Raw genomic sequence first — 227,950 nt, forward strand, 5'->3', positions numbered from 1 at the left:
GTTGCCCTCGCCCCAGACGAAGCTCATGTGCGGCGTCGGGTTGATGAAACTCGACGGCTCGGGCAGGTCGCCGTTCTCCACGAGGTGCGACCAGAACTGGCGCGACACCTGGAACTGCTCGTTCACCTTCACCGCGCCGGAGATCTCGATCGACCCGTCGGGCTTCTGCGGCGTGTAGTTCAGCTCGCAGAGAGCGGAGTGGCCGGTGCCGGCGTTGTTCCAGGGGTTCGAGCTCTCCTCGGCGGCGTCGCCGAGCTTCTCGAGAACCTGGATCGACCAGTCGGGCTGAAGTTGCTTGAGCATCGTGCCGAGAGTGGCACTCATGATGCCGCCGCCAATGAGGGCGACATCGACGGGGGAATCTGGTGAACTCACCAGCCCAGCTTACGGCCCGCGTCCCTCGCGCCCACAGGGCAACGGCCTGCCTTGTGGGCGTGCATCGAATATGCCTCGATTAGCCGTGGTTCACTGTCAGTTGTGAACAACCCACTTCGGTACTGGACCGCCCTCGTGCTCATCGGGCTGGTCGGCGGCGTGCTGTCGGGGGCGTTCGGCATCGGCGGCGGGATCATCATGGTGCCGATGCTGATCGCGATAGCCGGTCTCGACCAGCGCGCTGCGGCGGCCACCTCGCTCGTCGCGATCATCCCCGCCGCGCTCGTCGGCTCGATCGCCTACCTGGCGAACGGCGAAATCGACCTCGCCGCCGCCGGCCTCATCGCGGTGGGAGCTGTCGCGGGAACGCTCGTCGGCACCCGGCTGCTCCGACGCATCTCGCTTACCTGGTTGCGCTGGCTGTTCATCGCGCTCATCGTGGCGGTCGCCGCACGCATGCTGCTCGTCGCGCCGGAGCGGGGCGAGAGCGTCGAACTCACGGTGTGGGTGGCGCTCGGCTACATCGCGCTCGGACTGGTGATGGGCGTGGCATCCGGTCTCTTCGGCATCGGAGGCGGGGTGATCGCGGTTCCGGCCCTCGTCGCCGTCTTCGGCGCGAGCGACCTCGTCGCCAAGGGGACCTCGCTGCTCGTGATGCTGCCGACGGCGGTCGTCGGCACCGCGTCGAACGCACGCGCCCGCGTCGTCGACGTGCGGGCGGGGCTGGCGGTCGGAATCGCGGCGACGGTCGGGTCGGTGCCCGGCGTCGCCTTGGCGCTCGTGATGCCGCCGCGGCTGTCGGGCATTCTGTTCGCGGTGCTGCTGCTGATCGCCGCGGTTCAGCTCACGGTGAGCGCGCTGCGGTCTAGAGGCCCAGCTTCGTGAGCTCGGCGTCCATCCGCTCGGCGATCGCCGCGTAGCCCTCGTCGTTCGGGTGCAGGCCGTCGGCGGCCATCCACTCGGGGTGGCCCTCGATCCAGTGCGATGCGCCGGGGACGTAGTCGGCGCCGATCGACCGGGCGGCGTCCTCGACCCAGCCGCCGATCACGTCGACCGAGGCCGGGCGCTCGTCGGTGTACCAGAACGGTTCGACGACGACGAAGCGGGCGTCGGGAAGGGCGGCCTTCAGGCGGTCGAGATCCTCCGTGATCTGCTCGCGGATGACCTCGGACAGCGCGTCGTACGAGAAGTTGTCGTTCAGCCCCATCGTGACGAACACGATCTCGGGATTCCGGTCGATGATCTGGCTGGGCAGGTCGTTCTCATCGACGCGGTTGGTGACGAAACCCAGGCCGTTGACGCTCGGATTGAACTCGTTCCAGTTGCGCTCGCGGCTGACGATTGTCGACCAGCGCTTGTCGGCGCTCGACGCCCCGGTGCCGAGGGTGTACGAGTCGCCGTAGAACGCGACGCGCGTGCCGGTGCCGGTGGCCGTGTCATCCGCGGGCTTGGAGGTGAGGGCCACGACGACTCCGATCGCTAGGACGAGGCAGAGCGCTGCCGCGATGATCAGTCTCACGCGGGTGCTCATGCCGTCTATTCGACACCCTGGGGCGATGGGTTTGGTCGAGACGCGTTGTATCTGCGCGGTTTCGGGTCATCTGCGTGACGGCGCGCGCACGCCGGTGACTCGAATGGGCGCAGACGCGCGCAGGGCTACGCCGAGACGAGCTTCGCCGCCACCAGCTCTGCGATCTGCACGGCGTTGAGCGCCGCGCCCTTGCGCAGGTTGTCGTTGCTGATGAACATCGCGAGGCCACGGCCGCCGGGCACGCCCTCGTCCTGGCGCAGGCGGCCGACGTACGACGGGTCCTGTCCGGCGGCCTCGAGCGGGGTGGGCACGTCGGTGAGGACCACTCCCGGTGCATCCGCCAGCAACTCTTTCGCGCGCTCGACCGACAGGGCCGAACCGAACTCGGCGTTGATAGCGAGCGAGTGGCCGCTGAAGACGGGCACGCGCACGCAGATGCCGCTCACGAGCAGCTCGGGCAGGCCGAGGATCTTGCGGCTCTCGTTGCGCAGCTTCTTCTCTTCGTCGGTCTCGAACAGGCCATCGTCGACGAAGTTGCCGGCCTGCGGGATCACGTCGAACGCGATGGTCTTGGGGAACGTCGTGGCTTCGCCGAAGTCGATGGATGACCCGTCGTGCACGAGCGAGCGCGGATCCTGTTCGATCGCCGCCTTCGTCTGGGCGTAGAGCTCTTCGCCGCCGACCAGCCCGGCGCCGGACACCGCCTGGTAGGTGGAGACGATGAGACGCTCGAGCCCCGCCTCGTCGTGCAGCACCTTGAGCACGGGCATGGCCGCCATCGTGGTGCAGTTCGGGTTGGCGATGATGCCCTTGCGGGCGTCGGCGATCGCCTCGGGGTTGACCTCGCTGACGACGAGCGGCACGTCGGGGTCCATGCGGAAGCCGGACGAGTTGTCGATCACGAGCACGCCCGCGGCGGCGAACCGCGGGGCCTGCGCCTTCGACGTGGTGGCGCCGGCGGAGAAGATGGCGATGTCGAGCCCGGTCGGATCGGCGGTCGAGGCGTCCTCGACGACGATGTCTTCTCCGCGGAACGGCAGAGTCGTGCCCGCGCTGCGCGCCGAGGCGAAGTAGCGGATCTCGGCGACCGGGAACTCACGTTCTTCGAGGAGCCGGCGCACGACGGCACCGACCTGTCCGGTGGCGCCGACGACGCCGATTCGTACTCCGTTGTTGTCGCTCATGCTGTTCCGCTCGTAGCTCGGGGGCCCACAGTCGGGGCTCGAAGTGTTGCCCAATTGTACGGGTTGCCGCCGTTCGCGGCCGTGCCGTGTGCGTGGCCGCCGAGCGGCCGGGTACCGACCCTGCTGCTAGCGGCCGGTGCCGCCGTGCACGACGGCCTCGGTGTCACCGTCGAGGCCGAAGGCGCTGTGGACGACGCGCATGGCCTCGTTCACGGTGTCGGCGCGGGTCACGACGCTGATGCGGATCTCGCTGGTGGAGATCATCTCGATGTTGATACCGGCGTCGAAGAGCGCGGTGAACAGCTTCGCGGTGACTCCGGCGTTGGTGCGCATGCCGGCACCCACGACGGCCAGCTTGCCGATCTGATCGTCGTGCTGCAGGGAGTCGAACCCGACATCGGGCTGCTCTGCGGTGAGCGCGGTGATGACCGTGGCCGCATCCGACTTGGGCAGTGTGAACGAGATGTCGGTCAGTCCGCTCGCGCTCGAGACGTTCTGCACGATCATGTCGATGTTCGCGTTCGTCTTGGCGACGATCGTGAAGATCTGCGCGGCCTTGCCCGGGATGTCGGGAACGCCGACCACCGTGATCTTCGCTTCGCTCAGGTCGGCGGCGACGCCGGTGATGATTGGCTCTTCCACGATCTCTCCATCCTTCGGGTTGGTCACGAGCGTGCCCTCGTTGTTGTTGAACGACGAGCGAACACGCAGGGTGACCCCGTGGCGCCGGGCGTACTCGACGGCCCTGATATACAAAACTTTTGCTCCGGATGCTGCGAGCTCGAGCATCTCTTCGCTGGTGATCACGTCGATCTTCTTGGCGGCGGGAACCACCCGGGGGTCGGCGGTGAAGATGCCGTCGACGTCGGTGTAGATCTCGCAGACCTCGGCGCCGAGCGCCGCGGCGAGGGCGACGGCGGTGGTGTCGGAGCCGCCGCGACCGAGCGTGGTGATGTCGCCGGTTCCGCGGTTGAAGCCCTGGAAGCCCGCGACGATAGCGACGTAGCCGGAGTCGAGGGCGTCGCGCACGCGCTTCGGCGTGACGTCGACGATGCGCGCCGAGCCGTGCTGCGCGTCGGTGATCATGCCGGCCTGGCTCCCCGTGTAGGAGCGGGCCTCGACGCCGAGGCTCTTGATCGCCATGGCGAGCAGGGCCATCGAGATGCGTTCGCCCGCGGTCAGCAGCATGTCGAGCTCGCGGCCGGACGGAACGGGCACGACCTGTTCGGCGAGGTCGAGCAGCTCGTCGGTGGTGTCGCCCATGGCGCTCACGACGACGACGACCTCGTGGCCGGCCTTGCGGGTTTCGACGATGCGCTTGGCGACTCGTTTGAGACCCTCGGCATCGGCAACGGAGGATCCGCCGTACTTCTGTACGATCAGGCTCACGTGGTTCTCCTGCGGTTCGAAGGTGCGGCCGGCTTCCGGCCCAATGTGCGATTCTAGCGGGCGCTCTCGCTGTGTTACGGCGTTAGTGCTCCGCGAGCCTGCGGCCCTCGAAGGCCCGGCCGAGGGTGACCTCGTCGGCGTACTCGAGGTCGCCGCCGACGGGGAGACCGGAGGCGAGGCGCGTGACCCGCAGGTTCGGTTGCTGCAGCAGACGGGTCAGATAGGTGGCCGTCGCCTCGCCCTCGAGGTTGGGGTCGGTCGCGATGATGACCTCGGTGACGACGCCGTCGCTGAGCCGCTGCATGAGCTGGCGGATGCGCAGGTCGTCGGGGCCGATGCCGTCGATCGGGCTGATCGCACCGCCGAGCACGTGGTACAGGCCCTTGAACTCGCGGGTGCGTTCGACGGCCACGACGTCTTTCGCCTCTTCGACGACGCAGATGGTGGAGGGCGAGCGACGCGGATCGCGGCAGATGCTGCAGGTCTCCGTCTCGGTCACGTTGCCGCAGATGATGCAGAAGCGCACCTTGTCGCGCACCTCGGTGAGCACCTCGGCGAGACGGCTGACGTCGAAACTCTCGGTCTGCAGGATGTGGAACGCGATGCGCTGCGCCGACTTCGGGCCGATGCCGGGCAGGCGGCCGAGTTCGTCGATGAGTTCTTGGACGATTCCTTCGTACACGGTTTAGAAGTCCTTCGGTACGACGCGGGGCGCCACGGGTTGTTCTTCGATGAAACTCGCGCCGAGGATCTCGCGCACGACGGATTCCCCGTAGCGCGCGTCGTCGGCGGTGGGCACCGGCACGACCTTCGCGGCGGGCCTGCGGGCCGCGGCACGCTGGGCCTGCAGCTCCTCTTCGGTCGGCGCGCTCGGCGGGATGGCCGCGACCGCCCAACCGCCCGGCTCGACGTCGGGCTCGGTGGGTTCGGGGGCCTCGTCGTCGGCGGGCGGCGCGGTGCGGGTCTGGGTCGGCGTCGCGGACGGGGCGGATGTCACGGACGACACGGGTGCCGCCGGCTGGGCCGGGCGCCCGGGGGCCGAGTCGGGCGCGAGGTTCAACTGCGCGAGGAACTTGACCCGCAGACCCAGCACGTCGATGATCGCGCTGCGCAGGATGGAGCTGACGCCCTCGCCGGCCGGGGTGAGCTCTTTGAACTTGGCCTGGTCGGTCTGGTTGGAGAAAACGAGCGCGAGCACGTCGCCGTCGAGGGCACGCACGCTCGCGTTGAACACGACGGTCCACGCGTTCATGTTCGCCTTCTGAACCGACTCGAGCACCTCGGGCCAGGCGTCCTTCATCTGCTGCAGGGTGACGGTGGTGGCGGGTGCCGGCTCGGCGGAGGGGGCGCTCGATTCGATCGCGGAGCCCGCTTCGGTCGCCGAGCCTGTCGACGCGCTCGATTCGGTCGCCGAGCCTGCTTCGGTCGCTGAGCCCGTCGAAGCGCCTGCTTCGGTCGCCGAGCCTGCCGAAGCGTTCTCGACGCCGGGAGCAGCCGCGGCCGACTCGGGGGCCGGCTGCACGGGCGTGTTCGTCGAGACGGCGGGCGCCGACTCGAGTTCGGCGACGGCCTCCTCGACGGGGACCTCGCCAGACGTGTCGACAGGACGATCTGCCTCCGCCGCGCGCTCGACAGGAGCCGATGCGGCCGTGGGCGCATCCGGTCCTGTTGACGGGGTGGGGGCGGTGGCGGCGGGCGGGGTTGCTGCCGGCGGGTTGGCTGACGACGGGGTCGAGGCAGTCGGCTCGGCCGGCGTCGCGCGCGGCGCACCGGGCACCGCGACGGCTGGCCACGACGAGGTGGCGGCGATCGGCTGGGCCGGAGCCTGAGCCGGGGCGGGCGGCTCGACAGGACGAACGGGCTCGGGCGCACGCTCGACAGGGCGGTTCGGGCTCGTGGCGCCGGCCGATCCTGTTGACGGTGCGCGGGTCGGCTCGGGAGCACGCGCCGGAGCCGGCGCCCTGACGGGTTCGGCGCGTGACGCGGCCGGGTGCGGCGCGGCGGCACCCGTGACGGCGCCGCCCTCGACGCCGACGCGACGCTCGAGGCGTTCGACGCGCACGAGGGCGCCGCGCTCGGTGTCGTCGCTGGCGGGAACCAGGATGCGCGCGACCATCAGCTCGAGGTGCAGCCGCGGCGAGGTCGCCCCGGTCATCTCGGTGAGGGCGGCGTTCACGATGTCTGCGGTGCGCGAGAGCTCGGCCTGGCCGAAGCTGGCGGCCTGCTGGCTCATGCGGGTGAGTTCGTCGGCCGGGATCCCGCGCAGCACGGCGGCGGCGTGGTCGGCCGTCGCGGCGACGATGATCAGGTCGCGGAGGCGCTCGAGCAGGTCTTCGACGAATCGGCGGGGGTCTTGGCCCGTCTGGATGACCCGGTCGACTGCGTCGAACACGGCGGCGTTGTCGCGCTGGCCGATCGACTCGACGGCCTCGTTGAGCAGGGTGCCCGGCGTGTAGCCGAGCAGGGCGACGGCCCGGTCGTATTCGACGACGGTGCCCTCGGAGCCCGCGATCAGCTGGTCGAGCAGCGACAGCGTGTCGCGCACCGAGCCGCCGCCCGCCCGCACCACGAGTGACAGCACGCCGGGTTCGACGGTGACCTTCTCGCTGTCGCAGAGCTGCTGCACGTACTCGAGCATCTGGGCGGGCGGCACGAGCCGGAAAGGATAGTGGTGCGTGCGCGACCGGATGGTGCCGATGACCTTCTCGGGCTCGGTCGTGGCGAAGATGAACTTGACGTGCTCCGGCGGCTCTTCGACGATCTTGAGCAGCGCGTTGAATCCGGTGGACGTGACCATGTGGGCCTCGTCGAGGATGAAGATCTTGTAGCGGTCGCGGGCCGGGGCGAAGATGGCGCGTTCGCGCAGGTCGCGGGCGTCGTCGACGCCACCGTGGCTGGCCGCGTCGATCTCGACCACGTCGAGCGATCCGCCGCCGTCGCGGGAGAGCTCGACACACGAGGGGCACACGCCGCACGGGGTGTCGGTGGGACCCTCGGCGCAGTTCAGGCAGCGGGCCAGGATGCGGGCCGAGGTGGTCTTGCCGCATCCGCGGGGCCCGCTGAACAGGTAGGCGTGGTTCACCCGGTCGGTGCGCAGCGCGGTGCGCAGCGGATCGGTCACCTGCGACTGGCCGATGAGTTCAGCAAAAGTCTCTGGCCGATAACGGCGATACAGCGCGGTAACCACCTGTAAAGAGTAGCCGCCGCGACCGACAGTCGTCGGCGGGTGTGGATTGTCGCGCGCGGCTCCGGAGCGCGGGTCAGAAGTCGGTGTGACCGAGCTCCGGAGCTGCGACGAAACGGGCGACAGGGTCGGCGATCGCGAGGGTCTCGAACACGACGATCTCGTTACGTCCGGGGCGCAGAAGCGGGCCGGGAACGTAGAGCGTCTCGCCCGGGCCGCGGCCCCAGTAGCGGCCGAGGTCGAAGCCGTTCACAAACGCGTTGCCCTTTCCCCAGCCGACGGTGCTGAGGAAGAGGTCGGTCGGTTCGTCGACGTCGAAGGAGCCGCCGGCGAACGCCGGGCCCGCGATCGAACCCGCGGATGCCCCGCGAGGGTCGGCGTCGAGGCTCGCCTCCGCGGGCAGCGCGTCCACCGCGAGCGGCAGGACCTCCCACGCGGAGAGCGGTTCGCCGTCGAGCAGCGCGGGACCGATGAGCCCCTTGTCTTCGCCGATGCGCGGACCGTAGTTCACCCTCCCCTGGTCTTCGACCAGGATCTCGAGCACGCCGGCACCGGGCACGGTGAGGGCGGAGTCGTGGTGGTCGCGGCTGAGCACGCCGACCGGGGCTCCGTCGAGGAAGACCTGCGCCCGGTCGCGAACCTCGCCGAAGGAGAGCACTCCGCCCGACCCGACCGTCGTGCGGTAGAGCGCGAAGCCGCGGAAATGGCCGATCTCGTCGAGCGTCGGCAGGTGGTCGTACCCTGCCCACGTGCCGAGCTTCGAGGAGGGAGAGAACAGTGCGTCGGACAACGAGATCGAACGGTCGAGCGCCACCTCGAACACCGGTGCCGGCGCGGAAGCCGTCGGTACCTCGTCGGGGACCGGGGCGTACTTGGCGATCACGTCGCGGAAGGCCCAGAACTTCGGGCCGGGCTCGCCCGACTCGGTGAGCGGGGCGTCGTAGTCGTATGACGTGACCGTGGGCTGGTAGACGCCCTTGTCGTTGGCGCCGTTCGTGAGGCCGAAGTTGGTTCCGCCGTGGAACATGTAGAGGTTCACGGATGCGCCGGTGGCGAGCAGCTCGTCGAGTTCCGCGGCTGCTTCCGCGGCTCCGGTCGTGTGGTGGTGCGCGCCCCAGAAGTCGAACCAGCCGTTCCAGAATTCGGCGCACATGAGCGGGCCGGTCGGCTGGTGCCGGCGCAGCGTGGCGAGGCGTTCGTTCGCGCGCGAGCCGAACGACGCCGTCTTGTGCAGGCCGGGCAGGCCGCCGTCGGCGAGCATCTGGTCGGTGGGCTGGTCGATCGTGGTGAGCGGCACGGTGATTCCGCCCGAACGGTTCAACTCGACGAGCGCGGCCAGGTAGTCCTTGTCGTCGCTGTAGGCGCCGTATTCGTTCTCGATCTGCACGAGGATCACGGGGCCGCCGCGGTCGATCTGGCGCTCGGCCACGATCGGCAGCAGGGCGTCGAAGTACTCGGAGATCGCCTCCATGTAGTGCGGCTCGTTGCGTCGCACGCCCACCTCGGGGTTGGTGAACAGCCAGGCGGGCAGGCCGCCGTTGTCCCACTCGGCGCAGATGTAGGGCCCTGGACGCACGATCGCGTACAGGCCCTCGGCGGCGATGAGGTCGAGGAAACGGGCGAGGTCGAGTCCGGCCCGCGTGTCGAACGTGCCGCGCACCGGCGAGTGCTCGTTCCACGGCACGTACGTCTCGATCGTGTTGAGCCCCATGAGCCGTGCCTTGTGGATGCGGTCGGCCCAGAGGTCGGGGTGCACGCGGAAGTAGTGCAGCGCTCCGGAGAGGATGCGGAACGGTTCCCCGTCGAGCAGGAAGTCCTCCTCGCCGATGGCGAACGTGCGGCCGGGGGTAGACGGACCGGGCTGGGTGCTGGCGCTCACGCGACGGCTCCTTCTTTTTCGGAACGGGTGCTCGGGGTCGCGACGGCGATGCGCACAATCGACCACGAGAGCGGGGGAAGTTCTGCGGTGAGGCGGCCGTCGACGAGTGCGACGGAATCGAGCGGCACGGGCACGACGGTGTCCGGGTCCGCCAAGGTGTTGGCGCTGAAGCGCGAGCCGCCCTCGGGGGCGTGGATGCTGAGCGCGTCGGAGACGGCGGTGGCGGCGACCGGCAGGTCGACGGTGATCGACAGCGGCGTGGTGACGTCGCGGTTCACGAGCAGCAGCACGAGTTCGCCGTCGTCGGCATTCGAGACGACGACGGCGTCGAGAAGGTCGACGGCCCCGTAGCGGGCGGTGTCCACGACGGGCGACTCAACGGTCGACCGCAGGACGGTTCCGCGCGCGGCGGCCGCCGTGAGCGCGAAGGGGTGGAACGTGGTCTGGCGCCAGGCCGGGCCGTCGGGTTCCGAACGGATGGGCGCGATGACGTTCACGAGCTGCGCGAGGTTCGCCATCGAGACGCGGTCGGCGTTGCGCAGCAGTGACATGAGCAGCGATCCGACGACGACCGCGTCGGTGACCGAGTATTCGTCCTCGATGATGCGCGGGTGCTCGTTCCAACCGCCGTCGAACAGCGGCGGTTTGTCGACCTCGTTGAAGCGCGACTGGTACCAGACGTTCCACTCGTCGACGCTGATGCCGATGGTCTTCTCGAGCCCCTGTTCGGCGAGGACCTCGTCGATGATCGCGGCGACCGAGCCGATGTACCGGTCGAGGCCGACGCCGGAGGCGAGGAAGCTGGCGACGTCTCCCCCGGTCTCCTCGTAGTAGGCGTGCAGCGAGATGTGGTCGATCACGTCGGCGGAGTGCTCGAGCACGGTGCGCTCCCAGCTGCCGAAGGTGGGCATGTCGGCGTTCGAGCTGCCGGCGGCGACGAGCTCGATCGACGGGTCGACCCACTTCATCACCCGGCCGGTCTCGGCGGCGAGGCGGCCGTACTCGTCGGCGGTCTTGTGGCCGATCTGCCAGGGGCCGTCCATCTCGTTGCCGAGGCACCAGAGCGTGATGCCGAACGGCTCCTCGCGTCCGTTGGCGCGACGCGCGTCGGAACGGGCGGTGCCGCCCGGGTGGTTCGAGTACTCGAGCAGGGCGGCCGCGTCCTCGATGCCGCGGGTGCCGAGGTTCACCGCCTGCATGATCTCGAGCCCCGCGTCATCCGCCCATTCGGCGAATTCGTGCAACCCGACCTCGTTGGTCTCCACGCTGTGCCACGCGACGTCGAGGCGCACGGGGCGGCTCTCGCGCGGGCCGACGCTGTCTTCCCAGCGGAAACCGGAGACGAAATTACCGCCTGGATAGCGGATGACGCTTGCCCCGAGTTCGCGCACGAGCTCGAGCACGTCCGCGCGGAAGCCCTGGGTATTGGCGGTGGGATGCCCCGGCTCGTAGATGCCGGTGTAGACGGCGCGGCCCATGTGCTCGACGAACGAGCCGAAGAGCCGGTCGGTGATCCGCGCCACTGGCTCGTCGAGGTGGACGCGGAGATGGGCCTTGGCCACGGGGATCCCTAAGTGTCGAAAACGGGAGCGGGCGGCGCCGTTCGCACGGCGCCGCCCACCTTTTGAACTACTTGTTGACGGTGAAGCCCTGCTCGTTTCCGTAGTCGGCGCTGGCCTTCTGCCAGGCCTCCAGGCCCTCGTTCAGGTCGCCCTTGTCGGCGTACGACTGGCCGACCGTGTCGTTGAAGATGCTGTTCGAGTAGACCTGGAACGGGAGGTAGCTCCAGCCGGGAACGACGTCTTCGATGCTCGACGCGAGCAGCTCGTTGACCTTCTGGCCGCCGAAGTAGGGGTCTTCCGCGTTCAGGAACGCATCGGACTCGAGGTCGGCGACGGTCGACGGGAAGCCGCCGGCGGCGAGGGAGATCTGCGTTCCCTCACCCTCGTTCATGTACTGCAGGAAGCCGGCCGCGACGAGCTTGTTCTTGCTCTGCTTGAGGATGGCGTCTCCACCGCCGCCGTTCTCGGCGTTGGCGGCGACTCCGGCCTCGTAGGTCGGCAGCTTGGCAACGCGCCAGTCGCCGGCCGCGTCGGGCACACCGGAGGTCAGGTTGCCGGGCATCCAGGCGCCGATCGCGAGGGTGGCGATGGTGCCGTCGGCGAGGCCGCGGTACCACTCGTCGCTCCACGACGACACGGGGGCGACGAGGTCGTTCTGGGTGAGCTGGCTCCAGGTGTCGGCGAACTTCTTCGAGCCTTCGTCCTGGAGGTCGATCGTGACGTTGGTCTGGTCGGTCGTCTTGTACGGCTCGCCGCCGGCCTGCCAAATCATGCTCGTGGTGAAGCCGGCGTCACCGGTGTCGTTCGTGATGTACGCGTTCGGGTCTGCGGCGTGCAGCTTCTGCGCGGCGGCGATGTACTCGTCCCACGTGGTCGGCACGGCGATGCCCCACTTGTCGAACACCGTCTTGTTGTAGAACAGGGCCATGGGGCCCGAGTCCTGGGGAAGCGCGTAGACGCCGCCGTCGAGCTCGACCGAGCCCCACGTGCTGGCCGTGTACTTGTCCTCGAACTCGTCGAAGCCGAAGTCGGTGAGATCGACGAGCGCGTCAGACAGACCGAACTGCGGGAGGGCGTAGTACTCGATCTGCGCGACGTCGGGGGCGCCCGAGCCGGCCTTGATCGCGTTCTGCAGCTTGATGTACTGGTCGTTGCCGGTGCCGGCGTTCACGACGTTGACGGTGACGTTCGGGTGTTCCTTCTCGAACGACGCGGCGATCTCCTCGACGGCGGGCGCCCATGCCCACACGGTGATCTCCGACTTCTTCTCCAACGCCGCGGCGATGTCGTCGGCGGTTCCGGTCTCGGCTCCGCCTCCGGCCGAGGGGGCGCAGGCGGCGAGGCCGATGCTGAGTGCGATACCGGTGCCGATGACGGCCGCCGAGCGGCCGAACCTGCCCCGGCTGCTGTGTGCTGACTTCATGATGTGCCTTTCACTTCCTTGTAAACGGGGTGGGCCGGATGACCCGGGGAGAAAAGTTGGTCAGGCCTTGACGCTGCCGGCCGCGAGGCCGGACTGCCAGAACCGCTGGAGGAACAGGAACGCCACGATGATCGGGATGATCGTGAGCAGCGATCCGGTGATGACGAGGTTGTAGATGGGGTCGCCGCCGACCGTGGTCGCCTGGGCGTTCCACTGGTTGAGGCCGACCGTGAGCGGGTACCAGGTCGGTTCGCTCAACATGATGAGCGGCAGGAAGTAGTTGTTCCAGGTGGCGACGACGGTGAACAGCAGCACGGTCACGAGGCCCGGTGCGAGCAGCTTGAGCGAGATCGTGAAGAACGTGCGGAACTCGCCGGCGCCGTCCATGCGCGCGGCCTCGAGCACCTCGGTCGGCACCGCGTCGAGCGCGTAGGTCCAGATCAGGTACAGGCCGAACGGGCTGATCAGCGAGGGCAGGATGATCGCCCACGGTGTGTTCGTGAGGCCCAGCTGGCTGAACATGAGGAAGGTGGGAACCGCGAGCGCCGTGCCGGGGATCGCCACCGCGCCGATGACCACGGCGAAGACGCCCTTCTTGCCGGGGAAGTTGAACTTCGCCAGCCCGTAGCCGCCGAGCGTCGCGAGGAACGTGGCGCCGCCCGCTCCGACGACCACGTAGAGCAGGGTGTTGAGGAACCAGCGCACGAAGACGCCGTTGTCGTAGGTGAGCGTCGCGCCGATGTTCTCGAACAGCGAGAAGGGACCGCTGAACCAGAGCCCGAACGAGCTGAGCAGCTCGGTCTGGGTCTTGGTCGAGCTGACGAACAGCCAGAAGAGCGGCAGCAGGCTGTAGATCACGACGAGCGCCATGATCACGGTGAGCAGGATCGACTTCTTCTTGTGGGCACCGAGCTGGGTGTTCTTGCGCGTGTAGCGGGATTCGCGGGGCGACCGGCGCGGCGCGAGCTGTGCGGCGACGGCGGCATCCGTGGTTGTCGTTGTCATGTTCTATGACTCTTTTCTGCTGCCGGAGAGCTGCACGACGTACGCGATGACGGCGGTGAGCAGCCCGACGATGATGGCGATCGTGGCCGAGTAGTTGTACTGCTGGCCCGAGAACGACAGGTTGTAGGCGTACATGTTGGGCGTGAAGTAGGTGCTGATCGAGTTGGGCGCCAGGGTCTGCAGGATGTTCGGCTCGTTAAAGAGCTGGAAGCTGCCGATGATGGAGAAGATGGTGCCGATGACGATGGCGGGACGCAGGGCGGGCAGTTTGATGCTTCGGATGATCCGGAAGGCGCCGGCCCCGTCGAGCTCTGCCGCCTCGTAGAGGTCGACCGGAACCACGCGCAGCGCGGCGTAGAACAACAGCATGTTGTAGCCCACGAACTCCCAGGTGACGATGTTGCCGACCGAGACCAGCACCCAGCTGCTCGACAGCGGGGCGAACGCCGTGCCGAGGAAGTCGTTGAGGCTGCCGACGAGACCGAACTGGGTGCCGTAGATGAAGCCCCACATGAGGGTCGCGACGACGGCGGGGACCGCGTACGGCAGGAAGATCGAGATGCGGAAGAACGCCGACGCGTGCAGGCGCGCGCTGTCGAGGGCGAGCGCCGCCGCGAGCGCGAGCAGCAGCATGATCGGCACCTGCACGAGCAGGAAGACCGTGACGCGGCCGAGCGACTCCCAGAACCGTCCGTCACCGAGCGCGGTGACGTAGTTCTCGAGGCCGACGAACTGGTTGCCGCCGACGAGCTGGTCTTTGAAGAGGCTGAGCCAGATCGAGTAGATGACCGGGGCGATGAGCACGAGGGCGAAGACGATCATGAACGGGCCGACGAACTTCCAGCCGGTCCAGTCGAGCTTCTGCTTGTGCCGTTTGGGGGCTGCGAGCCCGGTTGCGGGTGGTGACACCGTCGTCATTCGTGAGTACTCACTCATCTCTCGGCCCTGAGGTCATAATTGTGGTCGCGTCATGTTTGCGTAAACATGTCGCGGTGAACACGGTAGCATGTTTACGCAAACATGATGCACACTGAGCAATCACCCGGATGAGCGGATCGACGATGACCAGCGAAACCACGGCACCACCGGCCGCAGGGCGGCGGCGCGGACCGTCGATGGCCGAGGTCGCGCAGCTCGCCGGCGTCTCGTCGCAGACGGTCTCCCGCGTGGCGAACGGTCTGACGAACGTCGACACGGCCACGCGCGACCGCGTCCTCGCCGCCATGGAGGAGCTCGGCTACCGGCCGAACAGCGCCGCCCGCGCGCTCAAGACCGGCCGCTTCCAGTCGATCGGCGTCATCATGACGACGCTCTCCACCTACGGCAACATGCGCACGCTCGACGCGATCGCCACCGCGTCCGCCCAGGCCGGCTACTCCATCACCCTCATGCCGATCGCCGTGCCGACGCAGGGCGAGATGGCGGTGGCGTTCACCCGGCTCTCGGAGCAGGCGGTCGACGGCATCGCGATCATCATCGAGGCGCACACGCTCGACAACAGCGACATCATCCTGCCGCCGGGGCTCCCGGCCGTCATCCTCGACTCCGACGCGGGCGACCGGTACACCGTGGTCGACGCCGACCAGGCGGAGGGGGCGCGGCTCGCGACCCAGCACCTGCTCGACCTCGGGCACGAGACCGTGTTCCATCTGGCCGGCCCGGAGTCGTCGTTCTCGGCGGCACACCGCACCGAGTCGTGGCGGGCGACACTGCTCGCGGCGGGAGCGACCGTGTTGCCACCCGTCATCGGCGACTGGACGGTCGAGTCGGGCTACCGTCACGGACTCGTACTCGACCCCGCGATCACCGCCGTCTTCGCCGCCAACGACCAGATGGCGCTGGGCCTGATGCGCGCGCTGCACGAGCGCGGGCTGTCGATTCCCGGCGACGTGAGCGTGGTCGGGTTCGACGACATGGCCGAAGCGCAGGCGTTCTGGCCGCCGCTCACCACGGTCCACCAGGACTTCGCGGAGATCGGGCGCCGCAGCATCCAGATGCTCCTGCACGAAATCGAGGACTCCACCCGCGGCGTCGGCACCACGATCGTGCCGACGAGCCTGGTCGTGCGCGAGTCGACGGCGGCGCCGCGCGCCTAGGGCCCGCCCATCGCCGGTGCGCTCTCACGCGGCCGTCGCCCGCTGCCGGTAGTGCAGTTGTGGCGGGTAGTCGGGCCCCCACACCCGCCATAAGTGCACTAGCGCGGCACGCGGGAGTGCGACCGCGCTACTCGGCGACGATCGACAGCGCCTGACGCGCTATCTCGAGCTCCTCGTTCGTGGGGATGACCAGCACGGTGACGGGTGCGCCCTCGGGCGAGATGACCCTCGCCGCGCGGGAGTGCAGCTCGTTGCGGTCGTTGTCGATCTCGATGCCGAGGAACTCCAGTCCGGCGAGCGCGCGCCGGCGAAGCAGCGCGTTGTTCTCGCCGACTCCGGCGGTGAACACGAGCGCGTCGAGGCCGCCGAGCTGCGCGACGTAAGCGCCGACGTAGTGACGGATGCGGTGCCGCCAGACCGCCAGCGCGGCCTCGGCCGCGGCGTCTCCCCCGGCGGCAGCCGTCTGCACGTCGCGCATGTCGCCGCTGCCCGTGAGGCCGAGCAGTCCGCTGCCCCGGTTGAGCAGCGAATCGAGCTCGTCGAAACCGAGCCCGGCCTGCCGGTGCAGGTGGAAGATGATCGCCGGGTCGATGTCGCCCGACCGCGTTCCCATCACGAGGCCCTCGAGCGGGGTGAGGCCCATCGAGGTGTCGATCGAACGCCCGCCGTCGATCGCGGCGACCGACGCGCCGTTGCCGAGGTGCAGGACGATCGTCTTCAACTCACCCAGCGGCCGGTCGAGGAACTCCGCGGCCTGCTCGGAGACGAACTTGTGGCTCGTGCCGTGGAAGCCGTACCTGCGGATCTTGTGCTGCTCGGCCAGCTCGCGGTCGATCGCGTAGGTGTAGGCCTCTGGCGGCAGCGTCTGGTGGAACGCGGTGTCGAACACGGCGACCTGCGGAACACCCGCGAAGATGGCGGCGGCGGCACGGATGCCAGCCAGGTTCGCCGGGTTGTGCAGCGGTGCGAGCGCCGAGAGTTCGTCGATGTCGGCCATCACCTGGTCGGTGACGAGGGTGGGGCCGGTGAAGAGCGATCCGCCGTGCACGACCCGGTGGCCGATCACGACCGGCGGCGAGAACGCGAGGTCGGGGCCGTACTCGGCGAAGGCGTCGGTCAGCACCCGCAGGGCGGCCGTGTGGTCGGCGATCGCGAGCTGCTTCTCGTGCTTCTCGCCCGCGGCGGTGTGACCCACGCTGCTGCTGGCCTCGCCGATGCGGTCGATGGCGCCAGAGGCGAGCGTCTCCTCGCCGTCGAGTTCGATCAGCTGGTACTTGAGCGACGACGAGCCGCTGTTGATGATGAGGGCGAGGCTCACGCGTTGGTCCCCGCCGCCTGGATGGCCGTGATGGCCACGGTGTTCACGATGTCGCGCACGAGTGCTCCTCGGGATAGGTCGTTGATCGGCTTGTTGAGACCCTGCAGCACCGGTCCGACCGCCACCGCGCCCGCGCTTCGCTGCACGGCCTTGTACGTGTTGTTACCCGTATTCAGGTCGGGGAAGATGAAGACGGTCGCCCGCCCGGCCACCTGGGAACCGGGCATCTTCGACTTGCCGACCGCGGCATCCGCTGCTGCATCGTATTGAATCGGGCCGTCGACGAAGAGGTCGGGGCGGCGCTCCCGCACAAGTTCGGTCGCGGCACGCACCTTCTCGACGTCGGCGCCGGCACCCGACGATCCGGTCGAGTACGACAGCATCGCCACGCGCGGGTCGATGCCGAACTGGTCGGCCGTTCCCGCCGAGCTGATCGCGATGTCGGCCAGCTGCTCCGACGTCGGGTCGGGCACGACGGCGCAGTCGCCGTAGACGAGCACCCGGTCGCTGAGCGCCATGAAGAACACGCTCGAGACGACCGAGACGCCCTTCATGGTCTTGATGATCTCGAAGCCCGGCTTGATAGTGTGCGCCGTGGTGTGCGCGGCGCCGGAGACCATGCCGTCGGCGAGGCCGAGGTGCACCATCATCGTGCCGAAGTACGACACGTCGGTCACGATGTCGCGGGCGGCCTCGACGGTCATGCCCTTGTGCGACCGCACCCGGGCGTACTCCTCGGCGAACCGTTCGCGCAGCTCCTCGTCGAAGGGGCTCAGGATGTCGGCTGCCGAGATGTCAACGCCGAGACCGGCCGCGCGCGCCCGGATCTCCGTCGCATCGCCGAGGATCGTGAGGCGCGCGACCCCGCGGCTCAGCAGCGTCCCGGCCGCGCGCAGGATGCGGTCGTCGCTGCCCTCGGGCAGGACGATGTGCTTGCCCGCACTGCGGGCGCGTTCGATCAGCCCGTACTCGAACATGAGCGGGGTGACGGCGCCCGACTTGCCCACGCTGAGGGCGTCGAACAGCACGCGCGAGTCGACGTACTTCTCGAACAGGGCGAGCGCGATGTCGCGCTTGCGATCGGAGTCGGCGGCGAGGCGGCCGCGCGTCTGGGTGATGCGCTGCGCGGTCGGGTAGGTGCCGAACTCGGTGGTGATGATCGGCAGGGAGGCGTCGAGCCCGGCGATGAGCCGCTTGATCACGGGCGAGAGATCGAACCCGCCGTTGAGCACGACGCCAGCGAGCGACGGGAAGGTGTCAGAGGCGTGGGCGGTGAGAGCGGCGAGCACCATCTCGCTGCGGTCGCCCGGGATCACGACGATGCCACCCTCGATGAGGCGCGGGAGCACGTTCTCCATCGACATCGCGGCGATCACGACGCCCATGGCCTCGCGGGCGAGCAGCGCCGAGTCGCCCTGCAGCAGGGTGCCGTCGACGGCGTCCATGATGCCCTGCACGGTCGGGGCGACGAGGAAGGGGTCTTCGGGGATCGCCCATGCCGGGATCGGCGCGGCGTCGGCGGCACCTGACTCGGCGATCGACGTCGTCGCGACGTCGGACACGGCGGCCGAGATCTCGTCGAGGTGGTCCTCGTCGGCACGGTTGGCCACGACCGCGAGGATGCTGGCGTGCGCCGCGGCCAGCTCGGGGATGGTGAGTTCGGCGATCTGGCGCATCTCGTCGGCAGTGCGTCCGCGCGACTCGTCCACCGAGCGGCCCGTGAGCACGAGCAGCACGGGCGCGCCGAGGTTGGCGGCGATGCGCGCGTTGAAGCTCAGCTCGGTGGGGCTTCCCACGTCGGTGTAGTCGCTGCCGACGATGACGACGGCGCCGCACTTCGCTTCGACGGCCTTGTAGCGTTCGACGATGCGGCTGAGGGCCGCATCCGGATCATCGTGGACCTCGTCGTAGGTGACACCGACGCACTCGTCGTAGTCGAGGTCGACGCCGTCGTGAGCGAGCAGCAGGTCGAGCACGTAGTCGCGCTCGGTGATGGAGCGCGCGATCGGCCTGAACACCCCCACGTTCTCGATCTCGCGGCTGAGGGTGTCGAGCACCCCGAGCGCGATAGACGACTTGCCGGAATGTCCCTCGGCGGAGGTGATGTAGATGCTGCGAGCCACGCCTTACACCCTAACCGCGCGACCTGAACGGAGCACAGGGGCTTAGGTCCCGCCTGCGGGTGGCTGCGGTTGGCTTGCGGATGCGGCCAGCACGGTTCACAGGTCGTTATAGCCCGTACGCGCGCTCGACAGGACGTTTCGCGCACTCAGGAACGCACGGCCCTGTCCGGCCGCCGAACTGGGGAGTCAAGGGTGCGCCACGACCTGCCCAGGAGCGGAGTGAGAGTCGCGAAGGCGTATACGGACGCGGCGATCAGACACGTCGCGATCAGGCCGACCTGCGCGATGGCCACGCCGCCCACAAAACTGCCGAGCGGCATCCCGACGGAGACGCCGGTGGTCAACGCCCCGAGCACCCGCGCGCGCATGGTTCGAGGAATCAACTCGAACATGACGGTCGAAATCAGCGGGTTAATGGAGCCGGCAGCCAAACCCGCGAGCGCGAAGACGACGAGCAAGGCCGGAATCGCGAGCCCGGAAGCCATCGCGAGGTACGGCGGCGCGCCCGCAAGCAAGAAGCAGACTACAAACGTCGGGCGCCGCGGCAGCCTGTGCCCGAACCACCCGTACAGGGCCGCGCCGGTGAGCGCTCCTGCCGCGAAAATCGCGACCATCAGGCCGAACAGCGTGCCGTCGTCGCTCACCGCGCTCGCGTAGACCGGCTTGATGACGGTCATGCCGGCCGCATCGATGAGGTTCGTGACGACGACGAGCAACACCACGTTGCGGATCGCCGGCGTCGAGGTCAGGAACCGGATGCCGTCGGTCAGCTCGCTCCAGAAGCTGGTGACGTCACTGACCGCATGATCGCGGGACCTTCCTTTCGGAACGAACAACAAGACAAGAAGTGCGGATGCTGCAAAGGTGGCGGCATCGAGGACCATGGCGTTGAGCGGACCTAGCCACGCGATGGTGAGCGCGGCGGCCGAGGCGCCGACCATCGTCGCGGTGCGCGAGATAGCTGACTCGGCGCCCGTCACCCGGCTCAGCCGTGCGCCCGCGAGTTGCACAAGGTCGGGTACAAGCGACCGCTTCGCCGTGTCGCCGGGCGTATCGAGCAGGCCGCTGACGAAGACGAGGGCGAGAAGCGCCCAGAACGGCAGCGCGATCACGGCCGCGAGCACGGGGATAGCGATCACCGTGACGCCGCTGGCGACGTCGGCCAGCAGGGCTGCACGACGAAAGCCGAGCCGGTCGACCAGCACTCCTCCGAACACGCCGCCGATGATCATCGGCGCCGTGGCAGCAATGCCGGCCGCTCCCGTCGCGAGGACGGAACCGGTGGACTGCAGCACATAGATCGGAACGACGATCGCCGTGATCGCGTTGCCTGCCAAAGACAGTCCTGTCGCGGCGAGCAAGCCGACGAGCGGAGTGCGGCGTGCCCGAACGGCGGCTCTCATCACGGTCGGCGGAATGCGTGCACGATGAGCTGCACCGGTTCAGCGCCCTCGCCTGTGGCGTTGCTCGCGGCGTGCCATTTCTCGAGCACGGCGCCCAACTCGGCACTCGCCTCGGCGAGCTGCGCCGCCGTCAGATGGGCGAGCGTGTCGGCGCTAGTTCCTGCCGCCGACCAATCGGCCGTGAGCTCGGTTGAAGCGTCGACGGACTGGTGCAGCGTCGCTGCGTAAACGTCAACCACTCTGTGCCGCAGCGCCGCGATCGCGACGGTCTCGGCGGCCGAGTCCGCATCGCTGGTGGAAGGAATGGCTGTGTATTCGTGCAGTGCGCGCCACCAGCGCTCACGCCGGTCGGTGGACAGTTCCGGCGCCTCCTCCACGAAACCGAACTGCGCGAGTTTTCCGAGGTGATAGCTGAGAGTGCCGGGAGCTTCGTCCACCAGATCTCCAAGTCGGCCCGCCGTCGACGGCCCGCCCGCACGCAGTTCTCCGAGGATGCGCAACCGCAGTGGATGGGCTAGCGCCCTCATCTGCTTGACATCGGTGAGGGACACGGTCGACGGGTTCATGACCCCAACCTATATACACAAGAGTTATTGTGCAACGGTTATTGTGCTTTCCGAGCCGCGAAATCGACAGGACATCAGTGAGGCATCCTGTCGAGCCACCGCGCCGCGAACGTGCCGCGAAGCGGCAGGTCGGGCGATTCGCCACCACGGCGTACAGCTCTCCACGCGATACCGGCGAAATATTGCCCGGAAAAAGTAAATGACCCCCCGCGCACCCGCCAGAGCCCGGTTACCCTTGCTACGTTTCCGTCCTGGGGGAGTTGGCCTGGATGGCGCCACGCGGGGAGCCGGACTTAAATATACAGGTATGATTCTTGAGGTTGTTCACATCGCCCCGGAAACCGGGTGAAGAACACCGGCCAGGAGAATTCGCCTAGTGGCCTATGGCGCCAGCTTGGAAAGTTGGTTGGGTGCAAGCCCTCGGGGGTTCGAATCCCCCATTCTCCGCCACAGTGAGCGATGTCGGGCGCAGGTGCTGCGCCCGACATCCCCGGTGTCAGCGGGCCGCGCCGGCGAGAGTGCCCGTGGTCTGCACGGAGTCGAAGACCGAGCAGATCACCTCGCGGTCGCCGGTCGACCACGTGTCGGCCGTCGGCAGGATCGGGAAGTAGTCGAGCGCGGATGACTCGTAGTCGAGCCCGACGAAGGTGGCGAACTGGTCGTAGCAGCCAGTGTCCGCGAGCTGCTCGGCGTCGGCCGGGAATTCGTCGCCGGCCAGGTCGAACAGGTAGTAGATCTCGTTGTCGTGCGGTTCCGAGCAGGGTACGGCCGGCACGTCCGACACCTCTTCGCTCGAGCCGCTCCCGTCGTTGAAGCAGTCGCCGACGGCCACGCTGTAGACGTCCTGCTGGCCGGCCTCGGCGATCTCCTGCGTCTCCGGGTCGCGCTCCGCTTGCGCCGGGAAGATGCTCCCGAGAGCCGAACAGCCGGTGAGGGCGGCGAGCGCTACCGCGCAGGCAGCGGTGGCCGAGGCGATGCGGGCGGGGATGCTGGTCATTGGTCGTCTCTCCGGTTGGCCTGGGCCCCTCTCCGTCGAGGGCGTGGAGAAATACTATCGATATTGAGGGCGACTCCGGTTAGACGGATGTATTCCCTACTCACGGCTGTCCAGGGGCAACACGTGTCGCCGCTGAGCGATAAGGTGAAAGAGTCTTGGGAACGTCACACCGATGTCCCCTGGGGAGAGACGAGCGGTTCATGTTGCGCAGCTGTTGGATTCGGGAAGATCCGGGGATGGGTTCGTTATGCCCGTGACCCGACTTCGCCGACCGCCGCAGGGCTACCGCAAGCTGCGTCCGCACCCGTGGCTGTTCCGTCAGGGGCTCGTGGCCACCCTCGCGTTTCTGGTGCCGACGTTCGGCGTGCTCTACTTCCTCACCGTGCCCGACGGTCCCTGGCCGGTGGTGGTCGCCACCCAGGTCGTCGCGTCCGTCGCGATCGTTCTGGCCTGCCGGTCGTATTTCCGGGTCGGCGTCTGGATCGACCGTCGCGGCATCGCGGAGCGCGGCCTCCTCGGACGCACCACGACGATGCAGACGGCCGACGTCGGTTCGATCGTTCTCGTGCGCACCTTCGAGGGAGGCGGCGCGGAAACGGTTCCGCAGCTGTTTGTCTGCGACCACGACGGCAACCAGGTCATCCGCCTCCGCGGACAGTTCTGGTCGGAGAGCGACATGCGTATCGTCTGCGACGAATTGGATGTCACGGTCACCGAGTTGAACGAATCGGTGACGCCGCGCGAACTACTCGAGCGCTACCCCGGCCTGCTCTACTGGTTCGAGCGCCGCCCCGTGCTCGCGGCCGCCCTGTTCAGCGCCGCAGTGCTCGTCGTCGGCAGCCTGCTCTACTTCGGCCTCGCGGCGATCGGCATCACCTAGGCGGTGAGCGTGATCGGCGGACGCAACGCCCAGTCGGCGAGCGCGTCGGCGCGCACGTCGACACCGCTGCCGGCACCGGTCGGTACCGCAAGGCGCCCGTCGACGAGCTCGAACGGTTCGGTGAGGTCTTCGGCGAAGTACCGGCTCGAACCGGAGGTGTCCCCCGGCAGCGTGAAATTCGCCATCGCCGCGAGGGCGACGTTGGCCGCGCGGCCGACGCCCGTTTCGAGCATGCCGCCACACCAGACCGGGACCCCCAGCTCGGCACACACGTCGTGCACGCGCACGGCCTCGAGGTAGCCCCCGACGCGGCCCGCCTTGATGTTCACGACGCTGGTCGCCCCACGCTCGATGGCGTCCAGCGCGACCTCGGCGTTCACGATCGACTCGTCGAGGCACACCGGCGTCTCGATAGCCGCGGACAGCACGATGTGGGTGAGGATGTCTTCTTCGACGAAGGGTTGCTCGATGAGCAGCAGGCCGAACTCGTCGAGCCTGCCGAGGTGCTCGATGTCGGCGCGCGTGTAGGCCGTGTTGGCGTCCACCTGCAGCGGGAGTTCGCCGATGAGCTCGCGCACGGCGCGCACCGGCTCGATGTCCCAGCCGGGTTTGATCTTCAGCTTGATGCGCCGGTAGCCCTCGCCGACGTAGCCGTCGACCTCGGCCAGCAGCTCGTCGATGCTCGAGGAGATCCCCACCGAGACGCCACAGTCGACGGCGTCACGGTCGGCACCGAAGTACTCGCCGAAACTGATGCCCTCGGCGCGGGTCTGCGCGTCGAGCACCGCGGTCTCCACGGCCGCTTTCGCCATGCGGTGACCGACCACGAAACCCAGCAGCCCGGCGACGGACTCGGCGCCGACCTCCTGTGCGGCGAGCAATGCCGGCGCGAGGTAATGACGGATCACCGCCTCGCTGCCGTCCACGTACTCGCTCGAGTACACCGGGTCGGCCATGGCGACGCACTCGCCCCAGCCGTCTCCGTCCGTGGTGCGCACGCGCACGAGCAGCACGTCGCGGGCGGTCTGGCGCCCGAACGACGTCTCGAACGGGCGCACGAGCGGCATCGCCACCCGGTGCAGTTCGACGGCGAGGATTCTCATGGCGACTATTCTGCGCCCCTACGCGCCGATGGCGCTCACCGAGTCGATCATCGTCTCCCACAGGAGATCGAGGTCGACCTCGGGCGGAAACCTGCCCTGAATCTCGAGCACCAGGATGCCGTGGCCCCAGGCCCAGAAACTCATCCCGGCGGTGAGCGTCGGGAAGAGCGCGCCATAATCGATGCTGGTCGACTCGCCGACCGCCCTGATGAGCTGCGCGCCGAGAAACGGCCGCTCGTTCATCAGCCGGAACAGTTGCGGGTGTTCGCGCCCGAGGGCGCGGTACGCGTGGGCGAGGGACGCGATCCGGTCGCGGCGCGAGGCGGACGAGTGGAGATCGACGGATGCCGCGGCGAGCCCCGTTGCCCAGAGCCGGAAGCCCACGTCGGCGAGCTGCTTCTCGATGTCGGCCTTGCTCGTGAACTGTTTGTAGAGCGACGGCGGTTTGATGCCCGCGCGGCGGGAGATGGTCCCGACACCGAGCTTCTCGAGACCCTCGTCTTCGAGCACCTCGAGCGCGATGGCCAGCAGTTCGTTGACGCGGGGCTCGCTCACCGCGACACCGCGCGGTCTTCGAGACCGAACGGCTGCCCGTATCCTCCGTCGGAGACGGGCCGGGCCATCAGCTCGAGGAACGGGGCCGCCTCGAACGCTTCGGGCCCGAGCACTCCCCTGCCCGTCCAGACCCCCGACGCCAAGAGTTCGAGCGCGATGACCGGGTTGAGGGCGGTCTGCCAGACCACGCACTGGCTCTCGTACTCGGCCATCGTCCACTCGTTGTCGGCGACGTGGTACAGGTAGACCTCGCGCGGCTGACCGTCGACACCGGTGCCCGTCACCCAGACCCCGGCGCAGGTCTTGCCAGTCATCCGCGGGCCGATCGTCGCGGGGTCGGGCAGTCCCGCGGCGACCACGTCGCGCGGCGCGACCTGCACCGGCCCGTCCGCGCTGCGTACGGTGAGCGGCTCGGTCTTGTCGAGCCCGAGCTGGTGCAGCGTTTTGAGGATGCCGATGAACTCGTTGCCCAGCCCGTACTTGAACGTGACGCGCTTCGCATCGATCCAGCGCGGCATCAGCAGCACCTCTTCGTGCTCGACATTGACGCACTCGACCGGGCCGATGCCGTCGGGGAACTCGAAGACCTCAGGCTCGCTGAAGGGCGGCGTCGTGTACCAGCCGCGGTCCTTCTCCCAGATCACGGGAGGGTTGAGGCACTCCTCGATGGTGGTCCAGATCGAGAACGACGGTGCGAAGATCTCGTTGCCCGCCTCGTCGCGCACCACGAGGTTGGCGCCGTCGCGGGTGCCGAGCTCGTCGATCTCGCTGAAGAGGTGGTCCGCCGCGTAGCGCGCGAACACGTCGCTGAGTCCGGGTTCCACTCCCATGCCGACGAGCGCGAGCCGGCCGGCCGTCTCCCAGTCGGGCGCCTGGGCGAACTGGTCGTCGCCGAGCTTCACACCCGTCTCGCTGTGCGGGTAGGTGTGGTGCGGTTCCGAGAGGCTCATTGCCATGTCGAGGTAGTCGGCGTCGGCGGCGAGCGCGCCCGAGAAGATCGTGGGCACGAACTTCGGCTCCACGGCGTTCATCACGTGGGTCACGCCGTGCTCGCGGGCGAGGGCGGCGACGTTGTCGGGGTCGGAGGCGTCGACCCGCGCCACCGCGAACCTCGACGCGACCTCCGCGCCGTGCCTCGCCGCGATCCAGTCCACCGCGCTCTGCGCCCTGGCGAGGTCGAAGTCGCTCACGACGAGCAGTTCGAAGAACGTTCGGCGGGCGGCGATCTTCGCGATCGCGGTTCCCACGCCTCCCGCGCCGACGACAAGAATTCTCATGGTGAGACGCTACCGTTTCTCACCCCGAGGATTCGAGCCGCAATTTGCGCGCCAACGGCGCCCACACGATGAGTGCCGCGCCGACGCCGAGCAGCGCCCCGCCGACGGTGTCGCTCACCCAGTGCGCGCCGAGGTAGGTGCGGCTCACCATCATCAGCACGACGTAGGCCACACCCGCCACCCAGATCCAGGCCCGGCGGAAGATGATGGCGAGGCAGACGACGAGGGTGGCCGCGTTCGCGCTGTGCCCCGAGGGGAACGAGCCGAAGTCCGAGGTCACCAGCATGTCTTCCGGCCGCGGGCGCCCGACCAGGCTCTTCAGCACCTGTACGAGAAGCGCGCTCAGGATGCTCGCCACCGCGAGGAACAGGGCGCTCCAGTACCGGCGCAGCACGCAGAGCACGATGGCCACCGCGGCGGGCAGCAGGTAGGCGAACCAGCCGCCGCCGAGGAAGTTCATCACGAGCGACGGCACCTCCCACGCGGGATGGCGGTGCTCGATGATCTCCTCCATCCACTCGGCGTCGCCCTCGAAGGGCAGGTTGCCGCGGATGGCGATGATCAGCCCGAGCAGCACCGCGAGCACGATGACGATGACCGCGCTCACGACCGGCCATCGTCTCGCTACTTTGTCGGATACCGGAGCTTCGTCGGTCACAGTGTTTCCTCGTGATTCGCGTTGGGGTCGAAGGTCAGCGTGATCGTGAGCGTGTTGTCGTGCGCCAGGTTCCACGAGACCGTTCCGAAAACACTACGTCCCACCGCGACATACGGTGCCAGGTGCACCCGCGGGTTGTGCGACGGGCGGCACGGGACGACGATGGTGCACGTCGCCTCCCACTCGCTGCCGTGTAGCATCACGCGCATCCGCTCGTCGTCGAAGGCCGCGCTCGTGCGCAGGTGCGAGACGAGCGCCCGGATGAACCCGCGCTCGGCCTCCCCCAGGCGTTCGGCGAACCGGTGCCGGTCGTCGGCACCGCGCACGATGCGCGAGAGCCAGCTGCGCTCCGCGTCGAGCACGAGCAGGGTGCGCAGCTCGCGGGCCAGCATCCTGGCACGTTCGCCGTCGGCGGCGCTGAGCCCGGGCTGCCGGGCCACCCGCTCGAGAAACGGGTAGACCTGCTCGTCGAGGTGCACGAGGTGGCTGGCCCTGGCCGACGCCGGCGGTTCGAATCCGTCGGGGACGGATGCCGGTGGTCGCGAAACAGCGGACCGCCACGCGAGCAGGGAGTCGACGAGGCTGCGCGAGAACGCGCTCGCGGCGGCGCCGGTCGCCAGCACCGGGGTCGCCGAGAGCACCGCGAAAACGATCGCCGGGACATCCGCGTCGAAGCCGGCCGACCGGGCGAACGCGAGAGAGCCGATGACAACCGCGCAGACGACGGTGCTGGCGAGGATCTCCCACCCCGGGCGCCAGGAGCCGAACGTGAGGGTCAGGATGGCGAGCGAAACGGGAGCCCAGTCGTCGCGCACGACCGAGTTGGTTCCCCACTGCGCCGCCGCCTCGAGCACGACCGCGAGCAGCGCCAGCAGGCAGACGACCACGAGGGCACCGCGCGGGAAGGGCGCGCGGAACGCGCTGGCCGCCCGCACGTAGCAGTATCCCGACGCGCTGATCGCGGCGAGCGCCGCGGCCTGCAGCCACCAGTTGTTCGTCTGGTCGGCGGTGAACGCGCTCATCGCGAACGCGACGACGAGCGCGACCACCACCGCGCCGATCGCGAACAGCCTGGCCGTGATGCCGCTGAGCGGGTCGAGCTGCTGCGCCGTGTCGTCTCTCATCCGCGCGGCACCAGCATCGAGACGGCGGTACCCGCGCCCGGCGAGGTCCACACCTGCACGGAACCGCCGACGGCGTCGATGCGGCCCCGCACCGACTGGCGCAGGCCGAGCCGGTCGGGGTCCATCGCGGATTCGACGAAGCCGACGCCCGAGTCGATCACCATCACGCACACCTCGGTGTCGGTGGCCACCACGGTGAGCTCGGCCGCACCCGTGTGGGCGTGGGCGGCGACGTTGGCGAGGCACTGCTGCACGGCGAGGCTGAGGGCCACCGACGTGTGGGGGGCGAGCGACGAGAGCGCGCCGACCTCGCCCGCCACCGACACCTCGAGCCCGAGCGCCCTGGCCTGCTCGACGGCGGCGGCGAGATCTCCGCCGAGAACGTCGGCCGTGGCATCCGAATTTCTGCGTGCCCCCGCCCTGCGCACCGCGAGACTGCGCAGGATCTGTCCCTTCGCGGCGTCGGAGAGGGTGCCGGGGGCGACCGTGCCGACGACGGCGAGCTCGTTCAGGATCGTGTCGTGGACCATGGCCGAGGAGACGTGCTCGGCGCGCGCCAGCTCGGCGGCGACCCGGTCGTCATGGCTGGCGCGGCTGAGCTCCGGCTCGCTCGCCCTGGTGCGCCGCCTGCTCACCGTGAGCATCGTGATGATGAGAACGAGCGCGGCGGCGCAGCTGAAGGCCGGCACGTCGAACGCGTAGCCGTGGCCCACGGCGAGCGACACCGCCACCACCGGGACCTCGCCGAGGAAGTACGCGACGACCACGCTCGCGACGCCGGTGAACTGGCGCGCCACGACCATGCCGAAGACCACGATGGCGATCTTCGGCAGCGACAGGAAGATGGCGTCGCTGGTGTCGATCGACCGCAGGGCGGGAAGCAGCACGGCGGCGTAGCAGGGGATCGCGACGGGTGCGGCCACGGCCGACAGGGCGATGACCGCCGGCCGTTCGCCGAGGTCGGAGGCGACGACCACACCGAGGCCCGCGAGAACGACGAGCGCGACCACGGCCGGCCAGGCGGCCTCGGCCGGGCGGTCGATCCGGATCGCGACGAGGCTGACCGCGACCGACGTGAGGCAGACGATGCCGAACCAGAACGAGCCCCTCGCCAACGCGAGGCTGGTGGTTTTCGCCGCCAACGCGTTCGGAAAAACGAGGGCCATAAGCCACACACTACTGGGCGTCCGGCGCCAAATCAGAGACTAGACGGCCGGGATTGCGGTTCGCTACGCGGATCAGCGCGCGAGGGCGGGCACCGAGCGCGGGCGCACCAGCACCACCATGACGACGAGCGACACGGTGGCCAGGATCGCCATGACCCCGCCCATCGGGATCGCGTCGTGGATGCCGAACAGCCCCACGATCGGCGAGATGATGCCGGCGAAACCGAAGTTCACCGCGCCGAGCACAGACGCGGCGGTCGCCGCTTCACCGCCGTGGTTCGCGAGGGCCAGCACCTGTTGGCACGGGAACGCGAAGCCGCACGAGGTGATGAAGAAGAACAGCGGGATGAGGATGCCGACCAGTCCGGTGTTCGCGAGGTCGAGGGCGACGATGGTGGTCGCGCTGACGATCATTCCGATGACCGCGCCCGTGAGGATCCACTGCGGCCCGACGTACTTCGCGAGGCGCGAGCTCACCTGCACACCCACCACGATGCCGATCGAGTTGACGGCGAACAGCAGGCCGTACTCCTGGGCGTTGAGGCCGTAGACGTCCTGGAACAGGAACGACGACGACGAGAGGTAGGCGAACAGCCCGGAGAAGGTCATGCCGCTGATCAGCACGACGCCCACGAAGACGCGGTCGGTGAAGAGCGCCCTGTACCGTTCGCCGACCGAGCTGTGCCCGCGGTCGGCGCGGCGCTCGGCCGGGAGGGTCTCCACGAGGAAGAAGCTCGCGGCAAGGATCGCCAGAACGCCGTAGGCGGCGAGGAACCAGAAGATGCCGCGCCAGTCGAGCACGAGCAGCAACTGCGAGCCGATGAGCGGGGCGAGCACGGGCGCGAGCCCGCTCACCAGCGCGAGCCGGGAGAGCATGCGCACGAGCGGCAGGCCGCCGAACAGGTCGCGCACCATGGCCATGGCGACCACTCCACCGCCGGCCGCGCCGATGCCCTGCAGCACGCGGAAGATGCCGACCCACATCACGTCGGGCGCGTAGGCGACGCCGATACTCGCGGCGATGTGCAGCGCGGTCGCGATGATGAGCGGCGCGCGGCGCCCCACCTTGTCGCTCCACGGGCCGACGAGCAGCTGGCCGAGCGCGAAACCGATCGTGGTGGCGGTGAGGGTGAGCTGGATGGCCGCCGCCGAGACGCCGAGTTCGGCCGAGACCGCGGGGAACGCCGGCAGGTACAGGTCGATCGTGAACGGGCCGAGCGCGGTCAGCGCGCCGAGCACAACGACGTAGACGAGCTTCTGACGCGGGGTGAGGGAGTCTCCGGGGTGTACGACAGTGGTCAAGAGTGAAGGGTCCTAGCAAACGGATCGGAGCGAGGCAGAGCGCTCATGGCCGCACCCGGGTCGGCGCGCGGCGGCATGGAAGCACCCGGCGCCGCGAACCCCCACGACAAGCGTATAACTCGGGTCGACGGCGTCGCATTCCCCGGCGCGGTCAGAAGGTGGCGGGGTCGCCGAGCACGGCCTCGAAGGCCAGCTCGGCCGCACCGATCATCAGCAGGTTCGACCCGAGCGCGGCACGCCCGATCGACACGCCCTCCCGCGAGGCCCGCAACGGCTGGTGGGCGACGAGCGCGTTCAGGTGCGCGGGTGCGACCGCGTACAGCGAGCCGAGGAAGCCGCCGAGCAGGATCGTCTGCGGGTTGAGCGTGTTGATCGCGTTGCGCAGGGCGACGGCGAGGAAGTCGAGTTGGCGGTGCACCTCGGCGCGCACGTCGGCAGATTCGGATGCGACGAGCGCGTTCTCGAGTTCGTCGCTGTCCGCGTCGGTGAGGCCCACGAGGGCGAGGAGCGGCGCACGGGTGACCTCGGTTTCGAGACATCCGACCCCGCCGCAGTGGCAGACGGTGCCCATCGAGTTGACGAGGGTGTGACCGAACTCGCCCGCGTAACCGGCCGCGCCCGTGAGCGCCTGGCTGCCGGCGATGAGCCCGCCGCCGATGCCGCTCGCGCCGCCGTTGAGGTAGATGAAGTCGCTGAGGTCGCGCCCGGCGCCGAAGGTGCTCTCGGCCAGGGTGCCGAGCCGCGCATCGTTGCCCGCGACGACCGAATACCCGGTCGCCTCGGCGAGCATCTCGGCCAGCGGCTCGTCGACCCAGCCGAGGTGCGGCGCGAGGCGCACGACACCGTCGAGCGAGCGCACGAGGCCGGGGACCGCGACTCCGATGCCGACGACGCGGTGACCGGTCTCGAGCTCGCCGCGCAGCCCCTCGATGACGGCGGCGCAGATGTTCACGGCCTCCCGCGCGGTCGGCTCGTGGTCGGTGGCGTAGCGGATGCGCTTGAGCACGGTCCCGCCGAGTCCGACGACGGCGATCGTGATCGCGTCGATCTCGGGGTTGATGGCGATCGCCACGGCGAGCGGATCCGGCTTGACGATCGGGCTCGGGCGCCCGACCTGGCCCTGCACGTCGGCGTCGACCTCGAGCACGAGCCGCCGCTCGACGAGCTCGCCCACGAGCGCGGCCACGGTCGAGCGGTTGAGGCCGGTGACCCGGGTGAGCTGCGAACGCGAGATCCCCTGCGAACGGTGCGCGAGGGTCAGCACGGTGGCGAGGTTGTGACGGCGCACGTGGTCGGTGCTGTTTCCGCGCCCCGCGGCCGGCGACTCGGTCTGTGTCACTTTCCCACCCGTTCGTCGTCACGGCCATCGCGGTACTACCGCTCTGTGCCACCCTATCGCCGCCCGGAGCCGGCCAAGCACCGCAAATGTTGGAGGCGGCAACTTAGCCCTCCGCGGCGCGCGTGAGGAAAAGGGGTGGCATTTTCCGTGAGGCGTGCGATATGTTGTGTCCCTAAACAATTCACCGACTTGGAGTTTCACCATGGCAACGACGCCCACCCCCGCTGACAAGTTCTCCTTCGGCCTGTGGACCATCGGCTACAACGGCGCCGATCCGTTCGGCGGCCCGACCCGCGCCCCGCTCGACGTCGTGCACGGCGTCGAGAAGCTCGCCGAGATCGGTGCGTACGGCCTCACCTTCCACGACGACGACCTGTTCGCCTTCGGCTCGACCGACGCCGAACGCCAGACCCAGATCGACCGCCTCAAGCAGGTGCTCGCCGACACCGGCATCATCGTGCCGATGGTCACCACCAACCTGTTCAGCGCGCCCGTCTTCAAGGACGGCGGCTTCACGTCGAACGACCGCGCCGTCCGCCGCTTCGCGCTGCGCAAGGTGCTGCGCAACATCGACCTCGCCGCCGAGCTGGGTGCCAAGACGTTCGTGATGTGGGGCGGGCGCGAGGGCGCCGAGTACGACGCCGCGAAGGACATCCGCGGCGCGCTCGAGCGCTACCGCGAGGCCGTCAACCTGCTGGGCGACTACGTCACCGACAAGGGCTACGACATCAAGTTCGCGATCGAGCCCAAGCCCAACGAGCCGCGCGGCGACATCCTGCTGCCGACCCTCGGCCACGCGCTCGCGTTCATCGAAACGCTCGAGCGCCCCGAGCTCGTCGGCGTCAACCCCGAGGTCGGCCACGAACAGATGGCCGGGCTGAACTTCACCGCCGGCATCGCGCAGGCCCTCTACCAGGGCAAGCTGTTCCACATCGACCTGAACGGCCAGCGCGGCATCAAGTACGACCAGGACCTCGTGTTCGGGCACGGCGACCTGCAAAACGCCTTCTCGCTCGTCGACCTGCTCGAGAACGGCGGCCCGAACGGCGGCCCCGCCTACGACGGCCCCCGCCACTTCGACTACAAGCCCTCGCGCACCGAAGACGAGACCGGAGTCTGGGATTCGGCCAAGGCGAACATGCGCATGTACCTGCTGCTCAAGGAGCGCGCGGCGGCCTTCCGCGCCGACCCCGAGGTGCAGGAGGCGCTCGTCGCCGCGCAGGTCGAGCAGATCAACGTGCCGACCCTGGGCGGGGGCGAGAGCTACGACGACCTGATCGCCGACCGCGCCGCCTACGAGGAATTCGACGCCGACGCCTACTTCGACGGCAAGGGCTTCGGCTTCGTGCGTCTGCAGCAGCTCGCCGTCGAGCACCTGCTGAACGCGCGCTAGGCCCCCACCCCCGCGCCATTCCGATACGCGCGCGCCCGCTCGAGCCGGCGCGCGCGTACCGGGATGGCGCGCACGTTTTCTCGAACCCAGAAAGGCCGCCATGACCCTCGTCGCCGGCGTCGACTCGTCCACCCAGAGCTGCAAGGTCGTCGTGCGCGACCTCGACACCGGCACCACCGTGCGCACCGGGCGCGCCGAGCACCCGGCGGGCACCGAGGTCGACCCGGAGGACTGGTGGCGCGCCCTCGCCGCCGCGGTCGACGACGCCGGCGGCCTCGACGGCGTCTCGGCGATCTCGGTCGCCGGCCAGCAGCACGGCATGGTGGTTCTCGATGACGGTGGCCGTGTCATCCGCCCCGCTCTTCTCTGGAACGACACCCGCTCCGCCCCCGCCGCCCGCGACCTCATCGACGAGATCGGCGCGACGTCGTTCGCCGAGCGCACCGGCTCCGTGCCGGTGGCGAGCTTCACGCTCACCAAGCTGCGCTGGCTGCACGACGCCGAGCCGGCCAACGCGGCACGCGTCGCGGCGGTGGCGCTGCCCCACGACTGGCTCACCTGGCGGCTGCGCGGCTACGGCCCCGAGGGCGAGAGCCCGCTCGGTCCCGTGCTCGACCAGCTCACCACCGACCGTTCCGACGCGAGCGGCACCAGCTACTTCAACGCGACGACGGGCCGCTACGACCGCGCGCTGCTCGATGCCGCCTTCGGAAATTCAGGAACGGGCGAGCGGATGATCCTGCCCACCGTGATAGCTCCGGGGGCCAGGGCCGGCACGGTGACGCCGTCTCCTGAATTTCCGATCGGTGCGGGCGCGGTCGTCGTGGTGGGGGCCGGCGCGGGCGACAACGCGGGGGCGGCCCTCGGGCTCGGCGCCGCGGCGGGCGACGTCGTGGTCTCGATCGGCACGAGCGGCACGGTGTTCGCCGTGACCGATCGGCCCGCGAACGACCCGAGCGGAACCGTCGCCGGTTTCGCCGACGCCACCGGCAACTTCCTCCCGCTCGTCGCCACCCTCAACGCCGCGCGCGTGCTCGACGCGGTGGCCGACCTGCTCGGCGTCAGCCACGACGAGCTGGGCGAGCTCGCGCTGCAGGCGGAACCCGGGGCCCGCGGCCTCGTGCTGCAGCCCTACTTCGAGGGCGAGCGCACGCCGAACCTGCCCGATGCGACCGCCACCCTCTTCGGCCTGACGCTCGCCAGCACCACCCGGCCGAACCTCGCCCGCGCCGCGATCGAGGGCATGCTCAGCGCGCTCGCCGACGGCCTGCGCGCCGTCACCGACCTGGGTGTGGAGGCCACGCGCATCCTGCTGATCGGCGGCGCGGCACAGAACCCCGCCGTGCAGCGGATCGCCGCGCAGGTGTTCGGGCTGCCGGTCGACGTGCCGCTGCCCGGCGAGTACGTGGCCGCCGGCGCCGCCCGACAGGCCGGCTGGGCGCTCACCGGCGAGCTTCCGGCCTGGTCGACCGAGATCGCCGCGACCCTGCCGGCGGACACCGCGGCGGTGATCGGCGAGCAGTACGCGGCGCGGCGGGCCTAGGCGGAACGTGCCGCCAGCGCCGCGGTGCTCTCGCGCACGATCAGCCGTGTGGCGAGGTCGACGCGCGGGATCGACTCCAGCTCGCCCTCGCTCATCCGGATGATGAGACGTGCCGCCTCTTCGGCCATGCGCGTGAGCGGCTGGTGCACCGTCGTCAACGAGGGGCTCGTCCACTGGGCGAGTTGCAGGTCGTCGTAGCCGACGATCGACAGCTGCGCGGGCACCTGGATGCCGAGCGAGCGGGCCGCGTCGAGCACGCCGAGGGCCTGCAGATCGCTGCCGGCGAAAATCGCGGTCGGGCGGTCGTCACGGTCGAGCATGGCGCGAGCGTTGTCCCGACCGCCGTCGACGTGGAAGTTGCCGAACGCCACGAGGCTCTCGTCGACCGGCAGCTTCGCCGTGTTCATCGCCGAGCGGAAGCCGTCGAGCCGAGCGTGCGAGCACATCATGTCGTCGGGGCCGGTGATCGCGGCGATGCGCGAGTGGCCGAGTTCGATGAGGTGTCTGGTCGCCATGAGCCCGCCCGACCAGTTCGCCGAGCCGACCGACGGCACGTCGGGGGCCGGGTCGCCGGCGGGGTCGACGATCACGAACGGGATCGCCCGGGACCGCAGCTGCGCCTTGGCATCTTCCGAGAGGTCGGAGAACACGAGCACGACACCGACGGGTCGCCGCCGCAGCACGCCCGTAATCCAGTCGGGCGACGGCGAGTGCCGGTTGCCCGATTCGGTGACCACGACGCTGAGCCCGTTGGCCTTCGCGACGTTCTCGACGCCGCGGATGAGCTCCATCGCCCAGACGGTGTCGAGGTCGGGGAAGACGAGTTCGATGAGGGTGTTGCGACCCGGTAGACCCGCGCGGCGCTGGTAGCCGTGTTCGTCGAGGATGCCCTCTACCCTCTTCCGCGTGATGGCGGCGACGTCGGAGCGGCCGTTGAGCACCTTCGAGACCGTTGAAAGCGAAACCCCCGCCTGATCGGCGATTTCGTTGAGTTTTGCACGTCCGATCGTGACATCCGGTTCTGACATGGGTGCTCCGATTCGAATTTGTTGTTCAAAACAACTTGTGCGGATGCCGCGGCGGCTCTTAGACTCCGACCATCCTAATCAATTTCGACGTAGTTGTCGAAACTTTCGAGAGGCGTTCAACGATGAACACACGCAGCATCAGGAAGACCGTGGCGGTGAGTGCGGTCGCGATCCTGTCGATGGGCGCTCTCGCGGCGTGCGCCGGCGACGGAGCGGATTCCGCCGACGGCACCACCACCCTCACCTTCTGGCACAACGGCACGGCCGAACCCATCCTCAGCATCTGGCAGGACGCGGTCGACGAATACGAGAAGGCCAACCCGGACATCACGATCGACGTGGTGCCGATCCAGAACGAGGATCTCGAGACGAAGATCCCGCTCGCCCTGTCGTCGGACAGCCCGCCCGACATCTACTTCAGCCGTGGTGGCGGGCAGCTCGCCACGCAGGTGCAGTCCGGCCAGGTCGCCGACATCTCGGAGTTCACGAGCGACTGGCTCGGCGACCTCGGAACGGCGACCGAGAACTGGGCGGTCGACGGCGTGCAGTACGGCGTCCCGTACACCTCGCAGGTCGTCGGCTTCTGGTACCGCACCGACCTGTTCGAGCAGGCCGGCATCACCGGTGCCCCGACGACGATGACCGAGCTGCACGACGCCGTGGACAAGCTCAAGGCCGCCGGTATCGCGCCCATCGCCGTCGGCGGAAAGGACCGCTGGCCCGACGCGTTCTACTACAACACCTTCGCGGTGCGCGAGTGTGACGAGGACACGCTGAAGAAGGGTCTCGCCGAGGCCGACCTCTCCGACGAGTGCTTCACCAAGGCGGGCCAAGACGTCATCGACTTCATCGCCACCGAGCCGTTCCAGGAGGGCTTCAACGGCACTCCCGCCCAGCAGGGCGCTGGCAGCTCGGCCGGCCTCGTCGCCAACGGCCAGGCGGCCATGGAGCTCCAGGGCACCTGGGACAAGTCGGTCATGCAGGGTCTCACCGACACCGACCTCGACCCGCTGCTCGGCTGGTTCCCCTTCCCCGCCGTCGAGGGCGGCGACGGCGACCCGAGCGCGACGCTCGGCGGCGGCGACGGTTTCGCCTGCACGCAGGAGCACGCCGAGGAGTGCGCGGACTTCCTGGAGTTCCTCTCCAACGACGACATCCAGACAAAGCTCGTCGAGAGCGAGGTCGTGGCCATCCCCGTGAAGGAGGCCGCGGCGGCGACCATCAGCGACCCGGTGATGAAGTCGGTCTACGACTTCAACACCGACGCCGCGTACGTCACCACCTACTTCGACGTGGCTCTCCCCACGGGTGCCGGTTCGGCCCTCAACGACGCCGTAGCCAACCTGTTCGCCGGCCAGGGCACGGCCGATTCGGTCGCCGAGGCAGTCAAGGCGGCCAAGTAACGATGAGCACAACCACCGCCGTCGTGACGCCAGACGTCACGACGGCGGCGGGCTCGCCTTCCCCGCAAGGCCCGCCCCGCCGCCGTTCCCACCTGCGCAAGAGACTCGAGCTGCTGCTGCTGCTCGGCCCGGCAACCGTGCTCTTCGTGGCCTTCGTCTTCTTCCCGCTGGTCGCGGCCTCCTACTACAGCCTGTTCGACTGGAACGGCTTCGGGCCGCTCACCCGGTTCGTCGGTTTCGACAACTACGCCAAGGCGCTCGGCGACCCGCTCTTCCAAGGGGCGATCGGCCACAACCTGTTCATCGTGATCGCGTCGCTCGTGGTGCAACTGCCGCTGAGCATCGCCCTCGCGCTGCTGCTCAACGGCAAGATCCGCGGACGCACGGGGCTGCGGCTGCTGGTCTTCGCCCCCTACGTGCTGTCCGAGGCGGTGACGGCGGTCATCTGGCTCTCGCTGCTGCAGCCAAACGGCGTCGTCGACGGGCTGCTCGAGAGCGTCGGCCTCGGCGGGCTCGTGCAGCTCTGGCTGGCCGACCAGAGCGTCGTGATGTTCACGATCTTCGCGGTGGTCACCTGGAAGTACATCGGCTTCGGGATCATCCTGTTCCTCGCCGGCCTTCAGGGCGTCCCCGAAGAACTGCGCGAAGCCGCCCAGATCGACGGCGCCACCGGCTGGCAGACGACACGGCTCATCGTGCTGCCGCTGCTCGGCCCGACCATCCGCATCTGGGTGTTCCTGTCCATCATCGGATCGCTGCAGCTGTTCGACCTGGTCTGGATCATGACGCTCGGCGGACCCGCCGGCGCGTCGACGACCATGGCGAGCTACCTGATCGACCGCGGCTTCCGCCGCTACGAGTTCGGGTTCGGCAGTGCCGTCGCCATCATCCTGTTCGTCATCTGTTTCGTCTTCGCGCTGTTCTACCAGCGCTTCGCACTGCGTCGCGATACGCAGGGCGCGATCACCGGAAGGGTCGAATAGATGACCGCCACCACCCTCGCGCCGGCCAAGTCCAGGGCGCCGTTCAGCGCCATGACGCCGGTGCGCTACCTGTTCGCTCTGCTCATCGTGGGCGTCACTGTGGCGCCGCTGCTGTTCGTGATCCTCGGCGGGTTCCGCACCAACGCGCAGATCAACACCGACCCCGCCGGGCTGCCGTCGCCGTGGGTGTTCAGCAACTACGCGAACATCCTGGCGTCGGAGTCGTTCTGGCGCTTCCTCGGCAACAGCGCGCTGATCTCGATCTCGTCCACCGCGATCGCCGTGGGGCTCGGCTCGATGGCCGCGTTCGCGCTCTCCCGCTACCGGTTCAAGGGCCGCGAGGCGCTGTACTCGATGTTCACGATCGGCCTGCTGTTCCCGCTCGGCGTCGCGATCCTGCCGGTGTACCTGCTGCTGCGCCAGCTGCACCTGCTCGAGTCGTGGGTGGGCGTCGCGTTGCCGCAGGCCGCGTTCGCGCTGCCCGTCACCATCATCATCCTGCGTCCGTTCATGGCCGCGATCCCGACAGAGATCGAGGATGCCGCGGTCGTCGACGGTGCCACCAGACTCGGGTTCTTCTGGCGCATCCTGCTGCCGCTCAGCCGCCCGGCGCTCGTGACCGTGTCCGTGCTGGCGTTCATCACGAGCTGGAACGGGTACCTGCTGCCGCTGCTCGTGTTCAACGACCCGGCGAACTTCACCCTGCCGCTCGGGGTCGCGACGTTCCAGTCGCAGTACGCGCAGGACACCGCGTCGATCCTTGCGTTCACGGCGCTCTCGATCGTGCCGGCCCTCGTCTTCTTCATCTTCGCCGAACGCCACATCGTGGGCGGCCTCACCGGATCGGTCAAGGGATGATCACCACACTCTGGAACGACGACTCTGCCAGCACCGCCGACCGCGTCGACGCGCTCGTCGCCGCGATGACGCTCGAGGAGAAGATCGCGCAGCTGTACGGCGTCTGGGTCGGCGCCTCGACCGACGGCGGGGAGGTCGCGCCGCACCAGCACGACATGGACGACGCGATCGACCTCGACCAGCTGCTGCCCCTCGGTCTCGGCCAGCTCACCCGCCCGTTCGGCAGCGCGCCGGTCGAGCCGGCGATGGGCGCGGCCTCGCTGCAGCGCACCCAGGAACGCATCGTCGCGGGCAGCCGGTTCGGCATCCCCGCGATCGCGCACGAGGAGTGCCTCGCCGGCTTCGCCGCATGGGGCGCGACCGCCTACCCGGTGCCGTTGGCCTGGGGCGCCACGTTCAACCCGGCGCTCGTCACGACCATGGCCGCGCGCATCGGCGCCGACATGCGCTCGGTCGGCGTGCACCAGGGGCTCGCACCCGTGCTCGACGTCGTGCGCGACGCCCGCTGGGGCCGGGTCGAGGAGACCATCGGCGAAGACCCGTACCTCGTCGCGACCATCGGCACGGCCTACGTGCGCGGGCTCGAGAGCTCCGGGATCGTGGCGACGCTCAAGCACTTCGTCGGCTACTCCGCGTCGAAGGCGGGGCGCAACCTCGCCCCCGTCTCGATGGGGCGCCGGGAGGTCAACGACGTGCTGCTTCCGCCGTTCGAGATGGCCGTCCGCGAGGGCGGTGCGCGCTCGGTCATGCACTCCTACTCCGACGTCGACGGCGTGCCGTCGGCATCGGACACGGCGCTGCTCACCGACCTGCTGCGCGACACCTGGGGCTTCGAGGGCACCGTGGTCGCCGACTACTTCGGCGTCGCGTTCCTGCACCTGCTGCACGGGGTCGCGGCCGACTGGGGCGAGGCCGCGGGACTCGCTCTCGGCGCCGGCGTCGACGTGGAACTGCCGACCGTGAAGACCTTCGGCGAGCCGCTCGTGGCGGCCGTGACCGCCGGCGTGGTCGACGAAGCTCTCGTCGACCGGGCTCTGCGCCGCGTGCTCGAGCAGAAGGTCGGTCTCGGGCTGCTCGACGCCGACTACTCGCCGGCGCCGACGAGCACCGGCTTCGACCTCGACCCGGCCGAGAACCGGGCGCTCGCTCTCGAGATCGCCGAGCAGTCCGTCGTGCTGCTGACGAACGACGGCGCGCTACCGCTGGACCGCCCCGCCCGCATCGCCGTCGTCGGCCCCAACGCCGACGACCCGTTCGCGATGCTCGGCTGCTACTCGTTCCCGTCGCACGTCGGCACGCAGCATCCCGACTGGGAGATCGGCATCGAACTGCCGACACTGCTGCAGGCGGTGCGGGCCGAGTTCGCCGGGTCCGTCGTCGAGCACGCGCTCGGCACCACCGTCGACGGCGGGGAGACCGACTTCACCGACGCCCTGGCGCTGGCCGCGGCATCCGACGTCGTCATCCTCGCGCTCGGCGACCGGGCCGGCCTCTTCGGCCGCGGCACCAGCGGCGAGGGCTGCGACGCGGAATCGCTGCGGCTGCCCGGCGCGCAGCAGCAGCTCGTCGACGCGCTGCTCGACGGCGGCACTCCCGTGATCGTGACGCTGCTCGCCGGCCGGCCGTACGCGCTCGGCCGCGCGGTCACGGAGGCGGCCGCGATCGTGCAGTCGTTCTTCCCCGGCGAGGAGGGTGCGACTGCGATCGCCCGCGTGCTGAGCGGCGCCGTCTCGCCGTCGGGACGCCTGCCCGTGAGCGTTCCCGCCCTCGCCGGCACGCAGCCGACGACCTACCTCGCGTCGCCGCTGGCCCGGGCGAGCGACGTGTCGAACATCGACCCGACGGCGGCGTTCCCCTTCGGGCACGGCCTCGGGTACACCGCCTTCGAGTGGGAGTCGTTCGCGGTGCAGCGGGACCGGTTGACGACGGATGACACGGTCGACGCGAGCCTCACGGTGCGCAACACCGGCGAGCGCGCCGGCGTCGAGGTCGTGCAGGTCTACCTGCACGACCCGGTGGCGAGTGTGGTGCGTCCGGTGCAGCGGCTGATCGGCTACGCGCGCGTGGCGCTCGAGCCGGGCGAGGGCGCGCGGGTGCACTTCGCCGTTCCGACCGACGTGGCGCAGTTCACCGGCCGCGACGGTGCGCGCATCGTCGAACCCGGGGCGCTCGAGCTGCGGTTCGCCCGTTCGTCGGACGACACAGTGTTCACGGCCGCAGTCACGCTCGCCGGTCCGGTGCGCGTCGTCGACCACACCCGCGCGCTGCACGCCGCGGTGTCGGTCGCGCGGGAGCCTGCGCCCGTGCCGCTCTAGGCGGCACGGCGCCCACTCCCGGGACGGCCGCGCAGGAGCGCCGGTGCGCGCCCGTCCCGCGGGTGCGCGCCGACCGCGTCCGCTACCGCGGCGGCGCCGTCGACTCGCGCGGCACCAGCACCGGCACGGGGTGGGCGGCCTCCGCGAGCGACTCGTCGAGGATCAGCCCGAGCAGCGTCGACATCACGGTGCGACCCAGCTCGGCGAAATCCTGCCGCACGGTCGAGAGCGGCGGGGTGAAGTGCTCGGCCTCGGGGATGTCGTCGAAGCCGATCACGCTCACGTCGGCGGGTATCGCGATACCGCGGGTGCCGAGCGCGTGCATCACGCCGAGCGCCATCTGGTCGTTGGCGCTGAACACCGCGGTGAAGTGCGGCGCCAGCGCGAGCCCGGCCGCGAACCCGCTCGACGGGCTCCAGTCGCCCTGCAGCGGTTCGTGGGCGACGAGTCCGTGCTCCGAGAGCGCCGCGCTCCAGCCGCGCACGCGCTCGGTGGCATCCATCGAGTCCTCCGGGCCGGCCAGGTGCGCGATCGTCGAGTGCCCGAGCCCGATCAGGTGCTTCGTCGCGTCGTAGGCCCCGCGGAACTGGTCGATCGACACGCTGTGGAAACCCGAGCGCCCGCTCGACTCGACGGCGATGAGCGGCACGCCCAGGTCGATGCCCTGGATGGCCTCGAGCGCCCCGCGGTGCGCCGCGATCAGCACCACCGCCTCGACGTTCTGGCTGAGCAGCAGCTCCACCGCCGCACGCATCGACGCGACATCCGTCTCGAGCATGCTCGAGATGCTCACGAGGTACCGGGCGTTGCGCGCCGCCTCCGTGAATCCCAGCAGGATGCTCGACGGCCCGTAGTCGGGATTGCCGGTCGTGATCAGCCCGATCGTGCGCGACCGCCGGGTCACGAGCGAGCGGGCGGCGGTCGACGGCCGGTAGCGCAGCTGCTTGATGGCGTCTTCCACGCGCACCCGGGTCGCCGGGCGCACGTTGGGCAGATCGTTGAGCACGCGCGACACCGTCTGGTGCGAGACGCCGGCGAGTCGGGCGACGTCGAAGATGTTCGCGACGCGCGCCTTGTCTTCCGTACTCACTTGCCCATTATGGGTGCCGCCGTCACCGTCGCCTCGCAGTCAGCAGCCGCTGCAGGACGATGAACACGAGCAGCAGGGAGCCGATCACGATCTTCGTCCACCACGAGCTCAGCGTTCCCTCGAAGCTGATGATGGTCTGGATGACACCGAGCAGAAGCACCCCGAGGAGGGAGCCGAGCACGAAGCCGTAGCCGCCGGTGAGCAGTGTGCCGCCGATGACCACCGCCGCGATCGCGTCGAGCTCCATGCCCACGGCGGTGAGGCTGTAGCCCGAGAGCGTGTAGAACGTGAACAGGATCCCGGCGATGCCCGAGCACAGCCCGCTGATCACGTAGACGAGAACCTTGGTGCGCGGCACCGGGAGGCCCATCAGCATCGCCGAGTGCTCGCCGCCGCCGATCGCGTAGACGGTGCGGCCGAGGCGCGAGTAGTGCAGCACGAAGAACGCGACGACCACCACGACGGCCGCCACGATCACGCTCGGCGAGATCGACAGGCCGGGCGCGAGCGGGATGCGGGTCTGCGCCATCGCGGTGAACCACGGCTCGGTGATCGAGATCGAGTCGAGGCTGATCACGTAGCAGAGCCCGCGGGCCAGGAACATCGCGGCGAGCGTCGCGATGAACGGCTGGATCTCGAAGTAGTGGATCACGAGCCCGACGAGCAGCCCGAGGGTCGACGTGGTCACGAGCACCACGAGGATCACGGCGAGCGGCGGCCAGCCGTCGCGGGCGAGGGACGCGGCGATCATGGTCGAGAGCGCCACCACCGAGCCGACCGAGAGGTCGATGCCCCCGGTGAGGATGACGAAGGTCATTCCCACCGCCAGCACGATCAGGAACGCGTTGTCGACGAAGAGGTTCGCGATCACCTGGCCGGAGGCGAACCCCCGGTACTGGCTGGCCCCGGCGGCGAAGACCAGGATGAGCAGCACGAGCGTCACGAGCACGGGCGTGTACCGCGATCCGAGCAGGTCGCGACCTCGGCGGGCGGAGGTGGAGATGAAGGTCGTCATGCGAGCACTCCCTTGGTCGCGACCCGGCGGGACCGCAGCTTCGCCTGCAGCGCGGGCGACTGCAGCAGGCAGACCGCGATCACCACGAGCGCCTTGAAGACGAGCGTGATCGACGGGGCTATGCCCACCGTGTAGACGGTGGTCGTGAGGGTCTGGATCACGAACGCACCGATAAGCGTTCCCGTGAGCGAATAGCGACCGCCCGCGAGGCTGGTGCCTCCGATCACGACGGCCAGGATGGCATCCATCTCTATGTAGAGTCCGGCACTGTTGGCGTCGGCGGCCGTCACGTTCGACGAGATCATGAGCCCGGCGATCGCGGCACACAGCGCGCTGAACACGTAGACGACCCAGACGATGCCGCGCGAGCGCACGCCCGCGAGCCGGGAGGCGACCGGGTTGATGCCCACCGATTCGATGAGCAGCCCGAGCGCGGTCTTGCGGGTGAGCAACGCGGCGACGGCGAACATCGCGCCGGCGATGACGATCGAGGCCGGCAGTCCGAACCAGTAGCCGGCGCCGATCACCTTGTAGGGCGCGCTCGAGATCGTGATGATCTGGCCCTCGGTGATGAGCATCGCGATGCCGCGGCCGGCCGTCATCAGGATGAGCGTCGCGATGATGGGTTGGATGCCGAACACGGCGACCAAGAGTCCGTTCCAGGCCCCGAGAACGAGGGAGAACACGAGGGCCACCGCCACGGCGGAGAGCACGGTGCCGAGGCTGTCGGGGGTGGGCGAGTCGGCGATGATCGTGCAGGCGAGCGCCCCCGAGATCGCCACGACGGCGCCCACGGAGAGGTCGATGCCGCGGGTGGCGATCACCACGGTCATCCCGAGCGCCACGAGCAGCGTCGGTGCGCCGTTGCGCAGGATGTCGATGAGGCTGCCGAACAGGTGGCCGTTCTGGAACCGGATGGCGAAGAAGCCGGGCGACACCGCGAAGTTCAGCAGCAGCAGCGCCACGAGGGTGACGATCGGCCAGAACAGGCGGGCGCGGGGCAGGTCCCGCAGGGCGTTCACGCTTCGGCTCCGCTCGCGATGAGGCCCATGATCTCGCCGACCGTGACGTCTTCGTTCGGCAGGTCGGCGACCTTGCGCCGGTCGCGCATCACGGCGATACGGTGGCTGAGCCGCAGCACCTCTTCCAGCTCGGCCGAGATGAACACGACGGCCATGCCCTCGTCGGCGAGATTCGACACGAGTTTCTGAATCTCCGCCTTGGCCCCCACGTCGATGCCGCGCGTCGGTTCATCCAGGACCAACAGCCGAGGGGCGACCGCCAGCCAGCGCGCGAGCAGCACCTTCTGCTGGTTGCCGCCGCTGAGGTTGCGCACGAGCGCGTCGGGATTCGCTGGGCGGATGCCGAGTGCAGAGATGTAGCTGTTCGCCAGTTCGTCCTGCCGCCTCCGCGAGATGCGACGGAACCAGCCGCGGTCGGCCTGCAGCGCGAGCACGATGTTGTCGCGCACGGTCAGCTCTTCGACGATGCCCTCGCGCTTGCGGTCCTCCGACGAGTAGGCGACCCGGTCGCGCAGCGCGGCCCGCGGCGTGCGCAGCCGCTTCTTCGTGCCGCGCACGAGCACCTCGCCGCTGTCGGCGCGGTCGGCGCCGGTGATGAGCCGGGCGATCTCGGTGCGTCCCGAGCCGAGCAGCCCGGCGAGCCCCACCACCTCCCCCTCGTGGATGGCGAGGTCGGTCGGCTCGACCGAACCCTTGCGGCCCAGCCCGACCGCCTCGAGGTACGGCACCTCGGCCACATCGCCCTCGACGGCCGCCTGGCGCGTCTTGCTCTCGAGACTCTCGAGGGTCGCCAGTTCTTTGCCGATCATCTTGTGCACGAGTTCGATGCGCAGGATCTCGCGGGTCAGGTACTCGCCGACCAGTGCGCCGTTGCGCAGCACGGTGAGCCGGTCGGAGATCTCGTACACCTGGTCGAGAAAGTGGGAGACGAAGAGGATCGCGACGCCGCGCTCCTTGAGACCCCGGATGACACGGAAGAGCTCGGACACCTCGTCGGCGTCGAGGCTCGAGGTCGGTTCATCCAGAATCAGCACTTTGGCGTCGACGTCGGTCGCGCGCGCGATCGCGACGAGCTGCTGCACAGCGAGCGAGTGCGAACTCAGCTGCGACGCCGGATCGATCTCCAGGCTCAGCCGCGCGAGCAGCTCGGCGGACCGCCGGCGCATCGCGCGCCAGTCGATCGCGCCGGCCCGGCGCGGCTCGCGGCCGAGCATGATGTTCTCGGCGACCGAGAGGTTGGGCAGCAGGTTCACCTCCTGGTACACCGTGCTGATGCCGGCGGCCTGCGCCTGTGCCGGGCCGCTGATCACTAGCGGCCGACCGCCGAGAGTCATGGTGCCGCTGTCGATCGCGTACACGCCGGTGAGCGCCTTGATGAGCGTCGACTTGCCCGCGCCGTTCTCGCCCATGAGCGAGTGCACCTCGCCGGGGAACATACGGAAGCTCACCCGGTCGAGCGCCTTCACGCCGGGAAACCTGATGGAGATGTCGTCCATACGCACGATGGGCTCGACGGCCGGAGCCGGGGCCTCGACGCTGGTGGCGGTGCTGGGGGTGATCGTCATGCTGTCCTCTTCATCGAGTACGTGGGAAGGGCCGGGTCCGGCAGCGCGCCGGACCCGACCGATTGTGGTGCCTAGTACTGGCGGTCGGGTAGGGCCTCGATCGCCTGCTCCTGCGTGAACGTCGTCTCCTCGGTGACGATGCGCTTCTCCACGTCCTCGCCCGCCGCGACCTTCTCGGCGATCTCGACGAGCTGCGGGCCGAGCAGCGGCGAGCACTCCACGATGAAGTTGATCTTGCCGTCGGCGAGCGCCGTCATGCCGTCTTTCACGGCGTCGACGGTGACGATCTTGATGTCCTGTCCCGGCACCATTCCCGCCGCCTCGATCGCCTCGATCGCGCCGAGACCCATGTCGTCGTTGTGGGCGTAGACGAGGTCGATCTCGGGGTTGGCCTGCAGGAAGGCCTCCATCACCTGCTTGCCGCCGGCGCGGGTGAAGTCGCCGGTCTGGCTCGCGATCACCTCGAACTTCGCGTCGGTCACCACGTTGCGGAAACCCTCGGCACGGTCGTTGGCCGGGGCCGCCCCCGTGGTGCCCTGCAGTTCGACGATGTTCACCTTGTCGGCGTCGGCGAACTCGGTGTTGACCCACTCGCCGGCCTTCTCGCCCTCGAGAATGAAGTCGGAGCCGAGGAACGACGCGTAGAGCGAATCGTCCTCCGAGTCGACCGAGCGGTCGGTCAGCACGACGGGGATGCCCGCGTCCTTCGCCTCCTTGAGCACGGTGTCCCAGCCGGATTCGACGACGGGCGAGAACGCGATCACGTCGACCTGCTGTTGGATGTACGAGCGGATCGCCTTGATCTGGTTCTCCTGCTTGCCCTGCGCGTCGGAGAACTTCAGCTCGATGCCCGCGTCTTCGAAGGCACCCTGGATCGACTTGGTGTTCGCGGTGCGCCAGCCGCTTTCGGCGCCGACCTGCGAGAAGCCGACGATGAGGTCGCCGTCGGCGCCCGCTTCGCCTCCGCCGCCTCCGCCACCTCCCGCGCAGCCGGTGAGAGCAATGAGCAGTGCGCCGCCGAGCGCGGCCCCAATGAGTTTCTTCATCGAACTAAACCTCCTTGTTCAGTGTTCCGGGACCGCGTCGTGTCGTGCTCCGCGGGATGCGCCCGGCCAATCAGTCCGTTCTGATTGGTTGTGATGTTAGCGCTCACAATTAGCGGCGGACAACCGGCCCGCATAACGGTTGGGTAACGGGCCGCACGATGGCGCGGTTCGCCGCGAACTCCGGATGATCCGGCTCGCGAACATCGCGCGGGGATGTGAGGGTTCTCAACCATGGCGAGCCGCACTGCTACGTCGAACGCGGCAGGAATCGCGCGAGCCGCGGCATCCGCAACCCCTACCGCCCACGCGCACTCCTGCGGAAGCGTCATCGTCAGAACGTGCCCCATTCGGGGGCCGTAGACCCAAGGAGACATCGTGCGGAGAAAAGCAACGCTGCTTGCCGGCCTGATCGTCGCGGCGGTCGCCATACCGTCCACCGCGGCATTGGCGATCGACGACGTGAACACGACAAAACTCGAGAGGGCGGTGACCGTCAACGGGATACTGCAACACGAACGGGTGTTCCAACGCATCGCGAACAACAACGGGGGCACCCGCGCCTCGGGCACCCCCGCCTACGACGCCTCGGCCGCCTACGTGGCGCAGCGGCTCACCGCCGCCGGTTACGAGGTCAGCACCCAGGAGTTCGAGTTCCCGTTCTTCCAGGAGCTCGGCCCGTCGGTGCTGACCCAGGTCTCCCCCGTCGCCGGGCCCATCGAATCCGCGACGCTCGAGTACTCGGGCGCCGGTGACGTCACCGGCACCGTGGTCGCGGCGGGCGGCATCATCGTTCCGGCCACCCCCGAACCGAGCTCGGCCTCTGGCTGTCTGCCCGAGGACTTCGTGGCCGCCTCGCCCACCGAGCCCCAGGTCGCGCTCATCCAGCGCGGCACCTGCGACTTCGCGGTCAAGGTGGCCAACGCCGTCGCGGCCGGTTACGACGCCGCGGTCATCTTCAACGAGGGCAACCCCGGGCGCACGGAGCTGCTCACCGGTGTCACCCTCGGTGGCCCCGCGGCCGTGCCCGTGGTCGGCGTCAGCTACGCCGACGGCGTCGCGCTCTACGAGGCCGCGCTGGCCGGGCCGGTGACGGTCTCGGTGAGCACCGACACCCTGTCGGAGACCCGCACCACCGTGAACGTGCTCGCCGACAGCCCCAAGGGAGACCCGGGACGGGTCGTCGTGGTCGGGGCGCACCTCGACTCGGTGCTCGAAGGACCGGGCATCAACGACAACGGCAGCGGCACCGCGACGATCCTCGAGACGGCGATCCAGATCGCCAAGGAGGGCAAGAAGCCACAGCAGCAGCTGCGCTTCGCCTTCTGGGGCGCCGAGGAGAACGGCCTGCTCGGGTCGACCAACTATGTCGAGTCGCTGAGCGACGAGGAGCTGGGCACCATCTACGCCAACCTCAACTTCGACATGCTCGGTTCGCCGAACTACGTGCGGTTCGTCTACGACGGCGACGGCTCGGACGACCCGGACGGCCTGGCGGGCCCTCCCGGTTCGGCCCAGATCGAGGAGTTGTTCACCGACTATTTCTCCGACAGGGACCTGGCGACGGAGCCGACGGCGTTCGACGGACGGTCTGACTACGGCCCGTTCATCGCGGCCGGCATCCCGGCGGGCGGCCTGTTCAGCGGTGCCGAGGGTATCAAGACGGCGGAGGAGGCGGCCGAGTACGGCGGCACGGCGGGTGCGCCGTACGACCCCTGCTATCACCAGGCCTGCGACACCATCACCAACCTGAGCACCGCGGCGCTGAACGAGCTGGGCGACGCGGTCGCACACGCGGTCGGCACGATGGCGCGCACGAAGACCGGCTTCTTCGAAGACGGCAGCCGCATGGCGAAGGCACCGCAGCTCACGGGCGACGACTTCGACTACCGGGGCAACCAGCTGGTGCGCTGACACCGGAAACGCGAAAGCCCCGCCCGTCGCGAGACGGGCGGGGCTTTTCGCGAGGGGGCTAGCGGCCGCCGGCCCGGCGCTTGTTGAACACGTCGAAGGCAACGGCGAGGAGCAGCACGAGGCCCTTCACCGTCTGCTGCCACTCGATGCCGATGCCGAGGATCGACATACCGTTGTTCAGCACACCGATGATGAGACCACCGATGATCGCGCCGCCGATGGTGCCGACGCCGCCCTGGACAGCGGCTCCACCGATGAAGGCGGCGGAGATGGCCTCGAGCTCGAACCCGTCACCGGCCTTCGGACCGGCGAGGTTGAGGCGCGCGGTGAAGACGAGTCCGGCGAGCGCCGCGAGGAAGCCCATGTTCACGAAGATGAAGAAGTCGACCTTCTTGGTCTTCACGCCCGAGAGCTCGGCCGCGTGGCGGTTGCCACCGATCGCGTAGATGTGACGACCGAAGACGCTGCGGTTGGTCACGATGCCGTAGACGAGAACGAGCACGGCGAGGATGATCAGCGTGACCGGGATGCCCTTGAAGCTGGCGAGCGCCCAGGCGATGCCGAAGATGGCGGCCGAGACCAGCACGATCTTGCCGATGAACCAGACGAGCGGCTCGACCTCCTGCGCGTAGCTCTGGCGGCCCGAACGGGTACGGAACTGCTGCACCACGAACGCGATGATCGCGAAGACGCCGATGCCGAGCGTGAACGGGTCGATCTCGAACTCGCCGAACAAATCGGTCAAGAACCCGTTACCGAGCGCGCGGTAGCCCTCGGGGAACGAACCGATGTTCGAGTTGCCCAGCACGACGAGCGCGAGTCCGCGGAAGATGAGCATGCCTGCCAGCGTCACGATGAACGCCGGTATGCCCACGTAGGCGACCCAGAAGCCCTGCCAGGCTCCCACGAGCGCGCCGATCAGCAGCGAGATGATGATGGCGATCCACCACTCGATGCCCATCTTCACCGTGAGAACGCCCGACACGGCGCCGACGAACGCCGCGACCGATCCGACCGAGAGGTCGATGTGGCCGGCGACGATCACCATCACCATGCCGATCGCGAGGATCAGGATGTACCCGTTCTGCACGATCAGGTTGGAGATGTTCTGCGGTCGCAGCAGGATGCCGTCGGTGAGGATCTGGAACAGAACGACCACGGCGATGAGGGCGAGGAAGATGCCGTTCTTGCCGAGGTCGGTGACGATGTGGGTCAGGGACGAGCCGACTTTGCTCACCGCGCTGGGAGCTGTCTTCGTGTCAGTCATTGGAAGTCTCCATGGTCATGAGCTTGATGAGGGATTCGGGGTTGGCCTCGGCGATGGGGAGTTCGCCGGTGATGGTGCCCTCGGAGAGGGCGTAGATGCGGTCGCAGATTCCGAGCAGTTCCGGCAGCTCCGAAGAGATGACGATGATGCCTTTGCCGGATGCCGCGAGCCGGTTGATGATCGTGTAGATCTCGTACTTCGCGCCCACGTCGATACCGCGGGTCGGCTCGTCGAGGATGAGCACGTCGGGATCGGAGTAGATCCACTTGCTCAGCACGACCTTCTGCTGGTTGCCGCCCGAGAGCTTGCCGGTCTTGGCGAGCACCGTGGGGGCCTTGATGTTCATGCTCGTGCGGTACTCGTTCGCGACCTTGAACTCCTCGTTGTCGCTCACCAGCCCGCCGCGCACCAGCTTGCCGAGCGAGGCCATCGAGATATTGCGCTTGATGTCTTCGATCAGGTTGAGGCCGTAGGTCTTGCGGTCTTCGGTGGCGTAGGCGAGCCCGTTGGCGATGGCCTCCGACACCGTGCGGGTCTTGATCTCCTTGCCGCTCTTGAAGACCTTGCCCGAGATGCGCGAGCCGTACGAGCGCCCGAAGAGGCTCATCGCGAACTCGGTGCGGCCGGCACCCATAAGGCCGGCGATGCCGACGATCTCGCCCTTGCGCACGTTGATGCTCACGTTGTTGACGATGACGCGCGAGGGGTCCTGCGGGTGGTGGGCGGTCCAGTTCTCGACCCGCAGGATCTCCTCGCCGATGTGCGGCGTGTGATCGGGGTAGCGGTGTTCGAGGTCGCGGCCGACCATGTCCTTGATGATGCGGTCTTCCGTGACGTCGGCCTTGGCGATCGTTTCGATCGTCTTGCCGTCGCGGATCACGGTGACCGTGTCCGAGATCTTCTTGATCTCGTTGAGCTTGTGGGAAATGATGATCGACGTGATGCCCTGCTCCTTGAGGTGCAGGATCAGGTCGAGCAGGTGTGCCGAGTCCTCGTCGTTGAGCGCCGCGGTCGGTTCATCCAGAATCAGCAGCTTCACCCGCTTGGAGAGCGCCTTCGCGATCTCCACAAGCTGCTGCTTGCCGACACCGATGTCCATGACCTTGGTGGTCGGGTTTTCCTTGAGGCCGACGCGGGCGAGCAGTTTCGCGGCTTCCTGGTTGGCCTTGTTCCAGTCGATGAGCCCGAGCGCACCCTTGACCTCGTTGTTGAGGAAGATGTTCTCGGCGATCGAGAGGTAGGGGCTCAGGGCGAGCTCCTGGTGGATGATGACGATGCCCTTCGCCTCGCTGTCGCGGATGTCGCGGAACTCGACGGTCTCGTCTTCGTAGACGATGTCGCCCTCGTAGGTCCCGTGCGGGTACACGCCGGACAGCACCTTCATGAGGGTGGATTTTCCCGCGCCGTTTTCGCCGCAGATCGCGTGGATCTCGCCTCTGGCCACCTCGAGGGTGACGTCCTGCAGCGCTTTTACGCCGGGAAAGGTCTTGGTGATCGACCGCATTTCCAGGATGTTCGTGGTCACTGTGTGTGCCGGCTTCCTTGAAAAGAAAAAGTGAGTGGTGGATGCCGGTGCCGGGGAGTCGCCTCCCCGGCACCGGCGGGTGAGATCAGCGGACTTAGCCGTTGACCTCTGCTTCGGTCCAGTAGCCGGTGTCGATGAGTGCGGACTGGATGTTGTCCTTCACCACGATGACGGGCTCGAGGAGGTAGGACGGGACGTCCTTGACATTGTTGTTGTAGGTGCTGTCGTCGTTCGTCTCGACGGTGTCACCGTTGAGAGCCGCGACGGCCATGTCGGCCGCCTTCTTGGCCAGCTCGCGCGTGTCCTTGAAGATGGTCGCGTACTGCTCGCCCGAGTTGATGGCCTTGACCGAGTCGATCTCGGCGTCCTGGCCGGAGATGATCGGCCATTCGTCGCCCAGCGAGTAACCGGCGTCCTGAAGGGCGCCGATGATTCCACGGGAGATGCCGTCGTACGGGGAGAGGACCGCGTTGACGGTGGTGCCGTCAGAGTAGTTCGCGGTGAGGAGGTCCTCCATGCGGCTCTGTGCGGTCTCGCCGTCCCAGCGGAGCGTCGCCGCCTGCTCGATCGAGGTCTGGTTGCTCTTCACAACGAGGGTGCCCTCGTCGATGAAGGGCTGCAGCACGTCCATTGCTCCGTTGAAGAAGAAGAACGCGTTGTTGTCGTCGAGCGATCCGGCGAACAGTTCGATGTTGAACGGGCCGGCGGGTGCGCCCTCGATCGGGGTTCCGTCGAGTTCGACGAGTCCGAGACCGTTGAGCAGCGACCATGCCTGCTGGTTACCGACGAGCTCGTTGTCGAAGGTGGCGTAGTAGTCGACGTTCTCGGTGTCCATGAGCAGACGGTCGTAGGCGATGACGGGGATCTCCGCATCGGCCGCGTCGGCCAGGATGTTCGTGAGCGTGGTGCCGTCGATCGAGGCGACGATCAGGGCTTCCGCGCCCTTGGTGATCATGTTCTCGATCTGGCTGACCTGGGTGGGGATGTCGTCTTCGGCGTACTGCAGGTCGACCTTGTAGCCCTGGTCTTCCAGCGCCTTCTTGACGGCGTCGCCGTCGGCGATCCAGCGCTCGGACGACTTGGTGGGCATCGCGACGCCGATGAGCGCGCCGCCTCCCTCGCCCGAACCGGAGTCTCCGCCGGATCCTCCGGAGCAGGCCGCGAGGCTCGCGACCATGGCGCCAGCTGCGACGAGCGAAAGAATAGCTCTCTTCTTCACTGTGTGTTCCTTTCAAATGATGGACATCGTTGTCTGGTGCATCAACCCGGTTTGTCCATTACAACCGGGTCCCGCCGGGGCCGAAAGGGCCGTCCCTGGCAAGCTTTTTGGGGTTACTAGATGGCCTGCGCCAACCGGTAGTACGCGGAGTTCCACTTCACTTCGTGGGCGAAAGACCGCTTGGTCGTGTTCTCGTCGATGATGAGCAGTTCGGTGCGGGCGATCTCGGCGAAGTCTTCCCACGCCTCGACGCCGATCGCGGTGGAGAGCACCGTGTGGTGCGCGGCCCCCGCGGTGAGCCAGGCGGTCGCGGATGTCGCGAGGTCGGGCGCAGGCTTCCACACTGCCCGGGCGACCGGGAGGTGAGGGAGCGGCGCCGGGAGGTCGACGACCTCGACAACGTTGGCCACGAGTCGGAAGCGGTCGCGCATGTCGGACAGCGCGACGACCACGCCGGCACCAGCGTCGGTGTCGAAGACGAGGCGCACGGGGTCTTCGCGCCCGCCGATGCCGAGCGGGTGGATCTCGAGGCTCGGCTTCTTCGTGGTGAGCGACGGGCAGATCTCGAGCATGTGGGCGCCGAGGATCGTCTCTTCGCCGGGCACGAGGTTGTAGGTGTAGTCCTCCATGAGCGAGGCGCCGCCGGGCAGCCCCGCGCCCATGACCTTCGCGGCGCGGATGAGAACGGCCGTCTTCCAGTCGCCCTCGCCGCCGAAGCCGTAGCCGTCGGCCATCAGCCGCTGCACGGCCAGGCCGGGAAGCTGGCGCAGTCCGCCGAGGTCCTCGAAGCTGGTGGTGAACGCGGTGAAGCCGCCCTCCTCGAGGAAGGAGCGCAGGCCGAGCTCGATGCGTGCGCCGTAGCGCAGCGACTCGTGGCGGTCGCCGTCGGGCAGGAGCTCGGGGACGACGTCGTACGACTCGAGGTAGACGGCGACGAGGGCGTCGACGTCTGCGTCCGACGCGGCATCCACCCGCTCTACGAGTTCGTTGACACCCCACGTGTTGACGCTCACACCGAAGCGGATCTCGGCCTCGGTCTTGTCGCCCTCGGTGACGGCGACGTTGCGCATGTTGTCGCCGAAGCGGGCGAGCTTCATGCCCTGCGTCGCGACCCAGCCGGACGCCGCGCGGGTCCAAGTGCCGACCTGCGCGGTGACGACGGGGTTGGTGGCGTGGCCGACGACGGTCTTGCGCGGCACGTTCATGCGGCTCGCGATGTAGCCGAACTCGCGGTCGCCGTGCGCGGCCTGGTTGAGGTTCATGAAATCGAAGTCGATCTCGGCCCAGGGCAGCTCGACGTTGGCCTGCGTGTGCAGGTGCAGGAACGGCTTGCGCAGCGCGTCGAGCCCGTGGATCCACATTTTGGCGGGGCTGAAGGTGTGCATCCACGCGATGACTCCGACGACCGTGTCATCCGTCGTCGCGTCGAGCATCGCCCGGCGGATGGCGTCCGAGCTCTTGAGCACCGGCTTCCAGACGATCGTGACGGGAATGTCGCTCGACTCGTTGAGCAGGCGCACCACCTCCTGCGACTGCTCGGCCACCTGGCGCAGCGTGTCGTCGCCGTAGAGGTCCTGGCTGCCGGTGAGGAACCAGACCTCGTTCGTCGCGAGGTCGGGGATGATCGAGGTGGTCACTTGAGTGCTCCTGTGGGTTCTTGGCCGTAGACGTTCTGGTAGCGGTCGAACAGCGAATCGATGGCCGACTGGGCGATGGGCAGCGGGGCGCCGAGCTGGCGCGAGATGTGCACGGTCTTGGCCACGTCCTCGGCCATGACGGCCGCCTTGACCGCGTCTTTCGCGTTCTTGCCGATCGTGAACACGCCGTGGTTCTGCATGAGCACGGCGCGCGAGCGGTGTCCGGCGAGGGTCTCGACCACGCCGCGGCCGATCGAGTCATCGCCGATGATCGCGAACGGGCCGACCGGGATCTCGCCGCCGAACTCGTCGGCCATGGCGGTGATGACGCACGGGACGGCCTCGCCGCGGGCGGCCCAGGCGGTGGCGTAGGTGGAGTGCGTGTGCACGACTCCGCCGACCTCGGGCATGTTGCGGTAGATGTAGGCGTGCGCGGCGGTGTCGCTCGATGGGCTGCGGTCGGAGCCGGGCGTGCTGGGGATGACGTTGCCGTCGAGGTCGCACAGGATCTGGTTCTCGGGGCTGAGGTCGTCGTAGGAGACGCCCGACGGCTTGATCACGAACAGGTCGGCGCCGGGAACGCGGCCGGAGACGTTGCCGCCCGTCCAGACCACGAGTTCGTAACGCACGAGTTCCTCGTGCAGTCGGGCCACGTCGTCGCGGGTGCGCGCGATCGCGACCTGGATTTCGGGAGAGAAGGCGGTCATTTCGTCGTTCCTGTCGGCGTGAGGGCGGCGACCGCGGCGCGCTCGACGGCGAGGCCGGCGCGGTAGTCGTCGAGGTAGGTGGCGAAGCCCGCGACGTCCGTGGCATCCGGGGCTACGGTCTCAAAGACCGCACCGGCGAAGACGCGGTCGCGCAGGTAGGCGTCGAGGGTCTCGGATGACTCGGACGCGGCAAACGCCGCGAGCACGGCCATGCCCCACGCGCCGCCCTCCGAGGCGGTGTGGGCCACGGCGACCGGTGCGTCGAGCGCGCCGGCGAGGAAGCGCTGGGCGACACCGGCGGTGCGGAACATGCCCCCGTGGGCGAACATCTGGTCGAGCCCGACGCGCTCGCCCTCCAGCACGCGCATGCCGAGGGCGAGGGTGCCGAACACGCCGTAGAGCTGCGCCCGCATGAAGTTGGGGAGGGTGAGGCGGCTGTCGGGCGTGCGCACGACGAGCGGGCGGCCCTCGTCGAGGCCCGCGATCGGCTCGCCGGCGAGGTGGTTGTAGGCGAGCAGTCCGCCCGCGTCTGCCTCGCCGTCGAGTGCCGCGCGGAAGAGCACGTCGAACACCGCGTCGGAGTCGAGCGGGCTGCCGGCTGCCGCCGCGAAGCTGCCGAACAGCCCGGCCCAGGCGGCGAGCTCGCTGGCACCGTTGTTGCAGTGCACCATCGCGACCGGGTCGCCGGCCGGGGTGGTGACGAGGTCGAGTTCGTGGTGCACGCTCGTGAGCGGGCGCTCGAGCACGACCATCGCGAAGATGCTCGTTCCGGCGCTGACGTTGCCGGTGCGCGGGGCGACGGAGTTCGTGGCGACCATGCCGGTTCCGGCGTCGCCCTCGGGCGGCGCCAGCACCGCGCCGGCTCGCAGGGTGCCGGTCGGGTCGAGCAGTGCGGCACCCTCGGCGGTGAGCACGCCGGCGTTCTGGCCGGCGACGAGCACCTCGGGCAGCAGGGCGGCGAGGTCGAGCGCGGGCACGCGCGCCTCGTACTTCTCGAGCAGTGCGGCTTCGTAGGTTTTTGTGGCCGCGTCGATCGGGAACATGCCGGACGCGTCGCCGACACCGAGCACCTTGCGGCCGGTGAGACGCCAGTGCACGTACCCGGCGAGGGTCGTGACGAAGTCGAGATCGGCGACGTGGGGCTCGTCGTCGATGACCGCCTGGTGCAGGTGGGCGATCGACCAGCGCAGGGGGATGTTCAGGCCGAACAGCTCGGTGAGCTCGGCGGCCGCGACGCCCGTGGTCGTGTTGCGCCAGGTGCGGAACGGCACGAGCTGCTCGCCGGCGTGGTCGAAGGCGAGGTAGCCGTGCATCATCGCCGAGACGCCCACGGCGCCGAAGCCGTCGGGGCGCACGCCGTAGCGCGCCTCGGCGTCGGAGACCAGGTCGGCGTAGGCGGCGCGGATGCCCGACCAGGCGTCGTCGAGGGAGTAGGTCCAGACGCGGTCGACGAACGCATTCTCCCACTCGTGGCTGCCCACGGCGAGAACCGCCGCGTCGTCGCCGATCAGGCAGATCTTGATGCGGGTCGAGCCGAGCTCGATGCCGAGAGAGGTGCGGCCGGCCGTGATGGCTGCGGCGGCTTGCGAGAGCGTTCCGGGACCGACGCCGACGGTGGACTGCACGTCGGCTGCTGGCTCGGTGGGGGTGCTCACTCTACGGACCTCATTGTCTGCTGCTCTTGCGGGTTGTGCGGGGTGTGTGACACCCGAATGTGACCGTTCACATTCAACTCCGCAATGTTACATGCGAAACGGTCACATCTGTCAAGGCCCGAAGGTCACGGCCCGGTAACGCGTGCCCCGCCCGCGCCGTCGCCCGTGCCCCCGCGCCCGCCACCACCGCCACCGCCGCGCCAACCACCGCCGTGCCAAATGCAGGAGAAACCCGTCCGAGTCACACGTTGGCGCGGATGCGCGCCCCTCCCCGGCGAAATCTCCTGCATTTGGCACGGGGAGGGCGGCGGGTGGGGCCACGCCGGAGGGCGACTCGTGGATGTCACGGCCACCCCGCGCCCGGGCGCGAGCCGCGGCATCCGCCTCGCACCTCCCCCGCCCTCGCATGTGCCAAATGAAGGAGAAACCACGTGCCCGTCACCCGTTCACGCGGATGCACGGCCGTCGCGAGCGAAATCTCCTTCATTTGGCAGAGGAAGCCGTCGGGCGGGAGGCGCGGCGGGCTAGCGGCGCGGCGCGGCCGTCGACGAGCGCACGACGAGTTCGGGCGCGATCTGGTCGTGGTCCTGGCCGGTTCCCCCGCTGAGCTCCGAGAGCAAGAGGGCGACGGCGCGACGGCCGATCTCGGCGAAGTTCTGGCGCACGGTGGTGAGCGGCGGTGAGAAGTGCGCGGCCTCGGGGATGTCGTCGAAGCCGACCACGCTGATGTCGCCGGGAACGTCGAGCCCCGACTCGCGGCAGGCGTGCATGAACCCCAGCGCCATCTGGTCGTTGCCCGCGAACACCGCGGTGAAATCGCGGAAACGCAGCAACTCGAGCCCGGCGTAATATCCGAAGTGGGCGCTCCAGTCGCCGAGGATCGGTGCCCGGGTGCGCAGCTCGGCCTCGTTGATCTCCTCGAGGAAACCCTGCATCCGGGCATCCGCCTCGATCCAGTCCTGCGGGCCCGAGATATGCGTGATCTCGGTGTGCCCCAGCTCGATCAGGTGCCGGGTGGCCAGCCGCGCGCCCGCCACCTGGTCGACCGAGAGGCTGTGCCCGAGGTTGCGTCCGGTCGACTCGAGCGTGACGTAGGGCACGTTGATCGACAGGTCGCTGAGCGCGTCGAACACGCGCGCCTGGGGCGCGATGACGACGAGCGCCTCGACCGCTTGGCTGAGCAGGTAGTCGATGGCCGACTTGATCGAGGAGTAGTCGCCGGATGACACGCTGGTGATACTGAGTCGGTACCCGGCCTCACGCGCCGCGATCTCGATCGCGTTGACACTGGTCGTCGGCCCGTAGTGGGCGGTCTGCGACGACAGCACGCCGATGGTGCGGGTGCGGCTGGTGACGAGGGCGCGGGCGGCCTGGTTGGGCCGGTAGCCGATCTCGGAGATGACGTCGAGCACCCGTTGCCTCGTCGACGCCTTGATGCTCGGGCTGTCGTTGAGAACGCGGGAGACGGTCTGGTAGGAGACTCCGGCGAGAGCGGCGACATCGCGGATGTTGGGCGCGCGAACCTTCTCCGGCTCCATGGTCACTCGAGATACCCGACTTCGTTGGCGATGTGTACGTTCACATTCGAATGTCTTCCATTATGCACGGAAGCCCCTGAGGCCCAGGATCGGGCCGGTTCGCAGGGCAAAAGGAAAGGCCGGTCGCACCCGAGGGTGCGACCGGCCTTCACCGTTTTGCTACTTAGCCGTTGACGAGGGCGAGAAGCTCCTCGTTGTCGGCGTACGCCTCAGCGGCGTTCTCCTTGGTGACGATGACCGGCTCGAGGTAGAGCGTCGCGACGTCAACGTTGCCGTTGTTCGTCTCGTCGGTCGTGTCGGGCTCGTCGCCGGCCTGCAGCGCCTGAGCCATCTCGATCGCGGTCTGAACGAGCGCGCGGGTGTCCTTGTAGATGGTCGAGTACTGCTCGCCCGACATGATCAGCGGGATCGAGGCGGCCTCGGAGTCCTGACCGGTGACGATCGGAAGGTCGGCCTGTCCGGCATCCTGCACCGAGGTGATGATGGCGCGGGCGAGGGTGTCGTTCGGCGAGAGGACGCCGTCGACGGTCTCCGACTGGTACGTGCCCTGCATCAGGGTGTCCATGCGGCGCTGAGCGTTCTCGGGCTTCCAGCCGTCGGTCGCCGTCTGGGCGATGTCGACCTGGCCGGAAACGACCTTGAGCGTTCCGTCGTCGATCTTCGGCTGGAGAACGTCCATCGCACCCTCGAAGAAGACGGGGGCGTTGGCGTCGTCCGACGAGCCCGAGAAGAGCTCGATGTTGTAGGTGTCCTTGTCCGGGAACTTCGCGGCGAGACCGTCGAGCAGGGCCTGGCCCTGCAGCTGGCCGACCTTGAAGTTGTCGAAGGCGACGTAGTAGTCGACCGCGTCGGAGTTCAGGATGAGACGGTCGTACGCGACGACGATGGCGCCGGCGTCGCGGGCTTCCTGCACCTGCGTGCCGAGCTGGGCGCCGTCCTTGGCACCGATGATGATGACCTTGGCGCCGTTGGTGACCATGGTCGAGATCTGCTGCTGCTGGTCGGCGACAGCGTTGCTGGCACCCGCGTACTGCACGTCGGCTTCGAAGCCGGCCTCTGCGAGACCGTCCTCGAACAGGCCGCCGGCGAGAACCCAGTTCTCACTGGTCTTGTCGGGAAGGGCCACGCCGATGAGCGAGTTGGCCTCGAAGCCGCTGCCGGCCTCGGTGCCCGCGTCGCCGCCTCGGCCGCTGTCGCTCGAGCAGCCGGTGAGGCCGAGTGCCGCTACGGCGACGAACGCGCCGGTAGCAAGAAGGATCTTCTTCATTGGGATCTCTTTCTTTCTGTTCTGTGTTGGTTTGGTGCGTTGGGTGGAGCTGATTCTCCGGTGGTGGATCAGTGTGGTGAGTCTGTGGTGTTACTTGGGCAGGTCGGCCGGCACCGCGGTGTCGGGGGTTCCGCCGCCGGGGGTGACCTGCGCCGAGGTGGCGCCGTCGGTGGGAGCGGCACCGCCCTTGTCCTTGCGGGTCATGAGTCCGATGATCGACGGGCGGCCCTGCGTCTTGTTGAAGACGTCGACGCCGACGGCGATGAGCAGCACGAGGCCCTTGATGATCTGCACGAGGTCGGACTGGATGCCCTTCAGCGCGAGACCGTTGGAGAGCACGGCCATGACGAGTCCACCGATGATGGAGCCGGCAACGGTTCCGATACCGCCGGAGACCGCGGCGCCGCCGATGAACACGGCCGCGATCGCGTCGAGCTCCCAGCCGGTGCCGTCGAACGGTCCGGATGCCTGCGACCGGGCGACGAAGATCATGCCGGCGAGAGCGGCGAGCACCGACATGTTCATCATGACGAAGAAGTTGACCTTCTTCGAGTTGACGCCGGACAGCTCGGCCGCGTGCTTGTTGCCGCCGACCGCGTAGATGTGGCGGCCGATGATCGTGTTGTTGGTGAGGAACGAGTAGGCCACGACGAGCAGCACGAGGATGATGCCAGACACCGGGAAGCTGGTGCCGACTCGGCCGGTCGCGAACAGGTAGGCGGCGACCATCACGACGCCGCCGAGGATGACGACGCGCAGGATGCTGATCCAGACGGGGCTGGACGAGGCGCCCATCACCTTGCGGGTGCGGCGTCCGCGCACCTCGAGGGCGATGAGGATGAGCACGACGACGAGGCCGAGCAGCATCGTCAGGTTGTTGAAGCCGAGGTTCGGGCCGACCTCGGGCAGGTATCCCTTACCGATGGTCTGGAACTCGCCGGCGACGGGCACGGTGGCGGAGTCGCCGATGAACTGGTTGCCTCCGCGCCAGATCAACATGCCGGCTAGCGTCACGATGAAGGCGGGTACGCCGATATAGGCGACCCAGAACCCCTGCCAGGCGCCGATCAGCGCTCCGACGACGAGGCCGAGCAGGATGCCCGCCCACCAGGGGAAGTTCCAGTCCTTCATGGCCAGAGCCACGATGATGCCGGTGAACGCGGCGACCGAACCGACCGACAGGTCGATGTGGCCGGCGATGATGACCATCACCATGCCGATGGCAAGGATCAGGATGTAGGAGTACTGCTGCACGATGTTGATGATGTTTCCGGGCTGCAGCGTCTTACCCCCCGTCCAGATCTGGAAGAAGATGATGATGACGACGAGGGCACCGAGGATGCCGAACTGCTTCAGCGATCCGCCGCCCCCGAAGAGGTTCTTCAGGTCGCGGACGTCGAATCCGCCCTTTTTCTCAGTAATGGGAGCGCTCATTACGCGACTACTTTCTGTGAGGACGACGTCATGCTGCGCATGAGGGTTTCGGGATCGGCCTGAGTGACCGGGAGTTCGTTGGTGATCTTGCCTTCGAAGATCGTGTAGATCCGGTCGGAGACGCCGAGCAGCTCGGGCAGTTCGGACGAGATCATGATGATGCCCTTGCCCTGGGCGGCGAGGTCACGGATGATTCCGTAGATCTCGGCCTTGGCTCCGACGTCGATGCCTCGGGTCGGCTCGTCGAGGATGAGCAGGTCGGGGTCGGTGAACATCCACTTGGCCAGAACGACCTTCTGCTGGTTTCCACCGGAGAGCTTGGTGACGCCCTCCTCGACCGTGGGGGTCTTGATGCGCAGGCTCTTGCGGTATTCCTCGGAGATCTGCGTCTCCTCGGTCTCGTTGACGACGGCGCCCTTCGAGATCTTGCCGAGCTTCGCCGAAACGATCGAGCGCTTGATCGTGTCGAGCAGGTTCAGGCCGAGGGCCTTGCGGTCTTCGCTCACGTAGGCGATTCCGTGGTCGATCGCCTCGGACACGGTGCGGAGCTTGATCTCCTTGCCGTCCTTGAAGACCTGGCCGGAGATGAACTTGCCGTAGGAGCGGCCGAAGATGCTCATGGCGAGCTCGGTACGGCCGGCGCCCATGAGGCCGGCGAATCCGACGACCTCACCGCGGCGAACGGTGAAGCTGGAGTTCTTGACCACGAGTCGCTCGGCGGTGAGCGGGTGCTGCACCGTCCAGTCGCGCACCTCGAAGAAGACCTCGCCGATTTCGGCGGTGTGGTCGGGGAACCTGTTGCCGAGGGTGCGGCCGACCATGCCGCGGATGATGCGGTCTTCGTCGACTCCGTCGGCCTTGACGTCGAGCGTCTCGATCGACTTGCCGTCGCGGATGATCGTGATCTGGTCGGCGATCTGCTCGATCTCGTTGAGCTTGTGCGAGATCATGATCGAGGAGATGCCCTTGCTCTTGAGCCCCAGGATGAGGTCGAGCAGGTGCTGCGAGTCGTTCTCGTTGAGCGCGGCGGTCGGCTCGTCGAGGATGAGTAGCTTCACGTTCTTGTTGAGTGCCTTGGCGATCTCGACGAGCTGCTGCTTGCCGACGCCGATGTTCTTGACCTGCGTGTCGGGGTCGTCGTCGAGTCCGACACGGGCGAGCAGCTGCGTCGCTTCCTTCTGTGCCTCGACCCAGTTGATGACGCCGCCGCGGCCCGGCTCGTTGCCGAGGAAGATGTTCTCGGTGATCGAGAGCTCGGGGATGAGGGCGAGTTCCTGGTGGATGATGACGATGCCGGCGGCCTCGCTCGACTTGATGTCCTTAAAGCGGACGGTCTTGCCCTCGTAGACGATGTCGCCGTCGTAGGTTCCGAAGGGGTAGACGCCCGACAGCACCTTCATCAGCGTGGACTTGCCAGCGCCGTTTTCGCCGCAGATCGCGTGGATCTCGCTGGCTTTGACCGAGAGGGAAACCTTGTCGAGGGCCTTAACTCCAGGAAACTCCTTGGTGATGGACTGCATCTCCAGGATGGTGGGGGCGGTACTCAGACCCTGTTCCACGGCGCGACCTCCTCGTCATGGGTGCTCGCGTGATTCGCACCCGCTAAGAAACGTAAGCCCTGCAAGCGTTGTCGTCAACCTGTGAACGCATGATCTTGGGGTTTCGGGGCAAACGGTTATCGAACGGTGACCTTCTACAGCGGCAGCGGGGAGAGCAGCCCGGTCTGTCGCAGCACGAGCGCGGAAGCCCCCAGCGCCTCGGCCTGTTCGCCGAGCGACGACATCACCAGTTCGGTGGTTTCGCTCAGCATCGGCACGGCGTAGACGTTCAGTCCGCGCCGCACCGGATCGAGCAGCAGCTCGCCCAGGCCGGCGAGCGGGCCGCCGATGACGACGATGGCCGGGTTCACCAGGTTGACGATGGCCGCGACGGAACGCCCGACAGCCAGACCGGCGTCCTCGATGATGCGCAGCGTCGCGTGGTCGCCGGCGAGGGCGGCCCGCACGATGTCGGTCGTCGCGACGGTGGTGGGACTGGTGCGGCTGAGCAACTCGATCATCACGGTCGTCGACGCCACGGTCTCGAGGCAGCCGCGGTTGCCGCACCGGCAGAGCAGCCCGTGGTCGTGCACCGGGGTGTGCCCGATCTCGCCGGTGACCCCGATGTTGCCGCCGAACGGCAGGCCGTTGAAGATGAGTCCGGCGCCGATGCCCGAGCCGATCTTGACGAAGACGAGGTTGTCGGTGCCGCTGTGCGGCCCCCATGTGACCTCGGCCAGCGCCCCCAGGTTCGCGTCGTTGTCGATGTAGACCGGGTAGTTGAGCCGGGCCTCGATCTGCGCGTGCGTGATGCCGACCCACTCGGGCAGGATCGCGCCCTCGATCACCGTCTCGCTGCGCCGGTCGATCGGGCCGGGGATTCCCACGCCGATGCCGAGCACGAGCGAGGGGCTGACGCCGCTCGACTCGAGCACCGAGGCGAGCAGGCGGGACGCGGCATCCAGGGCCACCGAGGCGCTGTGACCGAGCGGCAGTTCGACGGCCTCGGACGCGATGACCTGGTAGTCGAGGCCGGCGACGAGCACGCGCACGTGGCGGCGGCCGAAGTCGATGCCCACGGCGACAGCGCCGTTCTCGCCCGAAAGACTGACCGACAGCGCCCGTCGACCCGAGCTCGTGGTGGGCGCCGTGCTCACGATCCCCCGCTCGGCGAGGGCCTTGACGATGTTCGACACGGTGGCGTTCGACAACCCGGTATTGCGCGAGATCTCGGCCTGCGTGGAGGGGCCGCCGGAGACGAGGCTGGTGATGATGCGCTGCTGGTTCGACTGGCGCAGCGCCGTCTGCGATCCCGGGTTTCGGGACCTGTACCTCGTTGTCATATATGTAGCGTGCAACAACAAAGCCTTGCCGTCAATAAGTTAACGCAACAGAAGCGTCACAATACGCGCGCGTACGCCCGCACCGGGAAGGTGCCGAAGTCGACGACCCGGGGCGGCACCGCCGAAAACAGCGCGCCGGTCGCCGGCAGCGCCTCGAGGCCGGTGAGGTGCTCCACCACGTGGATTCCGGCCGCGAGTAGCAGCGAGTGCGCCGGGCGGGTCCCGCCGGATTCGACGTCGTCGATGTTGAGCGAGTCGATACCGACCGTGGTCACGCCCTGTTCGACGAGGTAGGCGGCGCCGTCTTCGCTGAGATACGGCGCCCCGGTCGCGTAGGCCGGCGTGGCGAAGTGGCGGTCCCACCCGGTGTGCAGCAGCACCGCGCGTCCGGCGAGGTCGCGGTCGAGGAACACCGTGTGCGGAATGCCGCGAGCCGTGGCATCCGAAAGGTGGAAGACCTCGGCACTCTGGTCGACGAGCGTGTCCAGGCTGAGCCCGGCGAGATCGGTACCACCCTCGTAACGATGGAAGGGACTGTCGAGATAGGTGCCCGTGTTTCCGAGCATGGTGATGGTGTCGAGCGCGAATTCGGTTCCCGGCGTGTAGCGCGATCGGGAGTCCGCCCGGGTGAGGTGCGGGGTGAACGTCGGTGCGGGCAGGCCGGGGTAGGTGACGAGGCCCTCGTAGATCGCGTGGCTGAGGTCGACGAGGCGGCCTCTCTGCTCGGGATTAGTGGCGTCGATGCCCCGCGAGCCGCGGTGCTGTTCCTCGACGATCGCGAGGTTCGAGAGGGCGACGGAGTCGACCAGCGCGAGACCCAGGTGCCGCACCAGCAGGCGTCCGACGGCTTCCGCATCGGCGTGCGCCGTAGGAAGCGTTTCTGGCAGGTCGAGACGGAAGGCCTCGGCGGTGAGCGATCCCCCGTTCACGAACTGGATGCGGGCGTCGAAGTGTGCGCGGTACTGGGTCATGCCGCAACTCTGTCAGTGGCAGTAACGCGATGTCGCGCTAGTTTCTGCCACCCCGCCGCGGAAACCTGCCAGTTAGAGCCGCGCCACCCGGTCGAGCGCGGTGAGCAGGTCGGCGGTGAGGTCCGCGACATCCTCGATGCCCACCGACAACCGCACGACGTTCGCGGGCACCTCGAGGGCGGTTCCGCGCACCGAGGCGTGCGTCATCTCCGAGGGGTAGCCGATGAGCGACTCGACGCCGCCGAGCGACTCCGCCAGCTGGAACAGTTCGGTCGACTCCGCGAACGCGCGCGCCGCGGCCTCTCCTCCGGCCAGGCCGAGCGAGATCATCCCTCCGAACGCCTTCATCTGGCGGGACGCCAGCTCGTGTCCGGGATGGGTGGGCAGGCCCGGGTAATAGACGGTTTCGATCGCCGGATGCTCCGCGAGGGTCTCCGCGATCGACTGCGCGTTGGCGGAGTGGCGGTCGAGGCGCACCGCGAGGGTCTTGATTCCCCGGATGGTGAGCCAGGCATCCAAGGGTCCGGAAACCGCACCGACACCGAACTGGAGGAAGCCGACCTTCGCGGCGAGCTCCTCGTCGTTGACGACGACGGCGCCGCCGACGACGTCGGAGTGGCCGCCGAGGTACTTCGTGGTCGAGTGGATCACGGCGTCGGCGCCGAGCGCAATCGGCTGCTGCAGGTAGGGCGATGCGAAGGTGTTGTCGACCACGACGAGCACTCCGGCCTCGTGGCCGATCTCGGCGAGCGCCGCGATGTCGTTGATCTTCATCAGCGGGTTGGTGGGCGTCTCGATCCACAGCACCTTGGTGACACCCGGTCGGATCGACGCGCGCACGGCGTCGAGGTCGGTGAGTTCGACGACCTCGAGGTCGATACCCCACGGCACGAATACGCGGTTGACCAGCCGGTGGGTGCCGCCGTAGACGTCGTTGCCCATCACGATGTGGTCACCGGGCGTGAGCACCGCCCGCAACAGGGCGTCTTCGCCGGCGAGTCCGGAGGCGAAGCTGAAGGCCTTGACTCCGCCCTCGAGCGAGGCGAGTTGCTCCTGCAGCGAGTCACGCGTCGGGTTGCCGCCGCGCGCGTATTCGTAGCCGCCGCGGAATCCGCCGATGCCGTCCTGCACGAAGGTCGAGGTGAGGTAGACCGGGGGAACCACGGCCCCCGTCGTCGGGTCGAAGTGCTGTCCCGCGGTGATGGCGCGCGTGCTGAAGCCGTACTTTTCGTCTGACACGGTGTCTCTAACTGTTCGTGGGGGTGGTTGACGCCTATTCGGCGGTGAGGAAGGTCAGCAGGTCCTGCCGGGTGAGCACTCCGACGGGCTTGCCGTCGCTCACCACCAGCAGGGCGTCGGAGCCGGCCAGCGCGGTACGCGCCGCGCCCACCGACTCGTGCACACCGATCAAACCGAGCGGGGCGCCGACGAATTCCGCGATCGAGTCGGTCATGCTGGCCTTGCCGTTGAAGATGTCGTCGAGCAGGGCGCGTTCGCTGATCGCCCCCGCCACCTCGCCCATCACGACGGGCGGCTCCGCGGTTAGCACCGGCAGCTGGGAGATGTCGTACTCGGCCATGATCTTCACGGCATCGCGCACCGTGTCGACCGGGTGCACGTGCACGAGGTCGGGGAGGTTGCCCGTCTTGCGGCTGAGCACGTCGGAAACCGTCTTCTCCTCGGCCACCTGGGTGAAGCCGTACGACTGCATCCACTTCTCGTTGAAGATCTTGCCGAGGTAGCCTCGACCCCCGTCGGGAAGCAGGATCACCACGACCGCGTCGGCGGGAAGGTCTTTGGCCGCCTTGAGCGCGGCGGAGACGGCGAGACCGCTCGATCCGCCCACCAGCAGGCCCTCCTCGCGCGCGAGGCGTCGGGTGAGTTCGAACGATTCGGCATCGGATGACGCGACGATCTGATCCACGACGGTGGGGTCGTACGCCGTCGGCCAGAAGTCTTCGCCCACGCCCTCGACGAGGTAGGGGCGACCGGTGCCGCCCGAATAGACCGAGCCCTCGGGGTCAGCGCCGATGATCTGCACCGCTCCGCCGGAGACCTCCTTGAGGTACCGGCCCACGCCGCTGATGGTGCCGCCGGTGCCGACGCCGGCGACGAAGTGCGTCACCTTGCCCTCGGTGTCGCGCCAGATCTCGGGGCCGGTCGTCTCGTAGTGGCTGAGCGGCCCGTTCGGGTTCGAGTACTGGTCGGGCTTGAACGCGCCAGGGATCTCGCGCACGAGACGGTCGCTGACGCTGTAGTACGACTCGGGACTGTCGGGGGCGACCGTGGTCGGCGTCACCACGATCTCGGCGCCGTAGGCGGTGAGCACGTTGCGCTTGTCTTCGCCCACCTTGTCGGGCAGCACGAAGACGCAGCGGTAGCCGCGTTGCTGGGCGACGAGCGCCAGGCCGACTCCGGTGTTGCCGCTCGTCGGCTCGACGATGGTCCCGCCCGGTTTCAACAAGCCGTCGCGTTCGGCGGCGTCGATGATGCGGGTCGCGATGCGGTCTTTGGATGATCCGCCGGGGTTGAGGTATTCCACCTTGGCCAGCACGGTCGCCGCGATTTCCGTGGTGACACTGTTGAGCCTGACCAGGGGGGTGTTTCCGACGAGGTCGAGCACCGTCTTTGCGTACTTCATAGGCGCAATCTACCAGCGCGCAATCCGGCGGGACTTTCTCAGCCTTGTCAGGGGATAATCATTGAAGCAACAACCTTCACTACCTCGCCTCCGACCGACGGGTATCCACAGCCATGGCCTCCAACAATCCCAGCACGCCTTCCGTCAAGGAGCAGCGCGAAGCGAAGCGCGCCGAGAAGGTCGCCGTGCTGAAGAAACAGCAGGCCAAGGAGAAGCGCAACCGCACCATCGGCATCGTGGCCGGTGCTCTCGGCGCCGCCGCGGTCATCGCGCTCGTCATCACGTTCGTCGTGAGCAGCGCGGTTCCCAAGGTCGACCCCGCCGACATCTCGATCAAGGGCATCGAGACCTTCGACGAGGTTCCCGCTGTGCACGTGGCGACCGCCGTCGACTACGAGGCCGACTACGGCATGAACCCTCCGGCCGGCGGCAACCACAACCAGGCCTGGCTCAACTGCGGCGTCTACTCCGAGCCGCAGCAGAACGAGAACGCCGTTCACGCGCTCGAGCACGGCGCCGTGTGGGTCACCTACGACCCCGACGCCCTGAGTGACGAAGAGGTCGAGACGCTGCGCGACTCGATCCCGAGCACCTACATGCTGCTGACCCCGTACCCCGATCTGCCCGCTCCCGTCGTGGCATCCGCCTGGGCCAACCAGGTCCAGCTCGACGGCGTCGACGACCCGCGCCTCGGCGACTTCATCGAGAAGTTCCGCCAGTCGCCCGACGCCCCCGAGCCGGGTGCGGCCTGCACCGGTGCCATCGATGGCCCCGGAAAAGTCTCCTAGCGACGGTCGGCGCACGCGGCTGATCATCGCCGCGGTCGTCGCATCCGTCCTGCTCCTCGTCGCGGCCTTCGCGGCGGGCAGCCTCTCGGCGCCGGTCGCCACCGCGCCGTCGTCGACGAGCGCCGAAGCCGGGTTTGCCCGCGACATGCAGACCCACCACGGCCAGGCCGTCGAGATGTCGTTCATCATCCGCGACCTCACCGACGACGCCGACGTCCGGTTGCTCGCCTACGACATCGCGAACTCGCAGTCGCAGCAGGCCGGGCAGATGAACGGCTGGCTCACCGTGTGGAACCTGCCGCAGACCGCGCCCGAGCCGTCGATGACCTGGATGTCGCGCCCCGCGCTCACCGGGGTCAGCCACGAGGGCATGAGCGAGATGGGCACCGGCGAGAGCAGCCACACGCCCGGCGACGCGATGCCCGGCATGGCGACCGCCGAGCAGCTCGCCGCGCTCAAGGCGTCGACCGGCACCGAGGCGGTCCGCCAGTACCTCACGCTGATGATCGCCCACCACCGCGGCGGCGTCGAGATGGCCGACGCCGTGCTTGAGCGCAGCAACGAACGCGTCGTGCGCTCGCTCGCGGCCAGCATCGTGAAGGCCCAGTCGAGCGAGATCGGCTACATGCAGGAACTGCTCGACGCGCTGCCCGCCGCCTAGGCACGCGCCGCCGGCCAAGTCGCCCCTCGCCCCCCTTCGCGCAACTCAGGCAGGATCGCGGATGCCGCGGCGCCCGCCGCGCGGATCCGCGGGTCGCGCTACCCGGGCCCACGTTCTGCCTGAGTTGCGAGACACCGCGCGCGGGCGTTCATCATTCAGGACCGTTCGACCGTGGGGTCACCTCGGCCCGCGGAAAACCGCGCAGCAGTAACGCCAGCCGCCCGGTTCATCCTGAATCCCGAACGCCGACCCCGGCCGCCCCCTTCACGCAACTCAGGCAGGATCACGGATGCCGCGGCGCCCGCCGCGCGGATCCGCGGGTCGCGCTACCCGGGCCCACATTCTGCCTGAGTTGCGAAACACCGCGGGCGGGCGTTCATCATTCAGGACCGTTCGACCGTGGGGTCACCTCGGCCCGCGGAAAACCGCGCAGGACTCACGTCGGCTCCCCGGTTCATCCTGAATCCCGAACGCCGACCCGGGGCGGTCACGCCGTCTGGTCGAAGTACAGCTCCCAGTAGGTGCCGCGCGCCGCGAGCAGCTCCTCGTGCGTGCCGCTTTCGGCAATCTCGCCGGCCACCACGACGAAGATCACGTCGGCGTCGACCACGGTCGAGAGCCGGTGCGCGATGGCGATCGTCGTGCGCCCGCGCGACGCGGTGTCGAGCGCCTCCTGCACGACCCGCTCGCCGATCGAGTCGAGCGCGCTCGTCGCCTCGTCGAGGATGAGCACGGCGGGATCCTTCAGCAGCACGCGCGCGATCGCGATGCGCTGCTTCTCGCCTCCGCTGAGCCGGTAGCCGCGTTCGCCGACGAGGGTGTTGTAGCCGTCGGGGAACGATTCGATGGTCGAGTGGATGTTAGCGGCCTTCGCAGCGGCAACGAGCTCGTCATCCGTCGCGCCCGGTTTGGCGTAACGGAGGTTATCGCCGATGGAGGCGTGGAAGAGGTAGGTCTCCTGGCTGACGATGCCGATGTGCTTCACGAGCGAGAGCTCGTCTAGCTCGCGCACGTCGTCGCCGGCGAACAGGACGCGACCGCTCGACGCGTCGTGCAGCCGCGGGATCAGGTAGGAGACCGTGGTTTTGCCGGCTCCCGACGGTCCGACGAATGCGGCGAACTGGCCGGGTTCGATGCGGAAGCTCACGCCGCCAAGGGTCGCCCGAGTGTCGGCGGGGGCATCGGGATACCGGAACACCACGTCGTCGAACTCGACGAGCCCGAGGTGTGCGGGGTCGACCTCTTTCGCATCCGGAGCATTCTTGATCGACGGCTTCAGATCCAGGTATTCGAAGATGCGGGCGAACAGCGCCGACGAGGTCTGCAGGTCGAGTGCCACGCGCATGAGCCCGAGCAGCGGGAAGGTGAGCCGCGCCTGCACCGTTGTGAAGGCGACGATCGTTCCGGCGGTGACGGGCACGTCGCGCAGGATGAGCCAGGCCGCCGCGACGTAGACCACGGCGGGGATCACCGAGAGGAAGATGCCCACCATCGCGAAGAACCATTGACCGCTCATCGCCTGGCGGACCTGCAGGCCGATCTGGTTGTCGTTCTCCCGCGCGTAGCGGTCGGTCTCCCACTGCTGTTGGTTGAAACTCTTCGCGAGCAGGATGCCGGACACGCTCAGCGTCTCCTGTGTGATGGCGGTCATGTCGCTGAGCGACTCCTGGGTCTTGGTGGCGATTCGCGCGCGCACCTGACCGACCTTGCGTTGGGCCAGAACGAGGATGGGCAGCAGGATGACCGCGACGATGGTCAGCTGCCAGCTGAGCAGCAGCATGCTCACGAAGGCGGCGATCACGGTGACCGTGTTACCGATGACGCTCGAGACGGTGTTGCTGAGCACGCCGGCCACACCGCCGACGTCGTTCTGCAGGCGCGACTGGATGACACCCGTCTTCGTGCGCGTGAAGAACGCGAGTTCCATGGCCTGCAGGTGGCGGAAGAGACGCACGCGCAGAGCACCCATCACCTTGTTGCCGACCGTGGCGGTGAGCCAGGTCTGCCAGACACCGAGGATGGCGGAGATGACCCAGAGCAGCACCATGATGCCGACGAGCTCGAGGAGCACGGGCAGGTTGGGGCCGCCCTCGGGGAACAGGCCCAGGTCGAAGGCCTGCTTCGTGAGCAGCGGGGGCGCGACGCTCAGTGCGGCGCTGACCAGCACGAGAACGATGGTGACGGTGATCGCCCGCTTGTGCGGTGCGAACAGCGTGCCGATGCGGTTCAGCAGGTCGGGGATCTTCGGGGCCGTGGCGTTTATGGCCTTCTGCGCTGCGGCGTCGCCGCCGCTGACCCGACCACCATGACCCCCGGGGCCGCGCATTCCACTCACGGGTTCGAGCCTACGCTCGATCGCCGGTCGAGTAGGTCGCCCCGCGACCCACTCGACCGGCGTGGAGCGTCAGCCCTTCGTCGAACCCGCCAGCAGGCCGCGCACGAAGTAGCGCTGCAGGCCGAAGAACACGATGAGGGGCACGATGAGCGAGACGAAGGCCGCCGCCGTCAATCTCTGCCAGTCCTGCCCTCGGGTTCCGGTGAGTTCCGCCAATCTCTGCGTCAACGGCGCCGCGTCCTGCGTGCCGCCGGAGAAGATCAGCGCCACGAGCAGGTCGTTCCACACCCAGAGGAATTGGAAGATCGCGAACGAGGCGATGGCCGGCAGGGCCAGCGGAAGCACGATGCGCAGGAAGACCTGCATGTGACTCGCGCCGTCGACCCGCGCGGCCTCGATCACCTCGCCGGGAATCTCGGAGATGAAGTTGTGCAGCAGGAAGATCGCCAGGGGAAGCGCGAAGATCGTGTGCGCGATCCAGATCGGCAGGAAGTTCTGCTCGGGGATGGAGGGGATGACGTCGTGCAGCCACTCCTGGCCGGGACGCAGGATCACGCCGAAGGTCTGCAGCAGCGGGATGAGGGCCATCTGCAGCGGCACGATCTGCAACGCGAACACCAGGATGAAGAGCACGCCGCTTCCGCGGAACTTGATCCAGGCGAAGGCGTACGCGGCCATCGACGCGATGACGAGCGGGAAGATCGTGCCGGGGATCGCGATCGACAGCGAGTTGACGAAGTAGGCGCCCAGCTGCGGCGACGACTGCGACGACGAGAGGAGCACGTCCTGGTAGTTGTCGAGGGTGAGCACCGGGTTGCTGAAGAACGTCCACCAGCCGGTCGTGCGGATCTGCTCGGCCGGGCGGAACGACGAGATCAGCAGCCCGAAGGTCGGGGTCGTCCAGAGCACGGCGATGATCACAGCGGCGAGCGTGGCGCGACGCGACGTCAAGCGCCGCTTGACCCGACTGGTCTTGGTGCCCTCTTCGGCGAGTTCGATGCCGCCCTTGACGGGGCGCGACCCCGAAACGGGCAGGTCGACGGGAGATACGCTCATCGGACTTCCTTCTGACTGCGGAGTACTCGGACGTTGTAGATGACGATGGGGAGCACCAGGACGAAGAGGATGACGGCCAGTGCGGCGCCCCGTCCGGGCTCGTTGGCTCGGAACGCCTGCGTGTACATCTCGTTGGCGACGACGCTGGTGTCGAAGTTTCCGGCGGTCATCGTTCGTACGATGTCGAACACCTTGAGGGTCGCGATCGAGATGGTCGTCACGACGACCACGAGCGAGCCCCGGATCCCGGGGACGGTGACGTTCAGGAACCGCTGCCACGCGTTGGTGCCGTCGAGCTGCGCGGCCTCGATCTGCTCGGCCGGCACGCCCTTGATGGCCGCGGAGAGCACGACCATGGCGAATCCGGTCTGGATCCACACCATGACCGCGATGAGCAGGAACGTGTTCAGCGGTGACGACTGCAGCCACTGGACCGGCTCGCCGCCGAACGCGACGACGACGGCGTTCAGCAGGCCGATCTGGTCGCGCCCCTGCGACTTGTAGTCGTAGACGAACTTCCAGATGATTCCGGCACCGACGAACGAGATGGCCATCGGCATGAACACGAGGGCCTTGAAGAACTTCTCACCACGCGACTTGTCGATGAAGACGGCGTAGGCGAGTCCCGCGATAGTGGAGATGGTGGGAACCAGCACGACCCAGATGACCGTGTTGACCAGGGTTCGCACCGCGTCGGGCTGCGTGAACGCCCAGATGAAGTTCTCGAAACCCACGGGGTCGCCCGTGCGGTTGAAGAAGGCGAGCGCCGTGGTGCGGATCGCCGGGTAGATCAGTCCCCCGACGAGGAGCACCAGGGCCGGGCCGACAAAGGCCGCGAGGACGACGTAGTCGCGCTGGCGCTTCGGCGCCTTGTCGACGAAAAACAAAACGAGGCCGACGACGGCGGCGAAAATCGCGAGCCCTCCGACGACCTGTATCAACTTACCGATGAGATCCGCTGTGGTCATGACGTACCCCTACCTTCCATTCGACGCTGACTGGGTGATGCTGCCCGGTGCGGCAGGATGTGCGAGTGCGGGGCGGGACCCTGAGGCCCCGCCCCGCACTCGACTACAACGGGCTACTGCGGCCAGCTGCTCTCGATAGCGTCGACGGTTTGCTGCGTGCTGTCGCCGCTCAACCAGCCGACGATGCCCTTCCAGAACGAGTTCGAGCCGACGGCGCCCGGCATGAGGTCGGAACCGTCATAGCGGAACGTCGCGTCGGGGTCCTGGAGGATCTCGATGGTGTCTTCCAGCAGCGGGCTGGACGCGAGCGACGGGTCGACGCCGGTGTTGGCGCTGACCGTTCCGCCCTGTTCGACGCGCAGGTTGGCGAACGTGTCGCTCGACATGTGCGTGAGCACGGCGGTGATCGCGTCGCTCGTCTCGAAGGCGACGACGGTCTCGCCACCGCCGGTCACGGCGAGCGGGTCGTCAGCGTCTGCGGGCGGCATCAGGAACGCGTAGACGTCACCGTCGGGTGCGACCTCGACGCCCTCGCCCCAGTTGACCTCGTAGAACGATGCCTGGTGGTGCAGCGAGCACTGTCCGTCGAGGATGGGCAGGCCACCCTCCTGGAACGGGGTGGAGATGAGCGACTCGGTGTCGATGTACTCCGAGTTCTTCAGGATCTCTCCGGCGGAGTCGAATGCTCCGACGATGGCGGTGTCGTTGAACGGGATCTCGTGGTTCACCCACTGGTCGTAGACGTCGGGGCCCGCCTCGCGGAGCACGAAGTCTTCGATCCAGTCGGTTCCGGGCCAACCCGTTGCGTCACCGGATTCCATGCCGGCGCACCAGGGGAGGTGGTCCCCGTCGGCCGCGATGGTCTCGGTCAGCTCCATGAGCTCGTCGAGGGTCGTGGGCGTCTCGTAGCCCTTCTCCTCGAACTCGGCCGGCGAGTACCAGATGTAACCCTTGACGCTGGCGAGCATCGGGGCGCCGTAGAAGACGTCGTCGAAGGTGCTGTATGCCTTCCAGTCGGGGGACCAGAACTCGTCGGTGTTCGCCTCGACCTCTGCGGGAGCCGGCTGGAGGTAGCCGTTCTCCGCGAGGAGCGAGACGAGGCCGGGCTGAGGCACGATTCCGATGTCGGGGGCGTTGCCACCCTCGGCGAGCTGGGCGATGTTGCCCTCGAAGTCGCGGCTGCCCTGGTAGTCGATGGTGATGTCGGTGCAGGTGGCGAAGTCGGCCCACGATGCGATGAGTCGGTCTGCCTCGGTTTCGACGATGGTGCCGGAGATCGTGACCTCGTCGCCGTCGAACGTTCCGTACGACTCGTATTCGGAGCAATCGGTGTCTTCTGCTGACTGCTGGGTGTCGCCGGTACAGCCGGTGAGCGCGAGACCGACGACGCCTGCTGCAGCGATCGGTATGAGTAGACGGCGCTTGAAAGCGGAACTCATTTTTCCTCCTCATTGAGATAAATGCGCCCCGCGCTTCTCTGCGCGGGGCGTTCGAAAGTGATGCAAGGGCGGTTCCGTTGACAACGGTTCCACACACAACGTATGGCACGGGAAGGGGGTATGCAAGCGCTTGGGAGAAACCGTCACAAACCGTTGTACCGTTCCGTGGTAGCGCTCCCACGCCTGCTATGATCACGAATCCCTTAAATGCACGAAGGCACCGCTTCGCGAGGAAGCGGTGCCTTCGGCGGGTCCCCTAGCGGGGACGGGACTACTTGAGCGTGACGGTGGCGCCAGCTTCTTCGAGCTGAGCCTTTGCCTTCTCGGCGGTCTCCTTGTTGACACCCTCGAGGACTGCGCCGGGGGCGCCGTCTACGACAGCCTTGGCCTCGCCGAGTCCGAGGCTCGTGAGCGCGCGGACCTCCTTGATGACCTGGATCTTCTTCTCGCCAGCCGACTCGAGGATGACGTCGAAGGAATCCTTCTCCTCGACCTCTTCGACGGCAGCAGCAGCGCCACCGGCAGCAGCAACTGCGACGGGAGCGGCGGCGGTGACCTCGAAGACCTCTTCGAACTTCTTGACGAACTCGCTGAGCTCAATGAGAGTCAGTTCCTTGAAGGCTTCGATGAGCTCTTCGCTTGACAGCTTTGCCATGATTTTCTCCTTGTGTGTTTCTTAGCTTTTCTAACCGCGGGTCAGGCTGTGCCTAGTTCGCGGACTCCTGCTTCTCACGCAGCGCCTCGACCGTGCGAACGGCCTTCGAGAGCGGAGCGTTGAAGAGATATGCCGCACCGAACAGCGAAGCCTTGATTGCGCCGGCCATCTTGGCAAGCAGCACTTCACGGGATTCGAGGTCGGCGAGCTTCGCAACGTCGTTCGCGGTGAGCGAGTTACCGTCGAGGTAACCGCTCTTCACGACGAGCAGCGGGTTTGCCTTGGCAAAGTCGCGCAGAACCTTTGCGACGGCGACAGTGTCTCCGTGCACAAATGCGATCGCGGACGGGCCGGTCAGTTCGTCGTCAAACGAAGTGATACCTGCCGCGTTGGCCGAGATCTTGGTCAGCGTGTTCTTTACCACGGCGTACGTTGCGTCTGCACTGAGTGACTTGCGCAGCGACTTGAGCTGGGCAACAGTGAGACCGCGGTACTCGGTGAGCAGAACGGCGTTGGAGCTACGGAATTTTTCCGTAAGCTCGGCAACCGATGCTTCCTTGTTCGCCATGGCTCTCCTTAATTGATGATTGTCATTAGCCAAGGAGACGCAGGAAGAAACTTGGGCTGTTAAAAACAGAAAGCCCCACGCAGTTGCGCGGAGCTTCACTTCACAAGAAGGTGACTTCGAACACCTGCGCTGGATTTATGGAATCGAACCCGTGAGGGCTCGAGACAACCTGCGGTCTTTGGCTTCGTACAGAGTAGCACACCCGGTCAGTCACGCCAGCTGTGCCGCGGCTCGTAGCCCAGCACGCGCCGCGCCTTCTCGATCGAGAGCAGGCTCTCGGTGCCGGCCACCTCGCGCTTCAGCTCGACGCCGGGAAAGCCGGCCGCGGCGAGCTCGGAGCTCGGCGTGCGCATCACCGTGTCGGCCGCGGCGATGATGAACCGGTCGAAGCCCGGGGCGGCGAGCTCGAGCGCCTTGAGCACGGCCTGTGCGCCGTCGCGCGAGTCGATGTACCCCCACGCGTTCCACCGGCGCAGCGTGATGTCGTCCTGGTATCCCTCGAACGCCGCGTAGTCGCCCGCGTCCATCACGTTGGAGAAGCGCAGTGCGGTGATGCTCAGCGCGGGGTCCCAGCGCACGAGCTTCTGCGCGAGTTCCTCCTCGAGGTGCTTGGTGACCGCGTACATCGACTCGGGGCGCGACGGGTAGTCCTCGTCGAGCGGCAGGTAGGGCGGGTCGATCTCGAGCGGGATGCCGAGCAGCGTCTCGCTCGAGGCGTAGACGATCGTTGTGATGCCGGCCCGTCGCGCGGCCTGGAACACGTTGAAGGTGGCGTTCATGTTGTTGTGGAACGTCGCCGAGTCGGCGTGGATGCCGCCCGCCGGGATGGCCGCGAGGTGCACGACGGCGTCGACCGCGCTGTACTTGTCGTCGACCCCCGAGAACGCGTCGACGACCTGGCCGTAGTCGGTCAGGTCGATGCGGAGGAAACCGGGACCGCGCTCCCCCGCCACGTCGAGGTTGACGACCGAGTGGCCGGCTTCCGTGAGGCCGGTTACGACGGCCGAACCGAGTTTTCCTGAACCGCCCGTGACGAGAATGCGCATGGTGTCAGTCTGGCACCGCATTTTCGACGGGCTCAATCCGCGTGGATGGGTAGCGACACCGTGAACACCGTGTTACCCGGCTCGCTCTCGACCCCCACCGACCCGCCGTGCGCCTCGACGATGGCCGCGACGATCGCCAGCCCGAGACCCGTGCTGCCTGCCACCCGAGACCGCGAGCTGTCGCCTCGCGCGAAGCGCTCGAAGACGGTGTCGCGCACCCGCTCGTCGATGCCGGGGCCGTCGTCGGACACGCGCACGTCGGCAAAGCCGCCGCTCAGAGATACGGATGTCACGACCGTCGTTCCGGCGGGCGTGTGCACCCGCGCGTTGGCCAGCAGGTTCGCGACCACCTGATGCAGCCGGGCGCCGTCGCCGACGACCAGCACCGGCTGCTCGGGAAGTTCCAGGGCCCACTCGTGATCGGGGCCGGCCGCGTAGGCGTCGCTCACCGCGTCGGTGAGCAGCTGACCGAGGTCGACCGGCAGGCTTTCGAGACTGCGTCCGTCGTCGAGCCGGGCGAGCAACAGCAGGTCTTCGACGAGGGAGGTCATGCGGATCGATTCGGCTTCCACCCGCGCGAGGGCGTGCACGACGTCTGCGGGCAGTTCGTGGCCGCCGCGGCGCGTGAGCTCGGAGTATCCGCGGATGGACGCGAGGGGCGTGCGCAACTCGTGGCTGGCATCCGCCACGAAGGTGCGCACCTTCTTCTCGCTCGCCTCGCGAGCGGTGAGGGCGGCCGAGACGTGCCCGAGCATGCGGTTGATGGCGGCACCGACCTGGCCGACCTCGGTGCGCGGGTCGGAGTCTTCGTCGGGCACCCGCACGGCCAGCGCGACCTCGCCGCGTTCGAGCGGAAGCTCGGCGACGTGGGATGCCGTGGCGACGACCCGTTCGAGCGGCCGCAGGGCGACGCGCACGATCGCCGTGCCCACCGCGAACGCGGCCACGAGCCCGGCGAGGGTCACCAGCACCACGACGAGCAGCACCTGGTTCACCGTGGAGTGCACCTCGGCGAGAGACATGCCGATGAGCACCTTCTCCTGCGAGCTCGCCGTCGTCAGCACGAAGCGGTATTCGCCGAGGTCGCCGCCGAGGTCGACGGTGACGGGTGTGTCTTCGACGGTCAGCGCCGCGAGCCGGGCGTTCTGCGTCGCGGTGAGCGCTGTGACGTCGAGCTCGTCGTCGAGCACCACAGCGACGACCGTGCCGCCCAGGTTGTACCCGGCCACCGTGCCCGGCGGCAGTCCCGCGAGCGGCGCCGTGTCGCCGGGAGGTCGCCCGCCCGACCCATCGCCCGGCCCCGGGCGGTCGGCGATGTTCTGGAAGCGGCTGCTCGCCGACACCACCTGGTCGTCGAGCTTGCCGACGAGAGAATCGTTCAGGGCGAGCACGCTCACCGCGCCGACGACGAAGCTCACGGCGGCGAGCAGGGCAACGATGCCGAAGACCAGCCGCTGACGCAGGGTCCACCTGGCGCGGGAAAGCCGCATCAGTTCGCCGGCTTCAGCACGTACCCGACGCCGCGCACGGTGTGGATCATCGGTTCGCCGAGGGTGTCGATCTTCTTGCGCAGGTAGGAGACATAGAGCTCGACGACGCTGGACTTGCCACCGAAGTCGTAGCTCCAGACGCGGTCGAGGATCTGGCTCTTGCTCAGCACCCGGCGCGGATTGCGCATGAGGTACCGCAGCAGTTCGAACTCGGTGGCGGTGAGTTCGATCACGGTGTCGGCACGGCGCACCTCGTAGGAGTCCTCGTCGAGGCTGAGGTCGCCGACGGTGAGATAGGAGTCGTCGCTCTCGCTGAGCACGAGGGTGGAGCGACGGATGAGCCCGCGCAGGCGCGCCACCAGTTCTTCGAGGCTGAACGGCTTGGTGACGTAGTCGTCGCCGCCAACGGTGAGGCCGACGATGCGGTCGTCGAGGGAGTCTTTCGCGGTGAGGAAGAGGATCGGGGTGTTGATGCCGTCGGCGCGCAGCCGGGTGAGGACCTGCAGGCCGTCGATGTCGGGCAGCATGATGTCGAGCACGATCACGTCGGGCCGGAACTCCCGGGTGAGCGCCATCGCCGTGCGGCCGTCGGACGCGATTTTCACGTCCCAGCCCTCGTAGCGCAGGGCCATCGACAGCAGGTCGGTGAGCGAATCCTCGTCGTCGACGACGACGACCCTGATCGGGGTCCCGTCCACCCGGGTCAGCCGCGGGGGCTGGGTGGATCCGACGTGACGCGAAACCGGCTCTTCTTTGCTCATTGTTCCAAGTATTGGGAGTTTTCTATGCGTGGCCTGTGAGCGGCGCACACCGGCATCCGGTCGAACACGATGCACAATAGACAGGTGACTTTCGTGCAGCCGATGCTTTCCCTCTGGGACGAGCCGGCCCCCGACCACAGGTCACGCGTCCTGGCGAACTCCTCCGACCGCGTCGCGTGGTTGCGTGCGCGCAGCCGCGGTGTCACGGCGACCGATGTCGCGCGCCTGTCGAGCGAGCGATCGCTGAGCTCGGTGGCGTTCGACAAGATCAACGGCAGCTCGTTCGGCGGCAACGCCTACACCGACCACGGAAACGCGCGAGAACCGGAGATCGCCCGCTGGGTGCGATCGGCTCACGGCATCCACCCGAGTTCCGAACTGTTCCATGCACACGGCGAGCGATCCCACCTGGCCACTCCCGACGGGGTCGCGATCATCGACGGCGCAGTGGTGCTCGCCGAGATCAAGACCACGTCGTCGCTCTGGAAGAGTGTGCCGCGTTCGTACCTGCGTCAGATCTGGTGGCAGCAGTACGTGCTCGGAGCGGACCGCACCCTGTTGGTGTGGGAGCAGCACCTCGATTTCGTGCCGGTGGATGTCGAGCCCAAGACGCGCTGGATCGAACGCGACGACAACGAGATCCACGTGCTGGTCGGGCTCGCCAACAAGCTGCTCGGCATGATGCGCCGCTAGGCGACGCCGCTGGGCGCGCCGTCAGCGCACGAAGCGCACCTCGTGGATCTGTTCGCCGAGGAACGGCTCGATGTGCTCGGCGCCGTCGAGACGGAAACCGTTGCGCTCGTAGAAGTGGTGCGCCGTCGGGTAGTCCTTGGCCACCCACAGGAATGCGGGGCCCGGGTCGATGACGGCGTCGAACAGGCGCTGCCCGAGGCCCTGGCCGTGGAACTCGTGGCGCAGGTAGACGAAATACAGCTCGCGGGTGTCGGGCAGCTCCGGATCGCGGCTGGGGCCGGCGCCCGCGAAGCCGACGATCTCGCCGTCGACGAGCAGGGCCACGTGGGAGTACTCGGGGCCGAGGCCGGCGTAGTGGATCCACAGCTCGGCCATGCGCTTGGGTGAGAGCCGGGTGAGGGCGGCCTCGCTCACGAGGTGGTCGTAGGTTTCGTGCCAGCACGCGGCCTGCACGCGTCCCAGCTCCTCGGAATCGACGTCGCGCACGGGACGAACTACTACGGTGTGGCTCATGCTCCGACGCTACCCGAGAACGGGCCGCGCAGCACCGCCCACTGCAGCAGCATGATCGTCTTGGCGTCGATGATCTCGCCGCCGTCGATCATCGCCAGCGCCTCGTCGATGCCCAGTTCGACGAGGTCGATGTGCTCGCCCTCGTCGGCGAGCCCGCCGCCCGCGTGTTCCCGTGTGCCCGCGTCGTAGGGTGCCGCGTAGAAGTGCAGGCGCTCGGTGACCGAGCCCGGACTCATGAACGCGTCGAACACGTGCGTGACCTCGCCCACCCGGTGGCCGGTCTCCTCGATCGCCTCACGGCGGATCGCGGTCTCCGGGTCGTCGTCGTCGAGCAGCCCCGCCGCCGTCTCGATCAGCATTCCGCCCGGATGCCCGTTGATGTAGGCGGGGTAGCGGAACTGCGAGGTGAGCAACACGGTGCGGCGGTCCACGTCGTAGAGCAGGATCGTCGCGCCGTTACCCCGGTCGTAGGTCTCCCGGGACTGGGTCGACCATGAACCGTCGTCGCCCTGCAGGTCGAAGGTCGTCGTGTGCAGGCGGTACCAGTTGTCGCTCAGCAGTCGAACGTCGGTGACCCTGACGCGTGGGTTGTCGGTTGGCGGGTTTTCTGCGCTGTACATAGGCCTCCACACTATCGACGGGGATAGTTTGCACCGAGGTGACCTCGCTGTAACAACGCCGAATCATTCATCGTCTTTACTGGGGAACAAGCACCACGGCGGGAAGGCCACAACGATGACGACGATGCGAGCCATCCTTATGGGCGGCGCAGGCGGACCCGAAGTTCTCGAGTGCGGAACCGCCGAAGTGCCCGTGAGCGTGAACTCCGAGTTCCTCGTGCGCGTCGTCGCGGCGGGCGTGAACCCGACCGACGCGAAGACCAGGGCCGGGCGCGGGGTCACCCCGGCCATCGGCTCGTTCCCGATCATCCTCGGCAACGACTTCAGCGGGATCGTCGAGGCGGTGCCCTACGAGGGCCACCCGATCAAGGTCGGCGACGAGGTGTACGGCATGACCGGCTTCCCCCGCTTCGGCGGCAGCTACGCCGAGTACGTCACGGTGTCGAGCCTGAGCATCGCGCGCAAGCCCAAGTCGCTCTCGCACGTGGAGGCGGCCGGGGTACCGCTCGCCGCGCTCACCGCGTGGGGCATGGTCGTCGAGGTGGCCAAGGCGCACGAGGGCCAGCGCATCCTGATCCACGCCGGCGCGGGCGGCGTCGGCCACTTCGCCGTGCAGTTCGCCCGCTTCTTCGGCGCGTACGTCATCGCGACGGGATCCACCCGCAATCTGGCATGGCTCACCGAACTCGGCGCCAACGAGACCGTCGACTACACGAGCGAGCGCTTCGACGAGGTGCTCGACGAGGTCGACGTCGTCATCGACCTCGTCGGCAACGTGCACGACGACACCGGAACGCGTTCGCTGTCGATCCTGCGGCACGGCGGCCTCATCATCAACGCGCCCACCGGCAGCTGGCCGTCGTTCATCGACGACGCCACCGCGGCCGGGCTGCGGGCCACCACCTACAAGGTGGCGCCCGACGGGACGAACCTCGCCGTCATCTCGCGCCTACTGGAGTCGGGCGACGTTCGCGTCTTCGTCGACCAGGTGTTCGAGATGGATGCCGCGGCCGACGCACACCGTTCGCTCGAGACCGGGCACACGCGGGGCAAGATCGTGCTGAAGGTCAGCGACTACTGAAGCGTGCGCTCGCGCACGAAGTCGTCTTCGAGCTTGCCGCCGACGAGAAACTGCTTCGTGCCGACGCGCTCGAAACCGTTCTTTTCGTAGAAGCGGTTGGCGCGCGCGTTGAGTTGGTTGACTCCCAACCAGACGGATGCTGCGCCTCGAGCCCTGGCGACGTCGACGCTGTGCTGCATCAGTACCGCCGACGCGCCGGTGCCGTGCGCGGTGGCCAGCATGTAGAACTTGCTGAGCTCCACGGTGGGTCGCAGCGTCACCACCTGGGCGACGTCGGCGTCGTAGGGCTCCTCGGCCACGAGCATGGTGTAACCGGTCGCGACGCCGTCGGCATCCACGATCAGCAGGTCGCGGGCGGGATCGGCGAGGTAGCCGGCGAACTTCGCCTCGGAGAGGTTGGTCGCCACGAAGTCGGCGACCGCCTCGTCGGTCGTGCCGGGAGGACACGCGAGGGCGAACGTGGCCGCGGCCAGGCGGTGAAGGAGAGCCGCGTCATCCGGGCCCGCTATTCGAACGGTGACAGTCATTTCGAGCCTTTCGGGGTGCAGAAAAGGGGCCCGCTGATGCGGACCCCTTCTCTTATCTAGCGAACTGCTTAGATCGCGTTGACGTCCAGCGGGATGCCAGGACCAAAGGTCGTCGAAACGGTGCCCTTGGTGATGTAGCGGCCCTTGGAGCTCGACGGCTTGACGCGCACGATCTCATCAAGGGCAGCCTTGATGTTCTCGGCGAGCTGGTCTTCCGAGAAGGAAGCCTTGCCTGCGACGAAGTGCACGTTGGAGTGCTTGTCGACGCGGAACTCGATCTTTCCGCCCTTGATCTCGGAGACGGCCTTGGCCGTGTCCATGGTCACGGTTCCGGTCTTCGGGTTCGGCATGAGGCCACGCGGGCCGAGTACCTTACCGAGACGGCCGACCTGGCCCATGAGCTCGGGGGTCGAGACGGCGGAGTCGAATCCGACGTAGCCGGCCGCGACCTTCTCGATGAGCTCTGCTCCACCGACCTCGTCGGCGCCTGCAGCGATAGCGGCCTCGGCCGCTGCGCCGGTGGCGAAGACGATGACGCGGGCGGTCTTACCGGTTCCGTGAGGAAGGATGACCGTTCCGCGGACCATCTGGTCAGCCTTGCGGGGGTCGACACCGAGCTTGAGGGCGACCTCAACCGTGGAGTCGAACTTTGCGGAACCCGTGGTGCGCGCGACCGAAACGGCCTCGCTCGGGCTGTAGAACTTGCCTTCTTCGATCTTGTCGGCAGCGGCGCGGTAGGCCTTGGATTTCGTAGCCATTATGCGTCCACCGTGATTCCCATAGAGCGAGCCGTGCCCGCGATGATCTTCTCTGCGCCTTCGATGTCGTTGGCGTTGAGGTCAACCATCTTCTGCTCGGCGATTGCGCGAACCTGCTCGCGCGTGAGCTTCGCAACCTTGACGGTGTGCGGGGTCGAAGAACCCTTGGCGACGCCAGCGGCCTTCTTGATGAGCTCTGCTGCCGGCGGGGTCTTGAGGATGAACGTGAACGTGCGGTCCTCGTAGACGGTGATCTCGACGGGGATGACGTTTCCACGCTGGGATTCGGTCGCAGCGTTGTACGCCTTGCAGAACTCCATGATGTTCACGCCGTGCTGGCCCAGTGCCGGGCCGATAGGCGGCGCGGGATTCGCGGCGCCGGCCTGGATCTGAAGCTTGATCAGACCCGTGACCTTCTTTTTCGATGCCATTGTTTTTCCTTTTCTGTTCGAGAAGCCGTTGCCGGCCGCTCTCCCGCTCTCCGGGCGAATCCCGGTAGCGGTGGTATGTGGGGTTTGTCGCCCGAAGGGCGAACGGTGTGCGCTAGAGCTTGGTGACCTGGTCGAAGCTGAGCTCGACCGGGGTCTCGCGCTCGAACAGCGAGACGAGAACCGTGAGCTTGCCGCTCTCGGGCTTGATCTCGCTGATCGAACCGGGGAGGCCCGCGAACGAACCTTCCTTGATCGTGATGGTCTCGCCGACCTCGAAGTCGATCTCTGCGGGGATCGAGCGGGCGGTGTTCTTGCCCTTGCCAGGAGCCTGCTTCGACGGTGCTTCGACGATCTGCACGAGGCCCTTGAGCATCTCGAACGCCTCGTTGAAGCGCAGCGGCGTCGGGTTGTGGGCGTTGCCCACGAAGCCGGTGACGCCGGGGGTGTGGCGGACGACGCTCCAGGAGTCTTCGTTCAGCTCCATGCGGACGAGCACGTAGCCGGGGATGCGCACGCGGGTGACGAGCTTGCGCTGGCCGTTCTTGATCTCGACGACGTCTTCCATCGGAACCTCGACCTGGAAGATCGAGTCTTCGACGGTCATCGAGATCTTGCGGTTCTCGATGTTCTGCTTCACCCGCTTCTCGAAGCCGGCGTAGGAGTGGATGACGAACCACTTGCCGGGCTGCGCCTTCAGCTCCTTGCGGAACTCCTCGTAGGGGTCGACCTCGATGGGCTCGCCGTCGTCGCCCAGTTCGGGACCGTCGTACGGCGGGACATCCAGTTCTTCGTTCGCGGCCTCTTCGGCCTCGATGTCGGCCTCGTCTTCGACGGCGGCGACCGAAGCCTCGGCCTCGTCGAGCGAGTCGATGTCGATGGCGTCGTCGACGATCGCGTCGGCCTCGGGGTCGATCGCGGCGTCGAGCGCTTCGATGAGTCCGGCGAGGTCGCCCGCCTCCTCGTTCGAGTCTTCGACGTGCAGCGCCTCTTCTTCGGCGGCGTCTACGGAATCCTCGTCAGCAGCCAGCGAGTTGCCCTCCTGGGCTTCGTCGTCCTCAGAGGACTGCTCTGCAGCGGTCGCGAGGTCGATATCGTCGCGGTGGTTCTCAGACACTGAATTCCATTCCATTCCTTGTTTCACGTAGCGGACGGATCCGAACGCGTCGTGCGCGGCGAAAACCCTAAGAGGTGATGTCGCCGTTACCGAAGATGTAGTTGACCGCGAGCGAGAAGACCCAGTCGAGCCCACCCACGAGGGCCATCATGATGACCACGAAGATCAACACGACACCGGTGTAGCTGACGAGCTCTTTGCGGGTCGGGGTGACGACCTTCTTGAGCTCGTTGACTACCTGTCGGATGAACAGCGACAGGCGGCCGATCGGACTGCGCTTTTCGGCACTGTCTTTACGGGCGTTGACAACGACGTCCTCGCTGGGCTCGTCGGCAATTTTTCTAGCCACTGTTCAGTACTACCTTCCGACAGCTCGTCGTTGTGGTGCTCGGTGCCTCACACCGAAATGTGTGAGGACACCTGCAGGGCGGACAGGACTTGAACCTGCAACCTGCGGTTTTGGAGACCGCTGCTCTACCAATTGAGCCACCGCCCTTTGCGTGCGCGAGGCACACGGCTAATTACACTTCGAACTCACAGGCTGGATTGCCAGAAGATGGCGCGCAAAAGCTTGGCAGAATTACTACCTCGACAAGTGTAAGGCATCGACGGCGTTCCGTCATCCCGGGCGACCGGAACGGACCTGCCGTCCCGCCCTACACTAGCTGCGTGGCCACATTTCCTCGAATCTCCCGGCGCATCGGCGCTATCGCAGAATCCGCGACCCTCAAGGTCGACGCCAAGGCGAAGGCGCTGCAGGCGCAGGGTCGCCCGGTAATCAGCTACGCGGCAGGCGAGCCCGACTTCGCGACGCCGGCGTCTATCGTCGACGCGGCATCCGCTGCCGTCCTCGACCCGAAAAACTACCGCTACACCCCAGCCGTCGGCCTCCCCGACCTGCGCGAGGCGATCGCGGCGAAGACACTGCGTGACAGCGGCCTCGAGGTCGCCGCGAACCAGGTCGTCGTGACCAACGGCGGCAAGCAGGCCGTCTACCAGGCGTTCGCCACGATCGTCGACCCGGGCGACGAGGTCCTGCTGCCTGCGCCGTACTGGACCACCTACCCCGAGGCGATCCAGCTCGCCGGCGGCGTGCCCGTCGAGGTGTTCGCCGGCAGCGACCAGGGCTACCTCGTGACCGTGGAGCAGCTCGAAGCAGCCCGCACCGACCGCACCAAGGTGCTGCTGTTCGTCTCGCCGTCGAACCCGACCGGCGCCGTCTACTCGCCCGAGGCCACGAGGGCGATCGGCGAGTGGGCGCTGGCCCACGGCATCTGGGTGATCAGCGACGAGATCTACCAGAACCTGACCTACTCCTCCGACCCGGCCGTTGCGCCGCGCGCGATCTCGATCGTCGAGGCCGTGCCCGGGCTCGCCGACACGACGATCCTGGTCAACGGCGTCGCCAAGACGTACGCGATGACCGGTTGGCGCGTGGGATGGATGGTCGGCCCCGTCGACGCGATGAAGGCCGCGGGCAACCTGCAGTCGCACCTGTCGTCGAACGTGTCGAACATCTCGCAGCGCGCCGCCCTCGCCGCGCTCACCGGCCCGCAGGACGAGGTCGAGGTCATGCGCCAGGCCTTCGACCGCCGCCGCACGCTCATCGTCGCCGAGCTGAACAAGATCGACGGAATCGTGTGCCCCACCCCCGAGGGCGCTTTCTACGTGTACCCAGATGTCACGGGGCTGCTGAACCGCGAGTGGGGCGGCGTCACGCCCACGACGTCGCTCGAACTGGCCGACCTCATCCTCGACCAGGCCGAGGTCGCCGTCGTGCCCGGCGAGGCGTTCGGCCCGAGCGGCTACCTGCGCCTGTCGTACGCGCTGGGCGACGAACCGCTGCTCGAGGGCGTGCGGCGGCTGCAGCAGCTGTTCGCGTAGGGGGCGGCCGCCGGCACGCGCGTTTGCGAGTTCCGCACCTTCCCGCGCGTTCGGAACGTGCGGATCTCGCAACCAATTCGGGACTGTGGAGAATTCGCGCGAACCGGGTCAGGCATCCGCCACCATCGTCGGGTGAAACCACGCAAACCCCTACCGGCTCCCCTCGACCGCGAACCGTTCACGACCGCGGAGGGCCTCCGCGCCGGGCTCGGGCGTCAGCGTCTTCGCGGCAAGGATCTCCTCCACCCGTTCCGCGGTGTCTACGCGGCCGGGAGCGGCGAGCCGAGTGTGGACGAGCTCTGCCGAATGCTGCAGGTGCGCCTTCCCGAAGTCGCCTACTTCTACGGGAACACCGCGGCCCAGATCATGCACATCCCGCTGCCGTGGAAACTGGAACAGGACCGCGAGCTGCACGTAGCCGCACCGTCACCGCGGACGGCGCCGACAGGCAAAGGTATCCGCGGGCACTCTGTTCGCACGGACGACGGTGACGTACAGCGATGGGGTCCGCTCCGGGTCGCGTCACCGGACCGCACCTGGTGCGATCTCGCTGCCGCGCTCACGCTGTCGCAACTCGTCGCGGCCGGCGACTACGTCATTCACTGGCGGATGCCGCTTTCGACGCCGGCCGGACTCGCCGAAGCCGTTCGGCGGCACGGATCGAGGGCCGGCCGGTCGAGGCTGGCCGACGCTCTACCCTTGCTCAACGATCGTTCGGAATCGCCGAAGGAGTCGCAACTGCGCGTCATCTTCGTGCAGGCCGGTCTGCCCGGGCTCGCCGTCAACCTTCCGATCACGACCACGGACGGGTATCGCTACCGGGCAGACCTCGCATTTCCCGAGCGCAAGACGATCGTCGAGTACCAGAGCCGGTTCCACGACCCGGCGGCCAACTTCCGCGCCGACATGACCCGCATCTCCCGGCTCGAGGCCGACGGGTGGGTGGTGATCCAGGTGAACGGCGACGACCTGAACGACCCGGAGGAGCTCGTGCGCCGGGTCATCCGGGTCCTGGCATCGCGGCCGTTCTTCGAGTGAGCAACGTTTTGCGAGTTCCGCGCCTTCCTGGGACCTGGGGAGGTGCGAAGCCCGCAAATGCCCACGCGGGGCGGGCCGCGCGCGGCGCGGCCGGCTAGAGCAGCTTGCGCTCCAGGGCCCAGGCTGTCAGCTCGTAGCGCGACGAGAGCTGCAGCTTGCGCAGCACGGCCGAGACGTGGGTTTCGACAGTCTTGATCGAGATGAAGAGCTCGGTCGCGACCTCCTTGTAGGCGTATCCGCGGGCGATGAGCCGCATGACCTCGCGCTCGCGGGCGCTGAGGCGGTCAAGCTCATCGTCGGACGCGGCCTGCTCGCCGGCCACCGCTCCGAACGCGTCGAGCACGAAGCCGGCCAGGCGGGGCGAGAACACGGCGTCTCCCCCGGCGACGGCGGCGACGGCCCGTGAGACCTCGGCGCCCGACGAGCCCTTCGTGATGTAGCCGCGGGCGCCGGCCCGGATCACGCCGACGACGTCCTCGGCCGAGTCGGAGACCGATAGGGCGAGAAACCGCACCGAGTCGAGCAGGGCGCTCGACCGCCGAAGCACCTCGGCACCCCCGCCGCCCGCACCGCCGGGCAGGTGCACGTCGAGCAGCACGACCTCGGGGCGCAGGGACTCGATGAGCGTTACGGCCTCGTCGACCGTGGCCGCCTCGCCGAGCACCACGACCGAGTCGTCGAGGTCGGCGCGCAGGCCGGAGCGGAAGATCGAGTGGTCGTCGACGATAAGTACGTTGGTCACGAGCTGGCTCCTTGGGAGAGGCGGATGTCGCGCGGGACCTCGAGGTGCAGGTGCACCTCGGTGCCCGAGCCGCCGGTGCCGGGGCGCACCGTCGCGATGCCTCCGGCACGTGACATCCGACCGATTATCGATTCTCGGATACCGAGGCGGTCTGCGGGAAGGGACTGCAGGTCGACTCCCGGGCCCCGGTCGCGCACGAACACGTCGATCGCGCCCGGCGGCGTCTCGACGTAGACGGAGACCTCGCCGCCCGCGTGACGGGCGGCGTTGAGCATGGCCTCGCGCGCCGCGGCGAGCAGGGCGCCGCTCGAGTTGTCTACGGATTCCCCCGCGGTGACCACGTCGATGCGCACCGCGTAGTCGAGCTCGATGGCGGCGGCGATATCGCGCAGCTCGGTGGCGAGGTCGGCGACCACGGGGGCGTCGCCGACGAACAGCCAGTCGCGCAGCTCGCGCTCCTGAGCACGGGCGATGCGCGCGACCTCGCTCGAGGCACCCGCCCGGTTCTGGATCAGCGCGAGCGTCTGCAGCACCGAGTCGTGCAGGTGGGCAGCGATCTCGGCCCGCTGCTCTTCGCGCACCCGCGCGGTGCGGGCCGCCTGCAGGTCGCTCGAGAGGGCGACGACGCGCGGGGCGGCGATCACGGCGACACCGAGCACCACCATGGCGACGCCGAGCACGGCGTTCTCCGCGGTGGGTCGGGCGAGCAATGCGGCCACACCGCAGACGACGAGCAGCACGACGGCCGCGAACCGCAGCACCGTGCCGGCCGCGGCGCCACGGTCGGGGTCGTGGCGGTCGAAGGTGAGGCTCCACGCCACGGCGAGGCCGCTCGCGCAGGTGACGAAAAGCAGCGCCGTCGTCGATTCGCGGCCCGTCACGAGGAAGACGAGCGCGGCCAACCCGGCGACGACAAGCAGCAGCACCGTCGCGGGGGCCGAGCGCCGCACGCCCTCGTCGTCGTCGGCCGCCGGGTCGAGCGGCACGAACGCCCACAGCCAAAGGTAGAGCAGCACGCCGCCGCCGCCGCACAGCGCGAGCGCCACTGTGAGAAAGCGCACGCGGCGCACCGATACGTCGAGGTGGCGGGCGACCGCGAGGCAGACACCGCCGACCGCGACGCGGCGCGGGCGCGCGAGCGGCGGTCGTTCGGTGGCGGTCTTCACTCTTGAATACAAGCAGGTTTGACAGACCCCAGGATGCCCCGGGTCGGCATCTCAGGGTGCGGTCAGGGGATTACCCCATGGCCGGGTGGTGCTGGCGGGCGGCAGCATTGAGCCATGCCCACGAATACCTCCCCACAGCCCGAGGCTCCCGAAGAACAGCCGGGGGCCGCCGAACAGCCGGCACCTCCCGCCGCGCCGCTCGCCGGCAACCGCTTCTTCGCCTGGATGCGCTCCCTCAACCTCACCCGCGAGCCCGGCTGGATCGGCGGCGTCGCCGCCGGCATCGCCGCCCGGCTCGGCGTCGACCCGCTCATCGTGCGCGGCATCATCGTCGTGGTCGCCGTCCTCGGCGGGCCCGCCTTCCTGCTCTACGCCGCCGCCTGGCTGCTGCTGCCCGACCAGGACGACAAGATCCACCTCGAGGAGGTCTTCAAGGGCCGCCTCGACTCCCCCATCGCGGGAATCGGCGCGCTGATCCTCTTGAGCATGCTCCCCGTGACGCAGGGCTTCTGGTTCGCCGGCAGCGCGTACTGGGGCGAGCCGTTCTGGGGCGCCTCTGCCGGCCGCGCCCTCTGGACCATCGTGGTGCTCGGTCTGCTCGTCTGGTTCGTGGTCTGGGTCGCCCGCCGCTCGAGCCGCGCATCCAACGCCCCGCTCGTCACCCCCGCGACGACGGACGCGCGGCCGGACACGATCCCGCAGCCCTACCCGGCGTCGACCGACCCCACGACGACCGTGCTGCCGGACTCGGCCGCCGGCCCCGGCGCCCGTCCGGCCGCCCCCGCCGCCACGGCGAGCGCCGAGGAGTTCGCCGCCTGGCGCCAGCAGCAGGCCCAGTGGAAGGCCGAGAATGACGCGTTCCGGGTGCGTCAGGCGACGGAACAACACGCGGCGAGCCTCGCCGCTCAGGCGCAGTACCGTGCGGAGCGCGCGGCGCGTCGAGCGATCGAGCAGGCCCACCACGCACGCACCAGGTCGAACCCGCTCTACTCGTTCATCTTCATCGGCTCGTCGTTCGTGACCGGCGGGCTCACGACCCTCGCGGTCGGCGGCGGCGCCATCACCGGCGCGGCGTTGCTAGCCGGCCTCGGCGCGATGCTCGCCGTGCTCGCGGTGGCCATCATCGTCAACGGCGCCAGGGGCAAACGCCCCGGCGGTTCGCAGGGTGTCGCCGCGGTGGTGCTCACCGTGCTGCTGGTCGCCGCGATCGTGCCGCAGGGCCCGAACATCAGCTACACCGACGACGTGCGCTTCGAGCCGCAGGCGGACGACTACGACTGGACGAACGAGGTCTATTTCGTCGGCACCGGCGACACGGTGATCGACCTCACCGACTTCTACGCCGAGCCGGTTCCCGCGGGTGAACAGGCTGCGCTCGAGGGAGAGCTGATGCCCGTCTATGAGAACTTCACGCTCGTCTCCGGCATCGGCGACGTCACGGTGATCGTCCCCGCCGACGGGGAGTTCTACTACAGCGCGACGATCGGCCGTGAGACGCGTGACCGCGATTCGCTGGTGGGCAGGTCGGATTCGTTCAACATCCCCCAGCAGGTCGATGGCGAGCCCGCCCCCGACCGGTCGGCGCGCTCGGCGAATCTGAACATCACCATGGGCGTCGGCGAGCTCACCATCCAGCGCGCCCCCGCGACCGGCAACATGATCGAAGGAACAAGCGAATGACCGACACCGCGAACACCACCCCCCTCGCGCCCCTCACACCGCGCATCGGCACGATCGTCTGGGGCGGCATCCTGCTCGTCGTCGCGGCGATCGCCATCTTCGCCTCGCAGGTCGACTTCGGCGACGCGACTCCCGCGGCCATCGTCTGGAGCGTCGTCGGCTTCGGCGCCGTGCTGGTAGTCGCCGGCATCATCGCCGCGATCGTGCGCGCAGCTCGCAAAGACAAGGCCGAGCCCGACCTGGGCTAGCACCCCCCCTCCACCGACCGGTTGACCCGCCGGCCCACCGGTGCACCGCTGTCGCCCGCGCGCCCGCGAGGCCACAGTTGAACCATGACAAACCACGACTCAGCGGTCACCGTGCGCGACCTACGGAAGTCCTACGGCTCGCTCAACGCCCTCGACGGCGTCAGCTTCGACATCGGGCGGGGCGAGACCTTCGCGCTGCTCGGACCCAACGGCGCGGGCAAGAGCACCGCGATCGAGATCCTCGAGGGATACCGCGACCGCACCTCGGGCGAGGTGACGGTGCTGGGCACCGATCCCGGCCGCGGCGGCCTCGCCTGGAAGGCGCAGCTCGGCATCGTGCTGCAGTCCACCGGCGAGAGCGGCAACGTCACGGTGCGCGAACAGCTCACCCACTTCGCCGGGCTCTACCCGAACCCGCGCGACGTCGACGAGGTCATCGCGGCCGTGGGGCTCGAGGCCAAGCAGAAGACCCTCATCCGCAAGCTCTCCGGCGGGCAACGCCGTCGCGTCGACGTGGCCCTCGGCATCGTCGGCAACCCGGCCCTGCTGTTCCTCGACGAACCGACCACCGGCTTCGATCCCGAGTCGCGCCGCCAGTTCTGGGAGCTCATCCTCTCGCTCAAGAACGAGGGCACCACCATCCTGCTCACGACGCACTACCTCGACGAGGCGGCACACCTGGGTGACCGGGCCGGCATCATCGCCGGGGGAAAGCTCATCGACATCGGCCCGATAGACACGATCGGTGGGGCGGATGCGCGCGTGCCGCTCGTGCGCTGGGTCGACAGGGGCGTCGCGCGCGAGCAGAGAACGACAGAGCCGGCGACGCTCGTCGCCGCGCTCGTGCGCGAGAACGGCGGCGAACTCGACGGACTGGAGGTCGTGCGCCCCAGCCTCGAAGACATCTATCTCGAACTCGTGGCGGCGTACGAACGCGGCGCTTCGACAAGCTCAGCGACCGTAGGCGGCTCAGCGACCGTGCTCGAAAAGGAGACAGCAAAATGACCACCCTCACCATCCCCCGCCTCCCGGCCGGCCGGTCGCTCCGCCTCGGCGGCAGCCGCGTCGTCAACGAGGTGCGCGCCTACTTCCGCCAGGGCGACTCGGTGTTCTTCACCTTCCTCTTCCCCGTCGTGATGCTCACGATCTTCTCGACCGCCTTCAGTGACCAGTCGTTCGGTACGGATGACACGGGGGCCGACGTCACCGCGGCGGCGTACTACCTGCCCGGCATGCTCGCGGCGGGCCTGCTGCTGAGCGGCCTGCAGAACCTCGCCATCGACATCGCGACGGAACGCAGCGACGGCACCCTCAAGCGTCTCGCCGGAACCCCGCTGCCCGTGTCGAGCTACTTCATCGGCAAGATCGGGCAGGTCCTCGTGACCGGCGCCGCCCAGGCCGCGCTGCTGCTCATCGTGGCCCGCGTGGTGTTCGGCGTCGCGCTGCCCACGGAGGCCGGGGCGTGGTTAACATTCGGCTGGGTGTTCCTTCTCGGGGTCACCACCTCCGCGGTGCTCGGTATCGCGCTCAGTCGGGTGCCTCGCAGCGGAAAGAGCGCCTCCGCGGTCGTCATCCCGATCACGCTCGTGCTGCAGTTCATCTCGGGGGTCTACCTGCCGTTCAGCCAGCTGCCCGACTGGCTGCAGAACGCCGCGAGCGCGTTCCCACTTAAGTGGATGGCGCAGGGGATGCGGTCGGTCTTCCTGCCCGAGACCTTCGAGAGCGCGGAGCCCGGCGGCGTGTGGAATCTCGCGGGCGTCGCCCTCGTCACCGGGCTGTGGCTGGTGCTCGGCCTGATCGTGTGCCGCATCACGTTCCGCTGGATCCGCAAAGATAGCTGAATGGGCAACATTCGCGGGTGGGACATCGCGGTCGTTTCGGCGGCCGCGATTCTCTTCGCGCTCGTGCTCGCGAACGGGGCGGAGGGCGGCGAACTAGTCGGAGCCGGCGCGGTCATCGTGGCGATCATCGTCGTCTGGTTCGCGTTGGGTCGCGGGAGCGAGGACGGGTCGCCGCGCGCCATCACCGTCTCCGCGCTCATCGTCGTGCTTTCCGGAGTCGGCACCGCGATCAGCCCGAGCATGGCCACCGCCCAGGCGATCGCCTTCCCGTTGCTCTGGCTGCTTGCGGGCAGCACCCGAGCCGCGGTCGTCGCCAACGTCTCGCTCGCCGTCTCCGTGGGCACCGGCTACTTTCTGTACCTCGGGGGTACGTGGAGCGCGCTCAGCCAGGCCGTCGTGATCGAGGCGATCTCGCTCGCGGGAAGCTTCGCCATCGGCTTCTGGATCACTCGCATCTCGGAGGAGAGCGCCGAACGGGCCCGGCTCATCGACGAGCTCCGCGAGACGCAGGCCCAGCTCGAGGCGGTGAGCCGCGACGCCGGGGCGATGGGCGAGCGGGAGCGGCTGGCCCGCGAGATCCACGACACGATCGCGCAAGACCTCACCGGTCTCGTGCTGCTCGCCCAGCGCACCCGGCGCGAGCTGGTGAGCGGCAGTCCGACCGTGGGCGAGACCGTCGACCTGCTCGAAGACAGCGCGCGCACGGCCCTCGCCGAGACCAGGTCGCTCGTGGCGGCGAGCGCACCGGTCGCGTTGGCCGAAGGCGGCATCCGCGCCGCCCTCGACCGGCTCGCCTCACGCTTCGGCAGAGAGACCGGCATCGTCGTCGGCGTCGTCGGCGAGACCCCGCCGCTCGACCGCGACACCGAAGTGGTGCTGCTGCGCTGCGCCCAGGAAGGACTCGCCAACGTGCGCAAACACTCGGCGGCGTCGAACGCCACCCTCGAACTCACCGTCGACGAGACATCCGTCACTCTGATCGTGCGCGACGACGGCGACGGCTTCGATCCCGCTCTCGAGAACGACGGCTTCGGACTGAGCGGCATGCGCGACCGCCTCACGCTCGTCGGCGGCACCCTCGCGATCGCCAGTTCGCCCGGCGTGGGCACTTCGCTCACCGCCACCCTGCCGCGTTCGGCGGTCCTCGCGTGATCCGCGTGCTGGTGGCCGACGACCACCCCGTCGTGCGCGGCGGCATCGTGGCGCTGCTCGCCGCGGCCGACGATATCGAGGTCGTGGGCGAGGCCTCGAACGGCCGCGAAGCCGTCGACCTGGCGCTCGCCCTCACGCCGGAACTCGTGCTCATGGACCTGCGCATGCCCGAGCTGGACGGCGACGAGGCGACGGCGCTCATCCTGCAGGCGAGCCCGGCGATCCGGGTCGTCGTGCTCACCACCTACGAGACCGACGCATCGATCCTCACCGCGATCGAGGCCGGGGCGAGCGGCTATCTGCTCAAAGCCGCGCCGCAGGAGGAGATCCTGGCCGGCATCCGGTCGGTGGCGCGCGGCGAGGTGGCACTCGCGCCGTCGATCGCCGCGATGCTGGTCGGGCGGGTGAAGACGCGCGCGATCACGCTCAGCCCGCGCGAGACCGAGGTGCTCGGGCTCGTCGCGCAGGGCCTGAGCAACCCGGCGATCGCGAAGAAGCTGTTCCTGGGCGAGGCAACCGTGAAGACGCACCTGTTGCACGCTTTCGAGAAGCTCGAGGTGAACGACCGCACGCGCGCGGTCACGAAGGCGATGGAGCTCGGGCTGCTGTAGCTACAGCCAGACGCCGACGAGCACCGGCTCCGCGACCATCCGCACGCCGAACTGCGAGAACACGCGGGTCTGCACGTAACGCCCCAGCTCGGTTACCTCGGCGGCGGTCGCTCCCCCGGTGTTCACGATGGCGAGCGTGTGCTTGCTCGAGATCGCCGCGCGCGACCCCGGCAGTGAGAACCCGCGCCCGATGCCGGACTTCTCGATCAACCAGGCCGCGCTGAGCTTCACGCGGAAGTCGGTCTGCGCGGGAGGCGCGGCCGGCTCCTCGCCGAGGGGCACGGCGACGGGTGCCGGTTCGGGCGCGTTGGCCCAGCGCGGCGCCTGCTCGGGCAGGGTCCTCGCGAAATTCTCGCCCACGATCGGGTTGGTGAAGAACGAGCCGCAGCTCACCGAGTCGGGGTCGGCCGGGTCGAGGACCATGCCCTTGGATGCGCGGAGCGCCAGAACGGTGTCGCGCACGACGCGCAGTGGCACACGGGCTCCGAGTTCCACGCCGAGCGTCGAGGCGAGCTGCGCGTAGCCGACGGGTGCGCTCTCGGCGCTGCGGGTCAGCTCGAGGTCGACGGACAGCACGAGCCCCCTCCTGCCCTGCTTCAGCGTCGACGTGCGGTAGTCGAACCCGAGGTCGGCGGCGGTGAGCCGCTGCAGGTCGCCGCTGAGGTAGTCGAGGAACTCGATGGCGACGAGGCTGGAGGCGATCTCCTGGCCGTAGGCACCGATGTTCTGCACGGGTGCCGCGCCGGTCGAACCGGGGATGCCGCTGAGGGCTTCGATGCCGGCGAGGCCGTTGTCGACCGTGTACGCCACGAGGTCGTCCCACGGTTCGCCCGCCTCGACGCGCAGCACGACGCGGCCGTCGTCGTCGGAGAGCTGCTGGATACCGCGGGTGAGCACGCGCACGACGGTGCCGTCGAAGCCCTCGTCGGCGACGACCACGTTCGACCCACCGCCGAGCACGATCCACTCCTCGCCGCTGCCCCAGGTCTCGACCATGGCCGCGACGAGCTCGTCGCGTGTGGCGGGAGAGAGCAGCTCGTGGGCCGCTCCGCCCACGCGCATGGTGGTGAGTTCTGCCAGCGGCGTCGCGCCGTTGCCGTCAGTCATCTAGGCGAGGCTGACGCGTGCTTGCGCCTTGCCGAGCACGGTCTGGTCGGCGAACGTCACGGTCAGATCGATTCGGATCTCGGCGTCGGTGAGGGCGCCCACCTTGGCGACCACGGTCACTTCTGCGCCATCCGCCCTGTCGACGACGACCGGGCGCGTGAACCGCACCTGGTAGTCGAGGATCTTGCCGCTGTCGCCGATCCAGTCGACGACGGGCTGCACGGCGAAGCCCATGGTGAGCATGCCGTGGGCGAGAACGCCGGGCAGGCCGACGCTCTCGGCGACATCGTCGCGGTAGTGGATCGGGTTGAAGTCGCCCGAAGCGCCCGCGTAGCGCACGAGGGAGTCACGGGTCAGGCGGTAGGTCTTCTCGGCGACGATCTCGCCCAGTTCGGCGATCATTCGTCTCCCCGGACGACGAGGGTCGAGATGGCGGTGACGACGTGGGCGCCGGTCTGGTCGGTGATCGTCGACTCCGACGTGACCATGGAGTGGCCGCCGAGCGACTTGATCGCGGTGACGGCGAGGGTCGCGGTGAGTTCGTCGCCCGCGACGATCGGGCGGGTGTAGCTGAAACGCTGGTCGCCGTGCACGACGCGGGTGAAGTCGATTCCGGCGTCGGGCTCGGCGAGCAGCTGGGCGAGCGTCGACTCCTGGATCACGATGGGAAACGTGGGCGGCGCGACGATGTCGGCGTAACCCGCGGCCTTCGCGGCATCCGGATCATTGTTCAGCGGGCTCGTGGCGAGGACGGCGCGGGAGAATTCGCGGATCTTCTCGCGTCCCACCAGGTACGGGGCAGTAGGCGCGAACACGCGGCCCTGCAGTTCGGGGTTCACTGGCACGTAGTGATTCTACGTGCCCCGCTTTGAGCCTCGCCCGCTCGCGGTCGGAGAACCACAAAACCCCGGGTGCCTTGCGGCAACCGGGGTTTCGTCGGGGGTCTTGTGGGGTGCTATCTGCCTACTGGCAGGAGTCGCACTGCAGAAGATCCATCGGGTCAACGGGAACTGCGTAGCCGCCGACTGAATCGTTGTCGTTGTCCATGTGATCCTCCTTCTGTGTCGTCTAGTTCGTAGCTGTTGCTGCGAGGGTTCTCACTATATAACGGGAATCACAGCCGTGTCATTCCACTACATCTAGTGTTTCGGCGTGTCGCGCTGATTAACATTCTCCCGCGGGCCACTGACATTTCCTGTGCCGCGGAATCATGCGGATGTCGCGCGTGCGACGAGATTTCGGTGCCGGATTTGCCCCCCGATTTGGGTGCGGGCGTGTCGGGTGCGGCGGCGTGTCGAGGTGCGGCGGCGTGTCGAGGTGGGTGCGGCGTCAGGTGCGGCGGCGTGGCGCGGGTGCGGGCGTGCGCACACCCGCACCCGCGCCATACGGCAGCACGCGCCGTCGGCGGCAGGGTTGCGCGGTCTTCTGTCACGGGCGCTGTCGGATGTTCGGGCGCGCCTGCAACAAACCGCGGCGCTATCGGGCGGGCGCGATGTCATCGGCGGCGTATTGCGCTTCCGCGGCCGGCGGAGGAGCAATATGCCGCCTGTGAGCGCGTGTCCTCGGCGGGCGCGGCGCTATGCGGTGGCGCGGCCGCCCGAGGGCCCCCGGCGAGAAGGCGCTAGTTGCCGTACGACGCCGCGAGTCGCCGGAAGCCCTCGTCGAGCGACACCGTGGGCGCCCACTGCAGGTCGGCGCGGGTGCGACGCTGGTCGAACCAGTGCGCCGTCGAGAGTTGCTCGGCGAGGAACCGCGTCATGGGCGGCTCGTCGGCGCCGGGGCGCACCCGCCACACCGCTTCGATCGCCGAACCGGCGGCGCGGGCGACGCCGGCGGGAACGCTCCAGCGCGGCGCGGGAACGCCGGCCGCCGCGCACATGCCGGCGATGAGTTCGGCTACCGGTCGCGGCTCGCCGTTCGTGATCACGTAGGCGTTGCCGTGCACCTCGGGTGCGCGCTCGAGCGCGGCCGCGATGGCGGATGCCGCGTTGTCGATGTAGGTCGTGTCGATGAGCGCCGCGCCCTGGCCGAGCAGCGGCAGGCGGCCCTGCCGGGCGCGCTCCACGATGCGGGCCACCAGCTGGGTGTCGCCGGGGCCCCAGACGATGTGCGGCCTGACCGCGACGACCGCGAGCGAGGCGGAGTCGGCGGCGAGCGCCAGCAGCTCCGACGCGGCCTTGGTGCGGGCGTAGTCGCCGCGCGCCCGTACCGGGTCGGCGGGCAGCGCGTCGTCGCCGACGATCGAGCTGCCGGAGTGCGCCACCGAGGGTGACGACACCTGCACGAAGCGCCCGACGCCGGACTCCCCGGCGGCGCGCAGCAGGCGCAGGGTCCCGCCCACGTTGACGGCGTCGAACTCGGCCGGGTCTCCGGCCAGGGATACCTTCGCGGCCAGGTGCACGATCCCGTCGACCCCGTCGGTGGCGCGGGCGACGCTCGTCGCATCCGTCACCGAACCGAGAACGTCGTCGACGCCGGCCAGTCGCGAGGGGCTGCGCTGCAGCGTGCGCACCTCGTGGCCGGCCGCCAGGATCGACGACGCCACCGCGCGGCCGAGCAGCCCGCTCGCGCCGGTTACCAGCACCCTCACGGGCGCGTCATCCGCCCGCCGGTGAGGATGTCGCCCGCCCACGCGCCGAGGCGCACACGGTCGATCTTGGAGTTGTGGCGGATGTCGGTCGGCAGGTTCGGCACGACGAGCACGGCCGCGAGCGGCAGGTCGGTGGATGCGCGCACGGCACTCGCAAGAGCCGAGTTCGCGAGCGACACCCGGAACGCGGGCGGCACCGTCTCGATCACGGCGACGAGCTGCTGCTCGCCGCGGGGTCCGATGCCGACGAGGGCCGCGCGGGCGACCTCGAAGACCGACTCGAAGCGCTGTTCGGCCCCGACCGGGGTGACGACGCCGTTCTCGGTGACCAAGACGTGCGGCAGGCGGCCCTCGACCCAGAGGCGTCCGCGGTCGTCGAGGTGGCCGACGTCGCCGGTTCGGTGCCAGCGCTCGCCGGGCACCGCGCCGCGGCGGGATTCGCGCTCGGTGAGCCAGAGCCCGTCGTAGTGGTCCTTGATGTGCGGCGCCGAGACGACGATTTCGCCGGTCACGTAGGGGGTATCCGCGAGTACCCCGTGGGCCTCGCCGTTGCCGTCGAGAGCGCTGATGCGCACGCTCACGTTCGCGGCGGGAAGTCCGACGCAGACGCCGCCCGGCCCGCCGAGTTCGAGCGCGGCGTCGCGGATGCCCTCGAGGGTGATGTCGGTCATCAGCAGTCCCTCGGTCATGCCGTAGGGGGTGTGCGCGGTCGCATTGGGCATAAGAGCGGATGCCGCGGCGAGCAGCCGCTCGGACACGGGGGCGCCGGCGGACAGGAACGTGGTCACGCCCTCGAGCGCCTCGCGGCCCGCGTCGTCGAGCGCGCCGGCGGTCGCCACGACGTTGGTCACGGCGGCCGGCGACAGGAACACGACGGCGGCGTCGGCCGCTTCCACGGCGGCGGCGACCGCCTTCGCGCTGAGCGTCTTCGGCGAGGTGACGACCATGTCGGGCGTCACCGAGCGGGCACCGAGCGCCGGGCCGAGCAGGGCGAACGGGGCGAACCCGGCGACGAGGCCGGTTCCGGGGCCGACACCGTAGGCGGTGGACAGCGCGTCGACGAGCGCGGCCAGCTGGCCGTGCGTGTAGACGACGCCCTTCGCGGGGCCCGTCGATCCGCTGGTGAACAAGACCGCTGCGGTGTCGTCTGGCGACGGCAGCTCCGGCAGCTCCTCCTCGACACCGAGCGACACGAGGTCGCCGAGCGAGTAGGCGACGTCGAGCGAACGGCGCACCGGCTTGATGTACTTGGCGGTGGAGATCTTCTGTCCGGGCCAGCCGAGCGCGGTAGCCGCGGCGAGGCCCGTCGGCGCACCGATCACGTGGTCGGGCCACGCGCCGCGCACGGCGCGGGTCAGCCCCTGGATGCCGAGCCCGGCGTCCGCGACCACGACGACCGCGCCGAGGCGCAGGCAGGCGTAGAGCACGGCGGTGAGGTCGGCGCCCGGCTGGATGAGCAGCGAGACGCGGTCGCCGCGCTTGACGCCGACCATGGCGAGACCGGCGGCGATCTGGCGCACACGCTTGGAGAGCAGCTTCCACGACACGACGTTGGGGGTCTTGCTTCCCGCTGGCGCCATCTCGACGAGCGCGGTGTCGGCGTTGTCGCGCAGCTCGTCGAGGTAGCGGAAGAGTCCCGCGGGCGGGCCGGCCTTGACCGGCTTCACGTAGCCTTCGTCGAAGCGGTTCGGGTCGAGCTTTTCCTCGACCGGCTCGGCCGGCGTGGCGAAACGCGAGGGATTGCGGGCGGCGGTGCCGAGGGACGAGAGCTCGGTTCCGCGGTCGCCCAGCCAGGTGAGAACGGATGACGCGTAGTCGACGTCTTCGGCGACGAGGTGACCCGCCCCCTCGAAGCGGTGCACGTCGGCATGAGGCAGCCGGTCGACGAGGTCGTCGAGGTAACGGTCACCGAAGATCGGGTCGCGCGGGCCCCACAGGGCGAGAGCGGGCACGGCGAGGAAGCGGAGTCCCCCGGCGATGCGCTCGAGCTCGGGGAAGCTCTCGTGGGTGTCGTCGGCGGGGATGTCGGCGACGAAGCCGCCGATGCCGCCGCGGCGGGAGGCCTCGAGGTAGGGGGCACGATAGCCCGCCTTGACCTCGTCGCTCAGCGCCGGGTGCGCGAGCGACAGCGTCGTCTCGAGGAACGCGGGGGTGCCGACGGTTGCCGCGCCGAGCACGCCGCGCAGCAGCGTGACACGCAGCGGGGCGGGGATCGGGTCGCCGGCGGGCTGGTGGGTCGCGGTGTTGAGCAGGGCGACACCGGCGAGCAGCTCGGGGTGGTCGACCGCCCAGCCGAGGCTGACGACCCCGCCCCAGTCGTGGCCGAGGGTGATGACCGGGCCGGTCAGCCCGAGTGCGTCGGTGAGGTCGCCGAGGTCGCGCACGCGCCTGGCCAGGTTGCGCGGTTGTCCGGTGCGCTCGGAGAAACCCATCTCCAACTGGTCGACGGCCACCACCCGCCATGCTTCGTGGCCGCCTGCCGCGGCATCCGTCGCCCGCGAGACGAGCGAACGCCACAGGTAGCTCCACGTGGGGTTGCCGTGCACGCAGAGGATCGTGCCGACGGGCGTGACGCCCAGCTCGGCGAGGCGCGGGCCGTTGTCGAGCACGTGCCATTCGTGGCTGACCGACAGGCCCTCGCTCTCGCGCGCCGACACGAGGCGCGAGAACGACGGGTCGAGACCCTCGAGTCCCGCGGGTGGAAGGCTCGCCGCAACGGGAGCGGAACGCGGGATTCGAGAAGTCACCAGGCGATCTCCAACATTGCGGTATTGAGTCCGGAACCGACGCCCATCAGCAGGACGCGGTCGCCCTTCTTCAGGTCTTCGGCCTCGTAGGCCAGGGTGATCGGGATCGACGCGGGGCCGATGTTGCCGAGCAGCGGGTAGGTGCGGGGGACCTTGGCCTCGTCGAGACCGGCGGCCTTGACGATGGCGTTCGTGTGCACGGACGAGACCTGGTGCAGGATGTAGCGGTCCATCTTGCCCCACGACCAGTCGGTCTTCGCCTCGTTCCAGGCGGACACGACGAGCTCCATGCCGCCCTTGAGCAGGGCCTTCGCGTCGGTGAACATGCCGTCGACGCTGCCGACGCAGAGTTCGTTGAACTGGGTGGCCGCGCGGGTGACGCCGCCGAGGATGCGGTGACCCTCGGGGTGCGCGTCTGCACGGCCGAGGACGGCCGCCGCCGCGCCGGAGCCGAGGGTGAGGCTCGCGAACTCGCTCATGAAGTCTTTGCGGCTCAGGCTGTTCGCCTCGAGGCGGTCGACCGTGTTGTTCTGGATCTCGTCGGCGTCTTCGCCCGCGACGATCACGGCGTAGTCGATCTGGCCGGAGTCGATGAGCGACGAGGCGAGGCTCATGCCGTTGACGAAGCCGAGGCACGCGTTGGCGATGTCGAAGTTGAGTGCCGAGCTGGGCAGGCCGAGGCCGTGGTGGATGCTCACGGCGACCGAGGGCTCGAGGTTCTTGCGGGTCACCGACGTGTTGATGAGCAGGCCGACCTGGTCGGGCCGCACGCCGGCCTGGGCCAGGGCGCGCTTGCCCGCCGCGACGGCGGCGTCGTCGAACTGCTGCCCGGGCTCCCAGTTGCGGCGTTCGTAGACCCCGGCGACGCGCTGCAGCAGTCCCTTGGGGAGGCGAAGTCGCTTGAGGGCGCCCTGCAGTCGCTGGTCGATTGATTCTGACGTCGTGATGCGTGAAGCAATCGTGCTTGCGACTGAGAGCAAGGCGACGTTGGTGTGCGTCGTCGTGGCGTTTCCGGGCAACGGATCTCCCTATCGAATTGTCAACTAGAGCGTAGTGACAAGTTAATTATTGTCCGTCTCGAACCTGACCGTTGACCGGGCGGGGGCCGTATGCGATACGGCATGCGGCGGGCTGCCGCGAAACGGGGCCCGATTCGGGCGATGAGCTCGAGGGGAGACAACCCGACAGCTGTGGAGAAGATTCCCGGATGCCTGCCGGCCGGGGCAGCCTGGGCGGGCGCGACAGGGTGAGACCGGGTGCCGGAAAGGCCTGACGTGCGCGCACACCCGCGTGGTACTTTGGCGGCAATCGGCCGGGCGCCTGGGCGCCCCACCACCGTTCAATGACGAACTTGGAAGGCACCCGAAAATGAAGAAGCTCATCAACGCGCCCGAAGCCGTGCTCGCGGAAGCCCTCGTGGGCATCGCGGCCGCACACCCCGAGCTGAACGTCGACCACGACAACCGCATCATCTACCGCGGCTCGCCGACCAGGGCGGGCAAGGTGGCCCTGATCTCGGGCGGCGGCAGCGGCCACGAGCCCCTGCACGGCGGATTTGTCGGCCTCGGCATGCTCGACGCGGCGTGCGCGGGCGAGATCTTCACCTCTCCCACCCCCGACCAGATGCAGGAGGCCACCAGGGTCGCCGACTCGGGCGCCGGCGTGCTGCACATTGTGAAGAACTACACCGGCGACGTGATGAACTTCGAGATGGCGGCCGAGCTCGCCGAGGCCGAGACCGGCGTGAAGGTCGCCTCGGTCGTAATCAACGACGACGTGGCCGTCGAGGACTCCACCTGGACCGCCGGCCGCCGCGGCGTCGGGCTCACCGTGCTGCTCGAGAAGATCGTCGGGGCTGCCGCCGAGGAGGGCCGCGACCTCGAAGCGGTGACCGCGCTCGCCAACCGGGTGAACGACAATGGCCGGTCGATGGGCATGGCGCTCACGAGCTGCACCGTGCCCTCGGCCGGCAAGCCCACCTTCGACCTCCCCGACGACATGATGGAGATCGGCGTGGGGATCCACGGCGAGCCGGGCCGTCACCGGGTCGCGCTGGCCCCGGCCGCATCCATCGCCCAGCAACTCGTCGACCCGATCCTGGCCGACCTCGACTTCACGCAGGGCCCGGTGATCGCCATGCTCAACGGCATGGGCGGCTCCCCGCTGATCGAGCTCTACCTCATGTACGGCGAGGTGGCGAAGCTGCTCGAGAAGGCGGGCGTCACCGTGGCCAGGTCGCTCGTCGGCAACTACATCACCAGCCTGGACATGGCCGGATGCAGCGTGACCCTGTTGCGCGCCGATGACGAGTTGCTCGGCCTGTGGGATGCCCCCGTGAACACCTCGGGCCTGCGGTGGGGGGTCTGAGCGTGGCGACCACGGCGACCGTAGCCCTGCTGACCGACTGGCTCGAGCGGTTCCGCGCCGCCGTCGTCGAGAACCAGTCGTACCTCACCGAACTGGACTCGGCGATCGGCGACGCCGACCACGGCTCGAACATGGCGCGCGGCATGACCGCCGTGGTCGAGAAGGCGGGCGAACCTGCGACGGTCGACGCCCTGTTCCGCACGGTCGGGATGACCCTCGTCAGCACCGTCGGCGGGGCGAGCGGTCCCCTCTACGGCACGTTCTTCCTGCGCTTCGGCACGACCGCGGGCGCCGTGGAAACCCTCGACGGGCCCGCGCTGTCGGCCGCCCTGCACGCAGGGCTCGCCGGCGTGCTGCAGCGCGGCAACGCCGAGGTCGGCGACAAGACGATGGTCGACGCGCTCACCCCTGCGCTGGCCGCGTTCGACGCGAGCCTCGAATCCGGCGGCGATGTCGCCGACGCTACCCGGGCCGCAGCGGATGCGGCGGCGAAGGGCCGGGATGCCACGGAGCCGCTCGTCGCCCGCAAGGGCCGCGCGAGCTACCTCGGCGATCGCAGTGCGGGCCACCTCGACCCAGGGGCCACATCGACGGCTCTGCTCTTCGAGGCTCTCGCGGCGGCACTGGCGTGATCGGAATAGTGGTCGTCTCGCACAGCCCCGCCCTCGCGGACGCCGCGGTCGCCCTGGCCCTGCAGATGGTCGGCGAGAACCGGCCGGCCATCGCGATCGCCGCGGGCGCCGGCGACGGGGTGATCGGCACCGACGCCGTGCGCGTCGCCGAAGCCATCGACGAGGTGGCGTCGCCCGACGGTGTGCTCGTGTTCATGGACCTCGGCTCGGCCGTGCTGAGCACGACGATGGCGCTGGAGTTCCGCGCGAGCACGACCGAGGTGCGGCTGAGCAGCGCACCGTTCGTCGAGGGCATCGTCGCCGGCATCGTTCTGGCCGCGGCGGGTGCCAGCCTGGACGAGGCCGACCGCGAGGCCTCGGGCGCGATGACCGCGAAGAACGCGCAGCTCGGGGCCGGTGCTCCGCAGGAACCGCCGGCCCCGGCCGCCGACGCGCGCACGGCCGCAGCCGTCGCGGACGCAGCGGCAGAGGCGACGATCGTGAACGAGGTCGGCCTGCACGCCCGGCCGGCGTCGGTGATCGTGGCGAAAATGGCCGAGTTCGACGCGAAGGTGACGATAGCCGATGCGGATGATCCGAAGCGCTCAGCCTCGGCCAGCAGCCTGCTCGCGCTGATGGGACTCGGGCTCGGAAAGGGCACCAGGCTGCGCATCAGCGGCACCGGTGCCGACGCCGCGGCCGCCGTGGAGTGGCTGCGGGCAATAACGGCCGACGGGTTCGGAGAGTGAGAGATTAGTCGTTCACGTTTCATCCGCAATTCTTGAAAGAGCGATCCCCATGTTGACTGCCGGCACCGCCGCCCCCGCGTTCACGCTCACCGACAGCGCCGGACGCGCCGTCTCGCTCGCGGACTTCGCCGGCGAGTGGCTCGTTTTCTGGTGGTACCCCGAGGCGAACAGCAGCGGCTGCTCGCTGCAGGCGGCCGCCCTCGACCGGGCGTACGACGAGCTCGGCGCCGCCGGGGTGCGGATCGTCGGCGCATCGTTCAACAGCGCGGGCGAGAACGGCGAGTTCTCGGAGGACGCGGCGCTGCGCTACCCGCTGTTGTCCGACCCCGAGCGCGTCGCCGGAACGGCCTACGAGGTAGTGCGCGAGCCAGGCGCGCCGTTCGAGAAGAAGCCGTTCCGGTACACCTACCTGATCGATCCCGACGGGGTCATCGCGCACGCGGAAGACGCCAACGAACTGCCGCTCGGCACCTACGGCGAGCACATGCTCGAGGTCGTCGCCGCGGTGCGCGCGGATCGGGTGTAGCGGCTACCCGGCCGGTTTCGTGCTGGCCCGGACGATCAGCGAGGGTTCGGTGACGACCGTGCGGTGACTGTGCGGTTGCGAGGGATCCGTCTCTTCCAGGAGCAGCTCGGCGGCGATTCGGCCCATCTCGATGCCGGGTTGTCCGACTGTCGAGATGGGCACGACGCTGTCGGCGGCGAAGTGGTTGTTGTCGTACCCGATCACGGCGATGTCGGCCGGCACGTTGATGCCGCCGTAGATCAGGGCCTGCACGCACCCCGACGCGAGCGCGTCGGCCGACGCGAAGATGCCGTCGGGGCGGTCGTCGACGGAGCGCCCGGCGATCTCGTGGCCGACCCGCAGCCCGGCGGGGACGGTGAGCCTGTCGGTCTCGAGCAGCTCGAGCGTTGCGGCGCCTCCGCTTTCGTCGACCGCGCGGCGCGCGCCCGCGTACCGCTGTTCGACCGCGTGGAGGGTGAGCGGGCCTCCGGCGAAGAGCAGCCGCGACCTGCCCGAGTCGAGCAGGTGGCGCGTCGCGAGGTATCCGCCGAGCTCTTCGTCGACGACGACGCCGCAGGACTCCCCCGGTTCGCCCGGCCAGTTCACCAGCACCACGGCCCTGCCGTGGCTCCTCACCTTGGCGGCGCCGTCGAGCGGAGCGTCGAGCGGAGCGAGCAGAATGCCGCTGACCCGCGCTTCGTCGAAGAGGTCGAGGTATTCGTTCTGACTGTCCAGGTCGACGTCGCTGTTCGCCAGGAGAAGTTTCATGTCCCGTTCTCCGGCGGCCTTCTGGGCGCCTCTGGCGATATCGACGAAGAGGGAGTTGCCGATGTCGACGATGACGAAGCCGAGGGTGTTGGCGCTGCCGGCGGCGAGGGATCGGGCCAGATTGTTGCGCACGAACCCGAGGGCGGCGATGGAGTCGAGCACCCGGAGTCGGGTGCCCTCCGCCACTTTGGCCGGATTGTTGATCACGTTGGAGACGGTCCCGAGGGCGACTCCGGCGTGCCGCGCCACGTCGGCCATGCTGGGCGCGGCATCCCGTCCCGGAAAATCGGCCATCGCCGCCATGGTGCTCCCCACTATTACCGGCCGGTTCAGGCCGTGTTCATTTTATTGAAGCGCATCAACAAAAGTCTTGCGCCGCGCGAAATCTCCCGCTATCTTCGTTGAAGCGCTTCAATGACTCGCTCGCGCACACCCATTCAAGGAGGAATGATGTCCATACGTCACAGCAAGCGGCGCTCACTCGCCCTGGTCGCCGGATTCGGAACGGCGGCCCTGCTGCTCGCCGGCTGCGGTGGAGGCGGGGGCGGCGCCAGCTCGAGCCCCAAGGAGTTCAGCCTCCTCACCAACTCGGAGAACCAGGAGCTGCCGGCGATCTTCACGTCGCTTTCCGAAGACCAGTGCGCCACCGAGAACACGGCACTGCCGTTTACCGCCGACTCGGTCCCCCAGACCAACCTCGACCAGCGCCTCCAGCTGCTCGCCGGGCAGAACGGCCTGCCGGTCGTCTACTCGGCCGGCAACGCTCCCGCGCTCACCAAGACCCTCGACGACGCCGGCAACGTGCTCGACTTCGACAAGACCCTCACCGATCTCGACGTCATCGAGAACATCGAGCCGGCAGCGATCTCCACGATCGAGGCGCTCTACGGCGGCTTCAAGGTGCTGCCGTTCGAGTACAACATCGAGGGCATCTGGTACAACAAGACGATCTTCGCCGACAACGGCGTCGAAGCGCCCGAGACCTGGGACGACCTGGTCGCGGCGGCGGACACCTTCAACGGCGCGGGCGTCACCCCCTTCTCCGCGAGCGGCGAACAGGGCTGGCCCATCACGCGCCTGATCGGCAACTACATCTTCCGCACCCTCGGCCCCGACGCGCTGAAGAAGGTCGCCGACGGAGACGCGAAGCTCACCGACCCCGAGTATGTCGAAGCCGCCCAGGCCGTCGCCGACCTCGGCGCCGCCGGAGACTTCGGGCAGGGCGTCGGTTCGATCGACTACGACACCGCCGCGAACCAGTTCATGAACGGCAGCGCCGCCATGTTCTACATGGGCAGCTGGATCCTGAGCGACTTCGGCGACACCGAACGCAACCAGATCGGTCTCGACAACATCGGCTTTATGCCGTTCCCCGATGTCGAGGGTGGCGAGGGCGACAGCTCGCAGATCGCCGCCAACGTCGGCCTCCCTGCCACGTTCAACGCCAAGGCCTACGACTCGAATGTCGGCGACTGGCTCACCTGCATCGCCGACAACTACGGCAGCGAAGCCCTCTCCACGCAGGGACGCGTCTCCGGCTTCAAGGTCAACACCCCCGTCGCCGATGTCCCGGTTCTGACCCAGGAGGTCCAGGAGCGCATCGCCACGACCGAGACCGCCGTGCTCTGGTTCGAGGCGCTGTTCTCGACCAAGGCGACCACCACCAGCCAGACCAACGCCGCGCAGCTGGTGACCGGCGACATCACGGCGGAAGAGTTCATGGAACTCGTCCAGAACGACCTGTAACCGCCTCAATCGCCGCCGTATCCCCGGTCGCGGCAGCCCCGCGCTGCCGCGACCGCCGGATACCCGCGCAGGAAAGCAGATGCAATGAAAAACGTTCTCGGCGATAGAAAATCGATCATCATCCTGGTCGGCCCCGCCCTGCTCGTCTACACCCTCGTTATGCTCGTGCCGGTCGTCTGGTCGCTCGGGTACACGGTGTTCGAGGGCAACGCCATCACCGGCTTCACCTTCGTCGGGTTCGACAACTTCGTCGCCCTCGTCCAAGACGACAGGGTGCGCGACGCGCTCTTCTTCACCATCAAGTACGCGATCGTCATCACGGTCGGCCAGGTGATCTTCGGCTACCTGCTCTCGCTGCTCTACGTCTTCGTGCTCAAGCGTTCGTCGAGCATCGTGCGCACGCTCGTGTTCTTCCCCGTCGTGCTTCCGACGGTGGCAGTCGCGCTCATGTTCCAGAAGATGTTCGAGGTGGCCCCGCAGAACGGTCTCGTCAACGAGCTGCTCAACGCGGTCGGCATCCCGTCGATCGACTTCTTCGGCAGCGCCGGCAGCGCGTTCCTGGTCATCGCGATCATGGACATCTGGCGCTCGATGGGGTTCTACGGCGTGCTGCTCTACGCCGGCCTCGTCGACATCCCCGAGGAGACCCTCGAGTCGGCCCGCCTCGACGGTGCCAGCGGGCTGAAGCTGGTCAGGCACATCGTCATCCCGCTCTCGCTCCCCGTGCTGCTGTCGTCGATCATCTTCAGCATCAACGGCACGCTCAAGGTGTTCGACAGCGTCCTCGCCCTCACCAACGGCGGCCCGGGAACGACGACGAGCCCGCTCACGCTCTACATGTTCCAGACCTCGTTCACCTACGGCGAGTACGGCTACGGCAGCACGATCGCCCTCCTGCTCACGATCCTCTGCCTCGTCGTCACGGTCTTCATCTTCCGTTCGTCGCGACGCGACCTCACGAAGGGCTAGACGATGTCTGCTCCCGCCGTCCAGAACCGCACGCTCCGCCCCACCCGACGCACGCGCAGCACGCGTCGCGTGGCGAAGAAGATCCCGACGACGATCCTCGTCGTCATCCTCCTCATCATCGTGGTCTACCCGCTGGTCTGGCTCCTCCTCGGCTCGTTCAAGACGAACTCGGAGTTTCTGAACAACCCGGTCTGGTCGCTCCCGTCGTCGTTCAGCTTCGACAACTACGTCGAGGCCTGGAACACCGGCAACATCGCCCAGTACGCGACCAACAGCATCCTCTCGGTCTTCCCGGCGCTCGCCCTCATCATCCTGCTCGGCACGGCCGCCGGGTTCGCGCTCGAGGTGCTCGTCTGGAAGGGCCGCGGCGGCGTGCTGCTCGCGTTCCTCATCGGCATCATGGTGCCGAGCCAGATGATCCTGCTCCCGCTCTTCACCGTCTACTTCCAGACCGGTCTCACGGGCACCCTCTGGCCGCTCATCATCACCTACACCGCGATCGGCCTGCCGCTCACGGTGTTCATGATGGCGACCTACTTCCGGGCAATCCCCCGGGAAGTGTTCGAGGCCGCGACGCTCGACGGTGCCAGTGTCATCCGCACGTTCTTTTCCGTCGGTATGCCGATGGTCAGTAACGCGATCTTCACCGTCGCTCTGGTGCAGTTCTTCTTCATCTGGAACGACCTGCTGATCGCGCTGACGTTCACCAACTCGAGCGACCTGCGCACCATCCAGGTCGGTCTTCTCAACTTCAACGGCGAATTCGGGGCGACCAACTACGGTCCGCTCTTCGCCGCGATCTGCATCAACGTGTTCGGAACCCTGGTGCTCTACCTGCTCCTCAACCAGCGCGTACAGAAGGGCCTCACCGCAGGCTCAGTGAAAGGCTAGTAACTCCGTGCACCCCGTAATCAACCGCCCCGTCCGCTTCGAACATCACGCGACCGAGGCGCTGGGGATCGACGTTCGCGCCCCGCGCATCTCCTGGCAGACCACGGCCGAACCCGGCTTCGTACAAGCCGCATACGAGCTCGAGTTCGAGCGAGGGGCGACCGTCGAATCCACCGGCCGCGTCGAGTCGACCGAACAGGTGCTCGTGCCGTGGACGGTGGCCCCGCTCGTTTCCCGCGAGCGGGTCGGCGTGCGCGTGCGGGTCTTCGGTTCCGACGGCAGCGTCTCGCCGTTCAGCGAGACCGGGTTCGTCGAGGCAGGGCTGCTCGAGCCCGGCGACTGGATCGCGCGCGCCGTCGGGCCCGCCTGGGCGGAAGAACCCGACACCGACCGGCGACCACCGCTCGTGCGCAACGATTTCAGGGTCGAGGGACCGGTTCGCCAGGCTCGCCTCTACGTCACGGCGCACGGCGTGCACGAAACCGAGATCAACGGCCTGAGGGTCGGCCGCGACATCCTCTCCCCCGGCTGGACGGTCTACGGCGAGCGCCTGCGCTACTACACGCACGACGTCACGGGCTTCCTGACCGAGGGCGACAACGCCATCGGCGCGTGGCTCGGCGACGGCTGGTACCGCGGACGCATGGGTTTCAACGGCGGCTATCGCAACCTCTACGGCTCGGACATCTCGCTCATCGCGCAGTTGGAGATCGAGTTCGCCGACGGTCGGCGGCAGACGGTGGCGACGGATGACTCGTGGTCGGCGTCGTTCGGACCGATCCTCGAATCCGGACTCTACGACGGAGAGACCTACGACACCCGGTTGGAACAGGCCGGCTGGTCGAACGGCGGCTTCGACGCCTCGGCATGGACGCCGGTCGCCGTCACCCCGAGGGACCCGGCGACGTTCGTGGCGCCCGAGGGCCCGCCCGTGCGGTGCACGGAGGAGCTCGCGCCGGTCGAGATCATGCGCACCCCCACGGGCAGATACGTCCTCGACTTCGGCCAGAACCTCGTGGGCAGGCTGAGCATCGTGGTCGACGGTCCGGCGGGAACGACGGTCACCCTGCGGCACGCCGAGGTGATGCAGGACGGCGAGTTGTACACCCGGCCGCTGCGTCTCGCGGCGGCAACCGACACGATCGTCCTCGACGGGCTCGGCGAGCGCCGGTGGGAGCCCCGTTTCACCATCCACGGCTTCCGCTACGCGGAACTCGACGGCTGGCCGGGCGACCTGCGCCCCGGCGCGGTCACGGCGCGGGTGTATCACACCGATCTCGAGCGCACGGGGTGGTTCGAAACATCCGACCCGCTCGTCAACCGGCTGCACGAAAACGTGCGCTGGAGCATGAGGGGCAACTTCGTCGACATCCCCACCGACTGCCCGCAGCGGGACGAACGCCTCGGCTGGACCGGAGACCTGCAGGTCTTCGCCCCCACCGCGTCGTTCCTCTACGACGTCTCCGGCATGCTCGGGTCGTGGTTGAAGGACGTCGCCGTCGAGCAGCTGGAGGACGGCACTGTGCCCTGGTACGTGCCGGTCATCCCCGGCGGCCCGACCTGGACACCGATCGATCCCGGCGCGGTGTGGGGCGACGTCGCGGTGCTCACGCCCTGGACGCTCTACGAGCGGTTTGGCGACGTCGGAATCCTCGAGCAGCAGTACGAGAGCGCACGGAGGTGGGTCGACCTGATGGATTCGCTCGCCGGCGACAACCACCTCTGGAACACCGGGCGGCAGTTGGGCGACTGGCTCGACCCCGCCGCGCCTCCCGAGGACCCGGCCGACGCGCTCACCGACAGGTACCTCGTCGCGACCGCCTACTTCGCCTTCTCCACCCGGACCCTCGCGGAGACCGCCCGCACCATCGGCCACGCCGACGACGCCGCCCACTACGGGCGGCTGGCTTCGGCGGTGCGCGAGGCGTTCATCACCGAGTACTTCGACGAGAGCGGGCGCATGACGAGCGACGCGCAGACCGCGTACGCGTTGGCGATCGAGTTTGACCTGCTTCCCGACGAGCCTCAGCGCGCGGACGTTGCACGATCGCGCGTCGGCGAGCTCGTGCACGAGGCGGACAACCGCATCGCCACGGGGTTCGCGGGTACGCCGGTCATCTCCGACGCGCTCACGCGGGCCGGCTCGGTCGATATCGCCTACGACCTGCTGCTCGAGCGCGAATGTCCGTCCTGGCTGTACACGGTGCTGCAGGGCGGCACCACCATCTGGGAGCGATGGGACAGCAGGCGGCCGGACGGCAGCGTGAACCCGGGCGAGATGACGTCGTTCAACCACTACGCGCTCGGCGCGGTCGCCGATTGGATGCACCGCACGGTCGCGGGTATCTCGCCCGCCTCCCCCGGCTACCGCGACATCCTGGTGAAGCCGCAGCCCGGCGGCAACCTCACCTCCGCCTCGGCGACGCACCTGACACCGTATGGCACGGTGTCGGTCGCTTGGACGTTGGCGGACGGGCGCCTCGGCGTGGATCTGACGGTGCCGACCGGCTCGACGGCTCGGGTCGAGCTGCCCGGGTGCGAGCCGGCGACGGTGGGCGCCGGTACGCACCGCTTCGACACGGCGCACGCCGCGGAAAGCCCGCAGGACGCCCTCGCGTAGTGCGTGAGCCGCCCGCATCCGTTTTGCCCGGTGCTAGGTGTGCCAACGCGATTCCCCGCGGGCGGCCCACGCCCCCGACGCGGCGGCGCGTTGGGATGGGGCGCTAGGGACGCCCTGATCTCTCTTCGGAGCACCCCCGAAATCGGATTGCCCCGACCTAGTCGCGGGTCGCGTCACCTCGGGCGGCGAATCGACGGGCGAGCAGCAGCGCTCCGCCGCAGAGCAGGATCGCCGCGCCGATCGGTGCGACCATGGCGGCGTTCGAGCCGGTCGACGCGAGAACCTCGACCGTCGGCTCGTTCGTGTCGGCAACGTCCGACGGGGTGGGCGCCACCGTGGCGGCGGCGCTCGGTGCCAGGCCATCGGGGACCAGTGGTGTCGCGGCCGGCGTCAGAGGCGTTACGACGGCCGTGGGCGGGGTCGGAACGACAGGCGGCGGGCACAGGCCGGGAGCGGCCACCACGGTGGCGGTCGCCGTCGTGATCACGGCGGGGGTGACCACCCAGGTGTTCGTGCCCTGCTCGAGCGCCCAGTCGGTCGTCGTGGTCGTGGTTGTGGTGGTGCGAGTGACGGAGTCGCAGTCGAGCGTCGTCTCGTCGGTGACATTGCGAACGGGCGCTGGGCGGTCGGGAACGATGGCGGCGCACGTGGGCTGGGCGGAGTCGAGCATTCCCGCCAGGATTCCGGTGAAGGACTTGGTTGCCGAACCGTCCGCGAACACGTGTCCGGCATCGGCCGTGGCCGTGGCCGTGTACTGCGCCGGCCCGGTCACCGCGCTCGGAGTGTCCCAGCTCGAGTTCACCGGTTCGCCGAGTACGAGCCCGCCGTTCGTGTCGCAGGTTGCGGGGGTGACCGTCAGTGCCGCGTCGGCATCCGCCACGGCGGCCTGTTTGCAGGGCACGCTCGTGCCCGTGAAGTCGCGGTCGTACTGGGTTCCGCTGGCGTCGATCTCTACCACGTACTCGTGGGCGACGGCCGTGTCACCGAGCGGATAGGTCTCGTGCAGCGACGAGCCGAAGCGGGTCTCGTCGATCACTTCGGAATCGATCTCGACACTGACGCTGTTCACCATTGCGCCGTTCGTGCCGACGGAGTAATTTTCGAGCGCCACGGTGAGGGTGGAACACGTGGCCGAGGCTTCCGGGGTGTGGGCGGCCGCCGGTGCGGCCATTACCACCGTGGATGCGCCGAGCGCGATGGCTCCGGCGGCGATGGTCAGGGCAAGGGATTTTTTGATCGTCAAATTGCGGCTCTCCTAGGGTCGCCGAATACGGCGAGAGCGTTTGGGCGCAGCGCAATGGCCACGGCGGGCGGCGAGCGGTCGGGCAACCGGGCCGGTTTCATCGAAATGCCGATCGCACATTGTGCGTGGCGCTGGGCGCGCCTCGCGAGGTCGATCGAGCTTTTGTCCGCGGCGGAATCGGGTGACATCACCGCGGATTCCAGTAAGTTAGCAGCAATTGACTTCTGCTCGATAGTGATCCTGAGAGTTTTGTCCCCCATTCGGGGGTCAGTTCCGCGCAGACTCGGCGATCCCGGTTCAAGCGATTCTCAGCTTCGGGGACCAATGTCCCCCAAAACTGTTCCGCCGACTCGGCCGGATCGCACACTCCGCGAGATTTGGCGACCCCTAACGAACTTCGCGCCTCGCGGGTTGGCTTGAGTCATGACCGAAAACCGCAATCCCCGCCCCTTGGCCGTGCTGTTCGACATCGACGGCACCCTGGTCGATTCCAACTACCTGCACATCGACTCGTGGGACCGCGCGTTCGCCTCGGTCGGGCACCCCGTCGACATCTGGCGCATCCACCGTTCGATCGGCATGGACTCGGGCAAGCTGCTCGAGGCGCTCCTGGGCGACGCCGCCGAGGCCGTGGGCGAGGCCGCGAAAGACGAGCACACCCGCCTCTACATGCAGACGACCGACCGGTTGCGCACGATCGGCGGCGCGCGGGAGCTGCTGGCCGAGCTGGCGCGCCGCAGTCATGCGGTAGTCCTCGCGACATCCGCCCCCGAAAGCGAATTGGAGATCCTGCTCGGAGTTCTCGAGGTGGATGACTCGGTGAAGGCCGTCACCTCGTCGGAGGACGTGGGAACCGCCAAGCCCGAACCGGACATCATCGAGACGGCCCTCGACAAGGCCGAGGTGTCCGCCGACGCCGCGGTGATGGTCGGCGACTCCGTGTGGGACATCGTCGCGGCGAAACGCGCCGGGGTCATGAGCATCGGCGTGCTGAGCGGCGGGTTCGGGCGGGAAGAACTGCTGTCGGCCGGCGCGACTGTCGTCTACGAGGACGTCGCCGAGCTTCTCGAGCGACTCGACGAGAGCCCGCTCGCGGCGCAGGGCTAAGTCAAGCCCGGGAGCGAAACCCGGTCGGCGCGTAGCGTCGTGCAGACACGTCCGGCGAATTCTCGCCGACGCCGACAGGAGGACTCAGGATGTCTCAGCGCAACACTCTCGTCAGAAGCATGCACGACCTCGGCCTGGCCGCCTGGTTCGGCGGATCGCTTATGGGCACGGTCGGACTGAACGGCGGAGCCGCCACGGCGAAGTCCCCCGCGGAACGACTCGCCATCTCGTCACGCGGATGGGCCAAGTGGGCTCCCGTGCAGCTCGCCGCCATCGCGGTGCACGGCATCGGCGGACTCGGCCTGATCGCGGGCAACAAGACGCGTCTGGTCGGGCAGCAGGAAGCGCGCACGAACACCGTGATCAAGATCGTCATCACCGGCCTGGCCGGCGCCTCGACTCTCGCCTCCGGCCTCGTCGGCACGAAGATGGGCGAGCACGCCGCGGAAGGCGGCGAGGGGGTCACCGAGCCCGGCGCCGGTTCTTCCACCGAGCTGAGCAGCGCGCAGCGCATGCAGAAGGTGCTGCAGTGGACGACACCCCTCCTCACGTCGGTCTTGATCGTTCTCGCCGCCCAGCAGGGCGAACAGCAGCGACCGATCAAGGGCCTCTGGGAGACGACGCTCAAGAACCTGCGCCGCTAGTGAAGGTCGTTGTCACCGGTTCCCGGGGGAAAGTCGGCAGAGCCGCTACCCAGGCGCTGGTCGACCAGGGCCACGACGTGCTCGGCGTGGACCTGGTCAGGCCGGTTTTCGACGCGGGCGAAGTCATACCCGGCCGCTATCAGATGGCGGACCTGACCGACGCGGGCTCGGCCTACGCCGTCGTGGCGGGGGCCGACGCCGTGGTCCATGTCGCCGCGATCCCCCAGCCCACCGGCAACCCGCCGCACGTCGTCTTCCAGACGAACCTCATGTCGACGTTCAACCTGATCGAGGCGGCCGTGCGATTCGGGGTCAAGCGCTTCGTCAACATCTCCAGCGAGAGCATCGTCGGCAACTTCTTCCCGGAACGCCCGTTCCTTCCGTCCTACGCTCCCGTCGACGAGGAGCATCCGCTCCTGCCGCAGGACCCGTACGCGCTCTCCAAACACTTCGGCGAGCAGCTCATGGATGCGGCCGTACGTCGTTCCGACATCCGGGCGATCTCGATCAGACCGAGCACCGTGCACAATGAGGACAACTACGAGGTCAACCTCGGCAAGCAGGTGCGCGACCCCTCGGTGCTGAGCGGCAACTTGTGGAGCTACATCGACGTCTACGATCTGGCCGACGCTATCGTGCTCGCGACCGAGTCCGACCTGCCCGGGCACGAGGTGTTCTACATAGCCTCCCCCGACAACGCGGGCGGGCACGACTTCGCCGAGATCCTGCACCGCTACTACGGCGACCAGATCGAGCTCAGGCAGCTCGACCGCGTCGACGCCTCGGGGATCTCGACCGCCAAGGCCCGGCGTCTGCTCGGCTGGAATCCGACCAGGTCCTGGTCGGACTACCTCGACAACGACGGGCACGCCCTCTCCTGACCCGAGTACCACTCGGTGGATCGCCGCTTGCCATGCCCCTCGCGCCGGAATAGCGTCCGAGGCGACACCGGATCAACGACGATCGAGGAGCTGGCAATGAACACACGTCTTGTGAATCGCAGGAGCATGGCGGGGCTCGGAGCGCTGCTGCTCCTGGCGCTCACCGCCGTACCCGCCCACGGCCTCGCGGCCGCCGCACCGGCCGAGAGCTCCGCGCCGAGCGGGCTCACGGGCCTCGAACCCACCGGCGACGACATGCCGACGGTGGGCGGCAACCTCGGCAATCAGCACTACTCCTCGCTGACGCAGATCGGCAAGCGCAACGTCGACAGGCTGGCGCCGGCCTGGCGCACCCACGTGTCGGCCGTCGAGCCGGCCTCCGACGACGTCGGTCAGCAAACCACTCCGATCGTCGTCGACGGTGTCATCTACCTCGACTCGCCCAGCGGCGGGGTGATCGCCGTCGACGGCGCGACGGGCGCGAGCGTCTGGAAGTGGGAGCCCACCGAGTTCGACACGGTCGACACCCGGCGCGGGGTGTCGGCGGGCGAGGGCAGGATCTACACCCTGGCCGACGGCGACCGGGTCGTCGCGCTCGACCAGGCGACGGGCGAGCAGGTCTGGGTGGTGCAACCCACCGCGCCCGACGGCCAGAGCCTCGGCAACCTGGAACGCGTCGCGACCGTGTACAACGACGGCATCGTCTACGCGCACGCCGCCAACGGCGACCGAGCCGCCGTCGTCGCACTCGACGCCGACGACGGCAGCTACCTGTGGCACTTCTTCGGAGGCCCCGACCGGGACGCCGTCTACACCGACGTGAACGGCAACACCGTCGCGGCCGGCGAGACGTGGGGACCTCCGCTGCCCGACGGCACCGAGTGCGCCCTCATCGGCGGCGCGACGCCGTGGATCCACGGCTCGGTCGACCCCGAACTCGGCATGTACTACATGACCTTTGGCAACGCCCGCAGCTGCCGGTCGTCGCAGGACGGGTCGCTCCGCCCCGGTGACAACCTCTTCTCGAGCACGCTCGTCGCGGTCGATGCGGCGACGGGCGACTACAAGTGGCACTACCAGTCGATCCGGCACGACGTGTGGGACATGGACAACGTGCACCCGCCGACCCTCGCGAACATCGCCGTCGCCGGAGAGCCGCGCAAGGTGCTGTTCTACGGCAGCAAGTCCGGCCACCAGTTCGTCCTCGACCGCACCAACGGTCAGCCGGTGCTCCCGGTCGTCGAGAAAGAGATGATCACCGACTCGAGGCAGAACCACGCGGAGACGCAGCCCTTCCCCGAGAAGCGGCTGCTCCCGGAGTGCGTGGTCTGGGAGAAACTGGACCCGGACAACGTTCCCGGCGATCCGTGGCGCGCGGTGCCGAACTACAACGGTTACCAGCCCGACGCGGAAGGCAATCTGGTCTTCAATCCCGAAAGTTATGTGGCTGCGGATGAACCGTTCCTGACCTATCCGCAAAACTACCCCTCCGACCACCGCCAGGGCTGCATGTACGACCCGCAGTGGGACCTGCCGATCCTCTCGACCACGAGTCAGAACGGTGGCGGCGACTGGTCGAACAACGCCTACAGCCACAGCACGAACATGGTCTACTTCCCGTACGGCACGAACCCGGTGGCCCACTGGAACGGTGCCGCGGCAAACGGCCAGCGGGCGATCGGCCAGTACCAGACCGGCGGCATCCTCGGCTATGACGCGTCGACGGGCGAGGTGAGGTGGCAGAACCACCTGGGCACCGACATGTCGCACGGCCAGGGTCCCCTCGCGACCGCGTCCGACCTGTTGTTCGCTGGACAGATCGACGGCCGCCTGCTCGCCATGAACGCCCGCGACGGCAAGGTGCTGTGGGACTTCCAGACCGGTACGGGCATCGCGTCCGCGCCCGTCACGTACAGCGTGAACGGCGAGCAGTACGTGGCGGTGTTCGCCGCCGGTTCGACGAACCCGTACGGCGCCTCGGTCACCCAGGGCGACTCGCTGTGGGCGTTCAAGCTCGGAGGAAGTTACACCACGGAGTCGGGAAGCCCGGAAGGCCCCGATCCGGCTCCGCTGTCGATCAGGCGGCCGGTGAGCGGCGCCGCGGTGGAGGGCGCAACCGTCGGCAACACGGTGCTCCTGGCCCGCGGCGACCGCACGACCGACACCGCCGCCGTGCGTGACAGTACGGCGCAGAACGCCATGCAGCCGACGCACCTGCGCGTGCCGGTGGGGAGCACGGTCACGTTCCTGAACCCGGGCGCGGAGACCTTCCCTGGCTTCCCGAACCAGAAGGAGCACTGCGCAACCCAGTTCTTCGAGGGTGAGTTCAACGCACGGCTGCAGCCCGGCGAGACCTACCAGCACACCTTCGACCGTGCCGGGGAGTACTTCTTCAACGACTGCACCGACCCGAGGCCGACCGGCAAGATCGAGGTCTACCTCACCCCGCAGGACCAGCCGGGAGCGCTGCGGTTCCTTCCCAGCCGGCTGAACCTGGAACCGAAGAAGAGCATCTTCTCGCCGGTCACGAGCAAGGTCTTCGCGTACTTCCAGCTGCCGCGGGGGTACACCTACGACAGCGGGGCGGCGCTCATCGCGCCACTGTCGCAGAACCCGGTCGAGCCGACCAAGGTGACCTCGCTGAAGAACCACGTCGTGCTCGTGTTCGACGAGGCCGACATCGACCACAACGTGCCGGAGGGCCAGACGTCGCTGACGGTGCGGTTGAACGTGCTGCGCGACGGGGTGCAGGAGCAACTCACGTCTACGGCGACAGTGCGCGTCGTGAAGTGAGCGACGAGTAGCCATCACCGGGGCCGGTCGTGGTCGCTATAACCCGCGTTCGATCGCGCGGGCGGCGGCCACGATCGCGTCCCGCTCGACCTGGTCGACCTCACCCGCCGGCGAGTGCAGCGAGACCGCGGCCTCGATGCCGGGCGAGCGGATCTGCTCCGAGAGCTGAGAGGGTAAGGCGTGCACGGCGGGAGTGCGATCGCCGACGCGTCGGGCGACCTGGGTCGCCTTGCCCCGCACGATCGCGATGAGCACCATCTCGGACCCGTCGCGGATCGTCAGCTCGACGGTCGACCCCGTGTCGTTGCGGAGCACCGACATGATCGGCAACGCCGCGCGCCTCAGCTTCTGGGGAGTCTCAGCGAGCTGGCCCAGCTCGAAGAGCCGCAACCCCAGGCGGATGGTCGTACCGTCACGCTCCAGGTAGTGGCGGCTGACGAGCCCGCTCACCAACCGGGATACCGTCGATTTGGGAAGGCCGGCCCGCTGGGCGAGTTCCGTGACACCCATCCCGCGGTCGTCGTCGCCGAGGATCTCGAAGATGACGGTGATGCGGTCGAGCACACCGACCGGGTCATCCGCCGGCATCGGTCACACCGATTGCAGCGCGAGTCGCCGGGTGAGGGCGAGGGCGGCATGGCGCTCGAGGGGCATCATGCGGTCGGCGTCCATCTCGCGCACCGGACCGGCGACGGAGATCGCGGCGACGGGCACGAGCTGCGGCGACAGGATCGGGCTCGCGACGCCGACCACCCCCGGAAAGGTCTCGCACCGGTCGATGGCGACGGCACACGAACGCACGGTGGCGAGCTCGCATTCGAGTTGGTAACGGCCCCGGCTGTCGAGGCCTCCGGTGATGTCGCGCACGGCGGACTCGTCGGTCGTGAACGCCAGGAACGCCTTGCCGAGCGCGGTCGTCGCCGCGGGCACCCGCACGCCGGCGCGGGAGGGCGCGGGCCGCAGGCGGCCACGCACGGAGATCACCGAGACCATGTCCCGCCCGTCCTGCACCGCGACGTTGAGATGCTCGCCGGTGGCGTTGAAGAGCTCCGCGAGCACGGGCAGCGCGGCCGCGCCGAGACGGCGGGGCGTGGTCGCCCTGGCGCCCAGTTCGAACAGTCTCAGGCCGATGACGACCCCGGCCTCGGTGCGCTCAAGGTAGCCCCGCCGGACGAGTTCGGCCACGGTTCGCGAGGCCGTGGACTTGGGGATCCCCGTGGTCCGGGCGAGCTCCATGACCGTGGCGCACCCGCCGCACTCACGCACGGCCTCGACGATCGCGATGATCCGGTCGAGCACCGACACCGGCTCATCGCCCTGAGCGGTTCGCATGTCGTCCAGTATCGACCGCGCTGGCACGTCGGGGCGGGACTGTTCCGCTGAGTGGAACGCCTTGGTCCCGCCCCGACACCGCCGCACTACCTCGTGGGAGTGCAGAAGGGCTTGATGCCCATGGTGCTTTCCAGCCCCTCGATCACGTGCTGCTTGAAGAGATCGTCGCCGGGCAGCGGAGTGTCGGTCCACGCCGCCGCGTCGTGGCCGAGCGTGGTCAGCCACGATTTGCCCCCGTCGTAGTAGTGGCACCAACTGACGGCGTGCTCCTTGCCATGGCCCGGGTGACCGGTCGGCCGCCCGTTCAGGCTGGTCTTCTCATCCACCTCGAGCAGCACGTTGACGTAGCTCGGGTAGGGCACGAGGTTGTACCACTCGTCGGTGAAGGCCCAGGTGCGCGGCATAAACGAGGTTGAGACGTCCCTGCGGTTGATGGTCTCCACCGTGCCTGGCCGGTTGGGAGCGTGGTCGTAGAAGTTCGCCCCGCCGAGCAGTCCCTCGTACCAGGGCCAGTGGTACTCGGCGCCGAAAGCGTTGTGGATCCCCACGAACCCGCCCCCGCCGCGCACGTACTGCATGAGGTTCGTCTGCGCCGTGTCATCGAGGGTGTCGCGGTTGGAGCTGAGGAACACGACCGCCTGATACTGGTTCAGACGGCTGAAGCTGGCCAGGTCCTCGGTGTAGTCGACGGCGATCCCACGTTCCTCCGCCCACGCCTTCAACCCGGCCTGCGCGATGTTGTCGGCATTCAGCGGCGGGTTCAGCCCAGGCGCGAGAGGGGTGCCGAGGTGCGCGTGGCGCGGGCCGGCGGTACGGCTCCAGACGAGGATGCGCTTCGCCTCGCCCTCCACCCAGCCGTTGCCCCAGTTGTTGTAACAGACGGCATCGGTGCCGCGGCAGACGCCGTAGTCCTTGATTTCGTCCTGATAGATCTGGCTGGCGGTGGCCGGTCGTCCGTTGTTTCCGTGGCGGTCGCCCCAGCCGCGGTCGCCATCCCTGTCTGTGCCGATCCCGGCGGTTGTGAGCACTATCCCTCCGCCGAGGGTTGCCGCGGCGACGAGCGCGACGCCGGACCGTAGTAGCGATTTCACGAGATCTCCTTTGATCGTTGTGCGTGCGCTCCCCGGCCATCGACGCCCGGAGGCTGGTGCGAATCTAGGCGCGCAGAAACGGATGGGGCAAAGCCCGTTCCATCCAGTAAGCCCGCGGGCGATCCGGCCTGATCGAGGGGGGCCGGTCTGAGACCGACGTGTGGTAGCTGAGGCGGGGTACGATCCCGCGACCTCACGATTATGAGTCGTGCGCTCTAACCAACTGAGCTACTCAGCCATGTAACCGCCGAAGCGATCACGGAGCCCCCTGTGGGAATCGGACCCACTACCTCTTCCTTACCAAGGAAGTGCTCTACCAATGAGCTAAGGGGGCACAAAACGATCTTCATCGGTTTGGCACCGTAAGAGACTAGCATCCGCCGGGCACTGTTCCTGCACGCGGTGGACGCCACGACGTTACGAACCGCGCAGGGCCGTGATCGGTTCGATGTTCGACGCCCGCCGGGCCGGCAGCGCGCCGGCCGCGAGTCCCACGACGGCACCGAGCAGCGCCGACCCGATTGCGAGCCACGGGTCGAGGATCGGCGTCCAGCCCTGGGCGACCGAGACGATCACCACAGCGAAGACACCGAGCGCCGAACCGATGAGCCCGCCGAGCAGCCCGATCACCACCGACTCCACCATGAACTGCATCCCGATGTTGCGGCGGGTCGCCCCGAGCGCGCGGCGCAGGCCGATCTCGCCGATGCGTTCCATCACCGAGAGCATGGTCACGTTGGCGATACCGAGCCCGCCGGCGAGCAGCGCGATGCCACCGAGGATGAGGAAGACGATGTTCACGTCGGCCTGGATATCGTCTTGCAGGTCGGACCTGCCCGACGGCGCCGTCACCGTGAAGTTCTCCGGCTCGTTCGGCGAGAGAGCGATCGGTGCCTGGCGGGCCACCAGGGTTCCCGCCCCCGTGGCGATCTGCACGTGCAACTCCGTGGGCGCGCTCACGTCGAAGTCGTTCCTGGCGGTTCCCATCGGCAGGATTACCGAGTCGAGCAGGTCGGACCGGCGTTCGACACCCTCGATGATGCCGATCACCGTGTACGAGGTCTCGCCGATGAAGATCGACGGCTGGCTGTCGACGCGGTTGATGCCCAGCTGGTCGGCGGCCCGCTGCCCGAGCACGGCCACGTGGTCGCCGCGCTCGTCGTGAGCGGAATCGAAGTAGCGCCCCGTGACAACGGAGCCGCGCACCGCCTCGAGCAGGTCGGCGGTGGTCGCGACGACCGCCGGGCTGAGCAGGGCCGCCGCGGACGGGTCGTTCACGGGCACGGATGTCACGGGCGCCTCCTTCACGTCCACCTCGGCCACGAGTCCCGCGCGTTCCACCCCGGCGAGGCGTTCGACGCGTTGCGGAGCGTCCCACGGCAGGGTTCCCGTCGCGACTTCCGACCCGCTGCCCGACCTGGCCGTGGCCGGTTCCACCAGCACCTGGGTCGCGGCGACCGCGTCGAACTGGTTCGCGATCTGCCCGGCCGCGGTCTGGGCGAAGCCCACGGTGACCACGAGCGACGCGATGCCGAGCACCGTGCCGAGGGTGGTCATGATGAGCCGGCTCGGCTTGGCGCCTATGCCGTAGCTCGCCTCGACCAGCAGGTCCTGCAGCGAGAAGCGGTCGGCGCGCGCCATGGCGGGCGGCGCACCCCACCCGGGTTCGAGTGCTTCGACCGTGTCATCCGGCACCTCGTCCGACACCGTCTTCGACTTCCGCCGCAACGCGATTTTCACGCGAGCTCCATCAGTCGGCCGTCGGTGATGCGGATGCTGCGTTCCGCGCGTTCGGCGACGGCGCGGTCGTGCGTGATGATAACGAGGCTGAGGCCGTCGGAATTGAGTTCCTCGAACAGGTCCATGACCTCGCTCGAGGTGGTCGCGTCGAGGTTACCGGTCGGTTCGTCGGCGAGCAGCAGTTCTGGTGAGCCGACCACGGCCCGGGCGACGGCGACGCGTTGGCGTTCTCCGCCCGAGAGCGTGCCCGGCGTGAAGTCGACGCGGTGCGAGAGACCCACCCGGTCGATGGCGGCGCGGGCGCGCGACTCGCGTTCGGCGCGCGGGACCCCGCTGTAGAGCGTGGCCAGCAGCACGTTGTCGAGCACGGAGCGGTGTGGCATGAGGTGGAACGACTGGAAGACGAAGCCGATCTTGCCGCCCCGCAGGGCCGCGCGCTGTTCTTCGTCGAGCGCACCGGTGGAGGCACCGTCGAGGTAGTACTCGCCCACGCTCGGCCGGTCGAGCAGCCCGAGCAGGTTCAGCATGGTCGACTTGCCCGAACCGCTGGGCCCGACGATCGACAGGTAGTCGCCGCTCTCCACGCGCAGGTTGACCGACTTGAGCGCCTGCACCTCGGGCGGGCCAGGAAACGACCGTGTCACGTCGATGAGTTCGACGACGGGAGGACGCGTCACCGGCCGACCACGACGAGGTCGCCCTCGGCGATGTCGCCGCTGATCTCCACGTAGCCGTCTGCCGCGAGGCCGCTCGTCACTTCGACCAACCGGGTCTCGTCGTCGTCACCCGTGGCGATCTCGACGCGCGACTCCCCGCCGGGTCCGGCGGTGAGGGCGGCGAGCGGCACGGCGAGCACTTCGCCCGCCGTCGACGACACGGGGATGCTCACCCGCACGTTGTTGCCCTGCAGCGCCTGCAGCTGTTCGTCGCTGAGTTCGGCGGGGGTGAGCACCACCGTGTAGCGTCCGGCCGACTCGGTGGAGCCTTCCGCCGCCTCCGCGGGAGCCACCGACGCGACGGTCGCGGGATGCTGGCTGCCGTCGGGCATGGCCAGCACGGCGGCGTCGCCCTCCTTGAGCAGTTTCGCGTCGGCCTCCGTCGCGGATCCGGAGATCACGAGGGAAGCGCCCGACACGCGCATGACCGCGGCAGAGATGGTGGAGCCGCGCTCGACCGTGACCTCGTCGACACGACGCGGCAGGCCGGGCAGGTAGAGCACCTCGCTCGCGGGGAGGAAGGTGAGAGTGTCATTGGTCACCGAGCCGAGCGCCTCTTTTGCTGACGCTACCTGCTGCTTGGCGGCTGCAACCGCCGCGGCTTCAGCGTTCACGTCGGGCACGGCCAGCAGGGCGTCGCGCTTGGTGTACTCGACCGAGAGCGCGTCTTCGGCGTTCGCGACGTCACTGGGGGTGGATTCGGGATTCGCTCGGGCATCGTCGACGGCCCGCTGCGCCATGCGCACATTCTTGTCTTGCTCCGCGCGCTCGATCGAGTTCGCTCCGCCCTTCGCGACGGCGAGGTCGTGTTCTGCCGTCTTCAGGCCGGTCTCGGCAGCACTCACCGCGTCTTTCGCCGATCGCAGCATGTCGCCGGTCTCCTCGCCCGAGCTGGGCAGCGGGTAGCCGACCTTGGCGTAGAGCGCGGCCACCGCGGTCGAGGTCGCGGCGTCGTACATCGGCGAGGCGACCGAGCCGGGGTTGATGCCCACGGCGTTGAGCGCGTGCTTGAGCTGGGTGACATCGGGACCGGAGACGCCGACTCGCAGCGTGCGGTACACGGGCAGGTCGCCCGGCAAGACGATGACGGGTCGTCCGGTGACTTCCAGAGCGACGGATGCCGCGTCGAACGTCGATCCGACCTCGGGCACCTGGCCCGTGACGACGGCCGGACCCCCGAGTTCGCCCGTCTCGATCTTCACCTCGACCGAGTCGGCGTAGGTTGCGTCGCCGCGGATCGTGACGTCGTTCGCGAGCTGTCGGCTCTCGATCGGAACGGTGATCAGGCCGGCCTTCGGGCCCTCGGCGTCGGCAGCCGCTTGTCCGGGCGAGACGATGAACTGGCCGAGCGCGAGGCCCGCGACGAGCGAGACGACCGCTACCGCCGCGACGACCCACATCGTCTTGTTGCCGCGCAGCAGGCGGGCCCACCCCTGGGTGCGCGAGGGCACTCCGGTCTCGGTGTCGGCTACCTCGAGTGCGGAGCCGGCGGCGGGCTCGGCCGTCGGACGTTTTCTGAATGGCAGTGCCACGGTCTACTTCTTGGCCTGGGCGATGTCGGCGACCATGGCGTCGAGTTCGCTCTTGTGGTCGGCGATGAACTGGTTCTCGAACTCGTATTGAGCCGCGAGGTACGTGTTCTGGTAGTCCACCTTCTCCGCGCACTTGAAGTCGGCGAGGGCCACCTCGATCTCGTGCTCGCGCCACTCGGCCTTGAGGGCGTCGTCGGGCTCTTCCGTCGCGCCCTTTTCCCAGTAGGCGTTGGATGCCTCGTTGACCTCGTTCATGGCATCCTCCTTCTTCTTGAAGTCGGACCATCCGGCGTCGGCCATGCACGCCGCCCACTCGGCTTCGAGCTTCACGATTGCGGGGGCCTTCTGCTGCTTCTCCCACATGGAGTTGATCTCGTCCATGAGCGGCTTGTACTTCTCGCTCTGGGTCAGGTCGTCTCCGGTGATTTCGTGCTGGGCGGCACCCTGGCAGCCGGCGGTCTTCCAGTCGTATTCGTAGCTGCCGTCGCCGTCCTCCATCGCGGCCATTTCTTCGTCACTCGGGCCGGGTCCGTAGAGCACCTCGTAGTAGGCCTCCTGCTCGGAGGTCGACAGCGCCTCCACGTACCCCTGGTTGGGGTCGACGAAGTCCTCCGCTTGGGCGTTCATCTCTTCCTGCTCTTCGGGGGTCTGGTTCATGCCGTAGCCGTGCTCGGCGACCCACTCCTCGGTGTCGCGGTCCTCGTCGTCGAACGACATGCCCTGGTACTGCGACTGGTCGACGGGCGTGTAGTCGAAGCCCTCGTCGGCCATGCAGGTCGACACGAGTTCTTCGACCTGCTTCTGCTGGGCGGCCGCCTCTTTCTCGTCGTAGCCGCCGTACATCGCGTCGTAGTACTCCATCATCGGCGTCTTCTCCGGGTCGAGGTCGCCGCCCCCGGCTCCGCCGCCGGCGGTGCACCCGGCGAGCGCCAGGGAGGCGGCCAGGGCGAGGACGACGCTGGTCGGGAGCAGGCGTGTGCGCATGAGAATTCCTTCGACTGTGGTTGGTGGTATCACCGTACTGAGCGACGCAAGGAAAACTCGTCATCCTTGAGACTGATCTCGGGCGCAGATATCATCCGAAAGCGCTAACCCGGTCACGAGCGACGCGGTCTGGTCGTACCGTCACCGTTTCACTTTCCGCTATTAGGCTTGGCGAATGACAATCGCAAGTGAGTCCACCGTCGTGTCCGCAACCGCCTCCGCCCCCGGCACGGAGTGGTGGCGCAGCGCCGTGATCTACCAGATCTACCCGAGGTCGTTCGCCGACCTCACGGGCGACGGCGTCGGCGACCTTCCCGGCATCACCGCGCGCCTCGACTCGCTCGCGGCGCTCGGCGTCGACGCGATCTGGCTCTCCCCCTTCTACACCTCGCCGCAGAAGGACGCCGGCTACGACGTCGCCGACTACTGCGACGTCGACCCGCTCTTCGGCACCCTCGCCGACTTCGACGCCATGCAGGCCCGGGCCCATGAGCTCGGCCTGCGCGTCATCGTCGACATCGTGCCCAACCACACTTCCGACGCGCACCGCTGGTTCCGCGAAGCGATCGCCACGCCGGCCGGGTCGACCGAACGCGCCCGCTACATGTTCCGCGACGGGAAGGGCGCATCCGGAGAGCTGCCCCCGAACAACTGGGAATCCGTCTTCGGCGGTCCCGCCTGGACGCGACTGACCGAGCCCGACGGCACCCCCGGCCAGTGGTACCTGCACCTGTTCGACTCGTCGCAGCCCGACCTCGACTGGGAGAACCCTTGGGTGCGCGAGCAATTCCGCGACATCCTGCGCTTCTGGCTCGACCGCGGCGTCGACGGCTTCCGTGTCGACGTGGCCCACGGCATGATCAAGGCGCCCGGCCTTCCCGACTTCACGCCGAAGCCCGGCGGCAGCATGGGCGGCAGCGGGTCGAACGCCGAGGGCGTCGCGCTCGAGCCCGGCATCAGCGACCACTCGGACGACGGCGAGACCGCTCCGTTCTGGGCGCAGGACGGCGTGCACGAGATCTACCGCGACTGGCACACCGTGCTGGCCGCCTACGACGGCGACCGCGTGCTGTGCGCCGAGGCCTGGGTGGAACCGCTCACCAAGCTCGCCCGCTGGGTGCGTCCCGACGAGATGCACCAGGCGTTCAACTTCAGCTACCTCGAGACCCCGTGGACCGGCCCGGCCCTGCGCCGCATCATCGACGAGTCGATCTCCGCGTTCGCGGGGGTCGGGGCGCCCAGCACCTGGGTACTCTCGAACCACGACGTGGTGCGCCATGCGAGCCGCCTCGCCCTCACCGCCGAGAACCCGCAGGGCGCCGGGATCGGCCCCAAGTCGGCCGGCCTGCCCGACACCGACCTCGGTCTGCACCGCGCCCGCGCCGCCACGGCGCTGATGCTCGGCCTGCCTGGCAGCGCCTACGTCTACCAGGGCGAAGAACTCGGCCTGCCCGAGGCCATCCACCTGCCCGACGACTCCCGCCAGGACCCGACGTGGTTCCGCACCAACGGGGAGCGTTACGGACGAGACGGATGCCGCGTGCCGATCCCTTGGGAAGCGGACGCACCCGCCTTCGGCTTCAACGCGACCGGCGAGAGCTGGCTGCCGCAGCCCGCGGAGTGGGCGGGCTACGCGCGCGACGCCCAGCTCGGCGTCGAGGGTTCGACGCTCGAGCTCTACACGAGGCTGCTCGCCCTGCGCCGCGAGAGCGACCTCGGCATGGGCACCCTCGAGTGGATCACCGGGCTCGGCGAGTCCGTCGTGGCGTTCACCAACGCCGGCATCACGGTGATCGCGAACACCGGCCAGGTGCCGGTGGAGCTGCCGATCGGCACCGTGCTCGCCGCGAGCGGCCCGGTCACCGGCGGCTCGCTGCCCGCGGACACGACGGTCTGGCTGACGCTTTAGCCAGAACTGCGGGCCGCGGCAGTTTCACGCGGCTCGCAGACCCTCCTTCGCAGGCTCAGTCGGCGCTGGGGTCGCGCAAACGCTGACGCGTTTGCCAAAGCTCCACCGCGCTAGTTGACCGCGTTGGCGGTGAGCCAGGCGAAGGGGTCGACGAACACGCCGTCGAGGTGGATCTCGAGATGCAGGTGCGCGCCGGTCGACGCGCCGGTCGACCCGACGAGTCCGATGAGGTCGCCCACCTTGACCGTCTGGCCGGCGACGAGCGGGCTCGATCCGGCGATCATGTGGCCGTAGACGCTTTCGACCTTCTGGCCGTTGATCACGTGGTCGAGGTAGACGTGCTGGCCGAAGGATCCGCCGAAGGTCGACTCGGTCACGACACCGTCGGCGACCGCGTAGATCGGCGTTCCCGAGCCCGGGGTGAAGTCGACACCGTGGTGCTGGCTGGAGCAGCCGCGGCACGGAGCCACGCGGCTGCCGAAGCCCGAGCTGATCGGCGTGGCATAGGGGAAGGGCCAACGGACCGCGCCGGTGGTCGGCACGAACGTCGACGCGCGCGTGCCGTACTTCTCGCGGGTGACTTCGGCGTAGGAGGTGACGGTGAAGGCGTCGCGGGTGAGCGCGCTGACCGTGGCGTCGGCTGCGACCTCGACGGTCTGCCCGGGTCCCGAGTCGGAGATGCTCGAGCCGCCGGCGCCGCCCACGGGCTCGTCGGCGAAAGTGATGAAGGCGTTGGCGGGAACGGTCGTGCCCACGAGCAGGGCACCCGAGAACAGGAGGGCTCCGACGGAAAGAAGGGTGGATGCCGGGCGAGACTTCTTCGCGGGCTTCGCCTTGCGGGCGAGCTTCGGCATCTTGGTGATGCGCACCTTGGGCGGAGCCTCGGCGCGGCGCGCGGCGCGTTCTACGCGGCGGCTGCCTTTGATCTTGGTGCCGACCACGATGGGGATCGCTTCCGGATGAACCGGCTCTTCGTCTGCGGAGAAGAGGCTCAACAGGAAGGGGTCATCGACGGGTGCTTCGGCCACGGTGTCGTCGGCGAGCGACGGTGCGACGGTGACGTGCTGGTCGAGCGGTGGTAACGAGATGGCGGGAGTGGGAACAGCGGGCACGCCGGCGGCGGCTGCTTCCATGGCACGCAACTGTCGCCGCGTCAGGGGAGCGGATGAATCATTCGTCACGATACGGGGCAACCGATCGTCGAACGGAAGGAGGCGCGCAGCACGACGGCATTACGTACGTTCATCGCGGTTTACTCCTCTAAAAAGCGGCCTCGCCGTTGGCGAAAAGGCTCTATTCCTCGGGTAGCTACTCAACGGGCATCGGGCCACAAAGGTAACGGATGTATAAACTTTAGCTGCAAACGCATGGTTCTGCCACCCCAGTGTGGGTCACGCGTCCAGCTGTGCCAGCACCGCCTCTAGAGTCGAGGCAAGCTCGGGTGGCGCGGCGAGCAGAAATTCGGCGCTCGCGGGCGCCCCTGCGGCCCCCGTGACGACCGCTCCGGCCTCGCGTGCGACCAGTGCGGCGGCAGCGTGATCCCAGGGTTTGAGTCCGCGCTCAAAATAGCCGTTCAGGCGGCCGGTCGCGACCGCGCAGAGGTCGAGCGAGGCCGTGCCGAACCTGCGGATGTCGCGTACCAATGGCAGCAGTCCGGCCACCACCGCGCCCTGTTTCGCGCGCACCGCCGACTCGTATCCGAAGCCGGTTCCGATGAGGGACTGGGCGAGGGATGCGGCCTCCGTGACGCGAAGCTGCTGATTTCCCGAGAACGCGCCGCCACCTTCCGACGCGGTGTACACCTCCCCGGTCATGGGGTTCGTGACACATCCGGCGAGCGCCCGCCAGGTGAGCGGATCGGGCTCGCCCTCGACCACTGCGATGCTCACCGCCCAGTGCGGAATCCCGTAGAAGTAGTTGACGGTTCCGTCGATCGGGTCGACCACCCAGGTGAGCCCGCTCGAGCCCGTGCCCGCCCCGCCCTCCTCGCCGAGGAAGCCGTCGTCGGGCCGCGCGTCCGCGAGCATCGACCGGATGAGGGTCTCGGTCTCCCGATCGGCCTGGGTGACCACGTCGACCGGGCTGGACTTGTGATCGGCGATCTCGACCCCCTCGACGCGGCGTCGTCGTGCGAGACCGCCTGCCGTGATCGCGAGGTCCCGCGCTAGGCTCAAGAGTTCGTCGTTCGGCATGCGTCGAGGCTACCGAATCGGGCCCTCAGAACAGTGAAAGAGATTTCCTCCGCGTGTCGGCATAAGTGCCGACAAAACGTGTACCCTGATCTGAGCGATCGACTTCCCCCGGAGAAGATCGCAACTAGCTAGTTCAGTTGACCCGCCTCTCCCCTAGGTGGCGATGTCCTGGCTGAAGGCGTTGACCTGCCCGTATGGTCACGCAGGATGCCCGCTGCCACTTCCCTGGCGCGGGCATCCGAGCCCTTCCCCCTCTTCGCGGCGCCGCCGTTTCTGCTCGACAGGAGCGATTCGCGCTCGCGCTCCGTCAACAGGACAGACCGCGGCATCCTGCACCCGGCGCCCTGTCGAACGGCGCACGCAAAAGGCCCCGACTCTCGTCGGCGCCTTTTCCAGATCCTCTGGTGGCGAGTGAGGGATTCGAACCCCCGAATGCGATGCAGTCTGATTTACAGTCAGATCCCTTTGGCCGCTTGGGTAACTCGCCAGGGCGCTCCCGTCCACATGTATTCATCTGACCGAAGGCGCTGAACAAGAATAGCCTGACTTTCGCCTCGTCAAAATCACATCCGCCGCCGAGCGAGCGCGGGCCGATAGTATCGCTGTGCCAAGGGAGGTGGGCCCAGTGCCGGGAATCAACGAAGTCGCGCTGCTCGCCGGCGTTTCGACCGCCACCGTCTCCCGCGCTCTCAGCGGGAACGGCCACGTTTCCGACACCACCAAGTCGCGCGTCAAGGCCGCCGCGTTCGAACTCGGCTACGTCGTGTCCTCCAATGCTTCGAGCCTCGCGACGGGCCGCACGAAGAATATCGGCGTCGTCATCCCTTTCCTCAACCGCTGGTTCTTCAGCTCGGTCGTCGAGGGCGCTGAGCAGTCACTACTCAGCCACGGCTACGACCTCACGCTCTACAACCTGAGCGGCAGCGGCGACGAGCGGCGCAGCGTCTTCGAGCATTTCCTGCTGCGCAAACGGGTGGACGCCGTCATCGCCGTCTCGCTCGAACTCACCGCGAGCGAGGTGGGCAGTCTGCTCGACATGAACAAACCGATCGTGGGCGTCGGCGGACCGTTGCCCGGCGTACAGACACTCAGCATCGACGACGTGCGGGTGGCGCGCCTCGCGACCGAGCACTTGCTGTCGCTCGGGCACCGCTCGATCGGGCACATCGGTGGCAACGACGACGTCGAGCTCGACTTCCACCTGCCGACGAACCGGCGCGTCGGCTACGAGGCCGCGCTCGGGGCGAACGGCATCCCGGCCGACCCCGCGCTGTTCGCCGAGGCCGACTTCACCCTGCAGGGCGGTTACCGCGCCGCCACCCGGCTGCTCGGCAACCCGCGCACGCGGCCGACGGCGGTGTTCGCCGCCTCGGACGAGATGGCCATCGGCACCATCCTCGCGGCGCGCGACCTCGGGCTGAGTGTGCCGGGAGACGTCTCGGTGATCGGCATCGACGACCACGAGCTCGCCGAGTTCTTCGGCCTGAGCACGGTCGCGCAGTACCCGGCCGAGCAGGGTCGGCGGGCCGTCGAGATCCTGATGGACCAGTTGCACCCGGCCCGGCGCACGCCGGCCGAGAACTTCCCCCTGCGGTTCGAGCTGATCGTGCGCTCGAGCACCGCGGCCCCGCGGCGGAGCTGAGTTACAGTCCGCGGCCCCGTCGACGCATGCGGATGCCGTAGATGCTGCCCGCGAAGCCGACCACGACGAGCAGGATCGGGATGATAAACGGGGCGAAGTCCATACCCACGATGGTAGCCCGGCCCCGCTATTGCGACAGCGAGCGGTAGCGGCTGCCCGTCTCGGCGATGATCACCGCGTAGGCGGGGTCGGAGTTGTAGGCGGCGATTCCCGCGGCCCAGCCCGCCTCGTGAGCCATGTCGCCGCTGGCGCGGCACAGATAATTTGCGGATGCCGCGACGGCGTCGTCTAAGTTCTGGGGGTCTTCGACGCCGTCGCCGCTCGCGTCGACATGCCAATTGCGCCAGGTCTGCGGGATCAGCTGCATCGGCCCGACGGCGCGGTCGAACTCGGCGTCACCGTCGACCGCCCCCGCGTCGCTGTCGGGGATGTGCTCGGTCGCGCCGCCCTCGAGGGCGATGCCGAAGATCGGGGGCGCCACGGTGCCGTCGGCACCGACCGTCGACCCGTCGTGCGTGCCGTGCCGGCTTTCCGCGTAGCCGATCGCGGCCAGGGTGTTCCATCCGAGCCCGCAGGTGGGCATCTGCACGGCCTTGGAGATGGCGACACCCGCGTAGGCGGCGAGAGCGCGCTCGGGGATGTCGGTCGCCTCCGCCGTCTCGGCGAGCCAGACCGCGTCGACCGTTCCGGCGACACCCGGCCCGGTGACCGCGGCCGCCTCCACGGGAGGTGCGGCCGGCGACGCCCAGGTCGGCGCGGGCAGCGCCTCGCCGTCGTCAGCGGCGGGCGAGAGGGGCGAGAGCGCGAAGAACGCGACGAGTCCGGCTACGACGACCGCCGCACCCGCCCCGATCAGAATGCGGGTGTGGCGACGAGCGGGCATCCCTCGTTCTACCATGGGGGTATGGCAGATCCCACATTCGACATCGTCAGCAAGGTCGACAAGATGGAGGCGGAGAACGCCGTCAACCAGGCCCAGAAAGAGATAGCCACGCGCTACGACTTCAAGGGCGTCGGCGCATCCGTGGAATGGAGCGGCGAGAAGCTGCTTCTCAAGGCGAGCGCGGAAGAGCGCGTGAAAGCCGTTCTCGAGGTGCTCGAGGCGAAGTTCATCAAGCGCGGCATCGGCCTGCGCAGCCTCGACTCCGGCGAGCCCTACCCGAGCGGCAAGGAATACCGCATCGAGGTCTCGCTGAAGAACGGCATCTCGTCGGAGGACGCGAAGAAGGTCAGCAAGATCATCCGCGACGAGGCGCCGAAGGGCGTCAAGTCGCAGATCCAGGGCGACGAATTGCGCGTCACCTCGAAGAGCCGCGACGACCTCCAGGCGGTCATGGCGCTCCTCCGGGGCAAGGACCTCGACATCGCCCTCCAGTTCGTCAACTTCCGCTAGCGAAGAATTTCATCGACGGCCCCACCACGGGGTGAACGCCGTCGATAGACTGCGAACCATATGGACGGTTTCCTGACGCTGCCGGGTGTGGTGGTCGCTCTTGCCGTCGTCGACTTCATCATCCGGCTGATCTGCCTCGTCTATGTTCCGCGCAACAGGCGACCGCAGACGGCCACCGCGTGGCTGCTTGCGATCTTCTTCCTCCCGCCCTACATCGGGGTGGCCCTATTCCTGCTGCTCGGCAGCCGCCGCCTGCCGAAGGGCCGCCGCGAGAAGCAGGCGGAGATCAACTCGTTCATCACCGAGACGACGGAGGGCGTCGAGGAGGTCAAGCACGACCACCCGTGGCTCGACCCGGTCGTCGAACTCAACCGGCACCTAGGCGCCATGCCGCTCGTCGGAGGCAACACCGCCAAACTCTTCGGCACCTACGATCAGACGCTGGTCGAGATGACAGCGGCGATCAACTCCGCCACCAAGTGGGTGCACGCCGAGTTCTACATCCTCGCGCTCGACAAGACCACGGCACCGTTCTTCGACGCGCTCGAGGCGGCCGTCAAACGCGGCCTCGAGGTGCGCGTGCTGCTCGACCACGTCGCCGGGCTGCGCGCCGTGGGCTACCGCCGCACGCTGCGCCGGTTGCGCAAGTCCGGCGTGCACTGGTCGCTCATGCTGCCCGTGCAGCCGCTGCGAGGCAAGTGGCAGCGTCCCGACCTGCGCAACCACCGCAAGATCCTCGTGCTCGACGGCAACGTCGCCTTCACCGGTTCGCAGAACGTGGTCGACTCGAGCTACAACAAGCGGGGCAACGTGCGGCGCGGCCTGCACTGGAAAGACCTCATGGTGCGTTTCGAGGGCCCCATCGTCGCGGGCATCAACGCCCTGTTCATCACCGACTGGTACACCGAGACCGGCGAACTGCTCATGCGCGAGGCCAACACCGTCCCCCGCCCGCTGGTTTCCGAGACCCTCGACGCGCAGGTGGTCCCGAGCGGACCCGGCTTCGAGGGCGAGAACAACCTGCGCTTGTTCAACTCGCTGCTCTACCTGGCGCAGGAGAAGATCATCATCACCTCGCCCTACTTCGTGCCCGACGAGTCGATGCTCTACGCCATCACCACGGCGGCACAGAGCGGCATCGACGTGCAGCTCTTCGTGTCGGAGATCGGCGACCAGCCCGTGGTGTACCACGCGCAGCGCAGCTATTACGAGGCGCTGCTGCGGGCCGGCGTGCGCATCTGGCTCTACAAGGCGCCCACCGTGTTGCACTCGAAGTTCTTCACGATCGACGACGAGGTCGCCGTGATCGGCTCGAGCAACATGGACATGCGCTCCTTCAGCCTCAACCTCGAGATCTCGGTGATGGTGCACGGCAAGTCGTTCGTCGACGATCTGCGCAAGGTCGAGCAGGAATACCGCGATACGAGTCGCGAACTGCACCTTGAAGAGTGGATGACACGCAACCGAGCGTCGGCCGTGCTCGACAACGTCGCCCGCCTCACGGCCGCGGTGCAGTAACCCGCCGACCGGCCGCGCCACCCGTTGCGCCGGCCAGAAAGCGAATGTTATTCTCCTAGCACTTGCAGCCCCTAGTCAGCGCAGAGAAGGGAGCAACCCGTGCCCTCCCATCACCTCATCACGGCCGTCCAGACCGTCGCAACGAACAACGACGGGCTCACCTGGTGGCTCGCCAGCGTGTGTGCGCTCGCCTTCGTCCTGGCCACCGGCGGCGCCATCCTGCTCTCGGCGCACCAGCGCAGGCAGCGCGTTCCGCACCCGCACTACCACCGCCACTCGCCGACCGACGTTCCCCCGGACGAGTGACGGTGACAGCCCGCTAGACGTTCGAGACGCGCACCATCTCGTCGCGCTCGACGACCTTGACGCGTGTGCGTCCGACCGCCTCGCCGAGGCCGAGCTCGTGCTGGTCGAGGTTGTGCCAACCGTCGAGGTTCGTGAACTCCACACCGCGGCTGCGGAGCAGTTCGACGACCGACTCCTCGTCGGGGTGGGCGGGCGCCCACCAGTTCGCCTGGTCGTTGAGCACGTGCTTGATGGTCTCCATCGCATCGCTCTTGGTGTGGCCGATGAGACCGACCGGTCCGCGCTTGATCCAGCCGGTGGCGTAGATGCCGTACATCTGCTCGTCGTTGTCGTCGATCACCTGACCCTCCCGGTTGGGGATGACGCCGCGCTTCTCGTCGAACGGGATGCCGTCGAGCGGCGAGCCGAAGTATCCGACCGCGCGGTACAACGCCTGGATCGGGATCTCGCGGATCTCGCCCGTGCCCCGCGTTCCGCCCGCGCCGTCGGGCTCGGTGCGCTCGTAGCGGATCGCCTCGACCCGGTCGGTGCCGACGATTTCGAGCGGCTTGGCGTGGAAGTGCAGGTGCAGACGGCGCGACGCCGTTCCGGTCTCGCGTGCCCGCCACTGGGTGAGCACCTTGTCGATCACGAAGACCTGCTTGTTGCTGGCGATCGCGGCCTTCGAGGCCTCGTCGTAGTCGAAGTCCTCGTCGTAGAGGATCATGTCGACGTCCTCGAGCTCGCCGAGTTCGCGCAGCTCGAGCGGCGAGAACTTCACCTGCGCGGGGCCGCGGCGCCCGAACACGTGCACGTCGGTGACCGGGGAGTTCTTGAGCCCCTGGTAGACGTTGTCGGGGATCTCGGTCGGCAGCAGGTTGTCGGCGTGCTTGGCAAGCATGCGCGCCACGTCGAGGGCGACGTTGCCGTTGCCGATGACCGCGACGGATGACGCGTCAAGAGGCCACTCGCGGGGGAAGTCGGGGTGCCCGTCGTACCAGCTCACGAAGTCGGCGGCACCGTAGCTCCCGGGCAGGTCGACGCCGGGGATCACGAGGGGCGCGTCCTTGATCGAGCCGGTGGAGAAGATCACGGCGTTGTAGTGCTTCTTGAGGTCGTCGAGCGTGATGTCGCGGCCGAAGAGCACGTTGCCGAAGAGGCGGATCTGGCCCGAGTCGAGCACGTCGCGCAGGGCGTTGACGATGCCCTTGATGCGCGGGTGGTCGGGGGCGACGCCGTAGCGCACGAGCCCGTAGGGCGCGGGGAGCTGCTCGAACAGGTCGATCGAGACGTCGAACTGCTTCTCCGCCTTCAGCAGAATGTCAGCGGCGTAGATACCGGCGGGGCCGGCTCCGACGATGGCCAATCGCAATTTGGTCATGTTGGATGTGTTCCGTTCGTATTGGGCTGGTGGGATCTCGACAGGCTCGACCCCCGGGAAATGATTCAGTTGGACCGCTCGACCACCGTGTCGGCGAAGCGGGTGAGCGATTTTTTGACCGGACCGTCGGGCAGCGGGGTCAGCGCTTCGACGGCCTCGCTCGCCCAGCGCTGCGCCTCGGCGCGGGTGCGCGCGGTCACCTCGTGGTCGCGCAGCTCGTCGATCGCGTCGTCGAGGTCGGCGTCGAGCTCGGGCGTCGACAGCCCGTGTCCGATGGCTTCCACGGCGCGTTCGATGCGGGCGAGCAGTGCGGCCGCATCGGCGTCGGTGAGCGCGAGCTGGCGCAGGTACAGCAGCGGGAGCGTGGAGACCCCGGCGCGCAGGTCGGTTCCCGGCACCTTGCCGGTCTCCTCGCCCGACTCGGCGAGGTCGATGATGTCGTCGATCAGCTGGAACGCAACGCCGATCTTCTCGCCGAACTCGACGACGGGCGCGTTGAACCGCTCGGGCGCACCCGCGGTGATCACGCCGACCGCCGCGGCCGCCGCGATGAGCGAACCGGTCTTGTCGGCGAGCACCTGGATGTAGTGGGCGATCTCGTCTTCGCCGTCACGCGGCCCGATGGTCTCGTGCAGCTGGCCGAGGCACAGCCGTTCGAAGGTGTCGGCCTGGAGCCGGATGACGCGTTCCCCGAGATTGGCCACCAGCTTGCTCGCCCGGGCGAACAGCAGGTCGCCGGTGAGGATGGCCACCGAGTTGCCCCACACGGCCTGCGCCGTGGGGACGCCGCGGCGCATGGTCGATTCGTCCATCACGTCGTCGTGGTAGAGCGAGGCGAGGTGGGTGATCTCGATGGCCTTCGCCGCGGCGAAGACCTGCTCGCTGTTGCCGTCGCCGAGCTGGGCCGAGAGCAGGGTGAGCAACGGGCGCACGCGCTTGCCGCCCGCTTCGAGCAGGTAGCGGCTCGTGACATCCGCCATATCGTCCGCGAACGACATCTCGACCAGGAGGCCGTCCTCGACGGTGTCGAGCCCACCCTCGATCTCTTTCACGAACCTGCGCTCGTCGCTCGAGGCGAAAAGCTTGTCGCCCAGGCCGAGCGATGAGCTCAGGGTGTTCCTGCGGCGAGCAAGGGGAACGCTGGCGTTCACTCTGTGACCGTTTTTCTGCTGGGAAACCGTTGTGCGGTCTCGGCGAAGTTACTGGGGCTGGACGGGGATCGACCGGGTGGTCGCGCTCTTCTTGCGCTTGGCGACCGACGCGAGCACCGTGGCGTCTTCGGGTTTGCGACCGCGGTGCAGGGCGACGACGCCCGCGGTGAGGTTGCGCCAGGCGACACGGGTGAAACCGACGCCGCGGATCCAGCGGCTGAGCTCGCCCTGATCGGGCCAGGCGCGGATCGACTCCTCGAGGTAGTCGTAGGCGGCCGTGTTCGAGCTGGTGGCTCCGGCGACGACGGGCATGACGTACTTGAGGTAGGCGTTGTACCCGACACGCAACAGGGCGAGGGGCGGCTTCGAGAACTCGCAGATCACGAGGCGTCCGCCGGGCTTGAGCACGCGGTACATCTCGGCGAGCGCGGCCTTCGGATCGTTGATGTTGCGCAGGCCGAAGCTGATCGTGACGGCGTCGAACTCGTTGTCACCGAACGGCAGGTGCTCGGCGTTTCCCTCGACGAACTCGAGGTCGGGGTGGCGGCGTCGGCCCTCGGCGATCATGCCGGGCGAGAAGTCGAAGGCCACTACGGTGGCGCCGGTCTTGGTGAGGGCCACCGAACTCGTGCCGGTTCCCGCGGCGATGTCGAGGATGCGCTCCCCGGGTTGCGGGTTTATTGCTCGCACAGTTGCGAAGCGCCAAATCGGGGCATTGCCCGCCGAGAGAACGTTGTTGGTCCGGTCGTAGTGCTTCGCGACACCGTCGAACATGTTCGCTACCTCGTCGGGCTGCTTCTGCATGTCGGCTTTAGTCACCCGCCAAGTCTACTGAGATACGCGATTCGCTGTCTGAGTGGAGGGCGGGGGTACGCTGTTGAGGTGAGCATGCCTGCCGGATCCATCGCCCATCTGGCCGTCGAAACGATCCAGATCGACGATATCGGTCCCCTGATTCCGCTGCTCGACTCCCGCGATCCGCTGCTGTTCATCCGTCGCGGCCAGGGCATCGCCGGTATCGGCGAGGCGATGCGCCTCGAGTTCACCGGCCCGAACCGCATGGCCGACGCCGCGGCGGCCTGGCGCGAGGTGCTCGCCGACGCGTCGATCGTCGACCCGCTGGGCATCCCCGGCACGGGTCTGGTGGCCCTCGGCAGCTTCGCGTTCTCCGAGCATTCGGCCGCGACCAGCGTGCTCATCGTCCCCTCGGTCATCGTCGGCCGCAAGGGCGCGACATCGTGGATCACCCGCGTGAATTCGGATGCGCCCCTCCCCCGCCCGCACGCGTTCGGCGCGGAGTACCGCATCTCGCTGCTGCCCGGCGCCATGAAGGGCGACGCGTTCATCGCCGCCGTAGACACGGCGCTCGAGCGCATCCATGCCGGCGACGTGCGCAAGGTGGTGCTCGCCCGCGACCTCATCGGCCACCTGCCCGAAGGGGCCGACCTGCGCCTCGTGCTGGCGTCGCTCGCGCTCGGCTACCCCGACTGCTTCACCTACGCGGTGAACGGCTTCATCGGCAGCTCGCCCGAGACCCTGGTGCGCGTCGACGCCGGCAGCGTGAGCGCCCGCGTGCTCGCCGGAACGATCAGCCGCGGCGCCGACGCCCAGGCCGACCACGACGCAGCGGTCTCGCTCGCGACCTCCACCAAAGACCTCGACGAGCACCAGTACGCGCTGACCAGCGTGCTCACCGCCCTCGCTCCGCACAGCTCCACCCTCACCGCGAGCGACCAGCCGTTCACGCTCAAGCTGCCCAACCTGTGGCACCTCGCGAGCGACGTCGCCGGAACGCTGAGCGACGGCTCGACCTCGCTCGACCTCATCGCCGCGCTGCACCCCACGGCTGCTGTCGCCGGCGCGCCGACCCAGGCGGCGCTCGACCTGATCCACGAGCTCGAGCCCTTCGACCGCGGCCGCTACGCCGGACCGGTCGGCTGGGTCGGCGCGAACGGTGACGGCGAGTGGGCCGTGGCGCTGCGCTCGGCGCACGTGTCGCACACCGGACGCGTCACCGCCTACGCGGGCGGCGGCATCGTCGACGGCTCCGACCCGGCCCGCGAGCTGGCCGAGACGAAGATGAAATTCCGGCCGATCGTCGAGGCGTTCGGCTAGCACCTCGCGGGCGGTGCGACGCCGCGACGCTTACGGGCTGAACAGCGAGACGACGCCCACGACGCCAAGCGCCACGGGTGCGACGAGCGAGATCAAGGCCCCCGCCGAGGGCCGCATGCGGAGACGCCGGCCTACACCCCCGATGATTCCGATCGGCGCCCGGTCGTCGCGGTAGCGGCGCGTCTGGCTGCGGGCCTTGGGGCCGAGCGCGTGCACGAGCGAGAGCATGGCCGCGAAGTCCCGCGAGCGCCAGAGCCGCCACGGGCGGCCGACGTAGGCGACGAGCCATCCGTCGACGAGTTCGATCTCGCAGTCGGGAGCGACGTCGAGCATGACGGCCATCACATCCGGCGTGAAGATGTACAGCGCATCACGCTCGTATCCGGCCGGGCACAACAGTGTGAACGTGCGGTCGAAGTCGCCTTCCAAGCGGAGCCGCTGGCCCGACACGAACCGGGAGCCGGATGCGCCCAACACCCGCGACCGGCGGTTGAGCAGCACGATATGCGGCGTGGCCCGGTCGAGGCGCATCTGCACGAACGCCGCTCGACGCGGGTGAAGCCCCGAGCCGCGCCTGAACGTGGCCGCCGTGAAATCCCCGCCCTCGTCCACCACCCCCGAGGGCGACGAGACGACGTCGGTCGCCATCTGGTTGCCGGGCCGATCGGTCGCCGTACCGGCGAACCCGCCGAGCGGTTCTCTCGGCGAATAGACCAGTCCGTTCGTCACGGCGAGTCTGTCGATTCGCACCCGGCGAGCCACATTCCGCCAGATCAGCCACGCCAGTAGCCCGGTGTAGGCGGCCGTGACGACGGAGAACCCGCCGAATACACGTCTTTCCACCTCGTCGTCGAGCCCGGCGACGGGGATGAGGAGGACGATGACGGCGACCATCGTCGCGATATACACGACGACGACGACCGAAGTGACCCACCAGCGCTGCCCGAGCGGCGTACCGTGCTCGCGGTCGAGTCGGGCGACATCCCTCAGTCGTACGGTGCTGTCTCCGGCGTCGGTCGCCCCCGGTCTCGACACCCCGCTGCCCGTCACGGGTTCAGCATACGCACGCGCCCGGCCCGCGACCCGCGCCGGGCTCAGGTTTTCGCGAGCCGTTCCTTCTCCGCCTCGACGTCGTAGTCCGCCGCCGGCCACTCGAGGCCCATGCCCCGCAGCGCGTCGAGCAGCAGCCGCTGCACCGCTAAGCGGGCGTACCACTTGCGGTTCGCGGGAACCACGAACCACGGTGCATCCGGGGTCGACGTCTCGTCGAAGACCCGCTGGTAGGCGTCCTGGTACGCCGGCCACAGCTTGCGCTCGTCGACGTCGCCCGGGTTGTACTTCCAGTTCTTCTCGGGGGTCTCGAGCCGGGCGGTCAACCGCTTCTTCTGCTCGTCGGGTGAGATGTGCAGCATCACCTTCACGATCGTGGTCTGCTCGGCCACCAGTTGCGCCTCGAAGTCGTTGATGAGGCCGTACCGCTTCTCGATCTCGTCGGGCGTGGAGAAGCCGCGCACCCGGTGGATGAGCACGTCCTCGTAGTGCGAGCGGTCGAACACGCCGAGAAACCCGGCCGGCGGCAGCTGCTTGCGCACGCGCCAGAGGAAGTCGTGGGACTTCTCCTCGTCAGTCGGCGCCTTGAACGCGAACGCCTTGACGCCCTGCGGGTTCACCTGGCCGACGACGTGCCCGACGATGCCGCCCTTGCCCGCGGTGTCCATGGCCTGCAGCACGAGCAGCAGTCGCTTGCCGCCGCCGAACAGGCTCTGCGCGTAGAGGCGCTCCTGCAGGTCGGCGAGCTCGGCCGCGCCGTCGGCGAGAGCCTGCTCGCCCTCCTTCTTGCCGCCGTCGAAGCCCGGCACCCCGTCGGCGTCGACGTCGGCCAGCACGAATCCGGGTGTCACCCGCAGCAGTTCACTCATGCCGCAACGTTAGCTCCGCCCGTACCAAATGCAGGAGATTTCGCGTGCGAGGCCCCGGGACGCGCGCCAACGTGTGACTCGGTCGGGTTTCTCCTGCATTTGGTACAGCGCAGGTGCGTTCGCGACACGGGTCAGCGGGCGAGCGGGACCTCGATGAGGGTGGGGGTATCGGATGCCGTGAGCGAGGAATCGAGTTCGCCCCGGTTCGCGACGTGGCGGTACTCCCACCCGTACGCGGCGGCCAACCGCTCGACGGACACACTCTGCGGCGTGAACATCACCCGGTCGAGCGGCCCGCGTGGAGCTGTGGCGGCGACCTCGAGCAGGTCGAAGATGGTTCCCCCGCCGTCGTTGCCGACGATCACCTGCAGCCGCGGTCGGGGTTCGCCCACACCGAAGAGCAACGACCCGGCGTCGTGCAGCAGGGTGAGGTCGCCGAGCAGCACGCGCGTGACCCCTCCGGCCGTGGGACCCTCGAGCGACTGGCTGGCGAGCGCGATTCCGGTGGCCGTGGCGATCGTGCCGTCGATGCCGGCGAGACCGCGGTTGGCGTGGACGGTGATCTTCTTGCCGGGCGCGAACCGGTCGGCCTCGCGGATCAGCCGCGAGGCGCCGAGCACGAGCCGGTCGTGCGGCCAGGTCACGCGCCAGACGGCTTCGGCGAGCGCGCGGCGGGTGACAGGTGCGCGCAGCCCGGCGAGCACCTGCCGCGAGAACGCGGCCTGGTCTTTGGGCGCGGCCGAGATGGCGAGGTCGACGTCGGGCGAGTCCTGCTGCTCGAGCAGCGCTCGGCTCGTGGTGACCCAGCGGCCGAGCCAGGCGCGACCGGCACTCGAGTTGTCGGGCTCGCCGACGACACGGATCGCGTCGGCGAACGTCGCCACGGCGTGGCCCGGGTTGTAGTCGTCGACGGCGGCCGAGCGCACGACGGTGGTCGCGACATCCGGCCTCTGAATCAGCGCGGGGATCTCGCGGCTGAGCGTCGGGTGGCCGAAGACGATGACCCGCTCGACACGCTCGCCGAATTCGATGGCGGAGAGCAGTTCGCGGTAGGCGACCACGAGGTTCGGGCCGAAGTGGGCTCCGCTCGACACCTCGGCGAGCAGCGGTGCGCCGAGCGCCCGGGCGGTGGCCTCGGCGATCGCGCCGGCTCCGTGGCCGGCGACCACGACGGTGCCGGGCGCCTGGAACACCGGCATCGGGTCGCCGGCGAGCCGCGGCGGGGCGTAGACGACGGGCTCGCGCTCCTCGGGCAGAGGCACGATGGCCGAGAGCGGCTCGACGAACGCGATGTTCAGGTGCACCGGCCCGGTCGTGATCGGCGACGTGCCAGCCGCGGCGACCGCGGCCGCGGCCGCCGAACGGGCGGCCTCGATCTCGCCCGTTTCGCCGGTCGGCGCGGTGATGTCGAACGACGCGCGCAGGGCCGGTCCGAAGATGCCGGGCTGGGTCGTCGCCTGATTGGCGCCGATTCCGCGCAGCTCGGGCGGCCGGTCGGCCGACACGACGATGAGGGGGACGCCCGAGTGGTGCGCCTCGAGTACGGCGGGGTGCAGATTGGCGACGGCGGTGCCGGAGGTCGTGATGACGAGCACGGGCGTCGCGGTCTCGACGGCGAGACCGAGGGCGAGGAACGCCGCGCCGCGTTCGTCGATGCGCACGCGCAGACGGATGCGCCCGGCCTCTTCGAGTTCCGCGGCCGCGAGGGCTAGTGCCTGCGACCGGGAACCGGGACTCAATACGACGTCGCGCACCCCGAGGCGCACGAACTCGTCGAGGAGCGCGACCGCGAACTGGGATGCCGGCGAGCTACTCCTTGGGTGGGTCATCGTCGAGTTCGGCGAGTTCCTGCTCGAGACGGCGGATGCGCTCGTCTTGTTCCTCGTCGCGACGGAGGTTTCTCAGAAAGTTGGGGTCGTCGTCGGGGGCGACCTGGCGGGGTTCGCCGCCGCGGTCTTGGCGCTCTTTGCCGAGGAAGAACCAGAGCAGGGCGCCGATGACGGGCAGCAGCACGATGATGACGACCCAGACGACTTTGTTCAGGGCGCGCACACGACGGGTTTCGGTGAGGATGACGTCGACAACGGCGAAGACGTCTAGGGCCACCACCACGAACGGGAGGATGACGAGGAATCGAGCCATGCAGTCAATCTTAGGCTTCGCGCTGCCTACACTTGTCAGGTGAAGCCATGGTTGTTATATAGCGTGATCCGCCTCGCGATTTTCGCGGCGGTACTCACCGTGCTCTTGTTGGCACAGACCCCGGGTTGGATCGCCGCGATCATCGCCGCGGTCTTCGGCTTCGCCGCCTCCTACATCTTCCTCGGCCGGCTGCGCGAGCAGGTCGCCCGCGACGTGCAAGACCGCCGTTCCGGCAAGATCCGCCCGGACACCGACGACGAAGACGCCGAGGACCTGCTCCAGAACCAGACCTACCTCAAAGGCAGTGACCTAGAAGGCGATGGCCCAGGAAAGAAGTAGGGCGTAGAGCAGCCCGGTGAAGCTCGTGAGCTTGAGCACCAGGATGAGCTCGGCCGCGGTCTTGGCCGTGAGCGCGATGATGACCGCGGGGATCGCGATCAGCAGCGTCGCGTAGACGTAGGCCGCGTTGGCGAACTCCAGCACGAAGACCGCGAGGATCGCGTAGGGCACCAGCACGAGAACGCTGAACAGGATGCGCGAGGCCCGGTCGCCGATGATGACGCTGAGCGTCTTCTTTCCGGCCAGCTTGTCTTGGGCGATATCCCGGGTGTTGTTGATCACGAGCACCGCGACGGAGATGAGTCCGATCGCCACGGCGGCGAGCCAGTTCTCGACCGAGACGGTGCCGACCTGCACGTACATCGTGCCGGCGGTGGCGACGAGGCCGAAGAACACGAAGACGAAGACCTCTCCGAGCGCGTTGTAGCCGTAGGGCCGCTTGCCGCCCGTGTAGAACCAGGCCGCGACGATGCACGCCGCGCCGACCGCGAGGAGCCACCAGAGCTGGGTGAGCACGACGAGGGTGACGCCGGCGATCGCCGCGACGGCGAAGAAGGCGAGGGCGACGGTGAGCACGGCGCGGGGGCTCGCTGCGCCCGAGCCGGTGAGGCGCGACGGGCCGACGCGGTTTTTGTCGGTGCCGCGGATGCCGTCGGAATAGTCGTTCGCGTAGTTCACCGCGATCTGCAGAGCCAAGGCCACGGCGAGGCAGAGCAGCGCGCGAACCCAGTGCCAGCCCTCGTCGTTGTCGAACTGGTACGCGGTGGCCGTTCCGAGCAGGACGGGGGCGACGGCCAGCGGCAGGGTGCGAAGCCGCGCTCCGCCGATCCACTCCGCCGCGCCGGCCTTCTTCACCTTCACGGCCCCGGGCGGGCGCCCACCCGGCCGACCGCTCCTGCCGGCGTTCTTCGCGGGCGTGGTCGTTGATCTCTTCTTCGCGTCTGGCACAGCGAAAGTCTAACGAGCGATCCCTGCGCGGACGGCGAGGCGATCGGGCTTGCCGGACGGCAGCATCGGCAGCGATTCGAGCACCACGATGCGGCCGGGAACGGCGGCGCGTCCCAACCGGGCGACGACGGCCGGCTTGAGCCGGTCGAGCGGGTAGTCCGTCGTCGTCACGAGCACCGGCACCTCGCCCCACTGCTCGTCGGGCTCCGACACGATGACCGCGTCGCCCAACCCGTCGATCTCGCGCACGAACCGCTCGAGGGCGCCGAGCGACACCTTCAGGCCACCCGAGATGATGACATCGTCGAGGCGCCCGATCACGTGCAGAACCCCGTCGACGATCTCGCCCGCGTCGCCCGTGCGGTACCAGCGGCGCGCGTGCTCGGTGCGGAACGCGGCATCCGTTCTCTGCGGATCCTCGAGGTAGCCCTCGGCCAGCACGGGACCGGCGAGCTCGATCTGCCCGTCGACGATGCGTGCCTCGGTCGACCCGATCGGAACCCCGTCGTACACGCAGCCGCCGCTCGTCTCGCTCGAGCCGTAGGTTCGGGTGACGTTGAGGCCGAGCTCGAGGGCGCGCGCGATGAGCGACACGGGCGTCGCCTGACCGCCGACGAGGATGCGGTCGAACCGGCGCAGGGCGGCGAGGGCAGCGTCCTCGTCGATAAGCCGCGCCAGCTGTGCGGGCACGAGCGACGTGTAGCGCTGGGCGTGGTCCATGGCGCCGGCCGCGGCGATGAACGAGTCGGCGTCGAAATGCCCGGACGCGACGACGACCGGCAGGGTCTCCGCGGTGAGCGAGCGAACGAGCACGTTGATGCCGGCGATGTAGGTGGTCGGCAGAGCGAGCAGCCACTGTCCCGGGCCGCCGAGAGCGGTGTCGGATGCCGCGGCGCTCGCCAAGAGCGCGTCGCTCGACAGTGCCACCCGCTTCGGTGTTCCCGTCGAGCCGCTCGACTCGATGACGAGTGCCACGCGCTGCGGCACGGTGGCCGGCAGGGCGCCGGTGGGCTCGCCCGCGAACACGGCCGGACCCTCGCCGGAGAGCGCCCCGCGCAGGGCCACGAACATGTCGTGAGCCGCGGTCGCGACGAGCGCCCTCGTCATCAGTACTGCCAGGGGTACGGCGACCAGTCGGGCGCGCGCTTCTCGAGGAACGCGTCGCGGCCCTCGACCGCCTCGTCGGTGCCGTAGGCGAGACGGGTGGCCTCGCCGGCGAAGACCTGCTGGCCGACCATGCCGTCGTCGACCGCGTTGAACGCGAACTTCAGCATGCGGATGGCCGTGGGGCTCTTGCCGAGGATCGTGTTGGCCCAGCGGTAGGCCTCGGTCTCGAGCTCGGCGTGCGGCACGACCGCGTTGATCGCGCCGATCTCGAGGGCACGTTGGGCGTCGTACTCCTCGGCGAGGAAGAAGATCTCGCGCGCGAACTTCTGGCCGACCTGGCGGGCGAAGTAGGCGCTGCCGTAGCCCCCGTCGAACGAGCCGACGTCGGCGTCGGTCTGCTTGAACTTGCCGTGCTCGGCGCTGGCGATCGACAGGTCGCAGACGACGTGCAGCGAGTGTCCGCCGCCGGCCGCCCAGCCGGGGATGACCGCGATGACGACCTTGGGCATGAAGCGGATGAGGCGCTGCACCTCGAGGATGTGCAGGCGCCCGGTCGTGGCGGCGCTCGGCGCGACCTCGCCCTCGTTTACCTCGTACAGATACCCGTCGCGCCCGCGGATGCGCTGGTCGCCGCCCGAGCAGAACGCCCAGCCGCCGTCTTTGGCGCTCGGGCCGTTTCCGGTGAGCAGCACGACCCCGATCGCCGAGTTCTGGCGCGCGTCGTCGAGCGCCCGGTAGAGCTCGTCGACCGTGTGCGGCCGGAAGGCGTTGCGTACCTCCGGCCGGTTGAACGCGATGCGCGCGACGCGGCCGGCGTTGTCGTGGTGGTACGTGACATCCGTCAGCGCTTCGAAGCCGGCGACCGGCTTCCACACGCTCGGGTCGAACAGGTCTGAGACGTCGGGCATGCTCCCCAGCCTACGCTCGGCCGATATATGCTTTCCCGAGCATCAGGCGGCAAAGCGGATGCTCGTGTGCACGGTAGAAACAGGACATCGCGGTCTTTACGACAAGGAGCGGCGATGCAAGGCAGACGGAGTCCACTGGGCCCCTACCTCCGAGCCCGCCGAGCGCTCGTCCAGCCCGAAGAGGTGGGACTACCGCGGGAGCCCGATCGACGGGTCGCGGGGCTCCGCCGCGAGGAGGTCGCCCGCCTCGCCGGAATCAGCCCGGAGTACTACCTCCGCCTCGAGCAGGGCCGCGACCACCAGCCATCCGATCAGGTCATAGCCGCGTTAGCGCGAGCGCTGAGGTTGGACGGCGAATCTGCCGCCTACCTTCGGAAACTGGCGCAGGGCGGCGCCGAGGGCCGGGAGCCTTTTGCCGATTCTTTCGCCGTGGACGCGTCCGTTCAGGCCCTTCTGGCGCAATGGGCGCACACCCCTGCTTTTGTGATCAACCGCACCCAGGACGTTCTCGTCTCGAACGCCCTCGCCAGCGCCCTCGGTCCCGGATATATGGAACCGGGGGCGAACCTCGTGTTCCAGATCTTTTCATCGGAGGCGCGGGCCAACGCCGCCGACTGGGAACAGACGGCCAACAAGGCGGTCGCCGCCTTGAGAATGCACGCAGATCTGAACGACCCCCGTCTGCAGGAAATCGTCGGCGCGCTGTCCACGAGCGATCCGGACTTCCCGAGAATCTGGGCCAGGCACGACACCGCTTCGCTGACGAGCGGCGTGTCACGGCACCACATCGAGCCCATCGGCTGGGTGGATTTCAATTGGCAGAATTTCGCCATTCCGGGAAGCACACACATCCTGGTGACGTACTGGGCCGATCCGGGATCCCCAGCTGAAACGGCCGTCGCCTATCTGGCCGCTCGAACGCTGCAGGCTCGCGCATTGACTGCAGGTGGCGCTAGTGGGGCGTCGGCGGGTTCGCGTCCAGAATCGATGCCAACTGCTGAAGCCGTTCCGACGACGCCGCGTCGACCGGCGCCCACAGCATGATCGTGGGCCCGTCGCTTCCGGGCCGATGCAGGTGCTCATAGGCGAGATGAATCTCGCCGACTAGCGGATTCTTGAAGACGACAGCGCCGCGGGTGTCCGGAGTCGCGGCTGGCGCGGCCCAGAGCTGCGCGAACGGCTCGCTCTGCGCCATGAGCTCGCCGACCAGTTCGCGGAACCGCGCATCCGCCTCGTGCCGCCGTAGGGAATCGCGCAACGCGGCAGCCACCCGACGCGCTTCGCTGCTCCACTCCGCCGCCGTCTCTTCGACCATCGGATTGAGGAACGTGAACCTGCCGAGGTTCGACCCCACCCGGAAGGCCGCCGAAACGGCTTGAGCGAGGGTATTCGAGGCCACGACATCGAGGTAACGATCGAACACGACCATGGGCGACGCGACCGCATCGATGAAGTCGTTCCATGACAGCGCCGGCGCCACCGCAATATTCCTCACGAACTGACGTTATGCCGAAGAGTCCGCGGCATGGCTGGCCCTCTCACGGTCACCCACCGCGCCGAAACGGACTCCCAAGCCCGCATAGCGGGCCGCAATCGGCGAAGCAGCACCCTTTCCCCACAGAAACGGGGCCATGGCAGGGACACGCACGTTCCGGCGGAGCGATCTATCGTGAACTCACGGCCCGCGCGCGTGACACTGCCGACTCGCGTGGCGCGCCTGACGAACGAAAACCATCCCCGCGGGGACTCGAGAAAGACTGGCTATGTACGACAGCGGGCAGAATCCCATGGGCGTCGCCCCCGAACGACGAGAACTATTGGCTCGTGCCGTCACGGCAGGAAAGACCCCGGGCGGGCGCCTCATGCTCGTCGGCGAGCCCGGCATGGGCAAGTCCTATCTCATCGACGCCGTTCTCCGATCGCTCGATGGCGCGCGGCAGGTGCTGTTCACGCGGACGACCGCCGGTGACCATGAACCGTTCGCCGGGCTCCGCGACCTCCTCGCGAGAATCCCGGACGAGGCATTCCAGCAGCTCCCCTCCGAACAGCGAGACCCGGTGCTCGCCGTGCTCGGCCGGGGACCGAGCGTGCATTCTGATCCTGCGACGCTGCAGGCAGGCGTGACGCAGATCCTGTCCGATATCTCGCGGGGTGGCGCCGCGATCGTCGTCGATGAATGGCAGTGGCTCGACCCGGAGACGCGTCGGCTCGTCGAGCGTGCGCTGCTCCGTCCAGAGATCGGGTCGGCACTCTCTATCGTTGCGGCCCGAAGCGCGGACGGCAGCCCCGAGGACCTTGCGGTGCGGCCGCTTTTCGCGTCGACAGACGTCGCGGCGGTCGTCGAGCTGCGTGCAGCCTCGGTGCGGCGCGTCGTCGCCGACGCAGGATTCGGAAAACTGTCGCCGTCGACCATGGCGGACGTGACTGAGGTGAGCGGTGGGAATCCGCTCTGGGCCATGGAGCTCGCTTCCGCGCGAGCGAATGGCGATCCTCGTCGGTCGCCGTCCATTTCGGTGGTCGAGGCGATGCGGGACCGGGTAGCCGCTCTCCCGACCTCGGTCCGCGACGCCTTGGCGCTCGTCGCAGTACTCGGATCAATCGGGGTGGACGACCTGGAGGCGCTTCGCACCAATGCGGTGACGGCCGTCGCCGTCGGAGTCGAGCGTCGGGTCTTCCGCTTTGAGGACGGCGTGGTCTCGGCCGCACATCCGCTTCTCGCTGCCGCGGCACTCAACGCGCTCACTCCGGACGAAGAGCGCGCCTTGAACGCCGCCGTCTCGGTACTACCGTTGTCGGCTTTCCGCCAGCTGGAACACCGCAATGCCGGCGCGCAGCCGGGAGTACACGAGGGGCTCGCGCTCGAACTGTCCACCGCGACGGCCCGTGCGCGCTGCTCCGGGGCGACGGAGACGGCCTTTCGTCTCGCCCGGAAGGCACTCGTCCGCACCGGGCAGGACTCCACGCACCGCCCGAGTCGGGTTGCCGACGCGGCCGAACTCGCATTCGCTATCGGAGATGCCGCCCTTGCCCTCGAGATCGTGGCCGAGCTGGACCTGGTGGTCCTCTCGGTGCCGGTATTCGATCGCTCCCTCTCGGTGCTGGTGCTCGCGCTGGACAAGACCGGTGGTCAGACCGCGGTCGTGCGCCGACTGGAATCCCTGCAGCGTGCCGCACCGATCGCCACCCCGCACTGGAACATCATCGAGACGTGGCGGGTCATCTCCTCGCACGGACAGGACGATGACGCGGTACGACGACTGCTGGAACTGGTCGACGTCTTGCCAGGTACGGAGACGCCTCGGACGGTGAGCGCCGCCCTACAGTGGGCGGCGTATTTCCGACTGGAGCGGGGCGAAGGCGTCGACGACGCTCTCGTCGCAGGTGTCCGTGCCGTCGAACGTGTCGCAGGCGCACCGGCTTTGGAGGACACGGCCGACGCCATGGAGGCGCTCTGGCCGCATCAGGCCGACGACCTCGTGCGGTCCCGCGCCAACCTCACCACCTTCATCCGCGCCGCCAAGGCTGCCGGTGAGTCGTACGCGACCGTACAAGGCCTGGCCCACGCAACCATCGTCGAAACGATCGCCGGTCGGCTCGACGCGGCGCAGCCGCTTCTGCTGCAGACGGAGGAGGAAGCCCGCGCGTTGCAGCTCCTGCCGCCCAGCGTGTATCGGGCGCGGGCGCTGATAGCGCTGGCGCGAAACGATCGGGAATTGCTGGACGAGCTGCTCCTCGGCCGGATGAGTCCGGCGGCCGAGAACCACGGGTCGCTGCTCCGCGCGGGGGTGGCGGGTCTCGACAACGCCTATTCGGAGCGCTGGGACGATGCGCTCGAGGATCTGGAGGTTGCCTACTCCGCGGCGAGGTCACGCCACATCGACGAGCCCGGCAAGCGGCTTTGGATCGACGTGGAGCTCGTCCGCGCACTCGTCCACATCGGCGACGTCGACCGGGCCACCGCGATCACGGCGGATCTCGCGGTTCTCGGTCAGCGTCCGATGCGCGCCCACGCGCGCGGTCAGGCGCTGAGGCTGCAGGCGCTCTTGGCGGCCCGGCTGGGCGATGACGAACGCGCGCTCCGGCTCTCCTCAGACGGCCTCGCGGCGCTGCGACGAGGCGGCTTCCAGCCGGAACTCGTCCGTGCGCAGCTAGAGCAGATCGAACTGCTGCGGAGCATGGGACAGGTCGCCCGCGGTCGTCACCTGCTCTCCACCGTGACGGAGTCCGCGGCACGGATCGGCGACCCGCGGCTCATCGGGAGGGCTGAGTCGGCCCGTGCCCGGCTCGAGTCCGACGACGGTCGGGCCACACTCACTCCGGCGGAACTACGGGTGGCGCGCGCTGCGGCCTCGGGTCAGACGAACCGGGAGATCGCCGCCGAGCTGTTTCTGAGCATCCGAACTGTCGAGACGCATCTGGCTTCGGGTTATCGCAAGATCGGGGTACGCACGCGCACGCAGCTTGCCCTGAGCCTCCACGATCTGACGCTCGAAGCATCCGCCTGATCGGGCATCCGTGCTGTCCCGCTCATCGGGGCGCCATGACGGCGAGCCACTCGTCACAGACGCGGTCGAACTCCGAGGGCTGCTCGATCCACGGTACGTGCCCGCAGGCGTGGATGACCGCCAGGGTCGAGTCGCGTACGCGCTCGTGGATGCGGGCCCCCTGAGAGACCGGATCGCAGATGAAGTCGTCGTCGCCGACGATGATGAGGGTGGGCACGGCGATGCGATGCAGGCCGTCGAGCAGGTTGTCCCGTTGGAACCCGGCGGCGCGTGAATACCCTTGCACCGCTTCGTCGATCTGCATCGCCGCGAAGACCCCGGCCGCGAGAGCGGGGTCGTGGAAATAGAAGGGGCCGAGCGCGGCGAACAATTCATCGGTCGTGCGAGCCGTCGTATCGCTGCCGGTCATCATCTGCACGGCCGTATCGACGAACCCGGGTCGAGCTTGGAAGAACGGATGGCTCCGGCGCGACTCCATCATCTTGAGCATCTCCCGCGCCCTCAGCTCGTCTTGAGCGGCGATGCCGTCGATACAGATGATGCCGAGCAGATTCGCCGAGTGGGCGATGCCGTAGGCGAGCACTTGGTGTCCCCCGGCTGAGTGGCCGGCCAGAAAAACCATGGGGCTGCCCAGGTGCTGGCGGAGGCCCTCGATGTCGGATACGAAGTGACCGAGCGTGTACGCATCGGCACGCTCGGGGCCCGTCGATTCACCGCTGTGGCGGGTGTCGAAGTAGACGACGGTGCAGTGCCGCTCGAGAGCGGGAAGGGGCATCATGTATCCGAGAGACGGACCCCAGCCGGGAGTCGGAGCGATCAGCACGGGCCCGGAGCCGCGAACCTCGTAGTGGATGCGGTTGCCGTCGATCTCTGCGACGTGGCTGCCTTCGGCGAGTTGGGACGGGATGGATGTTCGGGAGGTCATGCCCGACGGTACGTCCGGGCCGATCCACCGGTCACCCGTGGAACCACGTACCGACCTCAACGCCTGCGGCGGTTCAGTATTAACCACGATGCGACCATCACTGCTCCCGCGGGACCGTGGTCGCATGGATATTCACGACATACATCTCATCGAACAGGCCGAGGCGGAGTACTTTCGCCGGTTCCTCGCGGGCGCTCCTGAAGAGTCGAAGACGGCATTGGGAATCCGCACGGCGCGGGTCGGCGACGGCATGGCCGCGGCGATGAAGTCGGACCCCACCGGGACCTGGACCAAAGCGATGGGTTTCGGCTTCGACCACCCCGTCGATGACGCGCTGGTGACGGAGGTCGTGGAGTTCTTCCGCGCGGCGGGAAGGCAATCGGGGCGCATCGCCATCGCACCCGCTGCTCTGCCCGGGAACTGGGACCGGATCAGTGCGAAACACGGTCTCGTCGACTCGTCGGCGTGGAGCAAGTTCGCCTGCCGGGTCGACGAATTCATTCCGGGATCGACGGATCTCGAGATACGAGAACTCACGGCCCGGGACGTCACCGGGTGGTCCCGGATCATCCGCGAAGCGTTTCTTATGAGCGATCCCGACCTGACACCCCTGCTCGCCGGCCTGGTCGCAGACCCCGTCGCGCGCGTCTTCGGGGCCTGGGATGGCGACGTGCTGGTGGGAGCCGGTGCCGTGCACATCTTCGGCGAGGTCGCCTCGTTCAATACCGGGGGAACCCTGCCATCACACCGCGGCCGCGGCGTGCAGTCGGCCCTCATCGCCGCGCGGGCGGCCGCGGCCGCCGACGCCGGATGCCGACTCTTCACGGCCGAAACGGGGGCTTCGGAAGTGAAGAACGTTTCGTATCGCAATCTGGTGCGGTCGGGCTTCACGCACCAGTACGACCGCCCCAACTGGCTCTGGGAGGCATCCAGGGTGTGATGGTGAGCACTCGGGACTGGGCGGCGGCGATCGCGGTGGCATTCTGCCTGACGGCGGTGTAAGTCCTTGTCCGGAGCGCCTTCCGCACGAACCCGGGCCCTACTCGAAAGCGTGAGGCGGGTCGGGCCGTAATCGAACGCCCGCCTGCCCCACGTTCCGGCCGTCCAACAGGTCGATCAACGCCGCCGGGGCGCTATCGAGGCCGGTGGTCACCGACTCTTTCGGAACCAGCCGGCCGCTGCTCGACCAATCTCTCAAGACGGTTGTGGCCGCGGACCACTCGTCGCGGAAGTCGGCCACAAGAAAGCCTTCGAAACGCAGGCTCCGGGTTATGACCGCCAACGCGAGGCCCGCCGGCCCCGGGGCCTCCCGCGCTCCGCCGTCGTAGGCAGAGGTCGCGCCCGAGCACACGATCCGGCCATGTCGGTTCATGAGCGGCAGGATCGCCTCGGTCACCGGGCCGGCGACGTTGTCGAAATAGACGTCTATTCCTTCGGGCACGGTTTCGCTCAGGTCTTGAACGAACGTCGCCGAGCGACGGTTCACCGCGGCGTCATACCCCAGCTGGGTTGTAAGTACCGTGTTCTTCTCTGCAGAACCGGTGATGGCCACCACTCGGGCGCCCAGGAGGCGCGCGATCTGCCCCGCGAGGTGACCGACACCGCCCGCAGCCCCGGATACGACGACGGTTTCACCCGGAGCCACCTGGCCGATCCGCGTGAGTCCGAAATATGCGGTCAGACCGTTCTGCCCGAGGACGCTCAGATAGTGCTCGAGGGGCGCGGGTATCGTGAGCCGACGCACCTGCGCACTGCCGAGGATCGAATACTCCTCCCACGCGCCGAAGGCCGCGACGAGCGACCCTACTGCCGGGCCCCCGCTCGGGGTCCGGAGAACCCGACCGATCACCGTGCTCGGGATGGTCTCGCCCACAACGAGCCGAGGGCGATACGTGTCGGTGTCCATAACCGCGCGGGCGGCGGGTGCCACGGACAGCAGGACGTTCTCGACGAGGAGTTCGTCGGGGTGCAGCTCGCGAAGCGGTTCATCCCGACGCTCGAAATGCCGCAGGTCGAGACGACCGGCGGGGCGCTCTCGCATGACGATCCGGGAACTGGAAGTAGGAACTGCGTTCATTGCCGGCCACACCTCGGTGATGGTCCCTGTGAACGTGGAGAGCGTTCCCGCGATGGTCGCGGTCCAGAACAGCCGGGACTGGGCTTGATTTGCAACATTCCACCGCCTCCCGCAATCACAAAAGTGCCATGGGTCAGGTTCATCATGTGCCTCTCTTCGGCCAGCAAATCCGGCCCGGGTCAACCCTCGGCCGCTCGAATCACGTCGACAACGTGGAAATTACGTAGTGCGTCCGGTCAGGGTCGGTTTCTGCCGTGCCGACGGCTGGAAGGACGCCGCCGGGGCGCCCTTCCAGCCGTGGTCCCGGCTTTAGTCGTTGCGGTAGAGGGAGGAGACCGCGACCGATTGTGTCGAACCGTCCGTGGTGGTCACGGTGATATCACCCGTCGGTCCTCCGCGGCCCAACCCGTCCCCTGACGGCCACCAAGCCGTCCAGCGGCCGCCGTCGACGGTCGCGACGACGGGCTCCATACCCGCCTCGTTGAGCGTGATCGCGGTCACGTCTGCTCCCGCGAATCCCTCCGCGTAGGTGAGGGCGGCGGAGCCGCTTCCGTGGCTGCCTGCCGAATCGAGCACGACCTGGGAGGGCGCGAGCGGTTCGGTCGGCGTCTTGCCGACGACCTCCCAGACACCTGCGCCGTCGCCGGCGCTGAGGCAGTAGTAGACCAGCCCTTGTCGCTGATAGATCAGCGAGGCCACGGCCCCTCGGGCGTCGAGGTTGGTGATGGTGGGCGTTCCGCCCGTGCCGTTTGCGGTACCGAGGTTCGTTTCGCACCACGCCTGGGCCTGGGTCGCCATCGCAGACCCGGGGGTCACGGCGGTGGGCGCGCTGGTCCAGGACGCCAGTTGCGCGTCGGTCAGCTGCCCTGACGCGGAGATGGTAGCGGGGCTTCTGTCGCCAAACACGTGGGGCGCGACGATGAGCGTGCCGAATGCGGCGGCCCCGACGAGCATGGCGCCGACACCGGCGGCCGCCCATTTGTAGGACGCACGAAGCCGCTTCGGCGAGGCGGCCGATGAAGCGAGGATCTGTGCCAGAAGCGCCTCGCGTCGTTCGGCGTCCGCCGCGGTGATGGATGCTGCGGGGGCGGCGTCGAGGGAGCGGAGCTGGTCGAAAATCTGCTGGGTCATGATGGGTCCGTTCAGGAGTGGGCGGAAAGGAGTGAGTCGCTGGAAACGCCCAGCAGTTCGGCGAGGTGGCGCTTGGCCCGTGTGAGGCGCATCGCATAGGCGGCCCGCGTGCAGCCGAGTACGGCCGCCGCTTCCGCTTGGGGAAGGTCTTCCCAGATGCCCAGCGCCAGGATTTCCTGGTCGGGGTCGGACAGGGCGCGCCAGGCGGTTCGCAGGTCGATACGGTCGTCCTGCGTGAGCTCGACGGCCGTCTCGGTTGTAGTCCCGAGCTTCACGGCGAGCGCCTCTTGGCGGTTCGCTCCCCGGTTCGCGTTCATCATGAGATGGCGCGCGGTGGTGAACAACCACGGCCGCACCTCTTGCGGCAGTTCGCCGCGGCGGCGCCAGGCGGCGAGGAAGGTCTCGGCGACGATGTCGTCGACGGCGGCTTCGTCCGCACGACGACGGACGAAGCGGAGGAGGTCGTCGTAGTGCAGGCGATAGAGAGCAGTGAAGGCGTGCTCTGATCGGATATCCATAGTTCCCCTTTCGCGGGATTCACTAGTACATGTCCGGGACAGAGGCGTTTGCAACGCGAGGCACCGCGAATCATCCGCAGGGATGACGGCGACGGCCGCCGCCCTGCCGGGTTACGTAGTCGCACTGGTTACCCCTCGTCGTCCCTGAGTCATCGTGTGAGCATGCTGACGTTCTGCCGCCCCGCGCGTATCGATTCCGGTGCCCTGTGACTCCCCCCCGCTGACACCTTCTCCCCTACGCGCCCGTCGTTGCATGACTGGGTGGCCGGCGCACGATTGCGCACCCTGCCGCTGAGCGCGGTGTCGGTGATCGTCGGCACGGGCGTCGCCGTGGCAGGGGATCCCGCCGGCGCGACCGGGTATGCGGTCCGAGACGACCACGCGGCCATCGCTTCTCTCTGCATGGTCGTGGCGCTGTGTCTACAGATCGGCGTGAACTATACGAACGACTACTCCGACGGCGTCCGCGGCACGGACGCGTTCCGGGTCGGCCCGGCACGGTTGACGGGCTCGGGACGGGCCACGCCGCGCTCGGTGCTCTCGGTCGGGCTGGCGTTCTACGGCCTCGCGGCTGTCGCCGGGCTCGCCGTCGTGCTGATGACCCAGTATTGGTGGTTGCTCGCGGTCGGCGTCGTAGCGATCGCCGCGGCCTGGTACTACACGGGCGGCAAGCGTCCGTACGGCTACCATGCGCTCGGCGAAGTATCCGTGTTCGTATTCTTCGGCCTCGTCCCCGTGCTCGGCACACAGTTCGCGCAGATCGGCCGCATTACGGTCGACGGTTGGGCCGGCGCCGTCGCCGTCGGCTTCTTCGCCTGCGGCGCGCTGATGATCAACAACATCCGCGATCTGGCCGCCGACCGGGAAGCCGGCAAACGAACGCTCGCCGTCCGCATCGGCCCGGTTGCGGCCCGCGTGCTCTACGCGCTCTTCTTGAAGCTGCCGTTTCTCGCCCTCCTGCTGCCGATCCTGCACGTCCCGCTCGCCATCGTCGCGGGCGCCGCGCTCGCCTTGGCGCTGACTGCGGCCCGCATCGGGCTGACCGAGGAGGAGCCGCTCCGGCTCATCAAGGCACTACAACTGACGTCCCTGTCTTCGCTCGCCTTCGGGGTGCTGCTCGCCGGCTCTCTCGTTTTCGACGCGGCGCGATGACCATTCCTACCGACAGGAACCCGCCATGCGAATAGCTTTCAGTGCCAACCCCATGCCGGGGCATATCGTCCCGATGATCCCGCTCATGCGTGCCGCCGTAGGGGCGGGCCACGCGGTCGCGCTCATCACGGGCGCGGACGCGGCACCCTTCGTGCGCGCCGAGGTCGGCCTCGGCGTAGACGTGCTCGAGGCCGGCCCGGCCACGCGAGAAGCGATGTCGCACATGGCGCGGGTCACCGGCTCGAGCCCGCTGAGCGACCCGCGTCCGGCCGTCATCGCCGACTACTTCGCAGCTCGACGCCTCGACGCGTCTATCGGCGACGCCGTCAGGACGGCGCGGGACTGGGAACCGGACGTCGTGGTGAGCGAGAGCCTCGACTTCGTGGGTCCGGCCGTCGCCGCCGTGCTCGGGGTGCCGTTCGTCCGACACACACTCGGCCCGGAGCGGCCGGCGCTCGTGCGCGCCGCGCTGTCGGAGGCTGCGACCCGAGCCGCGGCCGCGCACGGCATCACGCTTCCCCCGGTGTCGGCCTGGATCGACGGCTACCCCGCCTTCCTCGAAGACCCCTCCGTGGTGCGTTCCGGGCGCCGAATCCCGATCCGGCCCGAGCCCCACTCCGCCGCCGCCGACCGCCCGAGCCAGGACGCCCCGGTGCACGACCCGTCAAGCCCCACGGTCCTCGTGACGATGGGCACGGTGTTCACCGGGCAGGAACTGCTCGACGAAATGGTGGCGTCTATCGAGGCGGTGGGAGTGCCGCTGACCCTCCTGATCACTTCGGTCAACGGCATCAGCGCTCGAGGGACAGCGGATGATTCGCCCGTGCGCATCGTGGACGTGCCGTTTCGCCCGCTCGCCGAACTGCTCGAGGGGGTCGATGCCGTCGTCACCGTGGGCGGCGCGGGCACCGTCCTCGGTGCGCTCACCTCCGGCGTCCCCCTCGTGGTCATGCCGTTGGGCGCCGACCACGAGATCAATGCCGCCCGCGCGGTGGCGACCGGGGCGGCTGTCCGCGTCTCTACACCGGGCGAGGTCGGTCCGGCGCTGCTGCGCGACCTGCTCGCCGACGGCGCGCTGCTCCGTGCGGCGCGTTCCACCGCCGACAGGATCCGCGTCCTGCCGGCCGCTTCAACCGCGCTCGACGCTCTCGCCGACGTGATCGCCCCATTCGCCGCCACCCCGGCGGCTGCTATCCGATTGGAAACCCAGCAATGACATCCGAATCCCGACTCCGCGACCTCTCCGCTGCCGGCCTCGCTTCGAAGCTCGACGGCGACGTGCTGTGGCCCGACGATATGGACTACCCCGAGGCATCCACCGGCTACAATCTCGCCAGCAATCGCCGTCCCGACCTCGTCGTGATGGCCGAGAGCACGAAGGACGTCGTCGAAGCGGTGAGGTTCGCGAACGTCAACGGGCTCGCGGTCGATGTCGTCGCGACCGGCCACCACGGCGTCCGCCCGTCGGCGCACGGCCTGTTGATCAACACGAGCCGCATGAACGACGTGCACGTGGACGGTGCGGCGCGCCGGGCCACGGTCGGCGCCGGGGCCCGCTGGAGCGACGTCGTGCCGCTGGCAGCCGACCACGAGCTCAGGCCGATCCACGGATCCTCCGGCCACGTCGGCGTCGTCGGCTTCACCCTGGGCGGCGGGCTCAGCCCGGTACTCGGCCGCAAGTACGGCTGGGGAGCGGACCACGTCGTGGCGCTCGAGGCCGTCACCGCCGCCGGAGCCGTCGTGCGCGCCTCCGCGGCCGAGAACAGCGACCTGTTCTGGGCCCTCCGCGGCGGCCGCAGCAGCATCGGAATCGTCACCTCGATGGAGATCGAGCTCTTGCCCGCCAACCGGTTCCTGGGCGGCGGCCTGTTCTTCGACGGCGCGGACGCCGAGCGGGTGCTCGCCGCGTTCGCGCAGGTCACGGCGACGGCGCCCGAAGAGTTGACGCTGTCGGTCGCATTCCTCCGGATGCCGCCCCTGCCGGGCATCCCCGAACTCCTCGCCGGAAAGTTCGTCATCCATCTCCGCGTTGCGCTCATCCGCTCCGCGGCAGATCTCGACGTCTTGCTGGCCCCGCTCCGCGAGTCGGCTCCCGTCCTCGTCGACACGGTGCAGGAGCTCTCCGGCGAGGGTTTCGAGCACATCCACAACGACCCGGTCGATCCGGCTCCGTTCTCAGAAGAGACCGCGATGCTGACCGGGTTGACCCCCGAGGTCCAGCGGGCACTGCTCGAAGAGGTCGGGCCGCGGTCGACGACCGGCCTGCACATTGTCGAGCTGCGGCACCTCGGCGGCGCCTTGACCAGGGTCTCCCCGACCGTCCGCTCGATCGCAGCCGAAAACGCGTCGTACGTGCTGTGGGCGGTGTCGATCGGAATGCCGGGCGACAACGCCGCCGGCATCGCCGAAGCACGCGCGCTCGTCGGCGCCATGGGCGAGTGGAGCACCGGCACGCGCTACCTCAATTTCGCGCCCGACGACGGCCGGCCCGACACCACGTTCTCGGCCGGGGACTGGGCGCGGCTGCAGCAGATCAAGACGGCGGTCGACCCCGAGAACCGCCTCCGCACCGACGAGCCGCAGCCGCGGTCCTGATCGAACCCGAAAGGAACACCACCATGACTACCCTTCCCACTACCTCCGATCTCTCCGCCGAAGTCGAACGCACCCTCGTCGGGGTCCCGCTCGCTTGGGCGCGGGCTCTCGACACCGGCGATGCCGACGTGCTGCGCAGCTTGCTGGCCGACGATGTCGTCGTTGACCTCACGCCCGCGACCACGAAGATCGGTCTCGAGTTCCCCGTCCTCAGCGGTAAGGACACGGTGATCGCCAACATGATCGGCGCCGTCGGACCACTCGACACGATGCACCTCGTCGGCAATGCGACCTACCGCTCGCACGACGACGGCTACCGCATCGAGGCCTATGCCCTCGCGCAGCACTTCCTCCCCGGCGAAGGACCAGACCCGGCCGCCGCCCGGCACGCCCTGATGGGGAACACGTGGACGTTTTCCGTCCGGTCGACCGCAGACGGCCTCCGCGTCACCAGGTTCGAGATGGACTGCCTGTGGATGCAGGGCGATCCGACCGTTCTGCTCGCCGCCGTCAACTAGCCGTGGATCGGGATTCGACCGTGGTCTCGGACGTCGAGATGTGGCACGAGATGTCGCTCGGCGACGACGCCATGGTCGATTTCGACCACCCCGTAGACCGGATCATCGCCGGCCTGCTCGCCATGCGCCCGCGCCGGCGGCGGACCGTGCCGCCGGCGCGTCTCGTGTGGGCGGGCGCCGCGTTCGTACTGCCCATCGCGGGTTCGCTCATCTGGCTCATCGCACGAGGAGAATCGAAATGAACATGTTGCACACACTGGTCATTGTCGCGACCGTCGCGGTCGGCATCGCCGGCTGGGTAACCGCGTTGGCCAGCTTGAGCTCGGGTCGCCTGTCGATCGCGCCTGCCGCGCGCGGGCTGTGGATCGCTGCCGTGCTGGTATTCCCCGTCGTGGGATCGGTGGCGTGGTTCGCATGGGGACGACCGCACTTCTCGCCCCGGGCGACCGGGAGCGACCCGTTGTAGCGGGCGGCCGTTCACGCCTCCGGGTGGCCGAATAGCCCCGGGAGACCGCCCGTGTGCAAGAAGACGGTGCGCTCTCCCGGGCGGATCTCTCCCGACCGCACGGCACTGATCAGTCCAGCGCCGGCTCTCCCGGTATAGGTCGGATCGAGCAGTATCCCCTCGGCCTGGGCGAACTCCGTCATGGCCGCGCGCGTCGCCGGCTCGAGACGTGCGTAGCCACGTCCGATCTGGTTCCCGTCGATTCTGAGTTCCTCCGGAGCGACCGCTGAGCCCATGCCGCGGAGCAGGTCGGCGACGGTCCCGCGTGCGTCATCGACGGCCCCGCAATCGACTCCCAACACCCGCTTTGCGCCCAGCACCTTCACGAGGCCGGCCATCGTGCCTCCCGACCCGACGGCGACCACGACGTGGTCTGGTTCGGGGAGTTGTCCGAGCAGCTCTCGGGCCGCGTCCGCGTAGCCTTCGGCGCTGTGAGCGCTCGTGCCGCCGAACGGGATGAGGTAGGGGCGTTCTCCATCGGCGGCGAGCGCGGCGACGACACCTGCCGCCGCCGCCGCGAGGTCGTCGTCGCCCGCCCAGACGACGGATGCCCCCAGGTACTTTTCGAGGAGCAGATTGCCTTGCACCTGCGGCGGTTCCGCCCCCTCTAGCACCAGCACGGCGCGAAGCCCGAGCCTGGCCGCCGCTGCCGCGGTGAGGCGCGCGTGATTGCTCTGCGGCGCCCCGGTGGTCACCAAGACCGTGGCGGACCCGCCGATCGCCTCAGCGCAGGTGTACTGCAGCTTGCGCACCTTGTTTCCGCCGCCGCCGAGGCCGATGAGGTCGTCGCGCTTCACCAGGAGGTCGCCGGCACCGAGACCGAGCCGCAGTGCGAGTCGTGGAGCGGCGTGCAGCGGGGTGACTCCGGTCACGAGGTCGATGGGGATCATCAGATTCCTGCCTTCCGAATCGCTCCGTGTCCGGGCATGAGGGTCCATCCAGAGTACGTCCGGGCGAGTGTCGCACCCGCCGACTCGGCAGCGACCGCGTCGTGATGGAACATCGGGTGCAGGGTCTGGAGGCCCTCGCGGCGGGACACCGCGTGTCCGGTCACGAGGCTGTCGCCGAGTGCGACGGCGTGAGCGTCGGGTAGCTCGTAGAGCGTGTGGCCGGGCGTGTGGCCGGGCGTGGTGACCGCGCGGATGCGATGGCCGGCAATCGTCATGCTGGCGGGCACCGCCTCCACCTGCTGGACTCCCACGTCGCCCAGCCCGCCCGCGCGAACGGCATGGACGGCCCACGAGACGAATCTCGGCTTGAGCAGTTGCGGCACCAGGTCGGGCACGCCGACCTGGTGGAGGACTTCGCGCCGCACGTTGGGCAGTTCGTCGGCTCCCGCGAACACGCGTACACCGGGGTGCGACGCGACGAGGGCATTGGCCGAACCGATGTGGTCCGAGTGACCGTGGGTGACCACGATCGCCTCGAGCGGAACATCGCCGGCGACGTCTCGGAGGGAATCTTCGACCAGCGGCAGGTCGGCCGGGTAGCCGGCGTCGATGAGCGCGGAACGCCCGTCGCCGACGAGCACGACCCAGTTGGACGCCGGCCCCTCGACGAAGAAAACGCCGTCGGCGGCTGGGTTGATCGAGCGGATGGAACGGGTCATCTGTGTGCTCCTGGTTGTCTTGTCGTTACCGGATCAGGCGCGGAGAGTCGGCGGCGGCCCGACGATCTCGATTCCGTACTTCGCCGCGATTTTCGCCAGTCGGTCGGGGCTCCGTTGCACGACGGTATCGGGCTGGTGGGGCTCGCGCTCTCCGTCGACGATCAACGCGGGCCACCCGGCTTCCGTGACGAACCGGTCGGAACCGGCCGGGCTGTGCAGGGTCAGGAACCTGGCCCGCGGGCTGGCGACGACGAATCCGTGCACCGAACGCCGGGCCAACCAGAAGGCGGATCCGGCACCGGCGACGTGGAGCTCGCCATCGATGGTGAGTTCCACGTGGCCGTCTATGACGACGAAGGTCACGTCGTCATCGGTGTGCCGGTGCATGGGGCTGTTATACCCGAGGTGCACCGTGTGCTCGAGCACCGCGAGGGCGTCGCCCGTCGCCGAGCCTCCGAGTCGTTCCTCGACGAGCGCGCCCGCGAGCCAGGTAGCCCGCTGGGCGGCGAGTCCGCTCATACGCTCATCAGTTGTCCGAGCGCATCCGGAACCGGCACGAGCTCGCTGAGGGTGTTGACCTGGTCGAAGTAGTCGTACCAGCCGGCGGCCGCCACGGCTTCGAAGAACTCGGCGACGGCCGCGGTCGAGGTCATCTGCCAGACGGCGATCCAGTCGTGCTCGGTCGAGTTCGGCGCCGCCTGCGCGCGGCCCCACCCGAGGCACGTCACACCCGCGGCCTGCAGCTGGGGCATGGCCGCTCCCACCTTCCCGAAGAGGCTTTCGCGTTCCTGGGCGGATGCTTCGATGAAGAGCTGCGTAGGGGTCCAGTGTTCGACAACTGTGTACATTTTTGTCTTCCGTCAGAGTGGGTGGCCGCCCGGGGCGGGCGTCTCCTGACGAGGCTAGAGTCCCTTTCGCGGACCCGGAATAGGTGGTTCTACCGGTATGCCGGAGGCGCGGTTGCGCGCCTCCGGCATACCGGTCAGTTGACGGTGATCTCGAAAATCGAGTAGCCGTACGGTGTCGCCCGGTGCACACCCTGCACGCGGATGTAGCGGTAGTCGCCCGTCACGTCGAACGATTCGAGCCCGCCGGCGCCCGCCTTCTGCGTCGCGAGCGTCGTGAACGGTCCGGTCGCGCTCGCCGAGCCTTGGATCAGGTACTCCGCCGCGTAGGCGCCCTCCCAGTTCACGGCAACGGTCTTCACCTTGTGCTGGGCGCCGAGGTCGACGGTGATCGACTGGTCGTCGCTCGCCTTGCTCGACCATCGGGAGGAAGCGTGGCCGTCGACGGCGTTCCCCGCCTTCGTTCCCGGGGCTTCGTCGCTCGTCGAGGTCGCCGAGGCGCCCTCTGCGAGGTTCTTGGCGACGACGGTGCCGTCTGCCGACCAGACCGAGATGTCGAACAGCGAGTAGCCGTATTGCGTGGCCCGCTCGACGCCCTTCATCCGAACGAACCGGGCGCGGACATCGACGACGTGGCTGTCGTTCCCACCGTCGCCGGCGTTCTCGGTTACCGCCGTGTTCCAGTCGTCGTTCTCCGAGTCGCGCGTCTGCAGCAGGTACTTCCGGCCGTACGCCGCCTCCCAGTCGAGGTCGATGCGCTCGATCGATGCCGTCGACCCGAGGTCGACCTCGATCCAAGCGCCGTCGCTGGCAGCGCTCGACCACCGCGACGTCGCCGAGGCGTCGACCGCGAATCGGGCCGGTGTGCTCGAGTTCTCGGTAGACGACGCCGAAGCCTTTTTGCCGGATGCTACGTTGGCGAGTTCGCGCGGCGTGGGCTCCCCGGGCTGCTCGGGCTCGGCGGCCGGCGTGTTCGCGCTCACCGTCGCCGTGGACGAACCCGTGACCCCGTCGAACTCGATGGTGACCGGGTAGCGGCCGGCGGTAGTGCCCGCGGTGTAGGTGCCGTCCGCGGCGATCATGCCGCCCTCGGCGGCCCACGGTCCGGTGACCCGGCCGCCGTTGCCCGCGCCGTCGAACGCCCAGGCCGCGAACTTCACGTCGCGACCGCTCACGACCGCCGGGTTCTGCGGGGTGACCAGCAGTTCGCTCGTGTCGATCGCGGAGGTCGACAGGGTGCCGGTCACGCCGAGGTCCCAGATCGAGTAGCCGTAGCCGGTGAGGCGTTCGAGCCCGAGGATCCGCACGTATCGGCCGGTGGCTTCCACGGCCACGTCGTCGATCGTGGGGGCGGCCTTCGATACCGTCTTCACGGTCGTCCAGGGGCCGTCCGTATCATCCGAGACCTGGATCTCGTACTTCGCGGCCGCCGCGTCCTCCCAGTTGATGTGAACCGAGGAGATGTCGTACTGCTTGCCGAGATCGACGCGCAGCCACTGCTCGCCCGCACCGTGCTTGCTCTCCCAACGCGTGGCCGACGAGCCGTCGACCGCTGCCTTCGCAGTGTTGGCGCCGTTGGTGGTCGAGGCGACGACCGGTTTACCCCGCGCGATGTCGGTCGCCGCGGCGATTACCGCCACGACCGCGGTTCCCGATGCGGCACCCGCCGAGGCGGTCACATAGCCCGCGCCCGTAGCGCTGGTCGTGAGCTTTCCGGCGTCGTCGATGCTGCCCTCGGCCGTGGTTTTCCAGCTGACGGGGCCCGATTCGATCGGGTCGCCGTACTGGTCGAGTCCGGTCGCCGCGAACGTGGTCGACTGGCCGGAGGTGACGCGCGCGAACTCGGGCGAAACCGAGAGGCTCGATAGCACCGGCCGAGGCGCCACGCGCAGCTCGTAGCTCGCCGTCGTCGCGCCGTTCGTCGCCGTGACGGTGACCGGGTCGGCGTTCTTCGTGGCCGAGAACGTACCGGACGCGTCGATCGAGCCACCCCCGTCGACCGACCACTTCAGGTCGTCGAGCGGGATGGTCGCTCCGTACTGGTCATAGCCGACGGCCGTGAACCCGCGCGAGTCTCCGCGCTGCACGGTCTTGGCCGAGTCCGGGGTGGTGACGACGATGTGGTCGAGCTTCGCGTCGAGGTGGTGCTGCACCGTGGTGTGCGCCGGCACCTGGATGGTTCCGATCACGGTGTCGCCCTCGTAGACCTTGTAGCCGGCCTGCGCGTCGGTGCCGTTGAACACCACGTAGCTGTAGACCTTCGTCTCGGCGTTGTAATACACCTGACTTGTCGGGGTGGCCACGTGGCGGGTGAGGATCTCGCTGCCGAGTGAGCGGTTCGCCATCGCGTTGTAATAGACCGCCCCGGCCATCGAGTCGCTCGTGACGACGGGATCCTTTGTCTTCGACAGTTCGGCGTACATCTCAGCGTAGAAGTCGGGATCGCTCTGCGCGGTCAAGCCGAGCACCACGTTGCCGAGCGCGTCTCCCATGCGGCTGTAGACGCCGGCCGCCTGCGCGGTGTCGACGCCGCTTTCATAGCCGGACACGTCGTAGTTGTGGATCTTCTGCTGCACGGCTTGGTCGGCCACGTAATCGGTGGAGAGGTAGGAGAACAGCTTCCAGCCGGTGGCCCACTCCTTCGGGTCGCTGTCGGGCTTGTCTATCGGCGGTACCGCCGGGGCGAAGACGGCCGGCAGGGTTTCCGGTGTCCAGTGCTCGGCGGGGAAGACCAGCTGCCCGTTCGCGTCGACGGTGAAGTACAGCTCGCCGGTGGCGGAATTGAAGAGCGGGTTCGCTGCCACCTTGGCGCTCGTGTAGCCCGGGTTGTTGAGATACGCCTTGCGAACGGCGTCCTTCAGCGTGTTGACCGAATCGGTCGGGCTCTTCGTGACGACCGCGCCGTAGGAGGTACCGACACCGGCCATCTGCTTCGCGGCGAGCCCGAGCACGCCGCCGATATCACCCTTGACGAACGCGCCGTTCGAGGCGGGGCGTTCGTCGAACATGTCGTTCAGCAGGCTCTTCGAGAACTGGCGGTCCCACCCGAGGTAGTTCAGCCACGGACCGGTCGGCATCCACTGGATGCCGAAGATCCAGGCGGGGTCGCCGTTGAAGTAGGTGGCGAAGGCCTGTCCGGAGTCGAAGAGGATGCCGGTGGTGCTGTGAGCATACGCGTCCGGGAATACTCCGACACCCGTGCCGTCGGCGGCATCCGGATTGCCGTTGTAGTCGAGGTAGTAGTCCATGACCGCGGCGCGTTCGGTGACGTAGCCCATCGCGCCGGTCGCTTGCATCTCGGTGTTGCCCAGCGCGGAGCCGAGCATGAAGATGCCGGCCCACGACTGGATCGCCTCGGAGCTCGATTCCTGGTTGTTTCCGTTCGTCGAACTGTAACCACCGGCGTAGGAATGTCCCTCGAACACGTCGAAGGTGCGTAGGTAGGGGAAGTTTTTGTCGTCCCTGTCCCAGTTCGCGTACTGCTTGGCCACGAGGGTTGCCATCGGGCCGAACTGCGCCGCCCACTCGGGGTCCTCGAAGGCAAGGAGGCCCGCCGCGAGGGTGAAGTAGCCGTAGTGGAAGTGGTTGTCGGTGAACTCGAGGGAACCGTAGGAGTCACCGAAACCGACCAGGGCCTTCCAGGTGTCGTACCGGGTGAAGAACTTCTCATTCTCGCCCGGCGTGTAGGTGAACCAGTCGTTGAGCGCGGTCTTGAGCGTGCCCTTGAGCGTCTCGTACGACGCGTCGTCGCCGATCTGCTTGGCCATGGTCATGTACTCGGCGAACTGCAGAACGTCTTTGCCACCCCAGTAGGTGTCTCCGCCGTACTCGGTGCGCTTGGCATAGCTGCTGACGAATTTCTTCATCGCGGCCACGTCATACTCGTTTGCGCCGCCGGTCTTCTGCGGCGCGGGTGCGACGGGGGTGATGCCGGTGAACGGGTAGGTCACCGTCCAGCCGCCATGCCCGACAGCCGTCTTCATGACCCCACGCGGAGTCACGTAGGTGGGCTTGGCGAAGTCGATGTTGGTGGTCGTGCTGTTGTAGGTGTGGGGCAGCCAACCCTGGATCGTGTCGAGATCGGCGCCCTGCAATGCCTCGGTCTCGACATCGTAGGTCTCGACCACTTCGGCCTTGTCGGCGCTGTAGGTGTACTCCATGGTCGTGTCGCGCGGGATCGCGAAGGCGTGCTTCGACATGGCGTCGAGGTCGGCTCCGCTCGCGGGAAGGGCGCTCACGACGAGGTAGTCGGCGGTCAGCGTGGCCTCGATGGAATTGCCGACGAGATCGAACGAACTGCCGGTCGGCGCGTGTACTCCGAAGCTGCGGTCGTCCTGCGTGATGGTGAAGGCGTCGACGGTTGCGGGAAACTTCAGCGGTGATCCGTCGGCCGCGGCGAAGGTGGCACCGGCGCCCACGGAGATCTTGGGCACCACGTTCTCGAACTCGAACCAGGTGTAGGGCGTGCCGCGGGCGATGGAGACATCCATGAACTGGGTCGCGGACTGGTGCATCCGCCAGCTCACGTTCCAGTCTCCCCACCGCAGCGCGTCGGCCTGGGTGGCACGGAACGCCGTACCGAAACGGTCGGCGATGCCTGCCGGCACATCGGTGCGCACGATCTGGTCGACGAGCACGTGGGCCCAGCCCGCCGGCATGTCGTCCACCACCTGGATTGTGGCGGTCTGGCCCGCGTATGCCGTGACGTCCCACGAGACCCACCGCAGGATCTCGGACTGTTCTCCGGTGGCGGAGGCGACGGTCTTACCGTCGATCACGAGGCGCACCTCCGTCTGGCCGGGGTGGTTTCCGCCGCCGACCATTAGGGCGATGAAGTCGCGGTCGACGGTGAATTCGGGAGAGGTGAGCGTACCCTCGGCCTGGTCGCCCTTCTCCGAGGTGAAGGAGTTGACCAATCCCTTGCCGAGGTACTTCTCGACGGTGGTCTGGCCCTTGGCTGTGCCGTTGCTCGGTGCGGCGAACGCGTCGCCCGTCGAGGTCCAGCCGGCGTCGAAGGCGGGGCCGTCGAAGCCGGCCATGTCGATGTCAGAAGCGTCGGGCTGTGGCGGCACGCTGCCCTGCACCTGGATCGCGGAGTTGTCGAGCATGCTGCTGCCGTCCTTGTTCCACTCCGTCGGGTAGGCGATGCGTGTGCCCAGCTCGGTATTCGACACGACGAACGGGTCGGCCCAGAGGTTGCCGGAGAATTTGTTCACGATCAGGTCGGACCACCACTTGTTGGTCGGAACCGGCTCACCGCTCATCGACGAGTCGATGTAGAGCTTCTTGTTCACCACGCCGGTGACGTCACGCCCCGGGCGGTCGAGCGACTTCGGCGGGGTGGCGGCATACGAGCCGCCGCCGACGGGCACGGGCGTCGAAGCGTTCGGGACCGCGGCGGCTGTGGCGCCCGATGCTGCGGGGGCCGTAGCGGTGAGTGTGAGGGCGGCCATGGCTGCGGCAACGACGACAGCGGTCGCGCGCAGGCGCGCCCGCGAGGAGGGTCGGATCATGGTTCTTTCTTGGAACGTGAAGGGACGGGGCGTGGATCACCGCCCGGTTTGGTGCGACTAGCCCGAGCAATATTGGCAGAATGCCCGACGCCCGCGGCCGTGGCATCAGTAGTTTCGCTGAAATGTCATTTCGGCTTCATCTTGCTCCCGCGGCGCCGCGGTGCGGCGACCGTTTCGCCCGCCGACGGCCGAACCTTGCAAGACTGTAGCCATGCTGGCAACGCTGACGGACATCCTCCACACCGCCCGAGTGGTATCGATCCCGTTGCGGCAGCGCTTCCGGGGCATCGAGACCCGGGAGGTGGTTCTGTTCGAGGGACCGCAGGGCTGGACCGAGTTCTCGCCCTTCGTCGAGTACGGCGATGAGGAAGCCGCCGCATGGCTCAGCGCCGCGCTCGACTTCGGCTGGAACGCCGCTCCCCCGCTGCTGCGCGACAGCGTGCGGGTGAACGCCACATTGCCGGCCGTCGTGCCGTCACTCGTCGCCGACGTGCTCGACCGGTTCGCCGGGTGCCGCACGGTCAAGGTGAAGGTGGCCGAGATCGGCCAGACGCTCGAGGACGACGTGGCCAGGGTCGCCGCGGCGAGGGAGTATCTGGGTGCGGAGGGGCGCATCCGCATCGATGCCAACGGAGGGTGGAACGTCGACGAGGCTGAACACGCGATCCACGCCCTGGCCGAGTACGATCTCGAGTACGTGGAGCAGCCGTGCGCCACGGTCGACGAACTCTGGCAGATCAGGCAGCGGGTGAAGTACATGGGTGTGCCGGTCGCCGCCGACGAGAGCGTGCGCAAGGCGGCCGATCCGCTGCTTGTCGCCCGGCAGGAGGCCGCGGACATCCTCGTGATCAAGGCGCAGCCGCTCGGCGGCATCCACGACGCGCTCGCGATCGCGGGCGAGGCGGGTCTGCCGCTCGTCGTGTCGAGCGCGCTGGAGACCTCGGTGGGCATCTCGATGGGGCTGCATCTGGCCGCCGCGCTGCCCGAGCTGCCCTACGACTGCGGGCTCGCGACCGTCAACCTGCTGTCGCTCGACGTGGCGACCGACCCGCTGGTGCCGGTCGACGGCGCGATCGGCGTGCGGCGGGTGGTGCCCGACGCGGGCGTCCTCGAAGACCACGCCGCGTCGCCCGAGCGCGAGGCCTGGTGGCTGGCGCGCCTGGAGCGCTGCTACCGGCTCTTGGCCGGCTGAGTCGCAGAGGTCGCGGGTTACAGCCCGCTGTACGCGTGCAGGCCCTTGAAGAAGAGGTTGACCACGGTGAAGTTGAACATCACGGCCGCGAAGCCGATGATCGCGAGCCAGGCCGACCGGCTGCCGCGCCAGCCGCGCGTTGCCCGCGCGTGGATGTAGCCGGCGAAGATGGTCCAGATGATGAACGTCCAGACCTCCTTGGTGTCCCAGCCCCAGTAGCGGCCCCACGCGCGCTCCGCCCAGACGGCGCCGGCGATGAGCGTGAAGGTCCAGAACACGAAGCCGACGAGGATGAGCCGGTAGGCGAGGTTCTCGAGCTTTTCGGCGTTCGGCAGGGTGGCGAGGAACTTCATGCCCTCGCCGCCTCGAGCCTCGCGGCGTGACTGGAGGAGCTGAACGACCGACAGCCCGCCGCCGAGGGCGAAGAACGCGGTGCCGAGAATAGCCACGAACACGTGGATGACGAGCCAGGCCGACTGCAGTGCGGGCGGCTGCGGGGCCACGGCCACGTAGAAGTTGACGGTGGCGAGGCCGAGGAACGCGAGGCAGAACCCCACGATGTAGGCGCCGAGGAACTTCAGGTCCTGCCAGAACTGCACCAGCAGGAAGACCCCGACGATGATGGCCGTCGCGGTGATCGCGAAGCCGTACATGTTCGACCACGGCGCGTAGCCGGCGGCGAGACCGCGCAGCACCACCGCGACGACGTGCAGCACCCAGCCGAGGATGGTGAAGCCCATGGCCAAACGCATCGCGCGCGACACCTTCGCCGTGCCGTCGTCGGGCGCATCCGTCGCGAGCTTTTCGAGAAGCGTCGTACGGGCGGATGACGCGGCGGACTGCGACATCGAAGCCTCGACGGCAACGGGTGCAGGAGCCGATCGACGCGCGAGGTCGACCGTGAACGCGATGAACGCGAACGTGTAGACCACCATCGCGGAGTACACCGCGATGAGGGACATCGTCTCTAGAGTGAGGGTCACGGTTCCACCTTAAGCCTGAGTTGTTTCGAATGAGACGCCGCGATGTCGGCCACGGCCGCCTCGAGGCGGGGGTCTTCGCCTCGGGCCAGACCCGCGTACTCGACGGTCACGCTGCCGTCGGCGTTCTCGGTGGCCTTCACCCAGACGCGGCGGCGCGGGATGAACAGGCCGGTGAAGAGCCCGGCGAGGATGAGGATCGCGAAGGTGAGCACCCACACCTGCGAGGGGTCGCGGTGGATGTCGAACGAAGCGAACCGCTTTACCTCGGTGAGCTCGATGGTGCCGAGGCCGTTCGGCAGGTCGACTGTCTCCCCGGGCCGCAGCTCGAGGGCGGGCACGTCGGCGTTGCTGCCCGCGATCTCGGTCATGCCGTCGGTCGCTAGCTGATACACCGACCGAGGTACGCCGGCGTCGAGGCCGAGATCGCCCGTGAACGCGCGCAGCGTGAGCAGCGGGTCGAGCAGTTCGGGGAAGCCCGAGGTGAGCGCCCCGCTCGGCAGCTTGGCGGCGGTCGGGTAGAAGAAGCCGACGAGCCCGACCTGTTCGGCCAGGCCGTCGGGCACCTTGATGACGCCGAGCGAGGTGAGGTGCGCATCCTGTGGGAGGAACGGCGTCGAGTCCTCCCAGACCACGGTTCCCTCGGGGTCGCGGATCACGAGCGTCGGGGCGTAGCCGTTGCCGAGCAGGAACACGTCGGTGCCGCCGATCGCGAGAGGCTCGTTCACCTTGATGTTGGCGTCCTGCTCGTCACCGTCGGGCGTGGTCGTCGTGACGTAGGCGGAGTAGTCGGTGGCCTGTCCGATAGCCTGCGTGTTCTCCAGCTCGTAGGTGGCCTCGAACTTGTCGAGACTGATGCGGTACGGCTCGAGGAAGTCGCTCTCGAAGAACCGGCCCGGGTTGAACGAGTCGTAGTCGCCGAGCACGTTGACGAACTTCTGCCCCTCGACGACCACGCGCTGGCCGCTGTAACCGAAGCTGCCGCCGATCGCGACCGACACGAGGATGCCCACGAGCGCCGTATGGAATACCAGGTTGCCGGTCTCGCGCAGGTAACCGCGCTCGGCGCTGACGCTGTGCGTGCCGGTCCCTGAGCCTGTCGAAGTGGAGGGATACAGCTCGGTTCGATAGCCGAGCTTCTTGAGCTGCGCGCGGGCGCTGTCGATTGCGGATGCGGCATCCGTCTCGCTCGCGACCGAGGTATGGCCCGCGAGGCGGTTGAGGCGCGCCGGCGTCTTCGGCGGACGCGAACGCAGTGCGCGGTAGTGGTGGATGCTGCGCGGGATGATGCACCCGATGAGCGACACGAACAGCAGCAGGTAGATCGACGAGAACCACACCGAGGTGTAGGTGTTGAACACCTGCAGGGAGTCGAGGATCGGGTAGAGGTCGGGGTGGTCGACCTTGTACTGGATGACACCGTTCGGGTCGCTCGAGCGCTGGGCGACGAGCGAGCCGGGGATCGCGGCGAACGCGAGCAGCAGCAGAAGGAAGAGCGCGGTGCGCATGCTGGTGAGCTGGCGCCAGAAGAACCGCAGGTAGCCGACGACGCCGAGCTTCGGCTGGGCTATCGCCGAATCGCCGGGCTCGGGAGAGTCGATGTGGTCAGAGGGGCGTGACGAAGACATTGATCACCGCTCCTAACTCGCTCATCCAGAGCGACCACAAGCCTGACACCATCAGCACGCCGACGATGACCAACAGCGAGCCGCCGACGATGTTGACGACGCGGATGCGCTTCTTGATCCAGGCGACGGAGGTGGTCACCCAGCCGAAGCCGAAGGCGACGAGCACGAACGGGATGCCGAGGCCGAGCGAATAGACGATGCCGAGGATGACGCCCTGCCAGGCCGAGCCGCCGGAGAGGCTGATCGCCGTGATGGCGGCGAGCGTCGGGCCGAGGCACGGGGTCCAGCCGAGGCCGAACAGGATTCCGAGCAGGGGCGCTCCGGCGAGGCCGGTCGCCGGCGTCCAGGAGGGTTTGAAGCTGCGCTGCAGGAACGTGAACTGGCCGATGAACACCAGACCGAGCAGGATCACGAACACGCCGGCGAAGCGGGTGATGGTGTCGCTGTAGACGATGAGCCAGGTGCCGACGGCCCCGAACGCCGCGTTGGTGGCGACGAAGACGAGGGTGAATCCGAGCACGAAAAGCGAGACGCCGATCACGAGGCGGGAACGGTCGCGTCGACCACCGGTGCCGCTCAGGCCGCCGACGTAGCCGAGATACCCGGGAACGAGCGGCAGGATGCAGGGCGAGAGGAACGACAGCAGTCCGGCGAGCAGTGCGATGGGCAGCGCTATGACGAGTTGCCCGTCGCCGACGAGCTCACCGACTCCTGGCATCGCTAGTTGCCCTCGGCGAGCGTGTCGTTGATGATCGTGCGCAGGCTCGACGGGCCGTCGATTGCGCCGAGGAAGCGCGCGGCTACGCGGCCCTGCTTATCGATGACGAGGGTCGTGGGAACCGCGTTCGGTGCGACCTTGCCGGCGAAGGCCAGCAGCAGGTTTCCGTTGTCGGCGTCCATCACCGAGGGGTAGGTCACACCGAGCGTCTCGGCGAAACTCAGCGACTGCGCCGCCTGGTCGCGCACGTTCACGCCGAGGAAGGCGACGTCCTGGCCGGCGAAGGCCTGGTTCACCTCTTCGAGCTCGGGCGCTTCTACGCGGCACGGCGGGCAGCCGGCGTACCAGAAGTTGAGCACCAGCACCTTGCCGGCGTAGTCGTCCGAGCTGACCGGCTCCCCCGAGTCGGTCTCGCCCTGGAAGGCCACCGGCTCGCCGCGGTCGGCGACCTTGTACTCGCTGATCGTGCCTTCACCCGAGATGTAGTTCTTGGTGGTGCCGGCCGAATACTGCTCGGCGAGCGGATCGCTCGCGCAGCCCGCCAGGAGGGTCAACGCGACGGCCGCTGCTGCGGCGGAGAGAAAGGCGCGCTTCACACTGCTCCAAAATCGACGGATGCTGCCAGCAAGTCTTTCGCAGGATCCTGATAGTTGACCTCGACGAACTTTCCCCACGCGCCATCCGGCCCCTGAGAGCGTCGGAGGGTGGTGATGCTCGAGAGGTTGCAGCGCCGCTTGCGCGGGTCGTGGTACAGCTTCATGTTCTTCACCGAGCGGGCGACCATCACGATGGGCATCTGGTGGCTCACCATCACGACCTCGCCGCCGTCGGCCTTCTGCCAGGCGTCGGCGACCGCGGCGAGCATTCGCTCCTCGACGCTCACGAACGGCTCGCCCCAGCTCGGCTTGGTCGGGTTGATCACCCACGGCCAGACCTGGGGGCGCAGCAGCACGCCGGGCCCGAACTCGAACTTCTTGCCCTCGAATTTGTTCCACGGCTCGATGATGCGGTCTTCGGTGACGATCGGCAGGCCGAAGTCGGCCGACCACGGTGCCGCGGACTCCTGCGCGCGCTGCAGCGGGCTCGCGTAGAGGGCCGTCACGTTGCGCCCGGCGAGACTCGATGCTGCGGAGGCCGCCATCTTGTGACCCAGCTCCGACAGGTGATACCCGGGGATGCGTCCGTAGAGGATCCCGTCGGGGTTGAAGACTTCGCCGTGGCGTACGAGGTGGATCAGGTCTGCTGGCACCGGACAAGTCTAAGTACGTCAGCGCTGTAAACTCGCGGGGTGACTGAACGCACCCTCATCAAAGACCTGGCCGCGGCATCCGACGGCCCCATTTCCGTATCCGGCTGGGTCGAGACGGTGCGCGACCAAAAGAAGGTGCAGTTCGTCGTGTTGCGTGACGAGTCCGGCGCCGTGCAGCTGGTCCATCCGCGCAATTTCAACGAGGACAAGACTCCCGCCGACGACCCGATCGCCGACATCATCTCCGGCCTCGCGCAGGGCACGTTCCTCACCGCGACCGGCGAGCTCAAACACGACGAGCGCGTGAAGCTCGGCGGCGTCGAGATCAAGCTCGACGCGCTGACCATCGCCGCCGAGGCGATCCCCGAGACGCCGATCGCCGAAGACTCCAGCGGCGACAAGCGCATGGACTGGCGCTTCCTCGACCTGCGGGTTCCGAAGAACGCACTCGTCTTCAAGATCCAGACCACGTTCCTGCACGCGCTGCGCACCTACTGGGTCGAGCACGACTTCATCGAGATCCACACCCCGAAGCTCATGGCCTCGGCGAGCGAGTCGAAGGCCGAGCTGTTCGAGGTCGACTACTTCGAGGGCAAGGCCTACTTGGCGCAGAGCCCGCAGTTCTTCAAGCAGATGGCGCAGCCCGCCGGTTTCGGCAAGATCTTCGAGGTCGGCCCGGCCTTCCGCGCCGACCCCAGCTTCACCAGCCGCCACGCGACCGAGTTCACCTCGGTCGACACCGAGTTCAGCTGGATCGACAGCCACGAAGACGTGATGAAGCTCCACGAGGAACTGTTGGTGGCCGGCTTCCAGGCCGTGAAGGACAAGCACGGCGACGAGATCAAGGCGCTGTGGGATGTCGAGATCACGGTTCCGACGGTTCCGTTCCCGCGCGTACCCCTCGCCGAGGCCAAGCGCATCGTCGCCGAGCGCGGCTACGAGGTGCCCCGCGCCGACGACGACATGGACCCGGAGGGCGAACGCCAGATCGCCGCGTGGGCACAGGACACCTACGGTCACGAGTTCGTCTTCCTCACCGACTACGCCTCGAGCATCCGGCCGTTCTATCACATGCGCCACGAGGGCGACTCGAGCGTCACGAACTCGTACGACCTCATCTTCAACGGCGTCGAGATCTCCACGGGAGCCCAGCGTGAGCACCGCATCGACGTGCTCATCGAGCAGGCCAAGGAGAAGGGCCTCGACCCCGAGGAGCTCGACTTCTACCTCGACTTCTTCCGCTACGGCGTGCCCCCGCACGGCGGGTTCGGCATGGGCCTCAGCCGTGTGCTGATGCTGATGTTGCACCTGCCGAACATCCGCGAGGCGACCTACCTGTTCCGCGGCCCTACCCGACTTCTGCCCTGATCCACACGCGGCTGAAAAGTTAACCTTCATAAGGCAGGATGTCGAGCATGTCCAAGAAAATTGACTCCGCTCGTAAGGACCTCACGAAGGCTCTCAAGAAGCACGCCGCGATCGTCGGATCGTCGGCCGTGTCGATGAAGAAGGCCCAACGCGCGGCAGCCGAGGTTCACCTCGCCGCAATCAAGTACGCGGCAGAGGTCGAGGCCAAGACCGGGCTCACGAGCCCGTTCGGCGACGCGCTGCAGCCCGGACTGGACACTTCGACCCTCGCCTCGCTGACCGCCGAGCGCGACGCGATCGCGAAGAAGCCGCGCAAGAAGTAGCGCCGTTCGGCCCCTGAGCCTGTCGAAGGGCGCTGGCACTCGCGGCGCTTCGACAGGCTCAGCGACCGAACTGGCTAGACCTCGAAGTCGACGTTCGAGCGGCTCGCCACGAGGGGCTTGATCACGTGCGTCGCCGCCACGTGGTCGGGGTGCACCTGGTATGCCTCGAGCGCCTCGAGCGAGGCATAGTCGGCGATGAGCACGACGTCCCAGTTGCTCTCGGGGTAGGCGACGTTCGTGCCGACCTGCAGCGCGCCAATCTCGGGGATCAGCGCGGGCAGGGCGGTGAGGGTGGCCGTGATCGTCGCGGCCTGTTCGGCGCGAGCCGCGGCATCCGCCCCGTTGAGCTTCCAGCTGACTACGTGACGGATCATTCGGTGATCTCCAGTATTGCGGTCTTGAGGCGCACCGGATCGATGCGCCAGATGTTGTGAACCTTGCCGTTGAGCAGCACGACCGGGATCTCTTCGACGTACTTCTCGTACAGGTCGGGATGCTCGAGAATCGACAGCTCTTCGATGCTTACGGATGTCTCGGGGCCGAGCTCCGCGACGACACCGTCGACCACTTCGCGTGCTGCCTCGCAGAGGTGGCAGTCGGGCTTACTGACGAAGGTGAGCTGAATCTGGGGCACGCGGCCCAGTCTACTTAAATGCAAAAAGCGCCAGATCCTGTTTTGACGAACACAGGAACCTGACGCTGATGCGTAAGAAGTGGTTACTTCTTGTTGCGACGCTGGTGGCGCGTCTTACGAAGCAGCTTGCGGTGCTTCTTCTTCGCCATACGCTTGCGGCGCTTCTTGATGACTGAACCCATGGGTACCTCACTGGTTACTGAATTAGACCGACCCGGTCCGATTCGGAACCGCGGAAAAATGTACTGCACAAGTCTAGCGCATAGCGCCGCAAGCGCTAACCGGTGTGCGAAATCGGCTTCTGGATGAGGGCGACGACGGCGGATTCGGGGATGCGGAACGAGCGGCCGAACCGGATCGCCGGCATCTCCCCAGCGTGCACCATGCGGTACACGGTCATCGTGGAGACACGCATCATGTCGGCCACTTCGGCGACCGTGAGAAAACGCACATCGGAGAGATCCCCTGACATGTCTGTGCCCCTTGCGATTCTGGAACACTCGTTACCAGTGTTACTGGAGTGCTGAAACGTAACACTAGGGGCTGGTGTGACTCGCTGTCTACGGCTTCTTCGCCCAGCGACGCGTGACGGTCTCGGGCAGCGCCTGCGTCACCCGGTCGGAGGCCCCTTGGAAGGCGGTGCGCGCCTGATGCGAACGGTCGGCGAGCGCGCGGCCGAGGTGGGCGCCCACGTCTGCGCCGGCCCAGGCGTTGAAGGCCGCGACCTCGAGGGCGACGTCGGTTGCGGATGACACGGGGGCGACGTCGTACGCGTCGTCGACGAACGGCGCCAGCCACGCCTGCAGTGCGTCGAACGGCGCCAGCTCGAGGCGGAAGTACCTCGTGCGGCCCTCCTGGCGCGCACCGACGAAGCCCTGCTCGCGCAGCACGCCGAGGTGCTTCGTGGCGGTCGGCACGGTGACGCCGAGCAGTTCGGCGAGTTCGGCCGCGGCGATTTCACCCGCGCCGCCGCGTTCGAGCAGGATGTGCAGGATCTCGCGCCTGGTGGAGTCGGCGATTGCGTCGAAGGTGTCGGCCATCCCGAAAGGCTAGCGAGGGCGCGCGGGTAGTACCATGACAACCTGTTCCGACAGAAACAGTGTAAGGCGATCGGCGAGATGGGGTCCGGCATGCGCACGAAGCCCATTCGGCGCACCTCTGCCCTCGGCCGCGTACGCGACAATCTCGAGGGATTCGCGGCAGCGACCCCCGCCCGTTTCGCGATCCTGATCTTCGCGGCGCTCGTGCTGGTCTTCACCCTGCTGTTCTCGCTCCCCATCGCGACATCGTCGGGCAGCGTGCCGCCCTTCGCCGACGCGTTCTTCACCGCCGTCTCGGTGATCTGTGTCACCGGCCTCTCGACCGTCGACATGGGTTCGTACTGGTCGCCGCTCGGACACGTGTTCATCCTCGTCGGCGTGGAGATCGGCGGCATCGGCGTGCTGACGCTCGCGTCGATTCTCGGGCTGATCATCTCCCGCAAGCTCGGCCTGCGCCAGCGCCTGCTCGCGGCCGGCGACACCAATCCGCTGCGTATGCACAAGGGGTCGATGGCCGAGAGCCAGGCGGTGCGCCTCGGCGAGGTCGGATCGCTGCTCGTCACCGTCGCCGTGAGCGTCCTGGTCATCGAGGTCGGCATAGCGCTGCTGCTGTTCCCCCGGCTCCTGCTCGCCGGCCACCCGCCGCTGACGGCCGCCTGGGAGTCGTTCTACTACTCGACCATGGCGTTCACGAATACGGGCTTCCAGCCCACCACGAACGGCCTGGTGCCGTTCGCCACTGACTATTGGTTCCTCAGCGTGCTGATGGTCGGCGTGTTCCTCGGAGCGGTCGGCTTCCCCGTGATCTACGTGCTCATGCGCAACCTCAAGCGCCCGAAGAAGTGGTCGCTGCACGTCAAGCTGACCCTCACCACCACGATCCTGCTCTTCGTGCTCGGCGGGCTCGCATTCTTCGTGCTCGAGCTCGGCAACGCCAAGACCTTCGCGAACATGGACCTCGGTCAACGCATCTTCCAGCCGTTCTTCCTGTCGATGATGACCCGCTCGGGCGGCTTCAACACGATCGATATCGGCGAGCTGAACGGCGCCAGCCTGCTCGTGGGCGACATGCTCATGTTCATCGGCGGCGGATCCGCGTCCACCGCCGGCGGCATCAAGGTCACGACGCTCGCGATCCTGTTCCTCGCGGCGTTCGCCGAGGCGCGCGGCAACGAGGGCATGGAGGCCTTCGACCGCCGCATACCCTCGGACGTGCTGCGGCTGGGCGTCAGCGTTGTGCTCTGGGGCGCGACCACGGTGGCCGCGTCATCCATCATCATCTTGCAGATCTCCGGGGCCAGTCTCGACTACGTGCTGTTCGAGGTCATCTCGGCGTTCGCGACGTCCGGGCTCAGTACCGGACTCACGGCCGAACTGCCCGATTCCGGCGTCTACGTGCTCGCCGCGACCATGTTTCTCGGTCGAGTCGGTACGGTGACTCTGGCGGCCGCACTCGCGGCCACCCAGCGGCGCCAGTTGTTCAGGCGAGCAGAAGAGAGGCCCATCGTTGGTTGACAGGATTGCGCACAACGCGCCGGTACTCGTGATCGGCCTCGGACGCTTCGGCGCCGCCACGGCGGGCCAGCTCGACCGCCTCGACCGCGAGGTGCTCGCCGTCGACGCCGACGAAGCTCTCGTGCAGAAGTGGTCGGAGCGCGTGACCCACGCGGTGCAGGCGGATGCGCGCAGCATCGACGCCCTGCGCCAGATCGGCGCCCAGGAGTTCTCGATCGCCGTCGTCGCCGTCGGATCGTCGATCGAGGCGAGCGTGCTCATCACGGCGAACCTGGTCGACCTCAAGATCCCGCAGATCTGGGCGAAGGCGATCAGCCAGTCACACGGCAAGATCCTTTCGCGCATCGGTGCAAACCACGTGATCTACCCCGAAGCCGAGGCCGGCGAACGCGTCGCGCACCTCGTCTCCGGCCGCATGATCGACTTCATCGAGTTCGACGACGACTTCGCGCTCGTGAAGATGTACCCGCCCAAGCCGATCCGCGGTATCCCGCTCTCCGAGTCGCAGGTGCGCCGCAAGTACGGCATCACCGTGGTCGGGGTGAAGGCACCGGGCAAGGACTTCACATACGCGGCGCCCGAGACCGTGATCTCCAACCACGACCTCATCATCGTGAGCGGCAACTCGTCGGATATCGAACGGTTCGCGAGCCTCTCGAGCTGACGCTTACACTCGCTGAGTGGTAAAAGTCATCATTCCGTGGCGCCCGCAGCCTTCGCGGCTCGCGGCGTTCGAGGCGACCCGTGCGTGGTACCTCAAAAACCTGCCCGGCGCCGAGATCATCACCGTCGATTCGGGCGATGTGCCGTTCAATCTGGCCCGCTGCCGCAACGTCGGCATGGCGTCGGTCCTCGATTCCGACGAGGTCGTGATCATCGGTGACGCCGACACGATTCCGAGCCTGGAGCCGCTGCTCGAGGCGGTCGCCGCAGCCGCCAGCTCGGGACTCGTGCACCTGCCGTACACCCGCTACCAGTGGCTCGGCCGGGAGGGCACCACGGCGTTCTTCGCCGGTACCGACCTCGCCACGGTCGAGGCGACCCTGGTCGTCGGCGCCTGCTCAGGCGTCTACGTCACCACACCGCGCACGTGGGCATCGCACGGGGGCCAAGACGAGCGCTTCCGCGGCTGGGGCTTCGAAGACTCCGCCTGGTTCGCCGCGCACACCACCCTGCTCGGCTCGCAGCCGCGCCGCCACGACGGCAATGTCTACGCGCTGCACCACGAGACGCAGGTGCGCGAGGGCGAGCAGTACGACGCCAACGCGGCGCTGCGCGAACGCTACCGGGAGGCCGAACCGTCCGCCGAGGCGATGCGCGCGCTCGTCTTCGGCCCGCCCGCGGCCTGAGCCTGTCGACACGCGCGTTCATTCGGCCGACGTGCTGAGCCGAGCGATCATGCGTCGGGCCGAGACGACAGTGAGTTCGCCCTCCAGTGCCGGATTCGCGAGTTCGAAAAGCACGCCGCCGGTCGACTGCGTGTCGAAAGAGATATCTTCCCGGGACTCAATGGACTCGGCCCAGTGCTGGACCGCGGTCGCGGAGATAGTCCCCGCCGTGAACCGTCCGAGCATGCGGACGACGTCAACCGACCGAAGGCAGACAAGCGGCTCCGCGTCCCACCCGAACGTTTGGAGCGCCCTGGCGGCTTCGGAGCTCGACATGCTGCCGTCGATCAGAGCAGATAACAGCTCGCGGCGACCCCGCGGCGGCGCCGTCACCGTAGCCTCGAAGGAGCGCTGATCCCCGCGCACTTTTCTGCCGTTATCCGGCCGTCTTCGTGCAGCAAGCCCTCGTCGTCAAGACCACCGTCCGGAATCCGAAATCGCGCCGCCACCCCCGGTATCGCCGTTGATGACTTCGCCAGCACGACGAATATCGTCTCGCCCGGTTCGAGGCGCGGCAACGTCTTCTTGAAGTCGGTCTTCTCGTACTGCACGCGCTCTCCCTCCGCAGATAGGTCGCACTCTAGCGCGGCCGCCGCGACGCAGATGAGCCGGTAGTGGGCGGATGACGCGACCGTGGCGGGCTCATCGCGCCGAAACCGGCTCGCGAACCACGCGGGTCGAGCCCGCCCAAACCGACCCGCTAGCCGAGCCGCCGGTGTGCGCGCTCGCGACCGGGCGTCTCCAGCAGCGACGCGCTCAGCGCGTCGAGCCGGGCGCGCGGCAGGGCGAGCACCCGTTCGAGACCGTCGCGCAGCTCGTCGACGGTGGCCGTGTTCGGTGCGAGGGAGACGCCGAAGCCCTCCCGTTCGAGCGCGGCCGCGCCGGCGAACTGGTCGGTCGAGAACGGCAGCACGAGCAGCGGCACGCCGTGGGTCATCGCCTCGGTGACGCTGTTGTTCCCGCAGTGGTTCACGGCCGCCGTCGCCCGCAACAACAGGCGCACCTGCGGCAGGAACCCGCGCACCAACCAGTCGCCCGGCAGCTCCCCCAGCTCGGCGCGGTCGGCCGAGCCGGTCGCCACGGCCACGCGCAGCCCGAGTCCGGCGAGCGCCGCGAGCACGCGCGCCAGCACGTCGCCGCGCACCGACAGGAAACTGCCGAAGCTCACGTAGACGAAGGGTTCGTCGCTCGCCGCGAGCCACTCCTCCACCTCCGCGTCCACGGGCTCGGAACGCACCGCCGAACCGATGAACTCGTGCGCGGGCAGCAGCGCCGTGCGGGCCCGCTCGTGCAGTTCGCCCGGGTAGTTGTAGAGCAGCAGGTCGCCGTGTTCGGCGAACGCGCTGGCGCTGTGCAGGTGGGACGCGCCGAGGCCGTCGAGGGCGGCGTTCCATTCCGCCGTGAACGACGCGCTCACGTCGTCGCAGAGCGCGCGAAGCGCGGCGAGAGCCGCGTCATCCGGATCAAAGGCCGCAGGCCACGACGGCGGGAACCCGTAGACCTCGCCGCCCACGGGCAGCGCGGACGGGTGCCCGAGCACGACGTCGGCGTACGGCGTTCCGTGCGCGAGCAGGGCGAGCCGGGCGCTGAACGCGAGGTGGTCGACGATCACCCGGTCGGGGCGCACCTCGTCGACGACCCGCTGCACGGCACGGGCGGTGTTCACCGGGTCCCAGAGCAGGTCGTTCTTGCGCGCGTCGGCCTGGAACGCGAGGGTCTCGACCATGCCGAGCCGGGTGGCGGCGAAGAAGCCGCGCAGCGCGTCGTCCTCGCCCTTGGGCTGGTCTTCGGCCTTGATGATGCCGGGGTTCGAGCCGCGCCCGAGTTGCAGGTGCGCGCGTTCGAAGCCGAACGACTCGACGATCGACGCCGTCGCCTCGCCCGTCGCGACCACGACGCGCTCCCCCGCGTCGCGCCAGGCCGTGCCGAGCGTGGCGAGGGGCAGCAGGTGCGAGGCGTAGTCGGGCGAGATGATGAGCAGCGTCACAGGGCGGCCACGCTGCCCGCGTGCGACTCGGTCGCCGCGTCGCTCACGTCGGAGTAGACGACCGAGAGCGCACGGGCCATCGCCTGGATGGTGAAGTCGCGCAACACCGTCTCGCGCGACCGGTGCGGGCGAGCGTCGGTCGTCGCGGTCTGGGCCGCCTCGCGCTCCATGGCGTCGAGTGCGTCACTCATCGACGCCGCGAGCAGCGCCGCGTCTGAGGTGCGCGTGAGGAACCCGGTCACGCCGTCTTCGACGTAGGTGGCAGGACCACCACCGGCCGGGGCGACGACGAGCAGTCCGGCCGCCATCGCCTCCAGGATCGCGATGCCGAACTCTTCCTTCAGGCTGCCGCACACGTACACGCCGCCGGGTCCGGCGAGGTCGGGCACGCCGAAGCGGGTGGCCGCCACCCAGCGTGCGACGGTGTCGTTGGGACGGTGGCCTGAGAGCAGAAGTCCGGATGCCGCGGCCTGCGCCCTCGGAACGATGCGGTCGATGCGCTCGAGCTGTTCGCGCTCGTCGGCGGACGGGTTCTCGAGGTCGCCGCCCACGAGCAGAAGGTTCGCCCTGTCGCGCAGCGGGCCGTTCGCCCACGCGGACGCGATCGTCGCCATGCCCTTGATGCGGTGGAACCGTCCGACCGAGGTGATGAGCGGCAGGTGCCGGCGTTCCTCGGGCAGTTGGGCGAGGAGGGTTCGCAGCGCCTCGAGCGGGGCGGTGGCGGGTGCCCCTGTCGCGTGGTCGGCGGCCTCGAGCACGGCGCGGTCGACCACCTCGAGGTCGATGCCCTCGGGCACGATCGAGTGGCGTTCGGGGTGCGCGGTGATGTCGATGCCGACGAGCTCGCGCATGTCGGCCTCGAGGTTCGGGCGCGGGAAGAGCACGGTGTGCGCGGCGTCGGCCGCCAGCCGCTGCACGAGCCGGGCGCGGAACCAGAAGTGCTCCCGCTCGTCGACTTCTCCGAAGTTGGCACGGGTGAGGTCGCCCGACTGGTCGAGCGTGCGGATGACGGCGTGCGGGTCGGGCGCGACGGTGAACACGACGGGGATGCCGAGGTCACGCGCGACGTTCGCGGCGGCGAGGCTGCCGACGTCGGCCATGCGCAGGTGCAGCACGTCGACGGTGCCGATGGCGCGCAGAACCCGGCGGATGCCACGTTCCGCCGCGACCCGCAGCTGCCACGCGTCCGCCGACGACACCGGCTCGCTCAGCAGCGGCACCGAGGCGTACGCGTGTCCGCGCACGGTCGAGCCGACCGACGAGAGGCTCTCGAGGGCCTCGGCCGCGCTGCCGCGGGAGAGCGTGACGACCCGCTGCACCGTGCTGGCTTCCGCCGCGGCATCCGAGGCCCCCGGCGTCGCCGAGGCGAGCGCGTCGCCGAGGCGCACGAGCAGGGTGGCGATGCCGCCGTTGTCGCCGCTGCCCGCCCGGGTGAGCTGCGGGTCGATGTCGGCGTGCAGGAAGAGCTGGGCGACGGTGAGGCCGGTCTGCCAGGGGGCGCGCACGGCGCTCGACGCGGTCAGGTCGACGAGGGCGAGGCGTGCGGCTTCGGCGACGAAGTCGTCGCCGGCGGCGAGGCGAGACACCAGGTCGACGCTGCGGGCGTCGGCCTCACGGTCGCCGAGACCGGCGACGGCGGCGACGCGCACCGAAACCGGCTCGCTGTCGTCGGAGGCGATGCGCAGCAGGGACGCGGTGGCGATCCGTCCGCGCGCGACGCCGAGGGTCTCGACGAGACGGGTGCGCGACCTCGGCTCGGTCACGCCGACGAGGGCACTCTCGAGGCCGATCGCCACCTGGTCGGGGGCCGACGACGCCCACTGCTGCAGGGTGCGCTGCGCGAGCATGCCGCTGAAGTTCCCGCGGCTGACGAGCCCGATGAGGCGCGCGATCGTGTCGAAGCGGGGCAACCGTGCCGAGAACGCCCACGCGGCGTGCTCGCGCAAATAGGCGCGGTCGCTCGAGAGCAGCCCGGCGAGCACGTCGTCGGCGTCGTCGTCGAAGACCTGGGCGAGCGCGTGCACCGCGGCGATCGCGGTGAGCTGGTCGTCACCGTGCAGCGTCGCGGCCAGAACGCGCGTGGTGCGGGTGCCGCCATTGCGGCTGGCGACGAACGCCAGCTCGTCGGCAACCCGCATTGCGTCGACAATGTGGTTCGTGCCGCGCAGCTCGTCTAGAGAGGTCTGAATTCCCACTGTCGTACTTCCGTCCTTGATTGACCGAGATCATTATGAACGGGAAGCATGACGCGCAGCACTCAGGTTGCGGATGCCGCGGGGTTCCGGTCCCCCGTGGGCGTCGGGTCGGCCCCCGCTAGCCCTGCTGCGTGTCGTCTTGCGTCTCCGTGTCGTCGGTGTTCGGAGCCGTGGGATCGGACTGATTGGAATCGCCGCGGGGCAGGGTCGGGGGCGTCCCGTTTTCGCCCTGCTGGCCGCCGGGACCGCCGCCGGGGAACCCACCCTGGCTGGTTCCTCCAACCTGGTCGCCGACGGGGAGGGCGATGCCGAGGGCGACGCCGCCGCCGAAGAGCAGGCCGGCCACGAGCACGGCGGCGACGGCGATGCCGGCGATCGCGATGCTCGGCAGCCCGCGTGACGGCGGCGTTCCCGGGTGTTCCGCCGCGGGGGTGGCGTTCGGGCGCTCGGCCGCGGGCACGGGCGTGGTGTTCGGGTCTCGGGAAACTTCGAGGGAATCGGTCATACGACCACGATGGCCGCCCCGGTTATGGAGGCCCTATGACCGGGCTGGTAATTCAGGCGCCCTTGGCGAGTTCGGCGCTTCGGGCGAGTGCCGCGGCCGTGGCCCGGTCGAAGAGGCCGGTGAGGTCGGCCGCGTCGAGTTCGGCGACGGCCCGCTCGGTCGTGCCCTTGGGGCTGGTCACTTTCACCCGCAGTTCGGTGGGCGTCGATTCGGATGCTTCGAGCAGTGCGGTCGCGCCGATGAACGTGCCGTTCACCATCGTGGCCGCCTGCTCCTCGGTGAAGCCGAGGTTTACCGCGGTGCGCGTGAGTCGCTCGATGAGGAAATACACGTAGGCGGGGCCGGAACCCGAGATGGTGCCGAGCGCGTCGATCTGGCTCTCGGGGATGACGAGCACGTCTCCCACCGTCTCGAACAGCGCTCGGACGACGGCGAGGTCGTCGTCGCTCGAGCGTGTTCCGGCGGCGAGGCCGGTGACGCCCTTGCCCACCACCGACGGGGTATTCGGCATCGCGCGCAGCACGGCGCCGGGAACGAGGGACTCCATGGTCTCGATCGTGACACCCGCCGCGACGCTCACCACGATCGCTCCCGGCTCGAGGCTGTCGGCGACCTCGCGCAGAAGATCGGGCACCATGGCGGGCTTCACACCGATCAGCACGATGCGCGCGCCCGTCACGGCGACCCGGTTGGCGTCCGGATCGACGTTCGTCGCGAGCGAGGTCACCGTCTCCGACTGGAGCGCCGCAGCCTTCTCCGCAGATCGGTTGGTGACCCGCACGCCCCCCTCGACCACGACGTTCGGGTTGAGCAGGCCGGCGAGAATCGCGCCGCCCATCGACCCGGTTCCGAGAATGGCAATGGTGGGGAGAGTCACGGTCATAGGAGCATTCTAGGATTGCTCCTATGAGCGCATCGGGTGGGAACAAGGCAATAGTCGCGGCACTGCTAGCAAACCTGGGAATCGCGGTCACCAAATTCATCGCGTTCGCCTTCTCCGGGTCGAGCTCGATGCTCGCCGAGGGTGTGCACTCCCTCGCAGACACGGGCAACCAGGGCCTGCTCCTGCTCGGCGGACGTCAGGCGAAGAAGAAGGCCACCGCCGACCACCCGTTCGGCTTCGGCCGCGAACGTTTCGTCTACGCGTTCGTCGTGTCGATCATCCTGTTCTCCATCGGTGGCGTCTTCTCGATCTACGAGGGTGTCGAAAAACTGCAGCACCCGCACGAACTCGAGAACGCCTGGCTGCCCATCGTGGTTCTGCTCATCGCCATCGGGCTCGAGAGCTTCTCGTTCCGCACCGCGATCCGGGAGTCGAACCACGTGCGCGGCAAGCAGGGCTGGGTCGAGTTCATCCGCCGGTCGAAGGCGCCCGAACTGCCCGTCGTGCTGCTCGAGGACTTCGCCGCGCTCATCGGCCTCGTGCTCGCTCTCCTCGGCGTCGGTCTCACGATCATCACCGGCAACTCGGTCTTCGACGCTCTCGGCACCCTGGCCATCGGCATCCTGCTCGTGCTCGTCGCGATCGTGCTGGGCATCGAGACCAAGAGCCTCCTCGTGGGTGAGGGCGCATCCGTCGCCGACACCGAGGCAATCCGCGCCGCGATCAACGCCCAGCCGCAGGTCGAGGCGCTCATCCACATGAAGACGCTCTACCTCGGACCCGACGAGCTGCTCGTCGGCGCGAAGGTAGCGTTCGCCCGTTCGCGCAAGCTCGCCGACATCGCCACCGACATCAACGAGCTCGAGCTCAGCATCCGCGCGGCGGTACCGATCGCGCGCGTGATCTACATCGAGCCCGACGTGTACATGCCACCGAACGAGGCGAACCCCGCCACCGACTCCTTCGTGATCAAGGCCGCCGACTGACCCTTCGGTCCCTCAGCCTGTCCTTCGGTCCCTGAGCCTGTCCTTCGGTCCCTGAGCCTGTCCTTCGGTCACCGTTTCGCAGCGAAGAACTCGAGCAGCAGGTCGGCGCACGCCTCGGCCTGCACGCCCGCGACGACCTCGACCCGGTGGTTGAGGCGCCGGTCGCGCAGCAGGTCGTAGACGCTGCCGACCGCGCCGGCCTTCTCGTCCCATGCGCCGAACACGACGCGCGGAATGCGCGAGTTCAGGATCGCGCCGGCGCACATGATGCACGGCTCGAGCGTCACCACGAGGGTCGTGCCGAGCAGGTGCCAGTCGTCGAGCGCGGCGGCCGCTTCGCGGATCGCCAGCACCTCGGCGTGCGCCGTCGGGTCCTTGTGCAGCTCGCGCTCGTTGCGGCCCGATCCGATGCGCTTTCCGTCGGCGTCGAGAACGAATGCCGCGACCGGAACATCCCCCGTATCGAAAGCGAGTCGCGCATCCGCGATCGCGTCGTGCATCCAGTCGTCGTACTGAGCCATAGCAGCGAGCCTAGGCCCGGTGCACCGAAGCAGGGCACCGCACTGAAGTAGATTGGGCACATGCGAGTTCACGTAGCCGACCACCCGCTCATCACGCACAAGCTGACCGTGCTGCGCGACAAGACCACGCCGTCGCCCACGTTCCGTGCGCTCGCCGAAGAACTCATGACGCTGCTCGCCTACGAGGCGACGCGCAACGTGCGCACCGAGGTCGTCACGATCCAGACCCCGGTCGCCGAAACCCAGGGTCTCGCGATCAGCACCCCCCGACCGCTCGTCGTGCCGATCCTGCGCGCGGGTCTCGGCATGCTCGAGGGCATGGTCAAGCTCGTGCCGACGGCCGAGGTCGGCTTCCTCGGCATGGTCCGCAACGAAGAGACCCTGCAGCCCGAAACCTACGCCGAGCGCCTGCCGGACGACCTCTCGAACCGCCAGTGCTTCGTGCTCGACCCGATGCTGGCGACCGGCGGCTCGCTCATCGCGGCGATCGATTTCCTGCTTGCCCGCGGCGCCAAGGACGTGACGGCCGTCTGCCTGATCGCGGCACCCGAGGGACTCGCGGCCGTCGAGAAGGCCATGGAGGGTCGCGGCGACGTCACCATCGTGCTCGGCGCCCTCGACGAGCGCCTCAACGAACTCGGCTACATCGTGCCCGGTCTCGGCGACGCCGGCGACCGCTTGTACGGCCTCGTCTGAGAGAGCGAAACCCCCAGCGCATTGTGAGTTTCGGGGCGTAAATTCACGGGTGACGTGCCAAGAAAGGTCGCTCGCCGTGAAGAAAAACATCCAGCGCTGGATCCCCGCCGCGGTCGTGCCCGCGGTCATCATCACCGCCGCCGTCGCCGTTCCCGCCGTGGCGAACGCCGCACCCTCACTTCCCGAGAAGAGCGCGCAGCAGCTGCTCGAACTCGTCGCTGAAAGCCGTGGCACCCCGTTCTCCGGAACGATCGAGCAGACCTCGGCGCTCGGCCTGCCCGACGTCTCCGCTCTCTCCCCCGCGGGCGGCGGCGACTCCGGATCATCCGCCCTCGAACTCCTGTCCGGCTCGCACACGGCGAACGTCTTCGTCGGCGGGCCCTCCACTCAGCGCGTCCAGCTGCTCGAGGGCTTCGCCGAGCGAGACGCGATCCGCAACGGCGACAGCGTCTGGCTCTACGACTCCGACGCGAAAGAGGCCACCCACGTCACGGCGAGCGCGCCGGCCGACCTCCCCGCCGGCCCGACGCTCACCCCGTCGGAGGCCGCCGAGAAGCTGCTCGCCGCGGTCGGCACATCGACCGAGATCGAGGTCGTCGACACCGCTCGAGTCGCCGGCCGCGCCGCCTACGAACTGCGGCTCACCCCCGACGACGCCGACACTCTCGTCGGCTCCGTGGTGCTCAGCGTCGACGCGGAGACCGGCCTCCCCCTCGCGGTGAGCGTGACCGCCGAGGGCCAGAAGTCCCCCGCTTTCTCAGTGCGCTTCAGCAAGATCGACTTCGACGCCCCCGACGCGAGCGTCTTCGAGTTCGCGCCGCCGAGCGACGTGACGGTCGAAGAGGAAACCCTCGACGGCGACACCCTCGGTGCCACACTTCCGGATGCCGCGGCCACCGACCACCCGCGCCCGACGATCGTCGGCGACGGATGGGACGCCGTGGCCGTGTTGCCCGCCGGCGCACTGCCCGCCGACCTGTCCGGCGCCGGCCTGGAACAGCTGACGACCGAGGTCAACGGCGGACGCCTGCTCACCACGAGCCTCGTCTCGGTGCTGCTCGCCGACGACGGCCGGGTACTCGTCGGCGCCGTCACCCCGCAACTGCTCCAGGCCGTCGCCGCGCAGTGAGTTCCGCCGAACTCGCGATCGAGACGCACTCCCTAAGCAAGAAGTTCGGCCACCAGGCCGCCGTCTCCAACCTCGCCCTCGCTGTTCCGCGCGGGTCGGTGTTCGGCTTCCTCGGGCCCAACGGGTCGGGAAAAACAACCACGATCCGCATGCTGCTCGGTCTCTCGGCGGCGACCGCCGGGGAGATCGCCGTTCTCGGACGCTCGATTCCGGATGCCGCGGCTCACGTCCTCCCGCGGGTGGGCGCCCTCGTCGAGGGGCCGGCCTTCTACCCGTTCCTCTCCGGCCGCGAGAATCTGCGGCGGTTCGACACGGCCAACCGCCATGCGCCGTCGTCCACCCGGTCCGCCCGGGTCGAAGCTGCTCTCGACCGCGTTGGTCTGAGCCACGCCGCGGGCAAGGCGGCTCACGCCTACTCGCTCGGCATGAAGCAGCGCCTCGGTCTGGCGAACGCCCTGCTCACCCCGCGCGACCTGCTGGTGCTGGACGAGCCCACGAACGGCCTCGACCCGCAGGGCACCCGCGAGGTGCGCTCGCTCATCCGCTCGCTCGCCTCCGACGGCACCACGATCTTCCTCTCCAGCCACCTCCTCGCCGAGGTGGAGCAGGTCTGCAGCCACGTCGCCGTGATGAGCACCGGCCGCCTCGTCGCGCAGGGCTCGCTCGACGAACTCCGGGCACAGGGTTCCGAGCGGGTCGCGGTAAACACGCCCGACGTCGCCGAGGCCCGGCGTGTGTTCGCTGTGCTCGGGCTCTCCCCCGATTCCGACCGCGACGACCACCTGAGCGCCGAACTTCCCCGCGGTGTCCCCGCCGAGGCCGTGACAGCGGCCCTCGTGCGTGCCAATGTGCGCGTGCGCGGCCTGACCGTGGAAGGCGCCTCGCTCGAGGACCGCTTCGTCGCCCTCACCGGGGAGGGCTTTGATGTCGCAGAGTGAGACCCGCGAGACGGCGTCCTCGCTCGGGCTGGCGCTGCTCGGCTCCGAACTCCGGGTACTGTTCCGCCGTCGCCGCACTTGGGCGATGCTCGCGGCCCTGGCGGCCGTTCCCGTGCTCATCGCGGTGGCGGTGCGGCTCTCCGACTCCCCCGACACCCCGGGCGACGGACCCGCGTTCCTATCGAACATCACCCAGAACGGCCTGTTCGTCGGGCTGACCGCCCTCATCGTGTCGGTTCCGCTCTTCCTGCCGCTCACCGTGGGTGTCGTCGCCGGCGACACCATCGCGGGCGAGGCAAACCTCGGCACGCTGCGCTACCTCTTGGTCGCGCCCTCCGGACGCGTTCGGCTACTGCTGGTGAAGTTCGCGGGCGCCGCCGTCTTCTGCGTCGTGGCGACACTCGTCGTTGTGCTCGTGGGAGCCACCATCGGCGCCGTCCTGTTCCCCATCGGTCCGGTCACGCTGATCTCGGGCGACACGGTCGGTGTCGGCGGCTACGCGCTGCGCGCCGCCCTCTTCGCCGCCTACGTGAGCATCTCCATGCTCGGGCTGAGCGCGATCGGGATGTTCATCTCGACGCTCACCACGGTGCCCGTCGGCGCGATGGCCGCGACGATCGTGTTGTCGGCGGTGAGCCAGATCCTCGACGTATTGCCGCAGCTCAGCGCAATCCACCCCTGGCTGTTCAGCCACCACTGGCTCGGCTTCGCCGACCTGCTGCGCACCCCGATCGACTTCACGGTGTTCGGCGAGAACGCCCTGCTACAGCTCGGCTACATCGCCGTTTTCGGCGCCCTGGCCTACGGACGATTCGCCACCAAAGACATTCTGACTTGACACACCGCGTAACCATGAAACATAGTTGCCCCTATGACTTTCCACGCGCAGACGACCGGCCTCATGCCGTCGAGCGCGATGTGTTGTCGAATGTGCGCCTAACGGCCAACACCTCGCCGAGTTCAGCTCTTCATCCTTGAGCGCCTGAACTCCCGGTTGTCTCCTTTCATTACGGGGCCATCCTGCACCTCAGCACTACCAAGAAATACCCAGAAGGAATCACACCCTCATCATTAGAGGCCCTTCACCCCTTTCAAGGATCTTCCGACTCATGTCTCTGGCAACTATTGACCGTCCGACCACCTCTTTTTCGGCTCCTTCCGTTCGTTCGCTCGTCGCGACGAACCGCCAGCCCGAAGCCCCGGCAGCAGACATCCGTGAGGATGCGGCCCAGCCCCGACTGCGCGCCGTTCCCGCCGGCACCGAGGCTCGCGGCTTCGTCCTCTACGTCGGCCTCGACGAACTGAAGGCCGAACTCGCCGGCACCGACCTCGGCCAGATCGTGGCCCAGCTGAAGAGCCTCGTCTCCGAGCTGGTACCCACCGCCGAGACCCACGCGGCCGTCGCCCTCGCCCCCCAGGGTGCGGGCGGCCGCGACGTCGACGTGGTGCGCCTCGCCCTGCAGGATCCGGCCGCCCTAGCCCGCCAGCGCCAGACCCCCGCGGTCGAGGCGAAGCCGCGCGGCGGAGTCGTGATCGACATCTCCCGCAAGCGCCTGCAGCTCGACGGCGAGACGGCCCCGCTGACCTACAAGGAGTTCGAGCTGCTGCAGTACCTCGTGCTGCGCGAGGGACGCACGATCGACCGCGCCGAGCTCATCTCGTCACTGTGGAACGCGAACGACGACGAGATCCCGAACGAGCGCACCATCGATGTGCACGTGCGCCGCCTGCGCTCGAAGCTCGGCGCCTACGAAGACATCGTGCGCACCGTGCGCGGCGTCGGCTACCGCTTCGACCGTCACGCCGACGTGTCGATCCGCCAGGCGACCACGCCGAGCCCCGACTTCATCTGAGCGACAGCCGGTCGAGTAGGCCGCCTGTGGCCGTAGAACGACCTACTCAACCGGCGATAGTGCAGTTGCGCATAGTGCGGATGCGCCCGCACCCACCACAACTGCACTACCGCGCGGCGGGCGGGCTCGATCGACGTGAGCGCCCGGGTACGGTTCAGTTCTGCGGGAACCCCAGGTTGATGCCGCCGTGGCTCGGGTCGAGCCACCGGGCGGTGATCGCCTTCTCCCTCGTGAAGAAGTGGAAGCCCTGCAGCCCGTACGCCTTCGAGTCGCCGAAGATCGAGTCCTTGAACCCGCCGAACGAGTAGTACGCCACGGGCACCGGGATCGGCACGTTGATGCCGATCATGCCCACCTCGATCTCGTTCTGGAATCGCCTCGCCGCCCCGCCGTCGTTCGTGAAGATCGCCGTTCCGTTGCCGAAGGCTCCGTTGTTGATGAGCGCGACGCCGTCTTCGTAGCTGTGCACACGGACGACCGACAGCACGGGGCCGAAGATCTCCTCTGTGTAGACGCGGGAGTCGAGCGGCACCTTGTCGATGAGGGTCGGGCCGAGCCAGAAGCCTTCGGATGCACCGTCGACGTCTATTCCGCGGCCGTCGACCACGACGTCCGCCCCGTCGGTAATGGCCAGGTCGATGTAGCCCGCCACCTTGTCGCGGTGCGCCTCGGTGATGAGCGGGCCCATGTCGCACGAGCGGCGACCGTCGCCGACGGTGAGCTGCGACATCCGCTGCCTGATTTTTTCGACCAGCTCGTCGGCGACGGGCTCCACCGCCACGACCACCGAGATGGCCATGCAGCGTTCGCCGGCCGAGCCGAATCCCGCGTTGATCGCGGAGTCGGCGACGAGGTCGAGGTCGGCGTCGGGCAGCACCAGCATGTGGTTCTTGGCGCCACCGAGTGCCTGCACCCGTTTGCCGTTGCGGGAGGCGGTCTCGTAGATGTACTTGGCGATCGGGGTGGATCCGACGAACGAGATTGAGCGCACGTCGGGGTGCTCGAGGAGGCCGTCGACGGCCTCCTTGTCGCCGTGCAGCACGTTGAAGACGCCGGACGGCAACCCGGCCTCGGTGAACAGCTCGGCGAGCCAGTTGGCGGCCGACGGGTCCTTCTCGCTCGGCTTCAGCACGACCGTGTTGCCCACCGCGATGGCAATCGGGAAGAACCACATCGGCACCATGGCCGGGAAGTTGAACGGGCTGATGATGCCGACTACGCCGAGCGGCTGCTTGGTCGAGTAGACGTCGACGCCGGTGGAGACCTGCTCGGAGTACTCGCCCTTGATCAGGTGCGGGAAGCCGGTGGCGAGCTCGACGACCTCGAGGCCGCGGGTGATCTCGCCGAGCGCGTCGGAGAGCACCTTGCCGTGCTCGGCGGTGAGGATCTCGGCGAGTTCGCCCTTGCGCTCATTGAGCAGCTCGCGGAAGCGGAACAGCACCTGCTGGCGCTTCGTGATGGAGGTGTCGCGCCAGGCCGGGAACGCCGTCTTCGCGGCGGCGACCGCGGCGTCGATCTCGGCGCCGTTTGCCAGCGCCACCCGCTTCGTCTGTTCGCCCAGCGCCGGATCGAAGACGGGGGCGGTGCGCCCGCTCGCGCTCACGACGGTCTGTCCATCGATGTAGTGCTGCACGATCGGCAGCGTGCTCGGTTCGCTCATGTCATTCCTCGATTGTCGTCGCAACGGGATGACACCCACCTTATGAGGTGGAGCGACGCAGTGACAGGTTGCGCGCACCGCGCACGCGAGCGCCCCCGGTGGCAGAGTTGAGCGCACACCCCCCCACGAAGGAGAACCATGGCCGTCACATCCCTGCTCGACCTGCACGTCGCCGCCGAGTCCGTCGCCGATGCGCCGACGGTCATTGCCGAGGTCCTCACCGCGACCCGCGCGTTCGAGGGCAACCTGGGCGTGGAAGTTCTCGTCGACACCGACGACTCCGCCCACTTCATGGTCGTCGAGACCTGGCAGTCGATCGGACACGACGACGCCTACCGTGCTTCGCGTGCCACCCCTGAGGGTGCGAGCGCGCTCGGCGGCATTCTGGCAGGCCCGCCGACCCTCACCCGTTTCGAGCCCGTCGCGCCCACCGCCGGCTAGCTTCGGCCGCGTTTCTCGAGCACCTCGAGGTAGTGCGGGTTGGTCATGATGCCGAGCACGTTGCCGAACGGGTCGATCACCGCGGCACCGACGAAGTTCTCGCCGAAGTCGCGCGGCGGCTGGTGCGGCGTGGCGCCGAGTTCGATGAGCCGGTCGTAGGCCGCCCGCGCATCGTCGACGTGCCAGTAGACGATCGCGCCGCCGGGAGCGCCAGACGACTGACCGCCGTCGCCCGGCTCGGCGCTCAGGTCGGGCAGGTATCTGCTGTCGAGGATCCCGAACTCGTGCTCGTAGTCGCCGATGCGGAACTCGATGTATTCGGTGCGGGTGAAATAGGGCTCGATGCCCAGCACCTCGGTGTACCACTTCTTCGCCGCCTCGAGATCGCTCGACTGGTAGGCAACTGTCGTGAGCCCGCGCAACATGGTGATTCCCTTCGCCGTCGTAGGTCGTACCGTGTGTCAACGGTATGGCCGGCCACCGACACCCGACGGGCGGCTTGACACACCACCCCTGTTGCCGACGCGCGGAGAGGCGTACGGTCGAACACCAGCGAAGGGGGCCGCATGAAGGTCGCAAAAATCCGCATCGGCGGCAGGATGTTCATCGTCGACCCGGCAGAAGACCTCGATGCGCTCCGCAGCGATATCGTCGCGGCCGCGGCATCCGGGGCCGGTTTTGTGCACTTTCACACCGCCGGCCACATCGCCGTCTCGGCCCTCGTCACACCCCACCTGCCCGTGCGCATCTCGGAGTTCGAATCGGCCACCGACAGCGCCCCGTCCGACCAGGCGGCCCCAATCGCCGAAGAGCCGCCGTTCGCGGTCGGTTCGCACTTCGACGGCTAGTCGGCGTTTCCGACCGCTTCGCGGAACACGAAGGGGTAGTTGCCGAGGAACGACCAGCGGTTCGTCGGCCAGGTGATCACGAACGCGGTTCCCACGACGTCAGCGACGGGCACGAATCCGCCCGCGGGCTCGTCGCGGTGGAACACCGAGTCTTTCGAGTTGTAGCGGTTGTCGCCCATCACCCAGATCATGCCGTCGGGCACGGTGACCTCGAACGTCGCGGGTGCCGACGCACTATTCTCGGTCGGCAGGGCGATGTACGGCTCCTCGAGCGGTACGCCGTTGACCGTGAGGTGGCCGAACGGGTCGCAGCAGGCCACCACGTCTCCCGGCAGGCCGATCACGCGTTTGATCAGGTGGTTGTTGGGGTCCGACGCCGCGAGGCCGACCGCCGAGAGCACCGTCTCGAGCGGATTCGTCTCGACCTCGGCCGTCGGCAACCAGCCGCCCGGGTCCTCGAAGACGACGACGTCGCCATTGGCGAGCGGCACAAGGTCGGGCGCCAGCTGGTTCACGAGGATGCGGTCGTCGACCATCAGCGTGTTCTCCATCGACCCGGACGGGATGAAAAACGATCGCACGAGAAAGGTCTTGATGAGGAAGGACGCCAGGAGTGCCACGGCGAGAATGATCAGGATGTCGCGGAAGAGGCGGGCCCCTCCGCGCCGCGAACGCGCGGGCGCCTGCTCTGTCACATCCATGCCCGCCCGTTTCGTTCGCTGGAATACCTGTTTCGGCGGCGTGCTCCGCTTACCCAACCGAGAAGGCTCAGCATAGGGGAGCCGACTGGGCGAGTGACGGCGGCGTGACGCGACCGTGGTTACCATAAAGGATGACGAATGACATGAACCTCGATATTTTCTCAGACATCGAGTCTGACGTACGGGGTTACATCAGGTCGTTCCCCGTCGTCTTCGAACGTGCCGTCGGCTCGATCATGACCGACCAGCAGGGCACCGAGTACATCGACTTCTTCGCCGGTGCGGGCGCGCTCAACTACGGGCACAACAACCCGAGCATGAAGAAGCGGCTGCTCGAGTACATCGAGAGCGACTCGATCTCGCACTCCCTCGACATGGCGACGGTCGCGAAGAAGGGCTTCCTCGAGGCGTTCCAGAGCATCATCCTCGAGCCGCGCGGCCTCGACTACAAACTGCACTTCACCGGACCGACCGGCACCAACGCCGTGGAGGCCGCGCTGAAGATCGCGCGCCTCTCCACCGGCCGTTCGACCGTCGTCGCATTCACCCGCGCTTTCCACGGCGTGAGCGGCTCGTCGCTCGCCGTTACCGCCAACCAGCACTTCCGGCAGGCGGCCGGGTACACCCTCGACAACGCGGTCTTCGTGCCGTTCGACGGCTACCTGCCCGGGCTCGACACGCTCGCCTACCTCGAACAGATGCTGAACGACCCGAGCAGCGGACTCGACAAGCCCGCCGCGGTCATCGTCGAGACGATCCAGGCCGAGGGCGGCATCAACGTCGCGAGTCCCGAGTGGCTGCAGGGCCTCCGCGAACTCACCACCCGCCACGGCATCGTGTTGATCGTCGACGACATCCAGGTCGGGTCGGGACGCACCGGCGAGTTCTTCAGCTTCGAGTCATCCGGAATCGTTCCCGACATCGTGACGCTTTCGAAGTCCCTGTCGGGCTACGGACTGCCGATGTCGCTCGTGCTGCTCAAGCGCGACCTCGACGTACTGAAGACCGGATCGCACAGCGGCACCTTCCGGGGCAACAACATGGCCTTCGTCTGCGCCACGGTCGCGCTCGAAGAATACTGGGCGGATGACGCGCTGACGCGGGAGGTACACCGCAAGGAGGCTCTCGTGAACGCGCGTCTCGCCGAGATCGCGGCGCTCTACCCGCAGGCACAGCTCGAGGTTCGCGGGCGTGGCTTCATCTTCGGATTCGCCAGCACGGCGATGCCCGAGCTGGCGCAGGCCATCGCCGCCGAGGCGTTCACGCGCGGTCTCGTGGTCGAGGTTTCAGGCCCCGTAGACGAGGTCCTCAAGCTGCTGCCCGCGCTCGTGATCGACGACGAGACCCTGAACCGTGGGCTCGACATCATCGCCGCGAGCGTCGAAGCCGTGCTCGCTAGGGCGTAACGCTCAGACCGAGAGCGGCGGCCGCTGCGTGCCTTCGACGGGCGCGGCCGGGTCGTCGCCGATCTCGACGATGCGGTTGTCGCCGTCGACGTGCACGACCGTGGGCGCGAAGTCGACGGCTTCGTCGCGCGTCATCTGCGCGTAGGTGATGAGGATGACAGTGTCGTCGATGTGCGCCTTGTGCGCCGCCGCTCCGTTGACGCCGATGACGCCGGATCCGCGTTCGCCGGCGATCAGGTAGGTCTCGAAACGCTCACCGTTGTCGACGTCGACGACGCTCACCTGCTGGCCCGGCAGCATCGAAGCCGCGTCGAGCAGGTCGAGGTCGACGGTGAGCGAGCCCACGTAGTGCAGGTCGGAATGGGTGACGCGGGCGCGGTGGATCTTGGAAATGAACATCGTAAGGAGCACCCGTCAACGCTAGTCGTCGGCGGTCGCCCCCGCTGAACACCGTCAGTGCGGCCAGAGCTCGTCGGGGTCGCGAGGCGGGGGCTCCGGCGGGATCACCAGACCGAGCGCGCGGTTCGCCGAGGCGGACATCTCTTCGAGCCAGGTCAGGTTGATATCCGGGTCCTTGCTGCCGAGAAACTCGAAGTGGAGCGACAGGGCGGAATGGAACCAGACAGTGCCGTGCCCGCTGCCGTCGGTGCTCTTGCGTTGCCACGAGTACGCGAAGCTCTCGTTGCGCCGGAGTTTGGTGAGAACGATGATTTTCAGGTGCGCGAGCGTTCGATCGTCGAGGATGATCGCGTATCGTGCGTCGCCGTAATAGAGCGTGCCCATGGTGCTCCTTCGCCGAGTGGCGGATTGGAATTCGCCGCGGGTCTGGGCGGCGATGCCATTTCAGACTATCGGGGTACGGTCGGAGCGTCGAGAAGGAGCCGATCGTGAGAGTGAACGTTCTGGGAGTGCCGAGCAGTGCCGGCGCGTACTGCGTCGGCGTCGAAAAGGCGCCGGCCGCCCTGCGACGAGCCGGGCTCGGCGATGTGCTGGTTGCCGGCGGCGCCGAGGTCATGGACGCGGGCGACCTCACCACGCGCAGGTGGAAGCCCGACCGCGAACACCCGCACGTGCAGAATCTCGGTGAAGAGGTGGCGTCGATGCGGGAACTCGCCGACGTGGCATCCATTCTTCTCGCCGAAGGCGAACTCCTGCTCGTACTGGGCGGAAGCTGCACGGTCGCGTTCGGCGTCTGCGCGGCCGTCGCGCGGCGGGGAGGCAGCCCGAGCATCGTCTACATCGACCGGCACCTCGATCTGAACACGCCCAGCTCGACGACCGAGGGGTCGCTCAGCTGGATGGGGATGGCCCACGCGCTCGGCCTCGACGGCGCCGCGAGCGAGCTGGTCGAAGCCACCCAGGACACCGCGATTCTCGAGCCCTCCCGACTGGTCTACCTCGGAGTCGACGCGGCGACCGAGTGGGAGCGCGACCGGGTGAGAGACCTCGGCATCACCGTCGTTCCGCAGGCCGAGCTCACCGACCATCCCCGGCGGGCGGCACTGGCTGCGTGGAAGGCGCTCCCGACCGGTCCGTTCGTGGTGCACCTCGACGTCGACGTGCTCGATTTTCTCGACGCCCCGCTCGCCGAGAACGTCAACGGACGAAACAGCGGGCCGACGCTGGCCCAGCTCGAGCCCGCGCTGTCGGAGCTGCTGCGGCACCCCGACTGCGTGGCCCTGTCGATCGGTCAGCTCGATCCGGCGCACGCGGTTTCGGATGACACGGCGCTACCGCGACTCGTCGCGGTGCTCGCCTCGGCTATTGCCGCGCGTCAGCTCACCGAAGCTGGCTGAACGACTCGACCTTGTTGTTCTGCCCGGCGATGAGGATGAGGTCGCCCGCCTCGATCACCGTCTCGAGCGTCGTGTAGTCCCAGCCCTTGCCCTCGCGGTAGAAGGCGGTCACGGTGACCCCGTAGGTCGCACGCACTCGCGACTGCCCGAGGGGGATTCCGACGATGGCCTTCGGCGGGGTCGTCTTTACCAACGCGAAGTCGTCGCCGACCTCCACGTAGTCCTGCATGGCACCGCGAACGAGGTGGGCGACCCGCTGCCCCATGTCCTTCTCGGGGTACACGATGTGGTGCACTCCGAGCTGCCCGAGGATCTCGCCGTGCGGATCGCTGACCGCCTTCGCCCAGATGGTGGGGATCTTCATCTTGAGCAGGATGGAGGCGGTGAGGATGCTGGCCTGGATGTCGCCGCCGATGGCGACCACCACCCGGTCGAACTCGTGCACGGCGAGCTGGCGGAGGGTCTCCTCCTTCGTGGAGTCGGCCCGCACGACGTGGGTGAGCAGGCCGTTGTGGGCCTGCACGATGTCTTCCGAGCCGTCGATGCCGAGAACCTCGGTGCCCTTGGCCATCAACTCGAGCGCGAGGGCGCTGCCGAATCGGCCGAGCCCGATGACCGCCACCGAGTCCGCTTCTGCGATGCGGGTCGACGGCGGACGGAGCGAAAACTTAACCAATGATCGGCCTTTCCTTGGGGAGCTCGTAGGTGATGCGGCGATCGGCGAGGGCCAACCCCGAGGCGAAGGTGATCGGTCCGAGCCGGCCGATGAACATGAGCAGGATGAGGATGACCTGCCCGGCGGGCGGCAGGTCTGCCGTGATGCCGGTGGAGAGGCCGACTGTTCCGAACGCGGAGACCACCTCGAAGAGGAGGCGGTCGAGCGTGACGTCGGTGATCAGCATCAGCGTGACCGTGGCGGTCACGACCACGCCGACCGCCAGCAAGACGACCGTGATCGCCTCGCGATGCACCGAGCGCGGAAGCCTCTTGCCGAAGACGTTCACGGCGCCCTCGCCGCGCAGCTCGGTGACGAGAATGAAGAACAGCACGGCGAAGGTGGTGATCTTGATGCCGCCGGCGGTGCCGGCGGGACCGCCACCGATCAGCATGAGCACGTCCATGCCGATCCAGCTGGCGGGATCCATGGCGCCGATGTCGATGCTGTTGAACCCCGCGGTGCGGGTCTGCACCGAGGTGAAGAAGCCGGCCAGCAGCTTCTGCGGCCACTCCATGGCTCCGAGCGTGGCCGGATTCGACCACTCGATGGCGGTGATGTACACGGTGCCGGCGACCAGGAGCGTGATCGTGCCGGCGAGCACGATCCGGGTGTTCATGGTCCACTTCAGCGTGTGACGGAGGTGCTTGCGCAGCTGCATGATGACCGGGAACCCGATACCGCCGAGGATGATCGCCGCGGCGATCGGCAGGCAGATGAACGGGTCGAGGGCGTAGGGCACGAGGTTATCGCTGAACAGCGAGAATCCGGCATTGTTGAACGCCGATACGGAGTGGAAGACCGCGAGCCAGACGGCCCGCCCGATCGGCTCACCGTAGCCCAGCGAGAAGCGGAGGAACAACAGCACCGCCACGGCGCCCTGGATCACGAGCGTGATGCGCGCCACCCGCCCGAGCAGTCCCGACACGTCGTCGAGGCCGAAACTGTGCGCCTCGGTCGCCGTGGTCAGCCGCGAGCGCAGCGAGATTTTGCGCAGAACGGCGAGGCCGACGAGCGAGGCGAACGTCATGATGCCGAAGCCGCCCACCTGGATGAGCGCGAGAATGACCACCTGGCCGAACGGCGTCCAGAAGGTGGCCGTGTCCACCACGACGTGTCCCGTCACACACACCGCGGAGGTGGCGGTGAACAATGCCTCGAGGAACGAGGCTCCGCCCTCACCGACCTTGGAGATCGGCAGCATGAGCAGCGCCGTTCCTAAGGCGATCGCCAGCCCGAATGCCGCGACGATGGTCCTGGCGGGGCGAAGCCGGGAGCGGCGCACCGCTGATGCGGCTTCGGTTCGATTGGCGGATGACACGCCCACCACCTTATGTGCGCCGGAGACCTTCATCCGCGCGAACCGCGAACCGCGCGCCCACGATCAGCGGAGCGCGCGATAGTGCCTGTCGCGCAGCGCGAGCATGGTCCCGCCGATCGTGGCGGCGATCAGCGACCCGGCGAGCACTCCCACCTTCACGTGGTCGTCGGACTCGCTGCCTGCCCCGAACGAGAGCTCGCCCACCAGAAGCGACACGGTGAACCCGATGCCGGCCACGAACGCCATGCCCACCATGTCGATCCACTTGATCGACGGGTCGATGCGCAGGCCCGGGATCCTGGTGACCAGGAAGGTCGTCGCGGTGATCCCGATGGCCTTGCCGAGCACGAGTCCGGCGATGATGCCGAGGGCGATGGTGTCCTGCAGCGAATCCACCAGCCCGCCGATGCCGCCGACGGCGACTCCCGCGGAGAAGAACGCGAAGAGCGGCACGGCGACGGCCGTGGACACGACGCTCCATCGGTCGGCGAAGTGTGCTGCGAGACCGTCGTAGAGCTGGCGGCCCGACGCGTCCACACCGGCTTTCACACGGGCGCGCTTCGTGGCGACCACGGGAACCATAAAGCCGAGGAGCACGCCGGCGACAGTGGCGTGGATTCCGGACGCGTGGATCAGCGCCCAGGTGATGACTCCGAGCGGGATGAGGAGCCACCACGACCTCACGCCGCGCTGCACGGCCACCGCGAACGCGGCGAGCGGGGTGAGCGCGAGGCTCAGGGGCACGAAGGCGATTTCGTCCGTATAGAAGACGGCAATGATCGAGATAGCGAGCAGATCGTCGACGACGGCGAGGGTGAGCAGGAACGTGCGCAGCGCCGGGGGGAGGTTGCGACCGACAACCGCGATGACGGCCACCGCGAACGCGATGTCGGTCGCGGCCGGAATAGCCCACCCCCGCAGTGCATCGCCGCCCGATTGGAGGTTCACGAGCACGTAGATCAGCGCGGGTACCGCGACACCGCCCGCTGCCGCGGCGATTGGCACGATCGCCGTCTGGAAATCGCGGAGTTTGCCGACGACGAACTCTTCCTTCAACTCCAGCCCGACGACGAAGAAGAAGATCGCGAGCAGCCCGTCGGCCGCCCATGCCCCGACACTGAGGTTGAGGTGCAGCGCCTCGGGCCCGAAGGTGAAGTCGCGCAGGCCGTTGTAGAAACCGACTGCGCCGGTGTTGGCGAGGATGAGCGCGAGCACGGTAGCGCCGAGCAGCAGAGCCCCGCCGACGGTGTCTTTGCCGAGGGTTTGGTGGATGCCGCGCCAGATGGAATGGGGCGCCTGGTCTTCGGGGAGCGCGTTCGGGTTGTGGTGGGTCACACTGCTGCCTTCGCTGGGAATTCACGGGTCGGTCGTATCGTGAGCGGTCGAAAAACCCACCCGCCGACCAGACTTCCCGGCACACCAGCAGCAACATTACCGCCGTTTAGGCTGGAGTTATGGATCTTCTCGAGCCGACCAGCATCCGATCCGAACTCGACCAGGTCTCCGACTATTGGACGCCACGGGTGGTGGGCCGCGTCAATGACCAGTACGTCAAGGTGGCAAAGCTTCTGGGCGAGCTGGTGTGGCACGCTCACGACAACGAAGACGAGATGTTCATCGTCGTCTACGGCAACCTCCGCATCCAGCTCGAAGGTGATCGCGAGGTGGCGCTCGGCGCGGGCGATTTCTACGTCGTGCCGAAGGGCGTCCAGCACAATCCCGTCGCCGCGGAGGAGGTCGGAATCGTGCTCATCGAGACGGTCACCACCGCCCACACCGGCGACGTCGTGGTCGAGGGAACCGTGCCGATCGAGCGGCAGCTCGGCGCCTGATATCGCGACGCACTCCGCGTCGAGAAGGTGGGCAACGACCTGATCGCGCCGGTCGCGCGCCCGGGGCGGTGCGGGCGTGCGACCCGGATCCGGTGATCTCTGCGTCAAGGATCCTTGACATTGAATGTCAAGGATCCTTAACATTGGGTCATGGCTTCCCATCGTGTCATTCCAGCTGCGGAGAACCCGATACGCGAGCGCCGCAGAGAACGCCGTGTCACGCAGGCCGAGCTCGCTGACTTCGTGGGCGTCAGCCGGCAGACGATTATCGCCATCGAGCAGGGCGACTACGCCCCGTCGGTGTACCTCGCGCTGCGTATCGCCCGATCGCTGGGCGGCACCGTCGAAGAGCTATTCACGAAAGAGACCGGAGAAAACACATGACCACCAATCGAAAGCTCTTGGACCGGTTCACCGAACGGGTCATGGATCTCGACAGCCCCGCCTACGGCGACGAGCGGGAACGCGCCGTGTCCATGGAGGCGAGCACCTTCGGCCTGACGGCGGGCCTCTACGTCGGACTCCTTGCCGCGGCACTGTTCTCCTTCTTTGGACTCGTGCTCCTTCCCGTGGTCCTCCTCGTCTTCTCCGTTCTGCCGTCCGCCGTAGCCACCTGGTACGCGCGCCGACAGGGCGTCAACCTGCACAAGCTCGCCGAGAACGCCGGATCCCGATCGACCATGGTCGCCATCGCCATCTACGGTGTGGCCCTGATGCTCACCTTCGCCGCGATGGCGTACACCGTCTTCGCCGGCCAACCGCTCATCTCTGCGCCGCCGATCGAGGTAACGCCAGGCGAAGGTTTTCTCGGGGGCATGGCCCAGGGCGCAGTCATAGGCGGGATGGTCGGCGGGCTCGCCGCCATTGTTGGCGGCGCACTCTCGTTCCGCCGGGCCAACCGCCGTCGCAGGTCGGGTTCCTCCACGGAGTCCTGACCCGGGCGGACCGCCGCCCAGGCGTCGCGTCTGTCATTGTCCCTTGCCATTCAACTTGGCGTTGTGCCAGTTAGCTAGTCGCAGAACATCCCCGGAATTCCGGGCCGATGCGCCAATGTTCAGCGACGGACACAGCGGGTGGTTTCGATCCATTCCGTCATCGCGTCCAGATTGTGGGACCACCAGAGGGTGAGCCCACAATCCTGCGCGGGTTGCAGCTCACGTGGTCAGATCAGCTGACCGACTGAATGCCTTCGCTGTTTCCGCGACGGCGGCGAACCACCAGCAGAACTCCACCGGCGAGCAGCATCAGTCCGGTGCCCAGCGCCCCAGCCGCGATCTCTCCGCCCGTAGCGGCTAGCGCGCCAGCCGCCACGGGCGCCACCTCGTTACCGGCGGCGACCTCGGCTGCCGATGAGGGATTCGCAGCCTCGGTCGGGGGGATGTCGCCCACCGGGTTCGTCGTGCACTCCGGAAGCCCGCCTTCACCGGGCGTGCACTCGGTTCCGGGGGGCGGGGCCGGTGTTCCGAAGGGCGGGGTGCCGGGAGGCGGCGTCGGGGTTCCAGGGTCGATCGCCACGGTCACCAACGTCGTGACCGCACTCTCGACGGCGGCGGTTTCGGCTGAACGGGCCGAACCCGTGTTGATGATCTGACGAGCATCTACGTCTGTCTGCGAAACAACGAGAGACGCGGTCAGCACGCAGGCGGCATCCGGCGCAACTGTCGCGCAGGTCTCCGAGTCTCGGGTGAGCACGTCGTCGACGACGACATCTGTCAGGGCCAGCTCGCCTGTGTTCAACGCCGTCAAGGAGTAAGTCAGCGTGTCGCCGAGGGTGACGGACCCCGAGCCATCGGCGTCGGCGTTGCCGATGAGTTCCTTGGTGAAGGTCAGGGCCGCTACGGGACAGATGCCGGAGTCCTGTCGCGAGGTCGCGCCGTAAAGGGCCAGATCGGACGCGGCCTCGACGGTGACCGGCACCGGCGCCTCTGACGGGTCGGTCGGTATCTCGTCGATCGAGAGGATCTCGCCGGTGGCCGACGCGAGATAGATGCGCCCTCCCGACTGCGCAGCACCGAACGAGAGTGGTACTTCTCCGACGATCGAGCTGGTGCCTGCGGCGAGATCGAAGAGCACCAGGAAGCTGCGCGAGTTGCCGTCGTGGCCGATCCCCAGGATCAGACCCGAGTCCAGCGTGAGGAAGTCACCAGACGATGCGAGATACGAGACGCCGTCCGCCAGCATCGGGAACTCGGCGGCGGCGGAGAGCTCGGCCGTCACCGGGTCGAGATACCAGATGCTTGTGTACGCGTTGCCGGAGGTGAGCAGACGCCCGTCTGCGGTCGCCGAGAGCGAGTTGAGCCAATTGTCTTCGAAGGGCGGCGTGCCGTCGTCGAACATTACCGGACCGACATCGGTGGATGCTCCCGTCGTGGGGTCGATAGTGAACAGATGCTGCGATGCCTCCCAGTCGACGCCGTAGAGCAACGTCTCGTCGGCATTCCAGGCGAGGTCACCGAACGGTCGGTCGAGGTAGATCGTGTTCTCTAGCGTGAGCGCACCCGTCAGAGGAGCGACACCATACCTTTGCAGCTCGAGCGGATCCTCACCGCTGTTGACGAAGATGTCGGCCGCTACACAGTTCTCGGCGACAGCGGCGGGCTGCACCGCAGCGGCGGCTGGTGTCACAGCGGTCCCGGCAGCAACGAGTGCGATCGACGACGCGATCAACTGGGCCGTCGCCGTCCGCCGCGCGTGTCCGAAACGCGATGGGTGAGTTGTCTTGGGCATCTATTTTCCTTCTGTACGGCACTGGCGGATTCGAAGTGGTCGACCCGTCCGTCGCTCCACGGATTCAAACTGACGGATAAGCGGGTGAGTCCTCTGTCATACTCAGCGAGTCCGCGGCGCCTTTCGCTTCCCCTAGCTCGGGGCGCCGCGGCATTCCGTGCACTAAGGGGTCCAAGCGAAAGCGGCGGACGGACACGTCCGCTGCAGACTGTCAGCCGGGCTACTCCGCGGGATTCTCTGTTGTGGCTCTGCTGCGCGCGCGGTTGAGTTGCCGTGCGGAGGTGAAGCCCACGCGTTCAGCTAGGTCTGAGGCCGACATCGTTTCGATCGCGGATACCTGGTCGGCTTCGGTCACACGCCGACGTTCGATCTCGCGTCGTGGTGTGGTGCCCATGCGACTGAAGGCGTCCTGCAGCGTGCGGATGCTCACAGTCGTTTCTTTGGCCAGACGAACCGCTGTGAATGCAGGGTCGCGGAATTGGGCTTCGATTGCGACTATCGCGGCCATGAAGAGTCCGTCCCGGTGCTGCGCCATGTTGTCGTGGCGCCCGGTGCCGTGTTCCAGCACGGCACCGAAGAGGTTCTCTAACGAGAGAGCGAGGTGACGTCGCGCCGTCTCGCTGGTAGGCGCCGGGGCTTTGACCAGGGCGTTCGTTATGGAGGTGAGTGCCTCCACTGGTGCGCCGCCGGTCGGTATCGGTTCGCCGTACCGAAACTTGGACCGTCCCGGGTGCAGGAACGTGGGCTCGAGGTGCCAGACGAAGCGGGCGGTTTCCGTGAGGGTGCGCGCCGTGGTGGGTGCTTCACCGTCCAGGAGGATGAGCGAGCCCGCCTCGGTCGTTACCGTGTTCCCGTCGACGTCGAGCTCGAAGCCTCCCTCCATAGTCAGGACCGCGTAGGTCCGCGTGGGTGCCGTGGTCAGGGCGTAGCCTGCCGACCGGGACCACGCGTGTCCCAGACCGAATCGGGGATGCTGCGCGATCTCCGCTACCAAGGACGGGTCTATGTGCCCGCGAGGATGCCATCCGAAATCGTCGCACTTCTCTGCGGCCGCAATCCCCATCGTCATATTCATCCCCCCACTTACGATCATGCACCAACCCGCGTCGAACTGGATAAACAAGGGGGTGAAGAGCCATTTCGCGCAGGGATCGAAGCCATTAAGCGCAGGATTCGCCGGACGCATCTGAATAACACTCGTTCTAACGCAACACTGATCTTTGCGGCGGTTATGCCGTTGACGAGCTAGGGGATCAGATGAATTTCAGTTGGACAGGAGTGCGCGCGCGCACGAGAGACGACAGCGTCCGCGCTCTTCCGGGATTGAGGTCGAAGACCCTTCGCGTCGTTGCTTCGCTCGGAGCTCTCGCTCTGACCGTGTCCGCGCTCGGCGCGACGTCGATGCTCGCCGCTCCTGCGGCCTACGCGGCGCCCGGGGATCCGTTCCCCGCGGCCGACCCGCTGGTGTTCGTCGCACAGCAGACCCCTACGCAGCTGTTCCGAGCGGCTACGGACGCGGCGGGTAATGTGGTCTTCGCCCCGGAGGGCGGTCCAGCCCCGGTCGGGTACAACGCGATCTCATACAACACGGCCGACAACTACCTCTACGGCATCGTTAGCACGCTATCGGGAACTACCGCGTTCCCCGACCAATCGCTTGTGCGCATCGGCCAGGGCGGGGTCCTGACTCGTGTTGGAACCGGCACTGTCGCACCGCCAAGCACCGCCACGTCGCAGAATGTGGGCGTGTTCGGCCCGGACGGCAACCTCCATCACATGAGTAGCGCCTCGACCACGATGTACGTCACTAACCCCACCACGGGTGCGAACGTGCGGACGATCACACTCAGTGAAGCTCTGAACGCGGCGGACCTCGCTTTGAACAACGGCTATTTGTGGGCCATCTCGTCGGGTACCGCCACTGTCCCGGCGGTGATGAGGCGGGTCGACCTCGCCACGGGCGCGGTCACTTCGTTCCCGCTTCCCGTCGGCGTGAACTCCGCGCAGCCCTACGGTGCGGCATGGACGTTCGGTAACGGCAACCTCGGTTTCTCCGGAAACACGACCGGAACCGTCTACCAGATCGCTGTCGCCAACGCCGCGTCGGCGAACCCGACCTTCACCTTGGTCGCAACCAGCGACGGCCCCGCCAGCCAGCAAAACGACGGTGCTGCATCGCCCGGTCTGCCGACCGACCTGTCGATAGTGAAGACCGGGCCGGCCGCGCTCATCGCGGGTGACACGGCCACCTACACGCTCACCGTCACGAACAACGGCCCCGGCAACTCGAGCGGTTTCGTCGTCAACGACACGGTGCCCGCACCGCTCACTAACGTCACCTCCCCTGACGCCGCGTGCACAGTGACGGGCAACGCCGTCCAGTGCATCGGCGGACGTCTCGTCGCAGGCGCGACGGTGACCTACACGATCACAGCGTCGATCCCGGCGAACATCGCCTCCGGGGTCGCGAACACCGCCACCGTCACATCGAATGAGCAGGACCCGACCCCCGGCAACAACACCTCGACCACGACCGCTGGTCTCCCCGGCATCGGCATCGTGAAGAACGCTGGAACGCCGGTCGACGTCAACGGCAACGGCCTCACCGACGCCGGCGACACCATCCAGTACACCTTCGACGTCACCAACACCGGCCAGGTCCCACTGACCGGTGTCGCCGTCAACGACCCGAAGGTCGGCGCTGTCACCTGCCCGCAGACCAGCCTCGCGGTCGGCGCGACCGAAACCTGCTCGGCCACCGCCGCGTACACGATCACCCCGGCCGACGTCACGACCGGTGCGGTCGACAACACCGCGACAGTCACCGGCACCACGCCCGACGGCGACGTCATCACGTCGACCCCGTCGACCACCTCGACTCCGACCACGGCGGCTGCCCCGGGCATCACGATCGTAAAGTCCGCGAGCGGCCCGGCCAGCTACACGGCAGGCGAAGTGGTGACCTACACCTTCGTCGTCACCAACACCGGCAACGTGCCGTTGAACACGGTGACCGTGGACGAGACCGCCTTCACCGGAACCGGAGGCTCGCCTGCCATCACGTGCCCGGCGACGACGATCGCGGTGGGGACGCAGCTGGTCTGCACGGCCACCTACACGCTGACCGCGGCCGATGTGAACGCCGGTACCGTCACGAACTCCGCGACGGCCACGGGCACCCCGACGGGGTCTACGACGCCGATCACCTCGACGCCGTCGACCGTGACGATTCCCATCACCCCGGCCCCCGCCCTCACGGTCCTCAAGACGGTAAGCCCGAGCGTGGTCGCCCTGGCCGGGCAGACCGTGGAGTACTCCTTCCGCGTCACCAACATCGGCAACGTCACCCTCACCGGCGTGACCATCGACGAGACCGCGTTCACCGGCAGCGGCACAGTCTCGGCGATCGACTGCCCGGTGACGACTCTCGCCTCGGGCCAGTTCACCACCTGCACCGCCACCTACACGGTGACCCAGGCCGACGTCGACGCTGGCGGGACCGTGTCGAACACGGCGACGGCCGTCGGTACCCCGCCGACCGGCCCAGCCGTGACGTCGACCCCGTCGACGGCCGTCGTCACGCCTACCCAGTCGCCGGCCCTGACGGTCGTCAAGACCGCCGACGCCACGGTGGCCGAGGTCGGACAGGTCGTTACCTACTCGTTCCGGGTGACCAACACCGGCAACCTGACGATCACCGACCCAGAGGTCGCTGAAGGAACCTTCACCGGATCCGGCGACCTGTCGGCCATCGCCTGCCCGGCGGGTAGCCTCGCACCCGGCGACGACGTCACCTGCACCGCCACCTACACGGTGACGCAGGCCGACATCGACTCCGGCGCGATCAGCAACACCGCGACGGTCGCCGGTACCACGCCCGGCGGCGGCACCACCGATCCTTCGGATCCGTCGACCGTGATCGTGCCCACCGACCCGGAGTCGGCCCTCACCGTCGTCAAGACCGCCGACAGGCAGACCGTCACCGCCGTCGGCCAGATCGTGACGTACTCGTTCCGGGTGACCAACACCGGAACCGCGACCATCACCGACCCGGCCGTCACCGAGGGAGCATTCTCAGGCAGTGGCACGTTGTCGCCGCTCGAGTGCGCCCCGGGCAGCAGCCCGCTGGCACCCGACGCATCGTTCGTTTGCACCGCGACCTACACCGTCGTGGCCGCAGACCTCGAGGCCGGCAACCTGACGAACACCGCCACGGTGTCGGGCACCACCCCCGGCGGCGGACCGATCACGTCGGTCCCGTCGACCGCGACCGTCACGAACGGGTTTGCCCCCGTCCCGCCGACCCCGACACCCGCACCGACTCCGGCAACGCCAGCAACACCGGCGGTTCCCGCCGCTATCGCTGGCGTGCTGGCCCACACGGGTAGCGACGGCGTTATGCCCGCCGCGGGCGCGGCCGTGCTGCTGATGCTGCTCGGCGGCGCGTTCCTGGTGGTCCGCCGCCGAAAGCACCACCGCCAGCACGACGCCGCATAACCCGGCACGGCAGTAATGACACGGCTGGGGCCGGTTCCTACGGGGACCAGCCCCAGCTTTTTCTGCATACGTTCGTCATTGCATGCTTGACCGCGCTCGAGGCTCCAGTGGTGCGCGTCCCCCGTTCCTGTAGAGATCATTTGCCCCGGCTCGACGGAAGAGCGGCACGCGACCCGTCTCAACAGGGCCAGATGAGTGACGCTAGACCCACCGCCCCAGGGACAGCCTGCCCTTCGTGCTGCACAACCAACTCCGTTGAGGAGCTATTCGGGGCGTATCTGCACGCCCGCTCCCGCCTGGGTGAATGCGGCGGCGAAGAAATCGAGCGAGCGTGAGACTTCGGGCAGGGCCGGTGTTCGGTTCAGGTGCCCGTGCAGCATCCCTTCCGCGAGCCGGGTTTCTACCGGCACGCCCGCCTCGGCTAGTTGCAGTGCGAACAGTTCGCCCGAGGGCCTGAAGTCGTCGTATTCGCTGATCAGGATGCGCGTGGCGGGGAAGCCGTGCACGTTTGCGTGCCCGGGGACCACCTCGTGCGGCAGGTCAGAGATTCGGCCGGCGTAGTTGGCGAACATCGCGCGTATCGCCGACGCACCGGCCCGAAGAACGGGCGGCAGCCCGGCCATCACCGAGTGCACGTCGTCATCTACGGCGGGAAGCGGAAAATGCAGGGCCGGATAGGCGAGGAGCATCAGCGCTGGTAGCGGGCGGTCGGCGGCGCCCAACCTGACAACGGTCGCGGCGGCCAGGTTGGCCCCTGCGCTACCGCCACCGATCGCGAGCCGTCGGGCATCCGCCCCCAGCGCGTCTGAATTGGCGACGAGCCACTGCCATGCGGCCTCGACGTCGTCGAGCGGAACCGGGTAGCGCACACCGTCGGTGGCGAGCCGGTAGCCGACGGCCACGACGAGCGCGCCCGAGCGGGCGGCGATCTCGGCGCTCGTGACGTGCGACTCGTTCATGTCGAGATCCCCGCCGGCGAAACCGCCGCCGTGCATCCAGAGCAACGCCGCAACCGGGCCGTGGGCGTTGGTCGCGCGGTAGATGCGCACCGGGATCGGATCGTGCGGCCCGGGCACCACATCGTCGCTAATGACGACCGCCCCGGGTAGTTCGTAGGCGGTGGGGTCGGTGAAGTACTCGGCATAGATCCGGGCGTTGTCGGGGTTGGTGCGGTCGGGATCCCAGCCGGGGTCGGTCGGGATCCGGCGCGTTCGACCGAGAAGGTACGGGTCGAGGGGCACGCTCACACCACCAGCTTTCGACGCAATTCGCTCAACTCGTCATACGAGAATCCGTGTGCAGCCAGATAGGCCGCGACCGTGCCGTGGTCGTGGCGAATGCCCGCCAGCACGTCTTCGATGAGCTCGGCAGGCGAGGCGAGCAGTTCGTCGAGGGTGTCTTCGGCGATTGTGGCCCCTCCGTGTAGGCCGAGGAGCCCCGACACCTCGGAGCGGAACTCCGCCCCGAGCCGCTCGACCGACTCGGCGTAGGTGCGGACGATTTGGTCGTCACGCACGCCGATCGCGGCCAGCAGCAGCGCGACGAAAACGCCGGTGCGGTCTTTGCCCGCTGTGCAGTGCGCGAGGACGGCGCCCTCCGCCGAGGTGATCGCGCGCAGTCCGGCCACGATCTCAGCCCCCCGCGTCAGCGCGATCTCCCGGTAAACTTCGCGCAACGCCGGACCGCCGGACGCGCCAGCCACGGCACCCAGCACGATTCCCGCTTCGGGGTCCGAGGGTTCGTGTAGCGGAAGAGACACGACCCGCACGCCCGGGAACTGGTCAGGCTCTTTCTCTGTCTCCGTCGTACCGCGCAGGTCGAGGATCGTGCTGACGCCGAGCCCGGCAAGCTGCTGGCGGCCCGCCTGGGTGATGGCGTGCAGGCCGGCGCTGCGGAAGACGAGACCGTCGCGTACTAATCGTCCGTCGAGCGTTTGCAGCCCTCCGATTCCGCGCGCGTTGCGCACCCCTGAAATGTCGATACCGACGTGGTCACCACCGGGTGTCGTTGATGCTGGCGCGGTCACCGCGCCGGTTCGCACGACCTCGCGGTACCAGTCGAACGAGGCCTTCGGTGTGCGCACGAGCGTGTCGGGATCGACGTGGATAAGCCCGAAACGCTGCGTGAACCCGGCCATGTACTGCAGATTGTCGTGGCTCGACCACGCGTGATAACCCCGCACCCGTGCGCCGTCGGCGATCGCGTCGGCGACCTCCTGGATGGCCCAGGCAAGATACTCGATGCGCAGTTCGTCATGGATGACACCGCTCGCGTAAGGCACGTCCGGGTAGCCGATCCCGTTCTCGGTGATCGTCACGTCGGGATGTTCGGGGTAGGTGGCAGCTAGCCAGTCGAGCGCACCGCGCAGCCCGCCGGGAGTGAGCTGTCTGTGGGCGCCGCCCCACGGCAGGCCCGGGGCGGGCACGATGGCGAAGCCGAGGCCGGCGGTGACCGGCGCGAAGCCCAGGAACATCGATGCGCGAGGTGGAAGCTCGGCGAGGTGCACCGCTGCCCGCTCGGCCGAGGCCACGGTGTACGTCGAATACCAGTTCACCCCGAGGACGTCCATCGGCTGCGCAATCGTCTCGAGGTCGCCGTCGCGCACCGTGTCGCCGAGTACTGCGGCAAGTTCGGGCAGGTGCCCGCGTCCCAGCATCGGGTCGAGGAAGAGCCGGCCGTCGAAGTACTCCGCGCGTTCGGCCGCCGCGATGTCGTCGGGGTGCGTGGTCGCCGGCACGACCCCGTTCATGCTGAGGATGGTGCCGATCTGCCCAGACACGCCCGCGGCGCGGAGCGCGCTGATCGATGTGCCGTGGGCGAGTAGAAGGTAGTGCACTGTCGCCATACCGGCCACACCTTCGCGGCGGGCGGGCGGCAGGAATCCGGCGACGTAGCCGGCCAGCGAGGGATGGGTCGGCTCGTTCATGGTGAACCATTGCGCGACCCGGTCGCCCATGCGCTCTCCTACCACTGCGGCCAGATGACCGAAGTGTTCGGCGAAGTCGCGGGTCATCATGCCGCCGAGGTCTTCCATCCACTGCGGGGTGTCCCAGTGGTAGAGATTCAATGCGGGAGCGATGCCGCGTTCGAGTAGGCCGTCGACGAGCCGTTCGTAGTAGTCGAGCCCGGCCTGGTTCACGGTGCCGGTCGCATCGGTCACGATCCGCGGCCATGCCACGGAGAAGCGGTGGGCACCGGCTCCGAGGTCTTTTAGAAGGGCTAGGTCCTCGTCGAGACGGTGGTATTGGTCGATTGCACGATCGCCGCTCGTGCCGTCGGGAGTGCGCAGCGTGGAGTGCATCGCGGTGTCCCATACCGACGGCACCTTGCCGTCGACGTCCCATGCCCCTTCGACCTGGTACGCGGATGTTCCGGTGCCCCAGACGAAGCCTTCGGGAAACGTGTTCGTCATTGGTTCTCTTTCAGCCGGGGAAGTCGTGGCGCTGCGTCGAGCAGCTGCCGGGTGTATGGGTGTCGGGGGTTGGAGATGACCTGTTCGGTGTCGCCGCTCTCGACGATGCGCCCCTCGGAGAGCACCGAGACGGAGTCGGCGATCATGCGCACCACAGCAAGATCGTGGGAGATGACGAGGAGGCTGAGCCCTGTCTCCTCGCGCAAGTCGGCGAGCAGATTGAGCACGCGGGCCTGCACGGAGACGTCGAGCGAGGAGACCGGTTCGTCGCAGAGCAGTAGCGTCGGACGGGCGACGAGCGCGCGGGCGATCGCGACCCGCTGGGCCTGGCCGCCGGACAGGGTTGCGGGGCGCGCGTCCCCGAATCTGTGGGGATCGAGGCCGACGCGGGCGAGCAGCTCGCGGGCGGTGTCGCGGCGCTGCCGTCGCGTGCCTTCCCCGCGGATTGCGAGCGGTTCAGCGACGATGTCGAGGGTCGACCGGTGCGGATTGAGCGACGAGATCGGGTCTTGGAACACCATCTGTACCGGATGGTCTGCCTCGCCCCCTGCTATTTCGATGGATCCGGAGCGCGGCTTCTGGAGGCCGAGGATCGCCCGGGCGAAGGTCGATTTACCGGACCCTGATTCTCCGACTAGACCGACGCTTCCGCCGGCCGGCACGCTCAGGCTCACGCCATCGAGGACGACCCGTTCGCCGTAGCCGACTACGAGGTTGTCGACCGTGAGCACGTCAGGTGTGGTCATGAGAGTGCTCCGTCTGCCGAGGTGCGAAGACGCCGGAGACGGGGGCCGTCGAGACGCGGGATGCTGTCGAGAAGAGCGCGGGTGTAGTGGTGCGCGGGGGATGCGATTACCTCGGCGGTGATCCCCTCCTCGACAATGCGACCGGCCCGCATCACGACGATCTCGTCGCAGCGCTCGGCAGCGACACCGAGATCGTGGGTGACGAGCATCATGCTCGAGCCAGTTCGAGAGCGTGTGTCATCCATCAGATCGAGCACTCTTTTCTGCACGGTGACGTCGAGAGCCGTCGTCGGTTCGTCTCCGATGAGTAGGGCCGGCTCGGTGAGCGAGGCTGCGCCGATTCCGATACGTTGGCGCTGCCCGCCGGACAGCTCGTGGGGGTAGCGCCGCGACTCGGATTCGGGGTTGCGGAACCCGACGCTGCGCATCAGCTCGATGCCGCGACGTGTGCGTTCCCGGCGGCCCGCGGTGCCCGTAAAGGTCAGCGTCTCCGTGAGCTGATTACCCACCCTGATCGTAGGGTTGAGCGATCGCAGCGGGTCTTGGTGGATCATGCCGACGCTGGTGGCGAGGGCCCTACGGCGCTCGCGTCCGCGAAGGGAGAGCATGTCGTGCCCGTCGAGTCGCACGCTTCCGGTCACGCGCATGGTTACTCCGGGCGGGTGCACGCCGAGGATCGAGCGGATGAGCATCGATTTGCCCGCGCCGGATTCGCCGACGATTCCGAGGGAGCGCCCGCGCGCGAGGGAGAACGACACGCCATCGACGACTGTGCGTTCGGTGCCGCGGCTCAGCACGGTGGCGGTGAGGTCGCGCACCTCGAGGATCGGTTGGGAGTTCATCGTTTTGCCTCTCTGAGGTGCTCGCCGAGCACGTTGATCGACAGGATGGTGGCGCAGAGCAGCAAGGCGGGCAGCAGGGTGACCCACGGGGCGAGGGCGAGCTGGGTGCGGCCCTCGGCGATGAGCCCACCCCAGGAGGGCTCTGGCGGTCGCAGTCCGAATCCGAGGAAGCTGAGAGCACCCTCGGCGACGATCGCGGTGGCCAGTGTGGTCAGCACGAACGGCATCATGACGGGCAGCCCGCCCGGCAACACTTCGCGGGTGAGAATGCGCCAGCCGCTCGCGCCGAGCGTGCGGGCGACGATGACGTGGTTTTCAGTGGCGATGGAGAGTGTCGCGCTGCGGCTGAGTCGGGCGAAGACGGGGATGGCGAAGGCGGCGATGGTAAGGGAGATGGTCGGCAGGCTGGGGCCTGCGAGAGTGACGATCGTGGCCACGATGATCAGCGACGGCAGGGCGATCGTGACATCGGTCAGGAGCCCCGTGATGGCATCCGCGATGCCACGGCGTAGGCCCGCCCAGACGCCGAGCAGGATGCCGACTCCCCCGCCGACTATCACTGTCACGAGTGCGACCACGGCGCTGGCGCCCGCCCCGTGCAGGGATCGTGAGAACACGTCGCGGCCGAGGTTGTCGGTACCGAACGCACCCGAGAAGACATCCGGGCCGCGGCCCTCGATCTGTTCGAAAGCCGCGGCTTTGACAACACGACCATCGACGACATCGCGGCTGCGGCGTCGGTCGGGCGACGCACGTTCTTTCGCTATTTCTCGTGCAAAGAGGCCGTCCTGTTCAGCGGCGGAGTTTTCCACGACGTAGCCGACGACCTCGATCAGGCGCTGACCTCCGGCCTCGCCCCCGTGCGCGCCCTCATCTGGGCGATAGAAAAAGATGCCTACGGCGCCGAAGACCCGGATGACATCACGATCCGCCGCCGACGCATTCGAGTAGCTCTATTAGAAAAGCCCAGCGTGGCCGCCTACTACAGGGGAGAGGTCGCCCGGATGGCTCAAGTAGTGACAGCCGTGATCTACCAGCACCCGGAGCATGCCACTGTTCGGTTCTTGCCCGAACTGGTAGGTGGACTGCTTCACACCATGACCCTCGAGCACCTAGAAAGCGGCGAAACACACCACTTCTCCGTCGACGCCGACGCTTGGCGAACCGCCCTCCGCGCGCTTGAGCGCGGCTTCGACACCTAGGAGCGTTCCCCCAGCGATCTTGCCCTCAAGTGATTGGGCGAATGACATCCTCACTCGATTGCTACGGCACCGCATTGTCTCTATGACGCCGGCTGCCAAGCCATGTGACGAACCCTTGCTTGTTATGTTCCCGAACAGTCGGCTGCACCCCGAAGACGCCTGTGGGTTACCGGCCGGCTTGGATCTGCGCTCGGACAGCCCCGACACGGAGAAAGTCAAGTTTCTGCGCGTCGGGACTTCTCTCGGTTGCGGAATAGACGACGAGTTTGATGTCCGAGTCGGGGACGGTGACGACGTCACAGTCGAGGGTGATGTCTCCGACGACGGGGCTGTGCACGGTTTTCACCATTGATTGATGAGCGGCCGCGCGCCCTTCATCCCAGAGAACTGCGAAGCGAGGACTTTGCCCTCTGACCTGGGCGACGAAGGCTTGGAAGCGCATGTCGCCGCTGAGGGCTACTGCAGTTCGGCGGAGGTCCGCAACGAGGGCACGTTCGAAGGCATCGGGGCCGCCGTGAGCAGTGGCGATGTCGACGATGCTGTTCTCCACGAACGTCTGCACGATGAGATTCTGGGAGGGATCGCTCAGTACGGACGGGGCACCAAAAAGGGCCCGCCAGAGCGGGGTCGAGTGCAATAACGTCCAATCAGCGGCGAATACCGCGAGAGGAAGGTCGGACATCCTCACCAGCATTCGGTGCACGCCCGGAGGGATGTGGTGGGAGACGGCCCCTGCTCCGGGTGGTGCCAAACCTGCGGCACGGTAGAAGACATCAGTCTCCGTGCGGTCGAGTTGAAGTGCTCTAGCGAGGGCTGTCACAATCTGGGCTGATGGTGTGCGGGAGCGCCCCTGTTCAAGTCGCATTACGTAGTCGACGCTGACACCGGCGAGCTGGGCAAGCTCTTCCCGACGCAGCCCCGCTGTCCGTCGCCGCCCGTAGGACTCCAACCCGACGTCCTTGGGAAGCAATCGTCCCCGCCAAGCGCGCAACAGGCCAGCGAGAGTATCGGCGTCGGCTGGCAAGGCCCTATTCTGCGCCACCCGGTGATTTTCAGCATAGGAACACCTTTCCCACGCTGGCCGCCAGACCGACTTGCTCCTGCGGTTGGGTAGCACAATCCTTCTCTGGCTAGCCCCTTTGTCGACGCGCAGGCTGAGACCCACAACCGACAAAGAAGGAACACAAGAATGACTGCCACACCGAACGGATACGTCACCGTCATCTGGGAAACCAAAGCGAAGCCCGGGAAGGAAGCCGACCTCAAGGCGTTCATCACCGCCGCCGTCACCCCGTCCCGGAATGACGCCGGAAACATCGACTACGAAGCGCACGAGGTCGACGGTCGGCCAGGCGCGTTCGTGATCTACGAGCGGTGGGAGACCCGGGAGCACCTTGATGCGCACCTGAGCGCGCCTCGGATGCAGGACCTCGTCCCGCAGATGCTTGAGCTCATCGAGGGATCTATCGAAGACGGCATCACGCTTCTTCGTCCCTTCCGCCCCACGCACTGAGACTAGAACTAGGAACAAGTTATGACCATCACCCTCATCACCGGCGGCAACAAAGGCGTTGGCTACGAAACTGCACGCCGCCTCATCGCGGAAGGGCAAACCGTGTGGATCGGCGCCCGCGACATGGAACGTGGCCGCCAGGCTGCCGAGACGCTGGGCGCCTCGTTCGTGCAGCTCGACGTGACTGACGACTCCTCTGTCGGCGCGGCAGTCGACACGATTCGGGCTCAGGCCGGCCACCTCGACATCCTCATCAACAACGCCGGAATCCTCGGCAACGTCACGGCTCCCGAAGACATGACTGTCGACCAGCTCCGCGCGGTCTATGAGACGAACGTGTTCGGCGTCGTCCGTGTCACCAACGCTTTTCTACCCGTCCTCCGACAAGCGGCGACGCCGTCGGTCATCAACGTCACCAGCGGACTGGGATCTTTCACGTTGATCCACGACCCCGAGCGTGTCGAGTCCCAGTACGCGCTCGCTGCGTATGGATCGTCGAAGACGGCCGTGACGATGCTGACGATGCAGTACGCCAAGGCCACGCCGGATGTGCGCTTCAACGCCGTCGACCCCGGCCAGACCGCAACCGAGTTCACCGGCCACCTTGGGCACAGTGTCGAAGACGGTGCAGCAGCAGCCGTCCACATTGCAACCCTCGGCCCTGACACTCCGACCGGAACGGTGACCGATAGCGACGGAGCGCTGCCCTGGTAACGACGCGATCGCGTATCTAGTTCTGAGTACCCGCCTCGGGCGGTGAGCCCCCCGCCAGTGATGCGGGTGTCCGGTCACGTGTCATTACGGCCGAGATCGGACACCCGGACGACGGATATGAATCGTCGGCGCTCGACGCTGTCCTTCGTGAATGGTCAACTCTTCGGGATTTCTTGCGTAACTACCAAAGGCTCGGGCACGTGATCATGAGTCGCGGGACGTTGTTCAGGAGCTATGCGTTCCATTCGGCAAACTCGCAGAAATATAACGGTTCGATAACTAGCGCTCCGTTACCTTCCCGTTATATATTTCAAGAGCAGAAGTTGTTTGCTGTGGCAGCTGATGCGGAATGTGATTGCAGGACACTCTTGGTGCAAGGGAGAGGGTCGGTTTCTAGCCTCTGAAACCGACCCTCAATCCTGTTTAACGGGTCATTTCTGAACATGACGCCTTGTCACCCCCATTGCGCGCCTGTCGGTGCGGATGCATAGAGTTGCTGTTGTGAGTGAAAAATCGCTAGCCGTCGACGCGTGGGAATCCCTGTTCCGCGCTCAAGTGACCGTCCTCCGCCAACTCAACGCCGAGTTTCCCACCGCCGAACTCTCGTTCAACGAGTACGACGTACTGTTCAACCTCTCGCGCCAGCCGCAGCGCGCCCTGCGCATCCGTGACCTCAACCGCCACCTGCTGCTCACACAGCCGAGCGTCAGCCGACTCGTCGACAGGCTCGTACAGCGCCAGCTGGTGACCAAGGAGAGCGATCCGGGCGACGGCCGCGGCACGATCGTGCGCATCACCGAGACCGGCTACACGCTGTTCCGCCGCGTCGCCGTCGTGCACGCCGAGTCCATCCGCAACCGCGTCGGTGGAATCCTGAACGCCGACGAGCTGCGCCAGCTCACCGCGCTCACCGAGAAGTTGCGGCTCGGGGCACGGTGACCGACCAGCGTCCGTCTATTGTCTGGCTGCGCGACGACCTGCGCCTCGCCGACAACCCCGCCCTCACCGCCGCCGTCACCCGCGATGCGCCCATGGTGGTCGTCTACCTGCTCGATGAGGAGAGCCGCGGCATCCGACCTCTCGGTGGTGCCTCGAAATGGTGGCTGCACCACAGCCTCGACTCCCTGGGCGCCGACATCGCGGCCCGCGGCGGCACGCTCGTGCTGCGCCGGGGAGCCGCGGAGGTCGAGATCCCCAAGCTGGTGAGCGAGACGGATGCCGGAGCGGTTTTCTGGAACCGCCGTTACGGCCGGTCCCGCGACATCGACGCCGCGCTCAAGACGAGCCTGCGCGACGACGGCCGCGAGGTCGAGAGCTTCCGCGCCAACCTGCTCTTCGAGCCGTGGACGATCACGACGCAGGAGGGCAATCCCTACCGCGTCTACACGCAGTTCTGGAAGTCCTGCCTCGAGCAGGGCGTCGCGAGGGATCCGCTCGACGCGCCCACGAGCATCCGCGGTTTCGAGGCCGCGAGCGACGACCTCGACGACTGGGCCCTGCTGCCCACCCGTCCCGACTGGGCCGGCGGGCTGCGCGAGCACTGCGCACCCGGCGAAAACAACGCGCACGAGCGGCTCGAGGGCTTCGCCGAGGACGTTCTCGAGAGCTACCACCGCCGCGACGAACCCGGCGTCGAAGCGACCAGCGGCCTCAGCCCGCACCTGCGGTTCGGCGAGATCAGCCCGCTGCAGATCTGGCACCGGCTGCACGCCGCACTGCCGCGCGAGGCGCAGGCCAATGCGGCGAAGTTCCTGGGCGAGGTGGGCTGGCGGGAGTTCAACTACAACATCCTCTTCAACTTCCCCGAACTGCACGAGCGCAACTACCGCTCGGCGTTCGACGCCTTCCCGTGGGCCGACACCCCCGAGTGGGAGATCGACGCCTGGCGTCAGGGCAAGACCGGTGTGCCGCTCGTCGACGCCGGCATGCGCGAGCTGTGGCACACGGGCACCATGCACAACCGCGTGCGCATGGTCACCGCCAGCTTCCTGATCAAGAACCTGCTCGTCGACTGGCGCGTCGGCGAGGCCTGGTTCTGGGACACGCTCGTCGACGCCGACGAAGCGAACAATCCGGCGAACTGGCAGTGGGTCGCGGGCAGCGGTGCGGATGCCGCGCCCTACTTCCGCGTGTTCAATCCGGTTCTGCAGGCCCAGAAGTTCGATAAGGGCGGACGCTACATCCGGCGTTGGGTGCCCGAGCTCGAGGCCGGCGAGTACCCGCTCGAGCCCATCGTCGACCTCGCCCAGTCCCGCCGCGACGCCCTGAAGGCCTACGACACGATGAAGGCCACGTCGGGCTAGACGGTTGCGGCGGCTCCTCCGCGCGACCCAGAATGCAGGAACCAACTACGAGGAGGTTTGTGCCATGCCCACCCAACTCAACCCGTACCTGAGTTTCCGCGACAACGCGCGCGAGGCCATGGAGTTCTACAAGTCGGTCTTCGGTGGCGAACTCACCGTCAGCACCTTCGGTGAATTCGGCATGGACGAGGACCCCAGCGAGAAAGACAAAGTCATGCACTCCCAGCTGGAGAGCCCGAACGGGCTCGTGCTGATGGGCGCCGACACTCCGAACTCGATGGACTACACGGTGGGCACGAGCATCTCGGTGTCGCTCAGCGGCGACGACGACGCCGAGCTGCACGGCTACTGGGACAAGCTGATCGAGGGCGGCGATGTGCAGCAGCCGCTCGAGAAGGCCCCGTGGGGCGACAGTTTCGGCATGTGTGCCGACAGGTTCGGCGTGAACTGGATGGTGAACATCGCCGGAGCGGGCGCCTGACTAGAGGGCCAGCAGCACGCGCTCCGTCGGGGAGCCCTGCGGCGCGGGGATGTCGATGCGGGACGACCCCGCGGCGAGCGTCACGACGTTCACGCCCGCGAATTTCGGGTGTTCGGCGACGGTCGCCTTGCCGAGCAGACCGAGGGCGATGATCGTGCGCGAACGGGAGACGACCGGAGCGCCGCCACGCACGATCCACTCACGCCGGCCGATGATGTGCAGTTCGGTATCGCTGATACCGACCGCGCAACCGTGCAGCGTCGGCCGAGCCACCAGGTCGAGGAGGCGTGCCGCCGTGGTCCTGCTCGCGATAGCCTCACGCCCGCGGGCCGCAACGAGCCGCACGTCGGGCTCGCGACGCACGAGGTCGCGGAAGGAGGTGACGATGAGAGCGTCTTTTTTGCCCAGATCGTCGAGGCCGAGCGTGGGCAACGCGGCGAGCGCGGCACGGCCCCGGGTCGGTGCCGCGCGGTGTGCCAGCTCGCGCAGCTGGTCGACCAGCGCCGTCACCGAGTCGTTCGACGAACCGTTGTAGGCAACGCTCACGACGTCGCCGGCAAGCGTCTGGATGACGAGCCGCGCGTCGAGCAGGTTGACCCAGTCGGTGATGGCCGCGACCTGGTCGTGCGGCACCGACACCTCGGTGTACCGGTCGTCAGCACGGCTCAGGACGGTGAGCGCCCGCTCGGTCACGATCACCAGATGGTCGAACAGGTCCATCGCGGGCGTCGCATCACGGCGGGCGATATCGCGCGGAAATTTCAGCACCGTGCGGGTGTCGGCAAAGTCGATCGGGTAGTCGCGGTACAGCCGCGGCACTTCCTCGGGCGAGGTCACTTCGTCTATCCACGGCCCGAACGCGTCGTACTCGGCACTCATTGATCTCCAGCTTTGCGTGCGTTGGGCACTATGCCACTCTATGGGTCATGACTTCGATGCCCGGCGCCTCCGCCCTGCACCACCGCCTGCGCAGAATGACCGGGCGCGACCCGGGGCAGGCGCACCGGGCCGCAACCCCGCTCGAGTTGCTGTTCGACCTCACCTTCGCCGTGGCCTTCGGCCAGGCCGCCGACCAACTCGCGCACTACGTGGCGGAAGGCCACTCCGGCCCGGCGCTCGCTGCCTTCGCCTTCTCGATGCTCGTCGTGGTGTGGGCGTGGATCAACTTCAGCTGGTTCGCCTCGGCCTACGACACCGACGACTGGCTGTTCAGGGTGCTCACCATGGTGCAGATGATCGGGGTGCTCGTGCTGACGCTCGGCATTCCGACCCTGTTCGTTTCACTCGACGAGGGAGCCCCGTTCGACAACGGGATCATGGTGGCGGGGTACGTCGTGATGCGCGTCGCACTCGTGCTGCAGTGGATCCGAGCCGCCGCCCAAGATCCGGCGCGACGCCAGACCAACCTCACCTACGCGGCGATGATTTTCGCCGCGCAGGTGGCATGGGTCGTGCTGTTTTTCACCCGCACGTCCGCGCCGTGGGTGTGGGTCCCCGTCCTCGTCGCTGCGATCACCCTCGACATTCTCGGGCCGATCATCGGCGAGCGGCGACGCGGCGGCACCCCGTGGAACCCCCGTCACATCGCCGAACGTTACGGCCTGCTCGTGATCATCGCGCTCGGGGAGAGCATCTTCGGCACCGTCGCGTCCGTGTCGGCGATAGTCCAGGTCGACGGATGGAGCCAGGAAGCCGTCATGATCGTCGTGGCGGGCGTGGGACTCACCTTCGGAATGTGGTGGACGTACTACATCATGCCGTCGGCCGAAATCCTTACCCTGCGTCGGTCGGTCGCCACCGCGTGGAGCTACTCACACCTCGTGTTGTACACCGCTATCGCTGCCACGGGTGCGGGCCTTCATATCGCCGCGTACGTGATCGAAGACCACGCCGAGATCGACGAGCTCGGCGCCCTGTACTGGGTCGCTGTTCCCGTGCTCGTGTACATGCTCGCGTTCTTCGTCCTGTACTCATTTCTCGTCCGGGCGATCGACGCGTTCCACTACTCCCTGGTCGCCGGGGTGCTCGCCACCCTCGCGGCATCCGTCATCCTCGTCGCGAACGGCGCCTCGATGGGTATCGGACTGATCGTCGTGATGGCCGCACCGATCGTCGTCGTCGTCGGCTACGAGGCGATCGGCTACCGGCACGAGGCGGATGTTCTCGCGCGACTGGCCGAATCACGTCGTTGAACTATTCGGTTCAGTGACGTACACTGAACTACATGGTTCAGCAAGACATTCTCGATCGCACCTTCGCCGCTCTCGCCGACTCGACCAGGCGCGGCATCCTCGCCCGGCTGGGCGACGGACCGGCCACGATCGGCGAGCTCGCCGAACCGACGGGCATGACGCTGACCGGTCTCAAAAAGCACGTGCAGGTGCTCGAGGATGCCGGACTCGTCACCACCGCCAAAGTCGGCCGGTCTCGGGAGTGCCGGCTGGGCACCGAACGGCTGGACGACCTCATGGAATGGATCACTCTCTACCAGCGCCTCTGGGAGCGTCGACTCGACGGGCTCGAGGCCTACTTCACCCTCAACCCAGAAAGCACACCACAGAAAGGCAAGAACGATGACGAATGAAACCGACACCATCAGCCTCACGATGAGCCGCCAGCTTCCGGCGAAGCCCGAGCAGGTGTTCGACGCCTACACCGACGCCGAGAAGCAGAAGATCTGGTTCAGCATCCTCGACGAGGAGCCGGGAATCGTGGAGATCGACGTCGATCTCCGGGTCGGCGGACAGCAGACCGCCGTGTGGGGACCGAACCGCGACGAGCTGTTCACCGAGACCCAGGTCTTCCGCGAGATCGACCGCCCGCACCGCCTGGTCACCACCTCCACCGGCAGCACCCCCGACGGCCAGACCATGACCACCGATGTCGTGGTCACCTTCGAAGCGAACGACGGCGGCACCCTGATGACCGCGATCCAGACCGGATTCCCCGACCTGCAGACGCGCGACTTCTTCAACCAGTACGCCTGGGTGGGCGCGTTCGACCGCATCGAGGCCTACCTGAGTCGTTGACTCGGGCGTCGCGCCCTCCCGAGAATGGTCTCGGTCACCGACGACACGGAGGGCGCGACATGGGCAAGCTCATCTACACCGGCATCACCTCTCTCGACGGCTACATCGCCGACGAGGCGGGCAACTTCGACTGGAGCGTTCCCGACGAAGAGGTGCACGCCTTCGTCAACGACCTCGAGCGTCCGATCGGCACCCACCTCTACGGGCGGCGCCTCTACGAGGTGATGCGGGTGTGGCAGACGATGCCGGTCGAGGGATCCCCCGCGGAGATAGCCGACTACGCGCAGATCTGGCGGGCGGCAGACAAGATCGTGTACTCGAACTCCCTCGCCGAGGTGAGCACGCCGAAGACCCGCCTCGAGCGCGGCTTCGACCCCGCCGACATCCGGGCTCTGAAGCAATCCGAAGAACGCGACCTCTCTATCGGCGGCCCCGGCCTCGCGGCGTCCGCGATCGAGGCCGGGCTCGTCGACGAGTTCGCGGTGTTCGTGAGCCCGGTGGTCGTCGGCGGTGGCACCCGGTACCTGCCCGACCGGGCGAAGCTCGGACTCGAGCTCGTCGACGAGCGCCGGTTCGGCAACGGGGTGGTCTACCTGAGCTACCGCGCGCTCTCCGCCTAGGGGCGTTCTGCAGTACTTTCGTTCTATGGCGACCCGCTCCGTTCCCGTCGATCCGGCGAGACGGGCCGTCATCAGGCAGGGGCTCTCGGTCGCCATCGCGACCGGCCTGTACGGCATCAGTTTCGGAGCGTTGGCCGTGGCGAGCGGACTGACGATCTGGCAGACGAGCGTCACCTCGCTCCTGCTGTTCAGCGGCGGCTCGCAGTTCGCACTCATCGGGGTGCTCGGCGGAGGCGGCGGGGTCGGCGCCGCTATCGCCGCGTCGTCGCTGCTCGGCGTGCGCAACACCCTCTACGGCCTCCAGCTCACGCCGACGATGGCGCCGCGCGGCCTGTGGCGGATCCCTGTCGCCCAACTAACCATCGACGAATCGACGGCCGTTTCGATCGCCCAGGACACGCTGCCCAACCGGCGCCTAGGCTTCTGGGTCACCGGCATCGGCATCTACGCGGGATGGAACGTAATGACCCTGGTCGGCGCGCTCGTCGGCGACGCGATCGGGGACCCGAAGCAGTATGGGTTGGATGCCGCGGCTTCTGCCGCCTTCATCGCGTTGCTCTGGCCGCGCCTGAAATCCCGCCAGCCCGTCGCGGTGGCGATCGCCGCGGCCGTGGTCGCCGCCGTGCTGGTGCCCGTGGTCCCCGTCGGCATCCCGGTGATCGCGGCCGCGGCCGTCGCGGTAGTGGTCGGGTTGTTCACCCGGCGTCGCACGCCGGACCCGCATACCGATGGAGCGGCACTGTGACCGTCTGGATCGCCATCATCGGCGCCTCGCTCATCGCTTTCGCCCTCAAGTTCGCCGGGTACACGGTGCCACCGAGCTTTCTCGAGAAGCCCCGCGTCTCGCGGGTCACCGCCCTGCTGCCCGCCGCACTCCTCGCCGCCCTCGTGGTGATGCAGACGTTCACGACCGGCGAAGCCTTGGTGCTCGACGCCCGGGCCGCCGGCCTGATCGCGGCGATCGTCGCCCTGCTGTTGCGCGCCCCGTTCATCGTGGTGGTCATTGCGGCGGCGGCCACCGCGGCGCTACTGCGGGCGTTTTTGGGCTGGGCTTAGGCTCGGGGCATGATCATCGAACACCGCGGCAGGCGGCCCGTCGTGCACGAGTCGGCGTACGTCTCCCCCGCCGCGGTACTCAGCGGCGACGTGTCGGTCGGAGCCGGTTCCCGCGTGCTGCACGGCGCGGTGCTCACCGCCGAAGACGGACCGGTGCGCATCGGCGAGAACGTGGTCGTGATGGAGAACGCCGTGGTGCGCGGCCGCGCCGGCCATCCCACGACCATCGGCGACGCCGTGATGGTCGGGCCGCACGCCCACGTCAACGGATCGACCGTGGGGGACAACTGTTTCGTGGCGACGGGCGCCTCTCTCTTTCCCGGCTCGACGCTCGAAGCCGGTGCGGAGGTGCGCATCAACGGCGTCGTGCAGGTGAACACGCGCCTCTCCGTCGGCGCAGTCGTGCCCATCGGGTGGGTCGCCGTCGGTGATCCCGCCCAGCTGTTCCCGCCCGACCGCCACGACGAAATCTGGGCGGTGCAGCGCGCGCTCGGCTTCGCGGTGACCGTCTACGGGGTGGGCGCCGACGCGACCATGGACGACATCATGCGCGGGCAGTCGCGGTT

Annotated in this window: 217 protein-coding genes, 5 tRNA genes, 1 other RNA gene and 1 pseudogene (2 of these 224 running past the window's edge); 85 read left to right on the plus strand and 139 right to left on the minus strand. The window is 68.0% G+C overall.

From position 1 onward, the window contains the following. Positions 1–324: the start of a malate:quinone oxidoreductase gene (locus tag IEV96_RS09780; protein WP_188511204.1), read on the minus strand. Its footprint begins 1,107 nt before the window's first position; the window shows 324 of its 1,431 coding nt (coding positions 1–324); it begins with the start codon at positions 322–324; its stop codon lies beyond the left edge, outside the window. A gap of 153 nt (positions 325–477) precedes the next feature. On the opposite strand from IEV96_RS09780, the gene IEV96_RS09785 reads away from it, so the two are divergent. After that, on the plus strand, positions 478–1,260 hold the full coding sequence (locus tag IEV96_RS09785) for a sulfite exporter TauE/SafE family protein (RefSeq protein WP_188510428.1): 783 nt from the start codon (positions 478–480) through the stop codon (positions 1,258–1,260). Here the strand turns inward: IEV96_RS09785 and IEV96_RS09790 are convergent. The 10 genes from IEV96_RS09790 to IEV96_RS09835 form a co-directional block, all read right to left on the minus strand. Further along, positions 1,241–1,906, minus strand: a complete 666-nt coding sequence (locus IEV96_RS09790; protein WP_188510429.1) for an SGNH/GDSL hydrolase family protein — start codon at positions 1,904–1,906, stop codon at positions 1,241–1,243. The genes IEV96_RS09785 and IEV96_RS09790 overlap by 20 nt on opposite strands. Positions 1,907–2,031: 125 nt before the next feature. After that, positions 2,032–3,090, minus strand: coding sequence for an aspartate-semialdehyde dehydrogenase (locus IEV96_RS09795; RefSeq protein ID WP_188510430.1), 1,059 nt, complete (start codon positions 3,088–3,090; stop codon positions 2,032–2,034). 126 nt (positions 3,091–3,216) lie between these two features. Continuing rightward, positions 3,217–4,479 (minus strand): aspartate kinase, encoded by a 1,263-nt coding sequence (locus IEV96_RS09800; RefSeq protein ID WP_188510431.1) that lies wholly within the window; start codon positions 4,477–4,479, stop codon positions 3,217–3,219. An 82-nt stretch (positions 4,480–4,561) separates the two neighbouring features. After that, positions 4,562–5,161, minus strand: a complete 600-nt coding sequence (recR, locus tag IEV96_RS09805; RefSeq protein WP_188510432.1) for a recombination mediator RecR — start codon at positions 5,159–5,161, stop codon at positions 4,562–4,564. A gap of 3 nt (positions 5,162–5,164) precedes the next feature. After that, positions 5,165–7,666, minus strand: a complete 2,502-nt coding sequence (locus IEV96_RS09810) for a DNA polymerase III subunit gamma and tau (RefSeq protein ID WP_188510433.1) — start codon at positions 7,664–7,666, stop codon at positions 5,165–5,167. A gap of 73 nt (positions 7,667–7,739) precedes the next feature. Continuing rightward, positions 7,740–9,542: a glycoside hydrolase family 35 protein gene (locus IEV96_RS09815; RefSeq protein WP_188510434.1), complete on the minus strand. Its 1,803-nt coding sequence runs from the start codon at positions 9,540–9,542 to the stop codon at positions 7,740–7,742. Beyond that, complete coding sequence (arfA, locus tag IEV96_RS09820) at positions 9,539–11,104, minus strand: arabinosylfuranosidase ArfA (RefSeq protein WP_229733208.1); 1,566 nt, start codon at positions 11,102–11,104, stop codon at positions 9,539–9,541. Before arfA ends, IEV96_RS09815 begins: the two co-directional genes overlap by 4 nt. Positions 11,105–11,171: 67 nt before the next feature. Continuing rightward, complete coding sequence (locus IEV96_RS09825) at positions 11,172–12,527, minus strand: ABC transporter substrate-binding protein (protein WP_188510435.1); 1,356 nt, start codon at positions 12,525–12,527, stop codon at positions 11,172–11,174. A 60-nt stretch (positions 12,528–12,587) separates the two neighbouring features. After that, positions 12,588–13,532: a carbohydrate ABC transporter permease gene (locus tag IEV96_RS09830; RefSeq protein WP_188510436.1), complete on the minus strand. Its 945-nt coding sequence runs from the start codon at positions 13,530–13,532 to the stop codon at positions 12,588–12,590. A 3-nt stretch (positions 13,533–13,535) separates the two neighbouring features. After that, a complete protein-coding gene (locus tag IEV96_RS09835) occupies positions 13,536–14,450 on the minus strand; it encodes a carbohydrate ABC transporter permease (RefSeq protein ID WP_188511206.1) in 915 nt (304 codons plus the stop codon). Between the two features lie 143 nt (positions 14,451–14,593). Here IEV96_RS09835 and IEV96_RS09840 point away from each other — a divergent pair, with 143 nt between their 5' ends. Next, entirely contained in the window at positions 14,594–15,628 is a 1,035-nt protein-coding gene (locus IEV96_RS09840) for a LacI family DNA-binding transcriptional regulator (protein ID WP_188510437.1), read from the plus strand. A 127-nt stretch (positions 15,629–15,755) separates the two neighbouring features. Here IEV96_RS09840 and IEV96_RS09845 read toward each other — a convergent pair whose 3' ends face one another. The 5 genes from IEV96_RS09845 to ffs all read right to left on the minus strand — a co-directional run bounded on the left by IEV96_RS09845 (position 15,756) and on the right by ffs (position 21,330). Next, positions 15,756–16,946, minus strand: coding sequence for an acetate/propionate family kinase (locus tag IEV96_RS09845; RefSeq protein ID WP_188510438.1), 1,191 nt, complete (start codon positions 16,944–16,946; stop codon positions 15,756–15,758). Then, positions 16,943–19,069 carry a phosphate acetyltransferase gene (pta, locus tag IEV96_RS09850; protein WP_188510439.1) on the minus strand — a complete coding sequence of 709 codons (2,127 nt, stop codon included), beginning with the start codon at positions 19,067–19,069 and terminating at the stop codon, positions 16,943–16,945. The genes IEV96_RS09845 and pta overlap by 4 nt, the downstream gene beginning before the upstream one ends. Before the next feature lie 146 nt (positions 19,070–19,215). Beyond that, a complete protein-coding gene (locus IEV96_RS09855; RefSeq protein WP_229733209.1) occupies positions 19,216–20,472 on the minus strand; it encodes an MFS transporter in 1,257 nt (418 codons plus the stop codon). Beyond that, complete coding sequence (locus tag IEV96_RS09860; RefSeq protein WP_188510441.1) at positions 20,472–21,038, minus strand: winged helix-turn-helix domain-containing protein; 567 nt, start codon at positions 21,036–21,038, stop codon at positions 20,472–20,474. Before IEV96_RS09860 ends, IEV96_RS09855 begins: the two co-directional genes overlap by 1 nt. Positions 21,039–21,233: 195 nt before the next feature. Continuing rightward, an RNA gene (gene ffs, locus IEV96_RS09865) (signal recognition particle sRNA small type) lies at positions 21,234–21,330 on the minus strand. Between the two features lie 70 nt (positions 21,331–21,400). Here ffs and IEV96_RS09870 point away from each other — a divergent pair. Beyond that, positions 21,401–21,488: transfer RNA gene (locus IEV96_RS09870), tRNA-Ser, on the plus strand. A 46-nt stretch (positions 21,489–21,534) separates the two neighbouring features. Here the strand turns inward: IEV96_RS09870 and IEV96_RS09875 are convergent. Then, positions 21,535–22,035 carry a septum formation family protein gene (locus IEV96_RS09875; RefSeq protein WP_188510442.1) on the minus strand — a complete coding sequence of 167 codons (501 nt, stop codon included), beginning with the start codon at positions 22,033–22,035 and terminating at the stop codon, positions 21,535–21,537. A gap of 247 nt (positions 22,036–22,282) precedes the next feature. Here IEV96_RS09875 and IEV96_RS09880 point away from each other — a divergent pair, with 247 nt between their 5' ends. Then, complete coding sequence (locus tag IEV96_RS09880) at positions 22,283–22,915, plus strand: hypothetical protein (protein WP_229733211.1); 633 nt, start codon at positions 22,283–22,285, stop codon at positions 22,913–22,915. Here the strand turns inward: IEV96_RS09880 and menC are convergent. The 8 genes from menC to IEV96_RS09920 form a co-directional block, all read right to left on the minus strand. Continuing rightward, positions 22,912–24,018: an o-succinylbenzoate synthase gene (menC, locus tag IEV96_RS09885; RefSeq protein ID WP_188510444.1), complete on the minus strand. Its 1,107-nt coding sequence runs from the start codon at positions 24,016–24,018 to the stop codon at positions 22,912–22,914. The two genes, IEV96_RS09880 and menC, sit on opposite strands and share 4 nt — an antisense overlap. Positions 24,019–24,036: 18 nt before the next feature. Next, positions 24,037–24,573 carry a TetR/AcrR family transcriptional regulator gene (locus tag IEV96_RS09890; protein WP_188510445.1) on the minus strand — a complete coding sequence of 179 codons (537 nt, stop codon included), beginning with the start codon at positions 24,571–24,573 and terminating at the stop codon, positions 24,037–24,039. After that, positions 24,570–25,850 carry a saccharopine dehydrogenase family protein gene (locus IEV96_RS09895; protein WP_188510446.1) on the minus strand — a complete coding sequence of 427 codons (1,281 nt, stop codon included), beginning with the start codon at positions 25,848–25,850 and terminating at the stop codon, positions 24,570–24,572. The genes IEV96_RS09890 and IEV96_RS09895 overlap by 4 nt, the downstream gene beginning before the upstream one ends. Before the next feature lie 19 nt (positions 25,851–25,869). After that, entirely contained in the window at positions 25,870–26,508 is a 639-nt protein-coding gene (locus tag IEV96_RS09900; RefSeq protein WP_229733212.1) for a phosphatase PAP2 family protein, read from the minus strand. Beyond that, positions 26,505–27,632: a hypothetical protein gene (locus IEV96_RS09905; RefSeq protein ID WP_188510447.1), complete on the minus strand. Its 1,128-nt coding sequence runs from the start codon at positions 27,630–27,632 to the stop codon at positions 26,505–26,507. The genes IEV96_RS09900 and IEV96_RS09905 overlap by 4 nt, the downstream gene beginning before the upstream one ends. Beyond that, complete coding sequence (locus tag IEV96_RS09910) at positions 27,629–28,798, minus strand: sensor histidine kinase (RefSeq protein WP_188510448.1); 1,170 nt, start codon at positions 28,796–28,798, stop codon at positions 27,629–27,631. Before IEV96_RS09910 ends, IEV96_RS09905 begins: the two co-directional genes overlap by 4 nt. Positions 28,799–28,870: 72 nt before the next feature. Continuing rightward, positions 28,871–30,100, minus strand: a complete 1,230-nt coding sequence (locus tag IEV96_RS09915) for a multidrug effflux MFS transporter (RefSeq protein WP_188510449.1) — start codon at positions 30,098–30,100, stop codon at positions 28,871–28,873. Positions 30,101–30,251: 151 nt separating this feature from the next. After that, a complete protein-coding gene (locus IEV96_RS09920) occupies positions 30,252–31,439 on the minus strand; it encodes an ROK family protein (protein WP_188510450.1) in 1,188 nt (395 codons plus the stop codon). Between the two features lie 202 nt (positions 31,440–31,641). Here IEV96_RS09920 and xylA point away from each other — a divergent pair, with 202 nt between their 5' ends. Continuing rightward, complete coding sequence (xylA, locus tag IEV96_RS09925) at positions 31,642–32,832, plus strand: xylose isomerase (RefSeq protein WP_188510451.1); 1,191 nt, start codon at positions 31,642–31,644, stop codon at positions 32,830–32,832. A gap of 100 nt (positions 32,833–32,932) precedes the next feature. Then, positions 32,933–34,375: a xylulokinase gene (gene xylB, locus IEV96_RS09930; protein WP_188510452.1), complete on the plus strand. Its 1,443-nt coding sequence runs from the start codon at positions 32,933–32,935 to the stop codon at positions 34,373–34,375. On the opposite strand, the gene IEV96_RS09935 is transcribed toward xylB, so the two are convergent. Further along, a complete protein-coding gene (locus IEV96_RS09935) occupies positions 34,372–35,403 on the minus strand; it encodes a LacI family DNA-binding transcriptional regulator (RefSeq protein WP_188510453.1) in 1,032 nt (343 codons plus the stop codon). The two genes, xylB and IEV96_RS09935, sit on opposite strands and share 4 nt — an antisense overlap. Before the next feature lie 122 nt (positions 35,404–35,525). Here IEV96_RS09935 and IEV96_RS09940 point away from each other — a divergent pair, with 122 nt between their 5' ends. The 4 genes from IEV96_RS09940 to IEV96_RS09955 are packed head-to-tail and all read left to right on the plus strand — an operon-like array spanning position 35,526 to position 40,962. Next, the gene (locus tag IEV96_RS09940) at positions 35,526–36,806 is read left to right on the plus strand and encodes an ABC transporter substrate-binding protein (RefSeq protein ID WP_188510454.1); all 1,281 of its coding nucleotides are present in this window, start codon (positions 35,526–35,528) and stop codon (positions 36,804–36,806) included. Positions 36,807–36,808: 2 nt separating this feature from the next. Beyond that, positions 36,809–37,789 (plus strand): carbohydrate ABC transporter permease, encoded by a 981-nt coding sequence (locus IEV96_RS09945; protein WP_188510455.1) that lies wholly within the window; start codon positions 36,809–36,811, stop codon positions 37,787–37,789. Continuing rightward, positions 37,790–38,647, plus strand: coding sequence for a carbohydrate ABC transporter permease (locus IEV96_RS09950; protein ID WP_188510456.1), 858 nt, complete (start codon positions 37,790–37,792; stop codon positions 38,645–38,647). Then, entirely contained in the window at positions 38,644–40,962 is a 2,319-nt protein-coding gene (locus tag IEV96_RS09955; RefSeq protein ID WP_188510457.1) for a beta-xylosidase/alpha-l-arabinosidase, read from the plus strand. Before IEV96_RS09950 ends, IEV96_RS09955 begins: the two co-directional genes overlap by 4 nt. 82 nt (positions 40,963–41,044) lie before the next feature. Here IEV96_RS09955 and IEV96_RS09960 read toward each other — a convergent pair whose 3' ends face one another. The 5 genes from IEV96_RS09960 to IEV96_RS09980 all read right to left on the minus strand — a co-directional run bounded on the left by IEV96_RS09960 (position 41,045) and on the right by IEV96_RS09980 (position 46,700). Next, positions 41,045–42,052, minus strand: a complete 1,008-nt coding sequence (locus tag IEV96_RS09960) for a LacI family DNA-binding transcriptional regulator (protein ID WP_188510458.1) — start codon at positions 42,050–42,052, stop codon at positions 41,045–41,047. Between the two features lie 22 nt (positions 42,053–42,074). Then, on the minus strand, positions 42,075–43,067 hold the full coding sequence (gene yjfF, locus IEV96_RS09965) for a galactofuranose ABC transporter, permease protein YjfF (protein WP_188510459.1): 993 nt from the start codon (positions 43,065–43,067) through the stop codon (positions 42,075–42,077). After that, positions 43,064–44,089 carry an ABC transporter permease gene (locus IEV96_RS09970; RefSeq protein ID WP_308419479.1) on the minus strand — a complete coding sequence of 342 codons (1,026 nt, stop codon included), beginning with the start codon at positions 44,087–44,089 and terminating at the stop codon, positions 43,064–43,066. Before IEV96_RS09970 ends, yjfF begins: the two co-directional genes overlap by 4 nt. Continuing rightward, a complete protein-coding gene (locus tag IEV96_RS09975; protein WP_188510460.1) occupies positions 44,086–45,654 on the minus strand; it encodes a sugar ABC transporter ATP-binding protein in 1,569 nt (522 codons plus the stop codon). The genes IEV96_RS09970 and IEV96_RS09975 overlap by 4 nt, the downstream gene beginning before the upstream one ends. Before the next feature lie 71 nt (positions 45,655–45,725). Beyond that, the gene (locus IEV96_RS09980) at positions 45,726–46,700 is read right to left on the minus strand and encodes an ABC transporter substrate-binding protein (RefSeq protein WP_188510461.1); all 975 of its coding nucleotides are present in this window, start codon (positions 46,698–46,700) and stop codon (positions 45,726–45,728) included. A 375-nt stretch (positions 46,701–47,075) separates the two neighbouring features. Here IEV96_RS09980 and IEV96_RS09985 point away from each other — a divergent pair, with 375 nt between their 5' ends. Next, positions 47,076–48,611, plus strand: a complete 1,536-nt coding sequence (locus tag IEV96_RS09985) for a M20/M25/M40 family metallo-hydrolase (RefSeq protein ID WP_188510462.1) — start codon at positions 47,076–47,078, stop codon at positions 48,609–48,611. 58 nt (positions 48,612–48,669) lie between these two features. Here IEV96_RS09985 and mmsB (IEV96_RS09990) read toward each other — a convergent pair whose 3' ends face one another. From mmsB (IEV96_RS09990) to IEV96_RS10055, 14 genes are all read right to left on the minus strand, one after another. After that, the gene (mmsB, locus tag IEV96_RS09990; protein WP_373282439.1) at positions 48,670–49,848 is read right to left on the minus strand and encodes a multiple monosaccharide ABC transporter permease; all 1,179 of its coding nucleotides are present in this window, start codon (positions 49,846–49,848) and stop codon (positions 48,670–48,672) included. A 22-nt stretch (positions 49,849–49,870) separates the two neighbouring features. After that, positions 49,871–51,403: a multiple monosaccharide ABC transporter ATP-binding protein gene (mmsA, locus tag IEV96_RS09995; RefSeq protein ID WP_188510464.1), complete on the minus strand. Its 1,533-nt coding sequence runs from the start codon at positions 51,401–51,403 to the stop codon at positions 49,871–49,873. A gap of 94 nt (positions 51,404–51,497) precedes the next feature. After that, positions 51,498–52,580 carry a multiple monosaccharide ABC transporter substrate-binding protein gene (chvE, locus tag IEV96_RS10000; protein WP_188511209.1) on the minus strand — a complete coding sequence of 361 codons (1,083 nt, stop codon included), beginning with the start codon at positions 52,578–52,580 and terminating at the stop codon, positions 51,498–51,500. Between the two features lie 158 nt (positions 52,581–52,738). Continuing rightward, positions 52,739–54,247: an L-arabinose isomerase gene (gene araA / locus IEV96_RS10005; protein ID WP_373282440.1), complete on the minus strand. Its 1,509-nt coding sequence runs from the start codon at positions 54,245–54,247 to the stop codon at positions 52,739–52,741. A gap of 8 nt (positions 54,248–54,255) precedes the next feature. After that, the gene (locus tag IEV96_RS10010; protein ID WP_188510466.1) at positions 54,256–54,966 is read right to left on the minus strand and encodes an L-ribulose-5-phosphate 4-epimerase; all 711 of its coding nucleotides are present in this window, start codon (positions 54,964–54,966) and stop codon (positions 54,256–54,258) included. After that, complete coding sequence (locus IEV96_RS10015; RefSeq protein ID WP_188511210.1) at positions 54,963–56,591, minus strand: xylulokinase; 1,629 nt, start codon at positions 56,589–56,591, stop codon at positions 54,963–54,965. Before IEV96_RS10015 ends, IEV96_RS10010 begins: the two co-directional genes overlap by 4 nt. 554 nt (positions 56,592–57,145) lie before the next feature. After that, the gene (locus tag IEV96_RS10020) at positions 57,146–58,159 is read right to left on the minus strand and encodes a LacI family DNA-binding transcriptional regulator (RefSeq protein WP_188511211.1); all 1,014 of its coding nucleotides are present in this window, start codon (positions 58,157–58,159) and stop codon (positions 57,146–57,148) included. A 163-nt stretch (positions 58,160–58,322) separates the two neighbouring features. Further along, on the minus strand, positions 58,323–59,426 hold the full coding sequence (locus tag IEV96_RS10025; protein WP_188510467.1) for a substrate-binding domain-containing protein: 1,104 nt from the start codon (positions 59,424–59,426) through the stop codon (positions 58,323–58,325). 90 nt (positions 59,427–59,516) lie between these two features. Continuing rightward, the gene (mmsB, locus tag IEV96_RS10030; protein WP_188510468.1) at positions 59,517–60,860 is read right to left on the minus strand and encodes a multiple monosaccharide ABC transporter permease; all 1,344 of its coding nucleotides are present in this window, start codon (positions 60,858–60,860) and stop codon (positions 59,517–59,519) included. Further along, positions 60,860–62,380: a multiple monosaccharide ABC transporter ATP-binding protein gene (gene mmsA / locus IEV96_RS10035; protein ID WP_188511212.1), complete on the minus strand. Its 1,521-nt coding sequence runs from the start codon at positions 62,378–62,380 to the stop codon at positions 60,860–60,862. Before mmsA (IEV96_RS10035) ends, mmsB (IEV96_RS10030) begins: the two co-directional genes overlap by 1 nt. 173 nt (positions 62,381–62,553) lie before the next feature. After that, entirely contained in the window at positions 62,554–63,756 is a 1,203-nt protein-coding gene (locus tag IEV96_RS10040; protein WP_188510469.1) for an ROK family transcriptional regulator, read from the minus strand. Positions 63,757–63,797: 41 nt separating this feature from the next. Continuing rightward, positions 63,798–64,712, minus strand: coding sequence for a cyclase family protein (locus IEV96_RS10045; RefSeq protein WP_188510470.1), 915 nt, complete (start codon positions 64,710–64,712; stop codon positions 63,798–63,800). Positions 64,713–64,784: 72 nt separating this feature from the next. After that, the gene (locus IEV96_RS10050; RefSeq protein ID WP_188510471.1) at positions 64,785–65,951 is read right to left on the minus strand and encodes a cystathionine gamma-synthase; all 1,167 of its coding nucleotides are present in this window, start codon (positions 65,949–65,951) and stop codon (positions 64,785–64,787) included. Positions 65,952–65,985: 34 nt separating this feature from the next. Next, a complete protein-coding gene (locus tag IEV96_RS10055; RefSeq protein ID WP_188510472.1) occupies positions 65,986–67,353 on the minus strand; it encodes a cystathionine beta-synthase in 1,368 nt (455 codons plus the stop codon). A gap of 113 nt (positions 67,354–67,466) precedes the next feature. Here IEV96_RS10055 and IEV96_RS10060 point away from each other — a divergent pair, with 113 nt between their 5' ends. Further along, positions 67,467–68,141 carry a thioredoxin-like domain-containing protein gene (locus tag IEV96_RS10060; RefSeq protein ID WP_188510473.1) on the plus strand — a complete coding sequence of 225 codons (675 nt, stop codon included), beginning with the start codon at positions 67,467–67,469 and terminating at the stop codon, positions 68,139–68,141. Beyond that, positions 68,119–68,802 carry a DUF305 domain-containing protein gene (locus IEV96_RS10065; protein ID WP_188510474.1) on the plus strand — a complete coding sequence of 228 codons (684 nt, stop codon included), beginning with the start codon at positions 68,119–68,121 and terminating at the stop codon, positions 68,800–68,802. Before IEV96_RS10060 ends, IEV96_RS10065 begins: the two co-directional genes overlap by 23 nt. 487 nt (positions 68,803–69,289) lie before the next feature. On the opposite strand, the gene IEV96_RS10070 is transcribed toward IEV96_RS10065, so the two are convergent. The 9 genes from IEV96_RS10070 to IEV96_RS10110 all read right to left on the minus strand — a co-directional run bounded on the left by IEV96_RS10070 (position 69,290) and on the right by IEV96_RS10110 (position 79,120). Then, on the minus strand, positions 69,290–71,128 hold the full coding sequence (locus tag IEV96_RS10070) for an ABC transporter ATP-binding protein (protein ID WP_188511213.1): 1,839 nt from the start codon (positions 71,126–71,128) through the stop codon (positions 69,290–69,292). A 78-nt stretch (positions 71,129–71,206) separates the two neighbouring features. Further along, on the minus strand, positions 71,207–72,193 hold the full coding sequence (locus IEV96_RS10075) for a carbohydrate ABC transporter permease (RefSeq protein ID WP_188510475.1): 987 nt from the start codon (positions 72,191–72,193) through the stop codon (positions 71,207–71,209). Further along, a complete protein-coding gene (locus IEV96_RS10080) occupies positions 72,190–73,161 on the minus strand; it encodes a carbohydrate ABC transporter permease (protein ID WP_188510476.1) in 972 nt (323 codons plus the stop codon). Before IEV96_RS10080 ends, IEV96_RS10075 begins: the two co-directional genes overlap by 4 nt. 113 nt (positions 73,162–73,274) lie before the next feature. Then, positions 73,275–74,600, minus strand: coding sequence for an ABC transporter substrate-binding protein (locus IEV96_RS10085; protein WP_188510477.1), 1,326 nt, complete (start codon positions 74,598–74,600; stop codon positions 73,275–73,277). 271 nt (positions 74,601–74,871) lie between these two features. Then, positions 74,872–75,255 (minus strand): 50S ribosomal protein L7/L12, encoded by a 384-nt coding sequence (gene rplL, locus IEV96_RS10090; RefSeq protein WP_184238721.1) that lies wholly within the window; start codon positions 75,253–75,255, stop codon positions 74,872–74,874. Positions 75,256–75,307: 52 nt separating this feature from the next. Further along, a complete protein-coding gene (gene rplJ, locus IEV96_RS10095; protein ID WP_188510478.1) occupies positions 75,308–75,823 on the minus strand; it encodes a 50S ribosomal protein L10 in 516 nt (171 codons plus the stop codon). 206 nt (positions 75,824–76,029) lie between these two features. Continuing rightward, complete coding sequence (locus tag IEV96_RS10100; RefSeq protein ID WP_188510479.1) at positions 76,030–76,869, minus strand: NAD-dependent epimerase/dehydratase family protein; 840 nt, start codon at positions 76,867–76,869, stop codon at positions 76,030–76,032. Positions 76,870–76,901: 32 nt separating this feature from the next. Next, the gene (locus tag IEV96_RS10105) at positions 76,902–78,359 is read right to left on the minus strand and encodes a sensor histidine kinase (RefSeq protein WP_188510480.1); all 1,458 of its coding nucleotides are present in this window, start codon (positions 78,357–78,359) and stop codon (positions 76,902–76,904) included. Beyond that, complete coding sequence (locus IEV96_RS10110) at positions 78,359–79,120, minus strand: response regulator transcription factor (RefSeq protein WP_188510481.1); 762 nt, start codon at positions 79,118–79,120, stop codon at positions 78,359–78,361. The genes IEV96_RS10105 and IEV96_RS10110 overlap by 1 nt, the downstream gene beginning before the upstream one ends. Positions 79,121–79,222: 102 nt before the next feature. Here IEV96_RS10110 and IEV96_RS10115 point away from each other — a divergent pair, with 102 nt between their 5' ends. After that, positions 79,223–79,813 carry a YqaJ viral recombinase family protein gene (locus tag IEV96_RS10115; RefSeq protein ID WP_229733395.1) on the plus strand — a complete coding sequence of 197 codons (591 nt, stop codon included), beginning with the start codon at positions 79,223–79,225 and terminating at the stop codon, positions 79,811–79,813. Positions 79,814–79,834: 21 nt separating this feature from the next. Here the strand turns inward: IEV96_RS10115 and IEV96_RS10120 are convergent, their stop codons facing one another. Together IEV96_RS10120 and IEV96_RS10125 are read right to left on the minus strand one after the other, a co-directional pair. Beyond that, on the minus strand, positions 79,835–80,326 hold the full coding sequence (locus tag IEV96_RS10120; RefSeq protein ID WP_188510483.1) for a GNAT family N-acetyltransferase: 492 nt from the start codon (positions 80,324–80,326) through the stop codon (positions 79,835–79,837). After that, positions 80,323–80,946, minus strand: coding sequence for an NUDIX domain-containing protein (locus IEV96_RS10125; protein WP_188510484.1), 624 nt, complete (start codon positions 80,944–80,946; stop codon positions 80,323–80,325). Before IEV96_RS10125 ends, IEV96_RS10120 begins: the two co-directional genes overlap by 4 nt. A gap of 124 nt (positions 80,947–81,070) precedes the next feature. Here IEV96_RS10125 and IEV96_RS10130 point away from each other — a divergent pair, with 124 nt between their 5' ends. Then, the gene (locus tag IEV96_RS10130) at positions 81,071–82,027 is read left to right on the plus strand and encodes an NADP-dependent oxidoreductase (protein ID WP_188511214.1); all 957 of its coding nucleotides are present in this window, start codon (positions 81,071–81,073) and stop codon (positions 82,025–82,027) included. Here IEV96_RS10130 and IEV96_RS10135 read toward each other — a convergent pair. From IEV96_RS10135 to IEV96_RS10160, 6 genes are all read right to left on the minus strand, one after another. Next, a complete protein-coding gene (locus tag IEV96_RS10135; RefSeq protein WP_188510485.1) occupies positions 82,021–82,554 on the minus strand; it encodes a GNAT family N-acetyltransferase in 534 nt (177 codons plus the stop codon). The genes IEV96_RS10130 and IEV96_RS10135 overlap by 7 nt on opposite strands. 68 nt (positions 82,555–82,622) lie before the next feature. Then, entirely contained in the window at positions 82,623–83,312 is a 690-nt protein-coding gene (rplA, locus tag IEV96_RS10140) for a 50S ribosomal protein L1 (protein ID WP_188510486.1), read from the minus strand. After that, positions 83,312–83,743: a 50S ribosomal protein L11 gene (gene rplK / locus IEV96_RS10145; RefSeq protein WP_188510487.1), complete on the minus strand. Its 432-nt coding sequence runs from the start codon at positions 83,741–83,743 to the stop codon at positions 83,312–83,314. The genes rplA and rplK overlap by 1 nt, the downstream gene beginning before the upstream one ends. Before the next feature lie 112 nt (positions 83,744–83,855). Then, positions 83,856–84,857: a transcription termination/antitermination protein NusG gene (gene nusG, locus IEV96_RS10150; protein ID WP_188510488.1), complete on the minus strand. Its 1,002-nt coding sequence runs from the start codon at positions 84,855–84,857 to the stop codon at positions 83,856–83,858. Positions 84,858–84,924: 67 nt separating this feature from the next. Continuing rightward, the gene (gene secE, locus IEV96_RS10155; protein WP_188510489.1) at positions 84,925–85,206 is read right to left on the minus strand and encodes a preprotein translocase subunit SecE; all 282 of its coding nucleotides are present in this window, start codon (positions 85,204–85,206) and stop codon (positions 84,925–84,927) included. A 74-nt stretch (positions 85,207–85,280) separates the two neighbouring features. Then, positions 85,281–85,353: transfer RNA gene (locus IEV96_RS10160), tRNA-Trp, on the minus strand. Between the two features lie 173 nt (positions 85,354–85,526). Here IEV96_RS10160 and IEV96_RS10165 point away from each other — a divergent pair. Then, positions 85,527–86,741 carry a pyridoxal phosphate-dependent aminotransferase gene (locus IEV96_RS10165; RefSeq protein ID WP_188510490.1) on the plus strand — a complete coding sequence of 405 codons (1,215 nt, stop codon included), beginning with the start codon at positions 85,527–85,529 and terminating at the stop codon, positions 86,739–86,741. Between the two features lie 132 nt (positions 86,742–86,873). Continuing rightward, positions 86,874–87,779, plus strand: coding sequence for an endonuclease domain-containing protein (locus IEV96_RS10170; protein ID WP_188510491.1), 906 nt, complete (start codon positions 86,874–86,876; stop codon positions 87,777–87,779). A gap of 94 nt (positions 87,780–87,873) precedes the next feature. Here the strand turns inward: IEV96_RS10170 and IEV96_RS10175 are convergent, their stop codons facing one another. Beyond that, positions 87,874–88,521 carry a LuxR C-terminal-related transcriptional regulator gene (locus IEV96_RS10175; RefSeq protein ID WP_188510492.1) on the minus strand — a complete coding sequence of 216 codons (648 nt, stop codon included), beginning with the start codon at positions 88,519–88,521 and terminating at the stop codon, positions 87,874–87,876. Continuing rightward, positions 88,518–89,687 (minus strand): ATP-binding protein, encoded by a 1,170-nt coding sequence (locus IEV96_RS10180; protein WP_229733214.1) that lies wholly within the window; start codon positions 89,685–89,687, stop codon positions 88,518–88,520. Before IEV96_RS10180 ends, IEV96_RS10175 begins: the two co-directional genes overlap by 4 nt. 114 nt (positions 89,688–89,801) lie before the next feature. On the opposite strand from IEV96_RS10180, the gene IEV96_RS10185 reads away from it, so the two are divergent. The 6 genes from IEV96_RS10185 (at position 89,802) to IEV96_RS10210 (ending at position 95,219) form a co-directional block, all read left to right on the plus strand. After that, positions 89,802–91,367, plus strand: coding sequence for a PspC domain-containing protein (locus IEV96_RS10185; RefSeq protein WP_188510494.1), 1,566 nt, complete (start codon positions 89,802–89,804; stop codon positions 91,365–91,367). After that, positions 91,364–91,615: a hypothetical protein gene (locus tag IEV96_RS10190; protein WP_188510495.1), complete on the plus strand. Its 252-nt coding sequence runs from the start codon at positions 91,364–91,366 to the stop codon at positions 91,613–91,615. Before IEV96_RS10185 ends, IEV96_RS10190 begins: the two co-directional genes overlap by 4 nt. A gap of 84 nt (positions 91,616–91,699) precedes the next feature. Next, on the plus strand, positions 91,700–92,620 hold the full coding sequence (locus IEV96_RS10195) for an ABC transporter ATP-binding protein (protein ID WP_188510496.1): 921 nt from the start codon (positions 91,700–91,702) through the stop codon (positions 92,618–92,620). Beyond that, positions 92,617–93,456, plus strand: coding sequence for an ABC transporter permease (locus IEV96_RS10200; protein ID WP_188510497.1), 840 nt, complete (start codon positions 92,617–92,619; stop codon positions 93,454–93,456). Before IEV96_RS10195 ends, IEV96_RS10200 begins: the two co-directional genes overlap by 4 nt. Next, the gene (locus tag IEV96_RS10205) at positions 93,457–94,608 is read left to right on the plus strand and encodes a sensor histidine kinase (RefSeq protein WP_188510498.1); all 1,152 of its coding nucleotides are present in this window, start codon (positions 93,457–93,459) and stop codon (positions 94,606–94,608) included. Beyond that, positions 94,605–95,219 (plus strand): response regulator, encoded by a 615-nt coding sequence (locus tag IEV96_RS10210; RefSeq protein ID WP_188510499.1) that lies wholly within the window; start codon positions 94,605–94,607, stop codon positions 95,217–95,219. The genes IEV96_RS10205 and IEV96_RS10210 overlap by 4 nt, the downstream gene beginning before the upstream one ends. Here the strand turns inward: IEV96_RS10210 and IEV96_RS10215 are convergent, their stop codons facing one another. The 6 genes from IEV96_RS10215 to IEV96_RS10240 all read right to left on the minus strand — a co-directional run bounded on the left by IEV96_RS10215 (position 95,220) and on the right by IEV96_RS10240 (position 102,682). Continuing rightward, a complete protein-coding gene (locus tag IEV96_RS10215; protein WP_188510500.1) occupies positions 95,220–96,326 on the minus strand; it encodes a UDP-N-acetylmuramate dehydrogenase in 1,107 nt (368 codons plus the stop codon). Further along, entirely contained in the window at positions 96,327–96,728 is a 402-nt protein-coding gene (locus IEV96_RS10220; RefSeq protein ID WP_188510501.1) for a MaoC/PaaZ C-terminal domain-containing protein, read from the minus strand. After that, complete coding sequence (locus IEV96_RS10225; RefSeq protein ID WP_188510502.1) at positions 96,725–97,171, minus strand: MaoC family dehydratase N-terminal domain-containing protein; 447 nt, start codon at positions 97,169–97,171, stop codon at positions 96,725–96,727. The genes IEV96_RS10220 and IEV96_RS10225 overlap by 4 nt, the downstream gene beginning before the upstream one ends. 776 nt (positions 97,172–97,947) lie before the next feature. Next, on the minus strand, positions 97,948–98,916 hold the full coding sequence (locus tag IEV96_RS10230) for an NAD-dependent epimerase/dehydratase family protein (protein WP_188510503.1): 969 nt from the start codon (positions 98,914–98,916) through the stop codon (positions 97,948–97,950). Further along, positions 98,913–101,663 (minus strand): alpha/beta fold hydrolase, encoded by a 2,751-nt coding sequence (locus tag IEV96_RS10235; protein WP_229733216.1) that lies wholly within the window; start codon positions 101,661–101,663, stop codon positions 98,913–98,915. Before IEV96_RS10235 ends, IEV96_RS10230 begins: the two co-directional genes overlap by 4 nt. Continuing rightward, a complete protein-coding gene (locus tag IEV96_RS10240) occupies positions 101,660–102,682 on the minus strand; it encodes a 3-oxoacyl-ACP synthase III (protein WP_188510504.1) in 1,023 nt (340 codons plus the stop codon). Before IEV96_RS10240 ends, IEV96_RS10235 begins: the two co-directional genes overlap by 4 nt. Before the next feature lie 349 nt (positions 102,683–103,031). Here IEV96_RS10240 and dhaK point away from each other — a divergent pair, with 349 nt between their 5' ends. Genes dhaK through IEV96_RS10260 form a run of 4 tightly spaced genes read left to right on the plus strand, consistent with a single transcriptional unit; the run spans position 103,032 to position 105,916 of the window. Beyond that, on the plus strand, positions 103,032–104,030 hold the full coding sequence (dhaK, locus tag IEV96_RS10245; RefSeq protein ID WP_188510505.1) for a dihydroxyacetone kinase subunit DhaK: 999 nt from the start codon (positions 103,032–103,034) through the stop codon (positions 104,028–104,030). Positions 104,031–104,032: 2 nt separating this feature from the next. Beyond that, complete coding sequence (gene dhaL, locus IEV96_RS10250) at positions 104,033–104,662, plus strand: dihydroxyacetone kinase subunit DhaL (protein WP_188510506.1); 630 nt, start codon at positions 104,033–104,035, stop codon at positions 104,660–104,662. Continuing rightward, complete coding sequence (gene dhaM / locus IEV96_RS10255; RefSeq protein ID WP_188510507.1) at positions 104,659–105,390, plus strand: dihydroxyacetone kinase phosphoryl donor subunit DhaM; 732 nt, start codon at positions 104,659–104,661, stop codon at positions 105,388–105,390. Before dhaL ends, dhaM begins: the two co-directional genes overlap by 4 nt. Positions 105,391–105,439: 49 nt before the next feature. Further along, positions 105,440–105,916: a peroxiredoxin gene (locus IEV96_RS10260; protein ID WP_188510508.1), complete on the plus strand. Its 477-nt coding sequence runs from the start codon at positions 105,440–105,442 to the stop codon at positions 105,914–105,916. 3 nt (positions 105,917–105,919) lie between these two features. Here IEV96_RS10260 and IEV96_RS10265 read toward each other — a convergent pair whose 3' ends face one another. Beyond that, on the minus strand, positions 105,920–106,957 hold the full coding sequence (locus IEV96_RS10265) for a LacI family DNA-binding transcriptional regulator (protein ID WP_229733218.1): 1,038 nt from the start codon (positions 106,955–106,957) through the stop codon (positions 105,920–105,922). Between the two features lie 156 nt (positions 106,958–107,113). Here IEV96_RS10265 and IEV96_RS10270 point away from each other — a divergent pair, with 156 nt between their 5' ends. From IEV96_RS10270 to IEV96_RS10285, 4 genes are all read left to right on the plus strand, one after another. After that, positions 107,114–108,409 carry an ABC transporter substrate-binding protein gene (locus IEV96_RS10270; RefSeq protein WP_188510509.1) on the plus strand — a complete coding sequence of 432 codons (1,296 nt, stop codon included), beginning with the start codon at positions 107,114–107,116 and terminating at the stop codon, positions 108,407–108,409. 84 nt (positions 108,410–108,493) lie between these two features. Continuing rightward, positions 108,494–109,378: a carbohydrate ABC transporter permease gene (locus IEV96_RS10275; RefSeq protein ID WP_188510510.1), complete on the plus strand. Its 885-nt coding sequence runs from the start codon at positions 108,494–108,496 to the stop codon at positions 109,376–109,378. 3 nt (positions 109,379–109,381) lie between these two features. Further along, positions 109,382–110,269 (plus strand): carbohydrate ABC transporter permease, encoded by an 888-nt coding sequence (locus IEV96_RS10280; protein ID WP_188510511.1) that lies wholly within the window; start codon positions 109,382–109,384, stop codon positions 110,267–110,269. A gap of 7 nt (positions 110,270–110,276) precedes the next feature. After that, a complete protein-coding gene (locus IEV96_RS10285; protein WP_188510512.1) occupies positions 110,277–112,889 on the plus strand; it encodes a family 78 glycoside hydrolase catalytic domain in 2,613 nt (870 codons plus the stop codon). A 157-nt stretch (positions 112,890–113,046) separates the two neighbouring features. Here the strand turns inward: IEV96_RS10285 and IEV96_RS10290 are convergent, their stop codons facing one another. After that, positions 113,047–114,132, minus strand: a complete 1,086-nt coding sequence (locus tag IEV96_RS10290) for a hypothetical protein (RefSeq protein ID WP_188510513.1) — start codon at positions 114,130–114,132, stop codon at positions 113,047–113,049. Between the two features lie 423 nt (positions 114,133–114,555). On the opposite strand from IEV96_RS10290, the gene IEV96_RS10295 reads away from it, so the two are divergent. From IEV96_RS10295 to IEV96_RS10310, 4 genes are all read left to right on the plus strand, one after another. Further along, positions 114,556–115,239 carry an HAD family hydrolase gene (locus IEV96_RS10295; RefSeq protein ID WP_188510514.1) on the plus strand — a complete coding sequence of 228 codons (684 nt, stop codon included), beginning with the start codon at positions 114,556–114,558 and terminating at the stop codon, positions 115,237–115,239. 89 nt (positions 115,240–115,328) lie between these two features. After that, positions 115,329–115,883: a hypothetical protein gene (locus IEV96_RS10300; protein ID WP_188510515.1), complete on the plus strand. Its 555-nt coding sequence runs from the start codon at positions 115,329–115,331 to the stop codon at positions 115,881–115,883. Further along, a complete protein-coding gene (locus IEV96_RS10305; RefSeq protein ID WP_188510516.1) occupies positions 115,883–116,764 on the plus strand; it encodes an NAD-dependent epimerase/dehydratase family protein in 882 nt (293 codons plus the stop codon). Before IEV96_RS10300 ends, IEV96_RS10305 begins: the two co-directional genes overlap by 1 nt. A 96-nt stretch (positions 116,765–116,860) precedes the next feature. Continuing rightward, positions 116,861–119,557 (plus strand): outer membrane protein assembly factor BamB family protein, encoded by a 2,697-nt coding sequence (locus IEV96_RS10310; RefSeq protein ID WP_188510517.1) that lies wholly within the window; start codon positions 116,861–116,863, stop codon positions 119,555–119,557. Positions 119,558–119,593: 36 nt separating this feature from the next. Here the strand turns inward: IEV96_RS10310 and IEV96_RS10315 are convergent, their stop codons facing one another. The 9 genes from IEV96_RS10315 to IEV96_RS10355 all read right to left on the minus strand — a co-directional run bounded on the left by IEV96_RS10315 (position 119,594) and on the right by IEV96_RS10355 (position 126,952). Continuing rightward, a complete protein-coding gene (locus tag IEV96_RS10315; RefSeq protein WP_188510518.1) occupies positions 119,594–120,145 on the minus strand; it encodes an IclR family transcriptional regulator in 552 nt (183 codons plus the stop codon). Positions 120,146–120,148: 3 nt separating this feature from the next. Further along, a complete protein-coding gene (locus tag IEV96_RS10320; RefSeq protein ID WP_188510519.1) occupies positions 120,149–120,889 on the minus strand; it encodes an IclR family transcriptional regulator in 741 nt (246 codons plus the stop codon). Between the two features lie 86 nt (positions 120,890–120,975). After that, entirely contained in the window at positions 120,976–121,980 is a 1,005-nt protein-coding gene (locus tag IEV96_RS10325; RefSeq protein WP_229733220.1) for a ThuA domain-containing protein, read from the minus strand. Positions 121,981–122,141: 161 nt separating this feature from the next. After that, positions 122,142–122,218, minus strand: a tRNA-Met gene (locus IEV96_RS10330). Between the two features lie 24 nt (positions 122,219–122,242). Then, positions 122,243–122,314, minus strand: a tRNA-Thr gene (locus tag IEV96_RS10335). A gap of 83 nt (positions 122,315–122,397) precedes the next feature. Further along, positions 122,398–123,621 carry an ABC transporter permease gene (locus IEV96_RS10340; protein WP_188511218.1) on the minus strand — a complete coding sequence of 408 codons (1,224 nt, stop codon included), beginning with the start codon at positions 123,619–123,621 and terminating at the stop codon, positions 122,398–122,400. 95 nt (positions 123,622–123,716) lie between these two features. Beyond that, positions 123,717–124,397: an ABC transporter ATP-binding protein gene (locus IEV96_RS10345; protein ID WP_188510520.1), complete on the minus strand. Its 681-nt coding sequence runs from the start codon at positions 124,395–124,397 to the stop codon at positions 123,717–123,719. Continuing rightward, the gene (locus tag IEV96_RS10350) at positions 124,394–125,968 is read right to left on the minus strand and encodes an efflux RND transporter periplasmic adaptor subunit (protein WP_229733221.1); all 1,575 of its coding nucleotides are present in this window, start codon (positions 125,966–125,968) and stop codon (positions 124,394–124,396) included. Before IEV96_RS10350 ends, IEV96_RS10345 begins: the two co-directional genes overlap by 4 nt. 3 nt (positions 125,969–125,971) lie before the next feature. Beyond that, complete coding sequence (locus IEV96_RS10355; RefSeq protein ID WP_188510521.1) at positions 125,972–126,952, minus strand: hypothetical protein; 981 nt, start codon at positions 126,950–126,952, stop codon at positions 125,972–125,974. Positions 126,953–127,127: 175 nt separating this feature from the next. Between IEV96_RS10355 and IEV96_RS10360 the strand changes: the two genes are divergently transcribed. Beyond that, positions 127,128–128,861: a glycoside hydrolase family 13 protein gene (locus IEV96_RS10360; RefSeq protein ID WP_188510522.1), complete on the plus strand. Its 1,734-nt coding sequence runs from the start codon at positions 127,128–127,130 to the stop codon at positions 128,859–128,861. A gap of 110 nt (positions 128,862–128,971) precedes the next feature. Here IEV96_RS10360 and IEV96_RS10365 read toward each other — a convergent pair whose 3' ends face one another. The 3 genes from IEV96_RS10365 to IEV96_RS10375 all read right to left on the minus strand — a co-directional run bounded on the left by IEV96_RS10365 (position 128,972) and on the right by IEV96_RS10375 (position 131,540). Further along, positions 128,972–129,994, minus strand: coding sequence for a M23 family metallopeptidase (locus IEV96_RS10365; RefSeq protein WP_188510523.1), 1,023 nt, complete (start codon positions 129,992–129,994; stop codon positions 128,972–128,974). 258 nt (positions 129,995–130,252) lie between these two features. Next, positions 130,253–131,053: an inositol monophosphatase family protein gene (locus tag IEV96_RS10370; RefSeq protein WP_188510524.1), complete on the minus strand. Its 801-nt coding sequence runs from the start codon at positions 131,051–131,053 to the stop codon at positions 130,253–130,255. A gap of 402 nt (positions 131,054–131,455) precedes the next feature. Then, positions 131,456–131,540, minus strand: a tRNA-Tyr gene (locus IEV96_RS10375). A 138-nt stretch (positions 131,541–131,678) separates the two neighbouring features. Here IEV96_RS10375 and IEV96_RS10380 point away from each other — a divergent pair. Beyond that, positions 131,679–132,695 (plus strand): LacI family DNA-binding transcriptional regulator, encoded by a 1,017-nt coding sequence (locus IEV96_RS10380; RefSeq protein ID WP_188510525.1) that lies wholly within the window; start codon positions 131,679–131,681, stop codon positions 132,693–132,695. A 127-nt stretch (positions 132,696–132,822) separates the two neighbouring features. On the opposite strand, the gene IEV96_RS10385 is transcribed toward IEV96_RS10380, so the two are convergent. Further along, a complete protein-coding gene (locus IEV96_RS10385; protein ID WP_188510526.1) occupies positions 132,823–133,593 on the minus strand; it encodes a lytic murein transglycosylase in 771 nt (256 codons plus the stop codon). Positions 133,594–133,599: 6 nt separating this feature from the next. Here IEV96_RS10385 and IEV96_RS10390 point away from each other — a divergent pair, with 6 nt between their 5' ends. From IEV96_RS10390 to IEV96_RS10400, 3 genes are all read left to right on the plus strand, one after another. Next, positions 133,600–134,088, plus strand: coding sequence for a YajQ family cyclic di-GMP-binding protein (locus tag IEV96_RS10390; RefSeq protein ID WP_188510527.1), 489 nt, complete (start codon positions 133,600–133,602; stop codon positions 134,086–134,088). Positions 134,089–134,148: 60 nt separating this feature from the next. Next, a complete protein-coding gene (gene cls / locus IEV96_RS10395; RefSeq protein WP_188510528.1) occupies positions 134,149–135,606 on the plus strand; it encodes a cardiolipin synthase in 1,458 nt (485 codons plus the stop codon). Positions 135,607–135,705: 99 nt separating this feature from the next. Further along, entirely contained in the window at positions 135,706–135,912 is a 207-nt protein-coding gene (locus tag IEV96_RS10400; protein ID WP_188510529.1) for a hypothetical protein, read from the plus strand. A 13-nt stretch (positions 135,913–135,925) separates the two neighbouring features. On the opposite strand, the gene IEV96_RS10405 is transcribed toward IEV96_RS10400, so the two are convergent. The 3 genes from IEV96_RS10405 to ubiE form a co-directional block, all read right to left on the minus strand. Next, entirely contained in the window at positions 135,926–137,272 is a 1,347-nt protein-coding gene (locus IEV96_RS10405) for an FAD-dependent oxidoreductase (protein ID WP_188510530.1), read from the minus strand. 65 nt (positions 137,273–137,337) lie between these two features. Beyond that, the gene (locus tag IEV96_RS10410) at positions 137,338–138,423 is read right to left on the minus strand and encodes a polyprenyl synthetase family protein (protein WP_188510531.1); all 1,086 of its coding nucleotides are present in this window, start codon (positions 138,421–138,423) and stop codon (positions 137,338–137,340) included. 48 nt (positions 138,424–138,471) lie between these two features. Continuing rightward, positions 138,472–139,227 carry a bifunctional demethylmenaquinone methyltransferase/2-methoxy-6-polyprenyl-1,4-benzoquinol methylase UbiE gene (ubiE, locus tag IEV96_RS10415; protein WP_188511220.1) on the minus strand — a complete coding sequence of 252 codons (756 nt, stop codon included), beginning with the start codon at positions 139,225–139,227 and terminating at the stop codon, positions 138,472–138,474. 84 nt (positions 139,228–139,311) lie between these two features. Here ubiE and IEV96_RS10420 point away from each other — a divergent pair, with 84 nt between their 5' ends. Then, positions 139,312–140,538: an isochorismate synthase gene (locus tag IEV96_RS10420; protein WP_188510532.1), complete on the plus strand. Its 1,227-nt coding sequence runs from the start codon at positions 139,312–139,314 to the stop codon at positions 140,536–140,538. A gap of 30 nt (positions 140,539–140,568) precedes the next feature. Here the strand turns inward: IEV96_RS10420 and IEV96_RS10425 are convergent, their stop codons facing one another. The 4 genes from IEV96_RS10425 to IEV96_RS10440 all read right to left on the minus strand — a co-directional run bounded on the left by IEV96_RS10425 (position 140,569) and on the right by IEV96_RS10440 (position 144,599). Beyond that, positions 140,569–141,588, minus strand: a complete 1,020-nt coding sequence (locus tag IEV96_RS10425; RefSeq protein WP_188510533.1) for a hypothetical protein — start codon at positions 141,586–141,588, stop codon at positions 140,569–140,571. Positions 141,589–141,632: 44 nt separating this feature from the next. Further along, a complete protein-coding gene (locus tag IEV96_RS10430; protein ID WP_188510534.1) occupies positions 141,633–142,457 on the minus strand; it encodes a polyphosphate kinase 2 family protein in 825 nt (274 codons plus the stop codon). A 131-nt stretch (positions 142,458–142,588) separates the two neighbouring features. Then, positions 142,589–144,286, minus strand: coding sequence for a 2-succinyl-5-enolpyruvyl-6-hydroxy-3-cyclohexene-1-carboxylic-acid synthase (gene menD, locus IEV96_RS10435; protein ID WP_188510535.1), 1,698 nt, complete (start codon positions 144,284–144,286; stop codon positions 142,589–142,591). Next, positions 144,267–144,599 (minus strand): PLDc N-terminal domain-containing protein, encoded by a 333-nt coding sequence (locus IEV96_RS10440; protein WP_188510536.1) that lies wholly within the window; start codon positions 144,597–144,599, stop codon positions 144,267–144,269. Before IEV96_RS10440 ends, menD begins: the two co-directional genes overlap by 20 nt. A gap of 39 nt (positions 144,600–144,638) precedes the next feature. Between IEV96_RS10440 and IEV96_RS10445 the strand changes: the two genes are divergently transcribed. Beyond that, entirely contained in the window at positions 144,639–144,938 is a 300-nt protein-coding gene (locus IEV96_RS10445; RefSeq protein WP_188510537.1) for a DUF4229 domain-containing protein, read from the plus strand. On the opposite strand, the gene IEV96_RS10450 is transcribed toward IEV96_RS10445, so the two are convergent. From IEV96_RS10450 to IEV96_RS10460, 3 genes are read right to left on the minus strand one after another with little or no spacing between them, the layout of a single operon-like run. Next, positions 144,909–145,886 carry a 1,4-dihydroxy-2-naphthoate polyprenyltransferase gene (locus tag IEV96_RS10450; protein WP_188510538.1) on the minus strand — a complete coding sequence of 326 codons (978 nt, stop codon included), beginning with the start codon at positions 145,884–145,886 and terminating at the stop codon, positions 144,909–144,911. The genes IEV96_RS10445 and IEV96_RS10450 overlap by 30 nt on opposite strands. Before the next feature lie 9 nt (positions 145,887–145,895). Continuing rightward, positions 145,896–146,993, minus strand: coding sequence for an AMP-binding protein (locus IEV96_RS10455; RefSeq protein WP_188510539.1), 1,098 nt, complete (start codon positions 146,991–146,993; stop codon positions 145,896–145,898). Continuing rightward, the gene (locus IEV96_RS10460) at positions 146,993–147,901 is read right to left on the minus strand and encodes a 1,4-dihydroxy-2-naphthoyl-CoA synthase (RefSeq protein WP_188510540.1); all 909 of its coding nucleotides are present in this window, start codon (positions 147,899–147,901) and stop codon (positions 146,993–146,995) included. Before IEV96_RS10460 ends, IEV96_RS10455 begins: the two co-directional genes overlap by 1 nt. 114 nt (positions 147,902–148,015) lie before the next feature. Between IEV96_RS10460 and IEV96_RS16860 the strand changes: the two are divergent. Together IEV96_RS16860 and IEV96_RS10465 are read left to right on the plus strand one after the other, a co-directional pair. Continuing rightward, positions 148,016–148,204: pseudogene (locus IEV96_RS16860) on the plus strand (helix-turn-helix domain-containing protein); the annotation flags it as partial. Between the two features lie 42 nt (positions 148,205–148,246). Further along, positions 148,247–148,945, plus strand: a complete 699-nt coding sequence (locus tag IEV96_RS10465) for an MmyB family transcriptional regulator (RefSeq protein ID WP_229733223.1) — start codon at positions 148,247–148,249, stop codon at positions 148,943–148,945. Here IEV96_RS10465 and IEV96_RS10470 read toward each other — a convergent pair. Then, positions 148,854–149,381 carry an MmyB family transcriptional regulator gene (locus tag IEV96_RS10470; protein WP_188510542.1) on the minus strand — a complete coding sequence of 176 codons (528 nt, stop codon included), beginning with the start codon at positions 149,379–149,381 and terminating at the stop codon, positions 148,854–148,856. The two genes, IEV96_RS10465 and IEV96_RS10470, sit on opposite strands and share 92 nt — an antisense overlap. A 283-nt stretch (positions 149,382–149,664) precedes the next feature. Between IEV96_RS10470 and IEV96_RS10475 the strand changes: the two genes are divergently transcribed. Further along, positions 149,665–152,406 carry a helix-turn-helix transcriptional regulator gene (locus IEV96_RS10475; RefSeq protein ID WP_188510543.1) on the plus strand — a complete coding sequence of 914 codons (2,742 nt, stop codon included), beginning with the start codon at positions 149,665–149,667 and terminating at the stop codon, positions 152,404–152,406. A gap of 22 nt (positions 152,407–152,428) precedes the next feature. On the opposite strand, the gene IEV96_RS10480 is transcribed toward IEV96_RS10475, so the two are convergent. After that, positions 152,429–153,331, minus strand: a complete 903-nt coding sequence (locus IEV96_RS10480) for an alpha/beta fold hydrolase (protein ID WP_188510544.1) — start codon at positions 153,329–153,331, stop codon at positions 152,429–152,431. 124 nt (positions 153,332–153,455) lie between these two features. Here IEV96_RS10480 and IEV96_RS10485 point away from each other — a divergent pair, with 124 nt between their 5' ends. Next, positions 153,456–154,271 (plus strand): GNAT family N-acetyltransferase, encoded by an 816-nt coding sequence (locus IEV96_RS10485; protein ID WP_188510545.1) that lies wholly within the window; start codon positions 153,456–153,458, stop codon positions 154,269–154,271. A 99-nt stretch (positions 154,272–154,370) separates the two neighbouring features. Here the strand turns inward: IEV96_RS10485 and IEV96_RS10490 are convergent, their stop codons facing one another. From IEV96_RS10490 to IEV96_RS10500, 3 genes are all read right to left on the minus strand, one after another. Beyond that, positions 154,371–155,591 carry an NADP-dependent oxidoreductase gene (locus IEV96_RS10490; protein WP_188510546.1) on the minus strand — a complete coding sequence of 407 codons (1,221 nt, stop codon included), beginning with the start codon at positions 155,589–155,591 and terminating at the stop codon, positions 154,371–154,373. A 126-nt stretch (positions 155,592–155,717) separates the two neighbouring features. Next, a complete protein-coding gene (locus IEV96_RS10495; protein ID WP_188510547.1) occupies positions 155,718–156,539 on the minus strand; it encodes a hypothetical protein in 822 nt (273 codons plus the stop codon). An 11-nt stretch (positions 156,540–156,550) separates the two neighbouring features. Beyond that, positions 156,551–157,057, minus strand: a complete 507-nt coding sequence (locus tag IEV96_RS10500; RefSeq protein WP_188510548.1) for an RNA polymerase sigma factor — start codon at positions 157,055–157,057, stop codon at positions 156,551–156,553. A 249-nt stretch (positions 157,058–157,306) separates the two neighbouring features. Between IEV96_RS10500 and IEV96_RS10505 the strand changes: the two genes are divergently transcribed. From IEV96_RS10505 to IEV96_RS10530, 6 genes are read left to right on the plus strand one after another with little or no spacing between them, the layout of a single operon-like run. Next, positions 157,307–158,209: a 1,4-dihydroxy-2-naphthoate polyprenyltransferase gene (locus IEV96_RS10505; protein WP_188510549.1), complete on the plus strand. Its 903-nt coding sequence runs from the start codon at positions 157,307–157,309 to the stop codon at positions 158,207–158,209. 25 nt (positions 158,210–158,234) lie between these two features. Next, positions 158,235–159,425 carry a nucleotide disphospho-sugar-binding domain-containing protein gene (locus IEV96_RS10510; RefSeq protein WP_229733227.1) on the plus strand — a complete coding sequence of 397 codons (1,191 nt, stop codon included), beginning with the start codon at positions 158,235–158,237 and terminating at the stop codon, positions 159,423–159,425. Continuing rightward, complete coding sequence (locus tag IEV96_RS10515; RefSeq protein WP_188510551.1) at positions 159,422–160,804, plus strand: FAD-binding oxidoreductase; 1,383 nt, start codon at positions 159,422–159,424, stop codon at positions 160,802–160,804. The genes IEV96_RS10510 and IEV96_RS10515 overlap by 4 nt, the downstream gene beginning before the upstream one ends. A 23-nt stretch (positions 160,805–160,827) precedes the next feature. Beyond that, on the plus strand, positions 160,828–161,322 hold the full coding sequence (locus IEV96_RS10520; RefSeq protein WP_188510552.1) for a nuclear transport factor 2 family protein: 495 nt from the start codon (positions 160,828–160,830) through the stop codon (positions 161,320–161,322). Positions 161,323–161,342: 20 nt separating this feature from the next. Next, a complete protein-coding gene (locus tag IEV96_RS10525; RefSeq protein ID WP_188510553.1) occupies positions 161,343–161,564 on the plus strand; it encodes a PLDc N-terminal domain-containing protein in 222 nt (73 codons plus the stop codon). Further along, positions 161,561–161,788, plus strand: a complete 228-nt coding sequence (locus tag IEV96_RS10530; RefSeq protein ID WP_229733229.1) for a PLDc N-terminal domain-containing protein — start codon at positions 161,561–161,563, stop codon at positions 161,786–161,788. Before IEV96_RS10525 ends, IEV96_RS10530 begins: the two co-directional genes overlap by 4 nt. 11 nt (positions 161,789–161,799) lie before the next feature. Here IEV96_RS10530 and IEV96_RS10535 read toward each other — a convergent pair whose 3' ends face one another. From IEV96_RS10535 to IEV96_RS10555, 5 genes are all read right to left on the minus strand, one after another. Further along, positions 161,800–162,717, minus strand: coding sequence for a pyridoxal-phosphate dependent enzyme (locus IEV96_RS10535; RefSeq protein WP_188510555.1), 918 nt, complete (start codon positions 162,715–162,717; stop codon positions 161,800–161,802). Continuing rightward, positions 162,717–163,436, minus strand: coding sequence for an MBL fold metallo-hydrolase (locus IEV96_RS10540; protein ID WP_188510556.1), 720 nt, complete (start codon positions 163,434–163,436; stop codon positions 162,717–162,719). The genes IEV96_RS10535 and IEV96_RS10540 overlap by 1 nt, the downstream gene beginning before the upstream one ends. Positions 163,437–163,469: 33 nt before the next feature. Then, the gene (locus tag IEV96_RS10545; protein WP_188510557.1) at positions 163,470–163,955 is read right to left on the minus strand and encodes a cupin domain-containing protein; all 486 of its coding nucleotides are present in this window, start codon (positions 163,953–163,955) and stop codon (positions 163,470–163,472) included. Beyond that, a complete protein-coding gene (locus IEV96_RS10550) occupies positions 163,952–164,284 on the minus strand; it encodes a DUF6616 family protein (RefSeq protein WP_188510558.1) in 333 nt (110 codons plus the stop codon). Before IEV96_RS10550 ends, IEV96_RS10545 begins: the two co-directional genes overlap by 4 nt. 134 nt (positions 164,285–164,418) lie before the next feature. After that, entirely contained in the window at positions 164,419–169,794 is a 5,376-nt protein-coding gene (locus IEV96_RS10555) for a discoidin domain-containing protein (protein ID WP_188510559.1), read from the minus strand. A gap of 211 nt (positions 169,795–170,005) precedes the next feature. On the opposite strand from IEV96_RS10555, the gene IEV96_RS10560 reads away from it, so the two are divergent. Beyond that, on the plus strand, positions 170,006–170,986 hold the full coding sequence (locus tag IEV96_RS10560) for an o-succinylbenzoate synthase (RefSeq protein ID WP_188510560.1): 981 nt from the start codon (positions 170,006–170,008) through the stop codon (positions 170,984–170,986). A 17-nt stretch (positions 170,987–171,003) separates the two neighbouring features. Here IEV96_RS10560 and ccsB read toward each other — a convergent pair whose 3' ends face one another. The 5 genes from ccsB to IEV96_RS10585 are packed head-to-tail and all read right to left on the minus strand — an operon-like array spanning position 171,004 to position 175,561. Continuing rightward, a complete protein-coding gene (gene ccsB / locus IEV96_RS10565) occupies positions 171,004–171,969 on the minus strand; it encodes a c-type cytochrome biogenesis protein CcsB (RefSeq protein WP_229733231.1) in 966 nt (321 codons plus the stop codon). After that, complete coding sequence (gene resB, locus IEV96_RS10570; RefSeq protein WP_188510561.1) at positions 171,966–173,594, minus strand: cytochrome c biogenesis protein ResB; 1,629 nt, start codon at positions 173,592–173,594, stop codon at positions 171,966–171,968. The genes ccsB and resB overlap by 4 nt, the downstream gene beginning before the upstream one ends. After that, positions 173,572–174,312: a cytochrome c biogenesis CcdA family protein gene (locus tag IEV96_RS10575; protein WP_188510562.1), complete on the minus strand. Its 741-nt coding sequence runs from the start codon at positions 174,310–174,312 to the stop codon at positions 173,572–173,574. Before IEV96_RS10575 ends, resB begins: the two co-directional genes overlap by 23 nt. A 2-nt stretch (positions 174,313–174,314) precedes the next feature. Then, complete coding sequence (locus IEV96_RS10580) at positions 174,315–174,908, minus strand: TlpA family protein disulfide reductase (protein ID WP_188510563.1); 594 nt, start codon at positions 174,906–174,908, stop codon at positions 174,315–174,317. Then, a complete protein-coding gene (locus IEV96_RS10585) occupies positions 174,905–175,561 on the minus strand; it encodes a histidine phosphatase family protein (RefSeq protein WP_188510564.1) in 657 nt (218 codons plus the stop codon). Before IEV96_RS10585 ends, IEV96_RS10580 begins: the two co-directional genes overlap by 4 nt. Before the next feature lie 39 nt (positions 175,562–175,600). Here IEV96_RS10585 and aspS point away from each other — a divergent pair, with 39 nt between their 5' ends. Both aspS and IEV96_RS10595 read left to right on the plus strand, forming a co-directional pair. Further along, a complete protein-coding gene (gene aspS / locus IEV96_RS10590; RefSeq protein ID WP_188510565.1) occupies positions 175,601–176,929 on the plus strand; it encodes an aspartate--tRNA(Asn) ligase in 1,329 nt (442 codons plus the stop codon). Positions 176,930–176,976: 47 nt separating this feature from the next. After that, the gene (locus tag IEV96_RS10595; protein ID WP_188510566.1) at positions 176,977–177,252 is read left to right on the plus strand and encodes a hypothetical protein; all 276 of its coding nucleotides are present in this window, start codon (positions 176,977–176,979) and stop codon (positions 177,250–177,252) included. 74 nt (positions 177,253–177,326) lie between these two features. On the opposite strand, the gene IEV96_RS10600 is transcribed toward IEV96_RS10595, so the two are convergent. From IEV96_RS10600 to IEV96_RS10620, 5 genes are all read right to left on the minus strand, one after another. Then, on the minus strand, positions 177,327–177,626 hold the full coding sequence (locus IEV96_RS10600) for a Dabb family protein (protein WP_188510567.1): 300 nt from the start codon (positions 177,624–177,626) through the stop codon (positions 177,327–177,329). Then, on the minus strand, positions 177,623–177,886 hold the full coding sequence (locus IEV96_RS10605; protein WP_188510568.1) for a glutaredoxin family protein: 264 nt from the start codon (positions 177,884–177,886) through the stop codon (positions 177,623–177,625). The genes IEV96_RS10600 and IEV96_RS10605 overlap by 4 nt, the downstream gene beginning before the upstream one ends. Positions 177,887–177,969: 83 nt before the next feature. Next, complete coding sequence (locus IEV96_RS10610) at positions 177,970–178,068, minus strand: 30S ribosomal protein bS22 (RefSeq protein ID WP_003792170.1); 99 nt, start codon at positions 178,066–178,068, stop codon at positions 177,970–177,972. Positions 178,069–178,163: 95 nt separating this feature from the next. Continuing rightward, the gene (locus IEV96_RS10615) at positions 178,164–178,358 is read right to left on the minus strand and encodes a helix-turn-helix domain-containing protein (protein ID WP_188510569.1); all 195 of its coding nucleotides are present in this window, start codon (positions 178,356–178,358) and stop codon (positions 178,164–178,166) included. Between the two features lie 88 nt (positions 178,359–178,446). After that, a complete protein-coding gene (locus tag IEV96_RS10620; RefSeq protein WP_188510570.1) occupies positions 178,447–178,926 on the minus strand; it encodes an ArsR/SmtB family transcription factor in 480 nt (159 codons plus the stop codon). A 90-nt stretch (positions 178,927–179,016) separates the two neighbouring features. Here IEV96_RS10620 and IEV96_RS10625 point away from each other — a divergent pair, with 90 nt between their 5' ends. The 3 genes from IEV96_RS10625 to IEV96_RS10635 are packed head-to-tail and all read left to right on the plus strand — an operon-like array spanning position 179,017 to position 181,790. Then, entirely contained in the window at positions 179,017–180,441 is a 1,425-nt protein-coding gene (locus IEV96_RS10625) for a TrkH family potassium uptake protein (protein ID WP_188510571.1), read from the plus strand. Further along, the gene (locus tag IEV96_RS10630) at positions 180,434–181,105 is read left to right on the plus strand and encodes a potassium channel family protein (protein ID WP_188510572.1); all 672 of its coding nucleotides are present in this window, start codon (positions 180,434–180,436) and stop codon (positions 181,103–181,105) included. Before IEV96_RS10625 ends, IEV96_RS10630 begins: the two co-directional genes overlap by 8 nt. A 16-nt stretch (positions 181,106–181,121) precedes the next feature. Then, the gene (locus IEV96_RS10635; protein WP_188510573.1) at positions 181,122–181,790 is read left to right on the plus strand and encodes a hypothetical protein; all 669 of its coding nucleotides are present in this window, start codon (positions 181,122–181,124) and stop codon (positions 181,788–181,790) included. A gap of 18 nt (positions 181,791–181,808) precedes the next feature. Here the strand turns inward: IEV96_RS10635 and IEV96_RS10640 are convergent, their stop codons facing one another. The 6 genes from IEV96_RS10640 to proC all read right to left on the minus strand — a co-directional run bounded on the left by IEV96_RS10640 (position 181,809) and on the right by proC (position 187,399). Next, positions 181,809–182,105, minus strand: coding sequence for a hypothetical protein (locus tag IEV96_RS10640; protein WP_188510574.1), 297 nt, complete (start codon positions 182,103–182,105; stop codon positions 181,809–181,811). 53 nt (positions 182,106–182,158) lie between these two features. Beyond that, complete coding sequence (locus IEV96_RS10645) at positions 182,159–182,380, minus strand: hypothetical protein (protein ID WP_188510575.1); 222 nt, start codon at positions 182,378–182,380, stop codon at positions 182,159–182,161. Positions 182,381–182,529: 149 nt separating this feature from the next. Next, complete coding sequence (locus IEV96_RS10650) at positions 182,530–183,816, minus strand: glycosyltransferase (RefSeq protein ID WP_188510576.1); 1,287 nt, start codon at positions 183,814–183,816, stop codon at positions 182,530–182,532. Continuing rightward, positions 183,813–186,011 carry a glycosyltransferase gene (locus tag IEV96_RS10655; protein ID WP_188510577.1) on the minus strand — a complete coding sequence of 733 codons (2,199 nt, stop codon included), beginning with the start codon at positions 186,009–186,011 and terminating at the stop codon, positions 183,813–183,815. Before IEV96_RS10655 ends, IEV96_RS10650 begins: the two co-directional genes overlap by 4 nt. Before the next feature lie 118 nt (positions 186,012–186,129). Further along, positions 186,130–186,516 carry a hypothetical protein gene (locus IEV96_RS10660; protein ID WP_188510578.1) on the minus strand — a complete coding sequence of 129 codons (387 nt, stop codon included), beginning with the start codon at positions 186,514–186,516 and terminating at the stop codon, positions 186,130–186,132. A gap of 52 nt (positions 186,517–186,568) precedes the next feature. Then, positions 186,569–187,399 carry a pyrroline-5-carboxylate reductase gene (gene proC, locus IEV96_RS10665; protein ID WP_188510579.1) on the minus strand — a complete coding sequence of 277 codons (831 nt, stop codon included), beginning with the start codon at positions 187,397–187,399 and terminating at the stop codon, positions 186,569–186,571. A 23-nt stretch (positions 187,400–187,422) separates the two neighbouring features. Between proC and IEV96_RS10670 the strand changes: the two genes are divergently transcribed. Continuing rightward, positions 187,423–188,385: a cation diffusion facilitator family transporter gene (locus IEV96_RS10670; protein ID WP_188510580.1), complete on the plus strand. Its 963-nt coding sequence runs from the start codon at positions 187,423–187,425 to the stop codon at positions 188,383–188,385. Positions 188,386–188,453: 68 nt separating this feature from the next. Here IEV96_RS10670 and tadA read toward each other — a convergent pair whose 3' ends face one another. After that, a complete protein-coding gene (gene tadA, locus IEV96_RS10675; protein WP_188510581.1) occupies positions 188,454–188,906 on the minus strand; it encodes a tRNA adenosine(34) deaminase TadA in 453 nt (150 codons plus the stop codon). Between the two features lie 60 nt (positions 188,907–188,966). On the opposite strand from tadA, the gene upp reads away from it, so the two are divergent. The 5 genes from upp to IEV96_RS10695 all read left to right on the plus strand — a co-directional run bounded on the left by upp (position 188,967) and on the right by IEV96_RS10695 (position 193,522). Then, the gene (upp, locus tag IEV96_RS10680) at positions 188,967–189,602 is read left to right on the plus strand and encodes a uracil phosphoribosyltransferase (protein WP_188510582.1); all 636 of its coding nucleotides are present in this window, start codon (positions 188,967–188,969) and stop codon (positions 189,600–189,602) included. Positions 189,603–189,678: 76 nt separating this feature from the next. After that, positions 189,679–190,731, plus strand: coding sequence for a LolA family protein (locus IEV96_RS16690; RefSeq protein WP_229733232.1), 1,053 nt, complete (start codon positions 189,679–189,681; stop codon positions 190,729–190,731). Further along, positions 190,728–191,669: an ABC transporter ATP-binding protein gene (locus IEV96_RS10685; RefSeq protein WP_229733234.1), complete on the plus strand. Its 942-nt coding sequence runs from the start codon at positions 190,728–190,730 to the stop codon at positions 191,667–191,669. Before IEV96_RS16690 ends, IEV96_RS10685 begins: the two co-directional genes overlap by 4 nt. Next, on the plus strand, positions 191,656–192,507 hold the full coding sequence (locus tag IEV96_RS10690; RefSeq protein ID WP_188510584.1) for an ABC transporter permease: 852 nt from the start codon (positions 191,656–191,658) through the stop codon (positions 192,505–192,507). The genes IEV96_RS10685 and IEV96_RS10690 overlap by 14 nt, the downstream gene beginning before the upstream one ends. Before the next feature lie 271 nt (positions 192,508–192,778). Next, the gene (locus IEV96_RS10695) at positions 192,779–193,522 is read left to right on the plus strand and encodes a winged helix-turn-helix domain-containing protein (RefSeq protein ID WP_188510585.1); all 744 of its coding nucleotides are present in this window, start codon (positions 192,779–192,781) and stop codon (positions 193,520–193,522) included. A gap of 154 nt (positions 193,523–193,676) precedes the next feature. Here IEV96_RS10695 and IEV96_RS10700 read toward each other — a convergent pair whose 3' ends face one another. Next, on the minus strand, positions 193,677–195,182 hold the full coding sequence (locus IEV96_RS10700; protein ID WP_229733236.1) for a CoA-acylating methylmalonate-semialdehyde dehydrogenase: 1,506 nt from the start codon (positions 195,180–195,182) through the stop codon (positions 193,677–193,679). A gap of 138 nt (positions 195,183–195,320) precedes the next feature. On the opposite strand from IEV96_RS10700, the gene IEV96_RS10705 reads away from it, so the two are divergent. Continuing rightward, the gene (locus tag IEV96_RS10705) at positions 195,321–195,623 is read left to right on the plus strand and encodes a putative quinol monooxygenase (RefSeq protein ID WP_188510586.1); all 303 of its coding nucleotides are present in this window, start codon (positions 195,321–195,323) and stop codon (positions 195,621–195,623) included. Here IEV96_RS10705 and IEV96_RS10710 read toward each other — a convergent pair. Next, on the minus strand, positions 195,620–196,048 hold the full coding sequence (locus tag IEV96_RS10710) for a VOC family protein (protein ID WP_188510587.1): 429 nt from the start codon (positions 196,046–196,048) through the stop codon (positions 195,620–195,622). The two genes, IEV96_RS10705 and IEV96_RS10710, sit on opposite strands and share 4 nt — an antisense overlap. 141 nt (positions 196,049–196,189) lie before the next feature. On the opposite strand from IEV96_RS10710, the gene IEV96_RS10715 reads away from it, so the two are divergent. Then, positions 196,190–196,471, plus strand: a complete 282-nt coding sequence (locus tag IEV96_RS10715; protein ID WP_188510588.1) for a hypothetical protein — start codon at positions 196,190–196,192, stop codon at positions 196,469–196,471. On the opposite strand, the gene lepB is transcribed toward IEV96_RS10715, so the two are convergent. Next, on the minus strand, positions 196,468–197,172 hold the full coding sequence (gene lepB, locus IEV96_RS10720; RefSeq protein ID WP_188510589.1) for a signal peptidase I: 705 nt from the start codon (positions 197,170–197,172) through the stop codon (positions 196,468–196,470). The two genes, IEV96_RS10715 and lepB, sit on opposite strands and share 4 nt — an antisense overlap. A 143-nt stretch (positions 197,173–197,315) precedes the next feature. Between lepB and ectB the strand changes: the two genes are divergently transcribed. Next, entirely contained in the window at positions 197,316–198,578 is a 1,263-nt protein-coding gene (gene ectB, locus IEV96_RS10725; RefSeq protein WP_188510590.1) for a diaminobutyrate--2-oxoglutarate transaminase, read from the plus strand. 3 nt (positions 198,579–198,581) lie between these two features. On the opposite strand, the gene panD is transcribed toward ectB, so the two are convergent. Next, entirely contained in the window at positions 198,582–198,989 is a 408-nt protein-coding gene (gene panD / locus IEV96_RS10730; protein ID WP_188510591.1) for an aspartate 1-decarboxylase, read from the minus strand. 42 nt (positions 198,990–199,031) lie between these two features. After that, positions 199,032–199,361: a DUF7882 family protein gene (locus IEV96_RS10735; protein ID WP_188510592.1), complete on the minus strand. Its 330-nt coding sequence runs from the start codon at positions 199,359–199,361 to the stop codon at positions 199,032–199,034. 104 nt (positions 199,362–199,465) lie between these two features. Between IEV96_RS10735 and IEV96_RS10740 the strand changes: the two genes are divergently transcribed. Continuing rightward, entirely contained in the window at positions 199,466–200,374 is a 909-nt protein-coding gene (locus IEV96_RS10740) for an arginase family protein (protein ID WP_188510593.1), read from the plus strand. Here the strand turns inward: IEV96_RS10740 and IEV96_RS10745 are convergent. The 3 genes from IEV96_RS10745 to nhaA are packed head-to-tail and all read right to left on the minus strand — an operon-like array spanning position 200,358 to position 203,745. Continuing rightward, on the minus strand, positions 200,358–201,050 hold the full coding sequence (locus IEV96_RS10745) for a potassium channel family protein (protein ID WP_229733238.1): 693 nt from the start codon (positions 201,048–201,050) through the stop codon (positions 200,358–200,360). The genes IEV96_RS10740 and IEV96_RS10745 overlap by 17 nt on opposite strands. Beyond that, complete coding sequence (locus IEV96_RS10750) at positions 201,043–202,443, minus strand: TrkH family potassium uptake protein (RefSeq protein WP_188510594.1); 1,401 nt, start codon at positions 202,441–202,443, stop codon at positions 201,043–201,045. Before IEV96_RS10750 ends, IEV96_RS10745 begins: the two co-directional genes overlap by 8 nt. 30 nt (positions 202,444–202,473) lie before the next feature. Next, a complete protein-coding gene (gene nhaA / locus IEV96_RS10755) occupies positions 202,474–203,745 on the minus strand; it encodes a Na+/H+ antiporter NhaA (RefSeq protein WP_188510595.1) in 1,272 nt (423 codons plus the stop codon). Positions 203,746–203,864: 119 nt separating this feature from the next. Between nhaA and IEV96_RS10760 the strand changes: the two genes are divergently transcribed. From IEV96_RS10760 to IEV96_RS10770, 3 genes are all read left to right on the plus strand, one after another. Then, positions 203,865–204,242 carry a cupin domain-containing protein gene (locus IEV96_RS10760; protein WP_188510596.1) on the plus strand — a complete coding sequence of 126 codons (378 nt, stop codon included), beginning with the start codon at positions 203,865–203,867 and terminating at the stop codon, positions 204,240–204,242. A gap of 150 nt (positions 204,243–204,392) precedes the next feature. Continuing rightward, positions 204,393–204,626 (plus strand): helix-turn-helix transcriptional regulator, encoded by a 234-nt coding sequence (locus tag IEV96_RS10765; protein WP_188510597.1) that lies wholly within the window; start codon positions 204,393–204,395, stop codon positions 204,624–204,626. Next, positions 204,623–205,177, plus strand: a complete 555-nt coding sequence (locus IEV96_RS10770; RefSeq protein ID WP_188510598.1) for a hypothetical protein — start codon at positions 204,623–204,625, stop codon at positions 205,175–205,177. The genes IEV96_RS10765 and IEV96_RS10770 overlap by 4 nt, the downstream gene beginning before the upstream one ends. Positions 205,178–205,409: 232 nt before the next feature. Here IEV96_RS10770 and IEV96_RS10775 read toward each other — a convergent pair whose 3' ends face one another. Together IEV96_RS10775 and IEV96_RS10780 are read right to left on the minus strand one after the other, a co-directional pair. After that, positions 205,410–206,969, minus strand: a complete 1,560-nt coding sequence (locus IEV96_RS10775; RefSeq protein ID WP_188510599.1) for a CLIPPER-2 domain-containing protein — start codon at positions 206,967–206,969, stop codon at positions 205,410–205,412. A 220-nt stretch (positions 206,970–207,189) separates the two neighbouring features. Then, positions 207,190–208,155, minus strand: coding sequence for an AraC family transcriptional regulator (locus tag IEV96_RS10780; RefSeq protein WP_188510600.1), 966 nt, complete (start codon positions 208,153–208,155; stop codon positions 207,190–207,192). Positions 208,156–208,346: 191 nt separating this feature from the next. On the opposite strand from IEV96_RS10780, the gene IEV96_RS10785 reads away from it, so the two are divergent. Then, positions 208,347–211,466 (plus strand): DUF11 domain-containing protein, encoded by a 3,120-nt coding sequence (locus IEV96_RS10785; protein WP_188510601.1) that lies wholly within the window; start codon positions 208,347–208,349, stop codon positions 211,464–211,466. 263 nt (positions 211,467–211,729) lie between these two features. Here the strand turns inward: IEV96_RS10785 and IEV96_RS10790 are convergent, their stop codons facing one another. The 5 genes from IEV96_RS10790 to IEV96_RS16695 are packed head-to-tail and all read right to left on the minus strand — an operon-like array spanning position 211,730 to position 217,278. Beyond that, entirely contained in the window at positions 211,730–212,713 is a 984-nt protein-coding gene (locus IEV96_RS10790) for an alpha/beta hydrolase (RefSeq protein WP_229733242.1), read from the minus strand. Next, the gene (locus IEV96_RS10795) at positions 212,710–214,878 is read right to left on the minus strand and encodes a family 1 glycosylhydrolase (protein ID WP_188510602.1); all 2,169 of its coding nucleotides are present in this window, start codon (positions 214,876–214,878) and stop codon (positions 212,710–212,712) included. The genes IEV96_RS10790 and IEV96_RS10795 overlap by 4 nt, the downstream gene beginning before the upstream one ends. Then, positions 214,875–215,624 (minus strand): ABC transporter ATP-binding protein, encoded by a 750-nt coding sequence (locus IEV96_RS10800; RefSeq protein WP_188510603.1) that lies wholly within the window; start codon positions 215,622–215,624, stop codon positions 214,875–214,877. Before IEV96_RS10800 ends, IEV96_RS10795 begins: the two co-directional genes overlap by 4 nt. Continuing rightward, the gene (locus IEV96_RS10805) at positions 215,621–216,466 is read right to left on the minus strand and encodes an ABC transporter ATP-binding protein (protein WP_188510604.1); all 846 of its coding nucleotides are present in this window, start codon (positions 216,464–216,466) and stop codon (positions 215,621–215,623) included. The genes IEV96_RS10800 and IEV96_RS10805 overlap by 4 nt, the downstream gene beginning before the upstream one ends. After that, positions 216,463–217,278 carry an ABC transporter permease gene (locus IEV96_RS16695; RefSeq protein ID WP_229733244.1) on the minus strand — a complete coding sequence of 272 codons (816 nt, stop codon included), beginning with the start codon at positions 217,276–217,278 and terminating at the stop codon, positions 216,463–216,465. Before IEV96_RS16695 ends, IEV96_RS10805 begins: the two co-directional genes overlap by 4 nt. Here IEV96_RS16695 and IEV96_RS10815 point away from each other — a divergent pair. Continuing rightward, positions 217,180–217,668: a TetR family transcriptional regulator gene (locus IEV96_RS10815; RefSeq protein ID WP_229733400.1), complete on the plus strand. Its 489-nt coding sequence runs from the start codon at positions 217,180–217,182 to the stop codon at positions 217,666–217,668. The genes IEV96_RS16695 and IEV96_RS10815 overlap by 99 nt on opposite strands. A gap of 166 nt (positions 217,669–217,834) precedes the next feature. Here IEV96_RS10815 and IEV96_RS10820 read toward each other — a convergent pair whose 3' ends face one another. Next, positions 217,835–218,833 carry a helix-turn-helix transcriptional regulator gene (locus tag IEV96_RS10820; protein ID WP_308419480.1) on the minus strand — a complete coding sequence of 333 codons (999 nt, stop codon included), beginning with the start codon at positions 218,831–218,833 and terminating at the stop codon, positions 217,835–217,837. A gap of 24 nt (positions 218,834–218,857) precedes the next feature. On the opposite strand from IEV96_RS10820, the gene IEV96_RS10825 reads away from it, so the two are divergent. From IEV96_RS10825 to IEV96_RS10845, 5 genes are all read left to right on the plus strand, one after another. After that, on the plus strand, positions 218,858–219,181 hold the full coding sequence (locus IEV96_RS10825; protein ID WP_188510607.1) for a putative quinol monooxygenase: 324 nt from the start codon (positions 218,858–218,860) through the stop codon (positions 219,179–219,181). A 21-nt stretch (positions 219,182–219,202) separates the two neighbouring features. Next, positions 219,203–219,895: an SDR family NAD(P)-dependent oxidoreductase gene (locus IEV96_RS10830; RefSeq protein WP_188510608.1), complete on the plus strand. Its 693-nt coding sequence runs from the start codon at positions 219,203–219,205 to the stop codon at positions 219,893–219,895. 501 nt (positions 219,896–220,396) lie between these two features. Then, positions 220,397–220,834 carry a MarR family winged helix-turn-helix transcriptional regulator gene (locus tag IEV96_RS10835; protein WP_229733246.1) on the plus strand — a complete coding sequence of 146 codons (438 nt, stop codon included), beginning with the start codon at positions 220,397–220,399 and terminating at the stop codon, positions 220,832–220,834. Beyond that, positions 220,831–222,198 (plus strand): cryptochrome/photolyase family protein, encoded by a 1,368-nt coding sequence (locus IEV96_RS10840; protein ID WP_188510610.1) that lies wholly within the window; start codon positions 220,831–220,833, stop codon positions 222,196–222,198. The genes IEV96_RS10835 and IEV96_RS10840 overlap by 4 nt, the downstream gene beginning before the upstream one ends. A gap of 64 nt (positions 222,199–222,262) precedes the next feature. After that, positions 222,263–222,679 (plus strand): VOC family protein, encoded by a 417-nt coding sequence (locus IEV96_RS10845; protein ID WP_188510611.1) that lies wholly within the window; start codon positions 222,263–222,265, stop codon positions 222,677–222,679. Here the strand turns inward: IEV96_RS10845 and IEV96_RS10850 are convergent, their stop codons facing one another. Further along, a complete protein-coding gene (locus IEV96_RS10850; protein ID WP_188510612.1) occupies positions 222,680–223,558 on the minus strand; it encodes a hypothetical protein in 879 nt (292 codons plus the stop codon). Between the two features lie 47 nt (positions 223,559–223,605). Here IEV96_RS10850 and IEV96_RS10855 point away from each other — a divergent pair, with 47 nt between their 5' ends. The 7 genes in view from IEV96_RS10855 to IEV96_RS10885 are tightly spaced (at most 59 nt apart) and all read left to right on the plus strand, a layout consistent with a single transcriptional unit that may run on beyond the window. Beyond that, the gene (locus tag IEV96_RS10855) at positions 223,606–224,871 is read left to right on the plus strand and encodes a low temperature requirement protein A (protein WP_229733248.1); all 1,266 of its coding nucleotides are present in this window, start codon (positions 223,606–223,608) and stop codon (positions 224,869–224,871) included. 32 nt (positions 224,872–224,903) lie between these two features. Next, complete coding sequence (locus IEV96_RS10860; protein WP_188510613.1) at positions 224,904–225,263, plus strand: ArsR/SmtB family transcription factor; 360 nt, start codon at positions 224,904–224,906, stop codon at positions 225,261–225,263. After that, positions 225,253–225,708, plus strand: a complete 456-nt coding sequence (locus tag IEV96_RS10865) for an SRPBCC family protein (protein WP_188510614.1) — start codon at positions 225,253–225,255, stop codon at positions 225,706–225,708. Before IEV96_RS10860 ends, IEV96_RS10865 begins: the two co-directional genes overlap by 11 nt. A 59-nt stretch (positions 225,709–225,767) precedes the next feature. Further along, the gene (locus tag IEV96_RS10870) at positions 225,768–226,328 is read left to right on the plus strand and encodes a dihydrofolate reductase family protein (protein WP_188510615.1); all 561 of its coding nucleotides are present in this window, start codon (positions 225,768–225,770) and stop codon (positions 226,326–226,328) included. 25 nt (positions 226,329–226,353) lie between these two features. Then, a complete protein-coding gene (locus IEV96_RS10875; RefSeq protein WP_188510616.1) occupies positions 226,354–227,073 on the plus strand; it encodes an AzlC family ABC transporter permease in 720 nt (239 codons plus the stop codon). Further along, positions 227,070–227,384: an AzlD domain-containing protein gene (locus IEV96_RS10880; protein WP_188510617.1), complete on the plus strand. Its 315-nt coding sequence runs from the start codon at positions 227,070–227,072 to the stop codon at positions 227,382–227,384. The genes IEV96_RS10875 and IEV96_RS10880 overlap by 4 nt, the downstream gene beginning before the upstream one ends. 9 nt (positions 227,385–227,393) lie before the next feature. Beyond that, a protein-coding gene (locus IEV96_RS10885) for a gamma carbonic anhydrase family protein (RefSeq protein ID WP_188510618.1) crosses the window boundary here: on the plus strand, positions 227,394–227,950 show its 5' portion. 40 nt of this gene lie beyond the right edge of the window; 557 of the gene's 597 nt are visible here — the first part of the coding sequence; the start codon lies at positions 227,394–227,396; its stop codon lies off the right edge, out of view.

It is taken from the genome of Conyzicola nivalis (assembly GCF_014639655.1).
Classification (GTDB): Bacteria; Actinomycetota; Actinomycetes; order Actinomycetales; family Microbacteriaceae; genus Conyzicola; species Conyzicola nivalis.

Coding starts and splice junctions, on each gene's coding strand:
- IEV96_RS10295 (WP_188510514.1), top strand. CDS start 114,556: ATGACCGAAAACCGCAATCCCCGCCCCTTGGCCGTGCTGTTCGACATC.
- IEV96_RS09905 (WP_188510447.1), bottom strand. CDS start 27,632: ATGAGAGACGACACGGCGCAGCAGCTCGACCCGCTCAGCGGCATCACG.
- IEV96_RS10495 (WP_188510547.1), bottom strand. CDS start 156,539: ATGACCCAGCAGATTTTCGACCAGCTCCGCTCCCTCGACGCCGCCCCC.
- IEV96_RS10560 (WP_188510560.1), top strand. CDS start 170,006: ATGCTGGCAACGCTGACGGACATCCTCCACACCGCCCGAGTGGTATCG.
- IEV96_RS09830 (WP_188510436.1), bottom strand. CDS start 13,532: ATGACAACGACAACCACGGATGCCGCCGTCGCCGCACAGCTCGCGCCG.
- IEV96_RS10315 (WP_188510518.1), bottom strand. CDS start 120,145: ATGCCGGCGGATGACCCGGTCGGTGTGCTCGACCGCATCACCGTCATC.
- rplA (WP_188510486.1), bottom strand. CDS start 83,312: ATGGCTACGAAATCCAAGGCCTACCGCGCCGCTGCCGACAAGATCGAA.
- mmsB (WP_188510468.1), bottom strand. CDS start 60,860: ATGAGCGCTCCCATTACTGAGAAAAAGGGCGGATTCGACGTCCGCGAC.
- IEV96_RS09955 (WP_188510457.1), top strand. CDS start 38,644: ATGATCACCACACTCTGGAACGACGACTCTGCCAGCACCGCCGACCGC.
- IEV96_RS10750 (WP_188510594.1), bottom strand. CDS start 202,443: ATGAAGGTCTCCGGCGCACATAAGGTGGTGGGCGTGTCATCCGCCAAT.
- proC (WP_188510579.1), bottom strand. CDS start 187,399: ATGACCGTGACTCTCCCCACCATTGCCATTCTCGGAACCGGGTCGATG.
- IEV96_RS10085 (WP_188510477.1), bottom strand. CDS start 74,600: ATGAGTTCCGCTTTCAAGCGCCGTCTACTCATACCGATCGCTGCAGCA.
- IEV96_RS10780 (WP_188510600.1), bottom strand. CDS start 208,155: ATGCGTCCGGCGAATCCTGCGCTTAATGGCTTCGATCCCTGCGCGAAA.
- IEV96_RS10270 (WP_188510509.1), top strand. CDS start 107,114: ATGTCCATACGTCACAGCAAGCGGCGCTCACTCGCCCTGGTCGCCGGA.
- IEV96_RS10695 (WP_188510585.1), top strand. CDS start 192,779: ATGTCTCTGGCAACTATTGACCGTCCGACCACCTCTTTTTCGGCTCCT.
- IEV96_RS10110 (WP_188510481.1), bottom strand. CDS start 79,120: ATGAGCAAAGAAGAGCCGGTTTCGCGTCACGTCGGATCCACCCAGCCC.
- IEV96_RS10280 (WP_188510511.1), top strand. CDS start 109,382: ATGTCTGCTCCCGCCGTCCAGAACCGCACGCTCCGCCCCACCCGACGC.
- IEV96_RS10265 (WP_229733218.1), bottom strand. CDS start 106,957: ATGGCCGATTTTCCGGGACGGGATGCCGCGCCCAGCATGGCCGACGTG.
- xylA (WP_188510451.1), top strand. CDS start 31,642: ATGGCAACGACGCCCACCCCCGCTGACAAGTTCTCCTTCGGCCTGTGG.
- IEV96_RS10610 (WP_003792170.1), bottom strand. CDS start 178,068: ATGGGTTCAGTCATCAAGAAGCGCCGCAAGCGTATGGCGAAGAAGAAG.
- IEV96_RS10130 (WP_188511214.1), top strand. CDS start 81,071: ATGCGAGCCATCCTTATGGGCGGCGCAGGCGGACCCGAAGTTCTCGAG.
- IEV96_RS09940 (WP_188510454.1), top strand. CDS start 35,526: ATGAACACACGCAGCATCAGGAAGACCGTGGCGGTGAGTGCGGTCGCG.
- IEV96_RS10530 (WP_229733229.1), top strand. CDS start 161,561: ATGAACATGTTGCACACACTGGTCATTGTCGCGACCGTCGCGGTCGGC.
- IEV96_RS10055 (WP_188510472.1), bottom strand. CDS start 67,353: ATGAAGTACGCAAAGACGGTGCTCGACCTCGTCGGAAACACCCCCCTG.
- IEV96_RS10075 (WP_188510475.1), bottom strand. CDS start 72,193: ATGAGCGTATCTCCCGTCGACCTGCCCGTTTCGGGGTCGCGCCCCGTC.
- IEV96_RS10515 (WP_188510551.1), top strand. CDS start 159,422: ATGACATCCGAATCCCGACTCCGCGACCTCTCCGCTGCCGGCCTCGCT.
- IEV96_RS10320 (WP_188510519.1), bottom strand. CDS start 120,889: ATGCGAACCGCTCAGGGCGATGAGCCGGTGTCGGTGCTCGACCGGATC.
- IEV96_RS10765 (WP_188510597.1), top strand. CDS start 204,393: ATGGCTTCCCATCGTGTCATTCCAGCTGCGGAGAACCCGATACGCGAG.
- IEV96_RS10120 (WP_188510483.1), bottom strand. CDS start 80,326: ATGAGCCACACCGTAGTAGTTCGTCCCGTGCGCGACGTCGATTCCGAG.
- IEV96_RS10535 (WP_188510555.1), bottom strand. CDS start 162,717: ATGATCCCCATCGACCTCGTGACCGGAGTCACCCCGCTGCACGCCGCT.
- IEV96_RS09855 (WP_229733209.1), bottom strand. CDS start 20,472: ATGAGAGCCGCCGTTCGGGCACGCCGCACTCCGCTCGTCGGCTTGCTC.
- rplK (WP_188510487.1), bottom strand. CDS start 83,743: ATGGCATCGAAAAAGAAGGTCACGGGTCTGATCAAGCTTCAGATCCAG.
- IEV96_RS09840 (WP_188510437.1), top strand. CDS start 14,594: ATGACCAGCGAAACCACGGCACCACCGGCCGCAGGGCGGCGGCGCGGA.
- IEV96_RS10370 (WP_188510524.1), bottom strand. CDS start 131,053: ATGCCGAACGACGAACTCTTGAGCCTAGCGCGGGACCTCGCGATCACG.
- mmsA (WP_188511212.1), bottom strand. CDS start 62,380: ATGCAGTCCATCACCAAGGAGTTTCCTGGAGTTAAGGCCCTCGACAAG.
- IEV96_RS10550 (WP_188510558.1), bottom strand. CDS start 164,284: ATGTACACAGTTGTCGAACACTGGACCCCTACGCAGCTCTTCATCGAA.
- IEV96_RS09880 (WP_229733211.1), top strand. CDS start 22,283: ATGCCCGTGACCCGACTTCGCCGACCGCCGCAGGGCTACCGCAAGCTG.
- IEV96_RS10460 (WP_188510540.1), bottom strand. CDS start 147,901: ATGCCCGACGTCTCAGACCTGTTCGACCCGAGCGTGTGGAAGCCGGTC.
- IEV96_RS10625 (WP_188510571.1), top strand. CDS start 179,017: ATGCGCACGAAGCCCATTCGGCGCACCTCTGCCCTCGGCCGCGTACGC.
- IEV96_RS10220 (WP_188510501.1), bottom strand. CDS start 96,728: ATGATCGCCGAACTGGGCGAGATCGTCGCCGAGAAGACCTACCGCCTG.
- yjfF (WP_188510459.1), bottom strand. CDS start 43,067: ATGACGACCTTCATCTCCACCTCCGCCCGCCGAGGTCGCGACCTGCTC.
- IEV96_RS10185 (WP_188510494.1), top strand. CDS start 89,802: ATGCCCACGAATACCTCCCCACAGCCCGAGGCTCCCGAAGAACAGCCG.
- IEV96_RS10080 (WP_188510476.1), bottom strand. CDS start 73,161: ATGACCACAGCGGATCTCATCGGTAAGTTGATACAGGTCGTCGGAGGG.
- menD (WP_188510535.1), bottom strand. CDS start 144,286: ATGACCCACCCAAGGAGTAGCTCGCCGGCATCCCAGTTCGCGGTCGCG.
- IEV96_RS10300 (WP_188510515.1), top strand. CDS start 115,329: ATGTCTCAGCGCAACACTCTCGTCAGAAGCATGCACGACCTCGGCCTG.
- IEV96_RS10105 (WP_188510480.1), bottom strand. CDS start 78,359: ATGCGGCTTTCCCGCGCCAGGTGGACCCTGCGTCAGCGGCTGGTCTTC.
- IEV96_RS10500 (WP_188510548.1), bottom strand. CDS start 157,057: ATGGATATCCGATCAGAGCACGCCTTCACTGCTCTCTATCGCCTGCAC.
- dhaK (WP_188510505.1), top strand. CDS start 103,032: ATGAAGAAGCTCATCAACGCGCCCGAAGCCGTGCTCGCGGAAGCCCTC.
- IEV96_RS10060 (WP_188510473.1), top strand. CDS start 67,467: ATGGCCTCCAACAATCCCAGCACGCCTTCCGTCAAGGAGCAGCGCGAA.
- IEV96_RS10710 (WP_188510587.1), bottom strand. CDS start 196,048: ATGTTGCGCGGGCTCACGACAGTTGCCTACCAGTCGAGCGATCTCGAG.
- IEV96_RS09950 (WP_188510456.1), top strand. CDS start 37,790: ATGACCGCCACCACCCTCGCGCCGGCCAAGTCCAGGGCGCCGTTCAGC.
- IEV96_RS09825 (WP_188510435.1), bottom strand. CDS start 12,527: ATGAAGTCAGCACACAGCAGCCGGGGCAGGTTCGGCCGCTCGGCGGCC.
- IEV96_RS10480 (WP_188510544.1), bottom strand. CDS start 153,331: ATGACCTCCCGAACATCCATCCCGTCCCAACTCGCCGAAGGCAGCCAC.
- IEV96_RS10100 (WP_188510479.1), bottom strand. CDS start 76,869: ATGCGCATTCTCGTCACGGGCGGTTCAGGAAAACTCGGTTCGGCCGTC.
- IEV96_RS10800 (WP_188510603.1), bottom strand. CDS start 215,624: ATGACCACACCTGACGTGCTCACGGTCGACAACCTCGTAGTCGGCTAC.
- IEV96_RS10360 (WP_188510522.1), top strand. CDS start 127,128: ATGACAATCGCAAGTGAGTCCACCGTCGTGTCCGCAACCGCCTCCGCC.
- IEV96_RS10595 (WP_188510566.1), top strand. CDS start 176,977: ATGTCCAAGAAAATTGACTCCGCTCGTAAGGACCTCACGAAGGCTCTC.
- IEV96_RS10455 (WP_188510539.1), bottom strand. CDS start 146,993: ATGACGAGGGCGCTCGTCGCGACCGCGGCTCACGACATGTTCGTGGCC.
- xylB (WP_188510452.1), top strand. CDS start 32,933: ATGACCCTCGTCGCCGGCGTCGACTCGTCCACCCAGAGCTGCAAGGTC.
- IEV96_RS10010 (WP_188510466.1), bottom strand. CDS start 54,966: ATGACCGCCTTCTCTCCCGAAATCCAGGTCGCGATCGCGCGCACCCGC.
- rplL (WP_184238721.1), bottom strand. CDS start 75,255: ATGGCAAAGCTGTCAAGCGAAGAGCTCATCGAAGCCTTCAAGGAACTG.
- IEV96_RS10860 (WP_188510613.1), top strand. CDS start 224,904: ATGGTTCAGCAAGACATTCTCGATCGCACCTTCGCCGCTCTCGCCGAC.
- resB (WP_188510561.1), bottom strand. CDS start 173,594: ATGTCTTCGTCACGCCCCTCTGACCACATCGACTCTCCCGAGCCCGGC.
- IEV96_RS10670 (WP_188510580.1), top strand. CDS start 187,423: ATGAGCGCATCGGGTGGGAACAAGGCAATAGTCGCGGCACTGCTAGCA.
- IEV96_RS10775 (WP_188510599.1), bottom strand. CDS start 206,969: ATGCCCAAGACAACTCACCCATCGCGTTTCGGACACGCGCGGCGGACG.
- IEV96_RS10875 (WP_188510616.1), top strand. CDS start 226,354: ATGGCGACCCGCTCCGTTCCCGTCGATCCGGCGAGACGGGCCGTCATC.
- IEV96_RS10385 (WP_188510526.1), bottom strand. CDS start 133,593: ATGGTAGAACGAGGGATGCCCGCTCGTCGCCACACCCGCATTCTGATC.
- IEV96_RS10440 (WP_188510536.1), bottom strand. CDS start 144,599: ATGGCTCGATTCCTCGTCATCCTCCCGTTCGTGGTGGTGGCCCTAGAC.
- IEV96_RS10540 (WP_188510556.1), bottom strand. CDS start 163,436: ATGACCCGTTCCATCCGCTCGATCAACCCAGCCGCCGACGGCGTTTTC.
- IEV96_RS10615 (WP_188510569.1), bottom strand. CDS start 178,358: ATGTCAGGGGATCTCTCCGATGTGCGTTTTCTCACGGTCGCCGAAGTG.
- IEV96_RS10825 (WP_188510607.1), top strand. CDS start 218,858: ATGACTGCCACACCGAACGGATACGTCACCGTCATCTGGGAAACCAAA.
- IEV96_RS10870 (WP_188510615.1), top strand. CDS start 225,768: ATGGGCAAGCTCATCTACACCGGCATCACCTCTCTCGACGGCTACATC.
- IEV96_RS10640 (WP_188510574.1), bottom strand. CDS start 182,105: ATGTCGAGCTCCGAAGCCGCCAGGGCGCTCCAAACGTTCGGGTGGGAC.
- IEV96_RS10545 (WP_188510557.1), bottom strand. CDS start 163,955: ATGAGCGGACTCGCCGCCCAGCGGGCTACCTGGCTCGCGGGCGCGCTC.
- IEV96_RS10760 (WP_188510596.1), top strand. CDS start 203,865: ATGGATCTTCTCGAGCCGACCAGCATCCGATCCGAACTCGACCAGGTC.
- ectB (WP_188510590.1), top strand. CDS start 197,316: ATGAACCTCGATATTTTCTCAGACATCGAGTCTGACGTACGGGGTTAC.
- IEV96_RS09835 (WP_188511206.1), bottom strand. CDS start 14,450: ATGACGACGGTGTCACCACCCGCAACCGGGCTCGCAGCCCCCAAACGG.
- IEV96_RS09975 (WP_188510460.1), bottom strand. CDS start 45,654: ATGACGATCACCCCCAGCACCGCCACCAGCGTCGAGGCCCCGGCTCCG.
- IEV96_RS10275 (WP_188510510.1), top strand. CDS start 108,494: ATGAAAAACGTTCTCGGCGATAGAAAATCGATCATCATCCTGGTCGGC.
- IEV96_RS10770 (WP_188510598.1), top strand. CDS start 204,623: ATGACCACCAATCGAAAGCTCTTGGACCGGTTCACCGAACGGGTCATG.
- IEV96_RS10025 (WP_188510467.1), bottom strand. CDS start 59,426: ATGAAGAAGATCCTTCTTGCTACCGGCGCGTTCGTCGCCGTAGCGGCA.
- IEV96_RS10020 (WP_188511211.1), bottom strand. CDS start 58,159: ATGGAGCCGGAGAAGGTTCGCGCGCCCAACATCCGCGATGTCGCCGCT.
- IEV96_RS10520 (WP_188510552.1), top strand. CDS start 160,828: ATGACTACCCTTCCCACTACCTCCGATCTCTCCGCCGAAGTCGAACGC.
- IEV96_RS10260 (WP_188510508.1), top strand. CDS start 105,440: ATGTTGACTGCCGGCACCGCCGCCCCCGCGTTCACGCTCACCGACAGC.
- IEV96_RS10365 (WP_188510523.1), bottom strand. CDS start 129,994: ATGGAAGCAGCCGCCGCCGGCGTGCCCGCTGTTCCCACTCCCGCCATC.
- menC (WP_188510444.1), bottom strand. CDS start 24,018: ATGAGAATCCTCGCCGTCGAACTGCACCGGGTGGCGATGCCGCTCGTG.
- chvE (WP_188511209.1), bottom strand. CDS start 52,580: ATGGTCGCGAGCCTCGCGGCCTGCTCCGGAGGATCCGGCGGAGACTCC.
- rplJ (WP_188510478.1), bottom strand. CDS start 75,823: ATGGCGAACAAGGAAGCATCGGTTGCCGAGCTTACGGAAAAATTCCGT.
- IEV96_RS10575 (WP_188510562.1), bottom strand. CDS start 174,312: ATGCCAGGAGTCGGTGAGCTCGTCGGCGACGGGCAACTCGTCATAGCG.
- IEV96_RS10390 (WP_188510527.1), top strand. CDS start 133,600: ATGGCAGATCCCACATTCGACATCGTCAGCAAGGTCGACAAGATGGAG.
- IEV96_RS10310 (WP_188510517.1), top strand. CDS start 116,861: ATGAACACACGTCTTGTGAATCGCAGGAGCATGGCGGGGCTCGGAGCG.
- IEV96_RS09790 (WP_188510429.1), bottom strand. CDS start 1,906: ATGAGCACCCGCGTGAGACTGATCATCGCGGCAGCGCTCTGCCTCGTC.
- IEV96_RS10850 (WP_188510612.1), bottom strand. CDS start 223,558: ATGAGTGCCGAGTACGACGCGTTCGGGCCGTGGATAGACGAAGTGACC.
- IEV96_RS10070 (WP_188511213.1), bottom strand. CDS start 71,128: ATGCGCGGCCCCGGGGGTCATGGTGGTCGGGTCAGCGGCGGCGACGCC.
- IEV96_RS10690 (WP_188510584.1), top strand. CDS start 191,656: ATGTCGCAGAGTGAGACCCGCGAGACGGCGTCCTCGCTCGGGCTGGCG.
- IEV96_RS09980 (WP_188510461.1), bottom strand. CDS start 46,700: ATGAAGAAACTCATTGGGGCCGCGCTCGGCGGCGCACTGCTCATTGCT.
- IEV96_RS09860 (WP_188510441.1), bottom strand. CDS start 21,038: ATGAACCCGTCGACCGTGTCCCTCACCGATGTCAAGCAGATGAGGGCG.
- IEV96_RS10705 (WP_188510586.1), top strand. CDS start 195,321: ATGGCCGTCACATCCCTGCTCGACCTGCACGTCGCCGCCGAGTCCGTC.
- IEV96_RS10600 (WP_188510567.1), bottom strand. CDS start 177,626: ATGATCCGTCACGTAGTCAGCTGGAAGCTCAACGGGGCGGATGCCGCG.
- IEV96_RS10420 (WP_188510532.1), top strand. CDS start 139,312: ATGCCTGCCGGATCCATCGCCCATCTGGCCGTCGAAACGATCCAGATC.
- IEV96_RS10190 (WP_188510495.1), top strand. CDS start 91,364: ATGACCGACACCGCGAACACCACCCCCCTCGCGCCCCTCACACCGCGC.
- IEV96_RS10620 (WP_188510570.1), bottom strand. CDS start 178,926: ATGGCCGACACCTTCGACGCAATCGCCGACTCCACCAGGCGCGAGATC.
- IEV96_RS10715 (WP_188510588.1), top strand. CDS start 196,190: ATGAAGGTCGCAAAAATCCGCATCGGCGGCAGGATGTTCATCGTCGAC.
- IEV96_RS10795 (WP_188510602.1), bottom strand. CDS start 214,878: ATGACGAACACGTTTCCCGAAGGCTTCGTCTGGGGCACCGGAACATCC.
- IEV96_RS09935 (WP_188510453.1), bottom strand. CDS start 35,403: ATGTCAGAACCGGATGTCACGATCGGACGTGCAAAACTCAACGAAATC.
- IEV96_RS10430 (WP_188510534.1), bottom strand. CDS start 142,457: ATGAGTGAACTGCTGCGGGTGACACCCGGATTCGTGCTGGCCGACGTC.
- IEV96_RS09795 (WP_188510430.1), bottom strand. CDS start 3,090: ATGAGCGACAACAACGGAGTACGAATCGGCGTCGTCGGCGCCACCGGA.
- IEV96_RS10065 (WP_188510474.1), top strand. CDS start 68,119: ATGGCCCCGGAAAAGTCTCCTAGCGACGGTCGGCGCACGCGGCTGATC.
- IEV96_RS10660 (WP_188510578.1), bottom strand. CDS start 186,516: ATGACCGATTCCCTCGAAGTTTCCCGAGACCCGAACACCACGCCCGTG.
- IEV96_RS10195 (WP_188510496.1), top strand. CDS start 91,700: ATGACAAACCACGACTCAGCGGTCACCGTGCGCGACCTACGGAAGTCC.
- IEV96_RS10115 (WP_229733395.1), top strand. CDS start 79,223: ATGCTTTCCCTCTGGGACGAGCCGGCCCCCGACCACAGGTCACGCGTC.
- IEV96_RS10735 (WP_188510592.1), bottom strand. CDS start 199,361: ATGGGCACGCTCTATTACGGCGACGCACGATACGCGATCATCCTCGAC.
- IEV96_RS10805 (WP_188510604.1), bottom strand. CDS start 216,466: ATGAACTCCCAACCGATCCTCGAGGTGCGCGACCTCACCGCCACCGTG.
- IEV96_RS10045 (WP_188510470.1), bottom strand. CDS start 64,712: ATGACCCAGTACCGCGCACACTTCGACGCCCGCATCCAGTTCGTGAAC.
- ubiE (WP_188511220.1), bottom strand. CDS start 139,227: ATGCAGAAGCAGCCCGACGAGGTAGCGAACATGTTCGACGGTGTCGCG.
- IEV96_RS09895 (WP_188510446.1), bottom strand. CDS start 25,850: ATGAGAATTCTTGTCGTCGGCGCGGGAGGCGTGGGAACCGCGATCGCG.
- IEV96_RS10200 (WP_188510497.1), top strand. CDS start 92,617: ATGACCACCCTCACCATCCCCCGCCTCCCGGCCGGCCGGTCGCTCCGC.
- IEV96_RS09875 (WP_188510442.1), bottom strand. CDS start 22,035: ATGACCAGCATCCCCGCCCGCATCGCCTCGGCCACCGCTGCCTGCGCG.
- lepB (WP_188510589.1), bottom strand. CDS start 197,172: ATGGATGTGACAGAGCAGGCGCCCGCGCGTTCGCGGCGCGGAGGGGCC.
- IEV96_RS10340 (WP_188511218.1), bottom strand. CDS start 123,621: ATGGCGCGCGCCGACCGCTTCTCGCTGCAGGACCTGCTGGTCGAGGCG.
- IEV96_RS09945 (WP_188510455.1), top strand. CDS start 36,809: ATGAGCACAACCACCGCCGTCGTGACGCCAGACGTCACGACGGCGGCG.
- IEV96_RS10845 (WP_188510611.1), top strand. CDS start 222,263: ATGCCCACCCAACTCAACCCGTACCTGAGTTTCCGCGACAACGCGCGC.
- IEV96_RS09910 (WP_188510448.1), bottom strand. CDS start 28,798: ATGGCCCTCGTTTTTCCGAACGCGTTGGCGGCGAAAACCACCAGCCTC.
- upp (WP_188510582.1), top strand. CDS start 188,967: ATGCGAGTTCACGTAGCCGACCACCCGCTCATCACGCACAAGCTGACC.
- IEV96_RS10475 (WP_188510543.1), top strand. CDS start 149,665: ATGTACGACAGCGGGCAGAATCCCATGGGCGTCGCCCCCGAACGACGA.
- IEV96_RS10510 (WP_229733227.1), top strand. CDS start 158,235: ATGCGAATAGCTTTCAGTGCCAACCCCATGCCGGGGCATATCGTCCCG.
- cls (WP_188510528.1), top strand. CDS start 134,149: ATGGACGGTTTCCTGACGCTGCCGGGTGTGGTGGTCGCTCTTGCCGTC.
- IEV96_RS10215 (WP_188510500.1), bottom strand. CDS start 96,326: ATGACTGACGGCAACGGCGCGACGCCGCTGGCAGAACTCACCACCATG.
- IEV96_RS10555 (WP_188510559.1), bottom strand. CDS start 169,794: ATGATCCGACCCTCCTCGCGGGCGCGCCTGCGCGCGACCGCTGTCGTC.
- IEV96_RS10135 (WP_188510485.1), bottom strand. CDS start 82,554: ATGACTGTCACCGTTCGAATAGCGGGCCCGGATGACGCGGCTCTCCTT.
- IEV96_RS10405 (WP_188510530.1), bottom strand. CDS start 137,272: ATGACCAAATTGCGATTGGCCATCGTCGGAGCCGGCCCCGCCGGTATC.
- IEV96_RS10125 (WP_188510484.1), bottom strand. CDS start 80,946: ATGTACAGCGCAGAAAACCCGCCAACCGACAACCCACGCGTCAGGGTC.
- IEV96_RS10205 (WP_188510498.1), top strand. CDS start 93,457: ATGGGCAACATTCGCGGGTGGGACATCGCGGTCGTTTCGGCGGCCGCG.
- IEV96_RS10485 (WP_188510545.1), top strand. CDS start 153,456: ATGGATATTCACGACATACATCTCATCGAACAGGCCGAGGCGGAGTAC.
- IEV96_RS10700 (WP_229733236.1), bottom strand. CDS start 195,182: ATGAGCGAACCGAGCACGCTGCCGATCGTGCAGCACTACATCGATGGA.
- IEV96_RS10855 (WP_229733248.1), top strand. CDS start 223,606: ATGACTTCGATGCCCGGCGCCTCCGCCCTGCACCACCGCCTGCGCAGA.
- IEV96_RS10355 (WP_188510521.1), bottom strand. CDS start 126,952: ATGCGCACACGCCTGCTCCCGACCAGCGTCGTCCTCGCCCTGGCCGCC.
- IEV96_RS10865 (WP_188510614.1), top strand. CDS start 225,253: ATGACGAATGAAACCGACACCATCAGCCTCACGATGAGCCGCCAGCTT.
- IEV96_RS10830 (WP_188510608.1), top strand. CDS start 219,203: ATGACCATCACCCTCATCACCGGCGGCAACAAAGGCGTTGGCTACGAA.
- tadA (WP_188510581.1), bottom strand. CDS start 188,906: ATGGCTCAGTACGACGACTGGATGCACGACGCGATCGCGGATGCGCGA.